188 protein-coding genes, 1 tRNA gene, 1 pseudogene and 1 riboswitch are annotated in these 218,144 nt (G+C 62.2%); of the genes and pseudogenes, 122 read left to right on the top strand and 68 right to left on the bottom strand.

The window, feature by feature from the left end; all coding sequences use genetic code 11:
• The coding region (locus BMY67_RS17930; protein ID WP_143069914.1) for a T9SS type A sorting domain-containing protein at nt 1–586 on the top strand (586 nt) is incomplete at its 5' end.
• Nucleotides 587–799: 213 nt separating this feature from the next.
• Here the strand turns inward: BMY67_RS17930 and BMY67_RS17925 are convergent.
• Complete coding sequence (locus BMY67_RS17925) at nt 800–1,552, bottom strand: DUF4184 family protein (protein ID WP_092774160.1); 753 nt, start codon at nt 1,550–1,552, stop codon at nt 800–802.
• 314 nt (nt 1,553–1,866) lie between these two features.
• On the opposite strand from BMY67_RS17925, the gene BMY67_RS17920 reads away from it, so the two are divergent.
• The 15 genes from BMY67_RS17920 to BMY67_RS17850 all read left to right on the top strand — a co-directional run bounded on the left by BMY67_RS17920 (nt 1,867) and on the right by BMY67_RS17850 (nt 21,879).
• Nucleotides 1,867–3,906, top strand: coding sequence for an ATP-binding protein (locus BMY67_RS17920; protein ID WP_092774159.1), 2,040 nt, complete (start codon nt 1,867–1,869; stop codon nt 3,904–3,906).
• A 513-nt stretch (nt 3,907–4,419) separates the two neighbouring features.
• Entirely contained in the window at nt 4,420–4,797 is a 378-nt protein-coding gene (locus tag BMY67_RS17915) for a response regulator transcription factor (RefSeq protein WP_092774158.1), read from the top strand.
• A complete protein-coding gene (locus BMY67_RS17910; RefSeq protein WP_092774157.1) occupies nt 4,794–6,023 on the top strand; it encodes a sugar transferase in 1,230 nt (409 codons plus the stop codon). Before BMY67_RS17915 ends, BMY67_RS17910 begins: the two co-directional genes overlap by 4 nt.
• Nucleotides 6,020–6,769 carry a TolC family protein gene (locus tag BMY67_RS17905; protein ID WP_092774156.1) on the top strand — a complete coding sequence of 250 codons (750 nt, stop codon included), beginning with the start codon at nt 6,020–6,022 and terminating at the stop codon, nt 6,767–6,769. Before BMY67_RS17910 ends, BMY67_RS17905 begins: the two co-directional genes overlap by 4 nt.
• Complete coding sequence (locus BMY67_RS17900) at nt 6,766–8,901, top strand: GumC family protein (protein ID WP_143069913.1); 2,136 nt, start codon at nt 6,766–6,768, stop codon at nt 8,899–8,901. Before BMY67_RS17905 ends, BMY67_RS17900 begins: the two co-directional genes overlap by 4 nt.
• A 65-nt stretch (nt 8,902–8,966) precedes the next feature.
• A complete protein-coding gene (locus tag BMY67_RS17895; RefSeq protein WP_092774154.1) occupies nt 8,967–10,421 on the top strand; it encodes an O-antigen ligase family protein in 1,455 nt (484 codons plus the stop codon).
• On the top strand, nt 10,414–11,325 hold the full coding sequence (locus BMY67_RS17890; protein ID WP_092774153.1) for a glycosyltransferase family 2 protein: 912 nt from the start codon (nt 10,414–10,416) through the stop codon (nt 11,323–11,325). Before BMY67_RS17895 ends, BMY67_RS17890 begins: the two co-directional genes overlap by 8 nt.
• A 231-nt stretch (nt 11,326–11,556) precedes the next feature.
• Nucleotides 11,557–12,762 carry a glycosyltransferase family 2 protein gene (locus BMY67_RS17885; protein WP_092774152.1) on the top strand — a complete coding sequence of 402 codons (1,206 nt, stop codon included), beginning with the start codon at nt 11,557–11,559 and terminating at the stop codon, nt 12,760–12,762.
• A 231-nt stretch (nt 12,763–12,993) separates the two neighbouring features.
• On the top strand, nt 12,994–14,208 hold the full coding sequence (locus BMY67_RS17880) for a glycosyltransferase (RefSeq protein ID WP_092774151.1): 1,215 nt from the start codon (nt 12,994–12,996) through the stop codon (nt 14,206–14,208).
• 15 nt (nt 14,209–14,223) lie between these two features.
• Complete coding sequence (locus BMY67_RS17875) at nt 14,224–15,447, top strand: glycosyltransferase family 4 protein (RefSeq protein WP_245745086.1); 1,224 nt, start codon at nt 14,224–14,226, stop codon at nt 15,445–15,447.
• A gap of 59 nt (nt 15,448–15,506) precedes the next feature.
• Entirely contained in the window at nt 15,507–16,139 is a 633-nt protein-coding gene (locus BMY67_RS17870) for an acyltransferase (RefSeq protein WP_092774150.1), read from the top strand.
• An 81-nt stretch (nt 16,140–16,220) separates the two neighbouring features.
• The gene (locus BMY67_RS17865; protein WP_092774149.1) at nt 16,221–17,387 is read left to right on the top strand and encodes a glycosyltransferase family 2 protein; all 1,167 of its coding nucleotides are present in this window, start codon (nt 16,221–16,223) and stop codon (nt 17,385–17,387) included.
• A 187-nt stretch (nt 17,388–17,574) separates the two neighbouring features.
• Nucleotides 17,575–18,927, top strand: coding sequence for an oligosaccharide flippase family protein (locus BMY67_RS17860; RefSeq protein ID WP_092774148.1), 1,353 nt, complete (start codon nt 17,575–17,577; stop codon nt 18,925–18,927).
• 206 nt (nt 18,928–19,133) lie between these two features.
• Complete coding sequence (locus tag BMY67_RS17855; protein WP_092774147.1) at nt 19,134–19,994, top strand: beta-1,6-N-acetylglucosaminyltransferase; 861 nt, start codon at nt 19,134–19,136, stop codon at nt 19,992–19,994.
• Nucleotides 19,995–20,481: 487 nt separating this feature from the next.
• On the top strand, nt 20,482–21,879 hold the full coding sequence (locus tag BMY67_RS17850) for a cadherin-like domain-containing protein (protein WP_177189912.1): 1,398 nt from the start codon (nt 20,482–20,484) through the stop codon (nt 21,877–21,879).
• A gap of 446 nt (nt 21,880–22,325) precedes the next feature.
• Here the strand turns inward: BMY67_RS17850 and BMY67_RS17845 are convergent, their stop codons facing one another.
• The 10 genes from BMY67_RS17845 to metH form a co-directional block, all read right to left on the bottom strand.
• Nucleotides 22,326–22,958 carry a hypothetical protein gene (locus BMY67_RS17845; protein WP_143069912.1) on the bottom strand — a complete coding sequence of 211 codons (633 nt, stop codon included), beginning with the start codon at nt 22,956–22,958 and terminating at the stop codon, nt 22,326–22,328.
• A 44-nt stretch (nt 22,959–23,002) separates the two neighbouring features.
• Nucleotides 23,003–23,452: a putative signal transducing protein gene (locus BMY67_RS17840; RefSeq protein ID WP_092774144.1), complete on the bottom strand. Its 450-nt coding sequence runs from the start codon at nt 23,450–23,452 to the stop codon at nt 23,003–23,005.
• A 91-nt stretch (nt 23,453–23,543) separates the two neighbouring features.
• Entirely contained in the window at nt 23,544–23,687 is a 144-nt protein-coding gene (locus BMY67_RS19435) for an MFS transporter small subunit (RefSeq protein ID WP_177189911.1), read from the bottom strand.
• A gap of 91 nt (nt 23,688–23,778) precedes the next feature.
• Entirely contained in the window at nt 23,779–25,188 is a 1,410-nt protein-coding gene (locus BMY67_RS17835) for an L-lactate MFS transporter (RefSeq protein ID WP_092774143.1), read from the bottom strand.
• A gap of 180 nt (nt 25,189–25,368) precedes the next feature.
• Nucleotides 25,369–26,907 (bottom strand): N-acetylmuramoyl-L-alanine amidase, encoded by a 1,539-nt coding sequence (locus BMY67_RS17830; protein ID WP_092774142.1) that lies wholly within the window; start codon nt 26,905–26,907, stop codon nt 25,369–25,371.
• Nucleotides 26,908–26,951: 44 nt separating this feature from the next.
• Nucleotides 26,952–27,479, bottom strand: a complete 528-nt coding sequence (locus tag BMY67_RS17825; protein WP_092774141.1) for a hypothetical protein — start codon at nt 27,477–27,479, stop codon at nt 26,952–26,954.
• 55 nt (nt 27,480–27,534) lie between these two features.
• The gene (locus BMY67_RS17820) at nt 27,535–28,113 is read right to left on the bottom strand and encodes an energy transducer TonB (protein ID WP_092774140.1); all 579 of its coding nucleotides are present in this window, start codon (nt 28,111–28,113) and stop codon (nt 27,535–27,537) included.
• 268 nt (nt 28,114–28,381) lie between these two features.
• Nucleotides 28,382–28,843 carry a tetratricopeptide repeat protein gene (locus tag BMY67_RS17815; RefSeq protein ID WP_092774139.1) on the bottom strand — a complete coding sequence of 154 codons (462 nt, stop codon included), beginning with the start codon at nt 28,841–28,843 and terminating at the stop codon, nt 28,382–28,384.
• A 203-nt stretch (nt 28,844–29,046) separates the two neighbouring features.
• On the bottom strand, nt 29,047–30,003 hold the full coding sequence (gene metF / locus BMY67_RS17810) for a methylenetetrahydrofolate reductase [NAD(P)H] (protein ID WP_092774138.1): 957 nt from the start codon (nt 30,001–30,003) through the stop codon (nt 29,047–29,049).
• A 104-nt stretch (nt 30,004–30,107) separates the two neighbouring features.
• Nucleotides 30,108–33,947 (bottom strand): methionine synthase, encoded by a 3,840-nt coding sequence (gene metH / locus BMY67_RS17805; protein ID WP_092774137.1) that lies wholly within the window; start codon nt 33,945–33,947, stop codon nt 30,108–30,110.
• Between the two features lie 68 nt (nt 33,948–34,015).
• Nucleotides 34,016–34,128, bottom strand: a riboswitch (SAM riboswitch).
• 186 nt (nt 34,129–34,314) lie between these two features.
• Between metH and BMY67_RS17800 the strand changes: the two genes are divergently transcribed.
• From BMY67_RS17800 to BMY67_RS17760, 9 genes are all read left to right on the top strand, one after another.
• Nucleotides 34,315–35,427 (top strand): PA14 domain-containing protein, encoded by a 1,113-nt coding sequence (locus tag BMY67_RS17800; protein ID WP_177189910.1) that lies wholly within the window; start codon nt 34,315–34,317, stop codon nt 35,425–35,427.
• 215 nt (nt 35,428–35,642) lie between these two features.
• Entirely contained in the window at nt 35,643–36,440 is a 798-nt protein-coding gene (locus BMY67_RS17795; protein ID WP_092774135.1) for a class I SAM-dependent methyltransferase, read from the top strand.
• A gap of 156 nt (nt 36,441–36,596) precedes the next feature.
• On the top strand, nt 36,597–37,592 hold the full coding sequence (locus BMY67_RS17790) for an SDR family oxidoreductase (protein WP_394333381.1): 996 nt from the start codon (nt 36,597–36,599) through the stop codon (nt 37,590–37,592).
• Nucleotides 37,593–37,854: 262 nt separating this feature from the next.
• Nucleotides 37,855–38,448: a gluconate 2-dehydrogenase subunit 3 family protein gene (locus BMY67_RS17785; protein ID WP_092774134.1), complete on the top strand. Its 594-nt coding sequence runs from the start codon at nt 37,855–37,857 to the stop codon at nt 38,446–38,448.
• A gap of 126 nt (nt 38,449–38,574) precedes the next feature.
• Entirely contained in the window at nt 38,575–40,254 is a 1,680-nt protein-coding gene (locus BMY67_RS17780; protein ID WP_092774133.1) for a GMC family oxidoreductase, read from the top strand.
• Between the two features lie 99 nt (nt 40,255–40,353).
• Complete coding sequence (locus BMY67_RS17775) at nt 40,354–41,688, top strand: family 1 glycosylhydrolase (RefSeq protein WP_092774132.1); 1,335 nt, start codon at nt 40,354–40,356, stop codon at nt 41,686–41,688.
• Nucleotides 41,689–42,150: 462 nt separating this feature from the next.
• Entirely contained in the window at nt 42,151–44,457 is a 2,307-nt protein-coding gene (locus BMY67_RS17770; RefSeq protein WP_092774131.1) for a T9SS type A sorting domain-containing protein, read from the top strand.
• A gap of 126 nt (nt 44,458–44,583) precedes the next feature.
• Nucleotides 44,584–45,324, top strand: a complete 741-nt coding sequence (locus tag BMY67_RS17765; protein WP_092774130.1) for an alpha/beta fold hydrolase — start codon at nt 44,584–44,586, stop codon at nt 45,322–45,324.
• A 99-nt stretch (nt 45,325–45,423) separates the two neighbouring features.
• Entirely contained in the window at nt 45,424–46,242 is an 819-nt protein-coding gene (locus BMY67_RS17760; protein WP_177189909.1) for an MIP/aquaporin family protein, read from the top strand.
• Nucleotides 46,243–46,370: 128 nt separating this feature from the next.
• Here the strand turns inward: BMY67_RS17760 and BMY67_RS17755 are convergent, their stop codons facing one another.
• The 4 genes from BMY67_RS17755 to BMY67_RS17740 all read right to left on the bottom strand — a co-directional run bounded on the left by BMY67_RS17755 (nt 46,371) and on the right by BMY67_RS17740 (nt 50,698).
• On the bottom strand, nt 46,371–48,719 hold the full coding sequence (locus BMY67_RS17755; protein WP_092774128.1) for a patatin-like phospholipase family protein: 2,349 nt from the start codon (nt 48,717–48,719) through the stop codon (nt 46,371–46,373).
• Nucleotides 48,720–48,984: 265 nt separating this feature from the next.
• Complete coding sequence (locus BMY67_RS17750; RefSeq protein ID WP_092774127.1) at nt 48,985–49,956, bottom strand: zinc dependent phospholipase C family protein; 972 nt, start codon at nt 49,954–49,956, stop codon at nt 48,985–48,987.
• Nucleotides 49,957–50,126: 170 nt separating this feature from the next.
• Nucleotides 50,127–50,369 carry a DUF6952 family protein gene (locus BMY67_RS17745; RefSeq protein WP_092774126.1) on the bottom strand — a complete coding sequence of 81 codons (243 nt, stop codon included), beginning with the start codon at nt 50,367–50,369 and terminating at the stop codon, nt 50,127–50,129.
• Nucleotides 50,370–50,380: 11 nt separating this feature from the next.
• Nucleotides 50,381–50,698 carry a thioredoxin family protein gene (locus BMY67_RS17740; protein ID WP_092774125.1) on the bottom strand — a complete coding sequence of 106 codons (318 nt, stop codon included), beginning with the start codon at nt 50,696–50,698 and terminating at the stop codon, nt 50,381–50,383.
• 257 nt (nt 50,699–50,955) lie between these two features.
• On the opposite strand from BMY67_RS17740, the gene BMY67_RS17735 reads away from it, so the two are divergent.
• The 4 genes from BMY67_RS17735 (at nt 50,956) to BMY67_RS17720 (ending at nt 54,369) form a co-directional block, all read left to right on the top strand.
• Nucleotides 50,956–51,549: an arylesterase gene (locus tag BMY67_RS17735; RefSeq protein ID WP_092774124.1), complete on the top strand. Its 594-nt coding sequence runs from the start codon at nt 50,956–50,958 to the stop codon at nt 51,547–51,549.
• 73 nt (nt 51,550–51,622) lie between these two features.
• Nucleotides 51,623–52,321, top strand: a complete 699-nt coding sequence (locus BMY67_RS17730) for a Cj0371 family chemotaxis-regulating polar lipoprotein (protein WP_092774123.1) — start codon at nt 51,623–51,625, stop codon at nt 52,319–52,321.
• A gap of 183 nt (nt 52,322–52,504) precedes the next feature.
• Nucleotides 52,505–53,680, top strand: a complete 1,176-nt coding sequence (locus BMY67_RS17725; RefSeq protein ID WP_092774122.1) for a glutathionylspermidine synthase family protein — start codon at nt 52,505–52,507, stop codon at nt 53,678–53,680.
• 284 nt (nt 53,681–53,964) lie between these two features.
• A complete protein-coding gene (locus BMY67_RS17720) occupies nt 53,965–54,369 on the top strand; it encodes a hypothetical protein (protein ID WP_143069911.1) in 405 nt (134 codons plus the stop codon).
• Between the two features lie 95 nt (nt 54,370–54,464).
• Here the strand turns inward: BMY67_RS17720 and glgP are convergent, their stop codons facing one another.
• Nucleotides 54,465–56,120, bottom strand: a complete 1,656-nt coding sequence (glgP, locus tag BMY67_RS17715) for an alpha-glucan family phosphorylase (RefSeq protein ID WP_092774120.1) — start codon at nt 56,118–56,120, stop codon at nt 54,465–54,467.
• A 413-nt stretch (nt 56,121–56,533) separates the two neighbouring features.
• On the opposite strand from glgP, the gene BMY67_RS17710 reads away from it, so the two are divergent.
• The 5 genes from BMY67_RS17710 (at nt 56,534) to BMY67_RS19185 (ending at nt 63,263) form a co-directional block, all read left to right on the top strand.
• Nucleotides 56,534–58,420, top strand: coding sequence for an alpha-amylase family glycosyl hydrolase (locus tag BMY67_RS17710; RefSeq protein WP_092774119.1), 1,887 nt, complete (start codon nt 56,534–56,536; stop codon nt 58,418–58,420).
• A gap of 68 nt (nt 58,421–58,488) precedes the next feature.
• Complete coding sequence (locus BMY67_RS17705; protein ID WP_092774118.1) at nt 58,489–58,869, top strand: GxxExxY protein; 381 nt, start codon at nt 58,489–58,491, stop codon at nt 58,867–58,869.
• Nucleotides 58,870–58,934: 65 nt separating this feature from the next.
• Nucleotides 58,935–60,737: an alpha-amylase family glycosyl hydrolase gene (locus BMY67_RS17700; RefSeq protein ID WP_092774117.1), complete on the top strand. Its 1,803-nt coding sequence runs from the start codon at nt 58,935–58,937 to the stop codon at nt 60,735–60,737.
• 157 nt (nt 60,738–60,894) lie between these two features.
• Entirely contained in the window at nt 60,895–62,310 is a 1,416-nt protein-coding gene (locus BMY67_RS17695; protein ID WP_092774116.1) for an MFS transporter, read from the top strand.
• A 143-nt stretch (nt 62,311–62,453) separates the two neighbouring features.
• Nucleotides 62,454–63,263, top strand: a complete 810-nt coding sequence (locus tag BMY67_RS19185) for a hypothetical protein (RefSeq protein WP_143069910.1) — start codon at nt 62,454–62,456, stop codon at nt 63,261–63,263.
• A gap of 23 nt (nt 63,264–63,286) precedes the next feature.
• Here BMY67_RS19185 and BMY67_RS17685 read toward each other — a convergent pair whose 3' ends face one another.
• A complete protein-coding gene (locus BMY67_RS17685) occupies nt 63,287–63,685 on the bottom strand; it encodes an STAS/SEC14 domain-containing protein (protein WP_092774114.1) in 399 nt (132 codons plus the stop codon).
• A gap of 171 nt (nt 63,686–63,856) precedes the next feature.
• Between BMY67_RS17685 and BMY67_RS17680 the strand changes: the two genes are divergently transcribed.
• Nucleotides 63,857–66,883, top strand: a complete 3,027-nt coding sequence (locus BMY67_RS17680) for a M16 family metallopeptidase (RefSeq protein WP_092774113.1) — start codon at nt 63,857–63,859, stop codon at nt 66,881–66,883.
• Between the two features lie 240 nt (nt 66,884–67,123).
• Here the strand turns inward: BMY67_RS17680 and rpoN are convergent, their stop codons facing one another.
• The gene (rpoN, locus tag BMY67_RS17675; protein WP_092774112.1) at nt 67,124–68,716 is read right to left on the bottom strand and encodes an RNA polymerase factor sigma-54; all 1,593 of its coding nucleotides are present in this window, start codon (nt 68,714–68,716) and stop codon (nt 67,124–67,126) included.
• A 247-nt stretch (nt 68,717–68,963) separates the two neighbouring features.
• Here rpoN and asnS point away from each other — a divergent pair, with 247 nt between their 5' ends.
• The gene (gene asnS / locus BMY67_RS17670; RefSeq protein ID WP_092774111.1) at nt 68,964–70,370 is read left to right on the top strand and encodes an asparagine--tRNA ligase; all 1,407 of its coding nucleotides are present in this window, start codon (nt 68,964–68,966) and stop codon (nt 70,368–70,370) included.
• 129 nt (nt 70,371–70,499) lie between these two features.
• Here the strand turns inward: asnS and BMY67_RS17665 are convergent, their stop codons facing one another.
• On the bottom strand, nt 70,500–70,748 hold the full coding sequence (locus tag BMY67_RS17665; RefSeq protein WP_092774110.1) for a hypothetical protein: 249 nt from the start codon (nt 70,746–70,748) through the stop codon (nt 70,500–70,502).
• 146 nt (nt 70,749–70,894) lie between these two features.
• Here BMY67_RS17665 and BMY67_RS17660 point away from each other — a divergent pair, with 146 nt between their 5' ends.
• Nucleotides 70,895–72,541 carry an FAD-dependent oxidoreductase gene (locus BMY67_RS17660; RefSeq protein ID WP_092774109.1) on the top strand — a complete coding sequence of 549 codons (1,647 nt, stop codon included), beginning with the start codon at nt 70,895–70,897 and terminating at the stop codon, nt 72,539–72,541.
• A gap of 118 nt (nt 72,542–72,659) precedes the next feature.
• On the opposite strand, the gene BMY67_RS17655 is transcribed toward BMY67_RS17660, so the two are convergent.
• Complete coding sequence (locus BMY67_RS17655) at nt 72,660–73,151, bottom strand: hypothetical protein (protein WP_143069909.1); 492 nt, start codon at nt 73,149–73,151, stop codon at nt 72,660–72,662.
• Nucleotides 73,152–73,546: 395 nt separating this feature from the next.
• On the opposite strand from BMY67_RS17655, the gene uvrA reads away from it, so the two are divergent.
• Nucleotides 73,547–76,768, top strand: coding sequence for an excinuclease ABC subunit UvrA (gene uvrA / locus BMY67_RS17645; protein WP_092774106.1), 3,222 nt, complete (start codon nt 73,547–73,549; stop codon nt 76,766–76,768).
• Between the two features lie 251 nt (nt 76,769–77,019).
• Nucleotides 77,020–77,238 (top strand): hypothetical protein, encoded by a 219-nt coding sequence (locus BMY67_RS17640; RefSeq protein ID WP_092774105.1) that lies wholly within the window; start codon nt 77,020–77,022, stop codon nt 77,236–77,238.
• A gap of 493 nt (nt 77,239–77,731) precedes the next feature.
• On the opposite strand, the gene BMY67_RS17630 is transcribed toward BMY67_RS17640, so the two are convergent.
• The 3 genes from BMY67_RS17630 to BMY67_RS17620 all read right to left on the bottom strand — a co-directional run bounded on the left by BMY67_RS17630 (nt 77,732) and on the right by BMY67_RS17620 (nt 79,225).
• Nucleotides 77,732–78,331, bottom strand: coding sequence for a DUF4142 domain-containing protein (locus BMY67_RS17630; protein WP_092774103.1), 600 nt, complete (start codon nt 78,329–78,331; stop codon nt 77,732–77,734).
• Nucleotides 78,332–78,395: 64 nt separating this feature from the next.
• Nucleotides 78,396–78,629: a hypothetical protein gene (locus BMY67_RS17625; RefSeq protein ID WP_092774102.1), complete on the bottom strand. Its 234-nt coding sequence runs from the start codon at nt 78,627–78,629 to the stop codon at nt 78,396–78,398.
• A gap of 44 nt (nt 78,630–78,673) precedes the next feature.
• Nucleotides 78,674–79,225 carry a DUF4142 domain-containing protein gene (locus BMY67_RS17620; RefSeq protein ID WP_177189908.1) on the bottom strand — a complete coding sequence of 184 codons (552 nt, stop codon included), beginning with the start codon at nt 79,223–79,225 and terminating at the stop codon, nt 78,674–78,676.
• A 209-nt stretch (nt 79,226–79,434) separates the two neighbouring features.
• Between BMY67_RS17620 and BMY67_RS17615 the strand changes: the two genes are divergently transcribed.
• Nucleotides 79,435–80,301: a hypothetical protein gene (locus tag BMY67_RS17615; protein ID WP_092774100.1), complete on the top strand. Its 867-nt coding sequence runs from the start codon at nt 79,435–79,437 to the stop codon at nt 80,299–80,301.
• A gap of 197 nt (nt 80,302–80,498) precedes the next feature.
• Nucleotides 80,499–80,906: a hypothetical protein gene (locus tag BMY67_RS19180; RefSeq protein WP_143069908.1), complete on the top strand. Its 408-nt coding sequence runs from the start codon at nt 80,499–80,501 to the stop codon at nt 80,904–80,906.
• A gap of 87 nt (nt 80,907–80,993) precedes the next feature.
• Here the strand turns inward: BMY67_RS19180 and BMY67_RS17610 are convergent, their stop codons facing one another.
• The 3 genes from BMY67_RS17610 to queA all read right to left on the bottom strand — a co-directional run bounded on the left by BMY67_RS17610 (nt 80,994) and on the right by queA (nt 83,819).
• Nucleotides 80,994–81,785 (bottom strand): enoyl-CoA hydratase-related protein, encoded by a 792-nt coding sequence (locus tag BMY67_RS17610; protein WP_092774099.1) that lies wholly within the window; start codon nt 81,783–81,785, stop codon nt 80,994–80,996.
• A gap of 132 nt (nt 81,786–81,917) precedes the next feature.
• The gene (locus BMY67_RS17605; RefSeq protein WP_092774098.1) at nt 81,918–82,649 is read right to left on the bottom strand and encodes a 2-C-methyl-D-erythritol 4-phosphate cytidylyltransferase; all 732 of its coding nucleotides are present in this window, start codon (nt 82,647–82,649) and stop codon (nt 81,918–81,920) included.
• 120 nt (nt 82,650–82,769) lie between these two features.
• Complete coding sequence (gene queA / locus BMY67_RS17600; RefSeq protein WP_092774097.1) at nt 82,770–83,819, bottom strand: tRNA preQ1(34) S-adenosylmethionine ribosyltransferase-isomerase QueA; 1,050 nt, start codon at nt 83,817–83,819, stop codon at nt 82,770–82,772.
• Between the two features lie 310 nt (nt 83,820–84,129).
• Here queA and BMY67_RS17595 point away from each other — a divergent pair, with 310 nt between their 5' ends.
• The 9 genes from BMY67_RS17595 (at nt 84,130) to BMY67_RS17555 (ending at nt 91,758) form a co-directional block, all read left to right on the top strand.
• A complete protein-coding gene (locus tag BMY67_RS17595; RefSeq protein ID WP_092774096.1) occupies nt 84,130–85,389 on the top strand; it encodes an ABC transporter permease in 1,260 nt (419 codons plus the stop codon).
• Between the two features lie 386 nt (nt 85,390–85,775).
• A complete protein-coding gene (locus BMY67_RS17590) occupies nt 85,776–86,639 on the top strand; it encodes an LOG family protein (protein ID WP_092774095.1) in 864 nt (287 codons plus the stop codon).
• 202 nt (nt 86,640–86,841) lie between these two features.
• Nucleotides 86,842–88,059, top strand: a complete 1,218-nt coding sequence (locus BMY67_RS17585; protein WP_092774094.1) for a lycopene cyclase family protein — start codon at nt 86,842–86,844, stop codon at nt 88,057–88,059.
• Between the two features lie 351 nt (nt 88,060–88,410).
• A complete protein-coding gene (locus tag BMY67_RS17580; RefSeq protein WP_092774093.1) occupies nt 88,411–88,803 on the top strand; it encodes a hypothetical protein in 393 nt (130 codons plus the stop codon).
• 9 nt (nt 88,804–88,812) lie between these two features.
• Nucleotides 88,813–89,463, top strand: coding sequence for a YceI family protein (locus BMY67_RS17575; RefSeq protein ID WP_245745085.1), 651 nt, complete (start codon nt 88,813–88,815; stop codon nt 89,461–89,463).
• Between the two features lie 25 nt (nt 89,464–89,488).
• Nucleotides 89,489–90,394, top strand: coding sequence for a DUF5777 family beta-barrel protein (locus BMY67_RS17570; protein ID WP_092774092.1), 906 nt, complete (start codon nt 89,489–89,491; stop codon nt 90,392–90,394).
• A gap of 10 nt (nt 90,395–90,404) precedes the next feature.
• Complete coding sequence (locus tag BMY67_RS17565) at nt 90,405–90,842, top strand: hypothetical protein (protein WP_092774091.1); 438 nt, start codon at nt 90,405–90,407, stop codon at nt 90,840–90,842.
• A gap of 67 nt (nt 90,843–90,909) precedes the next feature.
• The gene (locus tag BMY67_RS17560) at nt 90,910–91,410 is read left to right on the top strand and encodes a group I truncated hemoglobin (protein ID WP_092774090.1); all 501 of its coding nucleotides are present in this window, start codon (nt 90,910–90,912) and stop codon (nt 91,408–91,410) included.
• 48 nt (nt 91,411–91,458) lie between these two features.
• Nucleotides 91,459–91,758 (top strand): hypothetical protein, encoded by a 300-nt coding sequence (locus tag BMY67_RS17555; protein WP_177189907.1) that lies wholly within the window; start codon nt 91,459–91,461, stop codon nt 91,756–91,758.
• Between the two features lie 86 nt (nt 91,759–91,844).
• On the opposite strand, the gene BMY67_RS17550 is transcribed toward BMY67_RS17555, so the two are convergent.
• The 3 genes from BMY67_RS17550 to BMY67_RS17540 all read right to left on the bottom strand — a co-directional run bounded on the left by BMY67_RS17550 (nt 91,845) and on the right by BMY67_RS17540 (nt 94,444).
• Complete coding sequence (locus BMY67_RS17550) at nt 91,845–92,591, bottom strand: ABC transporter ATP-binding protein (RefSeq protein ID WP_245745084.1); 747 nt, start codon at nt 92,589–92,591, stop codon at nt 91,845–91,847.
• A gap of 93 nt (nt 92,592–92,684) precedes the next feature.
• Nucleotides 92,685–92,906 (bottom strand): DUF2795 domain-containing protein, encoded by a 222-nt coding sequence (locus BMY67_RS17545; protein WP_019948259.1) that lies wholly within the window; start codon nt 92,904–92,906, stop codon nt 92,685–92,687.
• Nucleotides 92,907–93,100: 194 nt separating this feature from the next.
• A complete protein-coding gene (locus tag BMY67_RS17540; RefSeq protein ID WP_092774087.1) occupies nt 93,101–94,444 on the bottom strand; it encodes a DUF349 domain-containing protein in 1,344 nt (447 codons plus the stop codon).
• Nucleotides 94,445–94,646: 202 nt separating this feature from the next.
• On the opposite strand from BMY67_RS17540, the gene ettA reads away from it, so the two are divergent.
• The 3 genes from ettA (at nt 94,647) to BMY67_RS17525 (ending at nt 99,185) form a co-directional block, all read left to right on the top strand.
• Nucleotides 94,647–96,314: an energy-dependent translational throttle protein EttA gene (ettA, locus tag BMY67_RS17535; RefSeq protein WP_092774086.1), complete on the top strand. Its 1,668-nt coding sequence runs from the start codon at nt 94,647–94,649 to the stop codon at nt 96,312–96,314.
• 217 nt (nt 96,315–96,531) lie between these two features.
• On the top strand, nt 96,532–97,626 hold the full coding sequence (locus tag BMY67_RS17530) for a Fic family protein (protein ID WP_245745083.1): 1,095 nt from the start codon (nt 96,532–96,534) through the stop codon (nt 97,624–97,626).
• Nucleotides 97,627–97,697: 71 nt separating this feature from the next.
• Nucleotides 97,698–99,185, top strand: a complete 1,488-nt coding sequence (locus BMY67_RS17525; RefSeq protein ID WP_092774084.1) for an amidase — start codon at nt 97,698–97,700, stop codon at nt 99,183–99,185.
• A gap of 51 nt (nt 99,186–99,236) precedes the next feature.
• On the opposite strand, the gene BMY67_RS17520 is transcribed toward BMY67_RS17525, so the two are convergent.
• From BMY67_RS17520 to BMY67_RS17490, 7 genes are all read right to left on the bottom strand, one after another.
• On the bottom strand, nt 99,237–99,443 hold the full coding sequence (locus BMY67_RS17520; RefSeq protein ID WP_092774083.1) for a hypothetical protein: 207 nt from the start codon (nt 99,441–99,443) through the stop codon (nt 99,237–99,239).
• Nucleotides 99,444–99,497: 54 nt separating this feature from the next.
• Complete coding sequence (locus BMY67_RS17515) at nt 99,498–100,151, bottom strand: hypothetical protein (protein ID WP_092774082.1); 654 nt, start codon at nt 100,149–100,151, stop codon at nt 99,498–99,500.
• Between the two features lie 115 nt (nt 100,152–100,266).
• A complete protein-coding gene (locus BMY67_RS17510; RefSeq protein WP_092774081.1) occupies nt 100,267–103,248 on the bottom strand; it encodes a DEAD/DEAH box helicase in 2,982 nt (993 codons plus the stop codon).
• 160 nt (nt 103,249–103,408) lie between these two features.
• Nucleotides 103,409–104,635, bottom strand: coding sequence for an FtsX-like permease family protein (locus tag BMY67_RS17505; RefSeq protein ID WP_092774080.1), 1,227 nt, complete (start codon nt 104,633–104,635; stop codon nt 103,409–103,411).
• 57 nt (nt 104,636–104,692) lie between these two features.
• Complete coding sequence (locus tag BMY67_RS17500) at nt 104,693–104,965, bottom strand: hypothetical protein (RefSeq protein WP_092774079.1); 273 nt, start codon at nt 104,963–104,965, stop codon at nt 104,693–104,695.
• A 55-nt stretch (nt 104,966–105,020) separates the two neighbouring features.
• The gene (locus BMY67_RS17495) at nt 105,021–105,830 is read right to left on the bottom strand and encodes a class I SAM-dependent methyltransferase (protein WP_092774078.1); all 810 of its coding nucleotides are present in this window, start codon (nt 105,828–105,830) and stop codon (nt 105,021–105,023) included.
• Nucleotides 105,831–105,977: 147 nt separating this feature from the next.
• Complete coding sequence (locus BMY67_RS17490; RefSeq protein ID WP_092774077.1) at nt 105,978–106,442, bottom strand: ribosome-binding factor A; 465 nt, start codon at nt 106,440–106,442, stop codon at nt 105,978–105,980.
• 225 nt (nt 106,443–106,667) lie between these two features.
• Here BMY67_RS17490 and BMY67_RS17485 point away from each other — a divergent pair, with 225 nt between their 5' ends.
• The gene (locus BMY67_RS17485) at nt 106,668–108,083 is read left to right on the top strand and encodes a hypothetical protein (protein WP_092774076.1); all 1,416 of its coding nucleotides are present in this window, start codon (nt 106,668–106,670) and stop codon (nt 108,081–108,083) included.
• A gap of 70 nt (nt 108,084–108,153) precedes the next feature.
• Here BMY67_RS17485 and def read toward each other — a convergent pair whose 3' ends face one another.
• Together def and ruvX are read right to left on the bottom strand one after the other, a co-directional pair.
• Nucleotides 108,154–108,759, bottom strand: a complete 606-nt coding sequence (def, locus tag BMY67_RS17480; protein WP_092774075.1) for a peptide deformylase — start codon at nt 108,757–108,759, stop codon at nt 108,154–108,156.
• Nucleotides 108,756–109,166 carry a Holliday junction resolvase RuvX gene (gene ruvX / locus BMY67_RS17475; RefSeq protein ID WP_092774074.1) on the bottom strand — a complete coding sequence of 137 codons (411 nt, stop codon included), beginning with the start codon at nt 109,164–109,166 and terminating at the stop codon, nt 108,756–108,758. The genes def and ruvX overlap by 4 nt, the downstream gene beginning before the upstream one ends.
• A gap of 405 nt (nt 109,167–109,571) precedes the next feature.
• Between ruvX and BMY67_RS17470 the strand changes: the two genes are divergently transcribed.
• Nucleotides 109,572–111,254 carry a S41 family peptidase gene (locus BMY67_RS17470; protein WP_092774073.1) on the top strand — a complete coding sequence of 561 codons (1,683 nt, stop codon included), beginning with the start codon at nt 109,572–109,574 and terminating at the stop codon, nt 111,252–111,254.
• 97 nt (nt 111,255–111,351) lie between these two features.
• Here BMY67_RS17470 and BMY67_RS17465 read toward each other — a convergent pair whose 3' ends face one another.
• Complete coding sequence (locus BMY67_RS17465; protein WP_092774072.1) at nt 111,352–112,326, bottom strand: transglutaminase-like domain-containing protein; 975 nt, start codon at nt 112,324–112,326, stop codon at nt 111,352–111,354.
• A 299-nt stretch (nt 112,327–112,625) separates the two neighbouring features.
• Between BMY67_RS17465 and BMY67_RS17460 the strand changes: the two genes are divergently transcribed.
• A complete protein-coding gene (locus BMY67_RS17460; RefSeq protein ID WP_092774070.1) occupies nt 112,626–113,831 on the top strand; it encodes a homogentisate 1,2-dioxygenase in 1,206 nt (401 codons plus the stop codon).
• A 176-nt stretch (nt 113,832–114,007) separates the two neighbouring features.
• Here BMY67_RS17460 and BMY67_RS17455 read toward each other — a convergent pair whose 3' ends face one another.
• Nucleotides 114,008–115,198: an SMP-30/gluconolactonase/LRE family protein gene (locus BMY67_RS17455; protein WP_092774068.1), complete on the bottom strand. Its 1,191-nt coding sequence runs from the start codon at nt 115,196–115,198 to the stop codon at nt 114,008–114,010.
• 463 nt (nt 115,199–115,661) lie between these two features.
• On the opposite strand from BMY67_RS17455, the gene BMY67_RS17450 reads away from it, so the two are divergent.
• Nucleotides 115,662–116,183, top strand: coding sequence for an RlpA-like double-psi beta-barrel domain-containing protein (locus BMY67_RS17450; RefSeq protein ID WP_143069907.1), 522 nt, complete (start codon nt 115,662–115,664; stop codon nt 116,181–116,183).
• A gap of 95 nt (nt 116,184–116,278) precedes the next feature.
• Here the strand turns inward: BMY67_RS17450 and BMY67_RS17445 are convergent, their stop codons facing one another.
• Nucleotides 116,279–117,298 carry a hypothetical protein gene (locus BMY67_RS17445; protein WP_092774064.1) on the bottom strand — a complete coding sequence of 340 codons (1,020 nt, stop codon included), beginning with the start codon at nt 117,296–117,298 and terminating at the stop codon, nt 116,279–116,281.
• Between the two features lie 176 nt (nt 117,299–117,474).
• The gene (locus BMY67_RS17440) at nt 117,475–117,870 is read right to left on the bottom strand and encodes a hypothetical protein (RefSeq protein ID WP_092774062.1); all 396 of its coding nucleotides are present in this window, start codon (nt 117,868–117,870) and stop codon (nt 117,475–117,477) included.
• Between the two features lie 183 nt (nt 117,871–118,053).
• On the opposite strand from BMY67_RS17440, the gene BMY67_RS17435 reads away from it, so the two are divergent.
• Nucleotides 118,054–118,416 (top strand): hypothetical protein, encoded by a 363-nt coding sequence (locus tag BMY67_RS17435; protein WP_177189906.1) that lies wholly within the window; start codon nt 118,054–118,056, stop codon nt 118,414–118,416.
• A gap of 149 nt (nt 118,417–118,565) precedes the next feature.
• On the opposite strand, the gene BMY67_RS17430 is transcribed toward BMY67_RS17435, so the two are convergent.
• Nucleotides 118,566–119,909, bottom strand: coding sequence for a hypothetical protein (locus BMY67_RS17430; protein ID WP_092774060.1), 1,344 nt, complete (start codon nt 119,907–119,909; stop codon nt 118,566–118,568).
• Between the two features lie 362 nt (nt 119,910–120,271).
• Between BMY67_RS17430 and BMY67_RS17425 the strand changes: the two genes are divergently transcribed.
• The 6 genes from BMY67_RS17425 to BMY67_RS17400 all read left to right on the top strand — a co-directional run bounded on the left by BMY67_RS17425 (nt 120,272) and on the right by BMY67_RS17400 (nt 124,513).
• Nucleotides 120,272–121,024 (top strand): hypothetical protein, encoded by a 753-nt coding sequence (locus BMY67_RS17425; protein WP_092774058.1) that lies wholly within the window; start codon nt 120,272–120,274, stop codon nt 121,022–121,024.
• A gap of 51 nt (nt 121,025–121,075) precedes the next feature.
• Nucleotides 121,076–121,774, top strand: coding sequence for a hypothetical protein (locus tag BMY67_RS17420; RefSeq protein ID WP_092774056.1), 699 nt, complete (start codon nt 121,076–121,078; stop codon nt 121,772–121,774).
• Between the two features lie 78 nt (nt 121,775–121,852).
• Complete coding sequence (locus tag BMY67_RS17415; RefSeq protein WP_092774054.1) at nt 121,853–122,542, top strand: hypothetical protein; 690 nt, start codon at nt 121,853–121,855, stop codon at nt 122,540–122,542.
• 80 nt (nt 122,543–122,622) lie between these two features.
• Nucleotides 122,623–122,841: a CsbD family protein gene (locus BMY67_RS17410; RefSeq protein ID WP_092774052.1), complete on the top strand. Its 219-nt coding sequence runs from the start codon at nt 122,623–122,625 to the stop codon at nt 122,839–122,841.
• 146 nt (nt 122,842–122,987) lie between these two features.
• Entirely contained in the window at nt 122,988–123,560 is a 573-nt protein-coding gene (locus tag BMY67_RS17405) for a hypothetical protein (protein WP_092774050.1), read from the top strand.
• Between the two features lie 125 nt (nt 123,561–123,685).
• Entirely contained in the window at nt 123,686–124,513 is an 828-nt protein-coding gene (locus tag BMY67_RS17400) for a DUF1206 domain-containing protein (RefSeq protein ID WP_092774048.1), read from the top strand.
• A 129-nt stretch (nt 124,514–124,642) separates the two neighbouring features.
• On the opposite strand, the gene BMY67_RS17395 is transcribed toward BMY67_RS17400, so the two are convergent.
• Nucleotides 124,643–125,860, bottom strand: coding sequence for an NAD(P)-dependent oxidoreductase (locus BMY67_RS17395; RefSeq protein ID WP_092774046.1), 1,218 nt, complete (start codon nt 125,858–125,860; stop codon nt 124,643–124,645).
• Nucleotides 125,861–126,038: 178 nt separating this feature from the next.
• Between BMY67_RS17395 and gcvP the strand changes: the two genes are divergently transcribed.
• On the top strand, nt 126,039–128,954 hold the full coding sequence (gene gcvP / locus BMY67_RS17390; protein ID WP_092774044.1) for an aminomethyl-transferring glycine dehydrogenase: 2,916 nt from the start codon (nt 126,039–126,041) through the stop codon (nt 128,952–128,954).
• Between the two features lie 219 nt (nt 128,955–129,173).
• Here gcvP and BMY67_RS17385 read toward each other — a convergent pair whose 3' ends face one another.
• The gene (locus tag BMY67_RS17385; RefSeq protein ID WP_143069906.1) at nt 129,174–129,797 is read right to left on the bottom strand and encodes a hypothetical protein; all 624 of its coding nucleotides are present in this window, start codon (nt 129,795–129,797) and stop codon (nt 129,174–129,176) included.
• A 401-nt stretch (nt 129,798–130,198) separates the two neighbouring features.
• On the opposite strand from BMY67_RS17385, the gene BMY67_RS17380 reads away from it, so the two are divergent.
• The 10 genes from BMY67_RS17380 (at nt 130,199) to BMY67_RS17335 (ending at nt 143,346) form a co-directional block, all read left to right on the top strand.
• Nucleotides 130,199–133,645, top strand: coding sequence for a DUF4175 family protein (locus BMY67_RS17380; protein WP_092774040.1), 3,447 nt, complete (start codon nt 130,199–130,201; stop codon nt 133,643–133,645).
• 51 nt (nt 133,646–133,696) lie between these two features.
• Nucleotides 133,697–134,164 carry an ATP-binding protein gene (locus BMY67_RS17375; RefSeq protein ID WP_092774038.1) on the top strand — a complete coding sequence of 156 codons (468 nt, stop codon included), beginning with the start codon at nt 133,697–133,699 and terminating at the stop codon, nt 134,162–134,164.
• Nucleotides 134,165–134,239: 75 nt separating this feature from the next.
• Complete coding sequence (gene ybeY, locus BMY67_RS17370; protein WP_092774036.1) at nt 134,240–134,722, top strand: rRNA maturation RNase YbeY; 483 nt, start codon at nt 134,240–134,242, stop codon at nt 134,720–134,722.
• 225 nt (nt 134,723–134,947) lie between these two features.
• Entirely contained in the window at nt 134,948–135,643 is a 696-nt protein-coding gene (locus BMY67_RS17365; protein WP_092774034.1) for a GNAT family N-acetyltransferase, read from the top strand.
• A 46-nt stretch (nt 135,644–135,689) separates the two neighbouring features.
• Entirely contained in the window at nt 135,690–136,175 is a 486-nt protein-coding gene (locus BMY67_RS17360) for an RDD family protein (protein WP_143069905.1), read from the top strand.
• Between the two features lie 174 nt (nt 136,176–136,349).
• Nucleotides 136,350–138,218, top strand: coding sequence for a tRNA uridine-5-carboxymethylaminomethyl(34) synthesis enzyme MnmG (mnmG, locus tag BMY67_RS17355; protein ID WP_092774030.1), 1,869 nt, complete (start codon nt 136,350–136,352; stop codon nt 138,216–138,218).
• A 266-nt stretch (nt 138,219–138,484) separates the two neighbouring features.
• Entirely contained in the window at nt 138,485–139,384 is a 900-nt protein-coding gene (locus BMY67_RS17350; protein WP_092774028.1) for a class I SAM-dependent methyltransferase, read from the top strand.
• A 177-nt stretch (nt 139,385–139,561) separates the two neighbouring features.
• Nucleotides 139,562–141,187, top strand: a complete 1,626-nt coding sequence (locus BMY67_RS17345; protein WP_092774026.1) for an Ig-like domain-containing domain — start codon at nt 139,562–139,564, stop codon at nt 141,185–141,187.
• Between the two features lie 1,040 nt (nt 141,188–142,227).
• On the top strand, nt 142,228–142,719 hold the full coding sequence (locus tag BMY67_RS17340; RefSeq protein WP_092774024.1) for a DUF4385 domain-containing protein: 492 nt from the start codon (nt 142,228–142,230) through the stop codon (nt 142,717–142,719).
• Between the two features lie 144 nt (nt 142,720–142,863).
• Nucleotides 142,864–143,346, top strand: coding sequence for a hypothetical protein (locus BMY67_RS17335; RefSeq protein ID WP_092774022.1), 483 nt, complete (start codon nt 142,864–142,866; stop codon nt 143,344–143,346).
• 204 nt (nt 143,347–143,550) lie between these two features.
• Here the strand turns inward: BMY67_RS17335 and BMY67_RS17330 are convergent, their stop codons facing one another.
• On the bottom strand, nt 143,551–144,957 hold the full coding sequence (locus BMY67_RS17330) for an inorganic phosphate transporter (RefSeq protein ID WP_092774020.1): 1,407 nt from the start codon (nt 144,955–144,957) through the stop codon (nt 143,551–143,553).
• Nucleotides 144,958–145,231: 274 nt separating this feature from the next.
• Between BMY67_RS17330 and BMY67_RS17325 the strand changes: the two genes are divergently transcribed.
• The 3 genes from BMY67_RS17325 (at nt 145,232) to BMY67_RS17315 (ending at nt 147,421) form a co-directional block, all read left to right on the top strand.
• Nucleotides 145,232–146,755 (top strand): glycine--tRNA ligase, encoded by a 1,524-nt coding sequence (locus tag BMY67_RS17325; RefSeq protein ID WP_092774018.1) that lies wholly within the window; start codon nt 145,232–145,234, stop codon nt 146,753–146,755.
• Nucleotides 146,756–146,841: 86 nt separating this feature from the next.
• Entirely contained in the window at nt 146,842–147,075 is a 234-nt protein-coding gene (locus BMY67_RS17320) for a DUF433 domain-containing protein (RefSeq protein WP_092774016.1), read from the top strand.
• 10 nt (nt 147,076–147,085) lie between these two features.
• Nucleotides 147,086–147,421, top strand: coding sequence for a DUF5615 family PIN-like protein (locus tag BMY67_RS17315; RefSeq protein ID WP_092774014.1), 336 nt, complete (start codon nt 147,086–147,088; stop codon nt 147,419–147,421).
• Between the two features lie 68 nt (nt 147,422–147,489).
• On the opposite strand, the gene BMY67_RS17310 is transcribed toward BMY67_RS17315, so the two are convergent.
• Nucleotides 147,490–147,882, bottom strand: coding sequence for a hypothetical protein (locus BMY67_RS17310; protein WP_143069904.1), 393 nt, complete (start codon nt 147,880–147,882; stop codon nt 147,490–147,492).
• A 243-nt stretch (nt 147,883–148,125) separates the two neighbouring features.
• Here BMY67_RS17310 and BMY67_RS17305 point away from each other — a divergent pair, with 243 nt between their 5' ends.
• The 6 genes from BMY67_RS17305 to rnr all read left to right on the top strand — a co-directional run bounded on the left by BMY67_RS17305 (nt 148,126) and on the right by rnr (nt 161,078).
• Nucleotides 148,126–150,549: an efflux RND transporter permease subunit gene (locus tag BMY67_RS17305; RefSeq protein WP_092774010.1), complete on the top strand. Its 2,424-nt coding sequence runs from the start codon at nt 148,126–148,128 to the stop codon at nt 150,547–150,549.
• A 187-nt stretch (nt 150,550–150,736) separates the two neighbouring features.
• Complete coding sequence (gene ileS / locus BMY67_RS17300; RefSeq protein ID WP_092774008.1) at nt 150,737–154,141, top strand: isoleucine--tRNA ligase; 3,405 nt, start codon at nt 150,737–150,739, stop codon at nt 154,139–154,141.
• 264 nt (nt 154,142–154,405) lie between these two features.
• Nucleotides 154,406–155,074: a lipoprotein signal peptidase gene (locus BMY67_RS17295; RefSeq protein ID WP_092774006.1), complete on the top strand. Its 669-nt coding sequence runs from the start codon at nt 154,406–154,408 to the stop codon at nt 155,072–155,074.
• A gap of 185 nt (nt 155,075–155,259) precedes the next feature.
• Nucleotides 155,260–157,365 carry a dipeptide ABC transporter ATP-binding protein gene (locus BMY67_RS17290; RefSeq protein ID WP_092774004.1) on the top strand — a complete coding sequence of 702 codons (2,106 nt, stop codon included), beginning with the start codon at nt 155,260–155,262 and terminating at the stop codon, nt 157,363–157,365.
• Nucleotides 157,366–157,470: 105 nt separating this feature from the next.
• Nucleotides 157,471–158,208, top strand: coding sequence for an ATP-grasp domain-containing protein (locus tag BMY67_RS17285; protein WP_092774002.1), 738 nt, complete (start codon nt 157,471–157,473; stop codon nt 158,206–158,208).
• Nucleotides 158,209–158,426: 218 nt separating this feature from the next.
• Nucleotides 158,427–161,078, top strand: coding sequence for a ribonuclease R (rnr, locus tag BMY67_RS17280; RefSeq protein ID WP_092774000.1), 2,652 nt, complete (start codon nt 158,427–158,429; stop codon nt 161,076–161,078).
• 120 nt (nt 161,079–161,198) lie between these two features.
• Here rnr and BMY67_RS17275 read toward each other — a convergent pair whose 3' ends face one another.
• Nucleotides 161,199–161,681 (bottom strand): energy transducer TonB, encoded by a 483-nt coding sequence (locus tag BMY67_RS17275; protein ID WP_092773998.1) that lies wholly within the window; start codon nt 161,679–161,681, stop codon nt 161,199–161,201.
• Between the two features lie 132 nt (nt 161,682–161,813).
• Between BMY67_RS17275 and BMY67_RS17270 the strand changes: the two are divergent.
• The 3 genes and pseudogenes from BMY67_RS17270 to BMY67_RS17260 all read left to right on the top strand — a co-directional run.
• Nucleotides 161,814–162,611, top strand: a pseudogene (locus tag BMY67_RS17270) (polyprenyl synthetase family protein); the annotation flags it as partial.
• A 444-nt stretch (nt 162,612–163,055) separates the two neighbouring features.
• The gene (locus BMY67_RS17265) at nt 163,056–163,694 is read left to right on the top strand and encodes a rhomboid family intramembrane serine protease (RefSeq protein ID WP_177189905.1); all 639 of its coding nucleotides are present in this window, start codon (nt 163,056–163,058) and stop codon (nt 163,692–163,694) included.
• Between the two features lie 99 nt (nt 163,695–163,793).
• Entirely contained in the window at nt 163,794–164,081 is a 288-nt protein-coding gene (locus BMY67_RS17260; protein ID WP_092773996.1) for a PLD nuclease N-terminal domain-containing protein, read from the top strand.
• An 87-nt stretch (nt 164,082–164,168) separates the two neighbouring features.
• On the opposite strand, the gene BMY67_RS17255 is transcribed toward BMY67_RS17260, so the two are convergent.
• On the bottom strand, nt 164,169–164,792 hold the full coding sequence (locus tag BMY67_RS17255) for a hypothetical protein (RefSeq protein ID WP_092773994.1): 624 nt from the start codon (nt 164,790–164,792) through the stop codon (nt 164,169–164,171).
• Nucleotides 164,793–164,923: 131 nt separating this feature from the next.
• On the opposite strand from BMY67_RS17255, the gene BMY67_RS17250 reads away from it, so the two are divergent.
• The 3 genes from BMY67_RS17250 (at nt 164,924) to BMY67_RS17240 (ending at nt 167,253) form a co-directional block, all read left to right on the top strand.
• Nucleotides 164,924–165,763 (top strand): glycerophosphodiester phosphodiesterase family protein, encoded by an 840-nt coding sequence (locus BMY67_RS17250; protein WP_092773992.1) that lies wholly within the window; start codon nt 164,924–164,926, stop codon nt 165,761–165,763.
• Nucleotides 165,764–165,996: 233 nt separating this feature from the next.
• Nucleotides 165,997–166,395, top strand: coding sequence for a DNA-binding transcriptional regulator Fis (locus tag BMY67_RS17245; RefSeq protein WP_092773990.1), 399 nt, complete (start codon nt 165,997–165,999; stop codon nt 166,393–166,395).
• A 285-nt stretch (nt 166,396–166,680) separates the two neighbouring features.
• The gene (locus tag BMY67_RS17240; protein WP_245745082.1) at nt 166,681–167,253 is read left to right on the top strand and encodes an acyl-CoA thioesterase; all 573 of its coding nucleotides are present in this window, start codon (nt 166,681–166,683) and stop codon (nt 167,251–167,253) included.
• Nucleotides 167,254–167,660: 407 nt separating this feature from the next.
• Here BMY67_RS17240 and BMY67_RS17230 read toward each other — a convergent pair whose 3' ends face one another.
• Nucleotides 167,661–167,984 (bottom strand): DciA family protein, encoded by a 324-nt coding sequence (locus BMY67_RS17230; RefSeq protein ID WP_092773986.1) that lies wholly within the window; start codon nt 167,982–167,984, stop codon nt 167,661–167,663.
• A 67-nt stretch (nt 167,985–168,051) separates the two neighbouring features.
• Nucleotides 168,052–169,167 (bottom strand): DNA replication/repair protein RecF, encoded by a 1,116-nt coding sequence (gene recF, locus BMY67_RS17225; RefSeq protein WP_092773984.1) that lies wholly within the window; start codon nt 169,165–169,167, stop codon nt 168,052–168,054.
• Nucleotides 169,168–169,236: 69 nt separating this feature from the next.
• Between recF and pdhA the strand changes: the two genes are divergently transcribed.
• From pdhA to ribH, 3 genes are all read left to right on the top strand, one after another.
• Nucleotides 169,237–170,406 (top strand): pyruvate dehydrogenase (acetyl-transferring) E1 component subunit alpha, encoded by a 1,170-nt coding sequence (pdhA, locus tag BMY67_RS17220; protein ID WP_092773982.1) that lies wholly within the window; start codon nt 169,237–169,239, stop codon nt 170,404–170,406.
• Between the two features lie 58 nt (nt 170,407–170,464).
• Entirely contained in the window at nt 170,465–171,235 is a 771-nt protein-coding gene (locus BMY67_RS17215; RefSeq protein WP_092773980.1) for a tetratricopeptide repeat protein, read from the top strand.
• A 289-nt stretch (nt 171,236–171,524) separates the two neighbouring features.
• Complete coding sequence (gene ribH, locus BMY67_RS17210) at nt 171,525–172,001, top strand: 6,7-dimethyl-8-ribityllumazine synthase (protein ID WP_019948742.1); 477 nt, start codon at nt 171,525–171,527, stop codon at nt 171,999–172,001.
• Between the two features lie 136 nt (nt 172,002–172,137).
• On the opposite strand, the gene BMY67_RS19430 is transcribed toward ribH, so the two are convergent.
• Nucleotides 172,138–172,323, bottom strand: a complete 186-nt coding sequence (locus tag BMY67_RS19430; protein ID WP_092773978.1) for a hypothetical protein — start codon at nt 172,321–172,323, stop codon at nt 172,138–172,140.
• On the opposite strand from BMY67_RS19430, the gene BMY67_RS17200 reads away from it, so the two are divergent.
• The 9 genes from BMY67_RS17200 to recJ all read left to right on the top strand — a co-directional run bounded on the left by BMY67_RS17200 (nt 172,322) and on the right by recJ (nt 184,509).
• Nucleotides 172,322–172,705 carry a TraR/DksA family transcriptional regulator gene (locus BMY67_RS17200; protein ID WP_092773976.1) on the top strand — a complete coding sequence of 128 codons (384 nt, stop codon included), beginning with the start codon at nt 172,322–172,324 and terminating at the stop codon, nt 172,703–172,705. The two genes, BMY67_RS19430 and BMY67_RS17200, sit on opposite strands and share 2 nt — an antisense overlap.
• Before the next feature lie 231 nt (nt 172,706–172,936).
• A complete protein-coding gene (locus tag BMY67_RS17195) occupies nt 172,937–174,898 on the top strand; it encodes a pseudouridine synthase (RefSeq protein WP_245745081.1) in 1,962 nt (653 codons plus the stop codon).
• Between the two features lie 243 nt (nt 174,899–175,141).
• On the top strand, nt 175,142–175,885 hold the full coding sequence (locus BMY67_RS17190) for a type III pantothenate kinase (RefSeq protein WP_092773974.1): 744 nt from the start codon (nt 175,142–175,144) through the stop codon (nt 175,883–175,885).
• On the top strand, nt 175,872–177,230 hold the full coding sequence (locus BMY67_RS17185; protein WP_092773972.1) for a BamG family beta-barrel-assembly machinery protein: 1,359 nt from the start codon (nt 175,872–175,874) through the stop codon (nt 177,228–177,230). The genes BMY67_RS17190 and BMY67_RS17185 overlap by 14 nt, the downstream gene beginning before the upstream one ends.
• A gap of 98 nt (nt 177,231–177,328) precedes the next feature.
• Entirely contained in the window at nt 177,329–177,940 is a 612-nt protein-coding gene (gene lptC / locus BMY67_RS17180) for an LPS export ABC transporter periplasmic protein LptC (protein WP_092773970.1), read from the top strand.
• Nucleotides 177,937–178,224: a hypothetical protein gene (locus BMY67_RS17175; RefSeq protein WP_092773968.1), complete on the top strand. Its 288-nt coding sequence runs from the start codon at nt 177,937–177,939 to the stop codon at nt 178,222–178,224. Before lptC ends, BMY67_RS17175 begins: the two co-directional genes overlap by 4 nt.
• 134 nt (nt 178,225–178,358) lie before the next feature.
• Nucleotides 178,359–180,488, top strand: a complete 2,130-nt coding sequence (locus BMY67_RS17170; RefSeq protein WP_245745080.1) for a peptidylprolyl isomerase — start codon at nt 178,359–178,361, stop codon at nt 180,486–180,488.
• Between the two features lie 222 nt (nt 180,489–180,710).
• Nucleotides 180,711–182,528 (top strand): tetratricopeptide repeat protein, encoded by a 1,818-nt coding sequence (locus BMY67_RS17165; protein ID WP_245745079.1) that lies wholly within the window; start codon nt 180,711–180,713, stop codon nt 182,526–182,528.
• 223 nt (nt 182,529–182,751) lie between these two features.
• Nucleotides 182,752–184,509 carry a single-stranded-DNA-specific exonuclease RecJ gene (gene recJ / locus BMY67_RS17160; RefSeq protein WP_394333379.1) on the top strand — a complete coding sequence of 586 codons (1,758 nt, stop codon included), beginning with the start codon at nt 182,752–182,754 and terminating at the stop codon, nt 184,507–184,509.
• A gap of 128 nt (nt 184,510–184,637) precedes the next feature.
• On the opposite strand, the gene BMY67_RS17155 is transcribed toward recJ, so the two are convergent.
• Nucleotides 184,638–185,126: a hypothetical protein gene (locus BMY67_RS17155; protein ID WP_092773966.1), complete on the bottom strand. Its 489-nt coding sequence runs from the start codon at nt 185,124–185,126 to the stop codon at nt 184,638–184,640.
• Between the two features lie 128 nt (nt 185,127–185,254).
• Nucleotides 185,255–185,635 carry a DoxX family protein gene (locus BMY67_RS17150; protein ID WP_092773964.1) on the bottom strand — a complete coding sequence of 127 codons (381 nt, stop codon included), beginning with the start codon at nt 185,633–185,635 and terminating at the stop codon, nt 185,255–185,257.
• A gap of 181 nt (nt 185,636–185,816) precedes the next feature.
• Here BMY67_RS17150 and BMY67_RS17145 point away from each other — a divergent pair, with 181 nt between their 5' ends.
• On the top strand, nt 185,817–187,655 hold the full coding sequence (locus BMY67_RS17145) for a M61 family metallopeptidase (protein ID WP_092773962.1): 1,839 nt from the start codon (nt 185,817–185,819) through the stop codon (nt 187,653–187,655).
• 168 nt (nt 187,656–187,823) lie between these two features.
• Nucleotides 187,824–188,555 carry an LPS export ABC transporter ATP-binding protein gene (gene lptB / locus BMY67_RS17140; RefSeq protein WP_092773960.1) on the top strand — a complete coding sequence of 244 codons (732 nt, stop codon included), beginning with the start codon at nt 187,824–187,826 and terminating at the stop codon, nt 188,553–188,555.
• Nucleotides 188,556–188,748: 193 nt separating this feature from the next.
• On the opposite strand, the gene BMY67_RS17135 is transcribed toward lptB, so the two are convergent.
• On the bottom strand, nt 188,749–189,426 hold the full coding sequence (locus BMY67_RS17135) for an IS1595 family transposase (protein WP_092773958.1): 678 nt from the start codon (nt 189,424–189,426) through the stop codon (nt 188,749–188,751).
• A gap of 55 nt (nt 189,427–189,481) precedes the next feature.
• On the opposite strand from BMY67_RS17135, the gene BMY67_RS17130 reads away from it, so the two are divergent.
• The 3 genes from BMY67_RS17130 to BMY67_RS17120 all read left to right on the top strand — a co-directional run bounded on the left by BMY67_RS17130 (nt 189,482) and on the right by BMY67_RS17120 (nt 191,923).
• Nucleotides 189,482–191,008, top strand: a complete 1,527-nt coding sequence (locus tag BMY67_RS17130) for a GH3 auxin-responsive promoter family protein (protein ID WP_092773956.1) — start codon at nt 189,482–189,484, stop codon at nt 191,006–191,008.
• A gap of 34 nt (nt 191,009–191,042) precedes the next feature.
• Nucleotides 191,043–191,516, top strand: a complete 474-nt coding sequence (locus tag BMY67_RS17125) for a toxin-antitoxin system YwqK family antitoxin (RefSeq protein WP_092773954.1) — start codon at nt 191,043–191,045, stop codon at nt 191,514–191,516.
• Nucleotides 191,517–191,731: 215 nt separating this feature from the next.
• A complete protein-coding gene (locus BMY67_RS17120; RefSeq protein WP_092773952.1) occupies nt 191,732–191,923 on the top strand; it encodes a hypothetical protein in 192 nt (63 codons plus the stop codon).
• 53 nt (nt 191,924–191,976) lie between these two features.
• Here the strand turns inward: BMY67_RS17120 and BMY67_RS17115 are convergent, their stop codons facing one another.
• The 6 genes from BMY67_RS17115 to BMY67_RS17090 form a co-directional block, all read right to left on the bottom strand.
• The gene (locus BMY67_RS17115) at nt 191,977–192,759 is read right to left on the bottom strand and encodes a TIGR00266 family protein (protein WP_092773950.1); all 783 of its coding nucleotides are present in this window, start codon (nt 192,757–192,759) and stop codon (nt 191,977–191,979) included.
• 65 nt (nt 192,760–192,824) lie between these two features.
• Nucleotides 192,825–193,193: a hypothetical protein gene (locus BMY67_RS19425; RefSeq protein ID WP_177189904.1), complete on the bottom strand. Its 369-nt coding sequence runs from the start codon at nt 193,191–193,193 to the stop codon at nt 192,825–192,827.
• Between the two features lie 160 nt (nt 193,194–193,353).
• Nucleotides 193,354–194,895 carry a glutamate--tRNA ligase gene (gene gltX / locus BMY67_RS17105; protein ID WP_092773948.1) on the bottom strand — a complete coding sequence of 514 codons (1,542 nt, stop codon included), beginning with the start codon at nt 194,893–194,895 and terminating at the stop codon, nt 193,354–193,356.
• Between the two features lie 185 nt (nt 194,896–195,080).
• Complete coding sequence (locus BMY67_RS17100; protein WP_092773946.1) at nt 195,081–195,692, bottom strand: pentapeptide repeat-containing protein; 612 nt, start codon at nt 195,690–195,692, stop codon at nt 195,081–195,083.
• On the bottom strand, nt 195,692–195,886 hold the full coding sequence (locus BMY67_RS17095) for a hypothetical protein (RefSeq protein ID WP_092773944.1): 195 nt from the start codon (nt 195,884–195,886) through the stop codon (nt 195,692–195,694). The genes BMY67_RS17100 and BMY67_RS17095 overlap by 1 nt, the downstream gene beginning before the upstream one ends.
• A 119-nt stretch (nt 195,887–196,005) precedes the next feature.
• Nucleotides 196,006–196,395 carry a RidA family protein gene (locus tag BMY67_RS17090; protein WP_092773942.1) on the bottom strand — a complete coding sequence of 130 codons (390 nt, stop codon included), beginning with the start codon at nt 196,393–196,395 and terminating at the stop codon, nt 196,006–196,008.
• A gap of 67 nt (nt 196,396–196,462) precedes the next feature.
• Between BMY67_RS17090 and BMY67_RS17085 the strand changes: the two genes are divergently transcribed.
• Nucleotides 196,463–197,128: a 3-hydroxyacyl-CoA dehydrogenase family protein gene (locus BMY67_RS17085; protein ID WP_092773940.1), complete on the top strand. Its 666-nt coding sequence runs from the start codon at nt 196,463–196,465 to the stop codon at nt 197,126–197,128.
• A 127-nt stretch (nt 197,129–197,255) separates the two neighbouring features.
• On the opposite strand, the gene glmS is transcribed toward BMY67_RS17085, so the two are convergent.
• The 3 genes from glmS to BMY67_RS17070 form a co-directional block, all read right to left on the bottom strand.
• Nucleotides 197,256–199,094 (bottom strand): glutamine--fructose-6-phosphate transaminase (isomerizing), encoded by a 1,839-nt coding sequence (gene glmS, locus BMY67_RS17080; RefSeq protein ID WP_092773938.1) that lies wholly within the window; start codon nt 199,092–199,094, stop codon nt 197,256–197,258.
• Nucleotides 199,095–199,201: 107 nt separating this feature from the next.
• Complete coding sequence (locus tag BMY67_RS17075; protein WP_092773936.1) at nt 199,202–200,752, bottom strand: DUF4270 family protein; 1,551 nt, start codon at nt 200,750–200,752, stop codon at nt 199,202–199,204.
• The gene (locus BMY67_RS17070) at nt 200,736–201,548 is read right to left on the bottom strand and encodes a glycogen/starch synthase (protein ID WP_092773934.1); all 813 of its coding nucleotides are present in this window, start codon (nt 201,546–201,548) and stop codon (nt 200,736–200,738) included. Before BMY67_RS17070 ends, BMY67_RS17075 begins: the two co-directional genes overlap by 17 nt.
• A 120-nt stretch (nt 201,549–201,668) precedes the next feature.
• Between BMY67_RS17070 and panC the strand changes: the two genes are divergently transcribed.
• The 7 genes from panC to BMY67_RS17035 all read left to right on the top strand — a co-directional run bounded on the left by panC (nt 201,669) and on the right by BMY67_RS17035 (nt 207,799).
• On the top strand, nt 201,669–202,526 hold the full coding sequence (gene panC, locus BMY67_RS17065; protein ID WP_092773932.1) for a pantoate--beta-alanine ligase: 858 nt from the start codon (nt 201,669–201,671) through the stop codon (nt 202,524–202,526).
• Between the two features lie 80 nt (nt 202,527–202,606).
• Complete coding sequence (panD, locus tag BMY67_RS17060; RefSeq protein WP_092773930.1) at nt 202,607–202,954, top strand: aspartate 1-decarboxylase; 348 nt, start codon at nt 202,607–202,609, stop codon at nt 202,952–202,954.
• A 64-nt stretch (nt 202,955–203,018) separates the two neighbouring features.
• Nucleotides 203,019–204,068, top strand: a complete 1,050-nt coding sequence (locus BMY67_RS17055; RefSeq protein WP_092773927.1) for a lysylphosphatidylglycerol synthase transmembrane domain-containing protein — start codon at nt 203,019–203,021, stop codon at nt 204,066–204,068.
• Nucleotides 204,069–204,126: 58 nt separating this feature from the next.
• Entirely contained in the window at nt 204,127–204,606 is a 480-nt protein-coding gene (gene rfaE2 / locus BMY67_RS17050) for a D-glycero-beta-D-manno-heptose 1-phosphate adenylyltransferase (RefSeq protein WP_092773925.1), read from the top strand.
• Nucleotides 204,607–204,668: 62 nt separating this feature from the next.
• On the top strand, nt 204,669–205,364 hold the full coding sequence (locus tag BMY67_RS17045; protein WP_092773923.1) for a zinc metallopeptidase: 696 nt from the start codon (nt 204,669–204,671) through the stop codon (nt 205,362–205,364).
• A gap of 213 nt (nt 205,365–205,577) precedes the next feature.
• A complete protein-coding gene (locus BMY67_RS17040) occupies nt 205,578–206,717 on the top strand; it encodes an acyl-CoA dehydrogenase family protein (RefSeq protein WP_092773921.1) in 1,140 nt (379 codons plus the stop codon).
• Nucleotides 206,718–206,875: 158 nt separating this feature from the next.
• Nucleotides 206,876–207,799 (top strand): helix-turn-helix domain-containing protein, encoded by a 924-nt coding sequence (locus BMY67_RS17035; protein WP_092773919.1) that lies wholly within the window; start codon nt 206,876–206,878, stop codon nt 207,797–207,799.
• A 300-nt stretch (nt 207,800–208,099) separates the two neighbouring features.
• Here BMY67_RS17035 and BMY67_RS17030 read toward each other — a convergent pair whose 3' ends face one another.
• Genes BMY67_RS17030 through BMY67_RS17020 form a run of 3 tightly spaced genes read right to left on the bottom strand, consistent with a single transcriptional unit; the run spans nt 208,100 to nt 209,974 of the window.
• A complete protein-coding gene (locus BMY67_RS17030) occupies nt 208,100–208,861 on the bottom strand; it encodes a geranylgeranylglyceryl/heptaprenylglyceryl phosphate synthase (RefSeq protein WP_092773917.1) in 762 nt (253 codons plus the stop codon).
• Nucleotides 208,839–209,579 carry a hypothetical protein gene (locus tag BMY67_RS17025; RefSeq protein ID WP_092773915.1) on the bottom strand — a complete coding sequence of 247 codons (741 nt, stop codon included), beginning with the start codon at nt 209,577–209,579 and terminating at the stop codon, nt 208,839–208,841. Before BMY67_RS17025 ends, BMY67_RS17030 begins: the two co-directional genes overlap by 23 nt.
• A gap of 8 nt (nt 209,580–209,587) precedes the next feature.
• A complete protein-coding gene (locus tag BMY67_RS17020) occupies nt 209,588–209,974 on the bottom strand; it encodes a phage holin family protein (protein WP_092773913.1) in 387 nt (128 codons plus the stop codon).
• Between the two features lie 142 nt (nt 209,975–210,116).
• Here BMY67_RS17020 and BMY67_RS17015 point away from each other — a divergent pair, with 142 nt between their 5' ends.
• Nucleotides 210,117–211,325, top strand: a complete 1,209-nt coding sequence (locus BMY67_RS17015) for a J domain-containing protein (RefSeq protein ID WP_092773911.1) — start codon at nt 210,117–210,119, stop codon at nt 211,323–211,325.
• Between the two features lie 36 nt (nt 211,326–211,361).
• On the opposite strand, the gene BMY67_RS17010 is transcribed toward BMY67_RS17015, so the two are convergent.
• Nucleotides 211,362–211,434, bottom strand: a tRNA-Phe gene (locus tag BMY67_RS17010).
• 181 nt (nt 211,435–211,615) lie between these two features.
• On the opposite strand from BMY67_RS17010, the gene BMY67_RS17005 reads away from it, so the two are divergent.
• The 6 genes from BMY67_RS17005 to BMY67_RS19515 form a co-directional block, all read left to right on the top strand.
• Nucleotides 211,616–213,001, top strand: a complete 1,386-nt coding sequence (locus BMY67_RS17005; protein WP_092773909.1) for a 4Fe-4S dicluster domain-containing protein — start codon at nt 211,616–211,618, stop codon at nt 212,999–213,001.
• Nucleotides 213,002–213,148: 147 nt separating this feature from the next.
• On the top strand, nt 213,149–214,003 hold the full coding sequence (locus tag BMY67_RS17000; protein WP_092773907.1) for a (Fe-S)-binding protein: 855 nt from the start codon (nt 213,149–213,151) through the stop codon (nt 214,001–214,003).
• A gap of 175 nt (nt 214,004–214,178) precedes the next feature.
• The gene (locus BMY67_RS16995) at nt 214,179–214,664 is read left to right on the top strand and encodes a hypothetical protein (RefSeq protein WP_092773905.1); all 486 of its coding nucleotides are present in this window, start codon (nt 214,179–214,181) and stop codon (nt 214,662–214,664) included.
• A 129-nt stretch (nt 214,665–214,793) separates the two neighbouring features.
• Nucleotides 214,794–216,725, top strand: a complete 1,932-nt coding sequence (locus tag BMY67_RS16990) for a CHU_0125 family OmpA-like outer membrane integrity protein (RefSeq protein WP_245745077.1) — start codon at nt 214,794–214,796, stop codon at nt 216,723–216,725.
• Nucleotides 216,726–216,869: 144 nt separating this feature from the next.
• Nucleotides 216,870–217,604, top strand: coding sequence for a proline and serine-rich protein 1 family protein (locus BMY67_RS16985; RefSeq protein ID WP_143069903.1), 735 nt, complete (start codon nt 216,870–216,872; stop codon nt 217,602–217,604).
• Nucleotides 217,605–217,852: 248 nt separating this feature from the next.
• Nucleotides 217,853–218,144, top strand: a 292-nt coding sequence (locus BMY67_RS19515) for a hypothetical protein (protein WP_218144631.1), incomplete at its 3' end; no start/stop codon positions are given.

The following is a 218,144-nucleotide window of genomic DNA, read 5'->3' as shown; positions in this document are numbered from 1 at the left end:
GCCAAGCCACAAGCAGCGCATTGCCAGCTGCAGCGGCTGGACCAGCGGCGTGCACGACTTCGGCCGCTACGCCAGCCAGCAGTCGGCCCCGGTGCAGCTCGTGGCCGGCCGCCGCTACTACATCGAAGCCCTGCACAAGCAGGAGTGGGGGCCCGGCTACCTGGCCGTGGCCTGGCGCCGCCCCGACGGCTCCCGCCAGGAACCCATCCCCGGCAGTGCCCTCATCCCCTTCACGCCTGATTTGCAGGGCCGGGGGTTTGCCAGCTCCACTGCTTCCGGTTCCGACACAGCCTTATCCGAAACGGTTGCGGGAGCACGCACGCAGGTAATTGTTGCCCCGAATCCGCTTGGCTCGCAGGATAGCCGGGCCAGTATCGAGTTCCGCACCGCGCAACCAGGCACCGCTACGGTTTCGCTCTTCAATGCGCAGGGCCAGCTGGTACGCCAGTTGTTTGCCGGCGCTCTGGAAGCCGGCCTCCCCCGCACCGTCGACCTGGACCCGGAGGGCCTCAACAACGGGCTTTATTTTGTGCGCCTGGTAACGGCCACCGAAGTAGTCAACCAGCGTCTGGTCATCAGTCGCTAAAAGCCGGGGCCGGCCACTGCGGCCACGTAAAAAGAGGGCGGTAGTACCGGGGCATCAACTCACTTAGAGTCGACGCCCTGGCACTACCGCCCTTTTTTTGTGCCCCTGCTGGCCGAATAAGGCTGCATAACCGCCCCAAAAGCCATGCGGCAGCCGGCGCGACCAGTTGGCGCAGCAGCAACGGACTGCATCAGCAAGCCCCTGGGCTGCTATTCAGCGGGGCGGGTTGGGCAGGGAGCTTTTGGGCCGGAAATACACCGACGACACGAGCACGCCTATCATCGAAGCCGAAATGGCCGCAATGCCGATGCTGAGCCAGCGGGGGTCTGTGAGGAGTGTCCACTGGATTACCAGCGCCGCTGCGAGCAGGGCGGCAACTCCCCAGTAGGCTTCGGGCATGGCCCCCGGCACTGCCCGGACCGGCTGCTGAGGGAGCTGCCAGACGGCCCAGGCCGTCAGCAGGCCGCCCACGCCGGTGCTTACAAGGCCGCTCACTTCATAAATGGGCATTTGCCAGCTCCCTATCTGCACGGGCGCCGTCAGACCGGGCATAAACTTCATCATCAGATAGCTCGGATGCGTGAAACTGTCCCAGAGAATGTGGCCCGCCGCGCCCAAAACAATGCTCAGCAGCACCCCGCCGTAGTGCTGCCGGAAATAGTGTGGCCAGTTGAAGGAAGCGTACTTGGCAACCCGCCGCCGGAGCCACGCGGGCGAATGCGCCAGTAGCGGCCGGCGCACCAACCTATGGAATATAAAGGCAATAGCCAGGGCCACAGGGCAGTTGAAATAGAAGATGCTGGCCGCCGTGTGGCTGTAGCCGCTGGCCAGCTGCAGCCGGAAAAACTTTTCAAAATCGGGGGCGATGCTGCCAATTATCAGCCCCGTGGCCGATAGCCAGGGGTAGCGCCGCCGGGCCCGCAACAGTGGGATAACCAGGGCCGGGTGAGAAAACGTGAAGGGCATCGGACCAAATAAAAGCGAACAGAACCACAACGCCTGGCCCAACCGGCTCCGGATTCCGGCGGCCTGAGCCCTGGCGCTGCCCCAAACCCAGGCCGCCGGCACAGCCGCTGTGCCGGCGCTGCCTGCCAGGAACCGGCAAAGTAGCCCTTACGGCCGACTTCCCACTGACCCGCAACTACATAACAATTGGACCGCTACGCCGGCAGTACTGGCCCGGGTGTGCGGAAGCGCGGGAAAACGAACCCAAAAATTCCAATCTATAAATACTATCTTACTATTTTTACTATACCCTCGCCTTTTTTCATCTGCTGCCCATGGGTTCGAAACCAGCTTCCTTGTCAGCCGCCCTGGCCACCGAGCGTCGCCGCGCCCAACTGGCCGAAGCGGAGTTAGCCCGGCTGCGGGGGCAGCTGGCTGGCCTGCACCAACCAGCAGCAGCAGCAGTGGCGTCGTCGGGCGGGCAGCCCCACCTGCAGGAGCAGCAGCAGGACATCATGCAGCAGGTTATCAGCATCAGCCCCCATTTTATCTGCGTAGAAGATGCCGCCGGGCAGATCATCATGACCAACCGCAGCCATGAGCACATCCGGCGCTGGAAAGACAACCGGGCCTGCGCGGTGCACCACCCCGCGGCCCCGCCCGCCACTCCGGTGGCCGGGCCGCCGCCCAGCGTGGTCGAGTTTGAGGAATGCTACCCCCTGGCCGACGGGGAAACGCACTGGTTTCATACCACGCAGAGCCCCTTGCTGCGCGCCGACGGCAGCTACTACCTGTTCACGTTTTCTTCCGACATCACCCACCTCAAGCACATTACCCAGCTGGCCGAGCAGTCGGCGCAGGCCCGGCAGATGTTCATGGCCAACATGAGCCACGAAATCAGAACTCCGCTGCACGGCATTATGGGCATGGTGCAGCTGCTGAGCAAAGAGGCCCTTACCCCGGAGCAGGCCGACTACACCGAAATCCTGCAGGCCAGCACCGAGAACCTGCTGGTCGTTATCAACGAAATTCTGGACTTCGCCAAAATCGAGTCGGGCAATATCGCCCTGGAGCGAATCCCGTTCGATATTGCCCATACCGTGCGCACGGCGCTCCAATCGTCTGCTTTCGCCGCCAGTGAGAAAGGCCTGCACCTCATTATCAGGGGCCTGGAGCAGGGCCTGCCCCTGGTTGCGGGCGACCCCCACCGGCTTCGGCAAGTGCTGATGAACCTGCTTGGCAATGCCGTTAAGTTCACGGAACGCGGCACTGTGACCGTTACCATTGAAGCCCGCCGCCAAAACGACCAGCTGTCGACTACGTTTCGCGTGGCCGACACCGGCATCGGCATCAGCCCCGAAAACCTGACTTCCATCTTCAATAGCTTTCAGCAGGCCAACAGCAGCATATCGCGCCTGTACGGTGGCACGGGGCTGGGGCTGGCCATCTGCAAAGACCTGGTAGAGCTGCAGGGCGGCCGCATGGAAGTGCAGAGCGAGCCGGGCCGGGGCAGCTGCTTTGCGTTTACCATTTGCTACCCCCTCAGCGACCAGCCCCTGGTGCAGCAGGAGCCCGCTCGGCTGGAACCGGAGCTGCTGCGGGGGCTGCGCATCCTGTTCGTGGAAGACAATGCCCTCAACCAGCTGATTGCCGTGGCGCTGATGAACCAATGGCACGTGCGGGCGGATATGGCTTTCAATGGGGAGGAAGCGCTGAAAAAGGCCCAGGAAGAGCCGTACGACCTTATCCTGATGGATATTCAGATGCCGCAGCTGGATGGCATTGCCGCCACCAGCCGGCTCCAGGCCGCCGACGGCCCCAACCGCCATACCCCGGTGGTGGCTTTTACCGCCGATGCCCTGCGCATCAACGACGAAACCATGGGCAATTTTGGCTTCGCCGATTTCCTCACCAAGCCTTACACCGAACAGCAGCTCTACAGCCTGCTGGCCCGCGTCAGTCAGCGGGCCGGGAGCGGGCCGCCGGTGGCCGCCGGAGCTGCCCGGGCGCCCGATCCGAAGCAGCACTACGATTTCCAGCTGCTGGGCAGGCTGGCCAACGACGACGATTTTATCCGGCAGCTGCTGGAGCTGTTCATTGAGCGGGTGCCGAGGCAGTTGCAGGAGTTGGCCGAGGCCAGTGAACGAGCCGACTGGCACACCATCAGCACCACGGCCCACAGTCTGAAATCGGCTTTTGGCACCCTCAATATTCACCCGGAGGCCGCCCGCCTTAAAAAGCTGGAAGAGCTAGCCGAAGCCCGGGCGCCGAAAGAAGAGCTGCTGCTGGTGGTAGCGGCAATTGCGGCGGCTACCGAGCCTTTTCTGGCACTGTTTACCACGGCAATTGCGGAACTGAAGCCGGCTAGCCACTAAGTGCCCACCCCCACCAGTTCAGGGCTGGCACCACAGGTCAATCCGGCGGCGCGGAGTACTGCTTTGTCCGGGCCCGATGAGGCGCCGCATTTAGTTATCAGGCCAGGGGAGCGGCTAATCCGGCTAAAATAGGGCATTCTATATTTCTTATATTATATGGATAAAACACCTATCCGGGCCGCTCAGCCAGATTTAGGACTTAATAATGAGTAAATGGATATTTGGTAAAGGTTACTATTCAAAGAATTTTTTGTTGCGCTTGGTGCAACAAACAATATGATAAGCTTTATTAATCCAAATAAATCCCTTTATTTGTATAAAGTTGCACCTATTTCACCTTTAACTCTCTGCCGAACTACCCGCCCGCTACCCCACTGTTAAGTTCCGGAAGCTAGTTAGCAATCTACTAGCTGTCAGCATTTAATGTATTGAAGTACAGTAAAAACACTTTTTCATAATTGTACTATTTACAGCGGATCGCTCTTCTTGAGTCTTCATTTCACTTCCGTCAAGATGAAAAAAGTCTTACTCATAGTAGATGACGAGCCGGCAATGCGCCTTATCCTGGAGCATTACTTTGGCACTGACTACCAGGTGGTAACCAAAGCCAACGGACCGGAGGCGGTGCAGTGGCTGGAATCGGGTAACTGCCCGGCCGCTATTGTGGCCGACTATTCGATGCCGGTGATGAACGGCGCGCGCTTCATCCAGCGAATCCGGGCGGATAAAGTCTGCCACAGTGTCCCGCTCATTATCCTGTCGGGCAAAGACAGCAGCAGCACCCGGATAGAGTGCCTGAAAATGGGCGCCGACGACTATCAGATCAAGCCCTTCAGTCCCGAAGAGCTGGCGCTACGCCTTCAGAACCTCCTCAACCGGGTGCGCGCATGAACCATTCCCCACCCTCCTCTGCCGTTCTGCTCCTCACGCCCGATGAGCAGGAAGGCCAGCGTATCCGGCAGGAGTTCCATCCCGAGCTGGACGTATTGGTGGCGACCAATCCGGCGCAGGCCCTGCTGCTTTGCGCGCGGCAGGGCGAGAATTTCGCGGCCGTAGTAAACGCGGCCGACCCGGCTTCCAGTCTGGGGCAGCAGCTGATCGAACTGCTCAGGCGGCAAAACCAGTCGCTGGTGCAATCCGTGTTCTGGCTTACTAAAAACCGCGTGGCCCCCGCCCTGCGGGCCCTGCTGTTGGGCGGCGTACACAGCGCGGCTTTTGCGGAAGCCACGGCTGCGGCCCCCGACCAGGACGCCTGCCGGGGCGCTAACTGGCCGCACAACGCCGACCGCGTCGGGCCCGCCGCGGGGCCCGCCCCTTCCGGCAGCCCATACGCGCTACAGACACCCGTTACCAAGCGGCTGTTTGATGTCGTGTGCGCGGGTGGAGCCTTGCTGGTGCTGGCCCCCTTTCTGCTGCTGCTGGCGATACTTATCAAGCTGGAGTCGCCGGGGCCGGTGTTTTACTACTCCTACCGGGTGGGTGCCGGCTATAGGGTGTTCAAATTCTGGAAGCTGCGCTCTATGCGCCTGGATGCCGATCAGCTGCTGGAGTCGATGAAAGACCGCAACCAGTACCAAACGTCCGCTGCTGCGGCCGCCACCGCAGCAGCGGTGGGCGACAAGCCGGATGCCGGGCTGTGCGCCGACTGCGCCTGCCAGGGCAGCCAGTGCCGGCATCAGCTGGTAGATGCCCAGGGCCAGTTGATTTGTGAGGAGCAGTACCGCCAGCAGCAGCAGCAGGCAAAAGCCCCGGCCTTCATCAAAATTGCCAACGACCCCCGGGTGACCCGCCTGGGCAAGTTTCTGCGCAATACGAGCCTCGACGAGCTGCCGCAGCTCTATAATGTACTGCGGGGCGATATGTCGCTGGTGGGCAACCGGCCGCTGCCGGTTTACGAGGCCGAGCAGCTGCTCACCGATGCCTACGCGCAGCGCTTTATTGCGCCGGCGGGCATTACCGGACTCTGGCAGGTAAGCCGGCGCGGCAAGGGCGGCAGCATGTCGGAAGAAGAGCGCAAGGCCCTGGATATTGAATACGCCCGCAGCTACTCGCTGAAGAAGGATTTTGAGATTATTCTGAGAACCATCCCTGCTTTATTTCAGAAGGAGAACGTATGATCAGACTGTTCTTAACCGCCCTGCTACTTTCCCTGCCCACGGCGCTGGCGCTGGGCCAGACCAAAACGCCCGAAGCCACCGAGGCCTGGCAGGCTGTTTTTTTTGCCTCGCCCGCCAAAGCGCTGCCGCTGCTCACGGCGGCGGCCATCAGCCACTCGGCCGAGCTGCGGGCCCTGGAAATTGACAAGTCGCTGGACGAGCTGAACCTGAAGCTGAGCAGGCGGGCCATTCTCAACAGCGCCGCCCTGGGCGCGGGCTACGTCTATGGCAACCAGGCCAGTATTGCCCTCAACGACCCCCTGAACCCCAACCAGTTCACTACCTTCAGTTCGGGCCGCTACCAGATTGGCGCGAGCTTCAACCTGCCCCTGGGGCAGGTTGCAAGCCGGGGCACGCAGATCCGGAAGGAGGAACTGAACTACAAGCGCAGCGAAGCCACGCGCCAGGGCCAGGAAAGCCAGCTGCGGCAGCAGATAATTCAGCTTTATCAGAATGTGCTGCTGGCCCGCAAAGTGTTTACCCTGCAACAGGAAGCGCTGGTAAACACGCGCACGAACTATCAGCTGGCGGAAAAGAAGTTTCAGCAGGGGCAGATAAGTCTGCAGGAGCTTTCCGAGGTCAGCGCCCTGCTCACCAGCGTATCGGTGGCGCGCGAATCGGCCAGGAGCCAGTACGATACGGCTTTCCTGGTGCTGGAGGAAGTTGTGGGGGAGAAGATACCAACCTTAATGACCTCTACGCTATGAGCTTAAGCGACGTATTCCGGCTTTTAGCCCGCAGGTGGTTGCTGCTGCTGCTTGTTCCACTGGTGCTTGGTGCCTCCACGTACTATTTCGCCCGCGGCCTGCCCAAAGTGTACAGCTCCGATACCACCATTTACACCGGCATTGCCTCGGGGTATTCGCTGACCGGCAACGCCGTGGCCGACTACACGGCCACCAACAATGCCTTCGACAACCTCATCAGCCTGATTACGGCCCGCTCGACCAAGGAGGAAGTGATTTACCAGCTGCTGGCCACCGACCTGCAGGCCCTCGGGCAGCGGCCTTCGCTGCTCGGCACTGCCCGCTACGAGGCCCTGCGCGAAAGCCTGCCCGCCCAGCTCCGCCAGCAGCTTACCGGCGGCAGCCTGGCAGCCACGCGGCAAAAGGTGCGCAGCTACGCGGCCGCCAATAATACCAACGCCGTGCACCAGCTGCTGAATTCCGACAACGCTACGTACTCGCTGGCCGCGCTCAGCAAGCTGGCCTCTACCCGGATCGGCTCCAGCGACCTGATCAAGCTCACGTTCGAAAGCTACAACCCCGAGGTGTGCCGCACCACGCTGGAGCTGGTTATCCAGGTGTTTCTGGATCAGTCGAAGAACCTGCGCGAGGGCCAGACGGCCTCGGTTATTGCTTATTATGAAACGGAGCTGCAGCGGGCCAAAGTCCGCCTCGACAGCGCGGAAGCGAAGAACCTGGCCTTCAACCGCGACAACAACATCGTCAACTACGACGCGCAGTCCAACAACGTGGCAACCGGCAAAGAGGCCCTGGCCGCCCAGCTCAGCGAGGTAAACCAGCAGTACGCCGGCGCCCAGGCCGCCCTGAACGCCGTGAACCGGAAGCTGGGGGGCCGCCAGGCTTCGCTGGCGAGCAACCGGCAGATGCTCGAGCAGCGGCAGCAGCTAAGCCAGCTGAACGCCACGCTGGCCGATCAGCAGCTCTTCAGCCCCCAGGATGGCAAGGCGGCCACTAAAACCCGGCAGCTCCAGGCAGAAGCCGACAAAGTAACCCAGGGAATCCAGAACAACGTGGATAGAATCTATGCCCAGAGCAATTCGGTTGAGGGCATTCCGAACAAGGAGCTGCTGGATGAATGGGTGCAGAACATGGTGCTGGTAGAATCCAACCGGGCCAAGCTGAACGTGATGAACCGCCGCCAGCAGCAGTTCGAGCGCGAGTACCAGCGCATGGCGCCGCTGGGGGCTACGCTCAAGCAGATTGCCCGCGAAATCGACCTGGCCGAGAAGTCTTACCTGACGGTGCTCAGCAGCCTCAACGCGAGCAAGGCCACCCAGCAGAACACCCAGCTTACGGCCAACCTGAAAATAGTGGACCCGCCCAACCTGCCCTCGAAGCCCCAAAGCAACAAGCTGCTGCTGCTGGTACTGATGAGCGCGGTGGGCGGCTTTGTGTGCGTGGTGGGCACCATTCTGGGCGGGGCGCTGCTGGATAAGAGTATGAAGAGCCCGGCGGAAGCGGCCCGGCAGACGGGCCTGCCGGTGGCCGGCTTTACGCTCGATGCCCACGCCGCCCCAACCAAGCGCCTGCAGGCGTCCAAGCAGCGCAGCCTCAATCAGCTGGTGCGCCACATCCTGCTCAAGGTGAACACCTCGCCCACGCCCGGGCCCTTTGTAGTGGGCATTTTCAGCGTTCAGCGCCAGGAAGGCAAAACCACCCTCTGCCAGGCGCTGGCCGACCGGTGCCACGGCATTGGGATGCAGACCCTGGCCCTGTACCCTGACGACGAGCAGGCCCAGCAGTCGGAGGCGCACACCGAGGTGCCCTCGCTCTACTACCCGACTGAGGCGGCAGCCGTGCACGGCTGGCCGCTGGAAGAGCTGATTCAGGCGGCCCAGCCCAAACGCATGGCCGAGTTCAGCGCCCCCGATGTGCAGGTGGTGCTGGTAGAGTTTCCGGCCCTGCGCGAAGGCGCCCTGCCCGCCGGCCTGATGAAGCAGCTGAACCTGGTGTTTCTGACCGTGCCCGCTACCCGCGCCTGGCGCCTGACCGACCACCAGGCGGTAGAAGGGCTACGGGCCGCCACCGCGGCCCCCGTCGAGGTAGTGCTTTCCGGGGTAGACCAATATCACGGCGAAGAATTCCTGAGTTAGGCCGCCCGGGGCACGGCCCACTCCCGGGTCGGCCGGTCGGCGGTCCGCATCATTTCCCTGGTTTTATGAAATCGGCCCCGTCGCTTACTACTACGTTTGTAAAATCGCGCTGGCTGCTGCCGGCGGCGGTGGCCGGGGCGGTGGCGGCCGGCTGGCTGACGGGCCGGCTGGGCATCCTCGTGCCGGGGGCGCTGCTGCTGGTTCCCGTGGTGCTGCTGGTGCTGGTAGTTACGTTTCAGTCGCCCCGCCTTGGGTTTGCCATCTACATCAGCTACAGCTTTTCGCTGGCCTACCTGAGCCGCCACCTCAACGCACGGGTGGGGCTGGTGCTGGAGGGGCTGCTGCTGGTTATCTGGCTGGCCGTGCTGTTCCACCGGACGGCCCCGCCCGACTGGCGCCGCCTGCGCAACGACCTGTGTTGGCTGGCGCTGAGCTGGTTTTTTATCAACCTGCTGGAGCTGGCCAACCCCGCGGGGGCCAGCACGGTGGGCTGGTTTTACGAGGTGCGCAGCAGTGCGGTGCTCTGGCTGCTGGTGGTGCCGCTGGGCTTTATGGTGCTGCGCAGCAAGCGCGACCTCAACCTGTTTTTGTACTTGGTTATCGGGTTTTCGGTGTTCGGGGCGCTGTATGGCATCAAGCAGAAGTTGCTCGGGCCCGACGTTATGGAGCAGCAGTGGCTGGACCAGGGCGGGGCCCGAACGCACGTCATCTGGGGGCAGCTGCGGGTGTTTGCCAACTACAGCGAGGCCGCGCAGTACGGCTCCTCGCAGGCCCACGTTGCCCTGCTGTGCTTTATTCTGGCCCTGGGGCCCTGCTCGCTGCCCAAGCGGCTGCTGCTGGTCGCCGCCGGGGGGCTGCTGCTCTACGGCATGCTGATTTCGGGTACGCGGGGGGCATTTTATGTGCTGGCCGCCGGGGGGTTCGTGTACCTGGTGCTGAGCAAGCAGCTGAAAGTGCTGACGCTGGGCCTGCTGCTGGCCGGGGCCGCCTTCGGAGTGCTCAAGTACACCGGTATCGGCAACTCCAGCCCCGGCATATTCCGGCTGCGCACCGCCCTCGACCCCAACGACCCCTCGCTGCTCGTGCGCCTCGAAAACCAGCGCATTCTGCGCGAGTACCTGCGCCCGCGGCCCCTGGGCGGCGGCGTGGGCGTGATGGGCACCTATGGCACCGAGTACAATGCTGGCAAGTTTCTGGCCACCATCCCGCCCGACAGCCTGTTCGTGAAAATCTGGGGGCAGTACGGCATCGTGGGGCTGCTGATCTGGCTGGGCATGATGCTCTACATTTTGGGCAAGTGCGCCGGCATTGTGTGGCGGCTCCACGACCCGGGCCTGCGGCAGAAACTGCTGGCGCTGACGGCGGGCTACGCCGGAATTCTGCTGTGCAGCTACGGCAACGAAATCATGAACCAGATGCCCTCTTCCGTTATCGTGTACGTGTCGTGGGTCTTCATTTTTATGGGTCCGCAACTCGATACGGATACGCCCTCACTTCCTGCCGCTACCCCCCATGGCTGAGCCGCTGGTTTCCATCATTTCCATCAACTACAACCAGGCGCGGGTTACCTGCGCCATGCTGGCCTCGCTGCGCACGCTCACCTACCCGCGCTACGAGGTGATTGTGGTGGACAATGCCTCGCCCACCGAAGACCCGGCCCCTATTACCGACGAGTTTCCGGAGGTGCGCCTGATTCGCTCGGCCCGGAACCTGGGCTTTGCAGGCGGCAACAACCTGGGCATCCGGGCGTCCAACGGGGCCTACTGCCTGTTTCTGAACAACGACACGGAGGTAACCCCGCACCTGCTCGAGCCGCTGGTAGCCGCCCTGGAAGCCGACAGCCGGCGCGGCATTGTGTCGCCCAAAATCGTTTTTCATGGCACCCGCGGCCTGATTCAGTACGCGGGCTGCGCCGGCATCAGCCCCTGGACCGGCCGCAGCCACGTAACCGGCTACCTGGAGCCCGACCGGGGCCAGCACGACACGTCGGGCGCTACCGCCCTCATTCATGGGGCCGCCATGATGGTGCCCACCCGCATTATCCGGGAGGTGGGCCTGATGCCGGAGCTGTACTTTCTCTACTACGAGGAGCTGGACTGGTGCGAGATGATAAAGCGCCGGGGCTACCTGAGCTACTACGAGGCCGGGGCCACAGTGTACCACAAGGAATCCGTTTCGGTGGGCCAGGGCTCGCCGCTGCGCACTTTCTACCTGAACCGCAACCGCCTGCTCTACATCCGGCGCAATACCCGCGGCTGGCGCTTCTGGAGCGGCTCGCTGTTTTTTCTGTCGGTGGCGGTACCCAAAAACAGCCTGGTTTTCGCCGCCCGCCGCCAGTGGGCCCACCTGCGGGCCTTGTGGCAGGGCCTGAGGTGGCACGCGCAGGGGCAGGACGTGCACCGCAATCATTTCCTGCCCTCGTAGCCCCCGCCCCGGGTTCGCTTTCACTCTATTCTCCTGATTCCTATGCCAGAAGTCCACTCTCAATCACCCACCAAGCAGGCGCTGCGCCGCCTCACCCACCGCCGGCCAATGCCCGCCCCTGAGGCCTGTCCGTCCCTAAACCCTCGCCTGGCCTGCCAGAGCGCCCCTGTACTACCTGCTTTGGTCGTTCCGACTCGGGGCGCTCTGGCAGGCCAATAATTCGTAGCGCTCATGGGCCCGTTGGAATTTCTGCTAAACCTGCTTCTGTACCTGCTGGGCGGCTACCTGCTGTTCAACGTAGGCTATTTGCTGTTTTTTTCGGTGCTGGGGCACCGCCGGCTGCCCGCCCTGCCGGCCGCGCCGGCCAATAGCCCTCTGCGCCGCATGTGCGTACTGATGCCGGCCTACCGGGCCGATGCCGTTATTGCCGCAACGGCCCCCGCCGCCGTTGCGCACGCCTATGCCGGCCCGGCCCACGTGCAGGTAATTGCCGACGGCCTGCGGCCCGCCACCGTGCACCGCCTGCGCGAGCAGGGCGCCGGCGTGCTCGAAGTGGCGTTTGAGCGCAGCACCAAAGGCAAGGCCCTGTTGGCCGCCCTGAACGCGCTGCCCCCCCACGCCCACGATGTAGCCGTGATTCTGGACGTAGACAACGAAATGGCCCCCGGCTTTCTGACGCAGATAAACCAGGCCTTCGCGGCCGGCTACCAGGTGGTGCAGGGGCACCGCACGGCCAAAAACCTCGACTCGCCCTTCGCCGTGCTCGACGCCTGCAACGAGGAAATCAACAACCACATCTTCCGGCAGGGCCACGCCAGTCTGGGCTTGTCGGCGGCGCTCATCGGCTCGGGCATGGCCTTCGAGTACGACTACCTGCACCGGCTGCTGCGCACCATCGGCGACACGCCCGGCGAAGACAAGGAACTGGATTTCAGAACCCTGCAGGACGGCATAAAGATAGCCTACCTGCCCACGGCCTACGTGTTCGACGAGAAAATACCGAACGCCAGGGTATTCGCCAACCAGCGCACCCGCTGGCTGGCCACCCAGCAGGAGTTTCTGAGCAAGTATTTCGTGGAAGGCCTGCGGCAGCTGGGCCGGGGCAACGTTGATTTCGCGGACAAGATCGGGCAGTCGTTGCTGCTGCCCCGGGTGCTGCTGCTGGGCTTGCTGGGGGGGCTGCTGGGGCTGCGCCTGCTGGGGGCGGCGGGGCCGCCGGCGGGGTTCTGGCTGGTGCTGCTGGCCGGCACAGTGGGGGCCCTGCTACTGGCGCTGCCGGCCCGCCTCTACACCTGGCAGGTGGGCAAAGCGGCCCTGCACCTGCCCGTGGCCCTGGGCGCCATGCTCAGGGCGCTGCTGCAAATCAGGCAGGCCAAAAAGTCCTTTATGCCCACGCCGCACGCGCCCGCCGGCAATTCCTCGCCCGATTTACAGTAACTGCCTATGCCCTGGGAAATCATTATTCTGCCCGCTCTGGCCAGCTTGCTCTTTGGCTTTTGGCGGGGCCTGCGGGCCCGCGGCCGCCGCTAGGTAATTGCTCGAAAGTAAGTAGCTTATTGGTCGTTAACCGTCGGTGCCTGGCTATCAGGCAGACCATTGCGAGCAAACGCATTACGGACAATCAACCCCTGAGAAGTAGTAGCACAACAACCCCTTCTGTCCCGGCCCATGAAACACCAGAACATCGTTATGCTCTGCCAGCAGAACTGGGAGTCGGGCCTCGATTCCAACGCCCGCAACCTGGCCAGGGAAATTGCCCGCCATAACCGGGTGCTGTACGTAAACCTGCCCCTGGACGTGAGCACGCTGGTGCGCGGCTACCGCGACCCGGCTACCCGGGCCCGGCTGCGCAGTTTAGGACGAAAGTTGCCGCCCCGGCCGGTGGCGCCCAACCTGTGGGTGTACACCCCCCGCGTGGTAGGCCTGTCCATCAACTGGCTGCCCTCGCGGCCGCTGTTCAGGCTGCTCAACCGCCTCAACGGCCAATGGCTGGCCCGCAGCATTGCGCGGGCCACCCGGCAGCTGGGTTTCCCGGACTATATCCTGCTCCAGGACGGGCTGATTTTTCAGGGCCTGGAGCTGCCGGGCCTGCTGCGCCCCCGGCAGTTTGTTTACTACCTGCGCGATTTCATGATTGCCGTGCCCTATTTCCAGCGGCACGGCCCCTGGGCCGAAGCGCAGCTGATGCAGCAGGCCGATGCCGTGGTGGCCAACTCGGCTTACCTGCGCGACTACGCCCGCCAGCACACTCCGCGCAGCTACGACATTGGGCAGGGCTGCGTGCTTACGCGCTACCAGGCCAACCAATCTCACCCCGAGCCAGCCGATCTGGCGGCCGTGCCCCGGCCCCGTCTCGGCTTCACGGGCTACCTCACCAGCCTCCGCCTCGATCTGGCCCTGCTGCTGGCCATTGCCCGGCAGCGCCCCCATTGGCAGCTGGTGCTGGTCGGCCCCCAAGACGCGGACTTTGCCGCCAGCGAGCTGCACCAGCTCCCGAACGTGCATTTTCTGGGCAACAAGGCGCCCGACGAGCTGCCGGCTTATCTGGCCCACGTGGATGTCTGCATCAATCCGCAGGCCGTCAACGAAATAACTATTGGCAACTACCCTTTGAAAGTGGATGAGTACCTGGCGATGGGCAAACCGGTAGTCGCCTCCGCCACCCGCACAATGGAGCTGTTTGCCCGCCACGTGTACCTGGCCACCGGCCCGCAGCAATGGCTGGCCATGCTGGAACGCGCCCTGGTGCAGGCCGGCCCCGGCACCGCGGCCGCCCGGATAGCCTTTGCGGGCAGCCACACCTGGGCGGCCAGCGTGGCCGCCCTGTACCAGGCCCTGCAACCACCGCAGCCCACCAGCCGGCCGGCCCCCATTTCTTCCTGACTTATTCTTCTGCTTATGCTTCCCCAACTTCAAGCCCGCAAGAATACGCCCCTGGCCGCCGCCGACCCGGCCCCGGACCGGCCGCTGCGCATTGGCATTGAGGCCCAGCGCCTTTTCCGGCCCCACAAGCACGGCATGGATATCGTGGCCCTGGAGCTGATCCGGAATTTGCAGCAGCTGGACCATACGAACGAGTACTTCGTTTTTGTGAAGCCCGACCAGGACAATACGGTGCTGCGCGAAACGCCCAATTTCCGCATCGTGGAAATTGCCGGGGGGCCTTACCCGTTCTGGGAGCAGGTGCTGCTGCCCCGCGCCGCACGGCAGGCCGGCCTCGATGTGCTGCACTGCACCAGCAACACCGCGCCGCTGCGCCTGGCTATGCCCCTGCTCCTGACGCTGCACGACATTATTTACCTGGAGCCGCTGGATTTGCGCCGGGGCAGCTGGTACCAGCGGCTGGGCAACCTGTACCGGCGCTGGAACGTGCCCCGCGTACTGCCCCACTGCGAGCGGGTTTTCACGGTGTCGGCTTTCGAGCAGGGTCGCATTCTGGAGCGGCTGCCGGCGCTGGCCGGGCGGGTGCAGGTGGTGTACAACAGCGCCGGCGAGCAGTTCGGCCCCGTGGCCGGCCCCGCGGCCCTGGCGGCGGCGAAGGCCCGCTACCGGCTGCCCGACCGGTTCATCTTTTTTCTGGCCAATACCGACCCCAAAAAGAACCTGCGGGGCGTGCTGCAGGCCGTGGCGCTGCTCAAGGCGCGCGGGCAGCTGCAATGCCAGCTGGTGATGCTCGACTACCAGGAAACCGCCCTGACGGCCCTGCTGCGCGAGCTGGGCGCGCCCGACCTGCGGGCCGACATCCTGCTGTGCGGCTACGTGCCCAACCAGGAGTTGCCGCTCATCTACCAGCTGGCCGAGGTATTTCTGTACCCGTCGCTGCGCGAGAGTTTCGGCATTCCCATTCTGGAGGCTATGGGTTGCGGCACCCCGGTTATTACCAGCACCACCTCATCGATGCCCGAAGTGGCCGGGGAGGCCGCGCTCCTGGTCGACCCGTTTCAGCCGGAAGCCATTGCCAGCGCCATTCTCAAGCTGCAGAATGAGCCCGCTACCCGGGCCGCGCTGGTGGAGCGGGGCCGGCAGCGGGTCCGGCAGTTTTCCTGGCGCGAGGCCGCCCGGCAAGTCCAGCGGGTGTACCAGCAGGTGGGCCGGCCGGCCGCCGCCGCAACGCCGCCCTAGCGGGGCCGCGGCTTTTCCGCTCCGCGCAAATCCGGGCCATTTCCACTTCTCCTTCCGCCATGTCGCTTACCGATAAAATCAAGCACAATCCCCGCCTCAAGCAGCTGGTGCTGCGGTTGCTGCTGGTGCCCCGCGAGGCCCGGCCCCGGCTGTGGGTGCGCTACCTGGTTAATCCGTTCGTGCACCGGCGGGGGCGCCGCGCCCGGGTGCGCTGGCGCACCCGCCTCGATGTGGTGCCGTTTCAGCCCTTTATGGTAGGCGAAGACTCTGTTATTGAAGACTTTACTACCGTCAACAACGGCATGGGCCGGGTGTGCATCGGGGCCCGGACGCTGGTGGGCATGAGCAACGTGCTGATCGGGCCCCTGTGCATCGGCAACGACGTGATTATTGCGCAGAACGTGGTGTTTTCCGGCCTCAACCACGGCTACCACGATGTGCATACGCCCATCCGGAACCAGCCCTGCACCACGGCCGAAATAGTGGTGGAGGATGAAGTCTGGATCGGGGCCAACGTGGTGGTAACGGCCGGCATCCGGATTGGCCGGCACGCCGTGGTGGCGGCCGGCAGCGTAGTAACCCGCGATGTAGCGCCCTACACCATTGTGGGCGGCAACCCCGCCCGCCTTCTCAAACACTACGATGCCGCCACGCAGCAGTGGCACAAATACCGCCCGCCGGCGTTGCCCTGAGCGGCCGGTTGCCCCCCACGGACGCCCCGGCGTTCGACTGGCCGCTGAAGATCAATTACCAATACCCCACGCGCCCTGTTTATGCTCACGGTCTTCGTTCTTCTGTTTTGGCTGGCCCTGGCCGTGGTGGCCTACACCTACGTCGGCTACGCCTTGGTGGTGTGGGTCTGGGCGAAGCTGAAAGGTCCGCGGCCGGCCCCGGCGCTGGGTTTCGAGCCGGCCGTTACGCTGGTGGTGCCGGCCTACAACGAGGCCGATATCCTGGCCGATAAAGTGCGCAACTGCCTGGCCCTCGACTATCCGGCCGCCCGGCTGCAGCTGCTCTTCATTACCGATGGCTCCACCGACCACTCGGCCGATGTGCTGGCCGCCTACCCCGAAGTGCAGCACCTGCACCACCCCACGCGGGCGGGCAAGTCGATGGCCGAAAACCGGGCCATGAGCTACGTGCATACGCCCTTCGTCATTTTCACCGACTGCAACACGCTGCTCAACCCCGAAGCCGTGCGCCAGCTCGTGCGCCACTACCAGGACCCTGGGGTGGGGGCCGTGTCGGGCGAGAAGCGGGTGCGGCGCGACGGCAGCGCTTCCGGGGCCGGGGAGGGGCTGTACTGGCAGTACGAATCGTTGCTGAAGCGCTGCGACTCGGAAATCTACAGCCTGATGGGCGCGGCCGGCGAGTTGGTGTCGTTCCGGACGGCCTTGTTTGCGCCCCTGGAAGCCGACACCGTGCTGGACGATTTCGTGCAGTCGATGCGCATCGTGGCCGCGGGCTACCGGGTGGTGTACGAGCCGGCGGCGTACGCGCTGGAGCCGCCCTCGTTTTCGCTTGCCGAGGAGATGAAGCGCAAAGTCCGCATCTGCGCCGGGGGCTGGCAGGCCATGGCGCGCCTGCAGCCGCTGCTGAACCCGCTGCGCCAGCCAGTGGTGGCCTTCCTGTATTTCTCGCACCGGGTGCTGCGCTGGAGCCTCACGCCGCTGCTGCTGCTGCTGCTGCTGCCCCTGAACGCGGTTCTGGCCTGGGGGTACGGGGGGCTTTATACCGCGCTGCTGGGGCTGCAGGGGCTGTTTTATGGGGCCGCGGGGCTGGGCTGGTGGCGGGCCCGGCAGGGCCGGCCCGCGGGCCCGCTGCTGGTGCCGCTCTACTTTACCATGATGAACGTCGCCGTTTTCCAGGGAGCCCGGCGGTTCTGGCACAACGCCCAGCCTGCCGCCTGGGACAAAGCCCAGCGGGCTCCCGTTGCCTGATCTGAGCGGCGGACTGGCGGTGCCCGGTTTTCCGCTCCGCAAAGCCATCCGCGCCGGAGCCATTACAAAACAACGATTCACGAATTCAAGCCCGCTACCGAATGAGAGATAAACCAGCAAGGCAATGGGTAGGGCGGCGTGCTGAAGCCACGCACCGGCTATCGGCTTAAGCCAGTCCGGAAAAGCTATGTTCGCTAAACTACACGCGTATTTGGGCAACCAGCAGGTGCTGTCGCTGGCCGGCAACCTCACGGTATCCGTGATGAGTATCGTCTCGGTGTCGCTGCTGTTTCGGGTGCTGTCGGTGCCCGAGGTGGGCGTGTGGGTGCTGTTTATGTCGGTCGTGGGCCTGGCCGATTCATTCCGGGCCGGCTTTCTTACCACCGCCTTCATCCGGGCCCGCTCGGGGGCGGCGGCGGCCCGCGTGGCCGAGGTAACGGGTTCGGCCTGGGTTATCGCGCTGCTGATTACCGGCGGGCTGGTGCTCCTGAACCTGGGGGCCTGGCTGGTGCTGGGCTCCAGCCCCGACCCCACCACCCGGGTGCTGCTGCACTGGTTTGGGGTGGTGCTGGTGGTAACGCTGCCCCATTTTATGGCCGCCTCGGTTATGCAGTCTCAAATCCGGTTCGACCGGATTCTCTACATCCGCCTGCTTTCGCAGGGCCTGTTCGTGGTGTTTTTGGGGGCGCTGCTGCTGCTGGGCGAGGTAACGCTTATTTACGTGGTGTACAGCTACGTGGGGGCTTCGCTGGCAACCAGCCTGCTCGTGCTGCTGCTGGGCTGGGCTCGCATTAGCAGCCTGCCGCACCAGAGTGGCGCGTGCATCCGGGAGCTGGCCCACTTCGGCAAATACAGCGTGGGCAGCTACGTGGGGGCCAACCTGCTGCGCAGCTCCGATACCTTTATTATCAGCTATATGCTGGGGCCCGCGCCGCTGGCCGTGTACAACCTGGCCGGGCGCTTCATGGAAATCGTGGAAATTCCGCTCCGCAGCTTCGTGGCCACGGCCATGCCGGCCATGTCGGCGGCCTTCAACCAGGGCCGCCGCCACGAGGTGGCCCGCCTGTTGCGCAAAAACGCGGGCATGCTCACCTGCGCCTTCATCCCCGTTATTATCGGCACCATACTACTGGCCGACATTCCGGTGCAACTCATTGGGGGAGCCAAATACCAAGGCAGCGAGGCGGCCAATCTGCTGCGCATCAGCATGGTGCTGGCCCTGCTCTACCCCATCGACCGGTTCGTGGGCGTTACGCTCGACGTGGTAAACCAGCCCCGGCTGAATATGCTCAAGGTGTTTCTGATGCTGGGCGTGAACGTGGCGGGCGACGTGGCGGCGCTGCTTTTGTTTGGCAACATCTACGGCGTGGCCGTGGCCAGCCTGCCCACGGGCATCGTGGGCTTCATCTTTGGCTACCTGCACCTCAAAAAGTATCTTCCCCTGTCTATCCGGCACATTATGGTCACCGGCTTCAGCGAAATCCGGCTGCTGGCCCGCAAAACGTTCGACAAGTTCGCCCTGGTGTTCGGCAGTGGCTAAGCGCCCCGCAGCGTACAGGGGCAGCCCGTTTTTTATCAGCCCGTTTAAAGCTAAACTATTGCCAGCGAGCTGCCTGAGCTGGCGAAGAACGCGGCCGAAACGCCGGTTTCAGGGCTCCGCTCAACCCCGGTCTTCGTTTTCCGATACACGCTCGAAAGTCCCTGGCCAGCTTCGGCAAGATGCCGGCGGCCGTAATCTGATTTGCAATGAGGATTGCCCATCTACTTATGGTTCATAAGAACCCCGCTCAGGTCGGACGGCTGGTGCGGGCGCTAGCGCATGAGCAGAGTGCGGTCTACATTCACCTGGATGGCAAGGTCGATGCGCGCGACTACGAGCAGTTGGCCCGTTTGCCGGGCGTGCGCTTTATTCGCAGGCGCTACGCCATCAACTGGGCCTCGTTCAGCTTTGTGGAGGCCACTGTGCAGGGCTTCCGCGAAATTCTGAGCAGCGAGCAGGAGTTTGATTTCATTAACGTGCTGAGCGGGCAGGATTATCCGCTGCGGTCCGCGGCCGAGATTCACGCCTTTTTCGTGCAGCATCCGGGCCGTTCTTTCCTGGCCTACGAGCCGGTAGAAGGGTCGGCGTGGTGGCAACACGCCCTGAGCCGGCTGGAGCAGTACCACACGATTCAATACCGCTTCCGGCTGCAGTACCGCCTGCAAAACGTACTCAACAGGCTGCTGCCCAGGCGCCGGTTTCCGCTGCCCTACCCCCTCTACGGGGGCCCCTACGGGGGCTGGTGGACGCTGGCCCGGGGCGGGGCGGCTTACTTGGTAGAGTTTATGGACCAGCACGCGGAAGTCCGGCGCTTTGGCCGGCTTACGTGGGGGGCCGATGAATTCCTGCCGGCCACCATCCTGCTCAACTCGCCCCTGAAGGATACGATTATCAACGACAGCCTCCGCTACGTCGACTGGTCGGAAGGCGGCGCCAACCCCAAGCTGCTGGGCCTGGCCGACGCGGCCGCCCTACGCCAAAGCCCCAAACTTTTCGCCCGCAAATTCGACATCACCTACGACGAAAAGATACTGGACCTGCTGGACCAGGGGTTGGTTAAAGGTTGATTTTACAGACTTAGTAATCTGACTACCAAAAACATACACAGACTGCCAAGTCAGGCAACGGATGAAAAAAGCCTGACCGGCAGACGCAGAAGCCAGCGCAGGCCCGGAGCTAAGTCAGATCCGGCAATGTGGGTTCTGCCGGGCACTATCAGGTCTTGATTCGAGCGAGGAATAAAATGGTATAAATAGCAGATAATTAATAACAATACCTTATTTTTAGTTCGCAACGGCCACCCGCAGCACCCTGTTGCTGCTCGTCAACCGGGCTGCCCTGACCAGGTTACCAGATCCGTTTCGCTTCAGCACCTTGTAAGCTGCTCTTCTGCAGCGCCAGCTTCGGGGCAGCTTTCCCTTGTGCTTCACTTGGCAGTTCGCAGATGCCACCATTGTTCACGTATTTCAGCAGTGCTCCTTACCTATGACGAATTTATCCTTCCGTCGCCTGCTGAACGTGTTAACGGCCACAGTCTGCTGGCTTTTCATCCCTATGCTCGCGGCTGCCGCCGGCCCGGCAGAACCCGTCTTCCTGTATCCGCCCACCCCGGCTAACGGGCAGACCTATAGTATCTCGTCGGGCCAGACCCTGTCGTTTCTGGTGCGGGCCACGGATACCGACAACGGCGACCAGCTGACCCTGCAGGTGCAGGGGCTGCCGGCCTCGGCCTCCCTGGCGCCCGCGCTACCCGCCCGTAGCAACCCCGTACAGAGCACCTTTACCTGGACGCCTACCGCGGCCGATGCCGGGCTGCACGTGCTGTCTTTTACCGTGTCGGATGGCCAGCACCCGCCGGTGGCCACCAAAATTATCCTCCGGGTCATCGCTCAGCCCTGTGCTGTGCTGGTCAATCAGCCCACCGCCAACCCCGACCAGCTACGCATCCCGGCCGGCACCTCGCTGCTGATTTCCGCCGCCACCCTGTTGGCCAACGATACCGACCCGCGCAACCAGGCGCTGCAGGTAGCCAGCGTAGGCACTCCCACCGTCGGACAATTGACGACAAACCCCAACGGCACGTTTACCTACACCCCCGAAGCCGGTTTTTCGGGCCGGGCAACGTTTACCTACCTGGTGCGCCCGGCCGGGGCGGTGCTTGTGTCGGAGGCAACGGGCCATTATTATGAGCTGATTCAGGCTCCCGGGATTTGCTGGTCAGCAGCCCAGGCGGCCGCCGCCGCCCGAACCTACCAGGGCCTGACGGGGTATCTGGCCACCATCACTTCGCCCGCCGAGCAGGCATTGCTGGCCAACAACGGCCAGGCCCAGTACTGGCTGGGAGCGGCCGACGACGTGGTGGAAGGGGAATGGCGCTGGAAAACCGGCCCCGAAAAGGGAGAACTATTCTGGCAGGGCAGTGCGGCCGGCACGTCGGTCGGCTACAGCAACTGGTCGACCGGTGAGCCCAACGACTTCCGGACCCAGGCGGCGCCCGCCGGGGAGGATTACGGCCAGTACTACGGCGGCTCGGGCTTGTGGAATGATGCTCCCGCCTGCAACGAGGCAGGCGTGACGGCGGGCTATCTGGTGGAATACGGGGGCCTGGATGCCTGTACGCCCCTATACTTTGCTACGGGCACTGTTACTATCGTGGTGGAGCCGCCAGTTACCACCACTGCCCCGGCGGCGCCCGTAACCCGACTGCAGGTTTCGCCCAATCCGGCCTCTACGGAAGTAAGGGTTGAATTTACGCCGACCACCACCGGCCCAAGTCAATTGGACCTGTTCGACTTGCAGGGCCGGCAGTTGCGCACCCAAACCAACGGCGAACTGCGAGCCGGTAAACCGTACGAATTCAGGTTGGATGTGCGCGGTTTACCCCCGGGCGTTTATCTGTTGCGCGTGCGTACCGGCCACACTACTGAGCGCGTCAGGCTGGTGCTGGAATAAGGTGCCTGGCCGATTTGGATAGCCACGGGTCCAGTTCACTGGGCTTCGCCTTAGCACTATTCACCCTCAAAATCAGGTCCGCAGGAAGCTCAGCAAGAAGCGGCGTGTAATGAATACATTATTGATGTGGTTAGTAACGGCGGGCAGCTTGCTCTGAATGTGCTGGCAGGGTGGCTGGCATTCTGGCAACTTAGAGCAAATTTCGAATCGACATACAGGTTGTATAGACGCAACAGTTGGAGCCTCATCATTGCTGACGCTGTTTGGTGAGAACGTTCAACGAAGAGAATCCAACTGTTGCGTCTCTACGCCCTGAATAAGTAACCAGATAACCGCACTAATAGGCCCATTTAATGCCTGTACCTCTCGAGAAGTATCTTCTCGACCCAGTCTATTTCGTGTGGGTGCGGTGCGGCCGACATAACAATTACGATGAGCCGGAAAGATTATCGTTTCAAGAGCGTTTCCAGTTCAGTGCGCGTTCTAATCACCTGCCTCCGGTTTGCGTCCGCTCCTTCACACTTCTCATAAAATTCAGGAGCATAGAAACTCACATTCCGGGAGTTTCGGCGGGTCAGAAACCAAAGCGTCACTGTTTCGGCATCCTCTATCAGGCATTGCGTATTGGTGGAGCGGGCGGCCATATCCTGGACCTGCCAGAGCCGGGGCGTATGCAGGCTTTTCCACGTCTGCTTCAGCTTTGCTGGAGTAACAGGCTGAAGCAGCAGGTATTGGTTGGTGTCGGGCTGCGTAGCGCGGAACCGGGCTTCTTGCTGGCTGAACTGCTGCGTGAGGCCGCCGGGCACATGGCGCCCCTGCATCAGCTTATAGGGGCTACGGTACGTAAACAGATACACCTGCTGACCCTGTTTTGCCAGAATCAACATATCCGGGCCCTGGTTCCAGGCGCTATTCTGCTGACAGACGATAGTGCTGTCGTAATGCTGCTGAAAAAACCGGTACAGCGGGGGCACCGATTCCTCCTGAACGACTGCAGCGGCATGGGGCTGATGGCAAAACACTCCTCCAAGCATAAGGAGCGCCGTTTTTATAGTCCCTAAAAGCAGGGGTTTAAGCACTGGTTTTTAGCGTAAAAGTCTTTGGGGTAAATGCAGTTTCAGCCTCACTCCCCCTCGAAATCGTGGCCGCAGTGGAAGCAATGGCACTGGGGGTGCTCGGGAGCCGTCAGCCAGAAGCGGAGCTTAATGAACAGGTTGTCGGTGGGGCTGGGCTGGTGCCGGCACACTACGTCGTGGTGGTGGCAGCGGGGGCAGCGGGTAGCAGCCATGCCGGGCGCTTCGGCGGCCGCCTCCGGCGCGGCTACGTCGGGCGCTACGGCGTACATGTGGGTTTGCTGCGGGTGCAGCACCTCGCGGGCGGCCTCCACGTCGGGGGCGCGCACATAGAGGCCCACGTTGCCCATCATCTGGCCGTAGGGGCGGTTCTCGTTGCTCAGAAAACACGGGATGCCGGCCGCGTCGAGCTGGTTGCGCGCCAGATGGGCGGCAATGGAATCGGTAAACGAATTGAGCAGGACGATGGCCGAAGCCTCGGAAGGAACATCTGCCGGCATGAGGGTAACGCGCGAAATCTGAAATCCGCCTAACAAACGCGGCACCCGTTTGGGTGCCGCGAAAGGTACGCAATAGGAGCCGGAGGCCGGCTTACCGGAACAGGTCGAGGGCCTTGATAAAGGTCTGCGACACCCCCCACAGCAGCGGGATGCCGACAAAGGCCCAGGCCAGAAACACAGCCGCGCCCGAACTAGTCGTTTCGGGCGCAACAGGAGCAACAAAAGGCTTATTCATGTTTTAGTGGTTTATGAGGGTTGTTGAATTGCCATTGTTCAGTTGCCTGGCCTTTTAATGCATAAGGGCAACCAAACACCGGCAACCGATATCAATGGCCGCCCGGCTCGGCGTCGACGGGGCCTTTTTCGTTGTACTTCTCGTTGACGGCCGTGACGGCCAGGTTGGCCAGCAGGCCCACTACCAGCAGGCCGGCCATGGTGTAGAACACGGTTTGGTAAGCGGCGGCGCCGGTGAAGCCCTGGGCCTTGCGGCTCTCGTGCAGGAAGTTGACGATGAGCGGGCCCAGCACCCCGGCCGTGCTCCAGGCCGTGAGCAGGCGGCCGTGGATGGCGCCCACCTGGTACTTGCCGAACAGGTCGGAGAGGTAAGCCGGAGCCGTGGAGAAGCTACCGCCGTACATGCTGATAATCACGCAGGCCGCGCCCACGTACAGGGCCAGCTGCAGGTTGCGGCCCAGCGTTGGGATGAGGGCGTAAAGCAGGATGCCCAGCCCAAAATAAATGGCGTAGGTGGTTTTGCGGCCCATCTTATCCGAAGCCGACGACCAGAAGAAGCGGCCCAGCAGGTTGAACAAACTCAGCAGGCCCACGAAGCCCGCCGCGGCCGCGGCCGTTACGCCCCGGCCCACGCCCATAGCGGCATCCGAAAAGGACTCCTGCACCAGTGGGGAAGCCGTTTCGAGCACCCCGATGCCGGCCGTTACGTTGGTGAGCAGCACCACCCACAGCAGCCAGAACTGCGGCGTTTTCAGGGCATTGTCGGCCGACACGTTGCCGCTGGTAATCAGGGCGCTGTGCTGGGGGTTGGGCACGTAGTTTTCCGGCACCCAATCGTCGGCCGGCACCCGGATGGTCCAGACGCCGAACTGCATGAACAGCAGGTAAATGATGCCCAGCGTGAGGAAGGTAGCCGCCACGCCCATTGGGCCGGTACCCGTAGATTTAAAGTGGTCCATGAGGGCCACCGACAGCGGCGAGGCAATCATGGCGCCGCCGCCGAAACCCATAATGGCCATACCCGTGGCTACGCCCCGACGGTCGGGAAACCACTTGATCAGGGTGCTCACCGGCGAAATATAGCCGATGCCCAGCCCGATGCCGCCCACTACGCCGTAGCCGAAATACACAATCCAGAGGTTGTGCAGATGCACGCCCAGGGCCGCAATAAAGAAGCCGCCGCCAAAGCACAGGGCCGAGGCCATCATGGCCTTGCGCGGCCCTACGCGCTCCAGCCACTTCCCGAAAATAGCCGCCGACAGGCCCAGCAGCACAATGGCAATCGAAAAAATAACGCCGAGTTGCGTCGGCGTCCAGTCGGCGGCGGCGGGGGCCGATGGGTCGCCGCTGATGAGGGCGCCCAGGGGCTTCTTGAACACGCTGAAGGCGTAGGCCTGCCCGATGGCCAGGTGAATTGCCAGCGCAGCGGGCGGAATTAACCAGCGGTTGTAGCCTGGTCCGGCCACAGTGCGGCTGCGGTCCAGTAACGATGCTTCTGCCATAAAACAGGTGCTTTGGGAGTGGGAAGAACGAACGAAATTTCACCCTAACTCAGGGTCCGGGTCAGGGACCTACCGGATTAGGATTCAATAAGGTAGGCCCCTGTTACGGGGTTTAAACCACTTCCGGTCAACTATTTTTTGGAAAATTGCTATAGCCAGCCCCCACTGCCGGCCCGGCGGCTACTGCTCAGCCGGTTGCCGGCCCAGCCACCCCCGCACCCCTTTCGCCCGGCCCGACTTCAAAAAATCGTGGATGCCGTCGGCCATGCGCCGGGCCATCTGCTGCTGCCGGGCGGGGTCGGTGAGGATTTTCTCGTCCTCCGGATTGGAAATAAAGGCGGTTTCGACCAGCGCGTTGGGGTAGTCGGTGGGGCCGTTGAGGGCGAAGTTAAAGTTGCCCACCAGCCCCCAGCCGGGCAGGCCGGTCTGCTGCATCTGCCCATAGAGGGCCGCCGCCAGCGGCCGGAAAGCCACGTAGCGGTAAAAGGCGCTAGTACCGCGCGCCGCCGCGCTGCCCGCCGAGTTTACGTGTACGCTCACCAGCAGTGCCGGCCGCTGCCGCTGCAGCAGCGCCACCCGCTGGGCCATGTCGGGGCCCTCATCTCCGGTACGGGTCAGCACTACGGTGGCGCCCCGCCGCTCCAGCTCCTGCTGCAGCTGCCGCACAATAGCCAGCGTGAGGTCTTTCTCGCGGGCTCCGCTGGCGCCCACCGCGCCCACGTTGCTGCCGCCGTGGCCGGCATCGAGGGCCACGCGCAGGCCGCGCAGCTGCAGCCGGGCCGGCGGCCGGGCCACGCGCACGACCAGCGTGTTCTGCTCGTAGCCAAGGTGGTAGCCCCAGCTCTGGCGGTGGCGCAGCGGCAGCACCAGCCGGAAAATATCGGCCTGGGGCTGCTCGTAGTACACGGCGCCCAGCGCCCGCAGGCCGGGGCGCTGGGTTATCCAGTTGGTGTTGGAGGTGGCCCCGAACACGTCAATCACCAGCCGGGTGGGGTTTTCCAGCATCTGGGAGCGGTAGGGCAGGCGCTGGCTGAGCGGTACGCGCACATAGTCGGCCAGCGAATCGCCCTGCACGCTCCACGAGCCGGTGAGCGAGGCGGGCACGAAGCCGCCGGGCGGCAGCAGCCGGGCCCGCTCCAGCGGCAGCCAGGCGTAGTGGCCCTCGGCCAGCCGCACCCGGTACTGCCCCCCAACCCGGCCCACCACATGTAGCACCACCAGCGAATCGAGGTAGCCCAGCTTGGCCCCGCCCAGCCGGTCGTCGCCGAGGCCATAGTTGAGGTGGGCCAGCGTGGTGCGCGTAACGGCCAGCAGCGGCTGGTTGGGGCTGAGCAGGCGCACCGCGGCGGGCGTGGGCAGCGAGTCGCGGCGGCCGTCGGGCAGGCGCAGGTGCAGCCACAGCGGCCGGCCCGTAGCCCCGCCCAGCGTATCGGTAGGCTGCACGATATAAGTGCCCTGGTACACGCCCCGGCGGCCGGCGGCCAGCGCGGGGGCCAGCTCCGTGAGGGGCCGGCCGCCCAGGAAAGCAGCGCGGCCGCCCGGCGTACCCGTCAGGCGCACCTGCAGCGCATCGCCGGGGCTCAGCCACTGCTCGCCGGCCGGCACTGTTTCCACCTTCTGAATCAGGCGCTGCGCCCGGGCCGGGGCAGCTGGCAACTGCAGGACGCCAATCAGCAGGGCCGCCCACCGGACGGCCAAGAAAGGAATGGTTTGCCGCATGATCACGAAGAAAAGAGGGTTCTGCGCGCCGCCCTGACAGGCGGCTACTTGTCTTTCACGGCTTCACGCAGGTCCTTCACGTCGCGGCCGGTTTCGAGGGCCGTAAATTCGGTTTGCAGGGCCCGGATGTGCAGCTCGTCGCGGCCCTTGATGTCGAGGCGCACGGCGCGGAACTGGGCGTTGAGGCGGCGGCTGACGGCCGTGGCGTAATCCCAGTCGCGCTGGCTCCACTGCTTACGGCGGGCCCGTACCTGCTGCATAAAGTACACGAAGGCCGGCTCGATGGTGGCGGGCGTGAGGCTGCTGACGGTGGCGTAGGGCCCCAGCAGCTCGTTGCTGAGCGCCAGCTCGGCGGCGGGGTCGAGGGGCTGGCGGCTCCGGACCCGCGAAACCGAATCGAAGCGGGCGGCGCGGCGGCCGGCCACGCGCAGCTTGGCGGCGGCGCGCTCGGCCAGCGTATCAAGTTTCTGGGTTTCCCTGTCCATCACCTCCTGCCGCTCGCGCGGAGTCGAGTCGCAGGCAGAAAGCAGGCCGGCACAGGCCAGCAGCGAAAGCAAAACGGGCGTTTTCATGCCCCAAGGTAAAACTTGCCGGGCATACGGTGGCCGGGCGGGGTGGCGGCGCCCCCTAACGGCCGGCCAGGCGGAAGGTAAACGGCACGTCGATTTTCGATACCACGGCGCGGCTGCCTACGCGGGCCGGAATCCACTGGTCGGGGATGCTGCGGGCCACGCGCAGGGCCTCCTCGTCGCAGCCCGCCCCAATGCCGAGCAGCACCTGCTGGTTGCTGGCGCGCCCGAGCGTGTCGACGGTAATCGTGACCACCACCCGGCCCTGCACGTTTTTGGCTTCGGCAGCGGCCGGATAGCTGAGCCGCCCCGTGTAGGTGGCCAGCTCGGGGTCGCCGCCGACAAAGAAAACCGGATGGGTCAGCCGCATGCGGCTCCACTCGCCGTCGGGCGTGCGCACCGGGTACAGCACGTCGTCGAAGGGCCGAAAAAATACCAGCCGGCCGGCCGAGTGGTCGTATTTCTGGGTGATAACCTGCGAGCCGTCGCGGGTGGTGGCGTAGTATTCCCAGACGCCCACTTTCTCGCCCTTTTCCATGAGGCCGCTGCCAGTGGCCGTTTTGCGCAGCTTCTGGGCCGAAGTCGGCAATGATACCAGCAGGCCACCGGCCAGGCTGAAAAGGAGGGCGTATTTCATAGCAAAAGTACTGGGCAGGGCGAAAAGGCAGGCGCCAAAACAGCCTCACCAGCAAGGCCCGCCAACCATCACCACAAAGAAAAACATTTCCTTAGTACAAATCGGCCTACAAACTGCCTTACATTCCATGGCGAGCCGTAAATACGGGCCGAGTACTAAAAAAGCAGCATAACATCCAAATAAGCGCCTATCCTTTGGCTGGGGCAGCCCGGCATACCCCGGCTGGTTTTAGCCAGAATCTTCTTTACCCAGTACAATAAGCGCTACCCTACTCCAGCTCCTCGCGGAGCGTGCGTAGCTGGGCCTGCAAACCGGGCCAGGCGGGGCAAAGCTGCTCGATGCGCTGCAGCACGCGCAGCGTGCCGCGGGGGTCGCCAAGGGCACGCAGCATCAGGCTCTGGCCCGAAAGCGCCCCGAAGTGGCGCGGCTCGCGGCGCAGGGTTTCGCTCACGTCGTGCAGGGCGGCTTTGTACTCGCCCCGCAGAAAGTAGGCCGTGGCCCGCTTGTTCCAGCCCTCGGCATAGTCGGGGGCCGTTTCGGTCAGGAAGGTGAACTCCTCAATAGCCAGCCCATAGTCGCCGGCCGAGAGGGCCCGAATGCCGGTTTCGAGCCGCTTGTCGAGCAGCGGGTGGCCGGCCGTGAGCCAGATTTGCCAGATGCCATCCTGCAGCGTCTCAATTTCGGCCGGCGCCGTGGCCTCGCGCAGGCGTTGGAACAGGTCGTCGAGCATGCGGTGAAATGGTGAGTGGTGAGTTGGTGAGTTGACGTTCCGGCGGCCTTGCCGACAGCAAGTATAAAGAACGTCATTCAGAGCGAAGCGAAGAATCTCGCGGGCTGATATTGTGGTAGTAGCTCAACGAATCCACGCGAGATTCTTCGCTTCGCTCTGAATGACGTTCCTCTTATAATTTCACCATCTCACCACCTCATCACTCAAAAAAGCGCCGCTGCTACCTGGCGGATGCTGTCGGACTTGCCCATGCTGTAGTAGTGCAGGCAGGGCACGCCGTGGGCCATCAGCTCGCGGCTCTGGTTGATGCACCATTCGAGGCCGATCTGGCGGGCGGCGGCGTTGTCGGGAGCCAGGTGCACGGCGTCGGCCAGCTCCTCGGGCAGGTTGAGGTAGAAGGAGCGCGGCAGCATGGTGAGCTGGCTTTTGGTGGTGAGGGGCTTGAGGCCAGGGATGATGGGCACCGTGATGCCGGCCTGGCGGCAGCGCCGCTCGAAGGCAAAAAACTGCTCGTTGTCGAAGAACATCTGGGTCACGATGTACTCGGCCCCGCGGTCGACTTTGTGCTTGAGGTAGCGCAAATCGGCCCCGTAGTTGGGCGACTCGAAGTGCTTTTCGGGGTAGCCGGCCGTGCCGATGCAGAAGCCGGTGGCCCAGGTATCGTCCTGCTCCTGGTCGAGGTACTCGCCCTTGTTGAGGTCGGAAATCTGCCCAATCAGGTCGCAGGCATAGCTATGGCCGTCGGGCTCGGGCACGAAGCGGCCCTCGCTTTTAATGGGGTCGCCACGCAATGCCAGCACGTTATCAATACCCAGAAAGTGCAGGTCGATGAGGGCGTTTTCGGTTTCCTCCTTCGAGAAGCCCCCGCAAATCAGGTGGGGCACGGTATCGACGTCAAACCGGTTTTTGATGGCCGCGCAAATGCCCACCGTACCGGGCCGACGGCGCACGGTTTTCTTTTCGAGCAGGCCGTTGGGGTGCTGGCGGTACACGTACTCCTCGCGGTGATACGTGACGTCGATAAACGGCGGCTTGAACTCCAGCAGCGGCTCGATATTAGAAAACAGCGTCTGGATGTTCTCGCCCTTTTTGGGCGGCAGCACCTCGAAGGAAAACAGCGTTTTGCCTTCGGCGCGGGACAGGTGTTCGGTTACTTTCATTGTGCTTGCCCACGCAACCCAGGGCTAAAGCCCTGGGCTAGTCAGCGGGTTTAGGAGGCGAAAGGAAAAATAGGGTTGGGCGAAGCGCTCCGTAGCCCAGGGCTTCAGCCCTGGGTCGTTGGGATGGGGGCAGCGGGCAGCGGCTCGTAGTTCAAATTCGGCATCAGCCAGCGCTCCAGCTCCGGCAGCGGCATGCACTTGCGGTTGGCCAGGTCGGCTACCTGGTCCTGGCCTACCCGGCCGAGGCCGAAGTAGCGGGAGTCGGGGTGGGCGTAGTAGAGGCCGCTGACCGAGGAGGCGGGGTACATGGCCAGGTTTTCGGTGAGCTTGATGCCGGTGGTGTTTTCGGCATCGAGCAGCTGGAACAGGGTGATTTTCTCGGTGTGGTCGGGGCAGCCGGGGTAGCCGGGGGCGGGGCGCACGCCCTGGTATTTCTCCTGGATGAGCTCGTCGTTGGAGAGGCGTTCGGCCGGCGCGTAGCCCCAGAACTCCTCGCGCACCCGCTGGTGCAGGCGCTCGGCGAAGGCCTCGGCGAGGCGGTCGGCCAGGGCTTTGAGCATAATGCTGCTGTAGTCGTCGTGCTCGGCGGCGTACTGCTCCAGCAGCTTTTCGATGCCCAAACCGGCCGTGACCGCAAAGCCGCCGATGTAGTCGGCGCGGCCGGTTTGCTTGGGGGCCAGGAAGTCGGAAAAGGCTAGGTTGGGCACGCCGGCGGCCTTTTCGCTCTGCTGGCGCAGGGTGAAGAACTCCGTTTGCACCTGCTGGCGCGATTCATCAGTGTACACTTCAATGGTGTCGTAGTCCACGGTGTTGGCGGGCCAGAAACCGACAACGGCGCGGGCCGTGAGCAGCTTTTCGGCTATGATGCGGCGCAGCATCCGCTGGGCATCCTGGAAAAGCTGGGTGGCGGCTTCGCCCACCGTGGGGTCGTCGAGCAGGCGGGGGTAGCGGCCCTTCAGCTCCCAGGTCTGGAAGAAAGGCGTCCAGTCGATGTATTCGGCCAGCTCGGCCAGGTCGTAGTCTTCCAGCACCTTGGTACCCAGGAAACTAGGCTTCACAATGGGCGTAGCTTTCCAATCAGCCTTGAAGCCGTTTTCGCGGGCAGCTTCAATAGACAAGTAGGCCTTTTCGCGCTGGCGGCCGGCGTAGTCGTGGCGCAGCTGCCGGTACTCGTCGTGGATGGCGCGGGCGTAGGTTTCCCGGGCCGAACCGAGCAGGCTGGCGGCCACGCCCACCGAGCGCGAGGCGTCGTTGACGTGCACGATTGGCCCGGAGTATTGGGGCGCAATTTTTACGGCCGCGTGCAGGCGCGAGGTGGTAGCGCCGCCGATGAGCAGGGGCGTTTTCAGGCCGCGCTTTTCCATCTCCTGGGCCACGTACACCATTTCATCCAGGCTGGGCGTAATCAGCCCGCTCAGGCCAATCATGTCGGCCCCCTGGCGCTGGGCCTCGTCCAGGATGCGCTCCAGCGGCACCATCACGCCCAGGTCTACGATATCGAAGTTGTTGCAGGCCAGCACCACGCCCACGATGTTCTTGCCGATGTCGTGCACATCGCCCTTCACGGTGGCCAGCAGGATTTTGCCGGCCGTCTGCCGGTCGCCCTGCTGCTTGTCGGCCAGCAGGTAGGGCTCCAGGTAGGCCACGGCCTTTTTCATCACCCGGGCCGATTTCACCACCTGGGGCAGGAACATCTTGCCGGCCCCGAACAGGTCGCCCACGATGCCCATGCCGGCCATCAGCGGCCCCTCAATCACGTCGAGCGGCCGGCTAAGCTCCTGCCGGGCGGCCTCGGTGTCCTCATCGATAAAGTCGGTTATGCCCTTTATCAGCGCGTGGGCCAGCCGTTCCTGCACCGGCAAATCGCGCCACTCTAAGTTGTTGGTGGTTTGCTGGCCACCGGTGCCCTTCTGGCCCTTCACGGTTTCGGCGAAGTCCAGCAGCCGCTCGGTGGCGTCGGGGCGGCGGTTGAGCAGTACGTCTTCCACCAGCTCCAGCAAGTTCCTGGGGATGTCGTCGTACACGGCCAGCTGGTTGGGGTTGACGATGCCCATATCCAGGCCGGCGCGGATGGCGTGGTAGAGGAAGGCCGCGTGCATGGCCTCGCGCACCACGTCGTTGCCCCTAAACGAGAAGCTGATGTTGCTGACGCCGCCGCTGGTGAGCACGCCCGGCAGGTGGGTCTTTATCCAGCGCACGGCCTCGATAAACTCCACTCCGTAGTTGCGGTGCTCCTCCAGGCCGGTACCCACAATGAGGATGTTGGGGTCGAAAATGATGTCCTCAGCTGGAAAACCTATGCGCATGAGCAGCTCGTAGCTACGCTGACAGATGGCAATGCGCCGTTCCAGCGTATCGGCCTGACCATCCTCATCAAAGGCCATGACCACCATGGCGGCCCCGTACTGGCGCACGGTGCGGGCGCGTTGCAGAAACACTTCCTCGCCTTCTTTCGGCGAAATCGAGTTGACGATGCTCTTGCCCTGCACGCACTTGAGGCCGGCCTCCAGCACGCTCCACTTCGAGGAGTCAATCATCACCGGCACCCGCGAAATATCGGGTTCCGAGGCAATCAGGTTCAGAAACGTGGTCATGGCCAGCTCCGAATCGAGCATGCCCTCATCCATGTTGATATCTAGCACCTGGGCGCCGCCCTCCACCTGCTCGCGGGCCACGGCCAGGGCCGCGTCGTAGTCGCCGGTGCGGATGAGGCGGGCAAAGGCCCGGCTGCCCGTCACGTTGCACCGCTCGCCCACGTTCACGAACAGGCTTTCGGGGGTGATATTGAAGGGTTCGAGGCCGGCGAGGCGGGTAGCCCCACCCCCCGGCTCCCTCCCCGGTAGGGAGGGGGGGCCTGACGATTTAGTTCTGACGGATACGTCTGGCTCCCCCTCCCCACCGGGGAGGGGGCCGGGGGGTGGGGTCCGCGGCGCATACCGCCCGGCCAGCTCACTCAGCGCCGCAATGTGCTCGGGCGTGGTGCCGCAGCAGCCGCCCACCACCGTTACCAGGCCCTCCTTCAGGTAGTTCTCCACTACGGCGGCAAACTCGCGGGCCGACTCGTCGTAGCCGCCGAAGGCGTTGGGCAGGCCGGCGTTGGGGTAGGCCGAAATGTGCACGTCGGCCAGGCGGGCCAGCTCTTTGATGTAGACCTTCAGCTGGTCGGCGCCGAGGGCGCAGTTGAGGCCCACGCTCAGTAGCGGCAGGTGGCGGATGGAGTTCCAGAAGGCTTCCACCGTCTGGCCTGAGAGCGTGCGGCCCGAGGCGTCGGTGATGGTGCCCGAAATCATAACCGGCACCACCCGGCCGCCCTCGTCAAAGAACTGCTGCACCGCAAACAAGGCGGCTTTGGCGTTGAGCGTGTCGAAGATGGTTTCAATCAGCAGCGCATCCACACCACCATCCACGAGGCCGCGCACCTGCTCGTGGTAGGCGGCGGCCAGCTCGTCAAACGTCACGGCCCGGAAGCCGGGGCGGTTCACGTCGGGCGAGAGCGAGGCGGTGCGGTTGGTGGGGCCGATGGCGCCGGCCACGAAGCGGGGCCGCTCGGGCGTGCGGGCCGAGTACTCGGCGGCGGCGGCGCGGGCCAGCCTTGCCGACTCATAGTTGAGCTCGTACACCACGTGCTCCAGCCCGTAGTCGGCCTGGGCGATGGTGGTGCCCGAGAAGGTGTTGGTTTCCACCATGTCGGCCCCGGCGGCGAAGTACTCGGCGTGGATGCCGCGGATGATATCGGGGCGGGTGAGGCTGAGCAGGTCGTTGTTGCCGCGCAGAGGCCGGTCGTGGCCCTGGAAGCGGGTGCCGCGGAAGTCCTCCTCGGTCAGCGGGTGGCGCTGAATCATGGTGCCCATGGCGCCGTCGAGCACGAGCACGCGCTGGCGCAGGATGGCGTGGAGGGGCGAAACAGCAGCTTCGGAGGCGGCAGGAATGGCGGCGGTCGGCATAAGGGCTGGTCTGGAAAATCGGCGTTAAAAAGCCTATCCAGAAAGAGCCGGGCACGAGGCCGGTTCCGCACTTATCTTCTTCCAGACCGCAGAAAGGCCCGAAAAGGGAGTTAGCACCTTGTTTGATGGCAGGTTGCTAAGACGTCGTCGGGCCCAATCCCTCGGTCTTTCTGGATAAGTAACGGGGCGAAGATAGAACCGAATGCCCGCAATGCCAAGCCCGCAACGCTTAGCCGCCCGGTTTGCCGCCCGAGCCGCCGGCGCCCGGCCCCCGCGTCAACCGGCCCGCCCGAAAAAGCCGGCCGCGGCTTGCCTGCCAGCACCGGCTTTCTTATCTTTTGACCGTATTTTATTTCATCCATCCGCTATGCCCCAACTATCCACCCTAGCCTGGGCTGCGGGCCTACTGCTGACAAACTCACTCGCCAGCCACGCCCAGACCCTGACCCCGCGCGGGCTGACGGGCACTTATTACCGCGGGCAGAACTTCGAGCAGCCCGTCCTCACGCGCATCGACAACCAGCTGGATTTCGAGTGGAAAAAGCGCGCCCCCGCCCCCGGCGTGCCGGCCGAGCACTTTTCGGCACGCTGGACGGGCTTTCTGGAAGCGCCCGTAACGGGCCAGTACATTCTGCACCTGACCGTGGACGACGGCGTGCGGGTGTGGCTGGGCGGCCGGCTGCTGTTTGAGTCGTGGAAGGATCAGTATTTCACCAACGGCCAGGCCAAGGTGCGGCTGGAGGCCGGCCAGCGCTATGCCCTGCGCGTGGAATACTACCAGAACGCGCTAGATTCGCGGCTGCTGCTGGCCTGGCAGCGCCCCGATGCCTCGCTGGCCGATTTTTTCGGTGGTCAATCCATCGTCCAGCCCGTCCCGATGCGCTACCTCTGGTCGGCGCGGCCCGTGCGGATGAAGCTGGCCAACGCCGCCGACTCGGCCGCTTTTCTGGCCGCCCGAATGGCGGGCGTTAAAACCACCCCTGTTAAAGCAGCCCTGGTAATCGGGTATCGGCCCCGTCCCAAACTCGCGCCCCGGCCGGCAGCCGTCGTGCCAACGAAGCCGGCGGCCCGGCCGCCACTTCCAAAGCCAGTGCCCATTAAGGCCCGGCCGGCGCTGACGGAGCTGGGCAGTCTGGCCAAAGGCGCGGTCCTGGCGCTGCCCAACCTGTATTTCAGCCAGAGCACCGCCGATTTGCTGCCCGCCTCGCGGCCCGTGCTCGATGAGCTGGCCCAGACCCTGCGCCGGCAGCCCGCCCTGCGCCTCGAAATAGCCGGCCACACCGACAACGTGGGCGACGCGGCCCGCAACCGGCTGTTGTCGCAGCAGCGGGCCCGGGTGGTGCGCCGCTACCTCGTGCAGCAGGGTATCGACTCGTTGCGCCTGACGGCCGTGGGCTACGGCGGCGCCTACCCGGTGGCCGACAACCGCAACCCCGCGCTGCGCCCCCGCAACCGCCGGGTGGAAGTGGTTGTGCGGTAGCATTGCCGGGCAGCCGGCTTGCACGTTGAGCCGGACCAGGCAGGCCATGCCTTCCCCAAACAAAGCACTGATTGTTAGTAAATTATATGGTATATTTAAAATAGTGCGCTTTGCCCGACTGCGTGATTCTGAGGCCCGGGCTCTTGTATACCAGGCGCTCCGGCTGCGGCTCGGCTTACCCGGTGGGCACTGTTTACGCCTGCTTTCTATCCGCCATGAAAAAGCCCTTGCTGTCTGCGGTTACGGTTGCGTTGCTGGCCACTTTTACGCTCCTGCTGACGGTGCGGCCGGCCCGGGCCCAGCAGCCCGCACCCGCTAAGCGCAACCTGCCCCCGATACCCGGCCTCGGCCCCGACCCGGTGCTGCCCGCCAACGCCACGGCCGCCCAGCGGGCCGACTACGACCGCCAGATGGCCGAGCGCACGCGTCAGCGCTGGAATTTCATCCTCACCGACTCGGTGGCCCGGGCCCGGGTGCTGAACGAGCAGCCCAACGCCCTGCTCGTGGAAACGGTGCGCGGCCTTAAGCCCGGCACGGCCCTCGATGCCGATATGGGTGAAGGCCGCAACGCCATTTACCTGGCCCGGCAGGGCTGGCAGGTAACGGGCGTCGACATTGCCGAAAAGGCCCTGGCCTACGCCCAAAAACGCGCCCACGCGCTGGGTGTGCCGCTTATCACCGAGGTGCACGACATGGTCACCTACGATTGGGGCACCAGCAAATGGGACCTGATTGTGCTCAGCTACGCCGGGGGCCGCGACTACGCCGACCGGGTGATGCGGGCCCTCAGGCCCGGCGGCCTGGTCGTGCTCGAAGCCTTCCACATGGATGCCACCCAGCGCCTTCAGGTGGTGGGCGGTGACTACCGGGTATTCTTTGAAACCGATGAGCTGCCCACGCTTTACCGGGCGGCTGGCCTGCGGATTGTGCGCTACGAAGAACCCATCGGCACGGCCGATTTCACCAAGGAACAGCTGCGGCTGGTGAAGCTGGTGGCCCAGAGGCCGCGCTAGGCATTCGGCAGGCCATTGAAGTTTACGAACTGACTGCCGCCGTCTGGCTTGCTGATTGTGGCGGCCCGCCAGGCGTTATCGTGCGCGGGCTTTGCCAACGCCATTCCCGGTTTCGCGTAAGCCTTAGTCCACGCTATTCTTTGCTTCGACCCAACTATGGCTACCAAAAAGAACCCCACCCCCGCCGACGCCCCGAAACCCGCCGCCCAGCCCGCGGGCGACACGGCCGCTACCCCCGCCGCCAAAAAGGCCGCTAAAAATGCCGGCAAAGCGCCCGAGCCAGTGGAGCGCCCCACGGCCAAAGACATGAAAAAGCACGCCCAGAAGCTGCCCTACCCGGCCAGGCAGGCCGATATGGAGTTGCAGCCAGGCATGGCCTTCAGCACCTACCGGCCCGCCGGCAAGCTCCAGGATAAAGTGGCATTGGTAACCGGGGCCGACTCGGGCATCGGGCGGGCCGTGGCCGTGGCTTTTGCCATGGAGGGCGCCCACGTAGCCGTGCTCTACAACGAAAACACCCAGGACGCCGAGGAAACTAAGCGCCTCGTGGAAGCCCAGAACCGCCAGTGCATTCTGCTGCAACTTGATGTGCGCCAGCCCGAGCAGTGCAAGCAGGCCGTGCGCCGCACCCGCGCCGAGCTGGGCGGCCTGAACATCCTGGTGAACAACGCCGCCTTCCAGATGGCCCAGGAGAAGTTCGAGGACATTCCCGAGGAGCAGATTCGCCGCACTTTCGATACCAATATTCTGGGCTACATCTGGATGGCCCAGGCCGCCGTGCCGCACATGCAGGCCCACGACTGCATCATCAACACCGGCAGCATCGTGGGCCTCACGGGCATCCCGATTCTGATTGACTACGCCAGCAGCAAAGGCGCCATCCACGCCTTCACCAAGAGCCTGGCCCTGAGCCTGGGCGAGCGGGGCATCCGGGTGAACTGTGTGGTGCCCGGCCCGGTCTGGACGCCCAACATCCCCGGTACCATGCCCAAGAGCGAAATCGAGAAGTTCGGCCACGAGGTAGCCCTGGCCCGCCCCGGTCAGCCCGAGGAGCTGGCCCCCGCCTACGTGCTGCTGGCCTCGCAGGATGGCTCGTTTATGACCGGCTCGCTGGTGCAGGTAACCGGCGGCAAACTCAGCACCGACGGGTAGCGTGAATGAGTGAGTCGGTGAATGAGTGAGTCGGTGAATGAGTGAGTTGCTGTCCTGGAGGTCTAACTATTCCGGTGGTATAGCCGGCCTAGCGGCGCCGGCAAATCCCTGCCTCTTCTCAAAACATAACCCGCTCCCCGCTCTGTTTACCTTTTACTCTGCTTGCTCTGCTTGTTGAGTAGTCCCTTAAGCTGCCCGTGCCTTTCGCCCGACAGGCCCCGAAACATTGCTTCACGCATTCACCAAGTCACTCATTCACCCCATGCCCCACTACCCCGAAGGCACCGTCCGGGCCCTGCTGGAAACCGACCTCGTGACGCCCGCCACGCGGGACGCCCTGGCAGCGCGGCAGGAAGCGCCGACCGATTACGAGCCCCAGTTTTTCGATGCCGATACCTACCGGCTGCTACAGGCCGTGGCCGCCCGCATCTACCCGCAGCCCGACCGCGAAACGCCCATTGCCCTGGCCCCGGGCGTAGATGCGCGGCTGCTGAAGGGCGACGCCGACGGCTGGCGCTACGACTCCATGCCGCCCGACCGCGAAGCCTACCGCCTCGGTCTGGGCGGCATCAATCAGGCAGCGCAGGCCCAGTTCCAGCAGTCCTTTCTGGAACTGGATGCGCCCCGGCAGGACCAGATTATGGCGCTGCTGGCCGCCGCCGAGGCGCCCGGGGAAAACTGGCGCCAGCTGCCCCAGGACAGGTTTTTCGAGGAAATGCTGGCCGAACTGACCGAAATCTACTACGCCCACCCGCTGGCCCAGGAGGAAATCGGCTACGTGGGCATGGCCGACGTGCCCGGCTGGCAGCGCATCGCCCTCAACGAGCTGGAACCCCGCGAGCCGGAAGAACGGTGAAATAGAGAGATGGTGAAATGGGGAGTTGACGTTCAACGCTACCCCATTGCACCATCCGCGCAACTCGCGCCATCATGACTCTGGAACGTCAACTCCCCATTTCACCACTTCACCATCTCACCGCTCATGCCCGACGAAGAAACGCTGGAAGAAGGCACGCTAACGCCCGTGCAGCCCGAAATACAAGACCCGCTGCTGCGGGAGATACTGGAGGAAAACGAGTTGCAGGCCGACCCCAGCCGCAATCCGCTGGAGCAACCCGCCCCCCTGCCCGACCCCGATGAAGTGGTGGACTGCCTGGTGATTGGCACCGGCGCGGGCGGTGCCCCGCTGCTGGCCCGGCTGGCGCAGGCCGGCCGCCGCGTAGTAGCCCTCGAAGCCGGCGCCCGCCACAACCCCAAAACCGAATTCGCCACCGACGAGAAAGCCCAGAACTTTTTGTTCTGGAACGATGAGCGGCTGTCGGCCGGCAAGAACCCGGTGGCGTTCGGCAAGAACAACTCCGGCATCGGCTACGGCGGCTCGACGCTGCACTACACCGCCTACACCCCCCGCGCCCACCGCGGCGACCTAATGCTGCACACCGAGTTTGGCGAAGGCGTCGACTGGCCTTTTGGCATCGAGGAGCTGGAGCCGTACTACGAGGAGCTGGAGCAGTTTTTGGGCATTTCGGGCCCCACGCCCTACCCCTGGGACCCCGGCCGCCGCAAGGGCTACCCGCTGGCCCCGCTGCCGCTCAATGGCGCCGCCCAGCTTATGCAGCGGGGTTGTGCCCAGGTAGGCATCCAAACCTCGCCGGCGGCCAACGCGGCCCTTTCGGCGCGCTACTACCAGGAGGGCGTGGGCTGGCGCGAGGCCTGCACCAACCGCGGCTTCTGCCAGGCCGGGTGCAGCACCGGCGCCAAGGCCAGCATGGACGTTACGTTTCTGCCCCTGGCCGAGCAGTACGGCGCCGAAATCCGGCTGGGCGCCTACGTAACCGAGATTGAGCGCGACGCTACCGGCCAGGTAACGGCCGTGGTATACGAGCAGGGCGGGCGCACCGTGCGCCAGCGCTGCCGCCACTTGTTTCTGTGCGCCGGCGCCATCGAAACGCCCCGCCTATTGCTGCTGAACGAGCTGGCCCTGAACAGCGGGCAGGTGGGCAAGCACTTCATGGCTCATGTGGGCATGCAGGTCTGGGGTACGTTTCCCGAGGATGTGCGGCCCTACAAGGGCATTCCGGGCGGGCTGATTTCGGAGGACACCCACCGGCCCAAAGACGCCGATTTCGTGGGCGGCTACCTGCTGCAAAGCATCGGCGTGATGCCCGTGACCTTCGCCACCCAGATGGTGCGCCAGCGCAAGCTCTGGGGCCAGCCCCTGCGCGACTACATGCGCGACTACAACCACATTGCCGGCATCAACGTGCTGGGCGACTGCCTGCCCCACGCCGATAACTTCGTGGAGCTCAGCGACGAAAAGGATGCTCGCGGCGTGCGTAAGCCCCGCGTGCACTTCACGGCCCAGGAAAACGAGCAGCGCATGAACCGCCACGCCGAGCGCACCATGCGCCAGATTTGGGAAGCCGCCGGCGCCAAAGACATCTGGGCCTTCGAGCGTTACGCCCACATTATCGGCACGGCCCGCATGGGCCAGCGCGCCGATGAGGCGGTAGTCGACCCCGACGGCCGCGCCTTTGATGTGCCCAACCTCTACATCTGCGACAACTCGGTGTTTCCCAGTGCCCTGAGCGTGAATCCGGCCCTCACTATTATGGCCCTCAGCCTGCGCACCGCCGATAAGTTCCTGGCCAACAAGCATTAATCTTATCGGTATAAGTCTCTGGCTACAAGCAGTAAGCTTTTCTCACTTTCCATTTATTGAAAAGCTTGCGGCTTATCGCTTGCGGCTTGCAGCTTAAAAATGAAGTCCTTCCTCACGCATATCAAAGATAAATTCGGCGACGGTCATTACGAGGGCGACGAGCACGGCGGGGCGGGTGGCAACGACGGCTCGGGGCTGCCCACCGGCAACACGGGCAACTTCATGTTCGCTACCGGCATAGAGTGCTCGTACCCCATGATTGCGGGCAACACCATCCGGCGCGACCTGCTGGCCGAAACCGACCACTACAACCGCTACAAAGAGGATTTGGGGCTGGTGAAAGAGCTGGGCCTGAAGGTGCTGCGCTACAACCTGCCCTACTACCTCATTCATAAGGCCCCCGGCGAGTACGACTGGACGTTCGCCGATTTGGCCCTGGCCGAAATCAAGCGTCTGGGCATTACCCCGATTCTGGATTTGCTGCACTTCGGGGTGCCCGACTGGCTGGGCAACTTCCAGAACCCCGAGCTGCCGGTGCACTTCGCCGAGTACTGCGGCGCGGTGGCCAAGCGCTACCCCTGGGTGCGGTTCTATACGCCCGTGAACGAGGTGTATGTAACGGCCCGGGCCTCGGCCAAAGATGGCATCTGGAACGAGCAGCTCAAGTCCGACCGCGCCTTCGTGACGGCCCTCAAGCACCTGGCGGCGGCCAGCATCATGGGCAACCAGCAGATTGCCCGCCACCGCCCCGACTGCGTGATTGTGCAGAGCGAATCGGCCGAGTACACCCACGAGATGCGGGCCGTGGAAAGCGCCGAGGTGCACCTGCAAAACAAGCTGCGCTTTTTGTCGCTCGATTTGCTCTACGCCCACACTATTGATGCCGAGGTGCTGCTCTACTGCCTCGACAACGGCCTGACCCGCGAGGAGTTGAAGTGGTTTATGGCCGGCGAGCCACCCGGCTACCAGATTATGGGCAACGACTACTACGGCCGCAACGAGCGCATCATCAAGCCCGATGGCAGCATGTGCGCCGCCGAAGACGTACTGGGCTGGTACACCATGACGCGCCAGTACTACGAGCGGTACCGCAAACCCGTTATGCACACCGAAACCAACACGTTCAGCCCCACAGATGCGCCGTGCTGGCTCTGGAAACAATGGGTGAACGTGCTGCGCATTCGCCAAGACGGCATCCCGGTGGTGGGTTTCACCTGGTACAGCCTGCTCGATCAGCTCGACTGGGATATCAGCCTGCGCGAAAAACGCCTCTCGGTAAACCCCTGCGGCCTCTTCGACCTCGACCGCAACATTCGGCCCGTGGGTACCGACTACCGGATGCTGATAGAGGAGTTCGGGCAGCTCACACTCATGCCCCACGGCGAAATCTTCGAGTTCACCAACCGCCCCGCCCAACTGAAGGTGGAACGGTAGCACCTTGCCAGCCGGCCCTGCCCGGCTACGCGCCGGGCACAATCCCCCGGCGCCAAACGCCCAGTACGCGAGCACCCCGAAGCCTGACTTCGGGGTGCTTTTTGTTTGACAGCACGGCTACAACCAATGGCCTGACGAAGCCCGAACAGGCTGTCCAATCAAAGACCGCAAAAGAGCTCACAGGACTTTTCCCACTTTAGGAAATCACCCTTTCACGCGCTCAGCAAGTGGCTCTGAAATGCCTTTAGCGGTTTATTAGCGGCATTATCGGGTTATACTTTACGTTGGATGGATGCTATAATTGTGTTTTGCAATTAGTGTTTTTCCGGGCATATTCCATTTTATTTATTTTTTTATGCAAAAAAACCAGCCATCTGGCTCGCTTTTCGTATAGGGGTCCGAACGGCTCCCTCGCACGGGCCGCGCCCGTCTCTAATCTGGAACAATCTGACTTTTTCAACGATGAAACTACCCCTATTCTCCCTGGTCGGCAAAGCGCCGAACCCCGTTTGGCAACGCCTGTTGCCACTCCTCGCACTGTTTGTGACATTGGGCACGAGCTTCCAGGCCCGCGCTCAAGATAATAGTAGCATAACCGGTTCATCCATCATCATTGATCGGGGCGCTGGGAACGAAACGTTTGGCGGGCAGAATGGTGTGCCGGCACCAGCCTTCAACAACTATAACCTAGGCACATTCGACATTAGCAACTTCAACACGAAAGTGTTGCTAAACGGTGGTACAGTTAACACGCAGGAAAACGCACCGGACGTAATTAGTGCCGGGCGTCTAGCGTACCGTATACGAGCTAATGGTAGTACTACCAACTTAGTTACTGGTGTTATCGAACTTGTGCAGGGAACCCCCACAAATAACAATCGCACCTTCTCGCTGAATAGTGCTAATGTTAATATTCTGGCAGGTTTGGCTGCTGGCACGTATGGTATTAGCGTACAGTATACTGTAGACGGGGTAAATGCTGATAGCGGTGAGGATTTCACAAAGACCGACCCGCCTGGCGCATTCTATCGGGCTACCTTCACCGTAATCGGTATCCGTCCTACCGAACCGCCTACGTCCACTACTTGGACAGGCGGTAAAAACGACAACTGGTTTGATCCGGCTAACTGGACCCAAGGCGTACCGAATAGGAATAAGGATGCTAATATCCCGGACTTTGGAGCTGGTTCGACAGTACAATACCCTAACATATACAGTAACGCTGTTAAGCCGGATAGCGAGACGAAGAATACGGTTACCAATCCTGATGGCACTACCTCGGAAGTGATAACTTTTGTACCGGGCTACGATAATACTGCCACTGGTCCACGGGGAGCTTCCGGTCCGGCTGAAACCCGCACTTTTACCATGCGCGGTACCAGCCAGGCCCAGCGTTCTATCAGTCGGTTGCAGGTTGGTCGGTTGAATGTCTATGGTGACTTCAATAACAGCCAGGACAGCTTCATCCAGCGCGATGGCACTACCATCTCTTTTGCGGGTACCACACAAAGCATTAGCGGCTCTACTTCCGGTTTCGTAAATATTGAAATTGATGGGGGAGGAGTTAAAACGCTGGTTAATAACTTCAAGGTCCAGGCAGGTGGAGTGCTGCGCTTTATTAATGGAGTGCTGAAAACTGATAGCTCCAGAATTGACACCAACTTTATAGAACTCCTTCCTGCTGTTAATTCCAACGGTTCTTCGGGCCGGATTGAAGGTGAGTCGGAGAATTCTTACCTGCGAGGCTACGTTACAACCTCACAATTTGCTTTAGTAGGCGTACCGCAGGACTTCGGCAATATTGGTGCGACACTTACCTTCAATGGTAACTCTCCTGGGTCGGTGACGGTAACCCGCAACAGCGCTCAGAACTATGCTACTATTAGCAACGGATCTAACAGCAGACCTAGTATCCGCCGCATTTTTGGGGTTCGCCCGTCTCCCCCATCAACCAATATAGGCGGTCTGTCGGCTACTTTCGTGTTTAAGTACCTCGACAGCGAAACCCGTAATCTCACTTCGGTTACCAGCCCTAATTCGCTGGACGAAAGCAAGTTTGCTTTATTCGTATCGGGCACGGGTGGGGACGTATTCGGACAGTTAGGGCGCGATGCGCTTGACACGTCTACCAATACCCTGATCAAGAATAATGTAACCAGCTTCGCTACTTTCACACTAAGCGAATTCACTGCTCCTCTGCCTGTTACGCTTGTCTCCTTTATTGCCAAGCGCGTAGGTAACAACGCCGAAATCAGCTGGGAAACGGTGGCTGAGCTCAACAACCGCGGCTACGAGGTGCAGGTGTCCAACGACGGCCGCAACTACCGGGCGCTGACGTTTGTGCCCAGCACCAACCCCAACAGCAACCAGTTGCTGCGCTACCGCTATACTGACACCGAAGCCGCCAAAACGGGCGTACGCTACTACCGCCTGCGCCAGATTGACCTCGATGGCACCGACCACTACTACGCTCCCAAAGTGGTGACGTTTGATGGCGGTGTTGCCGTGGGCAAAGCAGAGGTTATTGCCTTCCCCAACCCCTTCGGCCAGGTACTGTCGCTGACGGCTAACAGCGCTGCCGCCGGGCCCGCTAAACTGTCGGTAACCGACATGACCGGCCGGGTAGTAGCCCAACAGACGGTACAGCTGAACGCCGGCACCAACGACGTATCGGTACCGAACGTGGCGAACCTGCAGAGCGGCGTTTACCTGGTGCGCCTGGTACTGCCTTCGGGCGAGGCCAAAGTCATCCGCGTAAACAAAGAATAGCCGGTCAGGATTGACTGCAAACGCAAGGGGCGGTTCCGGAAGGGGCCGCCCTTTTTGGTGGCCGGCGCGAAACTGGCTGCTGCCTGGGCCGGTTGTTCCGGCATTGCCTTCGTACACCGGTTTACTATGCCCGATTCCCTCACCTTTATCGGCCTGCACTACTGGGCCGGCGCCGGCCACGAGTTCGACCAGGTAGCGGCCCTGCTGGCGCCCGACTACCGCCTGCTGGCCCCCGACCTGGGGGGCTTCGGGGGCGCGCCCGCTCCGCCCAATGGTTTCGCGGTGGCTGCCTACGCCGATGCAGTAGCTGCTTTCATCGAGGCTGAAAACCCCGGCCGCTACGTGCTGGTGGGCCACAGCATGGGTGGTAAAATTGCGCTGGAGCTGGCCGCCCGCCAGCCCGCCGGACTGGCCGGGGTAGTGCTGCTGAGCCCCTCGCCGCCCAGTCCCGAGCCCATGACCGATGAGGACCGCCAGGCCAGCCTGCACGCCTGGAGCAAGCCCGCCGAGGCCGCCAAAACCATCCGCCACATCACGGCCCACGCCTTGCCCGACGCCGTGTACCGGCAGGTGGTAGCCGATAACCTGGCCAGCTCGCGCGCGGCCTGGGAGGCGTGGCTGCTACGCGGCAGCCGCGAGGATATCAGCAGCCGGATGGCCCGCATTGTGGCGCCCTGCGCCCTCGTGGCCGGCGACCAGGATGCGGTACTCTCGCCCTCGGTGCACGGCCTCGAAACGCTGCCGCTGCTCCCGCCCGGCACCCCCCTCGAAATCATCAGCGGAGCCGGCCACCTGCTTCCCTACGAGGCTCCCCACGAAGTAGCCGCGCTGCTGCAACGCTTCGCCCAGGAGCGGGTTAAGGGGTGAGAAACCCGTAAAGCCCCGAATTGCCCGCGGGCTTCGGGGCGCCGCGGATGCCAGCTCAGGATTCAGTACATCAACCCATCAGTCCCTCAATTACCGCCCGTGCGCCGACCCAGTTTTCTTGCTCATTTAATCGTGTCGGTTAAGCGGCACTGGCCTAATTATATAGCCGAAGCCGCGGGGCTGTTCCTGTTCCTGTTTATGGCGGGGCTGATTACGACGGCCGTCAATCATCCGGGCTGGTGGCTGGCCCGGCAGCTGGCGGGCCGCGAGGTGCTGGGCCGGGCCGTTATCGGGCTGGTGGCGGGCCTCACGGTGGTGGTTATCGTGTACAGCCCCTGGGGCAAGCGCTCGGGGGCCCACCTGAACCCGGCCGTAACGCTGGCTTTCTGGCAGCTGGGCAAAATACGAACCGCCGATGCCTGCTGGTACTTAGTGGCCCAGGTAATTGGGGCACTGCTGGGCGGGCAGGCGCTGCTGGCGCTGCTGGGCTCTTCGTTCGCGCATCCTAAAGTCGACTACGCCCTTACCTTGCCCGGGCCCCAGGGCGCGGCCGTGGCCTTCGGAGCCGAGTTCATCATCACATTCGGGATGATAGCCGTGCTCTTTCTGGCCCTGCACACCAAGCAGCTCGAAAACCTGGCCGGCTGGCTGCTGGGCGGACTGCTGGCAATCTACATCGTTGTGGAGGCGCCCTACTCGGGCATGAGCCTGAATCCGGCCCGCAGCCTGGGCTCGGCCGCCGTAGCCCACAACTTCACCGACTTCTGGGTATACCTGGTAGCCCCGATGCTGGCGGCCTGGCTGGCGGCAGTGCTCTTCCAGCGGCTGTTCCGCGAATCGCCCCTATCCGACTGCATAATTGCCGGCCCCGACTCCAGCGTCATCACCACCGAGCCCCCGCAGCACCCGGTAGAGTGAAGGCTCACGGTGAGATAGTGAGATGGTGAAATGGTGAGTTTGATGTTCGGGAGGCCTGAAGGCGCAAGTGGCGCCGTTAGGTCCCCGGCACATCAAACTCACCATTTCACCATCTCACCATCTCTCCACTAGTCCAGGGCCCGTTCGCGGAAGAGCAGGAAGCCGATGTGGCCGAACACGCCGAACTGCTGGCGGGGCTCGTCGTAGTGGATGAACTGGAGCGAGAGCGGGCCGACTGGCGACTGATAAACCACGCCGCTCATCAGCGTGAGGTAGGGCCGCGTGATGGTGGCGCCGCGCTTGGGCAGCAGCGGGTTGCTTTCCTGCCGCTCCCAGGGCCGCACGAGCGTGTGCACGTACACCTCGGAGCGCCACTCCAGCTTGGTCAGCACCTCCTTGATGTAGCGCAGGCCCACGGCCGCAAAGGCAGTGCCCCGGTAGCGGTCCATGAACAGGGTGCGCGAGTCGGTGAGGGGCAGGAAGGCGGCCGAGGTAGTAAGCGAGGAGCGGTAGGTGGCAAATGCGCCCTGGGTAGTGGCCTGCACTTCGGCCAGGTAGCCCCAGGCATGCACCTTACGGCCGACGGTATCCACCTTGTTAAAGGTAAAATACTGCTCGTTGAACAGGCTCAGCTTGAGCCACTGCTGGGTTTTGCGACGACCGTCCAGGCCCTGGCCGTACTCATCGATGGCGGTGCTGCCCGGCGTGTAGCGCTCCTGGCCCCGCACGCCGCGCAGGCCAAACCGTACGCGCCGCCCCGACACCGCGTACTGGCGCCGGTCGAGGGAGTTGCGCTCGAAGTTGAGCGCTGCCGTAAAGCCCTGCAACCGGTTCTGGTCGAGGGTGGCGTTGCTGTTGATTTCGTCGGTGTTGGCAAACTGGTCGCGGTTGGTGAACACGCCCCCGCTCAGCACGTAGCGGCTGCGGTAGTTGGGGCTGAACCCCACCTGTAGCACCGTCCGCACGTCGCGCTGCTGAATCTGAGAATTTTGGGCCCGCGACTTAAGCAGCGGGCTGGTGTCCTGGTAGCTGAAGTTGTTGAACGCAAACAGGGGCTCGATATAAAGCGGCACGTTGCCCGGAATACTGATCCGGAACGACGCCCGCGCCCCGTTGTAGAAGCGCCCGATGGTGGCATCGGCCTTCACCGTGTACAGGTAACGGTTGAGGTAGCGGTAGCCCACGCCCAGGTAGAGGTTGCTCATCGAGCGGGTCGAGAGCACGCCGCCCAGGTCGGCCGTCAGGTTGGAGTTCTGGCGGGCATCCACGCCGAGCACGTAGCCGTCCTGCTTTTTATCGTAGCGGATGCGCGGGTACACGTTGTTGAAGAAGTCGTTGTTGACCAGCCGGTAGTAGCCTTCCTCCACGTCGCCGGGGGTGTAGTAGTTCGAGCCCGAGCGCTGGAAAAAGCGCCGCACGAACTCCTGCTGCTGCTCGGGCAGGCCCTGCACGGTTATCTGCTTGAACTCGGTGCCGGGAGCCCGCTTCTGAAACGCCAGCCGCCGGGCCTGGAGCGCCACGCTGTCCTGGCGGCGCGGAATGCGGCTCTTTATCAGGTCCATTTTCCGGTCGGCCGCCTGCACGCCCAGCTCAATCAGGCGCTTTACCTGACCAAAATCGGCGGCCGTAATGCCCGCCAGGTCGGGCTGGATGAAGATGCCGTTGGGGCCTACCGACGTGGTGTCGGCCACGTTGGAACCCAGAAACAGCAGCGTCGAGGTCAGCAGCTGGTCGTCGCGTTCCTTGGGATACTTGTTGAACGCCACGTCGCCCACGTTCACCCCAATCATAATATCGGGCTGGAACTCCTTGCGCATCACGTCGGTCGGGAAGTTGTCGACCACGGCCCCGTCGAAGAGGTAGCGGCCATCGGCCTGGCGGATGGGGCGGAAGGCCAGCGGGAAGGCCATGGAATTGCGCACGGCATCGGAAAGCGAGCCGCTGCGCTGAATAACCTTTTCGCGGGTAAATACCTCGGTGGCCACGGCCCGGTAGGGCACCATCAGGTTGTCGAAGTTGTAGTCGGCAATGGCACCGGCCGGGGCCAGCATGGTGGCCAGCACGTAGTTGAGCGTCACGTCGTTCACCAGCCGCGGCGTCACATTAATGCGGAAAGCCGAGTCGATGGCCAGGCGCAGGTGCAGCGGGGCGGGCGTAGGGTCAGATTCGTAGTAGTTGTACACCTTGCCCTCGAGCGGGGCGCCCGACACCCAGGTCTGAAACTCCGGCTGCAATACGATTTTCTCGATTTCGTCGGGCGAGTAGCCGGCCGCGTACATGGCGCCCACAATGGCGCCCATGCTGGTGCCCACGATGTAATCGATGGGAATCTGGTTTTTCTCCAGCTGCCGCAGCACGCCCACGTGGGCCAGGCCCTTGGCGCCGCCCCCGCTCAGTACCAGGCCTACTTTCTGGGCCCGCACGGCACCAGGAAGCAACAGCGCCAGCATAAGCAGCGCGCAATAAATTTTCCGCATATTCTTCTTACTAGATGTTCCCCAAGGGTCCGCTTCCTACGCATTCCGGGGCGCGGAGTTACCCGGCCGATGCCGCGTTGGCAATCAACGGATTCCGGTGCCCATTGGGGCCGCAAAGAACGGGCATATAAGGCGAAATAGCTCAAGGCGAGATGGTGAAATGGTGAGTTTGATGTTCGCGGGGCCTTAATGCGCAAATGGCGCCGCTGGTCCCCGCGAACATCAAACTCACCATTTCACTATCTCACCATCTCACCTTGAGCCGCTAGTCCTCGTGGCCGGCGGCGGCGCGCACCGGAGTGGCTTCGAGCTGCTTGGCTTCGAGGGCCAGGCGCAGCTGCTCCTTTTCGGAGGGCGTGCGGGGCAGCTTGTCGAGGTCGGGCTGGCCGGCGTCCACCCAGGCCGTGTACCAGAAGGCACCTACCAGCCGCACGGCCAGCTTCAACTGGCGCTCTACCTGCCCGCTCAGGCGCTGGTGGTAGGCGCGGGCAAAGCCGCGCGAGTAGGTGCGCACCGTTACGTTGCCGCGCTGCTCAAACCCAAACTTGCGGTCCTCGGAAAACTCGGTGCTCAGCTCCCGCTCGAAGCGCAAAACCGAGTCGAGGGCCGCGTGCGAGCGGGCCACGGTGGCCCAGGCCACATCGGTGGGCCGCTCCAGGTAGGGTGCGGGGCCGGTAAAGAAGTCGTAACCGCCGCTCAGCAGCTCGGGCAGCCGGCTTTCCCAGAACCCGTGGATGCCGCGCTGCCCCGTGAATTGGCCGTTGTAGTTGCGGGTGGTGTGCAGCGGCACGCAGGCATCGGCAATGTAGTGGCCCAAATCGGCCGAGAGGTGCAGAATCCGGTCGGTGTCGCGGGCCTGAAAGGCGGCCGTGAGCTGGCCTTTCATGCGGGCCACCTGCCAGGGCACAATGCCGTGGCGCAAAAGCGAATCCTCGCCGATAAGGGCCACCGCATCGGGGTACGAGCGGGGCAGCCGATAGGCCGCCGAGTCGCCGTAGGCGTCGAGGTCGAGAAAGTGCCGGGGCGCCTCGCCGGGCACCACGGTGCGCCGCGAGTCGGGCCGGGTGGCGTTGGTGGTCAGGTAATCGATGTTGGCTTTGTAGAAGCGTACCATTTCGGGCGGCAGCGTATACACGGCCAGCCGGTTGATGAGCCGGTGCGCAAAGAACCCCCAGGCCCGGGCCGAAGCCGGCAGCAGCAGTAAAAGCAACAGCAGAAAGGGAGCCAGGCGACGCATAAGGGAAGATAAGCGTTTTAAAGTCAAAGAGAAAAACCGCCTGTCATCCGGAGCGCAGCGAAGGACCTTATCACAGTTGAACGAGTCGTTATTACGGCTGTTCAACTGTGATAAGGTCCTTCGCTGCGCTCCGGATGACAGGCGGTTTTTCTCTTTGACTTCCCGCAGGGCTAGCTAATGCTCACGCGCACCTTTTTGGTGTACTCGCGCAGGGCCGTTTTGAAGTCGGACCCATGGTCCTGCATGTGGTTGAGGATGAAGATGGCGGCAAACACGTGGGTGAGCTGCTCGCCTTCGTCCTCGCCTTCCACCTCGAAGGCGGGCGTCTGCTCTTCCAGCAAGGCTTCTTCGGCGGCTACCAGGCTCTCCAGGGTCTGGGTTTCCACCAGATGGCGGATAACGGGCATTTTCATGGCGGCGCGGGCTAGTTGAGGCGGGAGATGAGCGAGGCCACGGCCTCTTCCTTGCTGGCGGCCACGGTGTCAACCAGCTCGCCGTTGCGGAACACGGCGAAGAAGGGCAGGTTGGTGACGTTGGCCAGCTTGCGGGCCTCGGGGCTGTTTTCGGCGTTTACGTCCAGAAACTTCATGTCTTCGTTGCCCTCGGCCTGGGCCAGGCGCTTGAACTTGGGCGAAAACAGGCGGCAGTTGCCGCACCAATCGGCGTAGTATTTCACCACTACTTTCTCGTTTTCCTGAAGCAGCTGCTGAAAATCGGCGTCGGTGGCTTTGATAACGGACATTCTAAAAGGGATTTGGTGACAATGGAAATGATCAGCAGATAAGAATCATTCTTATCTGCCAGCAAAGATAAAGGCAAAAACACGCAAAAAGGTTTTCCTCTGGCCGATATAAGTGGAGTAGCGCCAACCGGATGCCGGTACCGCTCAGCTCTGCTTCGGGCCCCGGCGGTTTGCCGCCGCAAGCCAGGAGCCGTCCGGAACTCTGGCCCCCCGGCCGCGTTTAGCTTCTGCCGATTCGGCTTTATCCGCAACTATACATGCCTCAGAACATCCTCTTTTTCGGCGACTCGCTCACGGCCGGCTACCAGCTGCCGGCCAGCGCCGCCTTCCCCTCGCGCATTCAGGAGAAAATTGACGCCCTCGGGCTGCCCTACAAGGCCCACAACTACGGCGTGAGCGGCGAAACCAGCGCCGGCGGCCGCCAGCGCCTGCCCACGGTGCTGCCCCGCTTTCCCGAGCTCGATGTGTTCGTGCTCGAACTCGGGGCCAACGACGGGCTGCGCGGCCTGCCGGTGCGCGAAACCAGCCAGAACCTGCAATTCATTCTCGACGAGGTGCACCGCGCCCACCCCCAGGCGCGCCGGGTGCTGGTGGGCCTGGAGTTCCCCTTCGACCTGGGCCCGCTGGCCACGCTGGGCGGCGGCCGCTTTGGGCACTACGCCCAGGAGTTTAAAGCCCTGTTTCGCCAGCTGGCCGATAAGAACGAGGTCGATTTCGTGCCCTTTCTGCTGCACGGCGTCATCGGCCAGCGCCACCTGAACCTGCCCGACGGCGTGCACCCCAACGCCGAGGGCCAGAAAATCCTGGCCGACAACGTGTGGCAGGTGCTGGGTAAGGTTTTAGGAACTTAGGGTGCAGGCTTTAGGGCTTCCGAACCAGATTCGTGCTATTTTTAGGGTCCTGTTTCCCTCCTGGCTTTCCTGTATGAACCGTCCCTTTTATCGTCTCGGCGACTGGCGCCGCAACCTGTTTTTGCTCACGGCGGCGGCCAGCCTGGGCCTGGCCGTGCTGCCGGCCTGCTCCTCCGACAACAGCCGCCCCGACGTTGTGGACGCCACCGACGCCTCCTGGGACAATGCCGCTACCGACTCCTACAGCCAGGGCGTCATCACCGAAATGACGGAAACCCAGCCCGGCCAGTGGAAGATTACCGCCGAGCGGCCGGCCGGCAAGGAAGAGGTGGCGGCCATTCTGCGGCACGCCGACGGCCGGGTAGACACCTTGCAGGGCCAGGCCTTACAGCAGCAGATGCAGAACTACACCCGCCAGAACCCCGAAAACCGGGTGGGCCGCTCGGGCATGATGGATGTGCTCATGTACAGCGGCATCGGCTACATGGCCGGCCGCTGGATGACGCCCAACCCCGGCGCCTACGCCTCGCCGGGGGTTATGCAGCAGAACAACGGCTGGCGGCAAACCATTGCCCGGGAGCGGGAAAACGAGGGGCGGGGCTTTTTCGGGCGCGGGTTCACGGGCAGCCGCAACGGCGGCAACGCGGGCATCAGCGCCAGCCCCAGCGTGCAGCGCAGCACCCCGCGCGGCACCTACCGTAGCTCGGCCCCCCGTAGCAGCAGCCGCAGCACCTTCGGGAGCCGGGGCGGCTCGCGGGGCTTCGGCGGGTAGTGGGCCGGCTGCGTCTGGCCTTCTTTTGCTTAATCATGAGGTGTAAAACCAGCGCTAGTTTCTTAGCGCTGGTTTGCACCTTGCGCCACTTACCATCTGACCTTCAGCCCAGCAGCCCAATGGACCGCGGTGCGTACCGCCGGGCCGTGCGGGCTGCCTGAGTTACTTAAGCCACTCTTGCGTATGATTCGTTTGCTGCCGCTATCGGGCAATGTGGAGCCCGCCATCCGGGAGTTGGGCTGGGACTGGGCCGTGGAAGAAGCCTGCGCCGCCTACCTGGCTCCCGAGGCCCTGGCCGTGTCGGAGGCCGAGGCCGAGACGCTGCTGCAAGCCGCCGACACGCTCTACGAGATGCTGGTGCAGTCCATCCCCGACCCGATTCCCGACGACTTTCTGCGCCAGCTGGGCATCCCGTCCAACCTCTGGGAAGCCGTGCGCCACTCCTGGAACGACGACCGGCACTGGCACCTCTACGGCCGCTTCGATTTGGCCGAAACGCCCGACGGCCCCAAGCTGGTCGAGTTCAATGCCGACACCGCCACCAGCATCCCCGAGACGGCCGTGGTGCAGTGGGCCTGCCTGATGGCCGCCGGCCGCCCCGCCCACGAGCGGCAGGCCAACGGCCTGTTCGAGGGCCTGGAAGCCCAGCTGCGCCACTGGCGCGAACTCAACCCCGATTTGGCGCCCCACCTGCTGCTGGTACACCTGCCCGACAGCGCCGAGGACGAAACCAACTGCGCCGTACTGGCCGAAGCCGCCCGCGCCGCCGGGTTCGGCACGGCCCACGTTTGCAGCGTGGACGCCATGCGCGTGTCGGTACAGGGCGAAGAGCGCGGCGTGTGGGCCGAAGTGGAGCCGGATAAGTGGCAGCGCTTCGATTTCCTGTTCAAGCTGGTGCCCTGGGAGCTGCTGGCCGACGAGGAGCCCGCCCTCACCGCCGACCTGACGCACCTGCTACTCACCCGCGACGTCATCGTTGCCAACCCCGCCTACACGCTGCTTTTCCAGAGCAAAGCCATCCTGGCTCACCTCTGGGACACGTTTCCGCACCACCCGCTGCTGGTGCAGGCCAGCCTGCGCGATATGCCAGGCCACCACGTGCGCAAGCCCCTGTTCGGGCGCGAAGGCCAGAACCTGACCGAAATGGACGGCATCCGCACCCGCCAGCAGGAGCCCGGCGAGTTCGGCAACCAGCCCCAGGTACGCCAGCGCTGGCTAGCTTTCCCGACCGATGCCCAGGGCCGCCGCTACCAAGCGGGCGTGTTCTGGGCCGGCGAGGCCTGTGCCCTCAGCTACCGCCGCGCCCCCGGCATTATCACCAACCTCTCCGAGTTCGTGCCCCATATTCTGACGGCCTAGGAATTGATTTGCTGGATTTTGGTGTGGGCAAATTCTCGCTTATACTTGCCGAGCCTTGGAAAGAGCCTGGGCAACCTTTTCAATTACTTTAGATGATTTACAAAGCCGTTCTGACCTCTGGAGTCGGGCTATTATTAGCCGTATCCGCAACCGCGCAGACTAACCCGCTGCCAATCAAGAAGAGCAAGAACACAGGTCTGTTCAACATCACCCAGATAGGATACAATGCTGGAGTTGGCCAAGCCACTTACCGATCTGATGTGGTGCTGGACTACCGAGGCTCGGTGAATCGATTTCGCACTACGTTCGGCTACTTCCTCAACCCGGCCGTGTCGGTGGGGCTAGGCTTCGGCCTCGACGGCTACCACGAGCCCAGCTACAACACCGCTCCATTAGTAGCCGATGTGCGCTACTACCGTCAGCCCACGGGCAACAGCCTGTTTATCACAGGCAACGGGGGTTACGCGCTGAAGTTGGGAGCCGGGTTTGAGCGGGGCGTGACAACCGGCCTGCACGTGGGCTACCGCGTCATTGCGGGCCGCAGCACCAACCTGCTCTTCAGCGTCGGTCCTGAGGCCCAGCAAATTCAGGATGCCCGCATCAACCTCATTGGGCCAGGTTCGTTCGAGCAGATAGAAAGCACCATCTGGCTGAAATCCATTTCCTTCAACGCCGGCTTTCTTTTCTGATTAAGAGTGTAAAAGCGCCCGGCTCTGACCTTGCTGGTACAGTGACTGTACCAGCAAGGTCAGAGCCGGGCGCTTTTAGGCAATTAAGCTAGCCGTTAAACAGAAGCATCGTACATCCGCTCGTAGTACTCGCGGGCCATGCGGCCCGACTCGAATTCGGGCTCCACGTCGCGCATGGCGGCTTTGCGGATGGCCAGAAATTGGGCGGGCTGGTCGTAGTAGAGCGGGATGATGTGATTTTCGAGGGCGTCGAGGATGCCGGTGGCTTCGAAGTCGTCCTTTTCGTTTTCGGAGGCGTGCTGGTCGGCCAGGGGCAGCAGGAAGCTGTTGTCGCCGTCGCGGGCGAATTCGGGAATCCAGCCATCGGGGATGCTCAGGCTGATGCTGCCGTTCATGGCGGCTGTCATGCCGCTGGTGCCTGAGGCCTCGCGCGGGAAGCGCGGCGTGTTCAGCCAGATATCAGAGCCCTTCTTCATGGCCGCCGACAGCCCCAGCTCGTAGCCCGTGAGCACGGCGCAGGTGTTGAAGTTCCGGGTCTTTTCCATCAGGCTATTGAAGACGGCAATGGCTCCGAAATCCTTGGGGTAGGGCTTGCCGGCCCAGATAACCTGCAGCGGCCGGCCGGAGTCGGTTACTAGCTTTTTAAACCGCTCGAAGTGGCGCAGAATCAGGTCGGCGCGCTTGTAGCCGGCGAAGCGGCGGGCCCACACCAGCGTGAGGGCGTCGGGGTCCAGCAGCTTGCCGGTCTGGTCGGCCACGATGCCGAACAGGCGCTTTTTCAGCTCGCGCTTGCGGGCGTTTAGCGCGTCATCGTCGTTGGCTTCCAGGGCTTGGTGCAGCTTTTCGTCGCGCCAGTAGGTGCCGTTTTGCGAGTTGGTGATGGCGATGATGGGGCTGATGCCCTGGTTGGAGCCCCACATTTCGTTGGCCACCCGGCCGTGCACTTTCGAGACGCCGTTGCTGATGCGGGCGAAGCGCAGGGCCGTGAGTGTGTAGTTGACCCGGTCGTTTTCCACGATGCCCAAATCGCGCACCTGCCCCAGCGTCAGGCGGCCGAAAAACGACATCTTGTAGAGCAGCTCCAGCGGGTGCTCCTCGTTGCCGGCCAGCTCGGGCGTGTGGGTCGTGAACACCAGATGCTCGCGCACTTTCTGCTGGTCGCGGCCGAACTTCTCGTAGAGGTAAAACGCCAGCGGCAGGCCGTGGCCCTCGTTGAGGTGGTATACCTCGGTCGGGCGGTTCAGCACGTCGAGCAGCTTGCCGCCGCCCACGCCCAGCAGGATGCTCTGGGCCACGCGGGCCGCCGTGTCGCCGTCGTAGAGGTGGTGGGAGATGGTGCGCGAGATGAAGTCGTTTTCCGGAATGTCGGTGGTCAGGAAGAACATCGGGGCCGTACCGAACGTCTCGGGGTCGAGGTAGAGGGCGCGCACCTGCACCTGGGCATCGTGGATGGTGATAGGGAAGGTGATGCCGGTGTCCTGCAAAAAGCTGTAGTGCTTGCGGTGGAATTCGGCCCGCATGGTCTGGTCCTCGTTGCGGGTCTGGTCGTAGTAGCCGTAGCTCCACAGAATGCTGATGCCGATGACGTTCTGCTTGAGCTCGTAGACCGAGCGCATGTGCGAGCCGGCCAGAAAGCCCAGGCCGCCCGAGTAGGTTTTCAGGGCCTGGTCGAGGGCGAATTCCATGGAGAAATACGCGGCCGGCGTGGCAAACTCGGGCGCGGGGGTGTAGTACGAAAGGTCGAAAGCCATAGGGGCAGCAGTTGCGGGGTGATGGAAAAAAACCACGGGTCGGGCGGCAGTAGCACCGGCCCAACGAACACCAAAAAAACGAGAAAAGAACTGCCCGGCGCGCCCGGTCCCCGCCGTAGGGGCCGGATGGGCAACGGGCCACCGGTAATGGCCAAGCAGGCACCACCGCTGTTCCGGTCGGGCCATACGCAACGGCATCAGGCACTTGGGCCCGGGTAGTCGATTTGCTTTGGGATGATGGGCAGGTGCAATCACGTGCCTTATTATCCGCCCTGGCAGCCGGCTACGGCCAGCCGGGGCAAAGCAGCATGTGCATTTGTCAACACATCATCATTTTGGGTTCCCGAAACAGTAGCGCGGTGGGCGGGCGAGGGCGTACTTTGTCTATTACGTTCCTTATTCCCACCCCGCGTATGTTCGCTTCCCGATTCCTGGCCCTGCTAGCCGGCACGCTGCTGGCTACGGCCGCTCCTGCCCTGGCCACCCCGCCTCCCGCTGCTCCCACCGAAACGGCTGCCGCCGCCAAAGCCGCGCCCATCCAGCGCATCGACCCCACGTTCTGGTGGGTGGGCATGAAAAACCCGAAGCTGCAGCTCCTGGTACATGGCCCCGGCATCCGGACGGCCACGCCCGCCCTGCGCGCCTACCCCGGCGTGCGCCTCGACAGCGTGCAGCAGCTCGTCAGCCCCAACTACCTGGTGCTGCACCTCACCATTGCCCCCGAAGCCCGGCCCGGCCGGCTCCAGCTCGACTTCAAAGGCAACAAAAAGTTCAGCTACGCCTACGAGCTGAAACAGCGCACCACGCCCACCGACCCCAGCCAGGTGCAGGGCCTCACGCAGCAGGATTTCATCTACTTCCTGATGCCCGACCGCTTTGCCAACGGCGACCCCCAAAACGACTACATCAAAGGCATGCGCGCCCCCAAAGTGGCCCGCGACTCGATGTACAGCCGCCACGGCGGCGACCTGGCCGGCATCGAGCAGCACTTCGACTACTTTAAAGCCCTGGGCGTGACGGCGCTGTGGCTGACGCCGGTAGTGGAAAACGACATGCCCAAAGCCAGCTACCACGGCTACGCCCTCACCGACTACTACAACCTCGACCGCCGCTACGGCACCACCGCGCAGTACCGGCAGTTCGTGCAGCGGGCCCACCAAAACGGCCTAAAAGTGGTGCACGACGTGGTGCTCAACCACATGGGCTCGAAGAACTACCTGTTCCTCGACCAGCCCGCGCCCGACTGGTTCAACCAGTGGCCGGGCTTCACGCGCAGCAACTACAACGCCTCGGCCCTCAACGACCCCTACGGCTCCGCCCTCGACCGCAAGCTCTACAACCAGGGCTGGTTCGACACCACGATGCCCGACGTGAACCAGGCCAACCCGCTGGTTTCCACCTACCTGATCCAAAACTTTTTGTGGTGGGTGGAATACACCGGCCTCGACGCCTACCGCATCGACACCTACCCGTATTCCGACCCCAAGTTTCTGATGGACTGGGGCCGGGCCATGCAGGAGGAGTTTCCGCGGCTGGCCTTGTTCGGCGAGGCCTGGGTGGGCAGCACGGCCCAGCAGGCTTTTTTCGCCCGCAACATTTTCCAGCCCGTCGATGGGTTCAAGTCCAACCTGCCCTCGGTGCTCGATTTCCAGTCGAGCTTCGCGCTGCACGATGCGCTGAAATCGGGCAACATGCTCAAGCTCTACGAGTCATTGCAGGGCGACTGGCTGTACGAGGACGCCTCGCGCAACGTCACGTTCCTGGATAACCACGACGTGAGCCGCTTCTACTCGGTGATTGGCGAGGACTTTGCCCGCTACAAAATGGGCCTGGCCTGGCTCTTGACCACCCGCGGCATCCCGCAGCTCTACTACGGCACCGAGGTGCTGATGAAGAACTTCAGCAACCCCGACGGCTTGGTGCGCGCCGACTTCCCCGGCGGCTTCGCGGGCGACTCGCTCAACTACTTCAAAAGCCGCCTCGGCCAGCCCGGCGAGGCGTTTGAGTACGTGCGCAAGCTGGCGAACTACCGCCGGGAGCATCCCTTTTTGCACTCGGGCAAGCTGATGCAGTTCATCCCCCAGGAGGGCGTGTACGTGTACTTCCGCTACGCCCCCGAGGGCACGGTGATGGTGGTGCTCAACGGCAGCAAGGAAGCCCGCACGCTCGACGGCGCCCGGTTCGCAGAGCGCACGGGCAGGTTCACCTCCGGGGTGGAGGTGACGACCGGCGCGGTGCTGCCCGACTTGAAGTCGTTTACCGTGCCGGGCCTGTCGGCCTGGGTGGTGGAATTGCGGTAGAGTTCTGTTCTTGTGTTGGGTTCCCGCAGAGGAGCGCAGAGGCAAAACGCAGAGGTTCGCTGAGTTTTATGCACGAAAACGACATTTCATTCTTGGTGCGGCAGGCGGCTTTTAATGTGCACACCATCCTTGGGCCGGGGCTGCTTGAATCGGTATATGAGCATGCGCTGCTATATGAAATCCGGCAGGCAGGGCTTAAAGTCCGCAGCCAGGTGCCACTACCAATGCTTTACAAGGAGCAGCAGCTGGAGGTCGGATTCCGGCTTGATTTGCTGGTGGAAGAAAAGGTGATTGTCGAGATTAAATCGGTAGATGCACTGCTGGATGTGCACCACAAGCAACTACTGACTTACCTGAAGCTCTCCGGTCTGAAGCTCGGCCTGCTTATAAATTTCAACGTTTCCCGCGTCAAAGAAGGCATCGTGCGCAAAGTCAACGGCCTGGAATAGAACTGCTCAGCGAACCTCTGCGGTTTACCTCTGCGCTTCTCTGCGGGAACCTCCAAAAGAATAACATGAAGAAATACCTCCTCCTGCTAGCCCTCGCCGCCTGCACGCCCACAAAACCCGCCATGCTCCCGCCCGACGATAACACCACCGAAGAAGCCCCCCAGGACCACAAGCTCATCATCTACCAGCTGATGACGCGCCTGTTCGGCAACCAGACCGCCACCAACCAGCCCTACGGCACCGCCCAGCAGAACGGAGTCGGCAAATTCAACGACATCACCGACCAGGCCCTACAGTCCATCAAGCGCATGGGCGTCAGCCACGTGTGGTACACCGGCGTACTCGACCACGCCACCATGACCGACTACGCCCAGCACGGCATTCCGGCCGATGATGCCGACGTGGTGAAAGGCCGCGCCGGCTCGCCCTACGCCATCAAGGACTACTACGATGTGGCCCCCGACCTGGCCGTAGACGTGCCCAACCGCCTGCGCGAGTTCGAGGCCCTGGTGCAGCGCACCCACAACAACGGCCTCAAAGTCATCATCGACTTCATTCCCAACCACGTAGCCCGCTCCTACAAGTCGGATGCCCGGCCGGCCGGCGTGGTGGATTTAGGCGAACAGGACGATAACACCCAGGCTTTCAAGCCGAGCAACAACTTCTACTACCTGCCCGGCCAGCCCTTCGTAGTGCCCGCCGACTACCGCCCGCTGGGCGGCCTGCCGGCCCCGCACAAGGATGGCAAGTACCAGGAAAACCCCGCCAAGGCCACCGGCAACGACGTTTTCTCGGCCGCACCCAGCGTCAACGACTGGTTTGAAACCATTAAGCTCAACTACGGCGTCGACTACCAGCACAACCGCCAGCCCCATTTCGACCCGATTCCGGATACGTGGCTGAAAATGCGCGACATCCTGGTGTACTGGGCCCGCAAGGACGTGGACGGCTTCCGCTGCGACATGGCCGAGATGGTGCCCGTCGAGTTCTGGGCCTGGGTGATTCCGGAGCTGAAAAAGGTGAAGCCCGGCCTGCTGTTCATCGGCGAGGCCTACGACGCCAAAACCTACCAGATGTACATCGAGCGGGGCGGCTTCGATTACCTCTATGACAAAGTGGGCCTCTACGACGGCCTGCGCCGCCTAAGCCGCGACGAGGGCAGCACCCGCGACATTACGCGCGTCTGGCGCGAGGAAAGCCGGGGCTTCGGCGGCCACATGCTGCGCTTTCTGGAAAACCACGACGAGCAGCGCATTGCCAGCCCCGATTTCGCGGGCAACCCCCGCGCCGCCCTGCCGGCCATGACGGTGTCGGCCACGCTGGGCACGGGCCCGGTCATGCTGTACTTCGGGCAGGACGTGGGCGAGCCGGGCCGGGGCGCCGAAGGCTTCTCGGGCGAGGACGGCCGCACCACCATTTTCGACTACTGGGGCGTGCCCGAGCACCAGAAATGGCTGAACGGCGGCAAGTTCGACGGCGGCGGGCTGAGTGCCGAGCAGCAGCAGCTGCACGATTTCTACGTGCGTCTGCTCACGCTGTCGGGCCAGCGCGAGGCCATCCGGCGGGGCCGCTTCTACGAGCTGCAAAGCACGCTGGCGGCCCAGAACCCCAACTACAACGCCGAGCGCGTGTACGCCTACCTGCGCTACACCGACCGCGAAACGCTGCTGGTTGTCGTCAACTTCAGCCCCCGGCAGGCCTACGCCCTCAACCTGAGCCTGCCCGCCGCCCTGCGCCAGGGCCTGCACCTGCCCGCCGACAAGCCACTGACTTATACCGACCTGCTGGGCACGGGCGGAACGGTGGAAAGCACCCAGACCGTTACGCTGGCCCCGCAGAGCAGCCATATCTTTGAAATCAAGCAGTGAGCATCAGAAACAACGTCATTCAGAGCGCAGCGAAGAATCTCGCGTGCTGACGCTGGATTACTGTTGCAACGTCAGCACGCGAGATTCTTCGCTGCGCTCTGAATGACGTTCTTCTCTACTCGCCTTCCACTCGTTCTCAACCCCTAACATCCCACGCATGGCCTCCCCCACCGCGGCCGTTTCGGCCGATACCCGCGACAAACCCCGCCTGAGCTTCTGGCAGATCTGGAACATGAGCTTCGGCTTTCTGGGCATTCAGTTCGGTTTTGCGCTGCAGAACGCCAACGTAAGCCGCATTTTTGAAACCTTGGGTGGCACCGAAATTGCCCTGTATTGGCTGGCCGCGCCCCTCACCGGCATGCTCGTGCAGCCCATCATCGGCTACATGTCGGACCGCACCTGGAGCCCGAAGTGGGGGCGGCGGCGGCCGTTTTTCCTGGTGGGCGCCGTGCTGGCTTCGCTGGCCCTGCTGGTAATGCCCAACGTGACGGCCCTCTGGATGGCGGTGGGCATGCTCTGGATTATGGATTCGAGCATCAACATCAGCATGGAGCCGTTCCGGGCCCTGGTCGGCGACCTGCTGCCCTCCGAGCAGCGCACCACCGGCTTCGCGGCCCAGACGTTCTTTATCGGGGTGGGCGCCGTGGTGGCCTCGGCCCTGCCCTGGATGTTCACCAACTGGCTGGGCATCAGCAATACGGCACCGGCCGGCCAGATTCCGCTGTCGGTGAAGTACGCCTTCTACATCGGCGGCGCCGTGTTCCTGGCGGCCGTGCTCTGGACGGTGTTCAATACCAAGGAGTATCCGCCCGAGAACCTGGTCGAGTTTGAGGAGGAAAAGCGCCGGACCGCCGGTTTCTGGAACGGCGTGCGCGAGTCGTTTGCCGGCATTTTCCACATGCCCAAAACGATGGCCCAGCTGGCCGTGGTGCAGTTTTTCAGCTGGCTGGCGCTGTTTTCGATGTGGATTTACACCACGCCCGCCGTCACCAGCCACATCTACCACACCACCGACACTACCTCCAAGCTCTACAACGAGGGCGCCGACTGGGTAGGCATCTGCTTCGCCGTCTACAACGGCGTATCGGCCATTGCGGCGCTGCTGCTGCCGCTGGTGGCCCGCCGGACCAGCCGCCGCGTTACGCACCTGCTATGCCTGGTGGCCGGCGGCCTGGGCCTGATTTCGATTTATTTCATCCAAGACCCCAACATGCTGCTGCTCTCGATGGTGGGCGTGGGCGTGGCCTGGGCCTCTATTCTGAGCGTGCCCTACGCCATGCTGGCCGGGGCGCTGCCGGCCAACAAAATGGGCTACTACATGGGCGTGTTCAACTTTTTCATCGTGATTCCGCAGGTGGTAGCGGGCTTGATTCTGGGCTTTTTCACCCAGCACGTTTTCCACGGCGAATCGGTGTACACGCTGGTGCTGGGCGGCTGCTCCATGATTATCTCGGGCCTGCTCACGCTGCGCGTCGACGATGCCGACGACATCCGCCTGCCCGCCGCCGAGCAAACAATCCAGACCAGCTCGCCCGGCTACGACACCACCGTCGAATCGGACCCGCGCCTGTAAGGTTGCGGCCTTTAGGCAGCAAAAAGCCGGTTTCCTGCGTGCAGGAAACCGGCTTTTTGCTTGTTAGATTTACTCGTTGAACTATCCTTAAACTCTTTCGGCCGGACAGACAATTTGCCCGGAAGAAGCGTCGTTTTCCACCTATGCGTCGATTCTATATTCTACTATTCGTTATACTCTCCTGGGCGGACTCAGGGGAGGTTTTCGCCCAAAAAACGCTTTATCTGGATGCTCAGATAGGCGGGCAATATGCTTTTGCCGAAGGGGCGCACTTGGGCCTCGGCAAACGGCCCTTCAAAGGGCATAATTTCCTGCTAGATTATTTTGTAGCACCCATGTTGCGCCTGCAATTCAATGGAAGCTACGGAATCTCCTTAGGATATTCGGGTGGTGGGCTAGGCTGGGGCTACAAACTTCAAGTCCCAAAATCGATAAGCCATAGCCCTTACGGAGGTGTTTATGCCGGTAAAGCAGTAAGCGTTTATCTGGATCGGATTCCGGTGTTATTCAATCACACCGTCACCCGGTTCGATTTCAAGGAGGTTAATGCCGATCAGGAGTTGTATCTGCTTTCCGTGAAGATTGATATGTTCGCCGGCGGCGGCGTGAATTACGTGCGGGGTTTTTGCGAATCCTGCAACTTAAGCGGTGGCTTTATTTCACCTCAAGACACCATTATTTTTCGCCAGCAACCCGCTATTGTGCGCCATTGGGGGGGCTACGTTACCGCCGGCGCAACTGCCCGGGTCTACCGCCTGGGCAGGGAGAAGTTCAACGTAACGCTGTTTCTCAACCAAGGCCTTACCACCATGATGGAAGTGCCGGTGCAGTACACCTACAACAGCGGACGGGGCTCGATCAAACTGCACGTCCGAGGATCCGGCGTAGGGCTATTGGCCGCCGTACCTATTCGGCTGAAGACGTTCGATAAGCCGCTATTGCCAAAGCAGTAAATTCTGGCGTTACGCCGACCACATCATCCTGCCCCCAGCCAGGCGTAGGCGGGCGCTTCCTCCACGAACACCCGGATTTCGAGGGAGTCGGAGGCGTCGGCGTTCAGTTCCCGGAGGCGGGCGGCCAGCGTGTCGGCGTGGTAGGGAGTGGTGAAGTAGGCGATGCGGCGCATGGCAGCAGACAAAGTGGCCTGCAGTTCGGCCCGGAAATCGTGCAGCACCCAGAGCAGGTCGGTGGGGTCGGCCAGGCCGCGGCTGCGCAGGTCGATAAGCCAGCAGCCGGCCTGCTCGGCCCGGGCCAGCCGGAGGGCGGCCTCGTAGCCGGCCCGGTGCTCGGCGGGAGTGGCAACCCGCGTCCAGCGCATAATCAGCAGCTGCAAATCGGGGCGGAAGGAGATGAGGACGTAGTCGGTAACGGGCATCGGCAGAGACAGGCAGGCAACGGGGCAAAGGTACGGCTGGTGAGTCGGTGGATGACAGCACCTCATTGCACCGACTCATGCATTCACCGCGTGCAACTCCGGTTGATGCGGATTTGTCCTTGCCTGCGTATCTTCCAGCCGCAATCCATTTCACTTCATTCCTACCCATTTATGACGCGCAACCACCTGTTGCTGCTGGGCCTCGGCGCCACGCTATCCGTTCAGCCCGCACTGGCCCAGAAAAAAGCCGCCCCCGCTGCCAAGGCCACTACCACCGCCAGCACCATGGGCGGGGCCCGGCTGGTCGAGAAAGTCACCAAGAAGCCCGGCGAGCTGGTGATTCCCTACGAGAAGTACGTGCTGCCCAACGGCCTGACCGTGGTGGTGACCGAAGACCATTCCGACCCGCTGGTGCACGTAGATGTAACCTACCACGTGGGTTCGGCCCGCGAGCAGATTGGCAAGTCGGGCTTTGCCCACTTCTTCGAGCACATGATGTTCCAGGGCTCCGACAACGTGGGCGACGAGCAGCACTTCAAGCTCGTAACGGCGGCCGGCGGCACGCTCAATGGCTCTACCAACCGCGACCGGACCAACTACTACGAAACCGTACCCAGCAACCAGCTCGAAACCGCGCTCTGGCTTGAAGCCGACCGCATGGGTTTCCTGCTCGACGCTGTAACCCAGCAGAAGTTCGAGGTGCAGCGCGCGACGGTGAAAAACGAGCGGGGCCAGAACTACGACAACCGCCCCTACGGCCTGGCCTCCGAGAACGTCTCGAAGACGCTCTACCCCTACGGCCACCCCTACAGCTGGCTCACCATCGGCTACCTCGAAGACCTCGACCGCTCCGACGTCGACGACCTGAAGAACTTCTTCCTGCGCTGGTACGGGCCCAACAACGCCACCCTCACGGTGGGCGGCGACGTGAAGGCGGCCGACGTGGTGCGCCTGGCTGCAAAATACTTCGGCTCTATTCCGAAGGGCCCCGCCGTGGCCGCCCAGAAGCTGCCCGCCCCGGTGCTGAACAAGGACCGCTACGTGAGCTACCAGGACAACATCCGCTTCCCGATGCTGCAGCTCGTGTTCCCGACGGTGCCCGCCGGCCACCCCGACGAGTACGCGCTGGATGCGCTGGCCGAAATCATTGGCCAGGGCAAGAACTCGCTGCTCTACAAAAACCTCATCAAGCCCCAGCGCGCCGTGCAGGCCCAGGCCTACAACTCCACCTCGGAGCTGGCCGGCGAGTTTACGATGGTGATGCTGCCCTTCCCCGGCAAAACCCTCGACAGCCTCGAACTGGTAGCCCGCAACTCGCTGGCCGAGTTTGAGCGCACGGGTGCTACCGCCGAGCAGGTGGCCCGCTTCAAGTCGAGCACCGAGGCGCAGGTAGTGAACAGCCTGGCCAGCGTGAGCGGCAAGGTGAGCCAGCTGGCGGCCAACCAGACCTACTACAACAACCCCAACCGCCTGCCAATGGAGCTGAAGGCGTTGCGGGCCGTTACGCCGGCCGATGTGAACCGGGTGTACAACCAGTACATCAAGGGTAAGCACGCCGTTATCCTGAGCGTAGTGCCCAAGGGCGGCGCCATCGCCCCCCTGAAGCCCGACAACTTCACGGCCTCGAAGGACGGCTACAAGGCCCCCAACTACGGCTACGAAGGCCTCACCTACACCAAGCCCACCGACAACTTCGACCGCACCAAGCAGCCCAAGGGCGGCACCGCGCCGCTGGTACAGGTGCCCGTGGTATGGCAGAGCAAGCTCGATAACGGCCTGCGCCTGATGGGCAACCGCAACACCGAGATTCCGACCGCCACCATGCTGCTCACCATCCGGGGCGGCCGCCGCCTCGAGCAGCTCAACCGCAACCAGGCCGGCATTGCCAGCCTCACGGCGGCCATGCTGAACGAGGGCACCGAGAAGTACACCGCCGAGCAGTTCAGCTCGGAGCTCGACAAGCTCGGCAGCGCCATCCGGGTGAGTGCCGGCGACGACAACACGACCGTGTACGTGCAGAGCCTGACCAAGAACCTGCCCGCCACGATGGCCCTGCTGGAGCAGCGCCTGCTGCACCCGCGTTTCGATGAGGCCGATTTTGCCCGCCTCAAAAAGCAGGCCCTCGAAGGCATTGCCAACCAGGTAACCCAGCCGGTGCTCATCGCCAACAAAACCTTCGACCGGCTGGTGTACAACCCGGCCGACATCATGAGCGTGCCTTCCAGCGGCACGGCCGCCACGGTGGGCAGCATCACGCTCGCCGATGTGAAGAAGTTCTACCAGGATTACTACGCGCCCAACGTGAGCTACCTCGTGGCCACCGGCGACGTAGACCAGGCCACGCTGACCAAGCAGCTGGGCTTCCTCAACGGCTGGCAGCAGAAGCAGATCAGCCTGCCGGCCGGCGAAACCGCCACCCAGCCCGACAAGACGCGCATCTACTTCGTGAACAAGGACGGCGCCGCGCAGTCGGAAATCCGGGTGGGCTACCTCTCGCCCCTCACCTACGACGCCACCGGCGACTACTACCGCGCCTACCTGAGCAACTACCTGCTGGGCGGCGCCTTCAACTCGCGCATCAACCTGAACCTGCGCGAAGACAAGGGCTACACCTACGGCGCCCGCTCGGGCTTCCAGGGCACCCGCTACGCCGGTCCGTACACGGCCTCGGCCGGCGTGCGCGCCGATGCCACGGCTGCTTCGGTGAAGGAATTCATGTCGGAAATCAAGAACTACCGCAATGGTATTACCGACGACGAGCTGCAGTTCCTGCAGGCTTCGGTTGGCCAGAGCGACGCGCTCAAGTATGAAACCGGTCAGCAGAAGGCCTTCTTCCTGAGCCGCCTGCTCGAATACGACCTGCCCCTCGACTACGTGAAGCAGCAGAGCGACATCCTCAAAAACCTCAAGAAGGAGGACGTGCAGGGCATTGCCCAGAAGTATCTGCCCGCCGACAACATGTACATCGTGGTAGTAGGCGACCGGACCAAGGCCTTCCCCGGCCTGACGGAGCTGGGCTACGAGGTTGTGGAGCTCGACAACGACGGCAACCGCGTAACAGCCGCCGCCACCTCTACCACCACGCCCGAGGCCCTGGCCCCCGGCCAGGACATGGAGAAGATGAAGGTGGTAACCAAGGACGAAAACGGCAAGAAGAAGCGCAAGTCCAAGCGCGACAAGGACAAGGGGAAAGACTAATTCCTGGTCGGATGCCAACTAAAAACGGCCCGGCTCGCGCAGTGCGAGCCGGGCCGTTTGGCGTTTACCTCACCCCCCGGCCCCCTCTCCTCGGGGAGAGGGGGAGCCACGGCGGAGCTATTAGCTGACAGCTGCTAGCTTCCCTTTAACGGAAAAAGCTAACAGCTAATAGCTACTGGCTAAGAACTAAATCATCAGGCTCCCCCTCTCCCCGAGGAGAGGGGGCCGGGGGGTGAGGTGCTACAGCTCCTTGCGCAGCCGGGCCACCGGGATGTTGAGCTGCTCGCGGTACTTGGCTACGGTGCGACGGGCAATGTTGTAGCCGCGGGCGTTGAGCATTTTCTCCAGCTTGTCGTCGGAGAGCGGCTTTTTCTTCTGCTCGCCCTCGATGATTTCCTTCAGGATATACTTCACCTCGCGCGAGCTGGCATCCTCGCCCGAGTCGGTGGCAATGCCTTCGGAGAAGAAGTACTTGAGCGGGTAGATACCGAACTCGGTCTGCACGGCTTTCGAGTTGGCCACCCGGCTCACGGTACTGATGTCCATGCTGATTTCCTGGGCAATGTCTTTCAGAATCATGGGCCGCAGCTTGCTTTCGTCGCCCTCCTCGAAGAACTCGCGCTGGTAGCGCACAATGGCGTCCATGGTGCGCAGCAGCGTGTTCTGGCGCTGCCGGATGGCATCAATAAACCACTTGGCCGAGTCGAGCTTCTGCTTGACGAACGTCACGGCCTCCTTCATCTTTTTGTCCTTCTTGGAGGCCTTGTCGTAGGCCCGGAACATCTCGGTGTAGGCCGGCGACACACGCAGCTCGGGGGCGTTGCGGGTGTTGAGCGTGAGGTTGAACTGGCCGTTGTCGTGGCTGAGCAGGAAGTCGGGGATGATGTACTGGATTTTGCCGCCGCCCACCGGCCCACTGCCGCCCGGCTTGGGGTTGAGCTTGAGAATGAGGCCGATGGCTTCCTTTATTTCGTCGTCTTCCAGGTCGAGCTTCTGCTGAATGCGCTGGTAGTGCTTCTTGGTGAACTCCTCGTAGGTGTCCTGCAGGATGCGCTCGGCGTTTTCCACGGTTTCCTCCTGGGGGCGGCGCTCCAGCTGCAGCAGCAGGCACTCCTGCAGGTCGCGGGCGCCAATGCCGGCCGGGTCGAAGGTCTGCACCACGTGCAACACGCCCTCCACTTCGGGCACGCTCACCTCCAGGTTCTGCGAGAAAGCCAGGTCGTTAGCAATGGCCGAGAGGTCGCGCCGGATGTATCCGTCGCCATCGATGGAGCCGATGAGCTGGCGGCCGATGGTTTGCTGGCGCTCATCGAGGCCCGAGAAGCCGAGCTGGCTGAGCAGGTTGTCCATGAGCGAACCGCTGGTGTCGGCCAGGGGCATTTCGCGGCCGTCGTCGTCGTCGCCGGGGCCGTCGCCCTGCATCTTATAGCCCGCAATTTCGTCGTCGTTGAGGTAGTCGCTCAGGTCGAGGTCGTCGGCGGATTCAGAGCTGGATTCCGGGGCTTCGGCGGGTTCCTCCTTTATGGGCAGCTCCACTTCGGGCTGCTCGTCGCGCTGGTCGGCGTCGTAGTCCTCGTCGAGGGTATTGTCGGGGTTGTCGAGGGCCGCGTCGGGGTCGTCGTAGTCGTCGTCCGAATCATCGTCGCCGCTGTCGAGGTCGTCGAACTCGTCCTCGGGCTCGTCCTCGCCTTCTTCCAGGGCCGGATTTACTTCCAGCTCCTCCTTGATGCGCGCCTCCAGCTCGGCCGTCGGAATCTGGAGCAGCTTGATAAATTGAATCTGTTGTGGGCTCAGCTTCTGCGAAAGAAGCTGCTTCATGTCCAGTCGTTGCATACGCTCGAAAACGGTACGCCCCGCCGGGTTTTCGGCATGGGGGTAGGTAAGCCAAATGTAGCCCTTCTGTACTTGAATCGGGAAGGAAAAGTTGGGCTGTAGCCCGAACCATTGCCCGACTGTAGCGCGAAGCTCCCGCTTCGCGCATCGTTGAACGATTACCAGCGGCGCGGCTGTCAGCAACGATACGCGAAGCGGGAGCTTCGCGCTACATTTCTACCTTTACAGCCAACTTACGACTCCAACCATGTCTGACCTCCGAAAAACCAGCGTGCAGGACCTGCTGCGTAGCCAAGACCTCGACCGCGAGGTGCTGGTGAAAGGCTGGGTGCGCACCCGCCGCGGCAACAAATACGTGCAGTTCATCGCCCTCAACGACGGCTCGGGCTTCCACTCCATTCAGGTGGTGGCCAACGCCGAGCAGTTTCCGGAGGATAAGCTACGGGCCGAGGGCGTGGAAAACGGCGCCGCCATTGCCGTGCGCGGCAAGCTGGTGGCCTCGCAGGGCAAGGGCCAGGCCGTTGAAATTCAGGCCGATGAAATAACAGTGTACGGCTCGGCCGACCCGGCCGTGTACCCGCTCCAGAAGAAGGGCCACTCGCTGGAATTCCTGCGCGAAATTGCCCATCTGCGCCCCCGCACCAACACGTTCGGGGCCATTCTGCGCATCCGGCACGCCATGGCGTTTGCGGTGCACCAGTACTTCAACGACCACGGCTTTTACTACGTCCACACGCCCATCGTGACGGGTTCCGACGCCGAGGGCGCGGGCCAGATGTTCCGCGTAACCACCCTACCCGACCAGAACGCGCCGCTTACCGAGGACAAATCGGGCGTGGATTACACCCAGGATTTCTTCGGTAAGCAAACCAACCTCACCGTGTCGGGGCAGCTGGAGGCCGAGGTGGCCGCCATGGCGCTGGGCAAGGTCTACACGTTCGGGCCCACCTTCCGGGCCGAAAACTCCAACACCGCCCGCCACCTGGCCGAGTTCTGGATGATTGAGCCCGAAGTGGCCTTCAACGACCTGCAGGACAACATGGACCTGGCCGAGGACTTCCTCAAAAGCCTCGTCCGCTACGCCCTGGCCCATTGCGAGGATGACCTCAAGTTCCTCAACGAGCAGTACGACAAGGAGCTGCTGACGCGCCTGCAGTTCGTGGTCGACAACGACTTCCAGCGCCTGACTTACACCGAGGCCGTCGAAATCCTGAAGGTCGCCAAGCAGAAGTTTGAGTTCCCGGTAGATTGGGGCACCGACCTGCAGAGCGAGCATGAGCGGTATTTGGTGGAGAAGCACTTCAAGAAGCCAGTTATCCTCACCGATTACCCCAAGGATATCAAGGCCTTCTACATGAAGCTCAACGACGACGGCCAGACGGTGCGCGCCATGGACGTGCTGTTCCCCGGCATCGGCGAAATCATTGGCGGCTCGCAGCGCGAGGAAGACCTGACCAAGCTGAAGGACCGCATGGCCGCCATGCACGTGCCCGAGCACGAACTCTGGTGGTACCTGGAGCTGCGCCAGTACGGCACCGCGCCGCACGCCGGCTTCGGCCTGGGCTTCGAGCGGCTCATCCTCTTCATCACCGGCATGGCCAACATCCGCGACGTCATCCCCTTCCCCCGCTTCCCCGGCAGCGCAGAGTTTTAGATCACCGATTTCTGCTGCTGATTAATCGTGATTCCCCTGATTATAAGCAAGTAACCTGCTTCTTTCTAACAACGGCCGACCCTCTTTAGGGCCGGCCGTTGTTTTGTGGGGATGCCTATTAAGCCGGCCTCAGCAGTAAGTCCGCAGCTCCTTGTCGTCTACGGCCAGCAGGTTGTCCAGCCGCAGCTCGAAGCCGTCGGCCAGGCGCAGGTACTCCACTTTGTCCTGAATGTATAGATCCTGAATGATGCCATGGTAGGTGCTGGGGGGCGTGTCGGGCTCGGTGCGGTAGGTGAGGGTGCAGGGCTGGCCGGTGGTGGCGCGGGCCTCCAGCTCGTCGTAGAACGAGCAGTTGATGGGTTGATAAGCAGCGGGCATAGCGAAAGGGGTTAGAGGGTTTCTGCTTGTACGCGCGGCCGGGCCCGCAGGATGGGCGGGGCAGCGGCCGTTGCCCAAAAGACCGAGGCAACAACCCGGCTCTGCTTCCGCCCGTTGCCTAAGCAGCCACTCACCACTCCGCCGCCATGCCCCCCGAAATCGACCTTGCCCCTGCCGACGCCCTCCGGGATGGCGAAATGCACGCCTACCCCGCCACGCCCGACGTGGAGGTACTGCTTGTGCGCCGTCAGGGCCAGTATCGGGCCCTGGCCGCCCGCTGCCCGCACTACGGCGCGCCGCTCGAAAAAGGCCGCATCATCAACGACCAGCTCATCTGCCCCTGGCATCACGCGTGCTTCCGGGTCGATGATGGCCACCTGTGCCAGCCGCCGGCCCTCGACGACCTGCCCACCTACCCCGTGCGCGTGGCCGACGGCCGGGTGTGGGTGACGCTGCCCGCCCACCCCACGGCCGCCGCCGAAAGCCCCGACGCCACGCCCACGGCCCTGGTGGGCGGCACCCCACCCGGCCCCGACCGCGCCGCCCCCGACCCGCGCACGTTCGTGCTGGTAGGCGCCGGAGCGGCCGGGCAGTTCGCGGCCCAGACGCTGCGCGCCGAAGGTTTCGGCGGCCGACTTGTGCTGGTCGGTGCCGACCCGGCCGCGCCCTACGACCGCACCAAGCTCAGCAAAGCGTTTCTGGCCGGCAAGGCCGATAAAAAGGCGCTGCCATTGCGCCAGGCCGATTTCTATCAGCGGCACCAAATCGAAATCCTGACCGACACCCGCGTTACCGGCCTGAACTTGCGGCAGCGCCAGCTGCAGCTCGAAGGCCGCGACCCGCTGCGCTACGACAAGCTACTGCTGGCGCCCGGCTGCCAGCCCAACACCCTGCCCCAGCTGCCCGGCCACGAGTTGGCCGGCGTGCTGCCCCTGCGCACCGCCCAGGATGCCGTCCGGATTCGCGAAGCGGCTACCAATGCCCGGCATGTCGTCATCATCGGCAGCAGCTTTATCGGGATGGAAGCCGCGGCCAGCCTGGCCGCCGAAGACGAGGCCGCCGGCAACAAGAACCGGCGTATCACGGTCATTGCCCGCGACAAAGAGCCGTTTATGAACGTGTTGGGACCCAAAATCGGGGCCATGTTCCGCAACCTGCACCGCCGCCACGGGGTGCGGTTTAGGGCCGAAGCGGACGTGCAGGCCCTGGAGGGCGAAAACGGCCGGGTGACGGCCGTGCGCCTGGCTTCGGGCCAGCGCCTGCCCGCCGATGTGGTGGTATTGGGCGTGGGCGTGCGGCCGGCCACCGGGTTTCTGGCGGAGGCCTTCGAGCTGGAAAAAGACGGCGGCCTACGCGTAGACGCGCACCTGCGGGCGGCCGAGCACGTGTACGTAGCCGGTGATGTAGCCCTGTTTCCGCTGGCGGCCGGCCTGGGCCAGCACCGCGTCGAGCACTGGCGGCTGGCCCAGCAGCACGGAGCCTGCGCCGCCCGCAACATGCTGGGCCAGGAAGTGGCTTTTGCCGAGGTGCCCTTCTTCTGGACCCAGCAGTTTGGCAAAAGCCTGCGCTACGCCGGCCACGCCACCGAGTGGGACGAAATCATCTTCCACGGCGACGTGCGCCGCCAGAATTTCCTGGCCCTCTACGCCCACCGCAACCGCCTGGTAGCCGCCGCCGCCCTGGGCCGCGACGACGACATGCTGGTGATTATGGAACTGCTGCGCCGCGACCAGATGCCCACGCCCACCGCCGCCCGCCGCAAAACCAACTGGGCCAGGCTACTGGACGGCTAACGCAGCGAGTGGCGCAGACTATTGCGCAAACTCTACCTAAGCCAAAGCGAGCCGGCCTCTCCGCAGAGAAACCGGCTCACTTTTTCCTGAGCTGGCTGCCCGCTCGGGTTCGAAGCCGCTAGTGCTTGCCTTTGCCGTGGCCCTTATCGTAGCCTTTGCCCGCTTTGTACTTTTTGCCCTTGCCCTCCTGCACGTACACGGCCGGGCCGGTGGGCACAACGTACACGGCCCGGGCCTTTTTGGCCTGGCCAGGCGGCATGCCGTGCGGATGGCCCTTTTTAGGATATTTCACCCGATGTTCCTGGATAAGCACCCAGGGCTGCGCGCCCACATAGTTGATGACGACCGGGTGAAACGAGTTGGTAGCGTAGCCATTAATGGTCTTCAGCTTTTTCCATTTGCCATCGCGCCGCACCACATATTGCTGGTCGCGCAGGTCGTAATAGCCACCCACTTCCGGAATGTAGTAGTACTGCGTGCCCGCGGGTACGGCCGGCCCCCAGCTGGGCGGGTTCACGTTGATGGTTACCTGCGCCTGGCCCGGCAGGCTGGAGGCAGCCAAAGAGGCGGTTAGCGCCGCCGTGAGCAGGAATCTGGAAGTAGTACGCATATAACTGAGGGGCTGAAGTGAAAAGAAAGCACTGCCGGCAGGCAGCCCGGCCGGGGCCGCCTACACTGGTAGCCGGGGCGCTGGCGGGGCAGTTGGCAAAAATGAAACCAACCTGGTTTTGGCCACTAACGGCCGGCTTGTACGCAGCGGCTCCGCTGAGCTGCTGCAGTCGCCCGAAAGCGGCGGCCGGTCTGGCTGGCCGCCCCCCTCTTTCGGCCAGTTGGGCGGAGAAGTTCAGGCGGCCGGGCACAAACCAGCGGCTTCGGCTGTTATGCTCCGTCTGGCCGCTGCCTCCGCGGGGCCCGCCGCCGAAACTGCCTGACTGAAAAGCTATTCGCATTAGTCATCGGGCCGCGTTTCGCTTATCTTTGCCGACTTATCCGCTCCGCTGCCGCATGGCCAAAAAATCAACTGCCGCTTCCGCTTCTTCCGCTACGAAAACCGCCCCGGCCCCCAAAGCTAAAAGGGCTGCTAAACCGGCCCCTACTATTGAAAAATCATCTAAGAAGGCCTCGAAAGCGGCTTCAGACACAGAGGTCTTAACCAAGTCGGCCCTGGCCGAGGCCGAGCCGGCCAAAGCGCCCCGCGTGGCCCGCACGGGCAAGGCCACCAGCGCCAGCCAGCCCAGCGCCGGCACCGTTTCGGTGGCCGCCGCCGTGGCCGATGGCAACGGGCACCACAGCACGGCCGCCGTGCAGGCCGTGCCCCGGGCCGAAGTGGTGAGCGAAACCATTGCCGAAAACCGCGCCCCGATTGGCGGGCAATTGCTCGGCCCCGCTGATTTGGAAGCACCCTACATTGAGGTGTACGGGGCCCGGGAGCACAACCTCAAGAACGTATCGGTGCAGATTCCGCGGGGGCGGCTGGTGGTGTTTACCGGCATTTCGGGCTCGGGCAAGTCGTCGTTGGCTTTCGATACGATTTATGCCGAGGGCCAGCGCCGCTACATGGAGACGTTTTCGGCCTACGCCCGCTCGTTTATGGGCGGGCTGGAGCGGCCCGATGTGGACAAAATCGAGGGCCTGTCGCCGGTTATCAGCATCGAGCAGAAAACCACCTCGCGCAACCCGCGCTCCACGGTGGGCACCATCACCGAAATCTACGACTTCCTGCGCCTGCTCTACGCCCGCACGGCCGAGGCGTTCAGCTACGCCACGGGCCAGAAGATGATTCGGCAGAGCGACGACCAGATTATCAACTACATCCTGCAAGAGTACGACGGGCGCAAGCTGGTAGTGCTGGCGCCCGTGGTGAAGGGCCGTAAGGGGCACTACCGCGAGCTGTTTCAGCAGGTAGCCAAGCTGGGCTTTACCAAGGTGCGGGTCGATGGCGAGCTGCTCGACCTGACGCCCAAAATGCAGGTCGACCGCTACAAAATCCACGACATCGAAATCGTGATTGACCGGCTGGTGGTGAAGGAGGACGACCGGTTCCGGCTCTCGGGCTCGGTGCAGAACGCGCTTACCCAGGGCAAGGGCACCATGCTCGTGCTCGACCCCGACAGCAAGAAAAAGGACAACACCCAGTTCTTCTCGCGCTTTCTGATGGACCCGGCCACCGGCATCGCCTACGACGACCCGGCGCCCAACACGTTCAGCTTCAACTCGCCCTATGGCGCCTGCCCCACCTGCAATGGCCTGGGCCAGGTGCAGGAAATCACCGAGGAAACGGTCATGCCCGACCTCAAGCTCACCATCAGCCGCGGCGGCATCGCGCCGCTGGGCGAGTACCGCGACATCTGGATTTTCCAGCAGCTGGGCCAGATTCTCAAGCGCAATAAGGCCAGCCTGAGCACGCCCCTACACAAGCTGGACCCTGGGCTGCTCCAGCACCTGCTCTACGGCATCACCGAAGACGAAGCCGACGACCCCAAGCTGCCTGGCTACGCCGAGCCGTTCGAAGGCATTATCCCGTTTCTGCGCCGCCAGATGGACTCCGAGTCGGACAACATCCGCGAGTGGATTCAGCAGTACACCCAGGCCCAGGAGTGTCCCGAGTGTCACGGCTACCGGCTCAAAAAGGAAAGCCTGCACTTCAAAATCGACGGCCGGCACATCGGCGAGCTGTCGGTGATGGACCTGAGCGAGTTGGCCGACTGGTTTGTGGGCCTCGAAGACCGCCTCTCGGAGCGCCAGAACCTGATTGCCCGCGAGCTGCTCAAGGAAATCCGCAAGCGCATCGGCTTTTTGCTCGAAGTGGGGCTGGACTACCTGAACCTGCACCGCTCGGTGCGCACGCTCAGCGGCGGCGAAAGCCAGCGCATCCGGCTGGCCACCCAAATCGGCACCCAGCTCGTGGGCGTGCTCTACATCATGGACGAGCCCAGCATCGGCCTGCACCAGCGCGACAACGAGCGCCTCATTAAGGCCCTCCAGCACCTGCGCGATTTGGGCAACTCGGTGATTGTGGTGGAGCACGACAAGGACATGATTATGCACGCCGACCACGTGCTCGACATCGGCCCCGGCGCGGGCATCCACGGCGGCCACATCGTGGCCCAGGGCACGCCCACCGAGATTTTCAGCTCCGGCTCGCTCACCTCGCAATACCTGAGCGGAGCCAAGCACATTGAGCTACGCAAGAAAAAACGCAAGGGCGAAGGCAACGAGCTGATTTTGCGCGGCGCGAAAGGGCACAACCTCAAGAACGTAACGGCCAGAATCCCGCTGGGCAAGCTGGTGGCCGTAACGGGCGTGTCGGGCTCGGGCAAGTCCAGCCTCATCCACGACACGCTCTACCCCATCCTCAATCAGCACTTTTTCAAGGCCAAGCGCGAGCCGCTGGCCTACGATAAGATTGAGGGCCTGGAGTTTATCGATAAGGTAATTGAGGTGGACCAGTCGCCGATTGGCCGCACGCCCCGCTCGAACCCGGCCACCTACACCGGCGTGTTCACTGAAATCCGCCAGCTGTTTGCCAACCTGCCCGAGTCGAAAATCCGGGGCTACGGGCCCGGCCGGTTCTCGTTCAACGTGAAGGGCGGGCGCTGCGAAACCTGCGAAGGGGCCGGCATCCGCACCATCGAGATGAACTTCCTGCCCGACGTGCACGTGCCCTGCGAAACCTGCAAGGGCCGCCGCTACAACCGCGAAACCCTGGAGGTGCGCTTCAAGGGCAAGTCCATCACCGACGTGCTCGACATGACGGTGGAAAAGGCCGTGGAGTTCTTCGAGTTTCAGCCCCGCATCCTGCGCAAAATCCAGACCCTGCACGAAGTGGGCCTGGGCTACCTCACGCTGGGTCAGCAGGCCACCACGCTTTCGGGCGGCGAGGCCCAGCGCGTAAAGCTGGCCACCGAGCTAAGCAAAAAGGACACCGGCAAAACCTTTTACATCCTCGACGAGCCCACTACCGGCCTGCATTTCGAAGACATCAACCACCTGGCCGTCGTCCTGCACAAGCTCGCCGACAAGGGCAACACCGTCCTCATCATCGAGCACAACCTCGACCTCATCAAGGTAGCCGACTACCTCATCGACATCGGCCCCGAGGGCGGCGCGGCCGGCGGCACCATCGTGGCCCAGGGCACGCCCGAGGCCGTGGCCAAGGCCGGCAAGGGCCACACCGCCCGCTTCCTGGCCGAAGAACTGCGCACGAGCAAGTACGCGGAGGCATAGTAAACGCCGCGCTTATCAGTGTTGGAAGGCCGGTTACCGCAGGGTGGCCGGCCTTCTGCTTTAACCGACAACGGCAAAACCGCCGAAACAATAATTACCTGCTTTTGCTGCTAAATCGGCAATAATAGTGGCCTATAATTGATTGTAATATCTAAGTAAGTACTCACCCTCAGATAAATTTCTATTCCCGAATATTTGTTATGCTTCTATTATTTCCCTAGTTTGAGGGCTTCTATTCCTCTTCCTGCCCTATGAAAGTTCTGGTTTTCCCTGCTCTGCTCGCCATTGCCATCATCACCGGCCCGCCTAAGCCCGGCACCAACCCGACCTCTGTTCCCCAAGCCAACGCCTCACTGACCGTCGCCAACGCTGCGCCAGAAAAAACCACTCAGCTGCCCGCAAACGATGCGGCTACTTCAACCAAAGACGCAGTTGGTCAGTTGCCCCGGCAGGCAGCGGCTACCAAGTAAACAGACGGAGCCCGCCGCGTTTAACCGCCTGCCCGAAACGGTTCAGGCATGGTACGCGCGCAACCGCCGCTGATAAGGGCGGTTGCAGGGCCCCATCAGTGCCCAGATACAGCAGGCTGTACCGGCTTAGGCAGGGCCAGCTGAAGGCGGCAATCAGCAGCAGGCTCCGGACGAAAGCGCTGACCGGGACCAGGGCACGCCACAGGTCAAGGTCGGGATACTGGAGGGCGTCGTGCTCGTGCAAAGGACTTTTTGCCATCCATTATGGTATACTTAGCGGAGAGTAGCCGCCCAACGCGCTGAAATAGAACTTCAGCGTTTTTCCGATAACCTTCTGTCAACCAGCGTTATCCAGCTTAGCGCCAGTTACTCCAAAATGCCTGAATGCCTCTTCGCGGCGGGTGTGGCCGGGCAGACTTGACGCACCAGAAACAAAAAAAGCCGCCACGCCGGAAGGCGTAGCGGCTTTCTAGTTCATCTTAACCGGCTAAGCCTACATGCCCATGGCACCGGGCAGTTGCTTGGCTTTCTCCAAGTGTGCCTGAATGGTAGGCAGCACTTTGGTAGCAAAAGCCTTCACTTCGGCATCTTTGCCGTTCTGGATTTCGCTCTGGAATGCGTCCACCGTTTTCTGGTGGTCGGTTACCATCTGCTGGGCGTATTTCTGGGCCAGTGGCTCGCCGCTGAGCTTTTCCATTTCGGCCTTCAGGGCCATGTGTTCAGCGTCCATGTCGGTGGGCAGCATCACGTTTTTGCTTTTGGCAATCGGCTCCAGCTCGCTGCCGGCTTTGGTGTGGTCGGCTACCATCATGCTGGCGTACTCCTTGGCGGCGCCACTCACGCCTTTATCCATGGCCAGCTTGCTGAGGCCCATTTCGTTGTGGCCGCCGGTGGCGACCATCTTCATGAAGTCCTCGTCCGTCATCATGGCGGCCGGGTTGCCGGCATCCATCATGGTGTCGGCCACCATGCCATCATTCATGGCGGTGGTGTCGGTGGCAGTAGTCGTGGTGGTGGTGTCGGTGGTGGGGTTGCAGGCCGTAACGGCCAACAGGGCGCCGGCGCTTAGCACGGCTGAAAAAGAGAGTTTCATAAATGGATTTGGTTGGGTTGGAAATAAATAGTGGTGAAAGAGCAAGTGCGGACAAGCGGCCGGTTTAGCGGCTCATGGTGGTATCGGCGGCCAGCGCCGAGTCGGCGTTGGCGGTTACGGTAGGGCCGGCGTTGTTGTCAATCACCACGGCATCGGCCTTCACCCCGCCCTGGTCAGCGGCGTTATCGATGTCGCTCACGGCTTCACCGGCGGTACCATCGGTGCGGGTTTCGGTGTTGCAGCTGCCCAGGGCGAGGGTGGCCGCCAGGGCCAGGCAGGAGAAGAAGCTCAGTTTCATAAGGTTGGAAAAAGCGATGAAAACAATAAACGGGGGAGGTAGAATTAAGGTTTGAGCTTGCTGTGAAGGTCGTCGGCGGCCCGCTTCAGGTCTTCCAGCACCGCCTTTTGCCGGGCCGCCAGGGGGGGCAGATCGGTGTCGTACGAGTCGGTTTGCAGGCTTTCGTTGGTGTCGAGGGCCTTCTTAAGGGTGCGGGTCAGCGACTCTTCAAACTTCTGGTCGAAGGCGGCACCGTTGAGGGCGGTCATTTCGCCCACCTGCCGGGCCTGGCTCTCGCCCAGGCCGGTAGGCAGCACCAGGTTTTTCTGCCGGGCCAGCGCCTGCACCTCATTAAGCAGCGGACCGACCTGGTTGATGACGTTCTGGGCCACGTACTTGGCATCGGCCGAGGTGGCCTTGCGCTGGGCAATCTGGCTCATTTCGAGCATCTCCATCTGGTAGCTGGCCATTTCCACGACCATGGAAGCATCCGTAATCTGGCGCTTGGTAATGTTCTGCTCGTTTATGCGTTTCTCGTTTTGAAATTTTGCATCGAATACGGGGTCGTTGTTGCTGGCGGAACCCGAGCAGGCCGCCAGGGCCGGCAGCAGTAACATAAGACAAGCAGCACGGGAAAATAGCATCAGATCAGGAGGTTGAGAAACAAAGAAGTATCTGCGCCTATACGCGGCCCACGGAATCGGGTTGGCGGGCGGGCGGGCAAAATAAGTTCCCCGAAGCCTTAAACTTTTTGACCGGGGCTGCCTCTAACCGCCGAAAACCGGTTTGCCAGTTCCTCTTTCACTCTTTCATTTTTCTCTTCCTCATGAAGCGCCCCACCTTCCGCCTTTTGAGCATGGCCGCCCTGGCCGGCTCCACCCTGCTGTTGCCCGCCTGCGACAAGGCCAGCGACTCGCAGACGAGCCCCGCTCCCACCGCCACCGAGCTATCGGCCCAGGACCAGAGCCTGGCCGAGGACGAAACCGCCGCTCTGGCCGACCTGACCGATGCCGCCGCCCCCACTGAGGCCGCCACCCCCAACAGCCCCGCCGCCGAAGCCGACGACCTCGCCCGCCTGGCCGGCCGCTGCCTGACGCGCACCTACGATGCCGCTACGCGCACGCTCACCCTCGATTTCGGCCCCACCAACTGCGTAGGGCCCAACGGCGTGGCCCGGCGCGGCAAAATCGTGACGGTTTTCAATGGCCCGCTGCGCGAAGCCGGCGCCACCAAAACCATTACGCTCGTCGATTATTACCGCAACGACAACCAGCACACCGGTACCCGCACCATCACCGGCCTCGGCGGCGGCTCCTGGAGCCTGGTGGTGCAGAACGCCAGCATCAGCACGCCCACCGGCACGCACTCCTGGACCGCCAGCCGCACTTACACCCGCACCGCCGGCCAGGGCACCCGCACGCTCACCGACGATGAATATACCGTAACCGGCCAGACCAGCGGCACCAACCGCAAAGGCGTGGGCTACACCGCTACCATCGCCCAGCCGCTGCTCAAGAAATTCCAGCCCGGCTGCGCCCGCACGTTTGTGGCCGGCACAGTGGCCATTGTAACCGACAAGGACAAGCAGGCCCTGCTCAACTACGACCCCAGCGGCACCCAGGCCTGCGACAATCTGGCCTCCATCACCGTCAACGGCGCTACCCGCACCATCCGCGTCGGGGGCGGCATGTGAGCTTCCCGGTTTCCACCGAAAGAATGGGCTTCACTACCACCCTTGCGTGGGTTAGTGAAGTCCACTTTTTTAAGCAGAATTTAATAAAAACGACTGATTGGGAGGATTTTTTATAAATAATATATTTAAATCAGCATTTAAATGAAAAAACAATAATACATTGGCTTATCCTCTCACACTTTCACATCCATTCTGCTATGAAGAAAAACAGCTTCACCCACATTTTATCAGGCTTAGGCATGCTGGCGCTAGCCAGTTGCTCGATTACACCTGAAGCAGCGGCGCCAATCACCGCTAAGCAATCGGCTAACAGTGTCGCACCTGAGTGTCCCGGCGGCGACTGCTCTGGCGGCGGCAGTGGCGGCGGCTCTACTTCACCATGCGTAGCGCCGACCAGCACCATCTCGGCTCGTATTAAAAGAGAAGCCTTCCTGTACGCTCGTCAGATGAACTGGACGCCCGAGCAAGTAATAATTGGCACAGAGGGCTGTAACGGCGTCTACCCCTTCAGTTTGGAGTTTATACGCGACAGAGATGGTAAAGCACTCTGGGTTGGCGGCCGCTACAGTGGCGGCACCATCGATATGGATTATATTCAGCCCTGACAATTCGTCGATTCAGTAAAGAAAGCCCCGTAATACCAGCGTATTACGGGGCTTTTTTCAAGAACGGGCCACCGGAGGAAGGCCTGTTTACTTCCCCTTAAATTCGGGCTTGCGCTTTTCCAGGAAGGCCTGCACTCCCTCGCGGTAGTCGCCCGACTCGCCGGCAATCTGCTGGCAGTGGGCCTCGTAGTCGAGCATTTCGTCGAGCGTGGCGGTGGCGGCCTTGTTGAGCATCTGCTTGATGAGGCCGATGCTTTGGGTAGGCGCGGCGGCGTAGCGGGCGGCCAGGGCGTAGGTGGCCTCATCGAGCTGCTCGGGCGCTACCATCTGGTTCACCAGGCCCAGGCGGAGGGCCTCCTCGGCCGTTACCTTCGAGCCCAGCGTGCACAGTTCGAAAGCCTTGAGCGTACCCACCAGCCGGGGCAGAAACCACGACGAGCCGGAGTCGGGCACCAGCCCGATGTTGATGAACACCTCAATCAGCGAGGCCTCCGACGAGGCCACAATGGCGTCGCAGGCCAGGGCCAGCGAGCAGCCGGCGCCGGCGGCCACCCCATTCAGGCGGCACACAATGGGTTTAGGCAGCGCCCGCATAGCCCGGATGATGGGGTTATAGCGCTTGTGCAGCGAGTCGTAGAAGGAGCGCGGCTGGCCCTCGGCGGCCTCGGCCTCGCGGCTGGCCTTTAGGTCCTGGCCCGAGCAGAAGGCCCGGCCGGCACCCGTGAGCACCACGGCCCGCACGCTGGCGTCGCGCGCCACCTGCTTCAGCGCGTCCTGCAGCTCGTAGCTCTGGGCATCATCAAAGGCATTAAAAACGTCGGGGCGGTTGAGCGTGATGGTGGCCACGCCATCGGGGCGCACGTCGTAGAGTAAAGACATTAGTGCAGTAGTAAGTTGGTAAGCAAAGAAACGTCATTCAGAGCGAAGCGAAGAATCTCGCGGGCTGACAGTAGGCTACTGGCACAACATCAGCCCGCGAGATTCTTCGCTTCGCGCTGAATGACGTTCTTCTTATAAGCTCACTTCACTCCGCAACAACGCCTCGGCCACGTACAAGTCTTCGGCCGTCGTGATTTTGAGGTTGCGGTAGTCACCTTCCACCAGCTGAATGGGGTGCAGGTCTTCCACCACGCTGGCGTCGTCGGTGAAAGTGCTGAGCTCGGGCAGCTGGTAGGCGCGGCGCAGCAGGGCCAGACTGAAGCACTGCGGGGTTTGCACGAGGCGCAGGCGGGCGCGGTTGAGGGCGTAGCTGCCCTGCTGGCTGAGGTTGCGCACCGAATCTTTGGGAACCACGGCCGCGACGGCGGCGCCATGGTTGTGGGCGGCCTGGTAGGTGGCCTCAATCACAGCGCGGGGCGTGAGGGGGCGCACGCCATCGTGCACGGCCACCACGCCGCCTTCCTGGTCGGCCAGGTGGGTTAGGCCGGCGCGCACCGAGGCCCAGCGGGTGGCTCCGCCCACCACCAGCGCGTGCGGAATCTGCACCGCGTACTGCGCGCACAGCGCCTGCCAGGTTTCCAGCTGCCCGGCCGGCAGCACCACCACCAGCTCGCTTATGCCCAGGGCGGGGTCGGCGAAGCGGCGCAGCGTGTGCAGCAGCACCGGCTCGCCGGCCAGCGCCAGAAACTGCTTGGGCCGGTCGGCGCCCATGCGCGTGCCGCTGCCGCCCGCCACAATGATGGCGTAGCGGGCAGTAACGGGACCTTTGGGGTTTGGGGGGCTGGCGGCTTCAGACTGGTTCATGGCAACGGCGTAGGGCGCAAATAAGGCAATCGGCACAAAAAACGCCGGCTGCTACTCGTGAAAGTAGCAGCCGGCGTAGCCTGTTTCAAACGGCAGGACGATAGCCTGAGACCTGAAAAGTTAGATGATCAGCATGGCGTCGCCGTAGCTGAAGAAGCGGTACTTCTCCTTGATAGCCAGCTTGTAGGCCTCAATCAGCAGATCGTGGCCGGCGAAGGCCGAGGCCATCATCATCAGCGTGCTCTCCGGGGTGTGGAAGTTGGTGAGCAGGGCGTTGGCAATTTTGAAATCGTAGGGCGGGAAGATGAACCGGTCGGTCCAGCCCTCGTTGGCCTTGAGGCGGGTGTGGGCCGAAACCGACGACTCCATGGCCCGCATGGCCGTGGTGCCGATGGCGCAAACGCGCTTCTTGGCATCGAGGGCCTTGTTTACCACCACGGCAGTCGTGCCGGGCACCACGAAGTTCTCCGAGTCCATCTTGTGCTTGGTCAGGTCCTCCACATCCACGGTGCGGAAGGTACCCAGGCCGATGTGCAGCGTTACCGGCGCCACCTCGATACCCTTGATTTCCAGGCGCTTCATTACCTCGCGGGTGAAGTGCAGGCCGGCCGAAGGGGCAGCCACGGCGCCGATGTTGTTGGCGTAAATCGTCTGGTAGCGCTCCTTGTCGGCCGCCTCGGTGTCGCGGGTGATGAACTCCTTCGGAATCGGGGTTTCGCCCAGGCTGTAAAGGGCCTTGTAGAAGTCCTCGGGCGGGCCATCGTAGAGAAACTTGATGGTGCGGCCGCGCGACGTGGTGTTGTCGATTACCTCGGCCACCATATCCGACTCGCCGAAGTAGAGCTTGTTGCCCACCCGGATTTTGCGGGCCGGGTCCACGAGCACATCCCAGAGGTGAATTTCGGTGTTCAGCTCGCGGAGCAGAAATACCTCGATCTGGGCGCCGGTTTTTTCCTTGTTGCCGAACATGCGGGCCGGAAACACCTTCGTGTCGTTCACCACAAACACGTCGCCTTCGTCGAAGTACTCCAGGATGTCTTTGAAAGAGCGGTGCTCGATTTTGCCACTATCCCGGTGCAGCACCATCAGGCGCGACTCGTCGCGGTTTTTGGCCGGGTGCTGGGCCACCAGATTCTCGGGCAATTCGAATTTGAACTCAGAAAGCTTCATGGGCCAGACAGGGCAATAGTTGGGGAAACTAGTAAAAAAATCGAGCCGCAAAAGTACGGATAATTGCCGGATTAATAGTTAATTTTCGCCCGGAAACATTAATTGCCCTCCTTGCGCCCACTTGGCAGGCAGGAAAAGAAGCGGGGGCGTGCGGAGCCACAGTCGAAGCACCTCTCCTGTAACAGGAAGCCCGACGCTTGGTTGGTATTGCCGCCGATTCGGCTTCGTTCCGCCTCCTGGCTCCATCCGCCACCTGTTCAGCATGGCTCTTTCCGTTTAATTCCTTTGCTCCGCCCAGCTCCCCGATTCTATGAAAGCCATTCGCCTGACGCTTGAGAGTTTTCGCTTTGCCTGGGAGGCGCTGAAGGGCAACCTGCTGCGCACCGTGCTGTCGTTGCTGGGCGTTACGGTGGGCATTTTCGCCATCATTGCCGTGTTTACGGTGGTCGACTCGCTCGAAAAAAACATCCGCAGCAGCATGAGCTTCGTGGGCGACAAGGTGATTTACGTGGACAAGTGGCCCTGGGTGTTCGAGCCCAACTTTGCCTGGTGGAAGTACTTCAACCGGCCCGTGCCCAGCGTGCGCGAGTACCGGCTGCTGCAGAAGCAGCTGGGCCCCAACAACGCGGGCGTCGCCATTTTCGCCAGCAAATCGGGCAACACCTTCAAAGCCGGCTCCAACAGCATCGACGACGCCTTTATGCAGGGCGTGAGCTACGAGTACCGCACCATCTCGGACGTGCCCGTGGCCGAGGGCCGCTACTTTACGCAGCAGGAGGTGGAGGGCGCCCGCAACGTGGCCATCATCGGCTATGATATTGCCGCCAACCTGTTTCCGGGCCGCTCGGCGCTGGGCCAGGAGTTTAAAACCCGCGGCCAGCGCTTCACGGTGATTGGGGTGATGGAAAAAGCCGGCAAGAGCCTGCTCGAAATCAAGAGCAACGACACCAACACGTTCATTCCGTTCGGGGCCTTCTCCAAGATATTCGCCATCAACCCCGGCACCGGCAGCGGCGTGTCGGCCACCATCGGCATCAAGGGCCTCGACACCGACCCCGGCCTGCTCGACCTCGAATACGAGGTGAAGGGCCTGATGCGCAACATCCGCGGCCTCAAGCCCCGCGAAGACGACAACTTCGTGCTCAACCGGCCCGAAATGCTGGCCAGCGCCATTTCGGGCCTGTTCTCGATTCTGGGCGTGGCCGGGGGCGTTATTGGCTCGTTTGCCATGCTGGTGGGCGGCTTCGGCATTGCCAACATCATGTTCGTGTCGGTGAAGGAGCGCACCAACATCATCGGCATCCAGAAGTCGCTGGGGGCCAAAAACTACTTCATTCTCTTCCAGTTCCTGTTCGAGGCCGTGTTTCTGTGCCTGCTGGGCGGAGCGGCGGGCCTGCTGCTGGTGTGGCTGGTTACGCTCATCCCGCAGGATTCGCTGCCGCTGTTCATGAGCGGCGGGCGCATTGCCCTGGGCCTCACCGTATCGGTGCTGATTGGGGTGGTAGCGGGCATCGTGCCGGCCGTGCTGGCCGCCAACCTCGACCCCGTTATTGCCATTAGGGCTAAGTAGGGGTGATGGGGTAATAGGGTAATAGGGTAATAGGGTGAGGGAGATGATAGAGGATCTGTCATCCTGAGCGCAGCGAAGGACCTTATCACGCTTGAACGACCGTACTAGCGACCCGGGCTCACTTGATAAGGTCCTTCGCTGCGCTCAGGATGACAGGTCCTCTATCATCTCCCTCACCTCATAACCCCATCACCTCCTCCCCCATCACCCACAAATCATTATCTTGCGAACCGCTATGTAAGGTCGGCCTCCTTTTCGTGAGGGCGGCCTTCCTTTTTGCTTACCTTATTTACCCGTTTGCTTTTTCCGGTGCGCACTGCCCGGTCCGGACGTTCTTCCGGGTCCGGGGCGGGCGGGTTTGCGCCTCATTTTTCCCTTGAATTCCCATGTCGAAACTCCAGAAAGACAGTAAAACCAAAGCGTCTGACCAGGCGCTCAACGCCGGCAGCGGCCAGACCATCGTTCAGCCCAACGTCAACGACAACAAGGTCAAGACCATCAGCGACATCCGCGAACAAACCCACGGCGAGCGGACGGTGCAGGTGGAAGACGAGCAGCGCATTCGCAAAGCCTTTGTTGATAAGGACTGGAACGAGATTAAGATTGCCGACTCCTGGCAAATCTTCAAGGTGATGGCCGAGTTCGTGGAGGGCTTCGAGAAGATGTCGAAAATCGGCCCCTGCGTGTCCATTTTCGGCTCGGCCCGCACCAAGGCCGACAACCCCTACTACCTGATGGCCGAGGAAATTGCGGCCAAGCTCGTGCGCCACGGCTACGGTGTCATCACGGGCGGCGGCCCCGGCATCATGGAGGCCGGCAACAAGGGCGCCCACTCGGAGGGCGGTAAGTCGGTGGGCCTCAACATCGAGCTGCCCTTCGAGCAGTTCAACAACATCTACATCGACCCCGATAAAATCATCAACTTCGACTATTTCTTCGTCCGTAAGGTGATGTTTGTGAAGTACGCGCAGGGCTTCATTGGCATGCCCGGCGGCTTCGGCACCCTCGACGAGCTGTTCGAGGCCATTACGCTCATCCAGACCAAGAAAATCGGCCGCTTCCCCATCGTGCTGGTGGGCACCAAGTACTGGCAGGGCCTGTTCAGCTGGATTGAGGACGTGATGCTGGGCGACGAGCGCAATATCTCGCCCGAAGACATGGACCTGGTACACTTGGTTGATACGTCGGAGGACGCCGTAAAAATCATTGATGACTTCTACGGCAAGTACCTGCTGTCGCCGAACTTCTAAATCATTGATTTGCGCTGATTAGCTGTGATTGCGCTGATTTTTTGACTGGCTGGCGGGTGAGGCACTGCTTCACTTTTGATGCGGGTCGGCTGAACGGCTGAACATTCCGGCTTTCCGGGGCTTTCGAAAGCCGCTGCTTCGGCAGCGGCTTTTTTGTGCGTAGCTTGGTTTGCTTTTCGCGCGTCGCGCTTTTGCCTTTTGTATGCCGAATTCTGCCGCCCCTGCCGCCCTTGCCGAAACGCCTGCCCTAGTGCGCGACTACGACTACCTGATTGTGGGCGGCGGGGCAGCCGGGCTGAGTCTGGCCTACCACATCAGCCAGGAGCCACGGCTCACGGGCAAGCGGGTGCTGATTCTGGAGCCCGAGGCCAAAGACCAGAACGACCGCACCTGGTCGTTCTGGGCCGATGCGCCCACGCTTTTCGACGGCATTGTAGCCCACGAATGGGCAAAACTGGCCTTCCGCAGCCCCAACTTCGAGCGGGTACTGGCCCCGGAGCGCTACCGCTACAAGATGATTCGGGGGCTGGATTTCTACCGCTTCGTGCGGCAGATGCTCACCGGCAACCCGCAGTTCACCTGGCTGCGCACCACGGTGCAGGAGCTGGCCAGCACGCCCACCGGTGCGCGGGCCGGCACGCCCGCGGGCGAGTTCACGGCCCGCTATGCCTTCGACAGCCGCCCGCCCCAGCTACGGGAACTGCGCCGCCCCAGCCACCGCTACCTGCTCCAGCACTTCGTGGGCTGGGAAGTGGAAACCGAGCACGACGCCTTCGACCCCACCACGGCCGAGTTCATGGACTTCCGGGGCGAGCAGGGCCAGGAGGTACGGTTTATGTACGTGCTGCCCTTTAGCCCGCGCCGGGCGCTGGTCGAGTACACCCTGTTTTCGGAAACGCCGCTGGCCAAGGCCGAGTACGAAACCGAACTGCGCCGCTACCTGGCCGCGCTGCCCGGCGCCGGCCACTACCGCATAACGGCCGAAGAAGTGGGCGCTATTCCGATGACCGACCACCCGCTTCCCCTGCAGCAGGGGAAGCACGTGCTGAACCTGGGCACCCGGGCCGGGCGCGCCAAGCCCAGCAGCGGCTACGCCTTCAAGCGCATTCTGGCCCACTCGGCCCGCCTGACCCAGGCGCTGGCTGCCACCGGCCGCCCTCCCCGGCACAGCACCGGCGACCAGTGGCAATTCCGGCTTTTCGACACCCTGCTGCTCGATATTATGCAGCGCCGGGGCGAGCTGACGCGCGACATTTTCAGCCAGCTTTTCCAGCGCAACCCCGTCGACCGGGTTTTCGATTTTCTGGATGAGCGCAGCAGCTGGAAGGCGAATTTCCAGATCATGAACTCGGTTACGCCCTGGCCCTTCCTGCGCTCCATCTGGCACGTGCTGCGCCGCCGGCCGGGGCGGCGGCGGTAACCATAAAGCGCTGATTTTTATTTGGGCAGCCCCGCCAGCCACGTGGCCGGCAGGGCTTTTTGCTTGGTGCCGATGGATAGCAAAACGTACTGCGTTAGCATTCCCATGCTTGGATAATTGTGCTCATTTAAGTTAATGTGGTTTTTTTGACAGATACTTTCCACACATTCAACGAGAGAAACGAGCGTCTTATCGAATCGTGCTAGCGCATACGAGCCACCCAATCCATCTTTGAGAACTCAAGCCCAAAGTTGCAGCCTGTCTGCAGGCTTTCAGAGGGCCTGAAACGACAATAAAAGGCGTGCAATTCCCAAATCGGGATTACAGCCGGTGGCTCCCCTACAACACGATATGAACATACCTTTTACTTCTTCTCTGGCAGGCATTGGTGCGGCGCTGGCCGTGCTGCTAACGGCAGTAGCCAGCGGCTGCACGTACTCGACCGGGGAGGTGCCCAGCCCGTGCCCGACGGCCACCGAAGCCGTCAGCTACGCCCGCGACATTTCGCCCATTTTCGACACCAACTGCCGCAGCTGCCACGGGGCTACCGTGTACCAGACGCTGGGCGGCGGCAACGACTACAGCACCTACCAGGGAATTAAGAACCAGTCGGCCAGCCTGCTGCTGGGCTCGGTGCAGCACGCGCCCGGCTTCGACCCCATGCCTAAGAGCGGCGCCAAGCTGGCCGTGTGCGACATCGCCAAAATAAAGGCCTGGATTGAGGCCGGCCAGCCCAATAACTAAGCGCGGCGGGTGTTCATTTTCCGGACATTTTCCTCTGCCGCCACCCCGCTTACGCGCGCGGCGGGGGCCCCGGGCGCGCCGCGGCTGCTGGGCACCCTGCTGCTCCTGTTGGTGTTGGGCGCCGCACCGCGCAGCTACGCCCAGGGCCGTTTCATGACCAAGGAAGGCCGGGTGAGCTTCTTCTCGACCAGTATCATCGAGGACATTGAGGCCATCAACAATGCCACGGCCTCCATCATCGACCTGACCAGCAACCAGTTTGCTTTTGTGGTTCCCATCAAGGAGTTCACCTTCAAGCGCACCCTCATGCAGGAGCACTTCAACGAGAACTACATGGAATCGGACAAGTACCCGCGAGCGACATTTACCGGTCGGTTTGTGGATGCCAACCTGGCGCAGCTGGCCACGCCGGGCTCGCACACGGTGCGCGCCGAGGGCGACCTGACGCTGCACGGCGTAACGCGGCGGGTGGCGGTTCCGGCCACGCTCGAACTCAAGAGCGGGCAGTTACAGGCCTTTGCCACCTTCAACGTAGCCCCAGCCGATTACAACATCGAAGTGCCGCTCCTGGTGCGCGAAAACATTGCCAAGATAGTCCGCATCCGGGTGGTGCTCATTGCCGACCCGGTAGTTCCCAACGCAGGGCGGGCGGCCAACTAACTCTTACTTCTGCAACTGCTTTTAGATGAAAACATCTGTATCCATTTTCGGGCTCGGGCTGAGCCTGCTGCTGGCCCCGGCCGCCCTGGCCCAGACCACCGACCTGCTCGGCCAGCTTGATGCCCAGACCACTAACCCCGAGAAGCGTGAGGTGGTAGCGGCCACGTTCAAGGCCACGCACATCATCAACTCGCAGTCGGTAGAAACGCCGGGCGAGGGCACGCTGGCCTTCCTGATTCAGCACCGCTTCGGCACGCTTAACAGCGGCGCCTACAACTTCTTCGGCCTCGACCAGGCCGTGCTGCGGCTGGGCTTCGAGTACGGCCTGACTGACCGGCTGACCATCGGCCTGGGCCGCAGCTCGCAGGAAAAAACCTACGACGGCTCGGTGAAGTACCGCGCCATCCGGCAGACAACCGGCGCGCGGGCCATGCCCGTATCAGTGACGCTGTTTGCCTCGTCGGCCATCACCACGCTCAAGTTCAACCGTAACCCCGGGGCGGAGGACCGCTCTACGGCCTCGCGGGTTACCTACGCCTACCAGGCCCTGATTGCCCGCAAGTTCAGCCCCAACCTGTCGGTGCAGCTCATGCCCACGCTCATCCACCGCAACTACGTGGCCACGCCAAGCGAGCAGAACGACGTGTACGCGCTGGGCGGCGGCCTGCGCCAGAAAATCACGAAGCGCACGGCTCTCACGGCCGATTACTACTACCTGTTTCCGGGCAACACGGCCAGCAACTTCCGCAACGCGCTGGGTTTGGGCGTCGATCTGGAAACGGGCGGCCACATTTTCCAGCTGCACGTGACCAACTCGCTGGGCATGACGGAAAAGTTCTTCGTGCCCGAAACCACCGGCAAGTTCTTCTCCGGCGACCTGTACTTTGGCTTCACAGTAGCCCGCAATTTCACCCTCAAGTCGCAGATTTAAGCTTTCCGGCATGAGGACAAGTCGTCGTTTCCGCTGGCTGAAAGCCAAGCTGGCCGGGGCCCTGGTGCTGCTGACGCTGGTTGCCTGGGGCAGCTGGCAGGAGCCCAGCCTGCACGAGTTCACCCCCGTCACCGAGTTTGTTACCCTGACGGCGCCCGACCTGCAGCCGGGCGCGGCGGCCGAGCAATTGCAGGCCCGGGCGCTGGCCCTGCCCGGCGTAACGGCCTGCGCCGTGCGCCCCGAAAAGCAGCTGCTCACGCTGGCCTACCGCCCGGCCGAGCTTAGCGCCGGGCAGCTGCAGCAGCGCCTGAACCTGAGTGCGCTGCCGCAGCCCGAACTCAGCGCCGAGGCCGCCGCCCGGCAGTGCCCGGTGCCGCCGGGCTACGTGCAGGCCCTCGAACGGCTGCGCTTTGCCTTCAACCTGCGTCGGCTTTTCGTGCGCCTGTAGCGCGGCGGGCTGCTGCGTTCCGGTTGATTTTCCTGCTCCTTACTCTTTCGCTTACCTACTTACTTTTATGAACAGAAACCTACTCGCAACCGGCCTGCTGGCCTGCTCCCTGCTGCTGGGAGCCTGCGGCGGCAAAGAAGAAGCTGCCGCTCCTACCCTCTATGACCGCCTGGGTAAAACGGAGGGCATCGCCAGCATCGTGGACGGCCTGATAGCCAACGTGGGTGCCGAAACGGCCGTGCCCAACTCGGTGATGCTTCGTTCGCACAAGCCCATGCTCGATGCCGTAAATGGCGTGAACGGCCAGGCTCCGACCGATCCGACCCGCCTGCAGCGGCTGCGCAACAACTTCGTCGATCAGCTGGGTGAGGCTACCGGCGGCCCGCTTACCTACAAAGGCCTGAGCATGCTCACGGCCCATCGCGGCATGGGCGTTACGGCCAAGGAGTTCAGCGTGTGGCGCGAGCAGCTCGAAGCTTCGCTCAACAGCAACAAGGTGTCGGCCAACGACAAGGCCGAGCTGTACGTCATCATCGACAACATGTACAACGACGTAGTAGGCCACTAAGCCCGCTACTATACTGTTGCTATCCAGTCATCTACTACCAATCCGCTTGTGTCTCTGCTCTCCGATCCGCTTTGTCTGCCCGCTGCCGAAACCGGCACCTCCACCATTCAGCAGCTGACGCAGGCGCTGGAGCAGCTGCGGCAGGAAGAGCTGCGGCGCTTCGGCAGACGGCTCTCCGCCGAGCAGACCGATTCGCTCGATGAGCTGACGACCGCGCTGGTGCAGCGGGTAGTGCAGGGGCTGGCCCAGCGGCTGGGAACCGCCCGCCAGCGGGGCAACAGCACCCCGCTGCTGCAGGTGCTCACGACTCTGTTCGACCTGCAGACCCAGGCTGACGCGGCCCACTAACGGCGGCGTGGCACTGGCCCCGCAAGCCGGGCGGTAAGGGATTCAACAGGCACACGTAAAGCCAGCTTCCGGTTCGGGGGCTGGCTTTATTCATTCACGGCCCCGAAGCTCGCCTCGCTTTCCAGGTAGGCCCGCTCGGTGGCCACCACCCCGGCCGACAACGGCTGCAGGCGGGGTTCGGGGCGCGAGAGGTTGAGCAGGTAGCCGGGCAGCGTGGCGAGGTTGTCGAGGTCGTGGGTGATGCAGAGCACGGTTTTGCCCTCCTGTATCACCCACTCGTGCAACAGCCCGAATACCCGGCGGCGGTAGTACACGTCGAGCTGCTGGGTGGGCTCGTCGAGCAGGCACAGGGCGGCATTCTGCAGGCTGAGCTGGGCCAGCCACACCAGTTGCTGCTCGCCGCCCGAAAGCAGCGTGAAGTCCCGGTCGGCCAGATGGGCGGCGCCCACGCGGGCCAGGGCCGTATCGGCCAGGGCGTAATCGGTGGCCGAGTAGGCGCCCAGGAAACGGTGGTGGCGGAAGCGGCCCATCACGACCAGCTCGCGCACCGGCAGCGAAAACTCGACGCTGGCCCGCTGGGGCAGGTGGGCCAGCAGCCCGGCCGCCGCGGGCCGGCGCACGGTGCGCAGGTTGTGCCCGTTCACGGTCACGGTGCCCTCGTACGGAATCTGGCCGGTGAGGGCGCGCAGCAGCGTGGTTTTGCCGCAGCCGTTGTGCCCGATAACGGCCACGAAGGCCGGTTCGGGTACCGTAAAACACAAATTGCGGAGCAGGACTCGTCGTCCGTACCCCGCAATCAGGTTTTCTATGTGGAGAGGTGAGAGGTCAGACATGAGAAGTGAGAAGTTGAAAGTTCGTTCAGCAACAAGTGCCTGTCAAACACGAACAGTCTCACTTCTCATGTCTGGTATCTCACTTCTAAAACCCTAGTACTCGTCCTCGTTGAACATAAAGTCCTCCTTGGTCGGGTAGTCGGGCCAAACCTCTTCAATGTTTTCGTAGGGCTGGCCGTCGTCTTCCAGGGCCTGCAGGTTTTCTACCACCTCCATCGGGGCACCCGAGCGGATGGAGTAATCAATGAGCTCATCCTTGGTGGCGGGCCAGGGGGCATCTTCCAGATACGAAGCCAGTTCGAGGGTCCAGTACATAAGCGTGTGTGCTACTAAAGAGCTACTAAAAAAATGGTCAAAAACGCGGAGCGCCGTCCGCAAAAACCCGGCCGATACCGCGGGCCTGTCAGAACTACCTCCAGGTCGCTGCGCAAAGGTACGCCGGCGCAATTGCTGACGACAACGTAAATCCGCCGCGAAGGTTAAGCCCGGCCGCCCGACCGGCCCCGGCCTCAGCGCCCGGCCGCCGCCTGATACATGACAATCAGGTCGTTCTTGGTTCTGATTTTGCGGTCGAACGCTCTGATTTTGCTCTGCAACAGTGTCCGGAACGTGTCGTTGGCGGGGCTGGGGCTGAGCTTGTCGAGGTTGTCGGCCAGCACCTGCCGCTCCTGCTGATCGAGGCGGATGAACTCGCGCAGGGCCTGCACCCGCAGCGCCGCCTCGGCGGCCGGCGTGGGGGCGGGCGCGGCGGGGTCGGCGGCCTGCCGTTTGCGCATGTAGTAGTCGAGGGCGCTGGTTTCGAACACCCGGTCGCAGGCCATAATAAACTGCTCCCACACCTGGTCCGACTCTTCGCCCCGCACGGGGCCTACCTGTTTCCAGGCCGCCTGCAGCTCTTTGGCCCGGGCCACCGCTTCGGGCATAGGCCGCTTCAGCAGCTCCTGCGCCTCGGCTACCAAGGCGCGCTTGCGGCGCAGGTTTTCCTCGCCGCTGCTGTTGGTGCCGCCCGCCACGCCAGGGCTGGCAGGCTGCTGGCGCTGGCTTTCGATGTGGGTTTTGAGCCGCTCGAAAAAGTGGTTGTGGGCCGCCCGGAAGCTCGTCCAGAGGTCGGTGGCCTGCTTGCGGGGCAGGCTGCCATCAATTTCCTTCCACGCCTGCTGCAACACTTTCAGCTTGCGGCTGGTGTCCTCAAACTCGGTGGAGTTCTGCAGGGCTTCCGAGCGCCGGATCAGGTCTTTGTACTGCTCAAGCGTGCGGTTGTTCATGGCCTTCTTCACGGCCAGGTAATCCTTCTTGCGGGCGTAGAAGGCATCGGCGGCGGTCTGGAAGCGCTTTTCCAACTCGTCGGTCAGCTCCTTTTCCACCGGCCCGGTTTTAATCCAGGCCTGACGCAGCTCCTTGAGCTGGTTGCTGCCTTCCTGCCAGTCCAGCGTGTCGCGCAGGGCCTCGGCCTGTTCGATGAGGCTGTTTTTGGTAGCCAGGTTTTTAGCCCGGTTCTGCCGCACGGTGGCCTGGATGGCTTCTTCGGCTGCGTTGAGTTGCTGATACAGCCCGGCGAAGTCGCCCAGCGCGTCGTAGCTGCCGGCCTGCTCCTTCAGGTGCAGGGCTTTCATCAGAAACGAGCCCTTGTTGTCCGACTCTTCAATGCTACGCAACAACTCTTCAACCTTGGCCTGGTAGCGGTCGAAGCGCTGGGCAAAGTAGCGCAGCGACGCCTCGGCCGAGTCTTTCACCTGGCCCACCGGCCGGGCCGGATAATCGAGCACGGGACGCAGCCAGACCTGGTCGCCCTCCGTGTAGCCATACTGCCGGGCCTGAGCCAGCAGCTGGTCGGGGGATGCCGGTAATTTCATAATCGGATAGAAAACAACTAAGTGGGAAAGGAAAACTGCGGGCAGAACGAAGTACAAGTTTACGGCTTGTTGGCCAGATTAGCAGCCGGCGCCGGCGGGCGGAATGTTGGGGCGGGCTGCCTACCTTTGATAGGCCGACAACGCCGCCCGGCGGGCTTGCTGCCCGCGCCAGGCCCTTCTTTTTCAGCTTCTTCCTTTTAATATGAGCGACCAGCCCACTATTATTTTCTCGATGGCCGGGGTCACCAAGGTGTACCCGCCCCAGAAACAGGTTCTTAAAAATATCTACCTCTCGTTTTTCTACGGCGCCAAAATCGGCGTGCTCGGCCTCAATGGCTCGGGTAAATCCAGCCTGCTCAAGATTATTGCCGGCGTCGACAAGCAGATTCAGGGCGACGTGGTGTTCTCGCCGGGCTACTCGGTGGGCTACCTGGAGCAGGAACCCCAGCTCGACCCGGCCAAAACGGTGCTCGAAGTAGTGCAGGAGGGCGTGGCCGAAACCGTGGCCCTGCTCAAGGAGTTCGAGGAAATCAACGAAGCCTTCGGTGGCGAAGACCCCGATTTCGACAAGCTGCTGGAGCGCCAGGGCACCGTGCAGGAGCGCCTCGACCAGCTCGACGCCTGGAACCTCGACTCCAAGCTGGAGCGGGCCATGGACGCGCTGCGCACTCCCGACGCCGACGCCATCATCGGCAACCTCTCGGGCGGCGAGAAGCGCCGGGTAGCCCTGTGCCGCCTGCTGCTGCAGGAGCCCGACGTGCTGCTGCTCGACGAGCCCACCAACCACCTCGACGCCGAAAGCGTGCTGTGGCTGGAGCAGCATTTGCAGCAGTACAAAGGCACCGTCATTGCCGTCACTCACGACCGCTACTTCCTCGACAACGTGGCCGGCTGGATTCTGGAGCTCGACCGGGGCGAAGGCATTCCGTGGAAGGGCAACTATTCGTCGTGGCTGGAGCAGAAGGCCAACCGCTTGTCGCAGGAAGAAAAAACCGAGAGCAAGCGCCAGAAAACCCTGCAGCGCGAGCTGGAGTGGGTGCGCATGGCCCCCAAGGCCCGCCAGGCCAAGAGCAAGGCCCGCCTCGCCGGCTACGACAAAATGGTGAACGAGGACTCCAAGGAAAAGGAGCAGAAGCTGGAGCTGTTCATCCCCGACGGCCCCCGCCTCGGCGCCCAGGTAATCGAGGTAGAAGGCCTGCGCAAGGCTTTCGGCGACAAGCTGCTGTTTGACAACCTGAGCTTCTCGCTGCCCCAGGGCGGCATTGTGGGCGTTATCGGGCCGAACGGCGCCGGCAAAACCACGCTGTTCCGCCTCATCACCGACCAGGTACAGCCCGATGCCGGCACCTTCGTGGTGGGCCCCACGGTGCAGACGGCCTACGTGGATCAGCAGCACGACACGCTGGAGCCCAACAAGTCGGTGTTCGAAACCATTTCGGGCGGCACCGAAACGATGATGCTGGCCGGCCGGCCGGTGAACTCGCGGGCCTTCGTGAGCAACTTCAACTTCCGGGGCGGCGACCAGGAAAAGAAAGTCGGCAGCCTGTCGGGCGGCGAGCGGAACCGGGTGCATCTGGCTTCCACGCTCAAGCAGGGCGCCAACCTGCTGCTGCTCGACGAGCCCACCAACGACCTCGATGTGAATGCCATCCGGGCGCTGGAAGATGCGCTGGAGAACTTCGCCGGCTGCGCCGTTATCATCAGCCACGACCGATGGTTTCTCGACCGGCTGGCCACCCACATCCTGGCCTTCGAGGGCAACTCGGAAGTGGTGTGGTTCGAGGGCAACTTCTCCGACTACGAGGAAGCCAAGAAAAAGCGCCTCGGCGACGTGGAGCCCAAGCGCGTGCGCTACCGGAGCCTAAACTAAGGCCCCGCGCCCGATAGCAACGCGCCCGATAGCAACGCGCCGCCGGAAGCAATTCCGGCGGCGCGTTTTGGGTTTGTGGTAGTCAGTCTAGGTAAGGCCAACAGTCATTTTTTATACTTGTGTTCGACTTCATGTAAAGCAAACCGCTATTTTCTATACTTATATTCGACTTCATGTAAAGCAAAAGCTTGTTTCTTTACATGAGTTACTTTATTTCTTGCTCAACCAGCTGCTCTATGGCGCTAAACTGGCAACCTTCCCCACTGCCCCCGCCGGGGAACTGGAAACCCGCCCGGTACTGAAAAAGCTGACGCTGGCGCACCGGGCGTTAGCGGAGCTAAAGGGGGTGCTGGGTATTATTCCGACCGAGGAAATCCTGCTTAACACCCTGCCTTTGCAGGAGGCCAAGGACAGCTCGGCCGTGGAGAACATCATCACTACGCACGACGAATTGTTCCGGGCTGAATTGCGCCTCGAGGAGCTGCCAACCCAAGCCACCAAGGAGGTGCAGAACTACGCGGCGGCGCTGGGGCTGGGCTTCGAGCTGGTGCAGACACAGGGCTTTTTGAGTGTCAACCAAATAGCCCGCATTCAGGCTGAGCTGGAGCACAACAACGCCGGTTACCGCCGCTTGCCCGGTACTACCCTTAAAAATCAGCAGACGGGCGAGGTCGTTTTTACCCCCCCGCAGGATTACGATACCATCATGGAGCTGATGGGCAACCTCGAACAATACCTGAATGACGACTCGCTGAGCGATGCCGATCCGCTGGTGAAAATGGCCGTGCTGCATTTCCAGTTCGAGAGCGTCCACCCGTTTTATGATGGCAACGGCCGAACCGGCCGTATTCTGAATATTCTGTACCTGGTCCTCAAGGGGCTGCTGGAATTGCCAGTGTTCTACCTCAGCCGCTATCTGATTAGGCACAAGGCCGATTATTACCGCCTGCTGCAACACGTGCGCGACACGGGCGAGTGGGAACCCTGGCTGCTTTATATGCTGACCGGCATCGAGCAGACTGCCCGCGAAACCATTCGGTTAATTAATGATATGCGGCAGCTGATGCAGCATACCAGACAGCGGCTTCGGGAGTATAAATTCTACAGCCAGGACCTACTAAATAATCTTTTTCGTCATCCGTACACCAAAATTGAATTCGTGCAGCAGGAGTTAGGCGTAAGCCGGCTGACTGCGGCCAGCTACCTGAATCAGTTGGCCGCACCCGGCGGACTGCTCCAAAAGTACAAGCTGGGTAAGTCAAACTACTACGTGAATCAGCCGTTGTTCGACCTGCTGGCCCGGTTGGCGTAGCCCCGGAAATTGCGCTGAAGAACGTCGCCGGTCCGAACAACAAAAAACAATCAACGAAAAACGACCCGCCCATGACCTTTGCCGAATACGACCAGCTCGACGGCCTTGCCCAGGCCGACCTCGTGCGCCGGGGCCAGCTAACGGCCGCCGAGCTGTGCGCTGCCGCCGTGGCCCGTGCCGAAGCCGTGAACCCGCGCCTCAACGCCGTGGTGCGGCCCCTGTACGAGGCGGCCGAGGCGCGGGCCGCGGCCGGGCTGCCGGCCGGGACTTTCGGGGGCGTGCCGTTTCTGCTCAAGGATTTTGGGGCCCAGTACGCGGGCGTGCCGCACAGCTCCGGCAGTCGGGCATTGCAGGGTTTCGTGCCGGCGCAGGATGCTGAGCTAGTGCGGCGCTGGCAGGCGGCGGGCCTGAATGTGCTGGGCAAAACCAACACGCCCGAGTTTGCGCTGATGGGCGTGACCGAGCCCGCCCTGTTTGGGCCCACGCGCAACCCCTGGAACCTGGCCCACACGCCCGGCGGCTCCAGCGGCGGGGCGGCGGCGGCCGTGGCGGCCGGCATCGTACCGGTAGCGGGGGCCGGCGACGGGGGCGGCTCCATCCGGATTCCGGCGGCCTGCTGCGGGCTGTTCGGCCTCAAGCCCAGCCGGGGCCGCAACCCCACAGGCCCCGAGCAGGGCGAAAAGTGGCAGGGCGCGGCCGTCGAGCACGTACTCAGCCGCTCGGTGCGCGACAGCGCGGCCCTGCTCGATGCTACCTGCGGCCCCGACCCCGGCGCGCCCTACTTCCTGCCCCCACCCGCCCGGCCCTACCTGGAAGAAGTGAGCCGTGAGCCGGGCCAACTGCGCATCGCCTTCAGCCTGGGCCACCCGCTGGGCAAGCCCCTGCACCCCGAATGCGCCACGGCGGTGCGCGAGGCCGCCGCGCTGCTCGAAAGCCTGGGCCACCGCGTAGAGGAAGTGCCGCTGCCCTTCGACGGGCAGGCCGTGGCGCGGGCGTTTCTGATGCTGTACTTCGGCGAAACCGGGGCCAGCATTGCCGCCCTGGCGCAGCACCTGGGCCGGCCGGCCCGCCCGGCCGACGTGGAGCCCACCACCTGGCTGCTGGGGTTGCTGGGCCGCACTTACTCGGCGGCCGACTTCGCCGCCGCCCGCCATTCCTGGAACGACTGCGCCCGTAGCCTCGGCCGCTTCCACCAGACCTATGACCTGCTGCTCACGCCCATGTTGGCCGTGCCGCCGGTGCGCATCGGCGAGCTGCAACCCAAGCCTACCGAACAGCTGCTGCTGAAGCTGGTAAACACCTTCGGGCTGGGTGGACTGATGCGCCGCTCGGGCCTGGTGGAGCAGCTGGCCGAGCAGAGCCTCGAAAAAACGCCTTACACCCAGTTCGTCAACCTCACGGGCCAGCCCGCTATGTCGGTGCCCCTGCACTGGACCGCCGACGGCCTCCCCTGCGGCGTGCAGTTCGTGGCCCCGCTGGGCGCCGAGGACGTGCTGTTCCGCGTGGCCGGCCAGCTGGAACAGGCCCGGCCATGGTTTGGGCGGCGGCCGGTTCTTTGAGCTATCAGCTGTTGTTTCGTACTGGACAGTGAAATGAATTGATTGCCCGGCTTACTGCGGCATGAACCAGTGTAGGTAGGCGCAGTTGGCGCACTCGTAGCTCACGGCCATCGGATCCGACCACTCGGAGGTAAACAGGCCGGCGCGGTCCAGCCTTATTTTGTGGCGGTGAAACCGGTTGTGGCCGCAGATAACGCAGCGCAGCGCGTGGCCCTTGATTTCAACGCCGACCGGCTCGGGAGCATCAAATAAACCCATAGTAGTAACAGGTCGAATTAAGTATGGCCCGGACCGGCGCGGCCCCGCCACCGATTATAGTTGGTAGGTGAGCGTAGGCGTGAGCGTGAGCATCTCGAAGGTGGAAACCGAGATGAGGTAGTAGCCACGCACCTTCAGGCCCAGCCGCAGCCGCGTATCAATGGGCCGCGAGTATTCCAGCCCGGCCACTACGCCACCTTCCTCGGCGTAGCTGTTGCCGCGGTTGCTTTCGTAAATAGTGGCCGTGGGTGAGCCAAACGGGCTGAGCGGACCGGGGTAGATAGTCTGCGAAGCAGTAGTGAGGTAAAGCAGACCGGCGTGGGCTTTGAAATAGGGCGTCAGCTCCCGCTCGTACAGGGCCTGAAAAGCATTATTGACGTAGCGCAGCCGAAAATCGGTAAATCTTGTGCCCACCGTCGACTGGTAGGGAATATGCTTCTCATCCATGTTCACGCTGCGGGTGTAGCCCAGCGCCACGGTCCCGCGCTGCCCCACGCGGTACGAAACCTCGGCCCCACCCGCCGTACCCAGCAGCCGCACATGCTGTAGCTCGTAGGGCGTATCACGGAACGAGGAGGCGAAAAAGTTGCCCACGGCGCCATAATGCACCTGCACTCCCACGCGCCGCATCGGGGCATCGGCTTGCTGCGCCAGCGTCGGGCCGCTACCTGCCAGCAACAGGCCAGCCAGAATTTTTTTTAATTGCATAAAAATCAGATTATCAAGGTAAACAAGACTCTACTCAACCCATTGCGCCGATAGCTCACTGGCGTAGCCTGGGCTGGCAATACCCTATAGAGCTACTTGAAATGCCGGCTGGTACCTAGGCTAACAGCTCCTCAATATCTTCCTTTGTCAGGTTTTTGATGACGGCTTCGTCGGTGGAAATCAGGTCCGTCACGAGTTGGATTTTCTTGCGCTGCAGGGCCAGGATTTTCTCCTCCACGGTGCCGCGGCTGATGAACTTGTAGGTGAATACCGTGCGCTCCTGGCCGATGCGGTGGGCGCGGTCGACGGCCTGGGCCTCTACGGCCGGGTTCCACCAGGGGTCGAGCAGGAACACGTAGTCGGCGGCCGTGAGGTTGAGGCCCACGCCGCCCGCTTTCAGGCTGATGAGGAACACGCGCAGCTCGGGCGTATCCTGGAAGCGCTGCACCTCGGCGTGCCGGTCGCGGGTGTTGCCGTCGAGGTAGGCGTAGGCCACCTGCCGCTCGTCGAGGGCGGTGCGCACCAGGGCCAGGTGCTTAACGAACTGGCTAAACACAAGCACCTTGTGCCCCTCGGCCACCACGCTTTTTATCATGCGCACCACCTCGCGCAGCTTGCCCGACTCGTGGCTGTAATTCGGGTCGGCCAGGCGGGGGTGGTTGGCAATCAGGCGCAGCTTGGTCAGGCCCTGCAGCAGCACGAACTGGGTGTTGGCCGAGCCGGTTTCCTCCAGGTTCTGCAGAATCAGGTTGCGGTAGTGGCTCTTGGTTTCCTCGTAGAACTGCGCCTGCTCGTCGGTCATGGCGCAGTAGTTCAGGTTTTCAATCTTGTCGGGCAGCTCGGTGGCCACCTGGGCCTTGTGGCGGCGCAGAATGAAGGGCTTGATGAGCGCGTGCAGCCGGCGACGCTTGTCCTCGTCCTGGTGCTTTTCGATAGGCTTGAGGAATTCCTTGCGGAAAAAAGCCTGCGTGCCCAGCAAGCCCGGGTTAATGAACGACATCTGCGACCACAAATCCATGGTGCTGTTTTCCACCGGCGTGCCGGTCAGAATCAGGCGGTGGCGGGCCGGCAGCTGGCGCACGGCCTGCGAGGTGGTCGAGCCGGGGTTTTTAATGGCCTGCGACTCGTCGAGAATCACGTAGTCGAACTGGTAGGTTTTGAGCAGCTCGATGTCGAGGCGCACAATGCCGTAGCTGGTCAGTACCACGTCGTAGTCGGCGAACTGGGCCACATCTTTCTCGCGGTAGGTGCCGGTATAGATGAGCAGGCGCAGGCCGGGCGCGAACTTGAACGCCTCGGTCATCCAGTTGTACACCAGCGAAGTGGGCATTACCAGCAGCGAGGCCGCGCCGTTGGCCGCCGCCGTTTCCTTGCGCTGCAGCAGCAGGGCCAGCGCCTGAATCGTCTTCCCCAGCCCCATATCGTCGGCCAGGCAGCCGCCAAACTGGTAGTTCTGCACGAAGTGCAGCCAGTCGTAGCCGGCCTTCTGGTAGGGGCGCAACTCGCCCCGGAAGGTGGCCGGCATGGGCTCCTCGGCCACCATTTCGAACTCGCGCAGCTGCTCCAGCTTGCGCGACATCAGCACGGTGGCCAGGTTGCCGCTCTGCAGATCGGCCACCAGCGACACATGGTGCTTGCGCAAGCTCAGGCCCTCGTTGTGGTCCTCGGCGAAGGCAAACAGCTCCAGATACTGCGCAAACCACTCTTCCGGAATAATGGCAATCTGGCCGTTGGGCAGCCGGAACTCGGGCCGCTTGTTGAGAATGTAAGGCCGCAGCTTGATGAACGGAATCTCAAACTCGCCGAAGCGCACCACCCCGTGCACGTCGAACCAGTCGTTGGTTTCGGTGATGCCCACTTCCACCGACACCGGGCCGATGAAGTAGTCCTTGCCAGAGGAGCGGCCCTGCTTCACCGTGAAGCCGCGCTGGATCAGCTCGTCGGTGTGGTCGTGGAGCCAGCGGAAGGCGGTGGCCTTGTCGAGCATGGCGCGGCCGCCCTGCACCTCCAGGGCCCGGTTCTGCAGCTCGCGCACCACTTCCTGCTCCTGGTCGAGGTCGCGGATGAGGCGGTAGAACACGTAGTTGTCGGCCTGCTTTTCCAGCTTCACGCACACGCGCTTGTCGTGGTCGGAGGGCACCGTGTGGGGGCCGTAGCGGAAGCTCAGGTCGAAGTGGATGTGGTTGGCGGACGGGGCGGACGGGGCAACCGCGGCCGCAGCGGTTGCGCCGGCAGCCCGGCGGCCCGGCCGGGGCGCCGCCACGCCCGCCGCCGCCGGCGCGGCAGGAGCTGCGGGCGCATCGGAAAACGTGAGCTGGGGCCGGGCCACGTAGCGTTCGGAGCGGATATCGAAGCCGCGGGCATGCACGTCGAACGACTCGACCAGCGGGGCCACGAACTTGCGGAAGTAGCTGTCTTCGACCTGCCGCGGAATAACGATGAACTTCTTGTTGAGGAAGGGCTTGAGCTTCTTGCCGTCTACCTCGTTGCGGAAGTTGTGCAGCACGTCGCCCACCAGCAGCCAGCCCGGCTGCTCGCACACGACTACCGCATTTTTGTACTGAAAGTCGAGCTTCTGGCCCTGGTACTGGATGGTGGGAAAGTAGTGGGTATTTTCCTCGTTGCGCCGGAAATGGAACAGTACCGAGGCCGGCTCCGGGGCCAGGGAAATCTCGCGCCAGGTCGGCTCGCCGTCGCGGCCCATAATAAACACGCACTTGCCCGCCAGCCGGGCCAGAATCTGCCCCAGGCGCTCCTGCACGTAGGCGCAGATGGCCTCCTGCAGCGCCTTGTCGCCCTTTTCGGGGTCGTACACCTTCAGGAAGAAATCGGCCGGGGTGGTCTTCTTTTTGGGGCCGAACTTCTTGATAACGGCGTCCTGGCCAATCTGGTCGGTGAGGGCGACCAGCTCGAAATCGGTGGCGTTGAGGCCGGCGGCAAACTCAGCCGCGTTCTTGCCCGATACGGTCTGGTGCAGCAGCGTCAGCTGCCCGCGCTCGTTGCGCTGCACCACGTACGACTCGAACAGATAGCCCAGATATTCATGCTCCAGCAGCGAATAAACAATCTGAAACGGCTCAGTAGTTGAGACCTTCATGGTCAAACTTAGTTGGGGCAATGAAACGTAAACAGCCCGCTAAATAGGTTAATTTTAGCCAATAACGAAGGTCGACAGGAAAATAAAACCGGGCCGTGTTCGTTGCGGCGCTCCGCCGGGCGGGGCGGGGCAACGAACACGGCCCGGTTTGAAGGGCCGGCTACAGGTTGTCGCGCACGTCGAGGCGGGAGGCGTTCAGGGCCGGGCGGATGGATACGGCAATGGTAATGAAGATGATAGCAATGCCGGTGAGCACGATATCGGACAGCTGCATTTTCACCGGATAGGCATCGACCACGCTCGTAGCCATGCCCATGCTCACGATATGGAAGGTCTGCTGAATCCAGCAGATGCTTACCCCAATTACCAGCCCGGCAATGGCGCCCACCTGGGCCACAATGGCCCCCTCGAACAGGAAGATGTTGCGGATCGTGCGCTGGTCGGCGCCCATGGCCATGAGCACGGCCATGTCCTTCTTCTTGTCAATGACCAGCATCGAGAGCGAGAAGAAGATGTTGATGCTGGCAATGAGCAGAATGAAGGCGAAGGTGATGAACACGAACATCTTCTCGACCTTGATGGCCTTGAGCAGCGACACGTGCTGCTCGTCGGAGTTGAGCACCTTAAACGTGGGGCCCAGCCGCTCGCGCAGCGTTTTCTGCACCTGCTCGATTTCCTGGCCGGCCTTTACCTTCACCTCCAGGCCCGTGCGGCGGGTGCCGTAGCCGAGCAGGTCGCGGGCAAACTCCAGGGGCACAAAAATGTAGCTGTCGTCGATGCGCTGCTCGATCAGGAAAACGCCCCCGGCCAGAATGTTTTTCTGGGTGAAATAGGCATCGGGATCCATGGAAACCTTGAACTTACCGGCCTTGGGGTAGAGCAGGCGCATGGGGGCAAAGCGGTTGTCGAGGGCGATGCTGAGCTCGTGCTGGACTCCGGCCCCGAGCAGGGCGTAGTCGCGGCCCTCGCGCTGCAGCGTGGAGCTGCCATCGACAATGGCCGAATCGATGTTGCTCTGGTAGTGGTAGTTATCCGATACGCCCTTCATTTTCACCACCATCTGCCGGTCGCGGTACTGCAGCAGGGCGTTGTCCTCAATCACCTCGGTTACCAGCCGCACGCCGGGCGTGCGCTGCACCCGCACCAGCAGCGGGGCCGTCAGCTCGAACGACTTGCCCTGCACGGCCGTCACCACCAGGTCGGGGTCGGACTTGCCGTAGAGGCTGCGCACCAGGTCTTCGAGGCCGTTGAAAACGGAGAGCACAATAATAAGCGCCGTAGTGCCCACCGCCACCCCCACCATCGAGATGTTGGAGATGATGCTGATAATGTTGCGCTTCTTCTTGGAGAGAAAATAACGCCGGGCAATGAGCAAGGGTACGTTCACGTGCGGGGCGGGCCGGGGCAGGGCGGAGTGAAAGGGTAAAAGGGCAGCGGAAGGAGGTTAGCTGGCGCGGCGCATGAAATCTTGGCGGCGGCGCAGGCGCTCCTCGTGGTCCTGGAGCACGGTAGTGCGCACGTCGCGCAAATCGGAGCGAATGGCCGCCAGATGGCCGAGCACGGCGCTGGCGCAATAGTTGAAGCCCGCCTCGCCCCGGTCAAGCCGGTCGAGGATGCGTTCCTGGGTTTGCTGCATTCCGATAAGCACCTCGCTGTGCTGCTGCAACTGAATGAGCATCTCCGAAATCACCTCCGAGTAGTTGTACTTGTCGGCCATAACAACGCAATTGAATGGGTTCCGCAGCCAAGATACGCCGTTGGGCCGGAAAGGTCTATTTCCAGGCCTTTACAATCAGACCGGTGCCCGACTCGTGCGTGGTGCTGGCATCGAGCCAGTTCAGCAGCAGGCAGAAGGGGAAGGTGACGAGGTAGTAGAAGGGCAGCAGCAGGAAAAACCACTTCGAGGCGCCCAGCAGCTGGATGGGGTACTTCATGCTCAGGCGCCACGAAATCTGGCCCGGCTCGCCGTAGCTGTAGCGGGCCTCAATCCGCTCGAAACCGGCCGTGCGCAGCTTCTGCTGGATTTCGTGGATGTTGTAGCCGTCGCGCACGTGTTCCTCAATAAAGCTGGTTTCGCCGTCGGAGTGCACATCGGAGCCGCCCTGGTCGCTGGGGGTGGAGATGAGCAGCATGCCGCCGTCCTTGAGCGAGGCGTGGATGTTTTTGAACACCTCCACGTCTTCCAGAATGTGCTCCATCACGTCCACCGACAGGGCCAGGTCGAAGGTGTTGGGCTGCTGGTAGAGCACCAGGTCCTGCACGGCGAACTGGGCATTCACGCGGCCAATCTGGCGGAAGAAGCGGTTGGAATCGGCCACCTGCTCCTCCTTTACATCAACGGCCAGAATTTCCCATTTCGGGCTCTGGCCGGCCAGCCAGTAGGTGTACTGCCCGTAGCCCGAGCCGGCGTCCAGAATAGTAAGGGCTTCCTGGGTGCGGCCCTTGCCCCAGGCGCGCAGCTCGCGGTGCACGTGCCAGGTGCGCAGCAGCAGCAAATCGAGCAGATGATAAAAGAGCCGCCGCAGCCAGGGAGTGCGGTTGAACACGTCGCCGAGCGACTTTTTAATCGGGTCGTAATGCAAGTGGTGAACTAGTGAGATGGTGAAATGGTGAGTTGACGTTGGGCGGGCCAACTAGCGAAAGCAGGGGCCAACAACTGCCTGAACAGCTCGTTGGCCGATGGAAACTGGTTGAACGGCAACTCACCATTTCACCATTTCACCACCTCACTACTCCTCCGAGCCGCCGAACAGGCGCGGGCGCGGGCCGCCGGGGCGGGTAGCTGCGTCGGTGTCTTCGGCGGGGGTAGGGGCGGTGGGGGCGGCCGGAATTTCCAGGTCGCCGAACACGCGGTCCATCTGGGCGGCATAGGCGGCCGAGTCGTCGAGGAAGAAGACCAGCTCGGGCACAATGCGCAGCTGGCGGCGGATGCGCTTGGCCAGGGCCTGCCGGATGGGCTTGCCGTTGTCCTTCACCAGCACCATCTGCGCTTCGCCCTGGCTGGCCTTGTCGGCGGCGCTGCCAATGCTGAGCACGCTCAGGTACACGCGGGCCACGCCCAGGTCGGGCGACACGCGCACCAGGTTGATGCCCGGCGGCAGGCCCGGAAACAGGTGCGGCAGGTCGCGCTGAAATACGGCCGCCAGCTCCTGCTGGAGCAGGCTGGCTACTTTTTGTTGTCGTTTGCTTTCCATAAGAGGGCACAAAGATAAGAATTAGGGCCGGGGGACTAAGGTACCGGAGGCTGAGCAACGGAAAGAACAGCGGGCCGGCAAAGATACGGCCGTCCGGAGCGCAGCGAAGGGCCTACAGAGCGGGTGGTATTTGCTGTTAGCTGCTGGCCAGGTCCTTCGCTGCGCTCCGGATGAGAGTATCTTTGCCCCTCAACCCCGTTCCCCAGGCCTTCATCTTCCGAACCCTTGCTTCAGTTTTTCAAAAGCTCCCTGCTCACCCGCCTGTTTGCGCTGCTGCTGCTCATGCTGGCGCTGCGGCTGCCGCTGCTCTGGTGGGGCCTGCCGCTGATGCCCGTCGAGCTGCGCGGGATGCTGGTGGGCGAGCGGCTGGGCGAAGGCGTGCGCCTCTACCGCGACCTGTACGACAGCACCGCCCCGCTGGCTGCGGCCCTGGCCGGGCTGCTGGAGCTGGTGAGCAGCCGGCCGCTGTGGCTGTACCGGCTGCTGGCGCTGGCGCTGCTCGCGTTTCAGGCCCTGCGCTTTAGCTTCGTGCTCAACCGCGCCGACGTGCTGCCCGAGCGCGGCTACCTGGCGGCGCTGGTGTACCTGCTGGTGGGCGCCGTCAGCACCGACCTCGACATCCTCTCGCCGCTGCTGCTGGGCCACACTTTCCTGATTGCCGGTTTCAGCGCCCTGCTGCCCACCTCGCGCGAGGGCTACGACAACCGCCGCCTGTTCCGGGCCGGTTTTCTGGTGGGCGTGGCGGCGCTGTGCTACCTGCCGCTGGCGCTGTTTCTGCTGCTGGGCCTGTTTGCCGTGGTCATCTTCGCGGCCAACTCGTTCCGGAGTTTTCTGCTGCTGGTCTGCGGCTTTCTGTTTCCGTACGCGGTGGTGGGCACGTTCTTTCTCTACACCAACTCGCTGCCCGGCTTCCTGAAGTTTCATCTGCAGCCCACGCTCAGCGGCCTGGTAGCCGGCACCGATGGGCTGCCGCTGCCCGTGCAGCTGCGGCTGCTGGCTTTGCCGGGGCTGGTGCTGGGGCTGGGGCTGGTGCGCAGCCTCACCAAGCCGCCGGGCCTCGTGTTTCAGGTGAAATTTCAGCAGCTGATGCTGGTGTGGGTGCTGGTGGCCGCCGCCGTGGCAGTGGCCGGGCGCGGCGTGGCCCCTGGTACGCTGGTGCTGCTGCTGCCGCCCGCGGCCTACTTCAGCCTGTATCTGTGGCAGAAAACCGCGCGGGCCTGGGTGCCCGAAGTGGGGCTGCTGCTGCTGGTGGGGGCCGTACTGCTGGTGCGCTACCGGGGCGTGTTCTTCCTTGACACGGCTTTGCAGCTGCCGCTCGAATCGCGCTACGCCGTGCAGCCCGACCCGCGCACCAACTTCCTGCAGGGCCAGCGCCTGCTCGTGCTCGGCCCCAGCCTGCGCCCCTACGCTCACAACCGCCTCGCCTCGCCCTACCTCGACTGGCGCCTGGCCCAGGCCGATTTCGGCCACCTCGACGAGTACGCCGCCGTGTTCCGGCTGGCCCGCAGCCTCGGCCCCAACCCGCCCCAGTACCTCATCGACCAGCGCAACCTGCTGCCCGAACTGCGCTACAAGCTCCCGCACGTATTCGGCCGCTACCAGCCCACCAGCACCAAAGGCGTGTATCGATTGGGGAAGTGAGTTGTTTGTTATCGGTTGTTCGTTGTCAGCACGAACCTCATCCTGACAACGAACAACTGATAACAAACAACTACCGCCGGCTGCCGGCGGGGGCGGCGAAGCGCATGCGGTAGTCGGCGTCCACGTCGCCTTTGCTGATGCGGGCAAGCTTGCCCTTGAGCAGTTGCTTGCGCAGGCCCGAGGTATAATCGGTGAACAACACGCCCTCCAGGTGGTCGTACTCGTGCTGAATAACGCGGGCCGTGAGGCCGGAGAAGGTTTCCTCGCGTACCTGGCGCTGCTCGTCCTCATAGCGCAGCCGGATAACCGGGCAGCGCGTCACCCGCTCGCGGATGCCGGGGATGCTCAGGCAGCCTTCCTCGAACGCCCACGGCTCGCCGGTTTCGCTCAGCATCTGGGGGTTGATGAAGGCGCGCTTGACGGGAGCCGCCGTGGGCTCGTCCACAATCGAGTTGCCGTCCTCGTCCTCATCGAGCATGGGCGTCGAGTCGATGACGAACAGGCGGATACTTTTGCCCACCTGCGGAGCGGCCAGCCCCACGCCGTGGGCGTGGTACATGGTTTCGTACATGTTGGCAATCAGCAGGTCGAGCTCGGCCGCCGGAAAGTCGGCGGGCAGGGGTTTGGCGAGGGTTTTCAGTACCGGGTCGCCGAAGGCAACAATGGGGAAAATCATCGGGATTCGAGGTAAGATTGAAGGATAATAGTGGCCGCCACCCTATCGACGGTGGCCTTGTCGCGGCGGTCCTTTTTGCCCAGGCCGCCGGCCAGCATAGCGGCGTGGGCCATGCGCGAGGTAAACCGCTCATCAATTTCGTGCACCGGCACCAGCGGAAACTCCTTGCGCAGCCGCCGCACCAGACCCACTACGGCGCTGGTAGCATCGGTGGGCTCGTTGCCGAGCGTGCGGGGCATACCGACTACCAGGGCTTCCAGCGGCTCACGCTCGTGGTAGGCTTTCAGGTAGGCCAGCAGCTCCTGGCTGTGGATGGTGGTCAGGGGCGTGGCAATCAGCTGGAGCGGGTCGGTAACGGCCAGTCCCACGCGTTTGTGCCCGTAATCAATGGCCAGAACGCGCCCCATTGCATCGAAAAAAAAGAGTGTAGCGCGGGGTCCGCCAACCGGCGGGCCCCGCCCCGCAAAGGTACGACAGGCAGCCCGAACCACCCGGCCCGTTGTGGCAGGCGGCCGCAGTCGGCAAACCATTGCCGGGCGAGGAAAGCGGCCGGTTGGGCGAAAAGGTGTATCGTTTTATAATCATATAAAAACCTTTGTATCGGCTAGTCGTTGGCATAGCGTTCGGGTAGGATAAAAGGCGTAAAAACGCTCATTTATTGGCTTCATATTATAAAAAATTGGATACTTATCGGAAAATGAATATACCGCTATGTAACGCAACGTTTTCTTTGAAAAGTTTCAATAAGTTTGGAGAGTTGTTCCCCGTCTATTAGCCGATTATTGATTGAACACCTACTCGCTTAGCGCTTTATGAGCTTTCAGCCCCAGCAGCCGCCCCGGCCCCATTCGGAGCCCGGAACCCGCAACTGGCGGTGGCAGGTGCGCCAGCCCTGGCTGCTGGGCCTGGTGCTGGCCTGTGGTGTGCTGATCGGGGCCAACCCGTTCCGGCCCTCCAGCCAGAACCCCGACCTGACGGCCCGCGGCTACCTTAAGTTCAAGGAAATCCTCAGCTACATCGACCGCGACTACGTGGATTCGGTGAACACCGAGGAGCTGTCGGATTACGCCATTACCCGCATGCTGGAGCGCCTCGACCCGCATTCGGTGTTCATTCCGGCCAAGCAGCAGCAGCAGGCCTCCTCCTTTCTGCAGAGCGACTACGACGGTATCGGGGTAGAGTTCAACACGTTCCGCGATACGGTGACCGTGGTGGCGCCCCTGAGCGAGGGCCCCGCCGAACAGGCTGGCCTGCAGCCCGGCGACCGAATTCTGGCCGTGGACGGGCAGGCTGTATCGGGCGTGCACTTCACGATGCAGGACTTGTTCAGCAAGCTGCGCGGCCCCCGCGGCAGCCGGGTGCAGCTGCAGCTGCTGCGCCGGGGCCTGCCCCGCCCGATTACGGTGGCCGTGACGCGCAACCGCATTCCCAACTCGTCGGTCGATGTGGCCTATATGGTGGACAACCAGACGGGCTACCTGAAAATCAGCCGGTTCGCCAGCGGCACCTACGACGAATTCAAGGCGGCCCTGGGCGATTTGCGCCGCCAGGGCCTTACGCGCCTCGTGCTGGATTTGCGCGGCAACCCCGGCGGCTACCTCGACCGGGCCACCAAAATTGCCGACGAGTTTATCGGGGGCACCAAGAAAATCGTGTACACCGAGGGCAAGGGCGACCAGTACGACACCCAGACCTACTCGCGGGTGGCCGGCGAGTTCGAGGACGGCACGCTGGTCGTGCTCGTGGACGAAGGCAGCGCCTCGGCCGCCGAAGTGCTGGCCGGCGCCCTCCAGGACCACGACCGGGCCCTGCTGGTGGGCCGCCGCACCTTTGGCAAGGGTCTGGTGCAGCAGCCCATTGCCCTCAATGATGGCTCGGAGCTGCGCCTCACCATTGCCCGCTACTACACGCCCTCGGGCCGCAGCATTCAGAAATCGTACGGCCGTGGCCTGGCCGACTACGAGCAGGAGCTGCAGAAGCGCAGCCGCAACGGCGAGTATTTCCACGCCGACAGCATCCACTTCGCCGATTCGCTGCGCTACCGCACGGGCCGGGGCCGGGTAGTGTACGGCGGCGGCGGCATCATGCCCGACCTGTTCGTGGCCCGCGACACGTCGGCGCAGTCGGGCTACTACCTGAAGCTGCAAAGCCTGAACCTAGTGCGCGAATTCGCCCTGAGCTATTACCAGGACCACAAAACCGAGCTGGAGGCCCTGCGCTTCGAGCAGTTCGGCGAGCAGTTCCGCATCAGCGACACGCAGCTGCAGCTGCTGGCCACCCGCGCCATCCAGAGCGGCCTGCCAACCAATGCCGCCGGCCTGCGCCGCTGCGCGCCGCTGCTACGCACCCAGCTCAAGGCCCACATTGCCCGCAGCGCCTACGGCAAGGCCGCCTACTTCCGCGTCCTCAACCACGACGATGCCGAGATGCAGCAGGCCCTGAATGCCATCCGGGAGCCCGGCAACACCGCCCTGCTGGGCCTGGCCGGGCAGTAACGCGAACTTTGTAGTTCGTGGCCGGGCGCCGTTTCGTTCTATTGCATTGCAACGACTACATTGCAACGACGCGGGGCCGCGAACTACAAAGTTCGCGTTACTGCTCGTCCTGGAACCGGAAGCTGTGGGTTACCCCGGTTAGCGGCTGGCCGTCGGCTTCGGCGTAGGGGTAGATGAAGTAGTTGAGGGCGGCCGCCTGCTGGCGCGGGGCCAGGGTCAGGTCGCGGCCCCGGCTGAATTCGAGGCGGTTTTCGTCGTGGGCGCCGAAGAAGTAGTTGCGGCGCGCCGGATTCTTGGCGGCTTCGGAGGCATCGACGGGCACCCAGCCGGTTTCGGGCGTGAAGAACTCGGCCCAGCAGTGGTAGCCCTTGATTTCGGCCGCGCCCCGCTCGGGCGGCAGCGGGAAACCGATGCTGAAGCGGGCCGGAATGCCCACGGCGCGGCAGTAGCCGATGAACACGGCGTGGAAGTCGGTGCAGTTGCCGCGGCGGGCGTCGCAGGCGTAGTAGATGTCGCCGCGGCCCCAGCCCTGGCCGGTTTTATCGTAGCTGACGGTGCTTACCACATGCTCGTAGATGGCGCGGGCTTTTTCGAGGTCGGTTTTCGCCCCGGCTTTCGTCACGACTTCGGTGGCCCAGAGGCGGATTTTGGGGTCGAGCGGCACCAGGTTATCAGGGGCCAGCCAGCGGCTCAGGTTGGGGTCGGGCGCTTCGGCAACGGGGCGGGGGCCGGCGGCCTGGGTGAGGCTGAGGTGTTCGCGGCGGGTGGCATCGAGGCTCATTTCTACCCTGAAGCCTTGTAGCGCGGCCCCCGTAGCCCGCAGGTGCAGGATGCGGTTGCCGTACTCACCGGTCTGGATATCATAGGCCACGGGCGTCGTTATCCGCAGCCGGCGCACCTGCTGGGACGCATCGTCGTGCGGGACGGGCAGCCACAGCTCCACGGCGCGGGTGCCGGCCGGGGCGGCGGGCACGGTGGCGGTGTAGTCGAAGTGGAACGTGCGGCTGCGCGGTACCGGCCCCGAGTTGGTGGGAGCAAGCAGGGCCAGCAAAGGCAGCAGAAATGAAAGCATAGTGGGTAGTAAAGCGCCGGCAAAGGTATTTGGTTGTCAGTTGCCAGTGATGAGTTGCCGGTTGCCGGTTGCCAGTAAGAGAACGTCATTCAGAGCGCAGCGAAGAATCTCGCATGCTGACGTTCCCAAAGCCGTTCAGCGAATTCGCGCAAGATTCTTCGCTGCGCTCTGAATGACGTTCTCTTACTGGCAACCGGCAACTCATCACTGGCAACTGGCAACTGGCAACCAGCAACCGCCCACGGAGAAACTTTGTACCTTCACGAACCGGTATTTCCCACCCGAAAACCTCGTCCGTTATGCCTTTTTATCAGCGTTTAGGCCAGATTCCGCGCAAGCGCCACACCCAGTTCCGCCAGCCCGACGGCTCGCTCTACCACGAGCAGCTGGTGGGCACGCTGGGCTTCCACGGCGTCTCGTCGCTGCTCTACCACCGCCACGCGCCCACCGAAATCCAGCGCGTGGGCAAGTCGCGGCCCTTTGCCCCCAAGCTGCTCAAAGACCGGCCGCTGGCCCCGGCCCACCTGCGTACGCTGGCCCAGACCAGCACCGGCGGCGACTACCTCGAAGCCCGCCAGACCCTGCTCGGCAACGCCGACGTAACCATGAGCGTGTGCAACCCCACGGAGAAGCGCATGGAGTACTACTACAAAAACGCGCTGGCCGATGAGGTGATTTTCGTGCATGAGGGCCGCGGCGAGCTATGGAGCCAGCTGGGCAAGCTCGCCTTCGAGCCCGGCGATTACATCGTGATTCCGCGCACCATCATCCACCAGCTGCACTTTGAAGAAGGGCCGGTGCGGCTGCTCATCATCGAGTCGTTCAGCCCCGTTGAAACCTGCCGGCGCTACCGCAACCACTTCGGGCAGCTGCTGGAGCACGCGCCCTACTGCGAGCGGGACTTCCGCACGCCTTCCGAGCTGATTGAGAACGACGTGCGCGAGTCGGGCGAGTACGAGGTGCGCATTCAGAAGGACGGGCAGCTGCACTCGCTCATCTACGGTAATTCACCGTTTGATGTGGTGGGCTGGGACGGCTACTTCTACCCTTACGCCACCAGCATCCACGATTTCGAGCCCATCACCGGCCGCCTCCATCAGCCGCCGCCGGTGCACCAGCAGTTCGAGGGCAACAACTACGTCATCTGCTCCTTCGTGCCGCGGCTGTTCGACTATCACCCGCTTTCCATCCCGGCCCCCTACAACCACTCCAACGTCGATTCCGACGAGGTGCTCTACTACGTGGCCGGCAACTTCATGTCGCGCCGGGGCGTCGATCTGGCCTCCTTCACCTGGCATCCCAGCGGCATCCCCCACGGGCCGCACCCCGGCACCGTGGAGGCCAGCATCGGCAAAAAGGAAACCCACGAGCTGGCCGTCATGCTCGACACCTTCCGGCCGCTGTATCTGACCGAAGCCGCGTTAGCCTACGAGGATGAAAACTACCCGCTCAGCTGGCGCCCCGAGGCTCACAACCCACCCCGCTCGGCGGATATGATGGATTAGGCGGTCTGAACAGTTTATAAAGACCGGTCATGCTAAGCGAAGGCGGAGCCGGAGTCGAAGCATCTCGCTTGAATTAGTAACCCTGTCGTCAGGAATTACCATTGCTTGCGAGATGCTTCGACTTCGCCTCCGGCTTCGCACAGCATGACTGTTTTGTTATCCGGTTGCCCTGCCTCCTACTTCCCCACCGCCATCTTAAAAATATGATACGGCTGGTCCTGCTGGCCGACGCCCTGGCTCCAGGTGGGCGTTTTGTGGATGGCCGAGTTGGTGACGTAGAGCGTGCGGCCATCGGCCGAGAAGGCAAAGGTATCCGGCCACTCCAGGCGCGGGTCCTGCACCACGGTTTCGATGTTGCCGGCCGGCGTGCGGCGCTTGATGGAGTGGTCTTCGAAGGCCGTGAGGTAGAGGTTGTTCTGAGCGTCCAGAATCATGCCGTCGCAGGCCGGCACCTTACCCAGGTCTTCAATCTGGGCAACTAGCTGGGCCTCCGAAAGGGCGGGGTTGCGCAGGGCTTCGGTTTTGATGCGGTAGAGCGCGTAGCTGGTCAGCGGCTTCCAGTACAGGTACTGCCGGTCGTGGCTCAGGGCAATGCCGTCGGCGTTGAACTGGCCCTGCTTGCCGGTGGGGTCGACGAGCAGCTTGCCATCGGCCTTGATGTTGAGCGTAGTGTCGCCGAGCATGGATTTGTGGCGGGCCAACAGCTGCCGCGACTTGCCGGTTTTCAGGTCGATGACCACCAGGCTGCCGATGCCCGACTCGGTGATGTAGGCGTACTGGGCCTCGGGGTCGACGCGCACGTCGTTGAGGTAGGACCTGGTGGGCGCCACGCTGGCGGGCACGGCAATGTTCTGCACCACTTTATTCGTGGCCGGGTCGATTTTGACCAGCTTGGGGCCACCGGGCACCGTGCCCTTGATGCCGGGCGAGGCCGGGTCGAGCACCCACAGCATCCCGCTGGGGTCGGCGTATACGCTCTGGGGGCAAATCCAGTGTTTCTGGGGCTCGTTGCGCACGGTTTCGTCCCACTTGCACCACTCGGCGTCGGGGTAGGGCCTGAGGGTGTTGCCGGGGCCGATTTCGGCAATCGGGGCCACGGGGTTGTTGTCCCAACGCGGGAAGTCGCCGAACACCCGGCCGTCGGGCAGCACGGCCACGCCCACAATCTGCGGCTCCCGAAACTGGGCTACCACCTGCAACGGCGAATCGGCCGGGGCCGTTGGAGCGGCGTTACCCGACGAATCGGTGGCAGTGCCGGAACCGGTACCGGCGGCGGGGCCGGAAGAAGGGGCGGAGCAGGCCCCAAGGCAGCCCAAAGCCAGCAGCGCGGCAGCTCGGGCAGACACAAAAAACAGGTTATGGGCCATAGAAAGGCAAGTTAGCAGCGAGGTACACCGGCCGCTACTACAGTGGCCGCCGGCCTACAATACGGTAACCGCCGCACCGGGTTTGGTGGCCTGGGGCAACCCTAACCGGTCCGGAGCCGTATGCGCGTTCCGTTGCCCGGACCTGGCCGGCGCGGTGCCGGGTGAAGCCACGCCCGGCAAAAACCAACTGGCAGGCCAGAAAAGCGGCTTTATGGCTATGTCGGAAAAAGGACTTACCTTTGGCCCCTCCAAACAGAAACGGTGAAGTTAATACAATTAAATCACCAAATTGTATTAAAATTAACCGGTTTTCGCCTCCTATTGCCTGCTTTCGGTCTTTCGGCCGTCACCATAAAAAGGAAGTACTGATTTTTTTCAAAAAAAAGTGTTTCTGCCCTTTTGCCGAGTCGGGCCGGCCGCCTATCCTCTCCAGGCCAAGTGAGAGTTCACCGACCCAATTGCCATGTCCATTGCGTTGTTCCTGCTGACTTTCCTCTTTCCCCCCCGTACTGTTTCCTCGACGGCGCTGGCATTGCCCTCCACCGTCGCCACCCTGAGCCCCCGTCCGGTAGCCGTGTCGCTGCCGGTGCAGCCTGTCAAGAAGGCCCCCGAAACCCTGGCGTACCGCGTCACGGCAACCGCTTACTGGCCCGAAGTAGGCCAGACCGATGACAACCCGATGGAAACCGCCGACGGCTCCATCATCCCCGACAACCACTCCAGCAAAACCCGCTGGCTGGCCGTATCCCGCGACTTGCTTAGCCGATGGGGCGGACCGTTTAAGTACGGTGAAAAAGTGCGCGTGACGGGCCTCGCTAATGGCCTCGATGGCGTGTATATCATTCACGACACCATGAACCGCCGCCACCGCCATTGCGTGGATGTGCTGGTGAACGAGCAGGAATGCAAAGGCGGCCTCGAAGGTCGCTGGACCGGCATCAAGCTCCAGAAATACGCTCCCGAATCACCCTGGCAGGCCGGCTAGAGCTTAGGGCTTAGGGCTTAGGAGCTACCCTTCGCTGACATTTGAAGTTGCTGGTTCAGCTGGCTGCTTGCCGTTTTCCCCTTTCTTTTATCGGCTTACCCGGCCTCCGGATACTGAGACAGGTACCGGGGCTGGTCGTGCGCGTCGTAGAGGTAGCTCAGCGGGCGGCTGGGGTCGGCCACGATGCGCTCCAGCGGAATCTGCCAGCGCTTCCACATTTCCAGCAACGATTGGGCGTAGGCGCTGTTTTCCCAGGGGTTGAAGATGGTCCCGGTTACGTCGTCGATAAGCGAATCCATTATCACTTCCTGGTCGCCGGGCTTCAGGGCGCGGGGGAAGTAGTCGGGCACCACATTGAGCAGGTAGGCGGCGTAGTACAAGCGGGCCTTGAACTCGGCCACCTGCACCGGGTGCAGCGGCCGGCGCGCATCGGCATCGACGCGCCGCATGGCCTGCCCGATAATGCCGTTATCGACCAGACAGGCGACCAGCACCGTTTCATCGAGTTTGATGCTGAAGGTGAGCGTGCTCAGGTCGTCGTCGTACTCGAAGGGCAGCTCATCCTGAGCGGAGTCGGTTTCGAGCACGAACATCGAGGCCGGCACGAAATCGTCGTAGCTCATGGGTACGCGCAGGGCCTGCAGGGGCTGGAAAAACGCCTGGAAACGGCGCAGCATCTGGGCGTTTTCGGCCAGCGGATACTGCGGCACGGCCAGCGGGTTCTGCTGATTGAGCAGCTCGGTTATCAGGATGCCATAAAACATCTTGCCCAGCCATAGAAACAGCGTCTGCTCATCCAGCTCGCGAAAACCACGCACGCCCTGCCGGCTGATGGCCTCCACATGCGCCTCCAGCGGCCCTACGTGCCGGGTGCGGCACCGGGCGCAGCAGGCAATGCGCAGTTCCTGATACGTAACGATGCGCATATCGAGCAGCTTAATCGGCCGCTCGCGCAGCTGGTAGCGGTCCATGAGCCAGTCGGCAAAAACCGGTACCGTATCCTGAGGGGGCGTGGTAGGCGTGCCGCACAGAAAGCAGGCTTCCGGCCCGAAGCGCATGCCGTCGAAGGGGTCGTAGAGCGTTAGGTCGGCGGCGGAAAGAGCAGATTCAGACATAAACAGGCAGCAAACAGAGGCGCAAAGTTACGCCGGCCGCCGCTTGAACCTACCGCTTATCCCGAGTGCAGCGAAGGACCTATCCGGAAGCCATACTCTTGTAGAGCCAGCTTCCGGATAGGTCCTTCGTCGTTGCTCAAAGCGCAACATGCTCAGGATGACAGGCGGGGGTGCGGCTACTTCGAGAGCTGCGAACCGAGCTTCATGAGCGTTTTGCCAAGCTGGGCCAGCGGGGCGGCGTAATCGTTGGTGGTTTCTTCGGCCACTTTGCCGGTTTCTATGCCCAGCGAGGCCAGCGTTTCGGCCAGGTCGTGGGTGTCGGTGTCGGGCGAGGAGAGCTGCTCGCGCACCAGCTGCAGCTCCTGGGTTACCTTGGCCAGGCCGGTGCGCTCGGTGGCTTTCAGCACTTCAATCCAGCGGTCGATTTCGGTCAGCGCCTGCTTTCCGTCGGGCGTTTTGGCGCCCAGCAGGTTGAGCGTGTCGGTGAGCAGGGCCGAATTCTGCTCGTCGGTGATGGTGAGCGGGACGGAAGGCGTGGGCTGGTTGGCGGGCGTGGAGGCGGTGGAATCCATAAGAAAGGCGAAAAACGAACGTATCGGGAGGAGTAAACTACCTGGCTATACTTGCCCACCGGCCGAAAAGTTGGCCGGCTGGTTTCGCGGCCGCCCGACGGGTTACCTTCCGGCCCGGGGCTTATTAAGACCCGTACGGCCCGCTGCCGGGCTGCTTTTTTTCACTTCCTGACTTTTTTTACCATGAAAACCCTGTTCAAAACCCTCTTCGTTGCCGCCGCCGTTTCGTTCGCCGCTACCTCCTGCACCGAGCAGGGACAGGCCAATGCCGATGCCGCCGCTGCCAACACCGAAGCCGCCGCCGAAAACGCCGGTGATGCCGCCGCTGCCGAAGCCAACAACGCCGCCGTAGCCACCGACGACGCCCTCGAAAACACGGGTAAGGTTATCGAAGCCACCGCCGACAAAGCCGCCGAAAACACCGAAGCCGCTGCCGACAAAGCTGCCGCCGAAACCAAAGCCGCCGCCAACAAAGCCGGCAACAAAATCGACCAGGCCGCCGGCGAAGCCAAAGCCGACATCAACGCCGCTACCCGCAACAACTAATTTGGCGCGTAGCACTTAGCTGCCGGCGCGTGGAAACACCCGCCCAGCTGAGGCAAGCATAAGGACCTTACCAGGCTGAAACGCGTCGTTTTGACGGCTGTTCCGGCGTGGTAAGGTCCTTTTGGTTTGCGCAGGGTGGTGGGCCGTTGCTAGGGCCGGGGGTCCGACTCGGGGGCGTGGGCCAGTTCCAGCAGCACGCTGTAGTAGGGCTGGCCCGTCACCTGCGAGCGAAGCCAGCTATAGAAGCTCAGGGCCTGCAGGTCTTCCTGGCCCAGCGACACGAACGAGGGAATGTCGTGCAAACGGGTGGCAAAAGCCGGACAGCGGGCGGTGGCCGGGTCGTCGATAAGCTCGCCCACCAGCTGCAAATAGCTCAGTACCGACGCGTAGCCGCCCCCGCCGGGCCCGAACCGCTCCTTGAGCAGCCGCTCGATGGCCCGCAGGCGGTTGTGGGCCAGGTCGGCGTTGCCCAGCTCAAACTGAATCAGCATTTCGCCCATGCTGCGGTTGATTACCCACTCGATGCCCATTTCCTGCTCGCAGTAGTGGTCGGTGCGCCCGATGGCCTGCAGGGTCTGGTTGGCTTTCTGGAACTGGCCTTCGGCGAAGTAATGGAAGCCCAGGCCCAGGCGGCCCGTCAGCTCTTCGCGGGGGCTGAGCGGCAGGCGCAGCACCGCTTCGAGCAGGACGATGCTCTCGGAGTTGCGGCGCAGGAAGGCATAGTTGGCGGCCAGCAGGAAGGTGTAGCGCGGCCACATAGCCGTGCGCAGCAGCCGCGGCCCGGCCTCCAGCAGCGCCCGCAGCTGTTCCAGGTACTCCACCGACTCGGCAAAGCGGCGGGTACGGTACAGGGCGTGGGCAATCATCAGCAGCAGCCCGAGCTGGGCCTCGCGGTGGGCGGGCCGAAAGCCGTGGCGCTTTTCCATCAGGTGGTAGCAGCGCATCACGAAGGGCGCAAACGAGGCGTAGTCGCGGCGCACGAGCATGGCCGCGCGGGTGATGGACATGAGCCGCAGCAGCAGCGCCGGCCGGCGGGCGAAGGCTTCCTGCAGGTCGTACTCGCGCAGCACCTGCTGCAGAATCTCATCAAACGATTCGGCGGCCCGGCCCTTCACGCGGGCCTGGCGCAGGCGCTGGCGGATGAGGCTGTCGGCAATGTTGGCGCGCTCCTCCTCGTCGGCGTCCTTTTTGTTGAGGTTGCGCTGGCGGATGATGTCGTCGAGCGGATCGGCGTGGGGGCTGTGGGCGCGGGCAATCTGGAGGTTGTACACGGCATTGAGCTGCTCGTACTGCTCGTTGGTGCGGGCCAGCTTTTCGGCCTTGCGCAGCGTGCCCCAGGCCAGCCGGTCGATGCCGGCCTCGAACAGGTACTGGGCCAGCGTGAGCAACCCGCGCACCGAAGCGGCCGCCGTGGGGTCTTGCTGGTGCTGGCGCAGCAGCAGAAAATCGAGCAGGTGACGCAGCAGGCGCTTGCGCAGGGCGTAGTAGGCCACGGCGTTGGGCTCGGCGGGGTAGAGGCGCTCCAGCAGCTCGGCGTGGCGAATTCGCGGGGCTGGGCCAGCAGCTCGTAGAGGCGCACATCCATGCGGCCCTTCTGCTTGCGGCGCTGCCGCTGAATAAACTGCCGGAACTCCTTGTGGTCGTCGGGCGAGAAGGTGGCCAGCGTGGTGCGCAGGTCGTCCATGAGCGGGCGGGGCTTTTAAAAGTCTGAATGCAATTATGTAACCTTCTGATTGCCAGCTGCATTTCTGATAAATCAAAACCAGCAGCGGGTCTAAATATAGAACATCCTGGTTGCAACTTAGCCTGAATGAAGTGGCATCTTTCCTGAAGTTTCCTCCTAAGCCCCACCGCTATGCTTTCTCGCTTACTCAGCTTATTGTTTCTGCTGCTGGTTTCGGCCGGCGCCCTGCAGGCCCAGGACGTGCTTACCCGGCAATCGGGCGAAGAACTCAACGTGAAAGTGGTGGAAATTACGCCCACCGAGATAAGCTACCGCCGCACCGACAACCCCGAGGGGCCGCTGATTACAGTGCGTAAAATCGACGTGTTCATGATTCGCTACGCCAACGGCACCAAAGAGGTGTTCGGCACCCCCGGCGGAGCGCGGCAGCTGCCCGCCCTGGCCGGGGCAGCGCCCTACCCCGGCCCGGCCGTGCCCGGCGACGACCCGCTGCCCGAACCCGTGGTCAACCTCAACGGCCCGCGTATCGGCTTCACCGTGCTGACGGGGGGCGTGGTGGGTAAGGCCAAGGATGAGTTCGGACTCAATCCCTTTCTCACGCAGTTTGGCTGGCAGTTTGAAACGCGCATTTTCCGGCTGGCCTCGGGCACCGCGGGCCTGGTGGAGTTGGTGCCGCTGGTTGGGGGGCTGGAGCAGGGCAAGTTCATTCCCAGCCTGAACGCGCTGGTCGGCATCCGCGGCCCCAAGGGCTTCGAGTTCGGCCTGGGCCCGAACCTAACGCCGGCCAGCGCCGGCATTGTGCTGGCCGTGGGCACTTCGTTCAAGGTCGAAGACGTGAATTTTCCGGTGAACCTGGCCGTGGTGCCCGGCAACGGCGGCGTGCGCTTCAGTTTGCTGGTGGGCTTCAACCACCGCCGCCGCTAGGGGCGCGCCACCAGCACGGGGCTCTGTTTTTTCTTCCTTACGGCCAACTCTATGCGCACGCTACTCTCTCTACTGCTAACTTCTGTAGCTCTGCTGACCAGCGAAGTAAGCCAGGCCCAGCACCCCCCCGCCCCCGATTCGGCGGCCGTACCCGCGGTTTCAAGGGCGGCCACGGATGTGATTGTGCGTACCAACGGCGAAGAGCTACCGGGCCGGGTGGTACGCATTACGCCGCAACTCGTGCGCTACCTGCCAGTGGGCCCCGACTCGCTGGGCCAGGCCGCCGCTGCTGCCCCCGATACGCTGCAGCTGGCCGCCGCCGAGGTGTTTATGGTTCGCTACGCCAATGGTACACAGGAGGTACTGCGGTCGGCTCCGGCTTCAGGCCCGAACTCTGGTAACAGCCTGCTGGGCCTGAGCGCAGCCCAGCGCCAGGAGCGGGGCCGCCAGGATAGCCGCCGGTACTACAAGCCCTCCAAAGGCGTGTTCTGGGGTACACTTGCCAGCACCGTGACTACTGGCTACGGCGGACTGGTAGCAAGCACGGTAATCTCGCTTACCAACCCACCCCGCGCCAAGCTGAACGCGCCCGAACCGGCTTTGCTCCAGGACCCGGCATACTTCAAAGGCTATAACCGACAGGCTAAAAACCGCAAGCTGGGCAAGGCCGCCACTGGCTTTGGGTTAGGTGCTGCTATAGTGGTTACAGTAACCGGTTTTCTGGTAATCCGGTATTTTGGCGTACGCTAGGTGCGAGGCAACTGCCTGCCGGCCAGCCCGACAGTGCAGCCTTTATTTTCAGGTTTTCATTTTGCATTCCCAGCTCCTATGCGCGGTTTATTCTTGCTGCTACTACTTTCCGTAACGCTGCTACCCGGTAGGCACTGCCAGGCGCAACCGACGCCCACCGCGCCCAAACCAAGCACTCAGTCGGCCACCGACGTAATTCTGCGCACCAACGGCGACGAGCTACCGGGCCGGGTGGTACGCATTACGCCCCGGCTGGTGCGTTACCTGCCCTCGCCGGCACCGACCGACTCACTGGCCCCGGTAGCGGCTACCGATACCGATACGCTTGAGCTGGCCGCCGCCGAAGTGTTTATGATCCGCTATGCCAACGGCACGCGCGAAGTAATGCGACCAGCCGTGCCAGCGCCGGCTTCCGGCACCAGTCTGCAGGGCCTGAGCGCGGCCCAACGCACCGAGCTAGGCCGCCAGGACAGCAGGAAGTACTATAAACCTGACAAGGGTGTGTTCTGGGGAACGTTTGGGGCCACGTTGGTAGGCTCGGGTTACGGAGGCATCGTTGCGGGTTCCGTTATGGGGCTTTCTGCCCCACCCCGGCGTAATCTCGATGCCCCGCAACCCGACTTACTCAACGATTTAGCCTACTACGACGGCTACCGCCGACAAGCCCAGAGCAAAAAGCTAGGCAAAGCTGCAGCTGGTTTCGGCACTGGCGTGGGTGTGGGCATAGTGATACTTCTGATCTTGCTCAGCAACACTACCCACTTCTAGCAGCTGTGGCAGGAGCAGTGGCCCAACCCTACGGCGCCAAGGCGCGTAAAGGGGGTATCTTCCACCCTAATCCTACTATTATGGACGTTAATAACAACGGCATCAACGATAACACCGAACTGCGCGCCCGCGGCAATTGGAACGAAATTAAAGGCCAGGCCAAGCAGAAGTGGGGCAACCTCACCGACGACGACATGGACTACGAAGAAGGCAAGCAGGACGAGTGGTTCGGCAACCTGCAGCAGAAGACCGGCGAAACGATGGACGACATCAAGAACTGGTTCCAGCGCACTTTCTAGTCTGCCTCCTACATACGTTTATTACAACAACGGCCCACTACTCAGGTAGCGGGCCGTTGCTATGCAGGAGTGATTCCATTTTTATCGTATAATAACTTTATCAATATTAATTTTAACTTTAGCAACCCTATTTTGCTTCTTGTTTCATGCTGACGCCGCCGGAAGAACTGCGCACTCTTGGGAATCCGGCGCTGTTGGCTTTGCCCAAAACGGTTTTTCTATGCTCGCGCGCCTACCCGGCGGCCGTTGAGCGCGACACTTACCTCTGGGCCATGGAGCAGCGGCAGCAGCACCGCTGCATTGCCTCGGGGTTCCATTCGCGGCTGGAGCAGACAGTATATAATTTCCTGCGCCAGGAGCCCGGCCAGCCCATTGTGTACGCGTTGGGGCGGGGCATTCAGCACAGCTTGGCGTTCGAGCACGAAGAGGACCTGCGCCTGGGGCAGCTGCTGTTTATTACGCCTTTCGAACCCGAGGTAAGTGCCGTGAGCTTCGAGACGGCGGCTATCCGCAACCTGCTGCTGGCCGATATGGCCGACGACTTTTTCATCCCTTATGTTACCCCGGGCGGCAACCTGGCGCAGCTGCTGGCCGATACGATGGCCCGCGACAAGCCTCTGCTCACGCTCGACGTACCCGGCAACGCGGCCCTGGCCCACCCCGGCGCCCGCATCTACCAGCCGGCCGGCCTGCTGGGCAGTAGCCGCCCCACCCTTTAAGGTGCCCGCTGCGTAAGAGGCCCATTGGCCGAATTACGGCTACCGGCCAGGTGCCGGGCCTGCTTATACGTGCCGCGGCACCGGTTGCCGGGCGCGGCACTTCCTTCTTTCCCAGACTGTTTTCCATGGCCCTTTCCGATACGCTCTCAAACCCGCTACCCACCACCCCGAACGCGGGAATCCGCACACTGGCCCGGGTGGGTTTCGCCGCCAAAGGCCTGGTGTATGGGCTGATGGGGACGCTGGCGCTGCTGGCGGCCACCGGCCAGCAGCAGGGGCAAACGGCCGACAAGAAACAGGCCGTTCAGACGCTGCAGGGCCTGCCCGGCGGGCCGGTACTGCTGGGCCTGATTGCGTTGGGGCTGCTGGCCTACATTGTGTGGCGGGTGGTGCAGGCCGTGCGCGACACCGAAGACAAGGGCAACGATATGGCCGGTATTGCGCGGCGCGTGGGCTATGCCGCCAGCGGGCTGGTATACGCCAGCCTGGCCTGGTACGCCGCCCAGCTGGCCCTGAGCGGCTCGGCCGACAGCGGCAGCGACGCCAGGCAAACCCTTACGGCCCGGGTGCTGGCCTGGCCCGCCGGCGACTGGATTATCATGCTGGCGGGAGCTGCTACCGTCGGCGTTGGCCTGTACCAGCTTTATCAGGCATATTCCGGCCGGTTCCATAAGCACGTGCAGGGCTCCGACATTCCGGCCGGCCAGCAGAACACCGTGTACCGGCTGGGGCAGCTGGGCTACACGGCCCGGGGTATCGTGCTGGGCATTATCGGCTACTTCTTCATCCAGGCGGGCCGCCAGTCGCGCGCCTCGGCCGTCGGCAGCACCGACGAGGCGTTCGACCTGCTGGCCAGCATGGGGCCGCTGGTGCTGGGCATTGTGGCCCTGGGGCTGATGGCGTACGGCCTCTACATGCTGGTGCAGGCCAAATACCCGGTTCTGAAAATCTAATTAGTTGTCAGTTGCTCGTTGTCAGTTGTCAGTTGCTCGTTGTCAGCTAGTCCCGACTCAGGTGTCGGGAAGATGGCCGGATCTGGGAACAATCGACTAATAACTGACAACGGACAACTGACAACCAACCTAACCGGCTACGTAGTCGGCCAGGTACTGGTACCGCTCGGTGAGCTGGCCGGCGCGGGCAATGGTGGCGCGCTCGATGACCTCGTCGGGGCCGCCTTCGGCCAGCAGGTGGGGCAGCACGTGGGCGATGAGCTGGCGGGCGAAGTCGCGCGAGGCGTTGCGGGGCAGCTCGCAGGGCAGGTTATCGACGGCCATTACCGTGAGATGCCCGGGGGCCGAGTAGGCGGCGTGCAGCTCGCTGGTGGCGGGGTCGTAGTCGTAGGCCGGCTCCTGGATGGTGGTGCTGCGGTGGGTGGTTGGGATGGAGCCGTCGATGTCGCAGGTAACGTCGGCGATGGTGTTGATGCGGAAATCGGGGCGGCGCGTATCTTCCTCGGCAAACAGGCGCGGGGCCTGGGGGTGCCAGTAGGCGCAGGCAATCAGCAGGTCGGTAACGGGCAGGAAGTTGCCGAAGGTGCTTTCGTACTGCTCGGGGTGGCGGTGGAAATCGGGCGTATCCCAGACGCGGCCGTCGCGGCGGCGGTTGTAGTCGGAGGAGCGCAGCTGGGTGTACACGGGCTCGTTGAAATCGAGGTAGAGGTAGTCGTACACGCTCACGCGGCGGATGCCCATCAGCTCCAGCACTTCCACCGCGCCCTGGGCCACGCGGCCCGAGCCGGTCACCACCATTTTGATGGGCGGCAGCTTCTTGACCTTGAAAAACTCGTCCTGCATGTCCTCCATATCCACGCACTCGTAGGCGGGCTTGAGCTGGAACAGGCCGTGCTTGCGGCCGTAGGTGAGCAGGCCGTTGTAGGCGCCCACAATGCCCGCCCAGCGCCCAAACGCCACAATGCGCTGGCCCTGCTCGTCGGTGAGCACCTCGTAATCGACCAGCGTAATGTTGCGCTTAAGCACCTGGCGCAGCAGCTCGCGGTTGGCAGGCTGCTTCTTGATGGTGTGAGAGAAAAAGAAGTAGGTTTTGTTGGGCAGCAGCTCGGCCACCGGCACTTCCTTCACGCCCATCAGCACGTCGCAGTCGGCCACGCTGGGGCGCACCTCCAGGCCCAGCTCGCGGTACTCCTGGTCGGCAAAAGCGCGGATTTCGCTTTGCTGGGCCACGATTTTCAGACCGGGAAACTGGTCCTGGGCCTCGATGCATTTTTTGGGAGTGAGCGGTACGCGCTTATCGGGCGGGGTTTTGCCTTCGCGCAGCAGGCCAATAGTCAGGGTGGGCATAAGCAGCAGTTGGATGGGATAGGGCTTAAAGGTAACAAGCCCCGTAGAGACGCGACCCATCGCGTCTCTACGGGTTCAAACTTTTCCCCGCCTATCGGTTTAAGGGTGAAGCCTTTTCGCGCTACCTTTGTTGGAGGTTCTGTTGAAGCCTTCCGTTGCCACCCTCACCACCCTTCTTATGTTGCTGAAGACCAAGCCCGCCGACGTGTTTGTGGACCGCCATAATGGTCCTGATGCCGCTGGTGTTGCCGAAATGCTGCGCGTTGTCGGCGTCGAGTCGATTGACCAGCTCATCGACGAAACCGTGCCGGCGGCCATTCGCCTCAAGCGGCCGCTGAACCTGCCCACAGCCCTCACCGAGCGGGCGTTTCTGGCCAAGTTCAAGGGCATTGCCGAGAAGAACCGGCTGTTCAAGAACTATATCGGCCTGGGCTACCACCCCACCCAGCTGCCGGCCGTTATTCAGCGCAACATCCTCGAGAATCCGGGCTGGTACACGGCCTACACGCCCTACCAGGCCGAAATTGCCCAGGGTCGCCTCGAAGCCCTGATTAATTACCAGACGATGGTAATGGAGCTGACGGGCCTGGAAATTGCCAACGCCAGCCTGCTCGACGAAGGCACCGCCGCCGCCGAAACGCTGCACATGTTCCACTCGCTGAGCAAGAAGAAGTCGGCCACGCGTTACTTCGTATCGGAGCAGGTGCTGCCCCAGACCATCGACGTGCTGCGCACCCGGGCCACGCCGCTGGGCATCGAGTTGGTGATTGGCGACCACCGCACCGCCGACCTGAGCGACGAGTCGCTGTTCGGCGCCATTCTGCAATACCCGGCCGCCGACGGCGCCGTGTACGACTACACTGACTTCATCACCAAAGCTCACGACAACAACCTGTTCGTGACCGTGGCGGCCGATTTGCTGGCCCTGACGCTGCTCACGCCTCCCGGCGAGATGGGCGCCGATGCCGTGGTGGGCAACTCCCAGCGCTTCGGCGTGCCGATGGGCTACGGCGGACCCCACGCCGGTTTCCTGGCCACCCGCGACGCCTACAAGCGCGTGATTCCGGGCCGCATTATCGGCCAGAGCATCGACGCGGCCGGCAACAAGGCCTACCGTATGGCCTTGCAGACCCGCGAGCAGCACATTCGGCGCGAGAAGGCCACCAGCAACATCTGCACCGCCCAGGTGCTGCTGAGCGTGCTGGCCGGCATGTACGCCGTCTATCATGGCCCCCAGCGCCTGCGCCAGTTCGCCGGCAACATCCACGTGCAGACCCTAACGTTGGCCGGCGCCCTGGGCGAGCTGGGCATGGAGCAGGGCAACGAGTTCTACTTCGACACGCTGGATATCCAGCTGGAAAGCGCGGAGCTGCAAAGCGCCGTGAAAAAGGAGGCCGAGGCCGCCGGTATCAACTTCCGCTACTTCGGCGAGAATCAGGTGGGCATCTCGCTCAACCAGAACACCGAAATTGAGGACGTGCGCGACATTGTGGCCGTATTCGCCAAGGTGCTCGGTAAGGCCGCGCCCCAGGTGGAGCTGCCCGCCGAGGCGGAGGTGAACTGGGACGCCGCGCTGGTGCGCCAGAGCGAGTACCTGACGCACCCCATCTTCAACAGCCACCACTCCGAGCACGAGATGCTGCGCTACATGAAGCAGCTCGAAAACAAGGACCTGAGCCTGGCCCACTCCATGATTGCACTCGGCTCGTGCACCATGAAACTCAACGCCACGGCCGAAATGATTCCGGTTACCTGGCCCGAAATCGGCAATCTGCACCCGTTCGCGCCCCGCGAGCAGGCCCAGGGCTACGCCGAAATCTTTGCTGATTTGGAGAAGTGGCTGTGCGAGGTAACCGGCTTCGACGCCGTATCGTTGCAGCCCAACTCGGGCGCCCAGGGCGAGTACGCCGGCCTGCTGGCCATCAAGGGCTACCACGATTCGCGCGGCGACCAGCACCGCAACGTGGCCCTGATTCCGGCCTCGGCCCACGGCACCAACCCGGCGTCGGCCGTGATGGCCGGCATGCAGGTGGTGGTGGTGAAGAGCACGGAGGATGGCAACATTGACGTGGCCGACCTCAAGGCCAAGGCCGCCCAGCACGCCGACAAACTCAGCTGCCTGATGGTGACCTACCCCAGCACCCACGGCGTGTACGAGGAAACCATCATCGACATCTGCCAGACCATCCACGAGCACGGTGGCCGGGTGTACATGGACGGCGCCAACATGAACGCCCAGGTGGGCCTCACGTCGCCCGCCACCATCGGCGCCGACGTCTGCCACCTGAACCTGCACAAAACGTTCTGCATCCCGCACGGCGGCGGCGGCCCCGGCGTGGGTCCCATCGGCGTGGTGGCCGACCTGGCCCCCTTCCTGCCCGGCCACGTGCTGGTAGACGCCGACGGCCGCACGGCCAGCGCCGTTTCGTCGGCGCCCTGGGGTTCGGCCAGCATCCTGCCCATCAGCTACGCCTACATCAACATGATGGGCGGCGAGGGCCTGACCGAAGCCACCCGCATGGCTATTCTGAACGCCAACTACCTCAAGGCCAAGCTGGAGGAGCACTACCCCGTGCTATATACCGGCGCCAACGGCCGTTGCGCCCACGAGATGATTCTGGACTGCCGCCAGTTCAAGAAGGCCGGCATCGAGGTGGAAGACATTGCCAAGCGCCTGATGGACTACGGTTTCCACGCGCCCACCGTGAGCTTCCCGGTAGCCGGCACCCTAATGGTGGAGCCGACCGAATCGGAAAGCATGGAGGAGCTGGACCGCTTCGTGGAGGCGATGGTGAAGATTCGGGAGGAAATCCGCGAAGTGGAACAAGGCCGCGCCGACGCCAAGGACAACCTGCTCAAGCACGCCCCGCACACGGCGGCCACCGTGCTCGTGCACGACTGGACCCGCCCCTACTCGCGCGAGCAGGCCGTGTACCCCACCGAACACGCCCGCGCCCACAAGTTCTGGCCGGCCGTCTCGCGCATCGACTCGGCCTACGGCGACCGGAACCTCATCTGCTCCTGCACCGCCGTGGAGGAGTACGTGGACGCCGAAGAGCAGCTCGTACCGACCGATAAGGGTCCGTCGTATTAGGATTAAGGATTAAGGCGTACTAGAGAGACCCCGCAACAACCGTTGCGGGGTCTCTCTTTTTGGCGGTTGATTGAATCTGGATTTAAGTGCGGGCTGTAGAGACGCGACCCTTCGCGTCTCGTCGTTGAACGACAACGTAAAATCGGCTCGGGCAACATCAGCAACGACGAGACGCGAAGTGTCGCGTCTCTACAGCCGGCTTAGGTTTAAAACCAGCCACTACCGGCTCACCACCCCAACCGCCAGCGCTACGCTCAGGCCCAGCGCCAGGCCGGCCCATACCTGGGCAGGCGTGTGGGCATCAAGGGCCAGGCGGGCGCGGCTTACGGCTACGGCCACGACTGCGCAGCCGGCCAGCCACCAGGCTCCGGCTGGCCCGGCCGCGCCGCTTAGCTGCAACAGCAGCAGCAGGCCGAACGCGCCGCCCATGCCGACGCCGTGAGCCGAAATTTTCCAGCGGAGCGTGATGAGCAGTGTGAGCAGCACGGCCAGCGCCATGCCCGCCATCATCCAGAAAAGCAGTGGTTCGGGGTGCTGGGGCTGGTAGAGTAGTCCGGCCGTAGCGCCAAAGCTCACGGCGGCCAGCAGCAGGGGCAGGGTGCGCTGCTGCCGCTGCCGCAGCTCCACCGAATCGGCGTAACCCAGGCGCACGAGCAGGGCCGTGCCCAGCGCCGGCAGGGCCAGCGTGCCGATGGCCACCAGCGCCAGCACCACGCGCCGGTCGGCCAGGGCGGGCGGTGGCGCCGTGCCCGGCAGCTGGTAGCACACCACGCAGAACAGGTAAAGCGGCACCAGCAGCGGGTGAAACACTGCTGATAGCGCCAGGGCTAGTAGTCGGGGCAAGGGACGGAGGGAGGAAGGGACGAAGCGGCTAAAGGTACGCGGCGGTTGGCCGTTCACCCCACCCCCCGGCCCCACGCCGCTTGATGCGCGGAATCCTCCGGGAGAGGGGGAGCCAGACGTGAGAACTATTCTGCCAGAACGCACCCCCTCTCCCGGAGGATTCCGCGCATCAAGCGGCGTGGGGCCGGGGGGTGGGGTGGGCGCTCGGGAACCACTTGCCCCACTCGCGTTGTCCATCCTAGCACTAGCTGCCGGGGCGAATGTTGTATCTTTCCCCAACCGGAATCGGGCAGCTAAAAGGCCGAATCAACGTCTCTTGCCTAAAAATAAGTGCAAGCCGTTATCAGCCAGAACGGAGCTAACAGCTAATAGCTAAGGGCTAACAGCTTAGTACATATACTATGGGAGTGGAGCAAGACCCCGCGACGACCCGGGCTTTGGACGAGGTGCTGGGCCGGCTCGATGCGTTTAAGCGCAAGTTTTACCTGAGCCTGCTGGTGCGCGGGGCCCTGGTGGCCGGCGGCCTGCTGCTGAGTTTGTTTCTAGTGTTCAGCCTGCTCGAATACTTCCTGTACCTGCCCACCGGGGTGCGGGCCGGGCTGCTGTTTGGGTTTGTGGGGGGCGTGGTGTACGCCTTCGCGCGCTGGATTTGGCAGCCCCTGGCGGCGCTTACGCACCTGCGGCGCATGCTCTCGGACGAGCAGGCCGCCCGCCGGGTGGGCGAGCTGTTTCCGGAGGTGCAGGACAAGCTGCTGAACGCGCTGCAACTGCGCGGACAGGCCCAGCACGACGCGCTGCTGGCCGCCAGTCTGGAGCAGCGGGCCGGGCAGCTGCGGGGCGTGGAGTTTTCGCAAGGCATCGATATTCAACGCCAGAGCCGGCCACTGTGGAAGTACGTGGCCGTGCCCGCGGGCGTGGTGGCGGTGCTGCTGCTGGCTTACCCGAGCTTGTTCGTGCAGGGTACGGGGCGCATTCTCAATTACAACCAGAAGTACAGTCCGCCCGCGCCGTTTACGTTCGTGGTGGAAAACCCCAGCCTCACGGCGTTCAAGGGCGAAGATTTCAGTTTGAAAGTAGCGGTGGAAGGGGAGGTGCTGCCCAACGAAATCAGCATACAGTACGAGGGCAAGGAGCGCCGCCTGACCCGCGAAACCGGCAACCACTTCCGCTACGATTTCAAGCAGCTGCGCAGCAGCGTGGATTTCCAGCTGGCGGCGGCCGGTTTTTCTTCTTCCGAATATAAGCTGAAGGTGAAGGCCCGGCCCAATTTGCGCGACTTCGCCATCCGGGCCGTGTACCCAGCCTACGTGGGCCGGGCCAACGAAACCATCCGCAACACCGGCAACCTCACGGTGCCCGAGGGCACGGAGCTGCGCTGGGAGTTCCGGACCGAAGCCACCGACCAGCTGCAACTGCGCTTCGGGGGCGAGCCGGCCGAAACCGTGGCCGCCACGCCCGACGAGGCCGCCGCCGGGCAGTTCCACCTGCGCCGCCGCGCCACCCGGAGTCAGAACTACGCCGTGCGCCTGCGCAACGCCGCCAGCCCTAACCGCGACCCGATTGAGTACCAGCTGACCGTGATTCCCGACACGGCCCCCGAAGTAACGCTGGAGAGCTTCCAGGACACCACGGCCCGGCAATTTCTGGCCCTGGGCGGCAACCTGCGCGACGACTACGGCTTTTCGCGCTTGCAGCTGCACTACCGGGTGCTCAGTCAAAACACGCCCAACGCCGCTTACCAGAGCCGGGCGCTGCCGCTGGGCACGGGCCCCAGCCAGAGCTACGCCTACCAGTGGGACGTGCGCCGGCTCAGCCTCAAGCCCGGCGACCGGCTGGAGTATTTCGTGCAGGTGTGGGACAACGACGGCGTGCACGGCGCCAAGCCCGGCCGGAGCTGGGTGGCCGAGTTCCGGCTGCCCTCGCGCACCGAGCAGCGCCAGCAACTGGCCTCGCAAAGCCAGGCCATGCAGAGCCAGCTGAGCCAGGCCGCCCAGGACTCGAAGAAGATGGAGCGCGAGCTGGCCAAGGCCGAAGACAAGCTGAAAGTGAAGCGCGACCTCAGTTTCCAGGACCGCAAGCAGCTCAAGGACATGCTCGATGAGAAGCAGCAGATGGACCAGGCCCTGGACGACCTCAAGCGCCAGTTCGAGCAGCTTCAGGAGCAGCAAAACCAGCTCGACCCCCAGAAAAACGAGGAGCTGGCCGAGAAGACCAAGGAGCTGCAAAAGCTGATGGACGACTTGCTCGATCCCGAAACTAAGAAGCTCTACGAAGAGCTGCGCAAGCTGCTGGAGCAGCAGCAGGACCAGAACCAGCCCGACATCCAGAAGCTGTTGCAGCAACTCGAAAACAAGGAAAACACCCTGCAGAAGGAGCTGGAGCGGGCCCTGGAAATGTTCAAGCAGCTGCAGTTCGAGCAGAAGCAGGACCAGGCCCTCGAAAAGCTCCAGCAGCTGGCCCAGGAGCAGCAGAAGCTGGCCGAGCAAACCGAGAAGAACGACAAGCAGAACCCCGACAACAAGCAGTCCAACGAGCAGCAGAAAGCGAACAACGAAAAACTCAAACAGGAGCAAACCGAGCAGCAGCAGAAGTTTGAGGAAGTCAAAGAGGACCTCAAAGAACTCAAGGAGCTGGACCGCCAGCTCGACGGCGAGAACGGGGCCGACGAGATGAAGCAGGACCAGCAGCAGGTGGACGAGCAGCAGCAGCAGAGCCAGCAGCAGCTAAGCAAAAACCAGAACCAGAAAGCCGCCCAGAGTCAGCGCCAGGCCGCCCAGAAGATGCAGCAGATGGCCCAGCAGATGCAGCAGCAGATGGAGCAGGAGGAGTCGGACCAGCAGCAGCAGAACATCGACGACTTGCGCGACATTCTGGAAAACCTGCTCAAGCTCAGCTTCGATGAGGAAAGCCTGATGCAGCAGTTCCGGCAGGTCGACCAGAGCGACCCGCGCTTCGTGCAGCTGGGCCAGACCCAGCGCAAGCTCAAGGACGACGCCCGCGTGGTGCAGGACTCGCTCTACGCGCTGGCCAACCGCGTCTTTCAGATTAAAAGCTTCGTGACCCGCGAGGTGGGCGAGATGAACGGCCGCATGGACGAAGCCCTGGGCCACCTCAAGGACCGCAACGTGGGCCGGGCCACCAGCGCCCAGCAGCAGGCCATGACCAGCATGAACAACCTGGCCCTGATGCTCAACGATGCCCTCCAACAAATGCAGCAGCAGCAGCGCGACAGCCAGAGCCAGCAGCAGATGCAGGGCGGCGGCAAGCCGGGCCGCAAGAAAAAGAAGGGCAGTTCGGCCGGCGAGGGCCAGATGGGCCGCATGCAGCAGCAGCTCAACCAGCAGATTCAGCAGCTCCAGCAGAGCGGCAAAACCGGCCGGGCCCTCTCGGAGGAGCTGGCCAAGCTGGCCGGCCAGCAGCAGATGCTGCGCCAGGCCATGCAGGAGCTGGAGCGCATGCAGCAGAAGGGCGGCGGCAAGCCCGGCAGTGGCAAACCCGGTTCCGACAAGGACGGCCAGGGCGGGGCCGGCGGCCTCGGCGACATCAAAAAAATGATGGAACAAACCGAAACCGACCTCGTAAACAAGCGGCTGACGGAGCAAACCGTTATGCGCCAGCGCCAAATCCTGACCCGGTTGCTCGAAGCCGAGAAATCGGCCCGCGAGCGGGACCAGGACGACAAGCGCGAAGCTCAGACGGCCCAGCAGCGTCCGCCCGTTTTTCCGCCCGCTTTCCAGCAGTACCAGCGCCAGCAAACCCGCCAGACTGAGCTGCTTCGTGCCGTGCCGCCCACCCTCACGCCCTACTACCAGCGCAAGGTGAGCGAGTATTTTCAGCAAATGAAGTAGCATTCCGCTATTTTTACTCTTTACCCGCCGCCCTTCTCTTTTTTACCCCATATGAAGCAGGTTAAAATCCAGATTCCTTCGCTCGTTGAAAACATCCGCGTTGTGGAAAGCTTTATCGACAACTCGAAGGATACCTTCCACATCGACGACGATATTTACGGCAACATTATGGTGGCCGTCACCGAGGCTGTCAACAACGCTATCCGCCACGGCAACAAGTTTGATAAGGATAAAAACGTGCTCCTGTCGTTGCAGGTGCAGGACGACCGCGTGACGTTTGAGATTGAGGATGAGGGCGCGGGCTTCGACTACGACAACCTGCTCGACCCCACGGCTCCCGAAAACATCGAAAACCCCGGCGGCCGCGGCATCTTCCTCATCCGCCACCTCGCCGACGAAGTGGAGTTCAACAAGGACGGCCGCCACGTGCAGCTCACCTTCCTGCTGCCCACCGCCTCGGATGAGGACGAGGAGCGCCACTCGACCATCAACGGGGCCGAAGCTCCCGCCGCCCGCTAGGTTCCGGTCAAGATACCGGGTCGGCCAAGCTTTTTCGTCTGCTGATTATCCGTTTCACTTTTGCTTCTGGCTGCCATGAGCGACCTGCCCACCGAGTACGATGAGTTAGATGAGCCGGGCCCCGGAAACGAAAGCCACGGCATCGAGTTTCTGGTGGAGGAAGTGGATTTCGAGCTGGCCGACGCCCGCGACCTGACCTCCTGGATTGAGCGCGTGGCCGAGGTGCACGAGCACGAAATCGTGCAGCTCACCTACATCTTCTGCTCCGACGAGTACCTGCACAAAGTCAACGTCGAGTACCTCGACCACGACACCTACACCGACGTCATCACCTTCGACAACGCCGACGACGCCGACATCCTGGAAGGCGACATCTTCATCTCCGTCGACCGGGTACGCGAAAACGCCGCCCTCCACGGCGTCCCCTTCCGCGACGAGCTGCACCGGGTGATGATTCACGGCGTGCTGCACCTACTCGGCTACGCCGACAAGGACCTGCTCAGCCAAACCGCCATGCGCAAAAAGGAAGACGACTGCCTGCTGCTGCGGGCGTTCTAGGTTTTCGCTTGTTTGATTTAAAGACGCCTGCCGAAACGCGGGCGTTTTTTTGTTCTGCTGGCGCACCCCACCCCCGGCCCCTCCCCTCCGGGAGAGGGGTGCCAGACGCGAGTTCATCAAATCTAAAATCTTGATTCGTTGAACGCACCCCTCTCCCGGAGGGGAGGGGCCGGGGGTGGGGTGCGCCAGCAGAACGAATGACCTTTATAATATTCCCAACTATCAATGTCTGCCACGCCGCCGCTTGTCATTCCCGGTCGGGCCCTGGATTTTTACCTGAGCCAGGGCTACTACCGCATGCACCAAGACCTGTTTACCTGCCTGTTTCTGCCGGTGGGGGAGGCGGTGTACACCGTGCATTGGCTGCGACTGGTGCTGGCCCAGGTGGAGTACGGCCCCGCCCAGCGCCGCCTGCTGCGCCTGGGCCAGCAGTTTACGATTGGCATCCGACCTTTTACCCTGACGGCCGAGCTGGAAGACCTCTACGCCCGCTACCGGCTAAGCGTCAGCTTCGACGCGCCCGACACGGTGGAGGAGTTTCTGCTGGCCGGGGCCACCCACAACGTGTTCCACACCGAGGTGCTGGAGCTGCGCGACGCGGGCCGGCTGGTGGCGGCCGGCATTTTCGACAGCGGGGAGCGGACGATGGCCGGCATCATGAACTTCTACGACCCCGACTACCGCAAATCCAGCCCCGGCAAGCTGCTGATGCTGCTGAAGCTGGAGGAGGCCCGCCGCCGCAACTACACGCACTACTACCCCGGCTACGTGGTGCACGGCTACCCCAAGTTCGACTACAAGCTCTTCCCCTGCCCGGCCGCCACCGAAGTGTTCGACTGCCTGCGGGAGGAGTGGTTTCCGTTTTCCTGGGAGCGGGTGGAGGCTCAGAACGCGGCGTTGACCGGGGCTGCTGATTCGTAAGGTCTAACTGTTTTGTTATACAGTACCTTTCACTGGCCTTTTTTCCATGCAAATACCTGTAAACCAAAAGTTTCGTCTACTATCCATGCTCGGAGAGCATATCAGTATGTGCATCATAGGCGTGCCTCTCATGGGGCTTTCTCTTTTGACGCATGGTAATTGGGGCTTTTATTTCGTGCTCGTCCTCTATTTGAACAAGGATTTCCTTAACGGCCGAAGCCCACTCAAGCGTCTGCTAAACACGCAAGTGCAACAGACGACAGATGTTCCCGCAAACGAGTGGCAGTGCTTCCTGCGCAACACTACGCTTATCATTTGGCCCTTGGAGGTCTTGGTAGTGGCAATTAATGGGCGGAGACGGCTGGGAGATTATTTAGCCAATACGCACGTAGCCAATGTTTCGGAAGATATTGGCTCTTGGAAAAAAGAGCTAGCCGCTTATCGAGTAACTTCTTATACTTTCTACACGCTTCTCGCCACCGGTCTTTACTTACTGCTGGTACACACTCTCTTCGATTGGCTTGGCTTCTAGCGCACTGACTTCAAATGCTTTTATAAGCAGTAGCAAGCTGCTGTTATTGCATCTGCATTTAATAGCAGGAGGCTGACAGCTGATGACTCTCAGCCAACGGCTGATAAAAAGGCGGTAAATTTGCGGCTGCTTCGCCGCGTTGAACTCTTTCCGGCGCGCACAGATTAATCAGCTATGTTTCAAGCAGAAGAATACGATGTGATTGTGGTGGGCGCGGGCCACGCCGGGTGCGAGGCCGCTGCTGCCGCCGCTACGCTGGGCTCCAAGGTCCTGCTCGTCACCATGAACATGAACACCATCGCCCAGATGTCGTGCAACCCGGCGATGGGCGGCGTGGCCAAGGGCCAGATTGTGCGTGAGGTGGACGCGCTAGGCGGGATGTCGGGCATCATCACCGACAAAACCATGATTCAGTTCCGGATGCTGAACCGCTCCAAGGGCCCCGCCATGTGGAGCCCGCGGGCCCAGTCGGACCGGATGCGCTTTGCCGAGGAGTGGCGGCTGGCGCTGGAGCAGACGCCCAACGTGGATTTCTGGCAGGAGGCCGTAACGGGCCTGCTGGTGGAGGACGGCGCGTGCGTGGGCGTGAAAACCCAGCTCGGCATAGCGTTCCGGGGCAAGTCGGTGGTGCTCACCAACGGCACCTTCCTCAACGGGCTCATCCACATCGGCGAGAAGCAGTTCGGCGGCGGCCGCATGGCCGAGAAGGGCAGCACCGGCCTCACCGAGCAGCTCAAGGAGCTGGGCTTTGAGGCCGGCCGCATGAAAACCGGTACCCCGCCCCGCGTGGACGGCCGCAGCCTCGATTACAGCAAGATGGAGGAGCAGCCCGGCGATGAGGTGCCTGGCAAGTTCAGCTACCTCGATACGCCCACGCTGCCCAAGCAGCGGCCCTGCTACATCACCTATACCAACCCCGAAGTGCACGAAATCCTGAAGGAGGGCTTCGAGCAGTCGCCCATGTTTCAGGGGCGCATCAAGGGGCTGGGGCCGCGCTACTGCCCGAGCGTGGAGGACAAAATCAACCGCTTCGCCGACAAGGACCGGCATCAGATTTTCGTGGAGCCCGAGGGCTGGAACACGGTGGAAGTGTACGTGAACGGCTTTTCGAGCAGCCTGCCCGAAGACGTGCAGTACCGCGCCCTGCGCAAAATCGCGGGCTTCGAAAACGCCAAAATGTTCCGCCCCGGCTACGCCATCGAGTACGACTACTTCCCGCCCACCCAGCTAAACCTCACGCTGGAAACCAAGCGGGTGGCTAACCTCTATTTCGCGGGCCAGATAAACGGCACCACCGGCTACGAGGAGGCCGCCTGCCAGGGCCTGATGGCCGGCATCAACGCCCACCGCAAGGTGCACGGGCAGGCCCCCTTTGTGCTTTCGCGGAGCCAGGCCTACATCGGCGTGCTTATCGACGACCTCGTGAACAAGGGCACCGATGAGCCTTACCGCATGTTCACGAGCCGCGCCGAGCACCGCCTGCTGCTGCGCCAGGACAACGCCGACCTGCGCCTGACGCCGCTGGGCTACGAGCTGGGCCTAGCTTCGGAGGAGCGCATGCAGCTGGTGCGCGAAAAGGAGCAGCAGACCCGGGAAGTAGCCAAGCTGCTGAAGAATTTCGGCATCGAGGCCGCCGATATCAACGGCTGGCTGCTGGAAATCGGCTCGGCCGAAATCAGCGAGAAAACCCGCGCCGTGAACCTGCTGCGCCGGCCGGGCATCGAGCTGCCGGCCCTGGCAATGGCTCTGCCTGGCCTCGCGCTGGCCCTGGCCCCCTTCCGCCCCGACGCGCTGGAGCAGGCCGAGATTCTGGTGAAATACGAAGCGTATCTGGAGAAAGAGCACCAGCAGGCTGCGCGCATGCAGGAGCTGGAGAACTTCATCATCCAGGGCCGCCTCGACTACCAGGCCATGCCCGCCCTCTCGCACGAGGCCCGCGAAAAGCTGCTCAGAATCCAGCCCGAAACCCTGGGCCAGGCCAGCCGCATTAGCGGCGTCAGCCCCGCCGATGTGTCGGTGCTGATGGTGTATCTGGGCCGGTAGGGCAGTGGGTAGAATCAGGATAAAAGCCCGGTCATTCAGAGCGGAGCGAAGAATCTCGCGTGCTATGCTAACTCCTGACGACAGGATTACTGTGGCACGCGAGATTCTTCGCTCCGCTCTGAATGACCGTTCTTTCTAATCTTCTACAGCCGCCGTTTCCATCCGATTCGGCGGCCGTTCTGGTTTTGTACCTTCGCCTCGCGGCTGACTTTTCGATACAACGTAATCGTAGAAATCAGCGAAATCAACCTAATCAGCGAGAATCAGTGATTTACGAGCGTTTGGATACCTGCCCGGTGTGCGGCAAAACGGAGCTGCGCAACAAGCTGGTGGTGGAGGATAAATCGGTGAGCCGGGAGAGTTTCGCCATTCAGCAGTGCGCGGCCTGCACGTTCCAGTTTACCAACCCGCGGCCCGACGCCGCCCACATCGGGCGCTACTACGAGTCGGAGGAGTATGTGTCGCACAACAGCGGGGCGGGCGGGTTCATCAACCAGGCCTACAAGGTGGCGCGGGTGTTTACCATGCGCCGCAAGGTGGCGCTGCTCAACAAGCTGGTGCCCGGCGGGGGCAAGCTGCTGGATTATGGCTGCGGCACGGGCCACTTTCTGGCCGCCGCCAAGGCCGATGGCTGGCAGGTGGCCGGCTGGGAGCCCAACGCCAGGGCCCGCCAGGAGGCCAGCCGGCGCGTGGGCCAGCCCATCGGCCTGGCCGGCTTGGTCGATTTTCAGGAGGCTTCCTTCGACGCCATTACGCTCTGGCATGTGCTCGAACACGTGCACGAGCTCAACGACACGCTCCGGCAGCTTATCCGGCTGCTGCGGCCGGGCGGCACGCTGGTTATTGCCGTGCCCAACGTAGAGAGCCTCGACGCCCAGCATTACGGCCCCGACTGGGCCGCCTACGACGTGCCCCGGCACCTGTATCATTTCAGCCCCAAAACCATGAAGCTGCTGCTTAAAAAGCACAAGCTGCAAGTGGAGCAGGAACTGCCCATGCCGCTGGATGCCTATTACGTGAGCATGCTCAGCGAGAAGCATCGCGCCGGCCAAAAGGGCGGTCTGCTCTCGGTGCTGAAAACCGGCTACAACTCCAACCAGTACGCTGCCCGCCACGAGGGCCAGTACAGCAGCGTGATATACGTGGCCCGCAAGGCGGTGAAATAGTGAAATGGCGAGTTTGACGTTTGAAGGGCCTGGTAGCGAGGAAGGGGCTGGGTGTGCTACCACGACTGGAAAATGCCGTGGCACTACACCCGGACAGCATTCAGCCGTCATGGCAAGAAATATCCAGCCTCACCGTTCTCAGAGTCCGCGAAATCCCTTTAATCCGCACAACCCGCGATGCGCTTAGCTTTCCTTTTGATTACGGCCGGGACCCTGGGCGGCTGCGCGGCCATCAGCTCGCCCGAGGGCGGCACCCGCGACACCACACTGCCCACGCTCGTCAGCTCCACGCCTGCCAACGGGGCCCGCAACGTAACGGGCCAGAGCATCCGGCTGGAGTTTTCGGAGCAGGTGCAGCTCACGGATCTGGCCAAAAACCTGCTGGTGGCCCCGGTGCTCAGTCCGGACAACACCTACAAAATCCGCGAAGACCGCACCTCGATTACGCTCACGTTCGAAAAGCCCTTTCTGCCCAACACCACCTACTCGTTCAACTTCGGCGACGCCATCAGCGACATCACCGAAAAGAATAAGGCCGAAAACGTGACGGTCAGCTTCAGCACCGGGGCCCGGCTCGATTCGGGGGCCGTCAGTGGCTCGGTGGTGGGGCTGCTCAGCCAGCAGCCGGCCGAGGGCGTGTCGGTGCTGCTGTACCCGGAGGCCGACACCTCGGACATCAAGCGGGGCGTGCCCACCTATCTGGCCCGCACCGACAAGCAGGGCCGCTTTGCGCTGCGCTACCTGAAGGAAGGCCGTTACCGCGCCTATGCGCTGGCCGACAAAAACCAGACGAACCGCTACGAGGAGCCCGAGGCCATTGCCTACCGGCCCGGCGGCGAGCTACTGACGGTAGGCCCCAAAGCGGATAGCCTGACCTTCGTGCTGACCAAGCCCGACAGCCGCTCGCCGCTCATCACGACCCAGAAAAGCTCGCCCACCGACCAGCGCATCAGCTACAACGAGGGCCTGCTGACGGCTACGCTCGCGCCGCTGGGCAGCACCCCCGCTCCGTCGCCGGCTTTGCAGGAAGCCCTGCAGCTGGCCGAGCGCAACCGCACGGCCATTCTGTACCGCACCGCCGCCCTCACCGAGGGCCGCTACCTGCTGGCCGCCACCGACAGCGCCGGCAATACGGCCCGCGACACCATTGCGGTGAAGTTTGCCGAGCCCCCGCCCAAGGCCCCCAAGCCGACGCCCGCCTATAGCGTGGAGGGCAACCCCAAGGAGGTATACCGCCAGGGCCAGGTGAAATTCGTGTTTGCCGAGCCCGTGCGCCTCATCGACCCTAAAAAGCCCCTCGGTACGCTGGCCGAAGACTCGCTGAAACGCCGCCCGCTGCGCCTGCCCCAGGATGGCAGCCTCAGCCCCGACCGCACCACGCTCAGCATCAACCTCGACACCAAAGCCCAGAAAACCGTAACGCTGCAGCTCGACAGCACGGCCCTGCAAAGCATTACGGGCCGGCCGCTGGGACTGCGCCCGTTGAAGCTCAAAGTAGTTGATCAGACGACCACCGGTACCCTGAGCGGCCCCATCCAGACCACGGCCAAACGCTACTGGGTGCAGCTGCTCGACGAAAAGGGCCAGGTGCTGCTCACGCTCGACACGCCCAAAACCACTTACCGCTTCGACAACCTCGCACCCGCCACCTACCGCCTGCGCGTGCTCATCGACCGCAACGAGGACGGCCGCTGGCAGGGCGGCGACCCGGCCCTGAAAGCCGCGCCCGAACCGGTATTCCTGTTTGCCAAGCCCATCACCATCCGCTCCAACTTCGATAACGTGGAAACCCTGAGCTTCTGACGGCGCCCCTCAGCCCTTATTACCTCGTATCCAAACAGCCCGAATCCGTCGCCCGGATTCGGGCTTTTGTTTGGGGCGGGTTGCCAGGGGAGGAGCGAGGCGGGCGACTCTGGCGTTACGGCCGGCTGCCGGCCCCGAAAGTGGCCAATGGGCGGAGTCGGGAAATGGATGCGTTTCGTAAGCTGCCGTAAGCCTCCGAGCACTGCTACCGCCTCAAAGGTCCGCGCCGGGTGTTTCGGGGTTTGTGCCAGGGTTGGAGGGATGCGCGGCTGCCGTCGGTTCATTAGTCGGCCATAATCCTATTCTGCGCTATATATATTTCGGGCCCGAAAGATATCCACAGTCCGAAACGGGCCGGGGGCGCTGCCAGGCGGGTTTTGCCTGTGGTGGCCAAGGCTAATCCACATAGTTATCCACCTCTGTAGCGCCTGAGCGCATAAGCTGTGGATAAGGGTGGGGAAACCGGGGGATAACCGGGGGATAAGTTGCGGACATCTTTTTTTGGTAGTTCGGCGGCCCCGACACCCCAGTTATCCACCCAGGCAGTGGTGGATAAGGGTGGATAAGTATCCCCCGAAAATCCCACAATCCACATCGGTCCGGGACTGTGGATTGTGGATATCGGGATAAGTACTGTGGATTGTGAAAAACTCCAATAAGTACCTGATAAATAGATTCTTATTATCCACATACCCTGTTGGCAGACGGTGGATAAGTCCGGTCTTGTACACATGTTATCCCGGCCGTGGATAACTCCCGATTCTTATCCACTTATCAACAGCCCTAACGATGGGGATTAAAAAGATTTATTTAAAAAAATGAAATTCAAAAGTTATTAAGCTTGTGGATAAGCGGGCCGGATTCCGGAAAATGCCCCGGACCCCGGAAGCAGCCCGCGCCCCCGCCGGAGCCAAGCCACGCCAAGCCGGCCCGGCCGCTGCCGCCCGAATGGGAGTTTCGGGAGCAGCGGGGCAGCCCCGGCGCCCGAAGCGGCGTATATAGGGCGTCGCTCCTTGCCGGGGCTTGCCCGGCCGCTGCTTATGCCCTTCGACTACGACCTCGATTTCACTACTGTGGATTTCCGCCGCCACCCCGAGCTGTACCGGGTGGGCAAGGGCGAGCAGGGGGTGCTGCTGGTGCAGCCCTATAAAGGCGAGATTCTGCCCCACTGGCGCTTCCGGACGCCCGAAGTGGCCCGGGAGTCGGCCGACACGATTTACGGGCTGTTTGAGGCCTACCTGAAAGCCCACGACTTTGTGGGCGCCGACATGGCCCGCAAGTTTCTGCAGATGGGCTACACCCGCGCCCGGCGCTACGCCAACCACCGCGGCGGCAAAAAGTACGACGGCCCCGTGCCCGACGACAAAAAGGGCCAGAGCGGCGCCCACGGCCGCCCCGAACTCCCCCGCGCCCCCGAAGACCCCGTAAAGGCCGAGTCGGCCGCCATCTTCAAGGCCAAATGGGACGAGGCCCGCGCCCACCCCGACTACCAGCAGCAGCGCGCCGGGTTTCAGGACCGCTACGGCAAATGAGTAATTGAGCAATTGAGCCGATAGCTGAAAGCTTTTAGCTGTTAGCTTTGACCTTTTAAGTCAATAGCACGTTGATTCTGAACAAAAGCTGTCAGCTTTAAGCTGGCAGCTCAACAACAAACCACCCTCTTTCCCCCAGATACCATGCAAACCCCTGCCCAACCCTCCAGCACCGAAGAACACGAAATCCGCCTCGGCACCGGTATGGGCCCGCTCAAGTTCGGCGCCTCCCAGGACGAGGTTCGCTCGCTGATGGGCGAGCCCGAGGAGATTGAAGAGTCGGAAGACGACGACGAGTTCGAGCACCAGGCCTGGAACTACCTCGACGAAGGCTACTCGCTGTACTTCGACCGCGAAGACGATTACCGCCTGAGCTGCATCGAAACCGACCACCCCGGCATCCGGCTCTACGGCGAGGCCATTCATGGCCGCAGCCCTGCCCAGATTCAGGAGCTGATGAAGCGCCACGGCCACGAGCAGAGCGAAGTGGAGAAAATGGACGCCGGTGAGATGCGCATCTCCTACGAAAAGGAAATGATTGACCTGTATTTCGAAGATGATGAGCTCCAGTTCGTCAACTTTGGCGTCTTCATTGATGAGGACTTAGAGGTACAATGGCCAGCTTAAGCCGGAGTTATCCACAAAAACTTAGCTTTCGGTTGTTGATAAGTTGATAACTTATTCATTTTCCGTCTTTTCGCCACGTTAGCACCCATTTTTGAGACGGTTGTCCCAATCTGGCACCAGGCTGAAAAACAGCGCATCAACAAAAAAAGCCGCTCCGGATTCCGGAGCGGCTTTTTGTCTTATTCCAGGATAGTGCTAAGCGGATTAGCCCGGCAGAATAGTCCGGAACAGCAGGAACAGCAGCCCCGACAGCGTCATGGTAACCGGGAGCGTGAGCACCCAGGCCAGGGCAATGTTGCGCACCATCACGGGGTTCACGTTCTTCACGCCGCGGCTGGCCACCATGCTGCCCGCAATGGATGAGGTGAGCACGTGGGTAGTAGAAGCCGGCAGACCCAGCGCCGAGCTGATGCCAATCATGGAGGCGGCTACCAGCTCCGAGGAGGCGCCCTGGGCGTAGCTCAGGTGCTCCTTACCAATTCGCTCGCCAATGGTTTTTACAATGCGCTGCCAGCCCACCATCGTGCCCACGCCCAACGACAGCGACACGATGATGAACACCCAGGTCGGGGCGTAGTCGGTGAACGATTTGAGGCCCTTCAGGCCATTGTCCAGCGTTTGCCGGTCGAGGGTGCTCAGGCGCACTTTGTCGCTCTTCTGAATGGTTTGGGCGCGGTTGGAAAGCAGCAGGATACCCTTGCGCAACTGGAAACGGTCGGACTGCGGAATCTGCTCGATCTGGGTTTTACCCTCGAAAATGCGGTCCAGCGCGTTGGTCTGCACCCGGATTTCGGCCACCGATTTCTGGTCGTCCAGGCTCAGCTCACGCACGTTCACGCGGCTCATCACCTGCTCTACCTTCACCAGCGAGTCGCGCATGTCGAGCGGGTTTTTGCTGTGGTCGAGGGCGAAGTAGGTGGGCACGATGCCGATGAGGATGAGCATAATCAGGCCCACGCCCTTCTGCCCGTCGTTCGAGCCGTGGAAATAACTCACCAGCGTGCAGGTAACCACCAGAATGAGGCGAATCCAGAGCGGTGGTGGCTTGTGCTTGTGCGGCTCCTTGAAGATGGACTTGTCCTTGATGAGCCGCCGCAGCAGGAACATGAGCAGGATGGTGAGCGTGAAACCGAAGGCCGGGCCGACGATGAGCGCCAGCCCGGTTTCGCTGGCCTTACCCCAGTTCACGCCCGAATCGACCACGCCGGGCAGGAAGCTGTAGGCAATGCCCACACCCAGAATCGAGCCGATCAGCGCGTGCGACGACGACGAGGGCAGCCCGTAGTACCAGGTACCCACGTTCCAGATGATGGCCCCTACAATGAGGGCACCCACCATGGCAATGCCGTGGTACACGTTCTGGTCGACCAAACTCTCGACGGGTAGCAGGTACACGATGGTCATGGCCACGGCCACGCCGCCGGTGAGCACCCCGATAAAATTCCAGAACGCCGACCAGATAACGGCCACCCAGGGCCGCAGGGCGTTGGTGTAAATGACCGTGGCCACGGCGTTGGCCGTGTCGTGGAAGCCATTGACGAATTCAAACGCGCAGGCCGCTACCAGACAGGCAATCAGCAGCAGCAGCACGTGAGGCTCTAAGCCAAACATAAGGGGGGAGTTGGTGAGGAATCGGAGAAATTTCAACCAAAGGTACTTTGGTCCTGAGGCAGGGCAAGGTTATGAAATTGTTACTGTCCGGGCGGCTGGGCCGCCGGTTGAGGCGCTAAACGCAGGCGGCGGGCATTGGTTGAAGCAGCCCCGCCCACCGGGCCCTGGCGCCGTTTCGCGGCCGGGCTGGGTTGGGGGCAGGGCTTTGGCTACTTTTGCCTGTCGTTCCGCGCCTGGCCCGGAATGCCTGACCCTCTCAACTTCTGCATCTGCCATGAGCAACGCCCCCAAACCCGCCGCCGCGGCCACTACCGAAGGTACGCTGGCCAATATCGTGTCGCACGCCAAGGAATACGGCTTCGTGTTCCAGTCGTCGGAAATTTATGATGGCCTGGGCGCCGTGTACGACTACGGCCCCAACGGCGTGGAGCTGAAAAACAACCTCAAGCAGCTCTGGTGGAAGGCCATGACCCAGCTGCACCAGAACGTGGTGGGCCTGGATGCCGCCATTTTCATGCACCCGCTCACCTGGAAAGCCTCGGGCCACGTCGACGGCTTCTCAGACCCCATGATTGACAACCTCGACAGCAAGAAGCGCTACCGCGCCGACGTGCTGCTCGAAGACCGCGCCGCCGAGCACGAGAAGAACGGCGAGCTGGCCCGGGCCGAAACCCTGCTGGCCGAAATGGGCCGCCTGCTGACGAGCGAGGATCTGGCCGGCGTGCGCCAACTCATCATTGATGAGCAAATCGTCTGCCCCATCAGCAAAACCGGCAACTGGACCGAGGTGCGCCAGTTCAACCTCATGTTCTCGACCCAGGTGGGCGCCGTGGCCGAAGATTCGAGCCTGATTTATCTGCGCCCCGAAACAGCCCAGGGTATTTTCGTCAATTTCCTGAACGTGCAGAAGTCGGCCCGCCAGAAGGTGCCGTTCGGCATTGCCCAGATCGGCAAGGCCTTCCGTAACGAGATTGTGGCCCGGCAGTTCATCTTCCGGATGCGCGAGTTCGAGCAAATGGAGCTGCAATTTTTTGTGCGCCCCGGCACCGAGGGCGAGTGGTACGAGCACTGGAAAACTATGCGCCGCCGCTGGCACGAGGTAATGGGCCTGCCCGCCGACAAGCTCCGCTTCCACGACCACGACAAGCTGGCCCACTACGCCAAGGCCGCCGTGGATATCGAATACGAATTCCCCTTCGGCTTCAAGGAAATTGAAGGCATCCACTCGCGCGGCGACTTCGACCTGACCCAGCACCAGACGCTGAGCAAGAAAAAGCAGCAGTACTTCGACGCCGACATCGACCCCGAAACCGGCAAGGCCTACGGCAACTACGTGCCCTTTGTGGTCGAAACCTCGGCCGGCGCCGACCGCCTGTTCCTGGCCACGCTCTGCCAGGCCTACCAGGAAGAAACCATTACCGAGGGCGAAGGCGACAAGGAGCAGACCAAAACCCGCACCTTCCTGAAGCTGCACCCCGCCGTGGCTCCCGTGAAAGCCGCCATTTTCCCGCTGGTGAAAAAGGACGGCATGCCCGAGAAGGCCACCGAAATCTTCAACGCCCTGCGCCACGATTTCCGCGTGATTATGGAGGAGCGCGACGCCATCGGCAAGCGCTACACCCGCCAGGACCTCATCGGCACGCCCTTCTGCATTGTAGTGGACGGCCAGACGCTGGAGGACGACACCGTGACGGTGCGCCACCGCGACTCGCGCGAGCAGACCCGCATGCCGATTGCCGAACTGCGCGCCTACATCGGCGAGGCCGTGAGCTTCTCGCGGATATTTGAGCGGCTGTAAGCAGGCGCTTACCGTACTTTCAAGGCCCCGTTCCGCCACCGGAATGGGGCCTTTTTGTATCTTGGCAGACCCTGTTAGTATCAGCCATGCAGTACATCCACGACCGAATCACCCTCGACCCGCACCTATGTGGCGGCAAGCCAACCATCCGGGGGCTACGCCTGACGGTGCAGACGGTGTTGGAGTTTCTGGCCGCCGGCGACTCGGCCGATGACGTGCTGGAAAGCTACCCGTTCCTGGAAATGGCCGATATTCAGGCTTGTTTGCGGTTTGCCTCCGAGAACCTGGCGCGGCAAAACTTCATCAGCTTCGCGGCCTGACTTTGCCGCCATGCCAAAGTTTTTGATTGATGCTAACCTGCCGCACCGTTTCGCCATCTGGCACACGCCCGATTACGAGCCGGTTCCAAACCTGGCCTGGAGCGACGAGCAGGTGTGGGCCTATGCCGCTGAGCACGGTCTGACGGTCATCACCAAGGATGTTGATTACGAAGTGCTGGTGCAAAACCAGGCGCCGCCGCACGTCATCCGGCTGTGCATTGGCAACATGCGCCGGCGTGAGCTTTGGTTGTTTCTGGAGCGCGTCTGGCCGGCGGTGCTGGAGGCGAGCAGTAAGCCTGGAGTACGACTGACGCGCGTTTTTGCCACGCACATCGAAACTGCCTGACCCGTTAAAAGCTGAACGGCCCTCCTGCTTGCAGGAGGGCCGTTCAGCTTTTAACGGGTCAGAAACGCTTAATTCTCGCTCAGCCATTGGGTGGCGTCGCGGCGGGAGGTGAAGTAATTGAACTCGACCTGGGCCGGGGGCAGGGTGGAGGAGGCCAGCGAATTGCCAATCTGGTACTGGTACTGGCCTTCCGAGACGAGGGCCGCAATGAACAGCGGCTGGGTGGGTTGCCGGGCCACGGCTTCGCTGAGCGGGGCCAGCAGATCCTCCAGGTCGTCGGTGGGCGGGGCGTTGCGCTTGAGGTCGAGCAGCAGCTTGCCGATGTTCTGGGCCAGCATTTCTTCCAGGGCCAGCTGGTAGGCCTGGCCGAAAGAAACCGATAAGCCGGTGGCCGTATAGCTCAGGAGCATGGTTTCCGAAACAGAGTCGAAGGTAAGGGAAGCGTCGGGAGAATGGTACAAAACCATGGAGTTTGAAATATAACAAGCCGGTGTTCGGATAGTGCAATTATTGAGTTGCACAACAGCTTGAACAAGGCATAGTTACGAAACGTTCGGTATAAGTAGTTGCCTATATTCTAAATAAAAAATGTACTTCATTCAGTGGCTGCTCCGCCAAAGCAACTGTTAGCCCGCTACTTACTTCCGGGAAGAGTGCCCATCACCCGCTGATGGTTGCGTACCTTTGCTGCATTTTAACGGTCTATGTGGCGGAATCTTGCCCTGTTTGTAATTAAGAATCGCCGGCTGCTGGTGGGGCTGCTGGCGGCCATTACGGTATTCATGGCCTGGGAGGCGCGCAAGGTTGAGATGACCTACGACTTCGCCCAGGTGGTCGCGCCCGACGACCCGGACATGGTGTACTTCCAGCAGTTCAAGCGCCAGTTCGGCGAAGACGGCAACGTGCTCGTGCTCGGCATGCAGGACAGCTCGGTGTACGAGCTGGGCAAGTTCAACCAGCTCCGGCTGCTGACCGACACGCTCAGTAGGGTAGAGGGCGTGAACGGGGTGCTGAGCGTAACCCGGCTGCCGCGGCTCGAAAAGGACACTGTTAACCGCACCTTCCGGGCCGTGCCCATCTTCCACGGCCCGCCCGCCTCCCAGGCCGAGCTGGATTCGCTGATGCGGGTCGTGAACGAGCAGCAGTTCTACAAGGGCCAGCTGATTTCGCCCACCACCGGCGCCACCCTGCTGGCCCTCACCCTCGACCCCAAATACCTCAATTCGAGCCGGCGCGAGGCCGTGATGGCCGAAATCCTGGGCCACGCCCACCGCTTCGAGAAAGACACCCGAATCCGTCTGCACTACGCCGGCCTGCCCTACGTGCGGGCCACCATGACCACCAAGGTGGCCGCGGAAATGAAGCTGTTCGTGGGCCTGACCATCGCCATGATGGCCCTGACGCTGCTCATGTTCTTCCGCACTTGGTCGGCGGTGGTGTTTCCGCTGCTGATTGTGCTGATTGTGGTGGTATGGTGCATTGGCAGCATGGTGCTCATGGGCTTTAAAATCAACCTGCTCACGGGCCTGATTCCGAGCATTATCATCGTGATTGGGATTCCCAACTGTACCTACCTGCTCAGCCGCTACCACTACGACTATCGCAAATCGGGCAACCAGGTGCTGGCCATGACGCGGGTGGTGCGCAAAATCGGCCTCGTGACGCTGATGAACAACACCACCACGGCCATTGGCTTCGTGGTGTTCTGCTTCACCAACATTGCCATTCTGTATCAGTTCGGGCTGGTGGCCACCATCAATATCTACGTCGCCTTTCTGGTGTCGTTTATCCTGATGCCCATCATCTTCACCATCCTGCCGCCGCCCACGGCCAAGCAGCTGGAGCACCTCGACGCTAAACCGCTCATCAAGCTGCTGGAGTTTTTCGACTACTTGGTGCTGGAGCGCCGCCGCACGGTGTACCTGACGGCCCTGGCCCTGGCCGTGCTGGCGGGCGTGGGCGTGAGCAAGGTGCGGGCCGTGTCGTACATGGTGGACGATTTGCCCAAGGATTCGTCGGTGAACTCCGACCTCAAGTTCTTCGAGCAGCACTTCAATGGCGTAATGCCGCTGGAAATCGTGGTGGACACCGGCAAGGCCAAGGGCCTGCTCAAGCTCAAGAACCTGGAGCGCATCGACCGGCTCGAAAACTACCTGCGCACCCAGCCCGTGCTGACGAGCCCGGTGAGCGTGGTAACGGCCCTGAAAGCCTCCAACCAGGCCTTCTACAACGGCAGCCCCGCCTTCTACCGCCTGCCCGACAACTCCGAAAAGAACTACATTTTCAGCTACCTGGCCCGCTCGCAAAACCAGCCGGGGGCCGAGGGCAACCTCACCAGCAAGCTGCTCCGCTCGTTCACCGACTCCACGATGCGCGAGGCCCGCATCTCGCTCAAAATCGCCGACATCGGCTCCCAAAACCTCGACACGCTGCTCAGCAACCAGATTCGGCCCGAAATCGACCGGATTTTCAAGGGCACTGACCTCACCGCCCGCCTCACCGGCACGACCATCATCTTCACCAAGGGCAACGAATTCCTGATTGGCACGCTCAAAAGCAGCCTGCTGCACGCCTTTATTCTGGTGGGCCTAGTGGTGCTGATACTGTTTCGGAGCATCCGCACAGTGTTCTTCGCGCTGCTGCCCAACTTCTTTACCCTGTTGCTCACGGGTGGCATTATGGGCTACTTCGGCATCCCGCTCAAACCCAGCACGGCCCTTATTTTCAGCATCGCGCTGGGCATTGATGGCGATAACTCCATCCATTTGCTGGCCAAGTTCCGGCAGGAAATGGCCAGCAATGGCCGCCGGGTGCGGGCCGCCATCAGCACCACGCTTTCGGAGGCCGGCACCAGCATGATTTACACCAGCATTGTGCTGTTTCTGGGCTTTTCGGTGTTTGCCTTCTCGGAGTTTGGCGGCACCAAGGCCCTGGGCTTGCTCATGTCGGCCAGCCTGCTCATCACCAACTTCTCCAACCTGATTCTGCTGCCCTGCCTGCTCGTTACCTTCGAGCACGGAGCCAAGGAAGAAACCATCAACCAGTCCAGCATCCGCCACTACGACGACAACTACCACGCCGAGGACGACGAGCTGGAGCTGGATTTGGGAAGGATGCGGAAGAGTTAGTCGTCTTCTTCTAGCCTCTAGTCGCCTCACCCCCTAGCCCCCTCTCCGAAAAAGGAGAGGGGGAACTAGCCTAAAAATTTAATCTAAAATCTAGCTTTAGTTCGTTGCATCTAACTCAAGTCCCCCCTCTCCTTTTTCGGAGAGGGGGCTAGGGGGTGAGGCGACTAAGACTAGAAATACTCTGAACATGTCCTACCCCGAATACAAGCAGCCCCTCAACTACGGTCAGGTTGGTACCGATATCCTGGCCTGGTGGAAGCAGCATAACATCTTTGAGAAGAGCGTGAGCAGCCGTGAAGGCCAGCCGACGTTCGTGTTCTACGAGGGGCCGCCCTCGGCCAACGGCGCGCCCGGCATCCACCACGTGATGGCCCGCACCGTGAAGGACATCTTCTGCCGCTACCAGACGCTGCTGGGCAAGCAGGTGCCCCGCAAGGGCGGCTGGGACACCCACGGCCTGCCCATCGAGTTGCAGGTGGAAAAGGAGCTGGGCATCACCAAGGAGGACATCGGCAAGAAAATCAGCATCGAGGAGTACAACCAGCGCTGCCGCGAAACCGTGATGCGCTTCAAGGCCCAGTGGGACGACCTGACCGAGAAGATGGGCTACTGGGTGGACCTCGACGACCCCTACATCACCTTCGAGCCCGAGTACATCGAGAGTTGTTGGGCGCTGCTCAAGAAACTCTACGACAAGGGCCTGCTCTACAAGGGCTACACCATCCAGCCCTACTCGCCGGCCGCCGGCACCGGCCTGTCCTCGCACGAACTCAACCAGCCCGGCACCTACCGCGACGTGAAGGACACGACCGTGGTAGCCCAGTTTAAGGTGGTGCGGGATGAGAAGTCGGAGAAGCTGTTTACTGGACCAGTATGGGAGGTTGAAAATACTGATGTTTTCATACTGGCTTGGACAACGACCCCTTGGACACTACCTGCAAATACTGGGTTAGCTGTTGGTAAGAATATCCCATATGTTCTCGTTCGGACCCGCAATCCCTATACAAAACAATTCATTAGAGTTGTTTTGGCTAAAGCGCGACTGAAAAGTTATTTCTCTGAATTCACTGAGATAGGAAAAGTTAGACCATCAACGTATTCAGATTGGGGAAGCGTAGAAAGACAGATTCCATGGGAAATTGAAGCCGAATTCACCGGCGCCGACCTCGTGGGCATCCGTTACGAGCGGCTCTTCGGCCACGATGCTGGCTTCCCGGCGTTTGAGGGAGAGGAAAACGCCTTCCGCGTGATTCCCGGCGACTTCGTGACCACCGAGGACGGCACCGGCATCGTGCACATTTCGCCCACGTTTGGCGCTGACGACTTTCGGGTGGCCCAGCAGAACGGCGTGCCGGCCCTGCTACTGGCCGATGACGAGGGCAAGCTCGGCCCCATTGTGGACCGTACCGGCCGCTACGTGGCCCAAATGGGCGAATTCGGCGGCCGTTGGGTGAAGAACTACGACGGCCACGACCAGAGCGGGGCCGACTACAAAACCCTCGACGAAAGCATTGCCATCCGCATGAAAGGCGACGGCACGGCCTTCAAAGTGGAGAAGTACGAGCACACCTACCCGCACTGCTGGCGCACCGACAAGCCCGTGCTTTACTACCCCCTCGACTCGTGGTTTATCAAGACCACGGCCGTCAAGGACCGCCTCATCGAGCTGAACAAAACCATCAACTGGCAGCCCGCCAGCACCGGCACCGGCCGCTTCGGCAACTGGCTCGAAAACCTCGTCGACTGGAACCTGAGCCGCTCGCGCTACTGGGGCACGCCGCTGCCCATCTGGCGCACCCAGGACGGCACCGAGGAAATCTGCATCGGCAGCATCGAGCAGATGAAGCAGGAGATTGACAAAGCCGTAGCGGCCGAAATCATGACCCACAACCCCTACGCCAACGGCGAAAAGGTGGACCTGCACCGGCCCTACGTGGACGATATTTTCCTGGTGAGCCCCAGCGGCCAGCCCATGTACCGCGAGCCGGATTTGATTGACGTCTGGTTCGACAGCGGCGCCATGCCCTACGCCCAGTGGCACTACCCGCTCGAAAACGCCGAGAAATTCCACAAAAACTTCCCGGCCGATTTCATTGCTGAGGGCGTCGACCAGACCCGCGGCTGGTTCTTCACCCTGCACGCGCTGGCCGTGATGCTGGAGGATTCGGTGGCCTACAAAAACGTGATGGCCAACGGCCTGGTACTGGACAAGAACGGCAACAAGATGAGCAAGCGCCTCGGCAACGCCGTCGACCCATTTGCCACCATCAGCCAGTACGGCCCGGATGCCACGCGCTGGTACATGATTGCCAACGCCCAGCCCTGGGACAATCTCAAATTCGACCTCAACGGCATCACGGAGGTGCAGCGCCGCTTCTTCGGCACGCTGTTCAACACCTACTCGTTCTACGCCCTCTATGCCAACCTCGACGGCTTCCGGCCCGGCCAGACGCCCCGTGTGCCGCACGCCGAGCTAGGCGAGCTGGACCGCTGGGTGCTGAGCAAGCTCCAGTCCTTGATTCAGGAAGTGCGCGGCCACTACGACGCCTACGACCCCACCAAGGCCGCCCGCGCCATCCAGGATTTCGTGACCGACCAGCTGTCCAACTGGCACGTGCGCCTCTCGCGCCGCCGGTTCTGGAAGGGCGAGCTGACCACCGACAAGCGCGCCGCCTACGAAACGCTGCAAGAGTGCCTCGAAGTGGTGGCCCAGCTCATGTCGCCCATCGCGCCGTTTTTTGCCGAGTGGCTTTACCAGAACCTGAACACCGGCAGCCAGTCCGCCGACAAGCCCGAATCCATCCACCTGACGCCGCTCGTGCAGGCCGACGAGGCCCGCATCGACAAGGCGCTGGAGGAGCGCATGGAGCTGGCCCAGCGAATTTCCTCGCTCACGCACTCGCTCCGCAAGAAGTCGGTGCTCAAGGTGCGCCAGCCGTTGCAGCGCATTCTGGTGCCGGTGCTCAACGACCGCACCCGCGAGCAGGTGGGTAAGGTGGAAGACCTGATTTGCGCCGAGGTGAATGTGAAGCACGTGGAGTTTCTGGACGACACCAGCGGCGTGCTGGTGAAGTCGGTGAAGCCCAACTTCAAGCGCTTGGGCCAGCAGTACGGCCCCAAGCTGAAGATGGTGGGTGCCCGCATCCAGCAGATGACGGCCGCCGAAATCAGCCAGCTGGAGAAGGAGGGAAGCCTGCGCGTGGAAATCGACGGCGAAACCTACACCCTGGCCCCCGACGACGTAGAAATCCGCACCGACGACCTACCCGGCTGGCTCGTGGCCACCGACGGCCCCCTCACGGTAGCCCTCGACGTGACCCTGACCGACGAGCTGCGCCAGGAAGGCGTGGCCCGCGAGCTGGTGAACCGCCTCCAGAACCTGCGCAAAGACAGCGGCCTGGAAGTGCAGGACAAAATCCGCGTTACGCTGGGCCAGCAGCCCGAGCTGGAAGCCGCCGTGCAGTCGTTCGGCGACTATATCCGCGAGGAAGTGCAGGCCCTCAGCCTCGATTTCGCGGCCGATGTGAACGGTGCCGTGCTGGAATTCGACGACTACCAGGTGCCCGTGCGGCTGGAAGTGGCAACTGCCTGAAACTGAAGTGCCAACCGCCGCTCCTGAAACGGCGGTTGGCACACCGGCGCACAAAGCCTGGCGCCGGCTCCGAAATCCGGCTCAAAAGGGCAAAAACCGACCATCCTAACACATACTGCCCGGCAATCCGGCGGGCTTCCCGGCCAAGCGACCAAGTCTAAAAATCTTCGTCCCTTTGTGCTCCGAGAGGGGAGAGGCTCCGGGGCTGACAGCGTGTCAGCCCCAGGTCTCACTTCTCACTTCTCACCTCTCACTTCCACCTAAATGAAGTACTGGAAATACTACCTCGTGGCGCTGCTCGTCATCGTCATCGACCAGCTCTCGAAGTGGGCCGTGCACCGCTACATGCCCATGGGTATGGCCGGCGAAATCCCGGTGTTTGGCGACTGGTTCAAGCTGCACTACATCCTCAACCCTGGCATGGCCTTCGGGGTGCAGCTGCCCGAACCCTACGGTAAGGCCTTGCTCACGCTCTTTCGGCTGGTGGCAGTTACGGGCATTGGTTACTACATCTATCGATTGTGGAAGCAACACGCGCCTAATGCACTGATTATCTGCATCTCTTTAATTCTGGGCGGAGCCATTGGTAACTTAATCGATTCTATTTTCTACGGCGTCATCTACGACAACGCTCCTTTTGGCTCGCCTACACCCTGGCTGCACGGACAGGTAATCGACATGCTCTACGCCGACCTCTACGAAGGCATCCTGCCTTCTGCCTGGCCCCTGGTAGGCGGCTACCACCTCTCGCTCTGGCCCATCTTCAACATTGCCGACGCCGCTATTTTCGTGGGCGTGGCCCTGATTCTGCTGTTCCAGAACCGCTTCTACGGCCATCAGTTCGCGGCGGCTGATGCCGCCGAGGCCGAAGCCCGCGCCGCCAAAGCCGAAGCCCAGGCCCGCCGCGACGCCGAAGCACCGGAAGTAGCATAACAATAGAACGTCATTCAGAGCGAAGCGAAGAATCTCGCGGGCTGACGTTGAGTAACCATTACAACGTCAGCCCGCGAGATTCTTCGCTTCGCTCTGAATGACAGTTGCCAGTTGCACGGCCCGCCTGATGGTGGGCCGTTTGCATGTTGGGCCCGGCGGCGCGTCGTCCTGTTATCTTTACCACCATGCCCGTTCCCATTCTCTCCGTCCGCGACCTGACCATTGATTTCCACAGCCACCGCGGCAATACGCGGGCCGTGGAGGGCATTACGTTTGACTTGCACCGGGGCGAGACGCTGGCTATTGTGGGCGAATCGGGCTCGGGCAAGTCGGTTACCTCGCTGGCTCTGATGGGGCTGGTGCCCATGCCGCCCGGCCGGGTGGCGGCGGGGGAGGCCCGGTTCCAGAGCGAGGCCCTGGGCGAAGTGGATTTGCTGCGCCTGACTGACGAGCAGCTGCGGCAGGTGCGGGGCAACGATATCGGGATGATTTTTCAGGAGCCCATGACTTCGCTGAACCCGGTGTACCACTGCGGCCCCCAGGTGGTGGAGGCTTTGCGCCTGCACACCACGCTAACCGAACAGGAGGCCCGCGCCCGCACGGTCGAGCTGTTCACGATGGCTCGCCTGCCCCGGCCCGAGAAAATCTTCGCCAGTTACCCCCACGAAATCAGCGGCGGCCAGAAGCAGCGCGTGATGATTGCCATGGCTATGGCCTGCAACCCCGCCCTGCTCATCGCCGACGAGCCCACCACGGCCCTCGACGTAACCGTGCAGGCCCAGGTGCTGCGCCTCATCGATGAGCTGCGCCGGGAGCACGACACGGCCGTCATCTTCATCACCCACGACCTGGGCGTAGTGGCCGAAATAGCCGACCGGATTCTGGTCATGTACCGGGGCCGGGTAGTGGAGCAGGGCCCGGTACTCGACATCTTCACCAACCCCCAACACCCCTACACCAAAGGCCTGCTAGCCTGCCGCCCAAAACTTTCAGTCGGCCGCAAAAAACTTCCCGTAGTGGCCGATTTCATGCAGGAAATGGCCGACGGCAGCTTTATTGCCACGGAAAGCAACCCAGCGCAAGTAGTTAAGAATGAAGCGGCTGATAGGGTAGGGCCTACAACTGCTACTGAAGCCGAAACCACCAAAATGTTCCCCGTGGAACATTCTGTTTCACGCCCCGAAACCCCGCATTTCGGCCTCGAATCGGCCCCCAGCGCCGAATCGGGTCTGCCGCTGCCCCTCGCTGCCGACCCGGTGGCGGAGGCTTCGCAAACGACTTCGGATGCCCCGGTGGCCCCAGCGGCCCAGGGCTTAAGCCCTGGGCTAGTCAGCGCGCCGGAGCCTAGCAAAACGGCTGATGGGGGGGAGGCCGCTACGCCTGAAACGCTGGAAGCTGGTTCCACCACCGTAGCCCGCTCCGTAGCCCAGGGTTTCAACCCTGGGACACTGAAAGACGTTGCCTCAGGCCCCCTCCTCCAGGTCGAAAACCTGAACGTGTACTTCCCGATTCGCAAGGGATTTTTCAACCGCAAGCCCGAGTTTGTGCGGGCCGTGGATGGCGTGAGCTTCGCGATTTATCCTGGCGAAACGGTGGGGCTGGTGGGCGAATCGGGCTGCGGCAAAACCACGCTGGGCCGGGCGCTGCTGCGGCTGGTGGAACCAACCGGGGGCCGCATCCTGTTCGGGGGCGACGATTGGGCGACCCTGCCGGCCGAAACCCTGCGGCTGCGGCGGCGCGAGTTGCAGATGGTGTTCCAGGACCCCTACGCCGCTCTTAACCCCATGCTGACGGTGGGCGAGGCCATCTGGGAGCCCATGCGGGTACACAACGTAGGCGGCAGCCGCGAGCAGCAGCGGGCCCGGGTGCTGGAGCTGCTGCGCACGGTGGGCCTGCGCGAGGAGCACTTCCAGCGCTACCCCCACGAGTTCAGCGGCGGCCAGCGCCAGCGCATCTGCATTGCCCGCGCCCTGGCCCTGCAACCTAAGTGCATCGTCTGCGACGAGTCGGTTTCGGCCCTCGACGTATCGGTGCAGGCCCAGGTGCTCAACCTGCTCAACGACCTCAAACGCGAGTTCGGCATCACCTACCTCTTCATCACCCACGACCTCTCGGTAGCCCGGTTCATGTCCGACCGGCTGCTGGTCATGCGCCAGGGCCAGATCGTAGAAAGCGGCCCCGCCGCCGACATCTACGCCAACCCCCGGCACGAATACACCCGGCAGCTACTAGCCGCCATCCCCCGCGACTCGCCGGCCGATATTCGGGCGGCCGTGGCCAGTAGGATGTAGAGACGCATATTTGCGTCTCGTCGTTGCTGAGGTTGACCGTTCTATTCTGTTTCAATGTCAGCAACGACGAGACGCAAATATGCGTCTCTACACCCCACTAATACTATGCATATCCTCTATCCCTCTCTGCCCTACGAAACCGCTACCCCCGACCCCTTGTGGGAACCCGAGTACCGTTGGGCCCAGGCCCAAGGCTGGCAGGTTCGGCTATTCGATGTTGAAACCAACCTGTTTCGGCCCGCCACTGCCGACCCAACCCCGGCGCTGTACCGGGGCTGGATGCTGACGGCTACCGAATACGCCACACTGGCGCAACGGACGCCACTGCTGGTTATGCCGGCTGAATATCTGGCCTCCCATGAGGCGACGGGCTGGTACGAGGCGGTGCGCGAGTTCACCATTCCCAGCACTTTTAGGCAACCTGATAACGTGCCCGATTTTGCTGACGGCCAGACCTACTTCGTGAAGGGCCTCGTGAAATCGTTCGGTACCGACTCGGTGGTAGCCTCGCCCGAGCAGTGGCAGCAGCTGCTGACGAAGCAGCAGATGGGTCCCAATGAGCAGCTGTTCGTGCGCGAGTTCGTGCCGTTGCGGGAAAAGTCGGAGCAGCGCTTTTTCGTGGTGAATGGCCGGGCTTATGGAGCCGCCGGAGCCGAGTTGCCGCCGCGGCTGGTGCCGGTGCTGAACCAGTTGGCCGGCCGCCGGTTTTATAGTCTCGACGTGGCCCGCACCTGGACTGGCGAAGCGGTAGTGGTGGAAGTCGGCGACGGGCAGGTATCCGACCTCAAAGAGTGGCAACTCGACGACTTTGGCGCCACCGTGCTGGCCGCTCTGGCGCAGTAGTTGCGCTGTTTAGCTGCACGGCGCGGCTATGAACTGCCAGTTGCTAGGCATGGCGTTCTATTGCCGATATAGTTATTCCCCGTTATATTCCGTAGTATCTTCCAGCGGCCGCCGCGTCGCTGCTCTTTTTTTTAACCCCCGAAGGCCTTCAACCCGAAGCCTTCCCTCATTTCAACCTCTGCCGCCTGAGAAAACGACAATACCGGCGGCCCGACTACATGAAACAACCCTCTACCAAGGCCCCCCGCGCGCCCCGCGCGAAGGCCGCCCCCGCCGAACCAACGGCCCCCGCGGCCCCGACGGCCGCCATCAGCCAGGACCAGATCATGCGGATTTTCCGCGACAACCCCGGCAAAGTCCTCACTTACCGCCAACTCTCGCGCCGCCTTGGCGTGACCACCAAAGACCAGCGCGAAGTGGTGTTCGCCCACCTGCGCGAGCTGCGCCAGCAAAACCAGCTGCTGCTGATTCAGAACGACGAGTACCGCCTTACCGACGAGGCCCAGGCGGCCCTGGCCGCCGCGCCCAAGGGCCGCCGCAAGGCCGGGGTATCGGTTAAGCAAGACGAAGAGTCGGAAGCTGCCGAACCCACCACCGAGCCCGGCGAGCTGCCGGCCGGTAAGCGCCTGCCCCGCGGCGGCCGGGTGGCCGAAAGCGAGTTTGGCCAGAACCCCGTGGTGCACCGCCGCCGCGAGGCCGGCTTCGATTTCGCCGACGCCGATGAGCCCCAGTCGCCGCGCCGCCGCCGCGAGAGTGGGGGCGATACCATTGTGGGCACCGTGGCGCTGGCCACCGAGAAGTACGCCTTCGTGATTAGCGAGGAGACCGAGAAGGACGTGCGCGTGTTTACCGACCGCCTGCGCTTTGCCATGCAGGGCGACACCGTGCGGGTGCGGCTGCGCGACTCCCGCGACGGCCGCCCGGTGGGCGACGTGGTGGAGGTGCTCGACCGCAAGCGCCCCGAAGTAGTGGGCCGCCTGCAAATCCGCGACCATGTAGCCTTTGTGAAGGCCGATAACCGCAAGCTGTACTTCGATGTGTACGTGAGCCACGACGACCTGAACGGCGCCCAGAACGGCGACAAGGTGCTGGTGCACGTGACCGAGTTTCCGGAAGACGGCTCCGACCGTTCGCCGGCCGGTGTCATCGTGCGCAGCTTCGGGCAGGCCGGCGGCAACGAGGCCGAAATCAACGCCATCATGGCCGAGTTCGGGTTGCCGTTCGAGTTTCCGGCCGAAGTGGAAGCCGACGCCGAGGGCATGCCCGATACCATTCCGGCCGAGGAAATTGCGCGCCGCCGCGACTTCCGCGACGTCACGACCTTCACCATCGACCCGGCCGACGCCAAGGACTTCGACGACGCCCTGTCGATTCAGCAGCTCGAAAATGGCCGCTGGGAAATTGGGGTGCACATTGCCGATGTAACCCACTACGTGCGCCTCGATACGGCCCTGGAAAACGAGGCCCGCACCCGGGCTACGTCGGTGTACCTCGTCGACCGCGTGATTCCGATGCTGCCCGAGCACCTCAGTAACGGCCTGTGCTCGCTCCGTCCCAACGAGGACAAGCTCACCTTTTCGGCCGTGTTTGAGCTGGACGAGAACGGTAAGCTCTACAGCACCTGGCTGGGCAAAACCGTTATTCACTCCGACCGCCGCTTCGCCTACGAGGATGCCCAGGAGCGGATTGAGGGCCTGGAATCGGACTACACCCAGGAGGTGCAGCTGATGAACCGCATTGCCAAAAAGCTGTGTGCGGCCCGTTTCAAGCAGGGCGCCATCAGCTTCGAAACGCAGGAAGTGAAGTTCCGGCTCGATGAGAACGGCAAGCCGCTGGGCGTGTACGTGAAGGAGCGCAAGGACGCCCACAAGATGATTGAGGAGTTCATGCTGCTGGCCAACCGCAAGGTGGCCGAGTTCGTGTTTAAGCTCAAAAAAACCAAGCCCCGCCTGACGATGGTGTACCGGGTGCACGACTCGCCCGACCCCGAGCGCCTGCAAAACTTCGCCCTGTTCGCCAAGAAATTCGGCTACCAACTCGACCTCAAAAGCCCCCAGAACCTGAGCACCGAGCTCAACGACCTGAGCCAGGAAGTGGTGGGCCGCCCCGAGCAGAACGTGCTCCAGACCCTGGCCATCCGCACCATGGCCAAGGCTACCTACACCACCGACCCGCGCGGGCACTTCGGCCTAGCTTTCGAGCACTACTCGCACTTCACCTCGCCCATCCGCCGCTACCCCGACATGATGGCCCACCGCCTGCTCGAGCACTACCTCGAAGGCGGTAAAAACGTGGAAGTGGAGCCGATTGAGGAGGAGTGCAAGCACTCGTCGGAGCGCGAGAAGCTGGCCGCCAGCGCCGAGCGGGCCAGCATCAAGTTCAAGCAGGTCGAGTTCCTGCAGGACCACATCGGCGAGCAGTTCACCGGCGTGGTGTCGGGCCTCACCGAGTGGGGTATGTACGTGGAAATTGCCGAGAACAAGTGCGAAGGCATGATTCGCATCAGCGACATTCCCGGCGACTACTTCGAGCTCGACAAGGACAACTACCGCCTCGTGGGCCAGCGCACCAAGCGCATTATCCAGTTCGGCGACGAGCTGGAAGTGGAAGTAAAAGCCGTCAACCTGCTCGACCGCACCATCGACTTCGCGTTGGTCGACGACCGGCCCGACGCCGTGAAGCAGCGCGAGCAGCAGGAGCGCCGCGAGAACGGCGGCAGCAGCCGCCCCCCCCGGGGCAGCAGCCGCGGCGGCAAGTCGGGCGGCAACGGCGGTGGCCGCGCTGATGGCAAGAACAGCAGCAACAGCGCCGGCGGCCGCTCCGACGGCAAGAGCAGCAAAGGCGGCTCCGGCGGCAAGCGTCGCCGCTAACGCGCTACTGGTAGAATCAGCTGCCTGATTACACGCAAAGCCCCTGTTACCGGCAACGGTAGCAGGGGCTTTTTGCTGCCGGGCCTGGCGCTTACCGAAATTCCACCGGCACGGTCAGGATCATCGCGGCGGGCTGCCCGCCGCGCTGCCCCGGCGTAAAGGCGGCAGCCGGCCAACTGCCGCCACGGCCGCAGCGTCATAAGTGGGGTTCAGGCCCCGGCCTGGCACCACGCCAATGTCGGCCACGGCCCCCGACGCCAGCACCGTGAACCGGACCAGCACCGCCCCGCGCTGCCGGGGGCCGGCGGGCCGTTTCAGGTGTTTACCGATGACCGTGTACATCGCCTGCGCTCCGCCCGGAAAAGTAGGGGCCGTTTCCAGCCGGGCGTACCCGCCGCTGGTCAGGGCCACCGAATCGAAGCGCGTGGGGGCCGCTTCCGGCGCGGGGGCGGGCCGGGGCTGGCGGGGGCTGGTTTTGCGCGGCAGCGGTACGATGGGCGCCGGCGGGCGGGCTTCCCAGCGGTTGTAGCTGGCCTGGGCCACGGCGGCAGCCGGCAGTAGCGGGAGTAGCAACAGCAGCAGGAGTAGGGGCCGGGCGTTCATGGCAGGGAAGATACGAAGCTGTCCGAATGAGTGCTTCCCGCCGTACCTTTCCCTGCTCCAACCGGTATTGCTACCAGTACCGGAACAATCCCCGTTGCTCACTACGATTCGTTGGGGCCTTCAACTGCCCGAATGAAAGCTGCCAGCTACCAGCTGAAAGCGAATAGCTCATCCCTTATGGACCTTTCTTTCTTCACCGATAAACTCACCTCCGGCCTCGCCAACCTGCGCTACGGGCAGGAGCCCACCAGCCTCTACGAGCCCATCCGCTACATTATGGGCCTCGGCGGCAAGCGCATCCGGCCGGTGCTCACGCTCATGGGCGCCCACCTGTTCACCGACGAGCTGGAGGCCGTGGTGAAGCCCGCGCTGGCCACTGAGGTCTTCCACAACTTCACCCTGCTCCACGACGACCTGATGGACCAGGCCCCGCTGCGCCGCGGCCAGCCCACGGTGCACGAGAAATGGAACCCCAACGTAGCCATCCTCTCAGGCGACGTGATGCTGGTGCGCGCCTACGAGCTGCTGTTTGATGTACCTGCGCCGCTGCTGGCCCCGCTGCTGCGCCGCTTCTCGCAAACCGCCGCCGAGGTCTGCGAGGGCCAGCAGTGGGACATGGAATTTGAAACCCGCACCGACATCAGCATTGCCCGGTACCTGGATATGATCCGGCTGAAGACGGCCGTGCTGCTGGGCTTCGCGCTGGAGCTGGGCGCCCGCCTCGGTGGCGCTTCGGAAGAAGACGCCGACCACCTGCGCCAGTTCGGGGTGGATATCGGCCTGGCCTTCCAGCTGCGCGACGACCTGCTCGACGTGTACGGCGACGCGGCCACCTTCGGCAAGCGTGTGGGCGGCGATATTCTGGCCGATAAAAAGACCTTCCTGCTGCTCACGGCCCAGGCCCAGGCCAGCCCTGCCCAGCAGGCTACGCTGGCCCGGCACATCGGCCAGCCGGTAACCAATGAGGAAACCAAAGTAGCGGCCGTGCGCGCCATCTACGATGAGCTCGAAATCCGCCCCCAGACCGAAGCCCTCATCAACGACTACTTCCGCGACGCCCTGCAGCATTTGGAGCGCGTGGCGGCCCCCGAAACGCGCAAAAAGCCCCTGCACCAGCTGGCTCTGCAGTTGCTGGAGCGCGAGCAGTAGGGACGGGGCAACCGGAAAACAGTGTCATGCTTCATCTGGCGTCCGCGAAGGCGGAGCCGGAGTCGAAGCATCTCTACCGCATGGCTAATCCTGACCCCCAGGAATTACTACCGCGGTAGAGATGCTTCGACTCCGGCTCCGCCTTCGCTCAGCATGACATTCTTCTTTTGCCCTATCACGTTCTTCTCCCCTCATCCTCACCCCAACTTTACCTTAACCCTCTACATGGAAATTTCTGCCACCCTGGTGCTGGCCGTGCTTACGGTTGCCATTTCGCTCTACGCCTGGTCGAACCCGGATTTTCTGGAAAGCTGGATCATGGAGCCTTACCGCATGAAGCGCCAGAACGACTGGTACCGCTTCCTCACCTCGGGCTTCCTGCACGCCGACTTCACGCACCTGCTCTTCAATATGATTGCCTTCTACTCGTTCAGCCGAGTAGTCGAAACGATTTTCGGGTATGCCTTCGGGCCTACGGCGGGGCTGCTCTGGTACCTGTTGCTGTACCTGGGCGGCATCGTCGTCTCCAGCGTGCCCACCTACCTGCGCCACCGCGACGACCCCAATTACCGCTCACTGGGGGCCTCGGGCGGCGTGTCGGCGGTGGTTTTCTCGGCCATCCTGTTCAATCCGGCGGCTGGCCTCTACATTTTCCCGCTACCCTTCGAAATTCCGGGCTTCATCTTCGGCTTCCTGTACCTGGGCTACTCCTACTACATGAGCCAGCGCCAGGGCGACAACATCAACCACGACGCCCACTTCTACGGTGCCCTTTATGGCGTGGTGCTCACGCTGCTGCTGATTCCGCGGGCAGCCGTTATTTTCCTCGAACAGATCCAGGGTTACATAGGTAAGTATCTGTAAATAAGATACATAACATAAATTATCTTGAATTCTTAATATCCATTTTCAGTTCATTGCGTAAAGGGGCCAATAACTCTCCCATTTTAACCTTTCCCTGCCATGAACACCCTCAACACGCTCACTAAACGCCTGCCCGGAGCCGGCCTGTTGCTTTCGCTGCTCACCGTGTCGCTGCTTAGCTCGTGCAGCCGCTTCAACAACGACGGCAGCCTTGCTACCTGGGGCTACGTCATCCTGGCCCTCGACCTATTCGTCTTCTTCGACATCTTCCGCCAGAACTGGGGTATCGGTAAGAAAATCCTGTGGGCGGCTATCGTATTCTTCTTCCCGCTCGGTGGCCTGATTCTTTACTTCCTGTTCGCCGGCCGCGGCAAGGTCAGCAACTAAGCTATCTGGCCTAAGGCTACAAAAAAGCCCCGCTGTACTTCGGTACAGCGGGGCTTTTTGTTTGTGGCAACAGGGAAGCAGATAAGGTTACTTCCCACCTAGCAGCCGGCGCTTCTCCAGGCGCGCCACGTGCTGCAGAATAGCACCGGTATTCGTGATTTCGGTGGCTTGCCAGTAGTCACCGCGCTTGCGCATCTTCACCTCCAGCACCATGGTGGTATCGTAGCGGGGCTGGGTGAACTCCAGGCCAACAAGGGCCTGCTCGCCCTCTTCACGCGAGTAAGCAATGCCCTGGAACTTGCTGTTGTCGCCTACCACTTTGCCGGCCAGCCCCAGCAGCGACACGTTGACCAGCTTCTTGGGCGCGGCGGCAGCGGCGGCCTCTACCGAGCCGGTTTCTACGTAGCGCTGCACCTCCTTGCGGGCGGCCTGGGCCAGCTGCGGCTTAAGCAGGCGCAGGGCTCCCGTCATGGCCATGCCACCGGGATTGAGCACGCCCAGGGCCGAGCCGTTCTTGGCCACGTCGTCCACGAGGCTACCCGTCACGCTGTTCACGTCTACGTACCGCTCGAAGGCCGCCGGGTCGTGGTCGTCGATGGCTTTGTAAGCCTGCATGAGCGAGTACTCGGGTGCGGTGCGCACCTTGTAGTAGTAGAGGTAGGCCCCGATGCCCACGGCCGCAAGTACAATCAGGATAAGCAGTTTTTTCATGACCAGGAGAATGAGAGGGTAGGGAAGAGGAATTGAGAAAGTAAAAGTAGCCCGATTTATTCACGCCCGGGCGCGGCCTGCGTAAGCACCAGGGCCCGGGCACAGTTGCCTGCGGCCCCATATTTACGCCTATGTTACTACCTGCATTTGGCTGCTTCCCCGAAGTGCATGGCCACCGCGGCTGCCGGGGCTTGCGGCCCGAAAACACCCTGCCTGCCTTTCGCGAAGCCCTGCGCCTGGGCGTCGATGCCATCGAACTGGATGTGGTGGTTTCCGCCGACCGGCAGGTGGTGGTATCGCACGAACCCTGGATGTCAGCCAGTATCTGCCGGCTGCCTTCCGGCGCGCCCATCCCGCCCGCCGAGGCCCGCCAACACAACCTCTACCAGCTGCCCTACGGCCGCATCCGGGCCTACGACTGCGGCCTGACGCGCCATCCCGCTTTCCCGGAGCAGCAGCCCTGGCCGGCCAGCAAGCCCCTGCTGCGCGAAGTGGTAGCCGACCTCGAAAATCTGACTCGCCAGCTGGGCCGCGCTCCGGTGAAATACAGCATCGAAATCAAGAGCGAGCCCGCCCACGACGGCCTGTATCAGCCGCCACCCGCCGAGCTGCTGGCCCTGGTGCTGGCCGAGCTGCAAGCCCTGCAAATTGTGCCCCGCACCACGCTGCTCTGCTTCGATAAGCGCATCCTGCAACTGGCCCGCCGCGCCGCGCCCACGCTGCCGCTATGCCTGCTCATCGAAGACGAGCGGCCCCTCTCCGAACACCTGGCAATGCTGGGCTTTGCGCCGGCCGTAGTGGGGCCCGACTTCCGGCTGCTGACGCCCGCGCTGGCCGCGCAGCTGGCCGGGCAGCACATCCGCCTCGTGCCCTGGACGGTAAACGAGCCCGCCGATCTGCGCGCCGTGCTAGCCTTACGGCCCTGGGGCATCACCACCGATTATCCTGACCGGTTACTGGCTTTGCGCTAATGCTTTTTATACCGGCTGTATCTAAAGGGTGTTGTGCGAAATCCGTTACACAACTGTTGTAACGTTACGTTTGTAACGTGTATTTGTGTATTGTTACACTGTCCATGTATTGTTCGAAAGTGTACGTATATGTTGTAATGTATCACTATGTCGCAACAAGGTGTCCGTACGTTTTGGTAACCTAGAATGTATTGTACATATTTACACCTCCATCCTCTTTACAACCTATTACTATGCCGCATCAGGGCGAAATACTGCAGGAAGCCATCAAAAACAGCGGAATATCAATTACGCGGATAGTGGACGACCTGGGTATTACACGTCCGACCATGTATCGTAAATTCAAGGAACGGGAGCTTGATTACAACTTTGTAAAAAGAGTAGGTGTAATTATTGGCCATGACTTTGCCGATAGCTTTACGATGTCGCAACAATCGGATTTACCGTTCGATGTTACAAGTGTATCAAAAAACGTAAACAGCTTGTCCGGTCTCGGCCCCGCTAATCGTCCTGCTGTTACAGTGGGTTCTGACCCAGATAGTCTAAAACACCTAATGGTGCTCCAGCAGAAGTATATTGCCCTGCTTGAGGCCTACAATGAACTGCTGCTGAAAGTGTACGGCCCAAAGTAAGACAGAAGTGTTCCACGTGAAACATATCTGTTCCGGTGCCTTCACACACCGCTGATACAGTGCTCATCGCCACACTTACTGCGTAGTGCCTGGCCCGGCGTTTAAGCACGGTGTATAGCTGTCCGCTCAATTGTACAACCACTGTGCATGCGGGCTTACCGGGAGCAGCTTCAGGCAGCCGGACCTGGTTGCTGTAATTACAACCGGACAGGGTGGGGGAGGGGCTGGCATGGCATTGCGGAAGGGCTAGCTTTGTGCAATCCACCTATCCTTAACCGCCGGCGTATGCCTCCGTTTGTGCTCCCCGATTTCCGCCCTGTATCCTACTCGCGCGTCACGCTCACCGAGCTGATGATTCCGTCTTACGCCAACTTCGGCGGCAAGATCCACGGCGGCATCCTGCTCTCGCTGATGGATAAGGTCGCCTATGCCGCGGCCTCCAAACACGCCGGTAATTACTGTGTAACCGTGAGTGTGGATGGGGTGAATTTTATGCAGCCCGTCGAGGTAGGCGAGCTGGTGTCGCTGCTGGCCTCAGTAAACTACGTGGGCCGCACCTCGCTGCTGGTCGGCATCAAAGTGACGGCCGAAGATGTGCGCACCGGAATGGTGAAACATACCAACACCAGCTACTTCACAATGGTAGCCAAAAACGACGCCGGGCAGCCCACGCCGGTGCCCGGCCTGGAGCTGGAAACCCGCGACGACGTGCGCCGATTTCAGGAGGCCATCAAGCGCCGGCAGTTTCAGCAGCAGTACCGCGAGCAGTTTGATAACGCCCGCACCAGCCTGGCAATAGATGACCAGATGGGGCTACTGGATGGGGAGCGGTGCCGCATCATCTACCACACCGACTGAGCAGTTAAAGTACAGTAGGAGGGAAGCTCATTGATGCCGGCGCATTGCAATGAGCCAGCATTGGTCCTGGGTATCTTGCTGAACCTGCCAAAGAATCTCTATTGCGTCATAAGCAGCATCCTGGTCCTGCTTCAGCAGCCTGGTTGTTCCGGCTGAACTGAGCGCAGCCTGTCTGATGCTTGAAAAGGGAGCAAGTACCAGTTCTCCGATTAAGCTCCAAGGCTGAGTGGCTGCAATACTTCGAAGGTGGGAGTACGCCTTGCGTAGCCATACAGTGCCATCAAGCTTAGGCTGCTGGAGCATCTATCTACTGCCAGACCAATTGAAGCGCGCCGCCAGGCCGCGCCTTTGCAACGGGCAAGCTCCTATAGCGGCAGGTACAGCGAAGCAGACTTGCTCCCCTCGGCTTAGAGGAATACGACTTCCTTGATGATGTCCTCGCCGACTTCGGCGTTGAGGTTGGCCAGCACTTTGGTTTTAGCCATTACCAGTTCATGCTTGAGGGGCGCCGAAGACAGGCGCACGAACAGCTTGTTGTTGCTCACGTAGAGCTGTTGCGTTTTCAGGGCTACGGCCTTGCCCATTACCTTCTCCCAACTGGCCACTACCGTCACCTCGTTCAGCTTGCCCTGCAGGCGGTAGGCGCGCAGCATGGCCGTGATGCTGTCCTTGAGCGGGACAATATCGGCCTTGCGGGAATTTTCGGGAGAATGAGGTTTTTTGTAGGCCATTTCAGTAAGTTAACGCGCGAAGAAAATGCCCCGCTGGCTAACCCAACAAAGATACCCCGGCGGCCGGCTACAACCGCGCCACGGTGCCGGCTTCCACCCGGAACCGGCGGATATCTTCCGACAACTCGGCCAGCACCCGGTCGGTGCGTTCGAGGTGGGTGTCGGTCAGGAAAATCTGGCCGAAGGTGTGGTTGGCCACCAGCTGCATCAGGCGGGTAATGCGCTTCTCGTCGAGGCGGTCGAAGATGTCGTCGAGCAGGAGCAGCGGCTTCTGGTTTTGGCGTTCAGCCAGCAACTCGAACTGGGCCAGCTTAAGGGCAATAACGAACGACTTCTGCTGGCCCTGCGAGCCGTAGCCCTTCACTGGCTTCTCATCCATCAGAAAGGTAAAGTCGTCGCGATGGGGACCGGTAGTGGTGCGCTGCAGAGTCAGGTCGCGGCGCTCCTGCAGCCGCAGCAGCTTACCGAAGTCGGCGCTGGGCAGCTCGCTCTTATACGTGAGCGTGACCTGCTCCTGGCCGTCGGCGAGCTGGGCGTAGTGGCGCTGGAACAGGGGCTCGAAGCCGACCAGGAATTCCTGGCGGCGCTGCACCAGCTGCTCGCCCAGCGGCGCCAGCTGCTCGTCAATAGTCAGCAGGTAGTCGCGGTCGTAGCCGGCCTGGCGGTCGGCAGCCAGCTTGAGCAGGGCGTTGCGCTGCTTGAGCAGCTGGGTGTAGCGGATGAGCAGCTCCAGGTACTCGTGGTCGAGCTGCGACATGAGGCTGTCGAAGTACTTGCGCCGCTCCTCGCTGCCCTGCCGGATCAGGTCAGTATCGTAGGGTGAGATGAGTACCACCGGGTAGCGGCCGATGTGGTCGGACACCCGTTCGTAAGGCTGCTTGTCGTGGGTGATGGTTTTCTTCTGGCCCAGCCGCAAGCTGCACTGGATGGTTTCGGCCGGGGCCTCATCGGGCCGGTCGCCGAACCGGCCGCGCACCACAAAGAACTCCTCGCCCTGCCGGATGCTTTGGGCATCGGCCTGGGTAAAGGCGCTCTTGGTGAGCGAGAGGTAGTGGATGGCGTCGAGCAGGTTGGTTTTGCCGCTGCCGTTGTTGCCGATGAAGCAGTTGATGTGCGGGGAAAAGGCGAGCTGGGCTTCCTCGTAATTCTTAAAGAAGAGCAGGTGGAGGTTCTCCAGATTCATGCGCGGGGTTCGGACATTGCCGTCCTTTTACGTACTTTCGCCTCCCAAACGCGAACAATCGAAACTAAGATGGCGGAGACGAAAGTACAGGCTGCGGCCAAGGCTTCCAATTCGGCGAAGAAAACGCCCGCACCTAAGTCGAAAGGCAAGGCCGGGGTAGAAACCGCCGAGCAGCCTCAGAACGTAAAGCCCGCGGCCAACAAAGCCGCCAAGCAAGCCACCGACGCGCCCAAGGCTTCGTCGCCGGCTACGGCCGAGTATTCCAAGGAAACCTACCTGACTTGGTACGAGCAGATGGTGCTCATGCGCAAGTTCGAGGAGAAGGCCGGTCAGCTGTACGGTCAGCAGAAGATTAAAGGTTTCTGCCACCTCTATATTGGCCAGGAAGCCTGCGTCGCCGGCACCGTCTCGGCCCTGACCAAGGACGACAAGCACATCACCGCTTACCGCGACCATGCCCACCCGCTGGCCCTGGGCACCTCGCCCAACGCCGTGATGGCCGAGCTGTTTGCCAAAGCCACCGGCTGCTCCAAGGGCAAGGGCGGCTCGATGCACATCTTCGACAAGGAAGTAAACTTCATCGGCGGCCACGGCATTGTGGGTGCCCAGATACCGATGGGCGCCGGCATTGCCTTCGCCGAGAAATACAACAAGACCGGCAACCTGTGCGTCTGCTCGATGGGCGACGGCGCCGTGCGCCAGGGCGCCCTGCACGAGGCCTTCAACATGGCCATGCTCTGGAAGCTGCCGGTCATCTTCGTGATTGAAAACAACGGCTACGCCATGGGCACCTCGGTGCAGCGTACGTCCAACGTGACGGAGCTGTATACGCTGGGCGAGTCGTACGACATGCCTTCCGAGCCGGTGAATGCCATGAACGTGGAGGACGTGCACGAGGCCGTGGCCCGCGCCGCCGAGCGCGCCCGCGCCGGGGAGGGGCCCACGCTGCTGGAGTTCAAAACCTACCGCTACAAGGGCCACTCGATGAGCGACCCGGCCAAGTACCGCACCAAGGACGAGCTGGAGGACTACCGCTCGCGCGACTCCATCGAGGCCGTGCGCCACACCATCCTCACGCACAACCTGGCCACCGAGGCCGAACTGGAAGCCATCGACGAGAAGATCAAGGCCCAGGTGCAGGAGTCGGTGGAGTTTGCCGAGAAGTCGGAATACCCGACCGCCGACGAGTTGTACCACGACGTGTACGTGCAGCAGGACTACCCATACATCCGCGACTAAGCATCCGGACGATTTTCCGGCTGACCCCGGCCGCCCCCTTTTTCGAGCAACCTCCATCATGTCCAAGATTCCTTTTACGGGTAAAAGCCAGCAGGGCCGCCAGCAGCGGGTGGTCAGCACCGACCCGCTCGCGCCTGCACAAGCCTACAACCCCGAGCACCCGCTCATGGAAGACCCCGACGCGCTGGCCATGCGGCTGGTAGAGTCGGAGGATTTTGTGCGCCGCAACAAGAACGTGCTGCTGGGCCTGCTGGCCCTGGTGGTGCTGGCGGTGGCCGGCGGCTTCGGCTACTACATGTGGCGCAACTCGCAAAACGAAAAAGGGCAGGCCGCCATGTTCCAGGCCGTGAGCTACTGGGAAGCCGACTCGCTGCAGAAGGCCCTGAAGGGCGACGGCCGCAACCTGGGCCTGGAGCGCGTGGCTACCGAGTACGGGGGCTCCGATGCCGGTAACCTAGCCAGCTTCTACGCCGGTGCCGCGGCCCTCAAAGAAGGCAAGTACAAAGCCGCCATCGACTACCTCGAAGATTTCAGCGCCGATGACTATCTGGTGCAGGCCCGCGCCTACTCGCTGATCGGGGACGCCTACCTGGAGCTCAACCAGCCCAAGGAGTCGGCCGACTACTACAACAAAGCCGCCAACTACAACCCCAACGAGTACTTCTCGCCCGCTTACTTGCTCAAGGAAGGCACGGCCCGCGAGGTAGCCAAGGACTACGCCGGCGCCATCACGGCCTACGACAAAATCCTGACGGCCTACCCCGCCGCCGCCGAAGCCAACGAAGCCAAGCAGTACAAGTCGCGCGCCGAAGCACTAAACGGCAAATAATTGTTTGAGCGGCTAGCTGAGAGGTAGTAGCTGTTAGCTTCCGTTTAGCAGATAGTTTTGGCTCATAAAGCTGATTGTCAGTAGAATGCAAACAAAAAAGGTGGCTTTCGGGCTGCCTTTTTGCTTTAGATGGGTACCCGGCCGCCGGGTCTATCTTTGCCGCCGGAATCTTTCTCAAGTTGATAGAACCCGCAGGCGCCGACAGATTCATCCGGTTCTTTTGTAAGTAATTGTCTAACAGAACATAAGCTAACAGCCAATAGCTATTAGCAAACAGCTCAAACAAAAAATGGCTACTTCCCTCAAAAACCTGAGCGACTACACCTCCGACCACTTTGTTGACATTTCCGAGAAGCGCTTCGGGCTGGTGGTGGCCGAATGGAACCGCGAAATCACCGATACGCTGGCCCAGGGCGCCTACGACACGCTGCTCAAGCACGGCGCCAAACCCGAGCACATCTTTCGCAACACCGTGCCCGGCAGCTTCGAGCTGACGCTGGGGGCGCAGCTGCTGGCCCAGCACGACGAAATTGATGCCGTCATCTGCTTGGGCGTCGTCATTCAGGGCGAAACCAAGCACGACGACTACATCTGCCACGCCGTGGCCAGCGGCATCACCAACGTGGGCCTCAAGTTCAACAAGCCCGTCATCTTCGGGCTTGTAACTACCAACACCCTGGAGCAGGCCTGGGACCGGGCCGGTGGCAAGCACGGCAATAAGGGCGTGGAAGGCGCAGTGGCCGCCATCCACATGCTGGGCTTCTAGGTCGGGAGGCCGGCAGGGCTTTCTGATAATGCAACTGCCGGCTAACGTGGTTGGCGAAGGCCGTTGCGGAGCAACGCCTTGTCAGCTAGACCGGGGTGGTGCGCATCCGCCGACAAAATTGTAGCTTTGCGGCCAATTAGCGGCAGCGGCCCCGAATGGCGGCTTCCACTTCGATTCCTGGCGGGCAGCCGGGCAAACTAATTTTATTGCGCTGCTGTTCGGCTTGCTCGATAGATATGGGATGCGTTGCCAACCGGCCGGTATCATCCTCCTGTTGCACCTCCAGTCCCACCTTTCTCACTATACCTTCCTGTACCGTCATGAGTGAAGCACCCCTACGCTATTCCAAGGAAGAACTGGCCGAATTCGAGCAAATCATCCAGGACAAGCTTACTGCCGCCCGCAAGGAGGTATCGTTTATCAAAGAAACGCTGAGCCGCAAAAACGACTCGGGCACCGACAATACTGCCTCGTCGTCGAAGGTGCTGGAAGACGGCGCCGATACGGCCGAGAAGGAGAGCATGAACCAGCTGGCATCGCGCCAGATGAAGTTCATCCAGCAGCTCGAAAACGCCCTGGTCCGTATCAAGAACGGCACCTACGGCGTGTGCATCGGCACCGGCAAGCTCATCCAGAAGGAGCGCCTGCGCGCCGTACCCCACACCCAGCATTCGATTGAGGCCAAAATGGCCCGTCGCGACTAAATTAGTTGTCAGTTTTTAGTTGACCGTTGTCAGGTTGTGCATCGAAGCCTAGCCTGACAACGGTCAACTAAAAACTGACAACTAAAGAACCAGCCCGGGCTGGCTGCCTGAACTTCGCCCTGCGCGAAGCCGGCTGCTGGCCCGGGCACTGTTTTCCCCGAGGCTTCGTTTAGAAGCTCTCCCGAATTTTTCATCTGTACCGTAGCGATACGGCACGTACGCATTACCACCATGGGTAAGAAACACCACTCCGACGACGCGCCCAAGGGCCGCGGCCGCTCCTCCAGCTCCAGCCGACCTACGGGCCGCGACGCGGGCAGCAAATTCATTCAGCCCGGCCAGGAGCGGGCCAACCGCGACCAGGCCCGCGGTGGTGCCGGCCGCGACGACTCGCGGCGCGGCGGCGACCGGCCCGCTTTTGGCGGCCGGCCGGCTGAGGGTGGCTACGGCGGCCCGCGCAAGTTCGGCAACGGCGGCGGCAGCTTCGGTGGCCCGCGCAAGTTTGGTAACAGCAGCGGCGGCAGCTTCGGCCGCGACGAGCGTCCGGCCCGCGACAACCGCTTCGGCGCAGGTCGCGACGAGCGTCCGGCGCGGGATACCCGTTTCGGGGGCGGCCGCGATGAGCGCCCGGCCCGCGACAACCGCTTCGGGGGCGACTCGCGCAATGCCGGCCGCGGTGGCGACCAGCGCGAGGAGCGCCGCGAGGAGCGTCCGGTGCGCAACTTCGAGCCCAGGAAAACCTGGGAAGGCCAGCCCTACCGCCGCGAGGATGGCGAGCAGTCGGTGCCCCGGGGCATGCCGGGCGAGCGGAACCGCAAGTTCATCAAGCAGAACCCCAACGCCGCCGACGAGCCCCGCTCCGAGGCTCCGCGCCCCCGGGCGCAGGAAGACCACCTGGGCTCGCGCGAGTACGGCCCCGACCGCCCCGTGCGCCCGGCCCGCGCCTTCGACCCTAACCGCCGGCCCGAGAGCCTCGCCCCCCAGCACCCCGATTTTTCGGATGAGGCTACGTACCGCGCTACCCGCCGGGCCGACGAGGCCGGCAGCCGGGAGCGGCGCGACGCCGACGACCGCAGGCCCTCGGGCTTCGGGGGCGGCGCCAGCGGCGAGCGGCGCAGCAGCTTCGGAGGCGACGACCGGCGCGATAACCGCCGCGACGAGCGCCCCAGCCGTGACCGGCGCGACGACCGGCGCGATGAGCGTCCGGCCGGCTCCGACCGCCCCGCCCGCCGCAACGATTCGGATGCCCCGCGGGGTGCCTTCGGGCGCGACGAGCGGCGGGCGCCCCGCGAGGAGCGCCCCCGCCGGGCCTACGATGAGCGCCCCGGCCGCCCCGATGCCGCCGCCGACTCGAACCAGGCTGGCAAGCGCAAGCAGGGCGAGGTAGCCGGCCAGGCACCCGACTACAAAAACCTGCGCCACTACGAAGAAGACAAAAACCGCGGCAACAAGCGCCGCCGCGAGCAGGAGGAAGACCCGGCCGACGGCACAGTGCGCCTCAACCGCTACATCGCCAACGCCGGCATTTGCTCGCGCCGCGACGCCGACGCCCTGATTGCCGCCGGTGAGATTAAGGTGAACGGCGAGGTAATGACGGAAATGGGCTACCAGGTGCAGCCCTCCGACACGGTGCAGTACGGCAAAACCAACCTCAGCCGCGAAAAGCAGGTGTACCTGCTGCTCAACAAGCCCAAGGACTTCCTGACGACCACCGACGACCCCGAAGGCCGCCGCACCGTCATGGAGCTCATCAAGAGTGCCTCGAAGGAGCGCGTGTTCCCGGTGGGGCGCCTCGACCGCAACACCACCGGCCTGCTGCTGTTCACCAACGACGGCGAGGTAGCCCAGAAACTCTCGCACCCCTCGCACCGCAACAAGAAAATCTACCAGGTAGAGCTCGACAAGCCCCTGACGGAGGAGGACCTGCGCCAGATTGCGGCCGGCGTGGAGCTGGAAGACGGCAAGGCCGAGGTCGACGACGTGGCTGTAGTGGCCGGCAACCCGCATTTCGTGGGCGTGGAAATCCATATTGGCCGTAACCGCATCGTGCGCCGCATTTTCGAGCACCTCGGCTACGACGTGGTGGCGCTGGACCGGGTGCAGTACGCCGGCCTCACCAAGAAGGACCTGCCCCGCGGCAAGTGGCGCTTCCTCAACGAGAAGGAAGTTATCCGCCTCAAGTATTTCATGTAGGCAGGCAACCCCGGAGCTATAAACCGGCTCCCAGGGGTAGCAATTGCTAGAAGAACGTCATTCGGAGCATGTGGCGCATCAAGCCAGGGACGAAGAATCTCACTCGGGGCCGTTGTAACCACCTACCAACTGCTCCACGCGGGATTCTTCGTCCCTGGCTTGATGCGCCACATGCTCCGAATGACGTTCTTTTGGCTTCGGGGTACTTTTGGTCACTAATTCCTCCTTCTTCCGCTTCTCCATTTGCGCACGCTCGCTCTCGATATTGGCAACACGGCCGTGAAGTACGGCTGTTTTGAGCGGGATGAGCTGCTGGAATATGCCAGCGGCCAAACGCCGGCGCAGGTGCGGGCAGCCGTGTTGCGGCTGCAGCCCGAGCACGCCGTAGTGGCGTCGGTGGCCGAGCCGACGGCCGGCTGGGCTGCCGAGCTACGGTTGCTGGTGCCGGGCCGGGTGCTGGAGTTTATGCCCGCTACCACGCCGCTGCCCCTGGCCAACGCCTACGCCACGCCCCAGACCCTGGGGGCCGACCGGCTGGCGGCGGCCGTGGGCGCGGCCTGGCTGCTGCCGGGCCGCAACGTGGTGGTGGTGGATGCCGGTACCGCCATCAAGTTCGATCTGGTGGAGGGCGGGCAGGTGTTTCGGGGGGGCAGTATTGCGCCGGGGCTGGCCATGCGGTTTAAGGCGCTGCACACCTTTACCGGGCGGCTGCCCCTGGTGGCCCCGCCGCCCGCCGCCACCGCCGAGGTGCCCCTGATTGGCACCGACACCGAAAGCGCCATCCGGAGCGGCGTGCTGAACGGGGCGGCTGCCGAGGTGGCGGGCCTGCTGGCCGGTTACGCGGCCCGTTACCCGCAGCTGGCCGTGGTGCTGGCCGGGGGCGACGCCCCATTTTTTCGTGCCCATCTGAAAGGACCTATCTTTGTTGTTCCGGAGCTGGTTTTAATTGGGCTCCACCGAATTTTAGCACACCATGTCGCAACTTAATTTTGCTGGTCTGGCCGGCGGTTTTTCGCTGCTGGGCCTGCTGGCTGCCACGCCGGGGGCGCTGGGCCAGAATCAGGGCCTGGGCAACTCGCCTTATTCGCGCCTGGGGCTGGGCGACGCCAGTCTGAACCTGGGCGGCGTGCGGCAGATGGGTATGGGCGGCACCGGCGTAGCGGCGCCCAACGGCACCAACGTCAACGAGCTGAACCCGGCGCTGCTCTACTACACCAACCGCACCACGTTCGAGGCGGGCTACACCGGCCAGTTTAAAACGCTGCGCAACGATGCCACCAGCCAGCGCACCGGCACCGGCACGCTGGGCTACGTAGCGCTGGCCGTGCCCATCAGCCGCGCCTGGGCCGGCGCCATCGGCCTCAAGCCCTATACCACGGTCGACTACGAGTCGAAGACGGTGGACAACAGCATCGCCAACGACCCCACGGCCCAGCTGGAACGCCAGTACAAGGGCAATGGCGGCCTGGCCGAGGCCTACATGAGCCACGCCGTACGGCTGCGCAAAAACCTGGTAGTGGGCGTGTCGGCGGCTTACGTGTTCGGCAGCATCAACCAGGAAGCCAGCACCCGAGTGGGCACCGCAACCCTGCCGCTGAGCTTGGCCAGCCGCTCTATTTATGAGCAGCAGGTGCACTACTCCGACTTTGCCTTCCGCTCGGGCGTGCATTACCGCGGCAAGGTCAACGACAAAATCAACTTCAACCTGGGCGGGGTGTACAGCTTCCGCAGCAAGCTGAATGGCGACCGGAGCCGCAACATTCTGCGCGAGGATGCCGAGGGCGCGCTCATCAACGCCACGCCGCTCAGCAAGGACGAAAAGGGCAAGGCTACTGTGCCCGCCCTTACGCAGGTGGGCCTGAGCTTCGACAACAACCGCAACTGGAGCCTGAACCTCGACGGCGGCCTGCAGCAATGGTCGCAGTTCAAGTCGTTCGGCGAGCAGGGCGGCCTGTCGGGCGTGCCGCTCAGCAACACCTACCGCGGGTCGGTGGGCGGCGAGCTGACGCCCGACCCGACTTCGGTCGACCACTACTTCAAGCGCGTTACCTACCGGGCCGGCCTGAGCGTGGCGCAGCTGCCCTACCGCCCCGGCGGCAACGTGCTGCTCGACCGGGCCGTGAGCTGGGGATTCGGCCTGCCGCTGCCCTCCGCTTCGGCCCTCGATGCCACCACCATCAGCCTGGGCTTCACCTACGGGCAGCGCGGCAACACCGACGTGCTCCGGCTGGACGATGGCAGCACCGAGCGCAACGTGAAGGAAAGCTACATCCGGATGCAGCTGGGCGTAACGCTCAACAACCGCTGGTTTATCAAGCGCCGGATCGAATAGAACAGGAATCGGGAAGTTGACCTGCGAAAAGGCCGTAGGAGAGGAGGCAAACTCCGCACCCTGCGCCGCGTAGCTCCCGATTCAAAATTTACCCAAATATGAAGTCAGGACGATGGATGGCGGGGGGGCTGCTGCTGGCGCTGGGGCTGCAAAGCGCCGGCTGCCGCAAAGCCGACGAGGCGGTGGCCAAGCCCATCGACTACCAGGGCCCGACCATCGAAACCCGCAACGTGCTGATGCTCGTCAGCGACTCGGCCCGGCTGCGCGTACGCCTGAAGGCTCCGCTGGAACAGGGCTTCGAGTCGGGCGACCGGGTGTATCCTGAAGGCGTGGAGCTCACGTTCATGGACAAGGAAGGCCAGACGGTAGTGAACACCATTACCGGCAAATACGGCCGCTTCGAGCGCAACAAAAGCCTGTATACCATGCGCGGCGACGTGCAGGTGACCAACGTGCCCAAAAAGCAGCGCATGAACACCGAGGAGGCTTTCTACGACCAGAACAAGGCCAGCATCTATACCAAGCCCGAAACCGAAATCAAGGTGACCACGCCCACCGAGGTGCTCACCGGTCGGGGCCTGACGGCCAACCAGGATTTCTCGCGCTACCGCATCCTCACGCCCACCGGCGTGTTTACCATGCAGCCGGGTAGCGCAGCGGCCGGCGCCGCCCCACTTTCCCCCGACCCTGCCAATACCCCACAGCCATGAAACGATTCTGGGACCCCGGCATCAGCCAGACTATTCTGTTCGTCTTCGGCGTGTTTACGTTCGTGGTGGCCTCGTTCCGCACGCTGGTTACCGGCGGCCTCAGCGGCCTCTACGACAACTACTGGCTGTTTATGGTGTCGTTCGGCTGCATCATCTGGCTGCGCTACCTGCGCCAGCGCCAGAAGGAGGCCGACCTGCTGGCCGAGGATGCCCGACAGGCCGAAATCAGGAAGCAGAGCCGCAAAGCCGGCAAGCCCGCCAGCAAGCCCAAGAAGCGCAAGTAGCGCCCTGGAGCCCGGCAGCGCGGAGCCGGGGCCGTCCGCCGCATCTATCTGACAGAGAATGTACCAAATGACCGGCATTTTTGGTTATTTTGCGCCTCATTCACCATTTTCTACCCGCGCTTTTTTTCAAGTACATGGCATTAATTAACACAATCCGCGAAAAATCGGGCTGGGCCGTTGGCGCTATCGTCATTGGTCTGCTCCTGTTTATGGTGGGCGGCGACCTGTTTACGGGGCAGAACAGCTTCTTTGGCCGCAACGACCGCTCGGTGGGTGAAATTGCGGGGCAGAAAATCGACTACGACGAATTCAACGCCACGCTGGAGCAGGCCAAGCAGGCCTACACCCAGCAGCAGGGCCGCCAGCCCGACGAGCAGGCTATGGGCTACCTGCGCGAGCAGGCCTGGAACCAGCTGCTCTACCGCATTGCCTTCCAGAAAGAGTTCGACAAGCTCGGCCTGGCCGTTTCGGACGACGAGCTGACCGACATGGTGCAGGGCAACAACGTGCACCCCAGCATCCGCCAGGCCTTCACCGACTCGACCGGCCGCTTCGACGTGCTGCGCGTGAAGGAGTACCTGCGCAACCTCGACAAGATGGACCCGCAGGCGCAGGCCGCGTTTGCCTCGTTCGAGCAGAACCTGCGCCCCGAGCGCCTAAGCCAGAAATACACCAACCTGCTCAAGATGAGCACCTACGTTACTTCGGCCGAAGCCAAGCGCTTCAACGAGGGCCAGCAGGCTCAGGTAAGCCTGCGCTACCTGTTCGTGCCCTACTTCGCCCTCTCCGATTCGAGCGTGAAAGTAACCGACGAGCAGCTGCAGGCTTATATCGATAAGAACCAGGGCCGCTTCAAAGTAGAGGACGGCCGCAGCCTCGAGTACGTATCGATTCCGGTAACGGCCTCGGTCGAAGACAGCACCGAAGTTCGCAAAACGGTAAACGAGCTGACCACCCAGTTCGCTTCGGCCCCCGCCGACTCGGTGTTCGTGAAGCTCAACTCCGACAACCCCACCGCCCCGGCCTACCTCACGGCCGCCGATATGCCCGAGAAACTGCGCGAGCAGCTGCCCCTGCAGGTAGATAAGGTGTACGGTCCCTACGCCGAAAATGGCACCTACTCGCTTTATAAGGTAACGGGCCAGAAAACCGGCGACCAGGCCGCCGCCCGCGCCAGCCACATCCTCATCAAGAGCGAAGGCGCCACGCCGGAGGCCGATGCCGCCGCCAAGGCCAAGGCTACGGAGGTGCTCAACAAGATTAAAGGCGGCGCCGATTTCGCCGCCATGGCCCGCCAGTACGGCTCGGACGGCACCACCGCCACCGGCGGCGACCTGGGCTGGTTCCAGCAGGGCCGCATGGTGCCCGAGTTCGAGAAGGCCGTATTCGGCGCCTCGGCCCCCGGCCTGCTGCCCAACCTGGTGAAGACCTCGTTTGGCTACCACATCATCAAGGTAACGGCCGCGCCCACCAAGCAAACTTACCGCGTGGCCACCGTGCAGAAGAGCATTCAGCCCACCGAAGGCACCCGCGACGCGGCCTACAACAAGGCCCAGGAGCTGAAAGGCCAGGCCACCGACCTGGAGTCGTTCCGCAAGGCCGTAGCCGCCGATAAGAGCCTGCAGAAAGCCGAAGCCAAAAACCTCGGTCGCGGCGACCAGGCCGTGAACAACCTGCAGGATGCCCGCGCCCTGGTGCGCTGGGCCTACGGCGCCGACGACTCGGAAGGCCCCGGCGCCAAAAACGTAGGCGACGTATCGCGCGTGTTTGAAGTGGGCGACACCTACGTGGTAGCCGTGCTCACCGGCGAGCGGAGCAAGGGCACGGCCGATCTGGCCAGCATCAAGCCCGAGATTACCGCCCTGGTGCGCAACGAGCTGAAGGCCGAGCAGATCAAGCAGAAGCTGAGCGCCACCAAGGGTACGCTCGAGCAGATGGCCCAGGCCTACGGCCCCGCCGCCCAGGTAAAAACCGCCGATAACGTGGTGCTGGGCCAGGGCATGATTGCCGGCGTAGGCAACGAGCCCACCGCCGTAGGCCGCGCCTTCGGCCTGAAAGTGGGTCAGAAATCGGTGCCGCTGGCCGGCGAGCAGGGCGTGTTTGTGGTGGAGCCCACCAGCATCCAGCCCGCGCCGCCCACCACCGATGTAGCCGCCGCCCGTCAGCAGCTCACGGCCCAGCGCGCCGCCCGCACCGATGGCCTCATCTTCGAGGCCCTCAAGCAGCACGCCAACGTGAAAGACAACCGCGCCAAGTTCTTCTAAGAACCGGCGCCGGCCGCCGCGCAAAAGCAGCCGCCGGCCTACCCTTGCCAAGGACCTTGCCATGCGAAAACGACCCGTTCAACGGTCGGGCTCGCGGGGCAAGGTCCTTCTTCGTTGGCAGGGTTGTATCTTGAGGATGGTATTATAGACTCCGGGAACTCTCTCCGGCACTTTCCGGTCGTTTCAACTCGTTAGCTCTGCATGAAAAACCCGTTGCGTGGAATGCGTGGAATAGTACGCGGTGCCGGTCTGCTGGCGCTGCTGGCCGGGGCCGCCCCCGCCGCCCGGGCCCAGGCCCCCGCCGATGACGGTAGCGTGCAGCTGGCCCGCGAGTATGAGCGCAAGGGCGAGCACGAGAAAGCCGCCTACCTGTTCGGTCGCCTGCGCGCCGACGAGCAGACGGCCCCCAACGTGCTGCCCGACTACCTGGCCGCCCTGCAGGGCCTGCGCCGCACCAAGGACGCCGAGAAGCTGGTGAAGCGCGCCATCAAGCAGCGCCCCCAGGACCAGACGCTGGGCGTAACACTGGGCCTGATTTCGGCCGCGGCCGGCGACTCGGCCGCGGCCGGCAAGCAGTGGGAGCGGGTCGTGCAGCTGCTGAGCCCCGAACAGGTAGTGCCCGTGGCGAACAGCTTCCAGCAGGCCAGGCTGCTGCCCTGGACCACCCGCACCTACCTGCGCGGCCGGCAGCTGGCCGGCAACGAAACCGAGTATGCGCCCCAGCTTATCGGCCTGTATACCCAGCAGGGCCAGACGGATAAGGTGCTGGTGGAAACCCTGCGCCTGGTGCGCGACGACGAGCAGCAGCTGCCCTTCGTGCGCAACATGCTCCAGAACAACCTGCAGGACGAAGCCGCCTTCGCCACCCTCGAAAAGGAGCTACTGACCCAGGTACAGCGCAACCCCGACCGCGCCGTGTACAGCGAGCTGCTGCTGTGGCTGCAGGTGCAGCGCCGCGACTTCACCGGGGCGCTGGTGCAGGCCAAGGCCCTCGACCGGCGCAGCCGCACTCAAGGCCGCCGGGTGCTGGAAGTGGCCGAAATTGCCCGCCGCAACCAGGATTACGAAAGCGCCATTGCCGGCTTCGAGTACATCACCCGCGAGTACGCCGGCCAGCCCTTCTACGCCCTGGCCCGCCAGCGCCTCGTGCAGGCCCGCGAAGACCAGGTGCGCACCACTTACCCCGTCAGCCAGACCCAGCTGCGCGGCCTGCTGAAGGAGTACGAGCAGGTGCTCACCGACCTGGGCCGCACGCCCGAAACGGCGCCCGTGCTCCGCAGCATGGCTGCCCTGCTGGCCTTCCAGCTCGGCGAGCAGGAGCCGGCCATGAAACTGCTGGAGGAGGTAATTGCTATGCCCCGCGCCAGCCTCGACGTGGTGGACCAGGCCAAAATCGACCTGGCCGATATTTACGTGCTGCGGGCCGAGCCCTGGGAGGCCACTCTCCTGTATTCGCAGGTCGAGAAGTCGCACAAGGACACGCCGCTGGGCTACGACGCCAAGCTGCGTAACGCCCGCCTCAGCTACTTTGCCGGCGACTTCAAGCTGGCCAAGTCGCACCTCGACATCCTCAAGCAGGCCACCACCCGCGAAATTGCCAACGATGCCATGCAGCTCAGCCTGCTCATCACCGACAACACGGCCCAGGACACCTCCGGCGTCGCCCTGCGCGACTACGCCGCCGTCGAGCAGCTCGTGTTCCAGAACAAGGTGCCCGAAGCCCTACGCGGCCTCGACGCGCTGCTGGTAAAATACCCCGGCCACGCCCTGCAGGACGAAGCTTGGTTCCTGAAGGCCCAGCTGCTGCGCCGCACCAGCGACTACGCCGGGGCGCTGGCCACCCTGGAGCGCATCACGGCCAACCCCAAGTACGACGTGCTCAGCGACGACGCGCTGTTCCTGGCCGCCAGCATTCAGCAGGAAAACCTCCAGGACCGCGAAAAAGCCCAGCAGCTCTACCAGCAGCTCATCACCAAATACCCCGGCAGCATCTTCGTGGCTGAAGCCCGTAAGCGGTTCCGCCAGCTGCGCGGCGACTGATCACGGATTAGCACGGATTTTAGCGGATTTCACGGATTTCGTAGACGGCCTCAAATCGATAGTGCTACCGCACCGTTCAACGGCCCGGCTACAAAATCCGTGAAATCCGCTAAAATCCGTGCTAATCCGTGATCCTTTGGGTACTTTTGATAGCCTGCGTTGCGGCTGCGGCCCGCTGAACGGTTCGCCTGCATCCCTTTCATCTGCAACATCTGCAACATCTGTGATTAAGAAACGATGGATTCGGAAGGACGCGCCCGCTCCTGAGCAGGTGGCACAGCTGACCCAGGCGCTGGGGGTGAACGAGGCCATTGTGCGGCTGCTGTGCCAGCGCGGAATCAGTACCTTCGAGCTGGCCCGCAGCTACTTCCGGCCCGACCTGAGCCAGCTGCATGACCCGCTGCTGATGCGCGACATGGACCGCGCCGTGGCCCGGCTGGTACGGGCGTTGCACGACGGCGAACGGGTACTGGTGTACGGCGACTATGACGTGGACGGCACGACCTCGGTGGCGCTGGTCTACAGCTACCTGCTCCGCTTTTTCGGGCCGGCTCGCATCGAATACTACATTCCCGACCGCTACAAGGAGGGCTATGGCGTGTCGGAGGCCGGTATTGATTTCGCCCAGGAGAACAAGTTCCAGCTCATCATTGCCCTCGACTGCGGGGTGAAATCGGTCGACAAGGTGGCCTACGCCAACGAGCGGGGCGTCGACTTCATCATCTGCGACCACCACTTGCCGGGCGCCGAGCTGCCGGCCGCCGTGGCCGTGCTCGACCCCAAGCGCGCCGACTGCGACTACCCGTTCAAGGAGCTTTGCGGCTGCGGCGTGGGCTTCAAGCTGATGCAGGCCTTCACCGAGCACCAGGGCCTGCCCGAGGATGACCTCTACGAGTTGCTGGACCTGGTGGCGGTGAGCATCGCCGCCGACATTGTGCCCATCAACGGCGAGAACCGCACGCTGGCCTTCCACGGCCTGCGCCTGCTCAACGACCGCGCCCGGGCCCAGCGGCCCGGTTTCGAGGCCCTGCGCGAGCTGGCCGGCCTGCGCGACACCGAGCTCAACGTGACCAGCCTCGTGTTCGGCTTCTCGCCCCGCATCAACGCCGCCGGCCGCATGGGCGACGCCAAGCGCGCCGTGGCCATGCTGCTGGCCGACACCGCCGACGCCGCTAAGGAAAAGGCCGGCGTAGTCGACAAAACCAACCAGGAGCGCCGTGGCTTCGATACCAGCATCACGAAGGAGGCGCTGGCCATGATTGAGGACGATGCCGCGCTGCAGACCGCCAGCAGCACCGTGCTCTTTAAGCCCGACTGGCACAAGGGCGTGGTGGGCATCGTGGCCTCGCGCTGCATCGATAAGTACTACCGGCCCACCATTATCCTCACCGAAAGCAACGGCAAGGCCACCGGCTCGGCCCGCTCGGTGGTGGGGTTTGACGTGCACCAGGCCATTGAGGAGTGCGCCGAGCTGCTCGACCAGTTCGGGGGCCACATGTACGCCGCCGGCCTCACGCTGCCGCTCGAAAACGTGGCCCTGTTTCAGCAGAAGTTCGAACGCATCGTGGCCGGCCGCATCCGGCCCGAGCAGCTCATCCCGCCCGTCGATATCGACGGTACAATTGCCCTGAGCGACATCACGCCCTCGTTCTATAAGCTGCTGAGCCAGATGGAGCCCTTCGGTCCCGGCAACCCCAACCCGGTGTTTGCCTCCGAAAACCTGACCGCCGCCCCCGACTCGCTGCGCATCGTGGGCAACTCCCACCTCAAGCTCGCCCTCACTCAAAACGGCGGCCGCCACCGCCTCGAAGCCATCGGCTTCGGCATGGGCGACCATTTTGAGCGCATCCGGGGAGGCGAGCCGTTCAGTGCCTGCTACAACATCGAAATCAATGAGTACCGCGGCGTGAAATCATTGCAGCTCAAACTGAAGGACATCCGGTGGGAAAACGATTTGGCAACTGCGCTGACTGCTAACTGAGAAGCTGCCAGGCTTAACGCCCCGAGCCGCCCGAACGAGCGTCCTGGGGGGTATCCCGGAGTGCTCGTTCGGGCGGCTCGTAGCGTTAAGCCCGGCAGTAGCTGCGTAAGCCAGCCGGTTGGGCGCGGCTATTTTATGGTTGTTGGCAAGAGATACTGCGTCTTCTTCCAGCGGAGGTAGTTGGCGGGCAGGTACTCGCCATACTCAACGGCTTGAGCGGTTGCTGCGCCGGCCAGTTTGCCCGTGCTGTAGTCCAGCCGGAGGTAGGTAAGCTGCCCGTTCACCGTCCGCTGCCGCATGCTGGTCGTGCCGTAAGTATAGGCGGTGAAAACCTCTTCAATATTACCGTTGAAGAAAAATATGCGCTTGATTTGCCAGAGGGGCCGTTTCGCATCTTCGGCGGCGTAGCCCGTGAGGAGTTGCCGGCGTTTACCCGCCCGCGGGGCCTGGGTTTTAATGCGGCCGGTCTGGGCCTCAAGTCGCGCCCGGAAGCTGGTGGCGGCCTGCAGCAGCGAGTCGCGGGCGGCAGTGGCGCGGGGGCCATCGGTAACTACCTGCGCGGAAGCCTGCACCGAGCCAATCAGGAGCAGACCAAGCAGTAAAGATTTAGCGGGCATAGAAAGGCGGTAAAGTGGAAAGCAGCGGAAAGCGCGGGGCTGCAAAAAAAGCGCCGTTCCCGCAGCAGTTGGCGTGCCACGCACTACGCGCTGTATAAATAGCTGGCGAGTAGAATAATAAAAATCAGCTATAGCTGTTTTTTGATGCTTTCCCGCCCGCACCACCACACCCAGGCCATCAGCACCAGCTGCAACGGCAGGCGCAGCCACAATGCCCAGGTGGGTACTGGCATGCCCGCGCCGCCAGTTTGTAGCATGTACACGTTGGCCGGAAATACGGCCACCAGCAGTGCCAGCAGGCCCCAGGTGGCCCAGCGGCGGGTGGCGGGCACCAGCAAACCCAGCGCCCCGGCTATTTCGGCCGCGCCACTGAGTTGCACCAACAGCAGCGGATGGGGCAAATAGGGTGGCACGATGCGCACGAACCCATCGGGCCGCAGAAAGTGCATCAGGCCCGCGGTGAGGAAAAACAGGGCCAGCACGAGGCGGGCGGGTTCTTTAAGGTTCATTGGGTCCGGATAAGATGCAAAGGAACGTCATTCAGAGCGCAGCGAAGAATCTCGCGGGCTGATGTTGCCACAGTAATCCAACGTCAGCCCGCGAGATTCTTCGCTGCGCTCTGAATGACGTTCATACACTACGTACCTTCGTGAGGGCGTTAGCCATCTAGCCTTATTGCTTTTTACACTGATGAAATTTCTGCCCCTGGCCCTTGGCCTGACGCTGGCCGCGGCCCCGGTGGCCCTGGCCCAGCAGCCCGCCGGTTACCGCATTACCCTCGATTTTGCCCGCGTGGCCAACGACCGGGTGAAGGTGGTCATCCAGACGCCCGTTATCCAGGAGGAGCAGGCCACCTACGTGATGCCCGCGGTGGTGCCCGGCTCGTACTCTAAAAAGGATTATGGCCGCTTCGTGACGGGCTTCAAGGCCTTCGATAAGAATGGCAAGGCCCTGAAGGTGAAGAACAACGGGCCCAACCTGTTCATCATCAGCAACGCCCGCCAGCTGGCCCGACTCGAATACCTGGTGGACGATACCTGGGATGCCAAACAGGACGACCAGTTCATCTTCCAGCCGGGAGGAACCAACATCGACGCCGGCCGCAACTTCACGCTCAACCACTACGGTTTCTACGGCTACTTTGAGGGCTACAAGCTGCAGCCCTACGAGGTGCAGATTGAGAAACCGGCCGACCTGTACGGGGCCACCGCGCTGCCCGTGCGCCGCGAGTCGGCCACCCGCGACGTGCTCACGGCCCCCGACTACGTGACGCTGGCCGACGGCCCCGTGCTGTATGCCCGGCCCGATACGGCCAGCTTCAGCACCGGCGGAGCCCGCATTTCGGTAGCCGTATTGTCGGAAACCGGGGCCGTGAAGGCGGCCGATATCAGCCGGATGCTGCGGCCCATGTCGGAGGCTTTAACCAGGTATTTTGGCCGGATGCCGGTGCCGCGCTACCAGTTTCTGTTCTACTTCCCCAGCCTCGATTCACCGCTCAGCAGCGAGAAGGGCGGCTACGGGGCCATGGAGCACAGCTACTCCTCGCTCTACTTCCTGCCCGAAATTCCTGACCCGGCACGTCTGCAGAGCATGGTGCTGGAGGTGGCCTCGCACGAGTTCCTGCACATGCTGGCCCCGCTCAACATCCACTCGCGCGAAATCGGCGACTTCGACTTCCGGAGCCCCAAAATGTCGCAGCACCTGTGGCTGTATGAGGGCGTAACCGAATACGTAGCCCAGCAGGTGCAGGTGCAGGCCGGCATGATTTCGCCCGCCGAATTCCAGGCCCGCATGAAGGCCAAAATCGACAAGGCCGACACCTACGGCCCGCCGGTTTCCTTCACCGAGATGAGCCGCCGGATTCTGGAGCCGCCCTACAAGGACATGTATGAAAACGTGTACAATAAGGGCGCGCTGCTGGGGTTGCTGCTCGATATCCGGCTGCGCGAGCTGAGCCAGGGCCGCCAGACCCTGCGCGACGTGCTGCTGGCCCTGCGCGAGAAGTACGGCCCCACCCGCTCGTTCGACGACGACGCACTCATCCCCGAAATCGTGGCCCTCACCAGCCCCGAAATCGGCACCTTCTTCCGCCGCTACGTGCAGGGCGCCGAGCCGCTGCCGCTGGCCGAGTACTTCGGCAAAATGGGCTGGCGCTACCAGCCCACGGGCCCGGCGCGCATCAAGGCCTTCGGCAAGCTGGGCTTCGCCTACGACCAGAGCCTAAACCAGTTCCGCGCCGCCCAGACCCAGGCCGACCAGAACACCTTCGGCCTGGCCGAGGGTGATGTGATACTGGCCGTGGATGGCCAGGCCCTGACCATGCAGAACGCCGAGCAGCTGCTGCGCCCCGTGGTAGAGTCCGCCACGGCCGCCGCCGTGCGCCTGAAGTTCCGGCACGGCAAAGGCCCGGAGCAGGAGCGCGAGGCCGTGCCCCGCGAGTTCGAAGTGCAAGTGAAGAACCTGGTTGAAACCCTGCCCACGCCCACACCGGCCCAACAGCAGCTCCAGAGCGCGCTGCTGAAGGGGTAGGGCATGGAGCCAAATAGGACGTCATGCTGAGCGCAGCCGAAGCATCTCTACCGCTTCTCTGTGGTGCTGACTCAACGCCAGTGTTAGTATCGCGGTAGAGATGCTTCGGCTGTGCTCAGCATGACACGGTGCTTTTACCAACGATATCCCATCATACCTCCCCCCAACATGGTTCTCCGCGCTGAACACCTGGTAAAGAAGTACAAAGCTCGCACGGTCGTCAACGACATGAGCCTGCACGTGGAGCAGGGCGAGATTGTGGGCCTGCTCGGGCCCAACGGCGCGGGCAAAACCACTTCGTTCTACATGACGGTGGGCATGGTGAAGCCCGACGGTGGGCGGGTGTTTCTCGATGACCAGGAAATCACCAAAATGCCTATTTACCAGCGCGCCCGCCTCGGAATCGGCTATCTGGCTCAGGAGGCCAGCGTGTTCCGCGACCTGAGCGTGGAGGAAAATATTCTGGCCGTGCTGGAAATGACCGACATGCCCAAGCAGGCCCAGCGCGACAAGGTGGAGGAGCTGCTCAACGAGTTCAGCCTGACGCACGTGCGCAAAAACCTGGGCCGGGTGCTGAGCGGCGGCGAGCGGCGGCGCACCGAAATTGCCCGCGCCCTGGCCGTCGACCCCAAATTCGTGCTCCTCGACGAGCCCTTCGCCGGCGTCGACCCGATTGCGACGGAGGAAATCCAGAGCATCGTGGCCCGGCTCAAGCACCGCAACATCGGCATCCTCATCACCGACCACGACGTAAACTCGACCCTGGCCATCGTCGACCGCGCCTACCTGCTCTTCGAAGGCAAACTGCTCAAAGCCGGCACCGCCGAAGAGCTGGCTTCTGACGAAATGGTGCGCCGCGTGTACCTGGGCAAGCATTTCGAGCTGAAGCGCAAAGTGTAATTTCAGTGTCGGGTTGCCAGTAAAGAACGTCATTCAGATCGAAGCGAAGAATCTCGCGTGCTACCGTTGCAGGAGTTGTTCAACGGTAGCACGCGAGATTCTTCGCTTCGCTCTGAATGACGTTCTTTACTGGCAACCCGACACGGGCAACTCATCCCTGGCAACTGAAAAGGGGCTTAGGAAGCAAACTCAATTAAAGAGGCTGTTGACGAAGTAATTTAAGGAGCAATTTATAGAGGTCCTCGTAGCGATGATTGAAGCGAAATTCAGACTCTTTCAAATGCAGCAAAAAGGTGTGCTTGGGTACGCCCTTGAACTGCTGAAGGCGGGCTTTGGCGAAACTCCAGAAGGACTCAATGCCGTTGATGTGCGAAGCGCCGCCCACGAATTCATCTTGGCCGTGGCGGACGCGAAAATGTCGGTCAAAGCCCACGTCCACCAGCCCGTCGTAACCGCGCCAGCCGTCAGTGTTGACCATCGCGGCCACGTCGATTTTGCCCCGTATAATGGCCTGCAAGGTCTTTTTCGAGCAGTCGGGCACGATTTCCGTGTACACCTGCCCGCCGCGTTTGAACAAGCCGAAGACGATGGTTTTGCCGCTGGCTCCGCGGCCCCGTTTGCCGCGTACCCGACGCGGACCGAAGTAGCTCTCATCGAGTTCGACCGCCCCGCCAAGCTCAGCTGGCACGGGGCTCCAGGCCAGGAGCCGGTGGCGCAGCAGCAGGTAGATGTCATTGACGGCCCGCACGCTCAAGCCCGTGAGTCGGGCCGTATCTGAGGCCGTCAAATCCAACGCAAATAGGCGCAGCAAGTAGCGAAATTTGACCTCCGAAATTTTGCTGCACTTATAATAGCGGTTAGCTGGTTGCATAACAAGAAGTTACGCCCCATTTTCTGAATTTTGCTTCCTAAGCCCCCTGAAAAATATGATTGGCACCGTACTGACCTGGGCCGTGCAGCGCCGGCTGGCCAGCATCGAGCATTTCCGCCGTCACCCGCACGAGGTGCAGCAGCAGCTGTACCGGCAGCTGCTGCATACTGCCCGCGCCACCGACTGGGGCCGCCGCTACGGCTACGCCGACGCCCCCTCGGCCCGCGAGTTTGCCCAGCGCGTGCCCGTCAGCAGCTACGAGGAGCTGTACCCGCAGCTGGAGCGGGTGCTGCTGGGCGAGGCCGATGTGCTGTGGCCCGGCCGGGTGCAGTGGTTTGCCAAGAGCAGCGGCACTACCAACGCCCGCAGCAAGTACATTCCCGTCACCCGCGAGGCCCTGCACGAGGGCCACTACCGCGCCGGCCGCGACATGACGGCCCTGGCCACGCTGCACTACCCCGCCCACAACGTACTGGGCGGCAAAACCCTTTCGCTCGGCGGCACCCATGGCCCCAACCCGCTCCGCCCCGAAGCCCCCGACTCGCGGGCCGGCGACATATCGGCCGTGATTATGCAGCACCTGCCCGCCTGGGCCGAATTCATCCGCACCCCGCCGCTGGAGCTGGCTCTGCTCGATGAGTGGGAAGACAAAATTGAGCGCATCGCCCGCCACGTGATGCAGGCCGATGTGCGGGTGCTGGCCGGCGTACCCACCTGGATGATTGTGCTGCTGCGCCGGGTGCGGGAGCTGGCCGGCACCGACGACCTGCACGCCGTCTGGCCCCGGCTGGGCCTGTTTCTGCACGGGGCGGTGGCGTTCGGACCATACCGCGAGCTGTTCCGCCAGCTCATTCCGAGCCCGCAGATGCACTACCTCGAAATCTATAACGCCTCCGAGGGCTACCTGGCCCTGCAGGACGAGCCCGACTCGGAAGACCTGCTACTGCTGCTCAACCACGGCATTTACTACGAATTTCTGCCCCAGAGCCAGTGGGGCGAGGCCGAGCCCCAGGCCATCGGGCTGGAGCAGGTGGAATTGGGCCGCACGTACGCGTTGCTCATCAGTACTAACGCCGGCCTGTGGCGCTACAAAATCGGCGACACGGTGCGCTTTACCAGCCTGGCGCCCTACCGCATCCGCATCTGCGGGCGCACCAAGCACTTTCTCAATGCCTTCGGCGAAGAGGTGGTGATTGAACACGCCGATGCCGCTCTGGCCGCCGCCTGCCACGCCACGGGCACCACCGTGGGCGACTACACGGCCGCGCCCATCTACTTTGCCGAGGGGCCCGGCAGCTCCCGCGGCAGCCACCAGTGGCTCATCGAGTTCACCCGCCCGCCCGCCGACCCGGCCCACTTCACGGCCGTGCTCGACAATACGCTGCGCCAGCTCAACTCCGACTACGACGCCAAGCGCCACCGCGACCTGGCCCTCACAGCGCCCACGCTCACGGTGGCCCCGGCTGGCACGTTTGGGCGCTGGCTGGCCAGCCGGGGTAAGCTGGGCGGGCAGCACAAGGTGCCCCGCCTGAGCAACTCCCGCGAGCTTCTCGACGAAATTCTTTCGCAACTAAATAATTAGTTGTAACTGTCGGCAGGACTCTACTTTCCCTGCCATGCGTTTATTGCTTCTGCGAATCCTGGTCTTAAGCATCATGTTGCTTATGCTGGGCGGCTGCGCCTTTCGGCCCATCTGCTTCTGGTCGCGCAACCGTTTCGACCAGCAGGAGCTGCGCCACGGCCCCTGGCGCGTCTATCTCGATGCGCAACAACAGCATATACTAAACAAGGGCCGCTACCGTCATGGTCGCGAGGTGGGGCGCTGGCAATATTTCAGTGCTACCGGCCTACCAGAGCGCACCGAACGATTCCACCGCTGGCCCGCCGGCCTTATCACGCTGACCGTGTACCATCCCAACGGCCAGGTTGCAAAAAAGGGGCGCGCCCGCTTTCAGTCTACCGCCACCCTCGACCGGTTTTTCTGGTTTGGCGAGTGGCGCTGCTACGATGCGACGGGCCGGCCGTTACCGTCGGAGTACTACCGTGATGGAATTCGTGTAGGCACACCACTAACGCCGATAGGCCGCTGAGCATCCCTGGATACCAGTAAAATAGGATAATTGCGCCGAGAGCTGCCAAGGCAGTTACCAGGCCTGAAAATCCGTTACCGTAACGTAGCGCGTATGTTAGGAGGCGTTGCTGCCAGCTGGCCGAGTTCTTTTATGGCAGTCGGCTTTGCATTATAAGCGGATAAAAACCTATATTTCGCTCCGCACTGACTTGAATTCCAACCTACGCTCCCACCATGTCTACTGCTACACTCGATACTGTTGCTACTTCCGGCCGTCGTCGTCGGCGCTCCAACAGCTATGTTCGCCTGGAGGCCAACAAGAAGGCGGAGGAGCGGGCCAATTACATTACGGCCGGAATACTGGGCATAATTATGATGGCCCTGCTAATCAGTCTGGGAGTTATTGCCTTTGGAATGGCCGGGTAATACCCGAACTGCCCCGGCTGGCAGCGCTCTGGAGGCACTAGCGCCAAACCGGATTACTCGTCCAGGATGCCGTTCACCAGGCCGCCGAGCATGCCGCCGCTTTCCTTGCGGGCATTGCCGCCGCTGGGAGCCAGGGCCTGGATAAGCTTTTTCACCGGCATCGACTGCAGCCAGACCCGGCCGGTGCCGCGCAACGTGGCCAGCATCAGGCCCTCGCCGCCAAAAATCATGGATTTGAGGCCCCCGGCGCGGGCGATGCTGAAGTCAATGCCCGGCTCGAAGGCCACCACGCAGCCGGTATCCACGCGCAGCAGCTCGTTGTGCAGGTGCTTCTCGATGATGGTACCGCCGGCATGCACGAAGGCCCGACCGTCGCCGGTTATTTTCTGCAGGATAAAGCCTTCGCCCCCGAAAAAGCCCGCGCCCAGTTTCGAGTTCAGATGCAGGCTAAGCTTGGTGCCCCGGGCCGCGGCCAGAAATCCGTCCTTTTGCACAATCAGGCCCTGAGGCAACTCGCGCAAGTCCAGCGCGATGATGGTGCCGGGGTAGGGGGCCGAAAAGGCCACGTGCGCCTTGCCCGAGCCACCCCGGTGTGTGAAGTGGGTCATGAACAGCGACTCGCCCGTGAGCAACCGCGTACCGGCCGAAAACAGCTTACCCATCAGCCCCTGGTTCATTTCCGAGCCGTCGCCCATCTTGGTTTCGAAGGCAATGTCCTCGCTCATGTACACCATCGCTCCGGCCTCGGCAATCACCGTTTCGTTGGGGTCGAGCTCTACTTCGAGCACCTGAATGTCGTTGCCGAGGATTTTGTAGTCGATTTCGTGGGACTGCATGGGGCGGGTTTAGCGAGTTGGCGAAAGAGAGCTCAAGTATAGCGAAAGATGAATAAACGCCGGGCTTACTCGTCTTCGTCGTCCGTTACTTCATCTTCGTCCACCTCCTTGCCCTTGGCGTTGGCCTTCGGTTTTTTGCTCTTGGCCTCGGTGCTGCTGCGGCGCACAAAGTCCTCCTCCGACTCCTCCACTTCTTCCAGTGGCAGGTCGTCGTCCTCCTCGTCTTTCTCGCCGAAGGCCCCGTCGCGGTTCACCAGCTTTTTGTCGCGCACGTGGCGGTTTAGGAACTTATTGATTTCCTCGATGGAGTAGTTCGAGGTGATTTCGCCCAGCGGGTTCACCTTGATTTCGAAGCCTTCCAGCTCCTTATGCACCCGGGCTTTCTTCTCGGGCTCTTCTTTTTTGCTTTTCGACTTAGCGGGTTTTTTGGCCATGATGCGGGTTCGGGGGAGGTAAAACAATGCGCGCCGGCCCAGCGCCCGCGCCCTGTAGGTACGCAGGCCTCCGCCCGAAGGATATACCGCCACCCACCACGCAAAAGCCCGCCCGACGGTTTGTCGGGCGGGCTTCCGTTAGGCCAATAGAATGGAGCTGTTAGGCCACGGGCAGGGCCGCTACGGCCGCCTGAATCCGCTCGGCGGTTTCCTGGGCGCCCAGGATGTGCATGATGTGCATCAGGTCGGGACCGGCGGCGGCGCCGGTTACGGCCACGCGCAATGCCTGGAGCACCTGCCCGATTTTCAGACCCTGGCCTTCTACTACCTGCGTCAGCAAGGCCTTAATTTCGTCGGGCGAAGCGTCGGCGGCGGTGGGCAGCTGGGCGGCAAACTCGGCCAGTGCGGCGGCTACCGGCGCGTTCCACTTCTTGCTGATTACCTGCTCGTCGTAGCTGGCGGGCCGCTCGAAAAACAGCTGCGCCTCCTTGGCCAGATCGGCCGGGAAGGTGGCGCGCTCCTTTACCAGGGCCGCAATCTGGGTGGCTTTGTCGGCCGATACGTCGAGGCCCTGCTTTTGCAGGTCCTCAATAAGATACTGGGCCAGCTCGGCGTCGGGCTTGGCGCGCAGGTACTGCTCGTTGTACCAGCGCACCTTGTTCTGGTCGAAGCGGGCCGGCGACTTGCTTACGCGCTCAATCGAGAAGTTCTCAATCAGCTCGTCCATCGTAAACAGCTCCTGGGGAGTGCCCGGGTTCCAGCCCAAAAAGGCCAGGAAGTTGATGAACGCCTCGGGCAGGTAGCCACTTTCGCGGTAGCCGCTGCTCACGGTGGGCTGGCCGTCGGCATCGGTACCGTGGAATTCCAATGGGAACACCGGGAAGCCGAGCTTGTCGCCGTCGCGCTTGCTGAGCTTGCCGGTGCCGTCGGGCTTGAGCAGCAGGGGCAGGTGGGCAAACTGCGGCATGGTGGCCTCCCAGCCCAGGTAGCGGTACAGCAGCACGTGCAGCGGGGCCGAGGGCAGCCACTCTTCGCCCCGGATAACGTGGGTGATTTCCATCAGATGGTCGTCCACGATGTTGGCCAGATGGTAGGTCGGCATGCCATCAGACTTCATCAGCACCTTATCGTCAATAGCCGACGAATGCACCACTACCCAACCCCGAATCAAATCCTGGAAGCGGACTTCCTCCTTGCGGGGCACCTTCAGGCGGATAACGTAGGGCGTGCCGGTGGCCAGCAGCTGCTCCACTTCCTCAGCGGGCAGCGTGAGCGAGTTGCGCATCTGGGCCCGCGTGATGCTGTTGTACTGCGGGTTGGGCACCTTGGCGGCCGTCAGGCGGGCGCGCATGGCGTCCAGTTCCTCGGGCGTATCAAAGGCGTAGTAGGCGAAACCGTCCCGGATCAACTGGTCGGCGTACTGGCGGTACATGGGTTTCCGCTCGCTCTGGCGGTAGGGGGCGTGGGGCCCACCCTGCTCTATGCCTTCGTCAATCTCGATGCCGCACCAGCGCAGTGAATCCATGATGTACTGCTCGGCGCCGGGCACGAAGCGGTTCTGGTCGGTGTCTTCGATGCGCAGCAGCATCTTACCGCCCAGCTTGCGGGCCAGTAAATAGTTATACAGCGCGGTGCGCACGCCGCCGATATGCAGCGGTCCGGTGGGGCTGGGCGCAAAACGCACCCGTACTTCTCTTTCCATAAGTCAGTTGGTTCGCGGCACTGTCAGGAGTGAAAACCGCGCCGCAAAGGTACGAAAGGTGAAATGGTGAGATGGTGAAATAGTGAGTTGATGTTCCGGGGCCCTAGCGGCGCAGTTGGCGTGATTCCGTATCGGTGCTCTGCAAGGGCTTTCCGAACATCAACTCACCATCTCACCATTTCACCTTATTCCACTAGCAGCCCGAACTTGGTTAGCAGGCCCGGCAGGCTTTCGAGGGCGAAGCGGGCGCCTTTTATCTGGTTGAGGGCCGGGTCGAGCTGGAGGTGGCGGGCGGTGCGGAAGTCGGTGCCGGCCAGTTTGGTGTTCTCAAACACGGTGTCCGGCAGGTCGCAGTCGGCAAATACGGCGTTGGTCAGGTCGGTATTGGCGAAATCGGCTTCCCGCAGCGAGCAGCCTTCGAAGCGGGTATTGGCCATTTGCTTGCCCGCGAAGGAAGCGTAATCGAGCTGGCAACGGTCGAAGTGGACGCCGAACAGCAGGTCGCGGCAGGCCGTGAACTGCAGGCCCAGCAGCTTGCAGCCGTCGAAGGCCACATTCTGCAGGCCCGCGTCGGCCAGGGTAGCTCCGGCCAGGTTGCAGTTCTCAAACCGGCAATCGGTGAAGCGCCGGCCGGCCAGGTTTGCCTGGCTTAAATCGAAGCCGATAAAGTGAAACTGCTCGAACTCGCGCAGGCCCACCAACGCCGGGGGCAGCGCGCGGGTAAGCACGTTTTCGGGCGGAAAATAGTCGGGCCGGGCCAGAGCTTTCGCGGGCTTGCGGGTGCTGGGGCGGCGCATTATTCGCGGTTTCGGAAGCCCAGCCACAGCCCCAGTCCGAGCAGCACCGCGCCGCCCTTGATAACCCAGGCCACCGTGGGCCCCCAGGCGTAAATCCAATCCAGCAGCGGAAACCGGAAGTTGGCCGGCAGCAGATACGGCGCGAGCATGGCAATCAGCCCGGCCAGAAACAAGAAGATGCCCAGTTCGCGCATGAGGTGGAGTTTGTAAACCGGAAAATAAAGCGGCCCGTGCTGGTAAGGTAGCTGTAGCCCGAACAGTTGGCCGTTTGATTCAGCGGACTACGGACTAAAGTTTGGGCTACAGCTACGGGTTACGCTTCTACGGCTACGCACGAAATTTCTACCTGCACGTCTTTGGGCAGGCGGCTCACTTCCACGGTTTCGCGGGCGGGGGCGTAGTCGGCGTCGAAGTAGCTGCCGTAGATGTCGTTGATGAGGCCGAAGTTGCCGAGGTCCTGCACGAAAATGCTGCACTTCACGATGTGCCGCATCGAGAGGCCGGCCGCCGTCAGGACGGCCTGCAGATTGCGCATTACTTGGTGGGTTTCGGCCGCCACGTCGCCGTCGCCCACAAGCTGGCCGGTGGCCGGATCGAGGGCAATCTGGCCCGAAACGTATACGGTGCCGCCAGCCCGGATAGCCTGGCTATAAGGACCGATGGGAGCGGGAGCCTGGGGCGAAAAAACGACGGTATGCGCCATAATGGAAGCGGAAAACAGGGTGGGTAAACGAAAGAACTATCTTTGGGCTAAAGTAAGCCGAAAATCTATGCATCTGTTTATCGTGGGCGGCGAAACCGTCGAAGCCGAGTTCCGCCGCAAGTTCGGCGAGGCGCACAGCTACGACTTCTGCCTTGCCGAGGCCCCTGACCTGACCGCCCGCCTCGCTGCCGCCGACGTGCTCTTCGACCTGCGCGACTGGCCCGAGCTGCACTACGAACAGCCCCGCCAGCCCCTGTTCTACGACACCACCGCCCGCAGCCTGGCCCAGCTATTCCACGACGAAGAGCCGCCCTTCGGCCCCGTATTCGGCCTCTGCGCCCTGCCCACGCTCCTCGACCGGCCCCTGCTGGAAGTCACGCTCCACAACGCCGCCGACGAAACTGCCCTGGCAACCCTCTGCGCCAGCCTGGGCACCGATTACCGCCTGGTAGCCGACCGCGTAGGCCTAGTAACGCCGCGCATCGTGTGCATGATCATCAATGAAGCCTGCTATACCCTGCAGGAAGGCACCGCCTCGGTGCAGGATATCGACTTGGGTATGAAGCTGGGCACCAACTACCCCCGCGGGCCCTTCGAGTGGGCCAACGCCATCGGTGTAGCGCGGGTGTACGAAACGCTGGAATGCCTGTACCAGGACACCCACGAGGAGCGCTACAAGGTTTGCCCGCTGCTGAAAACGATGTACCTGCGGGGCGAGTCGTTCGCGCTGTAGCGCAAAAACTCAACTTCGCCTCAAACGCAAACTGCCGCCCCGGAAGCTTCCGGGGCGGCAGTTTGCGTTTGTTCTTAGCAGAACGGTAACAAATAGCTGTCAGCTAATGGCTAACAGCTAAAAATCACTATTCCACCGTTACGGACTTCGCTAGGTTACGAGGCTGATCGACGTTGCAGCCGCGTAGTACGGCGATGTGGTAGGAGAGGAGTTGCAGCGGCACCACCGACACCAGCGGCATCAGTACCTCGCTGGTGGCAGGCACCTCAATCGTGAATTCAGCCATGGCCGGAATCACGGTGTCGCCCTCGGTTACCACGGCAATGATGCGGCCTTTCCGGGCCTTCACCTCCTGGATGTTGCTTACTACCTTCTCGTACGAGCTGTCCTTGGTGGCAATAACCACTACCGGCATGTTCTCATCGATGAGGGCAATCGGGCCGTGCTTCATCTCGGCTGCGGGATACCCCTCGGCGTGGATGTAGCTGATTTCCTTGAGCTTGAGGGCGCCTTCGAGGGCTACCGGGAAGTTGTAGCCCCGGCCCAGGTACAGGAAGTTGGTAGAGTCCTTGAAGATTTCCGCAATCTGCATGATTTCGGTGTTCAGCTCCAGAGCCTTTTCCACCTTGGCCGGAATGGTTTCCAGCTCTACCATCAACTCGCGCAGACGGGTGTCGGTGAGGGTGCCGCGCTTGTGGCCCACAATCATGGCCAGCAACGTGAGTACCGTTACCTGGGCCGTGAAGGCCTTGGTCGAAGCCACCCCAATCTCGGGGCCGGCGTGGGTGTAGGCGCCGGCGTCGGTGGCGCGGGCAATGCTGCTGCCCACCACGTTGCAGATGCCGAAAATGGTAGCCCCGCGGCTCTTGGCCAGCTCCAGGGCGGCCAGCGTATCAGCCGTTTCTCCGCTCTGCGAAATAGCAATTACAATGTCGCGCTCGGTGATAACGGGGTTGCGGTAGCGGAACTCGGAAGCGTACTCCACTTCCACCGGCACCCGGGCCAGGTCTTCTAGCAGGTACTCAGCTACCAGGCCGGCGTGCCAGGAAGTGCCACAGGCCACAATCAGGATGCGTTCGGCATTCACGAACTTGCGCTCATAAGCCCGTACGCCGCCCATGTTCAGGTGGCCGGCTTCCAGCTCCAAGCGGCCGCGCATGGAGTCGAGAATCGAGCGAGGCTGCTCGAAAATCTCCTTCAGCATAAAGTGCTCGTAGCCACCTTTCTCAATGCGGTCCAGTTCCAGTTCTAGCTTCTGAATATAAGGCGTCTGCTTTACATCCTCACGGCTACGCAGGTCCATTTCGCCGTCGCGAATAACTACCAGCTCGTAGTCGTTTACATACACCACGTCGCTGGTGTACTCGATGATGGGCGTGGCGTCGGAGGCCAGAAAGAACTCGTTTTCGCCAATGCCTACCACTAGGGGCGAGCCTTTGCGGGCCGCAATCAGCTGGCCGGGATTGTCCTTGCTCAGTACCACAATGGCGTAGGCGCCTACTACCTCGTGCAGGGCCAGGCGCACGGCCTGCTCCAGCGAGCCTTGGTTCTTCTTCTGAATCTCCTCAATCAGATTCACGAACACTTCCGTATCGGTGTCGGAGTGGAAAACGTGGCCCTGCTGCTGCAGGTGCTCCTTGAGCGCCGCGTAGTTCTCGATAATGCCGTTGTGAATAATGGCAATCCGCTCCGAAGTGGAGTAGTGCGGGTGGGCATTCACATCGTTCGGCTCGCCGTGGGTGGCCCAACGGGTGTGGCCCATGCCAATATTGGCACGCGTGTTTTTCTCCGCAATAAAGCCTTCTAACTCGGCTACTTTGCCTTTCTTTTTGTATACCGTAAGCTCTTCGCCATCGAGCAAGGCCACGCCGGCCGAATCGTAGCCGCGGTATTCGAGCCGGTGCAGGCCTTTGAGAATGATGGGGCAGGCCTCACGGTGCCCGATGTAAGCAACAATTCCGCACATAGTGGTTGTCGGTGTTCTGGGCTGAAGCCCGAAAAAAGTATAAGACAAAAGTAGGGCGACACTGGCAAAGGCCGTGCCGCCCTGAGGCCGGTTAAGGCCGCTGCTTCTTACTGAAGCTTGGAGTAGTATACGCGCAGCCGGATGTTATTGGCATCAAGCTGGGCGCGGTTCAGGTTGAGGTTGGATATGGTACTGTTCAACAGTGACTGAGGAGCCAGAGCTCCACTGTTGCGCAATGCCGGCGAAAGCAGCAACCCCGAAGGGCGTGCTTCGTTCGCATTAAAGCTGTTTTGCAGAAAAATCTGCAGGTACTGGGTTATGCCAACTGTATAAAACTGAGTCGGGTTTTGCCCAAATGGCACCATTGCTGAAGCCGGATAGCCTACTCCGGTGGAGGAAGGCAGAAAGACGGCGTTACTATTGGCCGATTTTATCGGCTCCTCCTGTTGCACCAAACGGTCGACCGCCGTGGCCCCGTTCTGGCGCGTCAGAATCTGGTTGTCCGCGTTTACCTCGTAGAGATAAAGGGAAGCCGGATAGGGGAACAGACCGTTGCTGAGCTGCCGAACCGGGATAATCAGCTCGGCCCGGTTAATGGCCAGCGCCGGCTTATCAAGCAAGGCTTCGAGGCCATCAAACTCCAGGCGGGTACTCAGTCCCACGCCTTCCTGCACGTAGGTCAGGCCGTTGGTGGCGCTGGCGGGCAATGGGTTCTTGGGCGTCAGGCCGGCCAGTGCACCACCGGCCAAATCGGTGCTGAGCTGGGTGAAGTAACGGCCATCGGTGAAAGAGCCGGCTTGCGCGGGGGGCGCGATGTTGGCTAAGTAGATGGAGTAAGTCCGCCGCTTGCCTTCTGTACCGGTGCGGAAGTAAAACGTAATCACGTTCACCGTCCGGCTGGCACCCCGCACAATACTCACAATGTTGCCCACGTGGTTTTCCGAGGGCCGCAGCACAACTCCTTTCCACAGCCCATCGAGGGTACTCTGGTTGAAGCCGGCGTTTGAGGTCATGGCGGCAAACACCGAGTTAACCAGCGGCACCGCGCTGCTCGACTTGAGCAGCGGAATCCGGATGGTGCGCTGGGGCGAAGCCACGTTAACGACGTCGGGCGAATTGCTGGTCGGCAACTGCACAGTGTTGTCGCGGTTAAGCACCGCCGTAAAGTTGGTTACCAGGGGTGCCCCCGTTGCCACTGTAGTGGCCGAGTTATACACCGTCCGCTCATCGAGCGGTTGCTGCAGGGGCAGCACATCGAGCTGCAGCGGCTGAACCGCCGAGCCGTAGACCTGATCGAAAGCCAGGCTGAACACCGCCGAATCGAGGCGAGGGTTAACAAACTTGGCCGGCAGCGAATCGAGCGGCGAGAGGGTTGGTACCACCAGTAGGTTCAGAACCCCTGCGGCCGTGGTAGTGCCCACGAACGAGTCGCGCACGCGGCCCACAAGCACGCTGTTGGCCTTTACGGTCTGCACTACCGGCTGACGCACCGTAGAGGCCCTCAGCGGCAAATCAAGATAAGTGGCTGAAATGGGCGAAGTACCGGGCAGTTCCAGGCCCAGGTCGTTGGCTTTTTCGCAACTGCTGGTCAGGGCCAGCAGCGTAATTCCGAGCAGGGAAACCGACGCTAGTCGGCCGGCGCTAGTTGGCCAGTTCATTATAGAGCGCGTAGTAAGAAGTCAGCAGGTCGTCGTCGGCGGCTACCTGGTCAATTTGCTTTTTAGTCGAGTACTCGGTGAACAGGGCCTCCATATTTTCGCTGAAATCCTCGTCCGATTTCACCACCTTATCGGCGTACTGCATGCCCGTTTTGATGAAGCCGCCAAAGTCGGCCGTCTTCAGCGAGGCCAGCATATCGTCGTCGATATCGAGCATCTTGGCCTTTTCTATGATGTCGGCGTCGAATTTGAAGTCGAACTCGTTGCTGTAAATCGTGAACACCGATTTGGCATCCTTGAAAATCGGGTCCTTCTTGTAGGTCGTTTTCAGGTACATCGGAATCAGGCCCGTCATCCAGTCGTTGCAATGCACGATATCGGGTGCCCAACCGAGCTTTTTCACGGTTTCGAGCACGCCTTTGCAGAAGAAGATGGCCCGCTCATCGTTGTCAGAGTGAAACTTGTCGTTCTTGTCGACCAGTACCGATTTGCGGTGGAAATAGTCTTCATTGTCGATAAAGTACACCTGCAGCTTGGCATTGGGGATAGAAGCCACCTTGATAATGAGCGGTTTCTCATCTTCGCCCACGGCAATATTGATGCCCGAGAGGCGTACCACCTCGTGCAACCGGTTTTTCCGCTCGTTGATAATGCCAAAACGGGGCACAAAAATGCGGATTTCCATCCCCATTTCCTGCATTCCCTGCGGCAACCGCCGCAAAAACTCCGCTACCTTGGTGGTCTGCAGAAACGGGTCGATTTCCGTGGCAGCATAGAGTATTTTCAACTTCGACATAAACGGTCAGTTGGGGTTATTGGAGGAGGGCAACACTTTGGGATGCACAAAATTAAGCATTTTTGAGGGAAATTTCATTCTAGTCCGCCTTCCGGCCCCTGGCTGGGGCCCCTTTGCTTTATGGAGATACTCACTACCGCTGCCGCGTTGCAAGCCCACACCGAAAACTGGCGCCGTACCGGCCAACATATTGGTTTGGTGCCCACTATGGGTGCGCTCCACGAAGGCCATTTGCAGCTGGTAAGGGCCGCCGCCGCCGAATGCGACGTGGTGGTAGCGAGTATTTTCGTCAACCCGACCCAGTTCAACAACCCCGACGATTTTCGCCTGTACCCGCGCCTGCCCGAGGCCGATGCGGCCCTGCTGGCCCCGGCCGGCTGCACGGCGCTGTTTCTGCCGTCGGTTGCCGAAATGTACCCTCGCCCGTCGGTGGTGCAGTTCAACTTCGGGCCCCTGGAGCGGGTGATGGAGGGGGAGCACCGCCCCGGGCACTTCAACGGGGTGGCCACGGTGGTCAGTAAGCTGTTTCACCTGAGCCGGCCGCACCGGGCCTACTTCGGGCAGAAGGATTTCCAGCAGGTCGCCATTGTGCGCCAGCTGATCAGCGACCTGGCCTTCGATCTGGAGCTGGTGGCTTTTCCAACGGTGCGGGAGCCCGACGGGCTGGCTATGTCGTCGCGCAACCGGCGGCTGAGCCCCGAGGCCCGCACGCTGGCCCCGCGCCTTTATCAGAGTCTGCAGGCTGCCGCAGAACTCATCCGAGGCGGCCAAACCCCGCCGGTGGCGGTACAGGCGGCCGTGCGCGAACAACTGGGCACGGTGCCGGGGCTGGAGCTCGAATACATAGCCGTGGTAGATGCCCATTCGCTACAGCCACTCGCTGGCTGGGACTCCGGCCGGCCGGTGGCCCTGTGCCTGGCCGCCCACCTGGGCGGCGTTCGGCTGATTGACAACGTGGTAGTCGGGGTGAAGCAGTAAAGCAGGGGGGGCGGGTCGCTCCTTCACTGTTTCACCTTCCCTATCTTTGAGCCTCTAAATAGTATCTGTTGCTTTCGCACATGCATATCGAGGTTCTCAAGTCGAAGATTCACCGCGTTAAGGTTACCCAGGCCGAGCTGCACTACGTGGGCAGCATCACCATTGATGAGGACCTGCTCGACGCGGCCAATATGGTGGAAAACGAAAAGGTCACCATCGTCAATATCAACAACGGCGAGCGGTTCGAAACCTACACCATCAAGGGCGAACGGGGCTCGGGCATGATTTGCCTGAACGGCCCGGCCGCCCGCCGCGTGGCCGTGGGCGATATCATCATCATCATCTCATATGCTTTGATCGACTTTGCCGAGGCCAAGGCCCACCAGCCCACCGTCATCTTCCCGGATCAGCACAACCGCGTGGCTTAGCCGGTAAGCTGATAGCTGTTAGCTCGCACCAAATAGAAAGCCGATCAGCTACTAGCTCAAAAAAATGAAGGCAGTCCTCAACGTTATAAAATACGCGCTGCTGCTATCCGTGTCGGGCTTGCTGATGTGGTATGCGCTGCAGGGGCAGGACTTGAGCCGCATCGGGCAGTACGTGCGTGGCGCCAACTACTGGTGGCTGCTGCTTACGCTGGCGCTGTCGGCGCTGGGCTACTTCAGTCGGGCCTACCGCTGGAAAATGCAGATTGACCCCACTGGCCACCGCCCCAGCTACTGGGACGTGTACCACGCCATGATGGTGGGCTATCTGGCCAATCTGGTGCTACCGCGCATGGGCGAAGTTATCCGCTGTTCGGTGCTGCGGCGCACCAGCGGCGTGCCGGTGCAGGTGGCGCTGGGCACGGTGGTAACCGAGCGGGTAATCGACGTGCTGGTGCTGCTGGGCCTGCTGGGCACCACGCTGCTGCTCGACTTCAACACCTTCTGGAGCTTTGTAACCGACAAGGTGCTGGCCGGCCGCTACGATGCGCTGGCCCGCAACCGCACCCCCCTGCTGGTAGCCGTGGGCATTGCCCTGCTGCTGCTGCTGGGCCTGGGCTACGCAGTATTCCGCAACCTGGAGCGCCTGCGGCAGAATGCGCTTTTCAGCAAGGCGGTAAGCTTCGTGAAGGGCGTGTTGGCCGGGGCCTTCAGTATCCTGAAACTGGAAAACAAAGGCCTCTTCCTGTTCCATACCTTCTTCACCTGGGCCATCTATTATCTGATGGATTATCTGGCCTTCTTCGCTTTCCCCGAAACCTACGACCTGGGGATGCGCGCTGGCCTGGCGGTACTCACGTTTGGGGCGCTGGGCATGGCGGCGCCGGTAGCCGGTGGCATCGGCCCTTTCCACGTAATGGTGCAGAGCGTACTGCTGGCCTACGGCATCAGCAAGGAAGCCGGCATTGCTTATGCGCTGGTTGTGCACGGCTCCCAAACGCTGCTGGTGGTGCTCATGGGCGGCATTAGCTTTGCCGCCAGCATGGTAAAATCGGGCAAGGGCGCTAAGCGGCAGGGCCTGACCGAAGCGGCGCTGGAAGCCGGGCCCGTACGGTAGCAAAAAGCCGGCAGTGCGGAACGTGACGCCTTTTCTCAACCTGTAAACTTCCCAGCCCATGTGGTCGAAAGATAAAATCCTGAGTCGTGAAGCCCTGGTGGCCGCCGTGGCCGACTGGCAGGCCGCCGGCGAGCAGGTGGTGTTCACCAACGGCTGCTTCGATCTGCTGCATCTGGGCCACGTTGATTACCTCGAAAAGGCGCGACATCTGGGCCAGCGGCTGGTAGTAGGCCTAAACACTGACGCTTCGGTGAGCCGGCTCAAGCCCGGCCGGCCGTTGCAGGACGAAGTGTCACGCGCACGGGTTCTGGCCTCCCTTTTGTTTGTCGATGCCGTAACGCTCTTCGACGAGCAAACCCCGCTGGCCCTCATCGAAGCCGTGCAGCCCGATATTCTGGTCAAAGGCGAGGATTACGCCATCAGTCAGATTGTGGGCCACGAAACGGTGCTAGCCCGCGGCGGCCAGGTGCTCACGGTGCCGCTGGTGCCGGGCTACAGCACTACCCGCATCGTCGAGCGTATCAGCCAGAACCCCTAGCGCCGGCCGGCACGAAATCCGGCGGGCCATTGTTTCACCAGCACACCCGATTTCCTGCCATGATGTTCCCTTCGTCTCCCGCTTATATTATCGTACTGCTCACGATGCTGGCCAGCTGGCTTGTTCAGCGCCGCCTCAAGAACAAGTTCGAGCAGTACTCCCAGATAGGCCTTCAGAATGGCCTCTCCGGCAAACAGATTGCCGAGCTCATGCTCGCCGATAACGGCATCACCGATGTGCGCGTTATCAGCACCGACGGCCGCCTGACCGACCACTACAACCCGGCCGACAAGACCGTGAACCTGAGCGAGTCGGTGTACGCAGAGCGGAGTGCGGCGGCCGCGGCTGTGGCTGCCCACGAGTGCGGCCACGCCGTGCAGCATGCCCAGGCATACAGCGCCCTCAAATTCCGGTCGGCCATGGTGCCAGCGCTGAGCGCCGTGTCGCGCTTTATGCCCATTCTGCTGATTGCGGGCGTGTTTCTCCTCAACCGGACGCCCTGGCCCCTGGCTGCCGGCGTGGTGCTGTTCTCCCTTACCACCCTGTTCAGCTTTATCACATTGCCCGTCGAGTTCGATGCCTCCAAGCGGGCACTGGCCTGGATTGACAGCCGGGGCATCGTAACCAAGCAGGAGCACGCCATGGCCAAAGATGCGCTCTGGTGGGCGGCCATGACCTACGTGGTGGCCGCGCTGGGTTCGTTGGCAACGCTTTTTTACTACGCCACCATGCTGCTGGGCGGCCGGCGCAACAACTAGCCGAGGTGTGGTAGCACTACAAGCCGCTTTCGGGGTTCCGGAAGCGGCTTTTTGGTTGCCAGCTGAGCCAGAGTGAGTGGGTTTGCCAACTCTTTGCCCTGCTTTTGTGTTAGAACGCTACTGCCCAACGCCCGATTGCGTAATTTTGCCCGGCCACGCCCACCGCGCGCCGGCTCAGCTTTCCGATTTTTCCCACCCCACCCACTTTATTGCATGGATTTCCAGCTTACCGAAGAACAACTGGCCGTACAGGCCGCTGCCCGCGACTTTGCCCAGAACGAACTGTGGGCCGGTGTAATTGAGCGCGACGAGCACCAGAAATTCCCTGCCGAGCAAATCAAGAAGATGGGCGAGCTGGGCTTCATGGGCATGATGGTGAGCCCCGAGTACGGCGGCGGCGGCATGGACACCGTGAGCTACGTATTGGCCATGGAAGAAATCAGCAAGGTGGATGCCTCCTGCTCGGTTATTATGAGCGTGAACAACTCGCTGGTGTGCTGGGGCCTGGAGAAGTACGGCACCGAGGAGCAGAAGCGTAAGTATCTGCCCGGCCTGACCTCCGGCGAAATCATCGGCGCCTTTGCTCTCTCCGAGCCCGAAGCCGGCTCCGACGCCACCATGCAGCGCACCACCGCCGAGGATAAAGGCGACCACTACCTGCTCAACGGCACCAAAAACTGGATTACCAACGGCACCACCGCTTCGGTGTACCTCGTAGTAGCCCAGACCAACGCCGAGGCCAAGCACCGCGGCATCAACGTGCTTATCGTTGATAAGGGGATGGAAGGTTTCGTAACCGGCCCCAAGGAAAACAAGCTCGGCATCCGGGGCTCCGACACCTGCTCGCTGATGTTTACCGACGTGAAAGTGCCCAAGGAAAACCGCATCGGCGACGACGGCTTCGGCTTCAAGTTCGCTATGCAGGTGCTGGCCGGCGGCCGCATTGGCATTGCCGCCCAGGCCCTGGGTATTGCCTCGGGCGCCTACGAGCTGTCGTTGAAATATGCTCAGGAGCGCAAGGCCTTCGGGGTGCCCATCTCGCAGCACCAGGCCATCCAGTTCAAGCTGGCCGATATGGCCACCAACATCGACGCCGCCCGCTTGCTGTGCCTGCAGGCTGCCCACGACAAAGATGCGCACCAGGATTACGCCAAGTCGGGCGCCATGGCCAAGCTATTCGCCTCCAAGGTGGCCATGGATACGGCCGTAGAAGCGGTGCAGATCCACGGCGGCTACGGCTTCGTGAAAGAATACCACGTAGAGCGGTTTATGCGCGATGCCAAGATCACGCAGATCTATGAGGGAACTTCTGAGATTCAGAAAATTGTAATCTCAAGGGAAATTCTCAAGTAGGGATAGAATTGCCTAAAAGTCAGAACTATTGCACAAAACCCAGCCTATTTCGGCTGGGTTTTGTGTTTTTGTGAATTTTTATATGTTATTTTGCATTAGATAAACTTAGAACACCAATTCTATGTTTACCTTTCTCCACTTTCCTGCTCTGCTTACCGATGGAAGATTATAATAAAGTAATAGAGTCGCTGGGTGTCCGCTACATCAAAGCGAAGAATCTGGTGCTGCAGCAGCCGTTTACGGTGCGCAACTCCTACGACGTGGGCAACAACCTTATTTTGCTCCACAAGGGTCATCTTTCCTTCGGAGACGAAAGCCACACGGTCGAAGAAGGTGAAATGCTCTTCATTCCCGGCGGCCGCGCTACCAAAGTCACCTACGGCCACGACCCCAGCAAGAGCATCACCAACGACGACCTCATCACCAACAAGGATAAGTTCTTTCATTCCAACTCCGACCTCGACCTGATTGGCGATGCCGAGGAAAGCCACTCCTTCGTGAGCTTCGAGGCCAAGGTGTTCGACTCGGTGAACTTCTTCGCCTCGCTCGACGTACCGGCCTTCCTCATCACCGGCAACTCCAAGCTGGCCAACCTCATCATCAAGGTGGTCGAGGAAAGCATGCAGGAACTGCCCGGCCGCGAGCGGCTCATCACGATTTACACTGAGAACATCGTGGTGGAAATTGTGCGCTACATCCTCAAAAACAAGATGTTCGTCGAGCAGCTGGCCACCAACAGCACCTACTTCAAGGACCCGCGCCTCATCGACCTGTTCAACTACATCAAGGAGAACATCGGCGGCGACCTGTCGAACAAAGTTCTCTCGGGCGTAGCCAACGTGAGCGAAGATTACGTGGGCCAGTACTTCAAGATGCTCACCGGCATCAATCCGCAGGACTACATCGAGTACCAGCGTATGGAGCGTGCCGTATTCCTGCTGCGCACCACCAAAAAGAGCATCCGCGACATCGGCAAGGAGGTTGGCTACAAAGACACGGCCTACTTCTGCCGCCGCTTCAAGATGATGTTTGGTATTCCGGCTGGCAAAATGCGCCGCCGCGAGTCAGCCATGAACATCTGATCACGGATTAGCACGGATTTAAACGGATTACACGGATTTTGTAGCCGATTAAAAAAGCCACCTCATCTGAGGTGGCTTTTCGTTTTTATAAGAGCAGGACTTACGCAAAAGGGGGCTGTGTGCATGTAGCGCGAAGCTGGAGCTTAGCGCATCGTTGACCTAAACCGTCGATAGCCAGCAACTATGCGCGAAGCTCCAGCTTCGCGCTACAGTCTTTTTAAAGAGTTTAGATGTACATAGAAGCGTGATAGGAGAGCCTGAACGACCTCATGTGCTGTCTACAAAATCCGTGCAATCCGCTTAAATCCGTGCTAATTCGTGATCTGTGATGACAGCAGCCACCTCGGCCAGAAACTCGGGGTTTTGTTCGATGTGGTTGCCCACTACAATAATATCGGCACCGGCCTGCAGAGCGGCCCGGGCTTTTTCGGCGCTGTTGAGGCCGCCCCCCACAATAATGGGCAGATCGACGGCTTGGCGCACCGCCCGGATCATGGCGGGGCTGACGGGGTGCAGGGCGCCGCTGCCGCCATCGAGGTAAATGAGGCGCAGGCCGAGCTGTTCGCCAGCCATGGCAGTGCAGGCCGCAATAGCGGGCTTGTCGTGGGGCAGGGGAGTGGTGCCGCTGACGTAGCTGGCCGTCGTCTGGCGGCCGCTATCAACGAGCATATAGCCGGTGGGCAGAATCTGGAGGCCGCTTTCGCGTAGCCGTGGGGCCGCAATTACGTGCTGGCCAATCAGGAATTCGGGGTTGCGACCCGAAATCAACGACAGCAGCAGAATACCGTCGGCCTGAGGGTCGAGGTGCAGGCTGTGGCTGGGGAAAAGCAGCACCGGCACATGGGTGCGGCTCTTGATAAAACGGATGAGGGCAGCCTGGTGCGAACTCAGCACCAGACTGCCACCCACAAAAAAGTAATCGATACGGTGTTGCTGGCCCAGCTCCAGCAGCCGCTGGCAGCCGGGCTCATCTATGTTGTCGGGGTCCAGCAGAACGGCCAGCGACTTCCGGCCGAGTTGGCGGTTGTGGCTGAGCGTATCATGCAGGCTGGCTGGGCGCATCCGCGTCGTCGTCGTGGTAAGTAAACTCGATATCCCGGGTTTCCGGCTCTTTGCGCGGCTCATCGGAAGACGCAAGGTCGGTATTTTTAAGGACTGGCAAGTAGTCGCTGGCCTTTTTGGCAACAAAAGCCAGCGCAACGGCCGTTGCCTGTGCTACCAGCATCTTACCCGTATCCGACTGCATGAAAGCGTGGAAAGTGGCCGCCAGAATAGAGCTGGCTTCGGATTGCTGAGCAGGCTGGGGATTCGGGGCCGCCTGCTTTTGCGGCACAGTAGCCAGGCTGTTGGTTTGCGCTACGGCGTTGTAGTCGGTAGCGGGCTGGAAGGGGTCGGCCTCCTCGCCAGCAGCGCGGCCGGCGGCCGGCATGCTGCCCCGGAGCCGGCGCCCGCCAAAGCCCAGGTCGTCAGCTACGGCCGTATCGACGGAAGTGGAGGCCAAGGGCCGGCGCGAATTGCCTTTGAGCTGCTTTTTGGACTCCTTCTCCGCGGCTTTCAGCGCCTTTTGCGCCTTGTTCTTGGACTTCGAACCGCCTAGGGCTTTTGAAATAAGCCAGATACCTCCCAAGACTCCGGCCCCAACGGCGGCGTACTTGCCCACCTGCAGGGTTTTCTCCTTGATATCCTGAACATCACCCATCAGGGCCCGCTCATATTCCAGCTTCTGACGCTCCAGAAACTCTTTTTCGTCTTCAAACAAGGGGTTGTGCAGCTCAGTCATCGGTCGGGTTAGGCTTGGCGTTTGTCAGAATTATAAATGGTGTTGCTCAGCTTCTTATCGGCCAGGGCCTGAAAAGCCGACTTGTCAACGCCCATAATAAAGGCAACCAGCAAAATAAGGTAGAAGCCCGCTATGATTCCGAAGCCCCAGAAGCTGCTGTCGAGCAAGTCGTTGAGCAGAAATGCGAGGAACAGGTTCAGAAACAGAAAAAAGAACAGCCCGATAACGGCCATCGTGATGCCGTGCGCAGCACCCACAAAGGCCTGCTTGGCTTTTTCCTGTACCTCCAGCCGCACCAGGTCGAGGCGGGTGTCGAGGTAACCCTTCAGATTGCCTATCAGACTATCGTTCTGGGGTGTTTTGGAAGCGTCTTCTTCAGTAGAGAACAGGCCCATGGGGGAGACTTTTGCGGGGAAACAATGTTACAAAGCAGAGCAACGGCGGTTTAAGCCGTACCCTTTACAGGATAGTCGTTGCATACGGAAAAGGCGGCGCTGTGTCTGAAATTGGTTTATTTTTACGCTCTACTGCCCCGCTTTGAGCCAGAATCACTACCAAATACTGGGCGTGCCGGTCACGGCGTCGTCGCACGATATCCGGCTGGCCTACAGGCGTCTGGCGGTGCTCTACCACCCCGACAAGCACGGCGGCAACACGCTCTATGAAGAGCTGTTCAAGGCCGTGGCCGCCGCCTACCGGGTGCTGGGCCACGAGGCCCGCCGCGCCCACTACGACCAGCAGCTGCGCACCGATGCCCGCCGGCTCGATGAGGCCCGGCGGCAGCAGAACTTTCGCCAGCAGGGCCAGCATATCTACGGAGCGCCCATGCCCGCCCCGGCCCCGCCACTGCGTACCCGCCGGCCCGCCGGGGCTAATGAGCGGCACTACCGCTCTATTCCGCGTCAGAAGGCCAGGTTCACCCGGCGCGACTACTGGCTCACGGCCCTGCTGGGCCTGGGCCTGGTGCTGTTTCTGGCCTCTGTCAAAATCACGATGGATTACGTGTCGGGCACGCGCAACTACACTCGGGGGCTGCAGGCCTACGTGAGTGGCAATTGGGCCGGGGCGCACAGCTACTTTACCGACGCGCTGCACTTCCGGCCCGGCTACAACCCGGCTCTGCGGCGGCGGGCCGAAGCCTCCCAGCTCGGCCTGCACGATTACGCCGCCGCCCGCGCCGACCTGCGCGCGGCGCTGCCCGAAGCGCCGGCTGCGTTGCGCGGCCAGTTGTGGCAGCGCATTGGCCAGTGCGAAGCCGCGCTCGGCCGGCGTGGCCCCGCCGAGGCCGCCTACCAGCAGGCTCTGGCCCTCGACAGCACGCTGGCCCGGGCCTGGCTGCGGCGGGGCGAGACGGAGCTGTTTCAGCAGCAACGTTTCGCCGCCGCCGCCCGCACCTTGTCGGTTGGGCTGCGCCATGCCGGCGAGGCAACGCGGCTGCGGGGACAGCTACTCACGTTCCGGGGGCTGGCCAACTTCAAGCAGGGCCGCTACGAGGCCGCCCAGAACGACTATTGGGCCGTACTCGATATCACGCCCCGCAGCGGGCAGCTGTATTTCCTGCTGGCGCGTGTGGCCCAGCAGCAGCACGATGCGCCCCGGGCCTGCGACCTGCTGCGGCGGGCCGTGCTGCAGGGCTACGAATTTGCCCGCGCCGCCCGCGACACCACCTGCGCCCCACTGCCTCAACCTCCCAAGGCCGTCGCCAGGGGCCGGGGCAGTTTGGTGAAGGGAACGGCCATAAAATAAAAAACCCCGATTCTGAAACAGAATCGGGGTTTTTTGTGGTAATGATTGGAATCGAACCAACGACACCAGCATTTTCAGTGCTGTGCTCTACCAACTGAGCTACATTACCAGCTCGTGGTTCCCGGCAGGCCCTATTGGCCGTTGGGGAGCACAAAAGTAGTAAAGCATTTTCAACCTGCAAGCCCAAAGCGAAAAAAAGTTGCCTCACGCAAACTATCCGGCCGCAAATAGGTAACTTGTTATGCATACCGAGTATATTTCGGCTCCAACCCTAAACTTACCCTTTTCCTGTGCATTTTTCTATTCAGAACATCATCTTTCTGCTGGTGGCGCTGGCGGGCTTCGGCCTGTTTGCCTGGCAGGCCAGCCGCATCCGGGCCAACGTGCTGACGGGGCGCGACCGGGACATGAGCGGCCACGTGAACGAGCGGCTCTGGAAAACCCTGCTCGTGGCCTTTGGCCAGCAGAAAATGTTCAAGCGCCTGACGCCGGCCTTCCTGCACCTGATTGTGTACGTGGGCTTTATCGTCATCAACATTGAGGTGATTGAGATTATGGTGGACGGTCTGTTCGGCACCCACCGTTTCCTGCAGTTTGCCGGGCCAGCCTACTCGGCCCTCACCGGCACCAACGAAATCCTGGGCGCGCTGGTGATTGTGGCCGTTACGGCCTTCTGGTGGCGGCGTAACGCCAATGTGGTAAAGCGCTTCACGGGCCCCGAAATGCGGGCCTGGCCCAAAATGGATGGCAATATTATTCTGTATGTGGAAGTGGTGCTGATGGTGGCGCTGTTTCTGATGAACACGGCCGACCTGAAGGCGCACCAGCTCCAGAACCTGACCATGCCGGGCGCGTTTCCCGTCAGCCAGTTCCTGACCGGCCTGCTGCCCGACAGCATCCCGACGCTGCACGCGCTGGAGCGCGTAGGCTGGTGGGCGCACATCGTGGGCATCCTGCTGTTTCTGAACTATCTGCCCAGCAGCAAGCACTTCCACATTATCATGGCTTTCCCGAACGTGTACTTCTCGCGGCTTATTCCGCAGGGGCAGTTCTCGAACGTGGAGAGCATCACTCACGAGGTGAGGGCCATGATGGACCCGAGCTACCCGGTGCCGGCCCCAGCCACCAACCCCGACGGCTCAGTAGTCGCGCCCACGCCCTTCGGAGCCAAGGATGTAAACGATTTGGCCTGGACCAACCTGCTCAACGCCTACTCCTGCACCGAGTGCGGCCGCTGCACCTCGGTGTGCCCGGCCAACATCACGGGCAAGCTCCTCTCGCCGCGCAAAATCATCATGGACACCCGCGACCGGATGGAGGAGAAGTACAACGCGCCGCTTATTTTCAGCCCGGCCCTGTACGGTGCGGCCGCCAAGCACGACCCCCAGGAGCAGCTCGATAAGGAAAACCACACCCTGCTGCGCGGCTACGTAACGCCCGAGGAACTGTGGGCCTGCACCACCTGCAACGCCTGCGTCGAGGCCTGCCCGGTAAACATCAACCCGCTGGAAAGCATCATCGAGATGCGCCGCTTCCTGGTGCTCGAAGAATCGGCCGCGCCGAATGCGCTGAACGCCATGTTCAGCAACATCGAAAACAACGGGGCGCCCTGGGCCTTCTCGCCCTCCGACCGCTTCAACTGGGCCGACGACCTGTTCGTGGCCGAGAAAGCCTGATGTGTTGTCAGTTGTCAGTTGCCAGTTGTCAGATCAACGACGATGGTGCTGTCAACTGCTGGCACGACCTGACAACTATCAACTCGCAACTGACAACTAAGTATAATGGCCGAACTGACTGCCAAGCGTCCTGTTTCTGTACCCGTAATGGCCGATCTGGCGGCCCGGGGCGAAAGTCCTGAAATTCTGTTCTGGGTGGGCTGCGCCGGCGCCTTCGACGACCGGTACAAGCGCGTTACCCGCGCCTTCGTGCGCATCCTCGACCACGTGGGCGTGAACTACGCCGTGCTGGGTATGGAAGAAAGCTGCACCGGCGACCCGGCCAAGCGCGCCGGCAACGAGTTCCTGTTTCAGATGCAGGCCATGACCAACATTGCCACGCTCGACGGCTACGGCATCAAGAAAGTGGTAACGGCCTGCCCGCACTGCTTCAACACCATCAAAAATGAGTACCCGGCGCTGGGCGGCAACTACGAGGTGATTCACCACAGCACCTTTTTGCAGCAGCTCATCAACGAAGGCAAGGTGAAGGCCGAGGGTGGCGAGTCGTTCAAGGGCCGCCGCATCACCTTCCACGACTCCTGCTACCTGGGCCGGGCCAACGACATCTACGAGGCCCCGCGGGCTGTGCTGGAAGTGCTCGACGCCGATCTGGTGGAGATGAAGCGCTGCAAAACCAACGGCCTGTGCTGCGGCGCCGGCGGCGCCCAGATGTGGAAAGACGCCGAGCCCGGCAACAAGGAAGTTAACATTGAGCGCACCGAGGAGGCCCTGGCTACCCTCGATGGCAACGCCGATGTACTCGACAACCTGCGCGGCGTCGAAAGCACCGCGCCCGCCCTGCCGGCCGGCTCCAACCACGGCGGCAGCGTTATTGCCGTGGCCTGCCCGTTCTGCATGACCATGATGGCCGACGGCGTGAAGAACAAGGAGCGCGAGCAGGACGTGCAGGTATTCGACCTGGCCGAGCTGATTGCCTCCGCCGAGGGCCTGAACGCGTAAGCTTTAAGTGGTAAGCTGCCAGCCTCAGACTACAAGCTTATCTATTCTAAGCCACTCCCAAAACAGCCCCGCCCGGAACTTCCGGCCGGGGCTGTTTCTTTGTAGTATCGGGTGAGCCGCCTGAAAACAAGAAATCCAGGTCCGCAACCCGCCAACCCCCCCACGACTCCAAGCCATGTACGTTCCCTTCGAGCAACTGCCGCCCACGGCCCGCATCTGGATTTACCAGGCCAACCACCCCCTCACCGCCGCCGAGCAGGCCGCCGTGCAGCCCACGCTGCACCGCTTCGCCGACGAGTGGACCAGCCACGGCCGCACCCTGGCCGCCTCGGCCGTAGTACTCCACGACCAGTTCCTGGTTATCGGGCTCGATGAGGGCGTGGCCGACGCCAGCGGCTGCTCGATTGATGCCTCGGTACGTTTCGTGCAGAGCGTGGAGCAGCAATTAGGCGTGGAGCTGCTCGAAAAGTCGAAGCTGGCCTTTTGGGTGGATGGGCACGTGACGCTGCTCGACCGTAAGCAGCTCGGCCCCGCCATTGCCGCTGGCACGCTCTCGGCCGAAACACCCTATTTCGATAACACCATTGGCCAGCGCCAGCAGCTGCTGGAGCGCTGGCCAGCCCCGGCGGCCGATACCTGGCTCACCCGCTACTTCGTTTAGAAGATGGCGGAGATGCCCGGTATCGGCTTTTCCGCCGGAAAACTTGCATCTTAGCCACATTATTTACGCGCGGTTATTCGCGGCCGCCCCCTGCTGCTACCCGGTTCTCTTTTCTTCTCACCTGCTATTATGAGAAATGCTATTCTGATGTGGACTGCCATGGGTTCGGCCACCCTGCTGGCGGGCTGCGCTACTACGGGCGGGCTGAGCAAGGCCGACAAACGGTTTGCGCGCGGCGAGTACGAGTCGGCTCTTACCTTATATAAGGCCGATGTCGCCAAGGGCAAAAACGTCGCCCAGACCAATTACCAGATTGCCGAGGCCTACCGCCTGTCCAACCGCATCGAGCAGGCCGAGCCCTACTACAAAGCGGCCATCGATGGCGGCGCCCGCAAGGCCGATGCCGGCTACTACTACGGGCTGACGCTGCGGGCCAACGGCAAGTTTGAGGAAGCCGCCGAGCAGTTCAGCAAGTACGCCGATGTAGGTAGCAACCGCACCCTCACGGCCCAGGCCGAAGCCGAAGCCCGCAACGCCCGCGCCTCGAAAGATTTGCTGGCCCTGCGCACCAGCAGCGAGGTAATGCCGCTCGATGAGCTGAACACGCCCGCCTCGGAGTTCGGCACCGCCCGCATCCCCGATACCAAAGAGCTGGTGTTTGCCTCGGGCCGCGAGGGCAAGCCCTTTCCCGGTAACGGCGAAGGCTTCAACGACCTCTACGCCGTGCGCTTCGCCGACGACCAGAAACTAACCGGCGGCACCGTGCGCAAGCTGGAGCCCGTCATCAACTCGGCCAACCGCCACGAGGCCAGCGCCACGTACTCGCCCGATGGCAAAATGCTGGTGTTCGCCCGCTCCAACGACGGCTCCAAGAAAGGCCTGCTGAGCGTGGATTTGTGGATTTCCTACTTCCGCGAAGGCGCCTGGACCGAGCCCGAAATCCTGCGCGGCGTGAACAGCAGCACCGCCGACGAGTACTCGCCCGTTTTCTCGGCCGATGGCCAGACACTCTACTTCGCTTCTACCCGCAAGGGCGGTTTCGGCGGCAGCGACCTGTACAAGGCCGCTATGGAAGGCCCCGGCCGCTTCGGGGCCCCCGAAAACCTGGGCGACAAGGTGAACACCGTGGGCAATGAGAGTTTCCCGGCCATATCGCCCGAAGGCGTGCTGTACTTCTCTTCCGATGGCCACCCCGGCCTGGGCAAGCTCGACATCTTCAAGCTTGATAAGGGTCAGGTGCAGAACCTGGGCAGTCCCATCAACAGCAACGGCGACGACTTCGCCCCCTTCTTCTTGGATAAGCAGGGAGGGGTGTTCTCCTCGAACCGGGCCGGTGGCAAAGGCTCCGACGACCTGTACCGCTTCCGCGAAAACACCATCAAACTAGTGTTTTTCGTGGCCGATGGTACCGTGCTGGAGCGCAACAGCCAGACCGGAACCACTACGCCCGTACCCAACCAGCCCGTGGCGCTGCTCGGTGCTAATGGCCGGCAACTCCAGAGTACCACCTCCGGCCCCGACGGCAAGTTTATCTTCAAGCTCGACTCGGCCGCCGCCAGCTACGCCCTCACCGCTAACCGCGACGGATATTTCACGGCCCGTAATTCCCTCACCACCGTGGGCCGCAAGCCCGCTCAGGAGTTGCTGCCCGACCCGGTAAACGAAATTCGGATACCCGTAACGCTCACGCTCACCAAAATCGTGAAGAACAAGGCCATCGTAGTTGATAACATCTTCTACGATTACGACAAGTCGGACATTCGCCCCGATGCCGCTTTGGAGCTGGACAAGCTCGTCGAGACGCTCAACGACAACCCCCGCATCACCATCGAGCTCAGCTCGCACACCGACTCGCGCGGTAAAGACGCCTACAACCAGGCCCTCTCGCAGCGCCGGGCCCAGTCTGCCGTCGATTACATCATCTCCAAAGGCATTGCTGCCTCCCGCATCACGGCCAAAGGCTACGGTGAGTCGCGCCCGGTAGTACCGAATGCCAAAACCGAGGAGCAGTATCAGCGCAACCGTCGCACCGAGTTTAAAGTAACCAAGATTGCGGACTAGGCTTCGGCTGCCCGCGTAGTTGTGCCGCCCGGTTTGCGTTTAGCAGGCCGGGCGGTTGTTTTTGGGCGGCAGCTGGAAGGGTAGGAGCAGGCAATTGGCACAGTCCTTGGCTTAGGCCCGGTGTACTCCTTTACCCCCTGCACCGTGCATAGATTCCTACTTCTGCTGCTTAGCTACCTGTTGCTGGGCTTCGGCTCCCTGCAGGCGGCCCCCGTTGCGGCCAGCATTGCCGGCGAGCGGGGCCTGGCCTTCCGCCTTTCCCTCGATGGGCAGCCCGTCAGCCGCGGCGCCCGGCCGCAGGTATACCTCGACCAGTTGCGCCTCGGTTACCACTGGGCCGACTTCTTCATCCCCGCCGGTCGGGGTCGGGGCTACAACTACCGCACCCAGATCTTTCTGCCCGACGGATTCGAAACCAACTTCGTGCTGGTTGCCCGCCCCGGTTTTCCACCTGCCCTCCGTACCGTAAGCACCGTGCCTTTGGCGCCACCGGTAGTATCGTACCCGACTCCGGGTCATCCCGCTCCCGGCTACCCCGCTTATCCGTCGCCCGGCTATCCGGCTTATCCGGCTTATCAGACTCCGGTTTATCAGCTGGCCCCCGCCGAAGTAGATAATCTGCTCCAGGCAATCCAGCGCCGGCCCTTCGACGATGCCCGCATGGCCATTATGCGCGACGCCCTGCGCGACTCATTCATCGAATCCGAAGACGCTCGTCGGCTGATTAAATCCCTTTCTTTCGACGAGAACCGCATCGAAACCGCCAAGTTCCTCTATAGCCGCGTGGCCGACCGCCACAATTTCTACCAGGTCTACGACGCGCTGGTCTTCGCCTCTAGCATCCGGGAAGTGCAGGAATACGTGCAATCCGTGCGCTGAAAGGTGGTTTTCTCAGTTAGCCGGCCTTCTCCCGCTTCAATATAGAAGAAGGAAGAAGGCCGGTTTTCGTTAGCCCTGCAAAAAGAAAGTCGCTGAGACAGTGGGCCGAAGCGGGCCTTGAACGAGTATTTTACCTTCCGGGTTTGCACAGTCCAACGCAAACCCCCACTTTTGCATCCCCAACCGGAACGCGGTCGGGACCACCACTTGCCCGGAAGGGTTCTTGAAAAAAAAGGTTGCCCTGGCAGTTGCGGAAGTCAAAAAGGATTTACTACCTTTGCACCCCGCTTCAACCGGAGGCGCTGCTACCCACCTTCGCTCAGTGCGCTGAAAAGGCGACTGACACTAGCGGGAAGGCCGAAAAAGAGAAAAACTTTTTCTCTCTAAGCCTTGCACCAACCAAAAAGCTGCTTACCTTTGCAGCCCGCTTCAACCGGAAGGGGATACAGCAGGACGAAAAAAGAAACGCTTCGAAAAAAGTTTTCTTCTTTCCCTTGCAAGTAGCGAAAAGCTACTTACCTTTGCAGCCCGCTTCAATCG

The sequence above is a fragment of the Hymenobacter actinosclerus genome (assembly GCF_900111515.1).
Lineage (GTDB): Bacteria > Bacteroidota > Bacteroidia > Cytophagales > Hymenobacteraceae > Hymenobacter > Hymenobacter actinosclerus.
This window is presented reverse-complemented; position numbering and strand designations above follow the sequence as displayed.

Bases quoted from the DNA above. Each gene is read 5' to 3' on its own strand.
- BMY67_RS17925 (WP_092774160.1), bottom strand. From the start codon at position 1,552: ATGCCCTTCACGTTTTCTCACCCGGCCCTGGTTATCCCACTGTTGCGG.
- BMY67_RS17920 (WP_092774159.1), top strand. From the start codon at position 1,867: ATGGGTTCGAAACCAGCTTCCTTGTCAGCCGCCCTGGCCACCGAGCGT.
- BMY67_RS17915 (WP_092774158.1), top strand. From the start codon at position 4,420: ATGAAAAAAGTCTTACTCATAGTAGATGACGAGCCGGCAATGCGCCTT.
- BMY67_RS17910 (WP_092774157.1), top strand. From the start codon at position 4,794: ATGAACCATTCCCCACCCTCCTCTGCCGTTCTGCTCCTCACGCCCGAT.
- BMY67_RS17905 (WP_092774156.1), top strand. From the start codon at position 6,020: ATGATCAGACTGTTCTTAACCGCCCTGCTACTTTCCCTGCCCACGGCG.
- BMY67_RS17900 (WP_143069913.1), top strand. From the start codon at position 6,766: ATGAGCTTAAGCGACGTATTCCGGCTTTTAGCCCGCAGGTGGTTGCTG.
- BMY67_RS17895 (WP_092774154.1), top strand. From the start codon at position 8,967: ATGAAATCGGCCCCGTCGCTTACTACTACGTTTGTAAAATCGCGCTGG.
- BMY67_RS17890 (WP_092774153.1), top strand. From the start codon at position 10,414: ATGGCTGAGCCGCTGGTTTCCATCATTTCCATCAACTACAACCAGGCG.
- BMY67_RS17885 (WP_092774152.1), top strand. From the start codon at position 11,557: ATGGGCCCGTTGGAATTTCTGCTAAACCTGCTTCTGTACCTGCTGGGC.
- BMY67_RS17880 (WP_092774151.1), top strand. From the start codon at position 12,994: ATGAAACACCAGAACATCGTTATGCTCTGCCAGCAGAACTGGGAGTCG.
- BMY67_RS17875 (WP_245745086.1), top strand. From the start codon at position 14,224: ATGCTTCCCCAACTTCAAGCCCGCAAGAATACGCCCCTGGCCGCCGCC.
- BMY67_RS17870 (WP_092774150.1), top strand. From the start codon at position 15,507: ATGTCGCTTACCGATAAAATCAAGCACAATCCCCGCCTCAAGCAGCTG.
- BMY67_RS17865 (WP_092774149.1), top strand. From the start codon at position 16,221: ATGCTCACGGTCTTCGTTCTTCTGTTTTGGCTGGCCCTGGCCGTGGTG.
- BMY67_RS17860 (WP_092774148.1), top strand. From the start codon at position 17,575: ATGTTCGCTAAACTACACGCGTATTTGGGCAACCAGCAGGTGCTGTCG.
- BMY67_RS17855 (WP_092774147.1), top strand. From the start codon at position 19,134: ATGAGGATTGCCCATCTACTTATGGTTCATAAGAACCCCGCTCAGGTC.
- BMY67_RS17850 (WP_177189912.1), top strand. From the start codon at position 20,482: ATGCTCGCGGCTGCCGCCGGCCCGGCAGAACCCGTCTTCCTGTATCCG.
- BMY67_RS17840 (WP_092774144.1), bottom strand. From the start codon at position 23,452: ATGCCGGCAGATGTTCCTTCCGAGGCTTCGGCCATCGTCCTGCTCAAT.
- BMY67_RS19435 (WP_177189911.1), bottom strand. From the start codon at position 23,687: ATGAATAAGCCTTTTGTTGCTCCTGTTGCGCCCGAAACGACTAGTTCG.
- BMY67_RS17835 (WP_092774143.1), bottom strand. From the start codon at position 25,188: ATGGCAGAAGCATCGTTACTGGACCGCAGCCGCACTGTGGCCGGACCA.
- BMY67_RS17830 (WP_092774142.1), bottom strand. From the start codon at position 26,907: ATGCGGCAAACCATTCCTTTCTTGGCCGTCCGGTGGGCGGCCCTGCTG.
- BMY67_RS17825 (WP_092774141.1), bottom strand. From the start codon at position 27,479: ATGAAAACGCCCGTTTTGCTTTCGCTGCTGGCCTGTGCCGGCCTGCTT.
- BMY67_RS17820 (WP_092774140.1), bottom strand. From the start codon at position 28,113: ATGAAATACGCCCTCCTTTTCAGCCTGGCCGGTGGCCTGCTGGTATCA.
- BMY67_RS17815 (WP_092774139.1), bottom strand. From the start codon at position 28,843: ATGCTCGACGACCTGTTCCAACGCCTGCGCGAGGCCACGGCGCCGGCC.
- metF (WP_092774138.1), bottom strand. From the start codon at position 30,003: ATGAAAGTAACCGAACACCTGTCCCGCGCCGAAGGCAAAACGCTGTTT.
- metH (WP_092774137.1), bottom strand. From the start codon at position 33,947: ATGCCGACCGCCGCCATTCCTGCCGCCTCCGAAGCTGCTGTTTCGCCC.
- BMY67_RS17800 (WP_177189910.1), top strand. From the start codon at position 34,315: ATGCCCCAACTATCCACCCTAGCCTGGGCTGCGGGCCTACTGCTGACA.
- BMY67_RS17795 (WP_092774135.1), top strand. From the start codon at position 35,643: ATGAAAAAGCCCTTGCTGTCTGCGGTTACGGTTGCGTTGCTGGCCACT.
- BMY67_RS17790 (WP_394333381.1), top strand. From the start codon at position 36,597: ATGGCTACCAAAAAGAACCCCACCCCCGCCGACGCCCCGAAACCCGCC.
- BMY67_RS17785 (WP_092774134.1), top strand. From the start codon at position 37,855: ATGCCCCACTACCCCGAAGGCACCGTCCGGGCCCTGCTGGAAACCGAC.
- BMY67_RS17780 (WP_092774133.1), top strand. From the start codon at position 38,575: ATGCCCGACGAAGAAACGCTGGAAGAAGGCACGCTAACGCCCGTGCAG.
- BMY67_RS17775 (WP_092774132.1), top strand. From the start codon at position 40,354: ATGAAGTCCTTCCTCACGCATATCAAAGATAAATTCGGCGACGGTCAT.
- BMY67_RS17770 (WP_092774131.1), top strand. From the start codon at position 42,151: ATGAAACTACCCCTATTCTCCCTGGTCGGCAAAGCGCCGAACCCCGTT.
- BMY67_RS17765 (WP_092774130.1), top strand. From the start codon at position 44,584: ATGCCCGATTCCCTCACCTTTATCGGCCTGCACTACTGGGCCGGCGCC.
- BMY67_RS17755 (WP_092774128.1), bottom strand. From the start codon at position 48,719: ATGCGGAAAATTTATTGCGCGCTGCTTATGCTGGCGCTGTTGCTTCCT.
- BMY67_RS17750 (WP_092774127.1), bottom strand. From the start codon at position 49,956: ATGCGTCGCCTGGCTCCCTTTCTGCTGTTGCTTTTACTGCTGCTGCCG.
- BMY67_RS17745 (WP_092774126.1), bottom strand. From the start codon at position 50,369: ATGAAAATGCCCGTTATCCGCCATCTGGTGGAAACCCAGACCCTGGAG.
- BMY67_RS17740 (WP_092774125.1), bottom strand. From the start codon at position 50,698: ATGTCCGTTATCAAAGCCACCGACGCCGATTTTCAGCAGCTGCTTCAG.
- BMY67_RS17735 (WP_092774124.1), top strand. From the start codon at position 50,956: ATGCCTCAGAACATCCTCTTTTTCGGCGACTCGCTCACGGCCGGCTAC.
- BMY67_RS17730 (WP_092774123.1), top strand. From the start codon at position 51,623: ATGAACCGTCCCTTTTATCGTCTCGGCGACTGGCGCCGCAACCTGTTT.
- BMY67_RS17725 (WP_092774122.1), top strand. From the start codon at position 52,505: ATGATTCGTTTGCTGCCGCTATCGGGCAATGTGGAGCCCGCCATCCGG.
- glgP (WP_092774120.1), bottom strand. From the start codon at position 56,120: ATGGCTTTCGACCTTTCGTACTACACCCCCGCGCCCGAGTTTGCCACG.
- BMY67_RS17710 (WP_092774119.1), top strand. From the start codon at position 56,534: ATGTTCGCTTCCCGATTCCTGGCCCTGCTAGCCGGCACGCTGCTGGCT.
- BMY67_RS17705 (WP_092774118.1), top strand. From the start codon at position 58,489: ATGCACGAAAACGACATTTCATTCTTGGTGCGGCAGGCGGCTTTTAAT.
- BMY67_RS17700 (WP_092774117.1), top strand. From the start codon at position 58,935: ATGAAGAAATACCTCCTCCTGCTAGCCCTCGCCGCCTGCACGCCCACA.
- BMY67_RS17695 (WP_092774116.1), top strand. From the start codon at position 60,895: ATGGCCTCCCCCACCGCGGCCGTTTCGGCCGATACCCGCGACAAACCC.
- BMY67_RS19185 (WP_143069910.1), top strand. From the start codon at position 62,454: ATGCGTCGATTCTATATTCTACTATTCGTTATACTCTCCTGGGCGGAC.
- BMY67_RS17685 (WP_092774114.1), bottom strand. From the start codon at position 63,685: ATGCCCGTTACCGACTACGTCCTCATCTCCTTCCGCCCCGATTTGCAG.
- BMY67_RS17680 (WP_092774113.1), top strand. From the start codon at position 63,857: ATGACGCGCAACCACCTGTTGCTGCTGGGCCTCGGCGCCACGCTATCC.
- rpoN (WP_092774112.1), bottom strand. From the start codon at position 68,716: ATGCAACGACTGGACATGAAGCAGCTTCTTTCGCAGAAGCTGAGCCCA.
- asnS (WP_092774111.1), top strand. From the start codon at position 68,964: ATGTCTGACCTCCGAAAAACCAGCGTGCAGGACCTGCTGCGTAGCCAA.
- BMY67_RS17665 (WP_092774110.1), bottom strand. From the start codon at position 70,748: ATGCCCGCTGCTTATCAACCCATCAACTGCTCGTTCTACGACGAGCTG.
- BMY67_RS17660 (WP_092774109.1), top strand. From the start codon at position 70,895: ATGCCCCCCGAAATCGACCTTGCCCCTGCCGACGCCCTCCGGGATGGC.
- BMY67_RS17655 (WP_143069909.1), bottom strand. From the start codon at position 73,151: ATGCGTACTACTTCCAGATTCCTGCTCACGGCGGCGCTAACCGCCTCT.
- uvrA (WP_092774106.1), top strand. From the start codon at position 73,547: ATGGCCAAAAAATCAACTGCCGCTTCCGCTTCTTCCGCTACGAAAACC.
- BMY67_RS17640 (WP_092774105.1), top strand. From the start codon at position 77,020: ATGAAAGTTCTGGTTTTCCCTGCTCTGCTCGCCATTGCCATCATCACC.
- BMY67_RS17630 (WP_092774103.1), bottom strand. From the start codon at position 78,331: ATGAAACTCTCTTTTTCAGCCGTGCTAAGCGCCGGCGCCCTGTTGGCC.
- BMY67_RS17625 (WP_092774102.1), bottom strand. From the start codon at position 78,629: ATGAAACTGAGCTTCTTCTCCTGCCTGGCCCTGGCGGCCACCCTCGCC.
- BMY67_RS17620 (WP_177189908.1), bottom strand. From the start codon at position 79,225: ATGTTACTGCTGCCGGCCCTGGCGGCCTGCTCGGGTTCCGCCAGCAAC.
- BMY67_RS17615 (WP_092774100.1), top strand. From the start codon at position 79,435: ATGAAGCGCCCCACCTTCCGCCTTTTGAGCATGGCCGCCCTGGCCGGC.
- BMY67_RS19180 (WP_143069908.1), top strand. From the start codon at position 80,499: ATGAAGAAAAACAGCTTCACCCACATTTTATCAGGCTTAGGCATGCTG.
- BMY67_RS17610 (WP_092774099.1), bottom strand. From the start codon at position 81,785: ATGTCTTTACTCTACGACGTGCGCCCCGATGGCGTGGCCACCATCACG.
- BMY67_RS17605 (WP_092774098.1), bottom strand. From the start codon at position 82,649: ATGAACCAGTCTGAAGCCGCCAGCCCCCCAAACCCCAAAGGTCCCGTT.
- queA (WP_092774097.1), bottom strand. From the start codon at position 83,819: ATGAAGCTTTCTGAGTTCAAATTCGAATTGCCCGAGAATCTGGTGGCC.
- BMY67_RS17595 (WP_092774096.1), top strand. From the start codon at position 84,130: ATGAAAGCCATTCGCCTGACGCTTGAGAGTTTTCGCTTTGCCTGGGAG.
- BMY67_RS17590 (WP_092774095.1), top strand. From the start codon at position 85,776: ATGTCGAAACTCCAGAAAGACAGTAAAACCAAAGCGTCTGACCAGGCG.
- BMY67_RS17585 (WP_092774094.1), top strand. From the start codon at position 86,842: ATGCCGAATTCTGCCGCCCCTGCCGCCCTTGCCGAAACGCCTGCCCTA.
- BMY67_RS17580 (WP_092774093.1), top strand. From the start codon at position 88,411: ATGAACATACCTTTTACTTCTTCTCTGGCAGGCATTGGTGCGGCGCTG.
- BMY67_RS17570 (WP_092774092.1), top strand. From the start codon at position 89,489: ATGAAAACATCTGTATCCATTTTCGGGCTCGGGCTGAGCCTGCTGCTG.
- BMY67_RS17565 (WP_092774091.1), top strand. From the start codon at position 90,405: ATGAGGACAAGTCGTCGTTTCCGCTGGCTGAAAGCCAAGCTGGCCGGG.
- BMY67_RS17560 (WP_092774090.1), top strand. From the start codon at position 90,910: ATGAACAGAAACCTACTCGCAACCGGCCTGCTGGCCTGCTCCCTGCTG.
- BMY67_RS17550 (WP_245745084.1), bottom strand. From the start codon at position 92,591: ATGTCTGACCTCTCACCTCTCCACATAGAAAACCTGATTGCGGGGTAC.
- BMY67_RS17545 (WP_019948259.1), bottom strand. From the start codon at position 92,906: ATGTACTGGACCCTCGAACTGGCTTCGTATCTGGAAGATGCCCCCTGG.
- BMY67_RS17540 (WP_092774087.1), bottom strand. From the start codon at position 94,444: ATGAAATTACCGGCATCCCCCGACCAGCTGCTGGCTCAGGCCCGGCAG.
- ettA (WP_092774086.1), top strand. From the start codon at position 94,647: ATGAGCGACCAGCCCACTATTATTTTCTCGATGGCCGGGGTCACCAAG.
- BMY67_RS17525 (WP_092774084.1), top strand. From the start codon at position 97,698: ATGACCTTTGCCGAATACGACCAGCTCGACGGCCTTGCCCAGGCCGAC.
- BMY67_RS17520 (WP_092774083.1), bottom strand. From the start codon at position 99,443: ATGGGTTTATTTGATGCTCCCGAGCCGGTCGGCGTTGAAATCAAGGGC.
- BMY67_RS17515 (WP_092774082.1), bottom strand. From the start codon at position 100,151: ATGCAATTAAAAAAAATTCTGGCTGGCCTGTTGCTGGCAGGTAGCGGC.
- BMY67_RS17510 (WP_092774081.1), bottom strand. From the start codon at position 103,248: ATGAAGGTCTCAACTACTGAGCCGTTTCAGATTGTTTATTCGCTGCTG.
- BMY67_RS17500 (WP_092774079.1), bottom strand. From the start codon at position 104,965: ATGGCCGACAAGTACAACTACTCGGAGGTGATTTCGGAGATGCTCATT.
- BMY67_RS17490 (WP_092774077.1), bottom strand. From the start codon at position 106,442: ATGGAAAGCAAACGACAACAAAAAGTAGCCAGCCTGCTCCAGCAGGAG.
- def (WP_092774075.1), bottom strand. From the start codon at position 108,759: ATGATTTTCCCCATTGTTGCCTTCGGCGACCCGGTACTGAAAACCCTC.
- ruvX (WP_092774074.1), bottom strand. From the start codon at position 109,166: ATGGGGCGCGTTCTGGCCATTGATTACGGGCACAAACGCGTGGGACTG.
- BMY67_RS17470 (WP_092774073.1), top strand. From the start codon at position 109,572: ATGAGCTTTCAGCCCCAGCAGCCGCCCCGGCCCCATTCGGAGCCCGGA.
- BMY67_RS17465 (WP_092774072.1), bottom strand. From the start codon at position 112,326: ATGCTTTCATTTCTGCTGCCTTTGCTGGCCCTGCTTGCTCCCACCAAC.
- BMY67_RS17460 (WP_092774070.1), top strand. From the start codon at position 112,626: ATGCCTTTTTATCAGCGTTTAGGCCAGATTCCGCGCAAGCGCCACACC.
- BMY67_RS17455 (WP_092774068.1), bottom strand. From the start codon at position 115,198: ATGGCCCATAACCTGTTTTTTGTGTCTGCCCGAGCTGCCGCGCTGCTG.
- BMY67_RS17450 (WP_143069907.1), top strand. From the start codon at position 115,662: ATGTCCATTGCGTTGTTCCTGCTGACTTTCCTCTTTCCCCCCCGTACT.
- BMY67_RS17445 (WP_092774064.1), bottom strand. From the start codon at position 117,298: ATGTCTGAATCTGCTCTTTCCGCCGCCGACCTAACGCTCTACGACCCC.
- BMY67_RS17440 (WP_092774062.1), bottom strand. From the start codon at position 117,870: ATGGATTCCACCGCCTCCACGCCCGCCAACCAGCCCACGCCTTCCGTC.
- BMY67_RS17435 (WP_177189906.1), top strand. From the start codon at position 118,054: ATGAAAACCCTGTTCAAAACCCTCTTCGTTGCCGCCGCCGTTTCGTTC.
- BMY67_RS17425 (WP_092774058.1), top strand. From the start codon at position 120,272: ATGCTTTCTCGCTTACTCAGCTTATTGTTTCTGCTGCTGGTTTCGGCC.
- BMY67_RS17420 (WP_092774056.1), top strand. From the start codon at position 121,076: ATGCGCACGCTACTCTCTCTACTGCTAACTTCTGTAGCTCTGCTGACC.
- BMY67_RS17415 (WP_092774054.1), top strand. From the start codon at position 121,853: ATGCGCGGTTTATTCTTGCTGCTACTACTTTCCGTAACGCTGCTACCC.
- BMY67_RS17410 (WP_092774052.1), top strand. From the start codon at position 122,623: ATGGACGTTAATAACAACGGCATCAACGATAACACCGAACTGCGCGCC.
- BMY67_RS17405 (WP_092774050.1), top strand. From the start codon at position 122,988: ATGCTGACGCCGCCGGAAGAACTGCGCACTCTTGGGAATCCGGCGCTG.
- BMY67_RS17400 (WP_092774048.1), top strand. From the start codon at position 123,686: ATGGCCCTTTCCGATACGCTCTCAAACCCGCTACCCACCACCCCGAAC.
- BMY67_RS17395 (WP_092774046.1), bottom strand. From the start codon at position 125,860: ATGCCCACCCTGACTATTGGCCTGCTGCGCGAAGGCAAAACCCCGCCC.
- gcvP (WP_092774044.1), top strand. From the start codon at position 126,039: ATGTTGCTGAAGACCAAGCCCGCCGACGTGTTTGTGGACCGCCATAAT.
- BMY67_RS17380 (WP_092774040.1), top strand. From the start codon at position 130,199: ATGGGAGTGGAGCAAGACCCCGCGACGACCCGGGCTTTGGACGAGGTG.
- BMY67_RS17375 (WP_092774038.1), top strand. From the start codon at position 133,697: ATGAAGCAGGTTAAAATCCAGATTCCTTCGCTCGTTGAAAACATCCGC.
- ybeY (WP_092774036.1), top strand. From the start codon at position 134,240: ATGAGCGACCTGCCCACCGAGTACGATGAGTTAGATGAGCCGGGCCCC.
- BMY67_RS17365 (WP_092774034.1), top strand. From the start codon at position 134,948: ATGTCTGCCACGCCGCCGCTTGTCATTCCCGGTCGGGCCCTGGATTTT.
- BMY67_RS17360 (WP_143069905.1), top strand. From the start codon at position 135,690: ATGCAAATACCTGTAAACCAAAAGTTTCGTCTACTATCCATGCTCGGA.
- mnmG (WP_092774030.1), top strand. From the start codon at position 136,350: ATGTTTCAAGCAGAAGAATACGATGTGATTGTGGTGGGCGCGGGCCAC.
- BMY67_RS17345 (WP_092774026.1), top strand. From the start codon at position 139,562: ATGCGCTTAGCTTTCCTTTTGATTACGGCCGGGACCCTGGGCGGCTGC.
- BMY67_RS17340 (WP_092774024.1), top strand. From the start codon at position 142,228: ATGCCCTTCGACTACGACCTCGATTTCACTACTGTGGATTTCCGCCGC.
- BMY67_RS17335 (WP_092774022.1), top strand. From the start codon at position 142,864: ATGCAAACCCCTGCCCAACCCTCCAGCACCGAAGAACACGAAATCCGC.
- BMY67_RS17330 (WP_092774020.1), bottom strand. From the start codon at position 144,957: ATGTTTGGCTTAGAGCCTCACGTGCTGCTGCTGCTGATTGCCTGTCTG.
- BMY67_RS17325 (WP_092774018.1), top strand. From the start codon at position 145,232: ATGAGCAACGCCCCCAAACCCGCCGCCGCGGCCACTACCGAAGGTACG.
- BMY67_RS17320 (WP_092774016.1), top strand. From the start codon at position 146,842: ATGCAGTACATCCACGACCGAATCACCCTCGACCCGCACCTATGTGGC.
- BMY67_RS17315 (WP_092774014.1), top strand. From the start codon at position 147,086: ATGCCAAAGTTTTTGATTGATGCTAACCTGCCGCACCGTTTCGCCATC.
- BMY67_RS17305 (WP_092774010.1), top strand. From the start codon at position 148,126: ATGTGGCGGAATCTTGCCCTGTTTGTAATTAAGAATCGCCGGCTGCTG.
- ileS (WP_092774008.1), top strand. From the start codon at position 150,737: ATGTCCTACCCCGAATACAAGCAGCCCCTCAACTACGGTCAGGTTGGT.
- BMY67_RS17295 (WP_092774006.1), top strand. From the start codon at position 154,406: ATGAAGTACTGGAAATACTACCTCGTGGCGCTGCTCGTCATCGTCATC.
- BMY67_RS17290 (WP_092774004.1), top strand. From the start codon at position 155,260: ATGCCCGTTCCCATTCTCTCCGTCCGCGACCTGACCATTGATTTCCAC.
- BMY67_RS17285 (WP_092774002.1), top strand. From the start codon at position 157,471: ATGCATATCCTCTATCCCTCTCTGCCCTACGAAACCGCTACCCCCGAC.
- rnr (WP_092774000.1), top strand. From the start codon at position 158,427: ATGAAACAACCCTCTACCAAGGCCCCCCGCGCGCCCCGCGCGAAGGCC.
- BMY67_RS17275 (WP_092773998.1), bottom strand. From the start codon at position 161,681: ATGAACGCCCGGCCCCTACTCCTGCTGCTGTTGCTACTCCCGCTACTG.
- BMY67_RS17265 (WP_177189905.1), top strand. From the start codon at position 163,056: ATGGAAATTTCTGCCACCCTGGTGCTGGCCGTGCTTACGGTTGCCATT.
- BMY67_RS17260 (WP_092773996.1), top strand. From the start codon at position 163,794: ATGAACACCCTCAACACGCTCACTAAACGCCTGCCCGGAGCCGGCCTG.
- BMY67_RS17255 (WP_092773994.1), bottom strand. From the start codon at position 164,792: ATGAAAAAACTGCTTATCCTGATTGTACTTGCGGCCGTGGGCATCGGG.
- BMY67_RS17250 (WP_092773992.1), top strand. From the start codon at position 164,924: ATGTTACTACCTGCATTTGGCTGCTTCCCCGAAGTGCATGGCCACCGC.
- BMY67_RS17245 (WP_092773990.1), top strand. From the start codon at position 165,997: ATGCCGCATCAGGGCGAAATACTGCAGGAAGCCATCAAAAACAGCGGA.
- BMY67_RS17240 (WP_245745082.1), top strand. From the start codon at position 166,681: ATGCCTCCGTTTGTGCTCCCCGATTTCCGCCCTGTATCCTACTCGCGC.
- BMY67_RS17230 (WP_092773986.1), bottom strand. From the start codon at position 167,984: ATGGCCTACAAAAAACCTCATTCTCCCGAAAATTCCCGCAAGGCCGAT.
- recF (WP_092773984.1), bottom strand. From the start codon at position 169,167: ATGAATCTGGAGAACCTCCACCTGCTCTTCTTTAAGAATTACGAGGAA.
- pdhA (WP_092773982.1), top strand. From the start codon at position 169,237: ATGGCGGAGACGAAAGTACAGGCTGCGGCCAAGGCTTCCAATTCGGCG.
- BMY67_RS17215 (WP_092773980.1), top strand. From the start codon at position 170,465: ATGTCCAAGATTCCTTTTACGGGTAAAAGCCAGCAGGGCCGCCAGCAG.
- ribH (WP_019948742.1), top strand. From the start codon at position 171,525: ATGGCTACTTCCCTCAAAAACCTGAGCGACTACACCTCCGACCACTTT.
- BMY67_RS17200 (WP_092773976.1), top strand. From the start codon at position 172,322: ATGAGTGAAGCACCCCTACGCTATTCCAAGGAAGAACTGGCCGAATTC.
- BMY67_RS19430 (WP_092773978.1), bottom strand. From the start codon at position 172,323: ATGACGGTACAGGAAGGTATAGTGAGAAAGGTGGGACTGGAGGTGCAA.
- BMY67_RS17195 (WP_245745081.1), top strand. From the start codon at position 172,937: ATGGGTAAGAAACACCACTCCGACGACGCGCCCAAGGGCCGCGGCCGC.
- BMY67_RS17185 (WP_092773972.1), top strand. From the start codon at position 175,872: ATGTCGCAACTTAATTTTGCTGGTCTGGCCGGCGGTTTTTCGCTGCTG.
- lptC (WP_092773970.1), top strand. From the start codon at position 177,329: ATGAAGTCAGGACGATGGATGGCGGGGGGGCTGCTGCTGGCGCTGGGG.
- BMY67_RS17175 (WP_092773968.1), top strand. From the start codon at position 177,937: ATGAAACGATTCTGGGACCCCGGCATCAGCCAGACTATTCTGTTCGTC.
- BMY67_RS17170 (WP_245745080.1), top strand. From the start codon at position 178,359: ATGGCATTAATTAACACAATCCGCGAAAAATCGGGCTGGGCCGTTGGC.
- BMY67_RS17165 (WP_245745079.1), top strand. From the start codon at position 180,711: ATGCGTGGAATAGTACGCGGTGCCGGTCTGCTGGCGCTGCTGGCCGGG.
- BMY67_RS17155 (WP_092773966.1), bottom strand. From the start codon at position 185,126: ATGCCCGCTAAATCTTTACTGCTTGGTCTGCTCCTGATTGGCTCGGTG.
- BMY67_RS17150 (WP_092773964.1), bottom strand. From the start codon at position 185,635: ATGAACCTTAAAGAACCCGCCCGCCTCGTGCTGGCCCTGTTTTTCCTC.
- BMY67_RS17145 (WP_092773962.1), top strand. From the start codon at position 185,817: ATGAAATTTCTGCCCCTGGCCCTTGGCCTGACGCTGGCCGCGGCCCCG.
- lptB (WP_092773960.1), top strand. From the start codon at position 187,824: ATGGTTCTCCGCGCTGAACACCTGGTAAAGAAGTACAAAGCTCGCACG.
- BMY67_RS17135 (WP_092773958.1), bottom strand. From the start codon at position 189,426: ATGCAACCAGCTAACCGCTATTATAAGTGCAGCAAAATTTCGGAGGTC.
- BMY67_RS17130 (WP_092773956.1), top strand. From the start codon at position 189,482: ATGATTGGCACCGTACTGACCTGGGCCGTGCAGCGCCGGCTGGCCAGC.
- BMY67_RS17125 (WP_092773954.1), top strand. From the start codon at position 191,043: ATGCGTTTATTGCTTCTGCGAATCCTGGTCTTAAGCATCATGTTGCTT.
- BMY67_RS17120 (WP_092773952.1), top strand. From the start codon at position 191,732: ATGTCTACTGCTACACTCGATACTGTTGCTACTTCCGGCCGTCGTCGT.
- BMY67_RS17115 (WP_092773950.1), bottom strand. From the start codon at position 192,759: ATGCAGTCCCACGAAATCGACTACAAAATCCTCGGCAACGACATTCAG.
- BMY67_RS19425 (WP_177189904.1), bottom strand. From the start codon at position 193,193: ATGGCCAAAAAACCCGCTAAGTCGAAAAGCAAAAAAGAAGAGCCCGAG.
- gltX (WP_092773948.1), bottom strand. From the start codon at position 194,895: ATGGAAAGAGAAGTACGGGTGCGTTTTGCGCCCAGCCCCACCGGACCG.
- BMY67_RS17100 (WP_092773946.1), bottom strand. From the start codon at position 195,692: ATGCGCCGCCCCAGCACCCGCAAGCCCGCGAAAGCTCTGGCCCGGCCC.
- BMY67_RS17095 (WP_092773944.1), bottom strand. From the start codon at position 195,886: ATGCGCGAACTGGGCATCTTCTTGTTTCTGGCCGGGCTGATTGCCATG.
- BMY67_RS17090 (WP_092773942.1), bottom strand. From the start codon at position 196,395: ATGGCGCATACCGTCGTTTTTTCGCCCCAGGCTCCCGCTCCCATCGGT.
- BMY67_RS17085 (WP_092773940.1), top strand. From the start codon at position 196,463: ATGCATCTGTTTATCGTGGGCGGCGAAACCGTCGAAGCCGAGTTCCGC.
- glmS (WP_092773938.1), bottom strand. From the start codon at position 199,094: ATGTGCGGAATTGTTGCTTACATCGGGCACCGTGAGGCCTGCCCCATC.
- BMY67_RS17075 (WP_092773936.1), bottom strand. From the start codon at position 200,752: ATGAACTGGCCAACTAGCGCCGGCCGACTAGCGTCGGTTTCCCTGCTC.
- BMY67_RS17070 (WP_092773934.1), bottom strand. From the start codon at position 201,548: ATGTCGAAGTTGAAAATACTCTATGCTGCCACGGAAATCGACCCGTTT.
- panC (WP_092773932.1), top strand. From the start codon at position 201,669: ATGGAGATACTCACTACCGCTGCCGCGTTGCAAGCCCACACCGAAAAC.
- panD (WP_092773930.1), top strand. From the start codon at position 202,607: ATGCATATCGAGGTTCTCAAGTCGAAGATTCACCGCGTTAAGGTTACC.
- BMY67_RS17055 (WP_092773927.1), top strand. From the start codon at position 203,019: ATGAAGGCAGTCCTCAACGTTATAAAATACGCGCTGCTGCTATCCGTG.
- rfaE2 (WP_092773925.1), top strand. From the start codon at position 204,127: ATGTGGTCGAAAGATAAAATCCTGAGTCGTGAAGCCCTGGTGGCCGCC.
- BMY67_RS17045 (WP_092773923.1), top strand. From the start codon at position 204,669: ATGTTCCCTTCGTCTCCCGCTTATATTATCGTACTGCTCACGATGCTG.
- BMY67_RS17040 (WP_092773921.1), top strand. From the start codon at position 205,578: ATGGATTTCCAGCTTACCGAAGAACAACTGGCCGTACAGGCCGCTGCC.
- BMY67_RS17035 (WP_092773919.1), top strand. From the start codon at position 206,876: ATGGAAGATTATAATAAAGTAATAGAGTCGCTGGGTGTCCGCTACATC.
- BMY67_RS17030 (WP_092773917.1), bottom strand. From the start codon at position 208,861: ATGCGCCCAGCCAGCCTGCATGATACGCTCAGCCACAACCGCCAACTC.
- BMY67_RS17025 (WP_092773915.1), bottom strand. From the start codon at position 209,579: ATGACTGAGCTGCACAACCCCTTGTTTGAAGACGAAAAAGAGTTTCTG.
- BMY67_RS17020 (WP_092773913.1), bottom strand. From the start codon at position 209,974: ATGGGCCTGTTCTCTACTGAAGAAGACGCTTCCAAAACACCCCAGAAC.
- BMY67_RS17000 (WP_092773907.1), top strand. From the start codon at position 213,149: ATGGCCGATCTGGCGGCCCGGGGCGAAAGTCCTGAAATTCTGTTCTGG.
- BMY67_RS16995 (WP_092773905.1), top strand. From the start codon at position 214,179: ATGTACGTTCCCTTCGAGCAACTGCCGCCCACGGCCCGCATCTGGATT.
- BMY67_RS16990 (WP_245745077.1), top strand. From the start codon at position 214,794: ATGAGAAATGCTATTCTGATGTGGACTGCCATGGGTTCGGCCACCCTG.